217 protein-coding genes, 2 tRNA genes and 5 pseudogenes (2 of these 224 running past the window's edge) are annotated in these 230686 nt (G+C 66.2%); 93 read left to right on the top strand and 131 right to left on the bottom strand.

Going from position 1 to position 230686, the window contains the following annotated elements:
* From C1A30_RS06295 to C1A30_RS06315, 6 genes and pseudogenes are all read right to left on the bottom strand, one after another.
* Positions 1-5317 (bottom strand): annotated as a pseudogene (locus C1A30_RS06295) (amino acid adenylation domain-containing protein) (its annotated part extends 12815 nt beyond the left edge of the window); the annotation flags it as partial.
* Between the two features lie 7 nt (positions 5318-5324).
* Positions 5325-5555, bottom strand: a complete 231-nt coding sequence (locus C1A30_RS06300) for an MbtH family protein (RefSeq protein WP_101947328.1) — start codon at positions 5553-5555, stop codon at positions 5325-5327.
* A gap of 238 nt (positions 5556-5793) precedes the next feature.
* Positions 5794-5952, bottom strand: a complete 159-nt coding sequence (locus C1A30_RS35560; RefSeq protein WP_160112700.1) for a hypothetical protein — start codon at positions 5950-5952, stop codon at positions 5794-5796.
* A gap of 5 nt (positions 5953-5957) precedes the next feature.
* Positions 5958-6215 (bottom strand): hypothetical protein, encoded by a 258-nt coding sequence (locus C1A30_RS06305; protein ID WP_101947329.1) that lies wholly within the window; start codon positions 6213-6215, stop codon positions 5958-5960.
* A gap of 412 nt (positions 6216-6627) precedes the next feature.
* The gene (locus C1A30_RS06310) at positions 6628-6996 is read right to left on the bottom strand and encodes a hypothetical protein (RefSeq protein ID WP_235009664.1); all 369 of its coding nucleotides are present in this window, start codon (positions 6994-6996) and stop codon (positions 6628-6630) included.
* Between the two features lie 155 nt (positions 6997-7151).
* Positions 7152-8477, bottom strand: coding sequence for a serine/threonine-protein kinase (locus tag C1A30_RS06315; protein ID WP_101947330.1), 1326 nt, complete (start codon positions 8475-8477; stop codon positions 7152-7154).
* A gap of 127 nt (positions 8478-8604) precedes the next feature.
* On the opposite strand from C1A30_RS06315, the gene C1A30_RS06320 reads away from it, so the two are divergent.
* Positions 8605-8910: a DUF732 domain-containing protein gene (locus C1A30_RS06320; RefSeq protein ID WP_101947331.1), complete on the top strand. Its 306-nt coding sequence runs from the start codon at positions 8605-8607 to the stop codon at positions 8908-8910.
* Positions 8911-8915: 5 nt separating this feature from the next.
* Here C1A30_RS06320 and C1A30_RS06325 read toward each other — a convergent pair whose 3' ends face one another.
* Positions 8916-9770, bottom strand: a complete 855-nt coding sequence (locus C1A30_RS06325; protein WP_101947332.1) for a GAF and ANTAR domain-containing protein — start codon at positions 9768-9770, stop codon at positions 8916-8918.
* A 256-nt stretch (positions 9771-10026) separates the two neighbouring features.
* Between C1A30_RS06325 and C1A30_RS06330 the strand changes: the two genes are divergently transcribed.
* The 5 genes from C1A30_RS06330 (at position 10027) to C1A30_RS06350 (ending at position 13452) form a co-directional block, all read left to right on the top strand.
* Complete coding sequence (locus C1A30_RS06330) at positions 10027-10368, top strand: MerR family transcriptional regulator (protein ID WP_101947333.1); 342 nt, start codon at positions 10027-10029, stop codon at positions 10366-10368.
* Positions 10369-10465: 97 nt separating this feature from the next.
* Entirely contained in the window at positions 10466-10747 is a 282-nt protein-coding gene (locus C1A30_RS06335) for a hypothetical protein (RefSeq protein ID WP_101947334.1), read from the top strand.
* Positions 10748-10911: 164 nt separating this feature from the next.
* On the top strand, positions 10912-11370 hold the full coding sequence (locus C1A30_RS06340) for a cupin domain-containing protein (RefSeq protein ID WP_101947335.1): 459 nt from the start codon (positions 10912-10914) through the stop codon (positions 11368-11370).
* 328 nt (positions 11371-11698) lie between these two features.
* Positions 11699-12475, top strand: a complete 777-nt coding sequence (locus tag C1A30_RS06345) for a cutinase family protein (RefSeq protein WP_101947685.1) — start codon at positions 11699-11701, stop codon at positions 12473-12475.
* A gap of 92 nt (positions 12476-12567) precedes the next feature.
* Complete coding sequence (locus C1A30_RS06350; RefSeq protein ID WP_101947336.1) at positions 12568-13452, top strand: DUF732 domain-containing protein; 885 nt, start codon at positions 12568-12570, stop codon at positions 13450-13452.
* Between the two features lie 285 nt (positions 13453-13737).
* Here C1A30_RS06350 and C1A30_RS06355 read toward each other — a convergent pair.
* The 3 genes and pseudogenes from C1A30_RS06355 to C1A30_RS06365 all read right to left on the bottom strand — a co-directional run bounded on the left by C1A30_RS06355 (position 13738) and on the right by C1A30_RS06365 (position 17445).
* Positions 13738-14937 (bottom strand): annotated as a pseudogene (locus C1A30_RS06355) (IS481 family transposase).
* Positions 14938-15930 (bottom strand): IS481 family transposase, encoded by a 993-nt coding sequence (locus C1A30_RS06360; RefSeq protein WP_101947686.1) that lies wholly within the window; start codon positions 15928-15930, stop codon positions 14938-14940.
* 432 nt (positions 15931-16362) lie between these two features.
* Complete coding sequence (locus C1A30_RS06365; protein ID WP_200828173.1) at positions 16363-17445, bottom strand: IS110 family transposase; 1083 nt, start codon at positions 17443-17445, stop codon at positions 16363-16365.
* Between the two features lie 640 nt (positions 17446-18085).
* On the opposite strand from C1A30_RS06365, the gene C1A30_RS36000 reads away from it, so the two are divergent.
* The 4 genes from C1A30_RS36000 to C1A30_RS06385 all read left to right on the top strand — a co-directional run bounded on the left by C1A30_RS36000 (position 18086) and on the right by C1A30_RS06385 (position 23092).
* Positions 18086-18643, top strand: a complete 558-nt coding sequence (locus C1A30_RS36000) for a hypothetical protein (protein ID WP_101947338.1) — start codon at positions 18086-18088, stop codon at positions 18641-18643.
* A gap of 222 nt (positions 18644-18865) precedes the next feature.
* Complete coding sequence (locus C1A30_RS35350; RefSeq protein ID WP_142392557.1) at positions 18866-20386, top strand: HD domain-containing protein; 1521 nt, start codon at positions 18866-18868, stop codon at positions 20384-20386.
* Between the two features lie 9 nt (positions 20387-20395).
* The gene (locus C1A30_RS06380; protein WP_101947340.1) at positions 20396-21826 is read left to right on the top strand and encodes a hypothetical protein; all 1431 of its coding nucleotides are present in this window, start codon (positions 20396-20398) and stop codon (positions 21824-21826) included.
* Between the two features lie 234 nt (positions 21827-22060).
* Positions 22061-23092, top strand: a complete 1032-nt coding sequence (locus tag C1A30_RS06385; protein WP_235009665.1) for a light-mediated development protein DET1 — start codon at positions 22061-22063, stop codon at positions 23090-23092.
* Positions 23093-23201: 109 nt separating this feature from the next.
* Here the strand turns inward: C1A30_RS06385 and mobF are convergent, their stop codons facing one another.
* Entirely contained in the window at positions 23202-26003 is a 2802-nt protein-coding gene (gene mobF / locus C1A30_RS06390) for a MobF family relaxase (RefSeq protein WP_101947687.1), read from the bottom strand.
* A gap of 614 nt (positions 26004-26617) precedes the next feature.
* A complete protein-coding gene (locus C1A30_RS06395) occupies positions 26618-27673 on the bottom strand; it encodes an HNH endonuclease (protein WP_160112701.1) in 1056 nt (351 codons plus the stop codon).
* A 239-nt stretch (positions 27674-27912) separates the two neighbouring features.
* On the opposite strand from C1A30_RS06395, the gene C1A30_RS06400 reads away from it, so the two are divergent.
* The 4 genes from C1A30_RS06400 (at position 27913) to C1A30_RS06415 (ending at position 33701) form a co-directional block, all read left to right on the top strand.
* Positions 27913-29844, top strand: a complete 1932-nt coding sequence (locus tag C1A30_RS06400; protein WP_101947343.1) for an ATP-dependent endonuclease — start codon at positions 27913-27915, stop codon at positions 29842-29844.
* The gene (locus C1A30_RS06405) at positions 29837-31591 is read left to right on the top strand and encodes a UvrD-helicase domain-containing protein (protein ID WP_160112702.1); all 1755 of its coding nucleotides are present in this window, start codon (positions 29837-29839) and stop codon (positions 31589-31591) included. The genes C1A30_RS06400 and C1A30_RS06405 overlap by 8 nt, the downstream gene beginning before the upstream one ends.
* Before the next feature lie 629 nt (positions 31592-32220).
* The gene (locus C1A30_RS06410) at positions 32221-32427 is read left to right on the top strand and encodes an AlpA family transcriptional regulator (RefSeq protein WP_101947345.1); all 207 of its coding nucleotides are present in this window, start codon (positions 32221-32223) and stop codon (positions 32425-32427) included.
* Between the two features lie 77 nt (positions 32428-32504).
* Complete coding sequence (locus tag C1A30_RS06415) at positions 32505-33701, top strand: site-specific integrase (RefSeq protein WP_101947346.1); 1197 nt, start codon at positions 32505-32507, stop codon at positions 33699-33701.
* A 22-nt stretch (positions 33702-33723) separates the two neighbouring features.
* Here the strand turns inward: C1A30_RS06415 and C1A30_RS06420 are convergent.
* Positions 33724-33797 (bottom strand) — tRNA-Ile (locus C1A30_RS06420).
* Positions 33798-34264: 467 nt separating this feature from the next.
* Here C1A30_RS06420 and C1A30_RS06430 point away from each other — a divergent pair.
* Entirely contained in the window at positions 34265-34564 is a 300-nt protein-coding gene (locus C1A30_RS06430) for a J domain-containing protein (RefSeq protein WP_160112703.1), read from the top strand.
* A gap of 20 nt (positions 34565-34584) precedes the next feature.
* On the opposite strand, the gene C1A30_RS06435 is transcribed toward C1A30_RS06430, so the two are convergent.
* Genes C1A30_RS06435 through C1A30_RS06445 form a run of 3 tightly spaced genes read right to left on the bottom strand, consistent with a single transcriptional unit; the run spans position 34585 to position 38325 of the window.
* Positions 34585-35430, bottom strand: a complete 846-nt coding sequence (locus C1A30_RS06435) for a carboxymuconolactone decarboxylase family protein (protein WP_235009666.1) — start codon at positions 35428-35430, stop codon at positions 34585-34587.
* A 7-nt stretch (positions 35431-35437) separates the two neighbouring features.
* On the bottom strand, positions 35438-36811 hold the full coding sequence (locus tag C1A30_RS06440) for a metallopeptidase TldD-related protein (RefSeq protein WP_101947349.1): 1374 nt from the start codon (positions 36809-36811) through the stop codon (positions 35438-35440).
* The gene (locus tag C1A30_RS06445; RefSeq protein ID WP_101947350.1) at positions 36808-38325 is read right to left on the bottom strand and encodes a TldD/PmbA family protein; all 1518 of its coding nucleotides are present in this window, start codon (positions 38323-38325) and stop codon (positions 36808-36810) included. The genes C1A30_RS06440 and C1A30_RS06445 overlap by 4 nt, the downstream gene beginning before the upstream one ends.
* A 45-nt stretch (positions 38326-38370) precedes the next feature.
* Here C1A30_RS06445 and C1A30_RS06450 point away from each other — a divergent pair, with 45 nt between their 5' ends.
* From C1A30_RS06450 to C1A30_RS06465, 4 genes are all read left to right on the top strand, one after another.
* On the top strand, positions 38371-39243 hold the full coding sequence (locus C1A30_RS06450) for a carbohydrate ABC transporter permease (RefSeq protein WP_200828174.1): 873 nt from the start codon (positions 38371-38373) through the stop codon (positions 39241-39243).
* Entirely contained in the window at positions 39230-40045 is an 816-nt protein-coding gene (locus C1A30_RS06455) for a carbohydrate ABC transporter permease (RefSeq protein ID WP_101947351.1), read from the top strand. Before C1A30_RS06450 ends, C1A30_RS06455 begins: the two co-directional genes overlap by 14 nt.
* A complete protein-coding gene (locus C1A30_RS06460) occupies positions 40042-41325 on the top strand; it encodes a sugar ABC transporter substrate-binding protein (protein ID WP_101947352.1) in 1284 nt (427 codons plus the stop codon). The genes C1A30_RS06455 and C1A30_RS06460 overlap by 4 nt, the downstream gene beginning before the upstream one ends.
* A 126-nt stretch (positions 41326-41451) precedes the next feature.
* On the top strand, positions 41452-41841 hold the full coding sequence (locus C1A30_RS06465; RefSeq protein WP_101947353.1) for a hypothetical protein: 390 nt from the start codon (positions 41452-41454) through the stop codon (positions 41839-41841).
* A gap of 87 nt (positions 41842-41928) precedes the next feature.
* On the opposite strand, the gene C1A30_RS06470 is transcribed toward C1A30_RS06465, so the two are convergent.
* The 4 genes from C1A30_RS06470 to C1A30_RS06485 form a co-directional block, all read right to left on the bottom strand.
* Positions 41929-42333, bottom strand: coding sequence for a hypothetical protein (locus tag C1A30_RS06470; RefSeq protein ID WP_142392558.1), 405 nt, complete (start codon positions 42331-42333; stop codon positions 41929-41931).
* A gap of 112 nt (positions 42334-42445) precedes the next feature.
* Entirely contained in the window at positions 42446-45595 is a 3150-nt protein-coding gene (locus tag C1A30_RS06475; RefSeq protein WP_235009667.1) for an adenylate/guanylate cyclase domain-containing protein, read from the bottom strand.
* A gap of 55 nt (positions 45596-45650) precedes the next feature.
* The gene (locus C1A30_RS06480; protein WP_101947356.1) at positions 45651-46493 is read right to left on the bottom strand and encodes an energy-coupling factor transporter transmembrane protein EcfT; all 843 of its coding nucleotides are present in this window, start codon (positions 46491-46493) and stop codon (positions 45651-45653) included.
* Positions 46490-48532 (bottom strand): ATP-binding cassette domain-containing protein, encoded by a 2043-nt coding sequence (locus C1A30_RS06485; protein ID WP_101947357.1) that lies wholly within the window; start codon positions 48530-48532, stop codon positions 46490-46492. The genes C1A30_RS06480 and C1A30_RS06485 overlap by 4 nt, the downstream gene beginning before the upstream one ends.
* A 107-nt stretch (positions 48533-48639) precedes the next feature.
* Here C1A30_RS06485 and C1A30_RS06490 point away from each other — a divergent pair, with 107 nt between their 5' ends.
* Positions 48640-49080 carry a MarR family winged helix-turn-helix transcriptional regulator gene (locus tag C1A30_RS06490; RefSeq protein WP_101947358.1) on the top strand — a complete coding sequence of 147 codons (441 nt, stop codon included), beginning with the start codon at positions 48640-48642 and terminating at the stop codon, positions 49078-49080.
* Positions 49081-49103: 23 nt separating this feature from the next.
* Complete coding sequence (locus tag C1A30_RS06495) at positions 49104-50315, top strand: MFS transporter (protein ID WP_101947359.1); 1212 nt, start codon at positions 49104-49106, stop codon at positions 50313-50315.
* 1 nt (position 50316) lies between these two features.
* On the opposite strand, the gene C1A30_RS06500 is transcribed toward C1A30_RS06495, so the two are convergent.
* On the bottom strand, positions 50317-51048 hold the full coding sequence (locus tag C1A30_RS06500; RefSeq protein ID WP_101947690.1) for a VIT1/CCC1 transporter family protein: 732 nt from the start codon (positions 51046-51048) through the stop codon (positions 50317-50319).
* Positions 51049-51143: 95 nt separating this feature from the next.
* Here C1A30_RS06500 and C1A30_RS06505 point away from each other — a divergent pair, with 95 nt between their 5' ends.
* On the top strand, positions 51144-53066 hold the full coding sequence (locus C1A30_RS06505) for an acyl-CoA dehydrogenase (protein ID WP_101947360.1): 1923 nt from the start codon (positions 51144-51146) through the stop codon (positions 53064-53066).
* A gap of 9 nt (positions 53067-53075) precedes the next feature.
* Here C1A30_RS06505 and C1A30_RS06510 read toward each other — a convergent pair whose 3' ends face one another.
* From C1A30_RS06510 to C1A30_RS06520, 3 genes are all read right to left on the bottom strand, one after another.
* Positions 53076-53552 carry an LppP/LprE family lipoprotein gene (locus C1A30_RS06510; RefSeq protein WP_101947691.1) on the bottom strand — a complete coding sequence of 159 codons (477 nt, stop codon included), beginning with the start codon at positions 53550-53552 and terminating at the stop codon, positions 53076-53078.
* A 65-nt stretch (positions 53553-53617) separates the two neighbouring features.
* Positions 53618-54007 (bottom strand): nuclear transport factor 2 family protein, encoded by a 390-nt coding sequence (locus C1A30_RS06515; RefSeq protein ID WP_101947361.1) that lies wholly within the window; start codon positions 54005-54007, stop codon positions 53618-53620.
* A 592-nt stretch (positions 54008-54599) separates the two neighbouring features.
* Positions 54600-54675: transfer RNA gene (locus C1A30_RS06520), tRNA-Asn, on the bottom strand.
* A gap of 142 nt (positions 54676-54817) precedes the next feature.
* On the opposite strand from C1A30_RS06520, the gene C1A30_RS06525 reads away from it, so the two are divergent.
* Positions 54818-55069 carry a hypothetical protein gene (locus C1A30_RS06525; protein ID WP_101947362.1) on the top strand — a complete coding sequence of 84 codons (252 nt, stop codon included), beginning with the start codon at positions 54818-54820 and terminating at the stop codon, positions 55067-55069.
* On the opposite strand, the gene C1A30_RS06530 is transcribed toward C1A30_RS06525, so the two are convergent.
* The 3 genes from C1A30_RS06530 to C1A30_RS06540 are packed head-to-tail and all read right to left on the bottom strand — an operon-like array spanning position 55070 to position 58690.
* On the bottom strand, positions 55070-55414 hold the full coding sequence (locus tag C1A30_RS06530; protein WP_200828175.1) for a hypothetical protein: 345 nt from the start codon (positions 55412-55414) through the stop codon (positions 55070-55072).
* 16 nt (positions 55415-55430) lie between these two features.
* Complete coding sequence (gene dnaG, locus C1A30_RS06535) at positions 55431-57356, bottom strand: DNA primase (protein ID WP_101947364.1); 1926 nt, start codon at positions 57354-57356, stop codon at positions 55431-55433.
* A gap of 41 nt (positions 57357-57397) precedes the next feature.
* On the bottom strand, positions 57398-58690 hold the full coding sequence (locus C1A30_RS06540; RefSeq protein WP_101947692.1) for a deoxyguanosinetriphosphate triphosphohydrolase: 1293 nt from the start codon (positions 58688-58690) through the stop codon (positions 57398-57400).
* Between C1A30_RS06540 and C1A30_RS06545 the strand changes: the two genes are divergently transcribed.
* Entirely contained in the window at positions 58689-60671 is a 1983-nt protein-coding gene (locus tag C1A30_RS06545; protein WP_101947365.1) for a TPM domain-containing protein, read from the top strand. The genes C1A30_RS06540 and C1A30_RS06545 overlap by 2 nt on opposite strands.
* Here the strand turns inward: C1A30_RS06545 and C1A30_RS06550 are convergent, their stop codons facing one another.
* Positions 60672-61388 (bottom strand): CoA pyrophosphatase, encoded by a 717-nt coding sequence (locus tag C1A30_RS06550; protein ID WP_101947366.1) that lies wholly within the window; start codon positions 61386-61388, stop codon positions 60672-60674.
* Positions 61389-61625: 237 nt separating this feature from the next.
* Between C1A30_RS06550 and C1A30_RS06555 the strand changes: the two genes are divergently transcribed.
* On the top strand, positions 61626-62057 hold the full coding sequence (locus C1A30_RS06555) for an STAS domain-containing protein (RefSeq protein ID WP_101947367.1): 432 nt from the start codon (positions 61626-61628) through the stop codon (positions 62055-62057).
* On the opposite strand, the gene C1A30_RS06560 is transcribed toward C1A30_RS06555, so the two are convergent.
* Entirely contained in the window at positions 62054-63445 is a 1392-nt protein-coding gene (locus tag C1A30_RS06560; RefSeq protein ID WP_101947368.1) for a glycine--tRNA ligase, read from the bottom strand. The two genes, C1A30_RS06555 and C1A30_RS06560, sit on opposite strands and share 4 nt — an antisense overlap.
* A gap of 68 nt (positions 63446-63513) precedes the next feature.
* Between C1A30_RS06560 and C1A30_RS06565 the strand changes: the two genes are divergently transcribed.
* Entirely contained in the window at positions 63514-63873 is a 360-nt protein-coding gene (locus tag C1A30_RS06565) for a metalloregulator ArsR/SmtB family transcription factor (protein WP_101947369.1), read from the top strand.
* Entirely contained in the window at positions 63870-64262 is a 393-nt protein-coding gene (locus C1A30_RS06570; RefSeq protein WP_101947370.1) for a Fur family transcriptional regulator, read from the top strand. Before C1A30_RS06565 ends, C1A30_RS06570 begins: the two co-directional genes overlap by 4 nt.
* A gap of 81 nt (positions 64263-64343) precedes the next feature.
* Here C1A30_RS06570 and C1A30_RS06575 read toward each other — a convergent pair whose 3' ends face one another.
* From C1A30_RS06575 to recO, 3 genes are read right to left on the bottom strand one after another with little or no spacing between them, the layout of a single operon-like run.
* Positions 64344-64751 carry a hypothetical protein gene (locus tag C1A30_RS06575; protein WP_101947371.1) on the bottom strand — a complete coding sequence of 136 codons (408 nt, stop codon included), beginning with the start codon at positions 64749-64751 and terminating at the stop codon, positions 64344-64346.
* Positions 64751-65641: a decaprenyl diphosphate synthase gene (locus C1A30_RS06580; RefSeq protein WP_200828176.1), complete on the bottom strand. Its 891-nt coding sequence runs from the start codon at positions 65639-65641 to the stop codon at positions 64751-64753. Before C1A30_RS06580 ends, C1A30_RS06575 begins: the two co-directional genes overlap by 1 nt.
* Entirely contained in the window at positions 65580-66446 is an 867-nt protein-coding gene (recO, locus tag C1A30_RS06585; RefSeq protein WP_101947373.1) for a DNA repair protein RecO, read from the bottom strand. Before recO ends, C1A30_RS06580 begins: the two co-directional genes overlap by 62 nt.
* Before the next feature lie 63 nt (positions 66447-66509).
* Between recO and C1A30_RS06590 the strand changes: the two genes are divergently transcribed.
* Positions 66510-68024: an amidase gene (locus C1A30_RS06590; RefSeq protein WP_101947374.1), complete on the top strand. Its 1515-nt coding sequence runs from the start codon at positions 66510-66512 to the stop codon at positions 68022-68024.
* 19 nt (positions 68025-68043) lie between these two features.
* Positions 68044-68508: pseudogene (locus tag C1A30_RS06595) on the top strand (CAP domain-containing protein); the annotation flags it as partial.
* A 2-nt stretch (positions 68509-68510) separates the two neighbouring features.
* Here the strand turns inward: C1A30_RS06595 and C1A30_RS06600 are convergent.
* Entirely contained in the window at positions 68511-69359 is an 849-nt protein-coding gene (locus C1A30_RS06600; protein ID WP_101947376.1) for an SDR family oxidoreductase, read from the bottom strand.
* 52 nt (positions 69360-69411) lie between these two features.
* On the opposite strand from C1A30_RS06600, the gene C1A30_RS06605 reads away from it, so the two are divergent.
* Both C1A30_RS06605 and C1A30_RS06610 read left to right on the top strand, forming a co-directional pair.
* Positions 69412-69981 (top strand): TetR/AcrR family transcriptional regulator, encoded by a 570-nt coding sequence (locus C1A30_RS06605; RefSeq protein ID WP_101947377.1) that lies wholly within the window; start codon positions 69412-69414, stop codon positions 69979-69981.
* A 107-nt stretch (positions 69982-70088) separates the two neighbouring features.
* A complete protein-coding gene (locus C1A30_RS06610; RefSeq protein WP_200828177.1) occupies positions 70089-70547 on the top strand; it encodes a hypothetical protein in 459 nt (152 codons plus the stop codon).
* Between the two features lie 5 nt (positions 70548-70552).
* Here the strand turns inward: C1A30_RS06610 and era are convergent, their stop codons facing one another.
* Genes era through hrcA form a run of 9 tightly spaced genes read right to left on the bottom strand, consistent with a single transcriptional unit; the run spans position 70553 to position 78202 of the window.
* Positions 70553-71452, bottom strand: a complete 900-nt coding sequence (era, locus tag C1A30_RS06615) for a GTPase Era (RefSeq protein ID WP_101947378.1) — start codon at positions 71450-71452, stop codon at positions 70553-70555.
* Positions 71449-71766, bottom strand: a complete 318-nt coding sequence (locus C1A30_RS06620) for a cytidine deaminase (RefSeq protein WP_101947379.1) — start codon at positions 71764-71766, stop codon at positions 71449-71451. The genes era and C1A30_RS06620 overlap by 4 nt, the downstream gene beginning before the upstream one ends.
* Complete coding sequence (locus C1A30_RS06625) at positions 71759-73051, bottom strand: hemolysin family protein (RefSeq protein ID WP_101947380.1); 1293 nt, start codon at positions 73049-73051, stop codon at positions 71759-71761. Before C1A30_RS06625 ends, C1A30_RS06620 begins: the two co-directional genes overlap by 8 nt.
* Complete coding sequence (gene ybeY, locus C1A30_RS06630; protein WP_101947693.1) at positions 73048-73584, bottom strand: rRNA maturation RNase YbeY; 537 nt, start codon at positions 73582-73584, stop codon at positions 73048-73050. The genes C1A30_RS06625 and ybeY overlap by 4 nt, the downstream gene beginning before the upstream one ends.
* Before the next feature lie 4 nt (positions 73585-73588).
* Entirely contained in the window at positions 73589-74626 is a 1038-nt protein-coding gene (locus C1A30_RS06635; protein ID WP_101947381.1) for a PhoH family protein, read from the bottom strand.
* 36 nt (positions 74627-74662) lie between these two features.
* Positions 74663-75256 (bottom strand): YdcF family protein, encoded by a 594-nt coding sequence (locus tag C1A30_RS06640; RefSeq protein WP_160112704.1) that lies wholly within the window; start codon positions 75254-75256, stop codon positions 74663-74665.
* The gene (locus C1A30_RS06645; RefSeq protein ID WP_101947383.1) at positions 75253-75996 is read right to left on the bottom strand and encodes a 16S rRNA (uracil(1498)-N(3))-methyltransferase; all 744 of its coding nucleotides are present in this window, start codon (positions 75994-75996) and stop codon (positions 75253-75255) included. Before C1A30_RS06645 ends, C1A30_RS06640 begins: the two co-directional genes overlap by 4 nt.
* A gap of 3 nt (positions 75997-75999) precedes the next feature.
* Positions 76000-77142 (bottom strand): molecular chaperone DnaJ, encoded by a 1143-nt coding sequence (gene dnaJ / locus C1A30_RS06650; RefSeq protein WP_101947384.1) that lies wholly within the window; start codon positions 77140-77142, stop codon positions 76000-76002.
* A gap of 31 nt (positions 77143-77173) precedes the next feature.
* On the bottom strand, positions 77174-78202 hold the full coding sequence (gene hrcA, locus C1A30_RS06655) for a heat-inducible transcriptional repressor HrcA (protein WP_101947385.1): 1029 nt from the start codon (positions 78200-78202) through the stop codon (positions 77174-77176).
* Positions 78203-78362: 160 nt separating this feature from the next.
* On the opposite strand from hrcA, the gene C1A30_RS06660 reads away from it, so the two are divergent.
* On the top strand, positions 78363-78677 hold the full coding sequence (locus C1A30_RS06660; RefSeq protein ID WP_101947386.1) for a type II toxin-antitoxin system VapB family antitoxin: 315 nt from the start codon (positions 78363-78365) through the stop codon (positions 78675-78677).
* On the opposite strand, the gene C1A30_RS06665 is transcribed toward C1A30_RS06660, so the two are convergent.
* The 9 genes from C1A30_RS06665 to C1A30_RS06705 all read right to left on the bottom strand — a co-directional run bounded on the left by C1A30_RS06665 (position 78627) and on the right by C1A30_RS06705 (position 98592).
* The gene (locus tag C1A30_RS06665) at positions 78627-79295 is read right to left on the bottom strand and encodes a DUF998 domain-containing protein (protein WP_101947387.1); all 669 of its coding nucleotides are present in this window, start codon (positions 79293-79295) and stop codon (positions 78627-78629) included. The two genes, C1A30_RS06660 and C1A30_RS06665, sit on opposite strands and share 51 nt — an antisense overlap.
* 92 nt (positions 79296-79387) lie before the next feature.
* Positions 79388-79603: an MbtH family protein gene (locus C1A30_RS06670; protein WP_101947388.1), complete on the bottom strand. Its 216-nt coding sequence runs from the start codon at positions 79601-79603 to the stop codon at positions 79388-79390.
* A complete protein-coding gene (mbtG, locus tag C1A30_RS06675; RefSeq protein ID WP_101947389.1) occupies positions 79581-80867 on the bottom strand; it encodes an NADPH-dependent L-lysine N(6)-monooxygenase MbtG in 1287 nt (428 codons plus the stop codon). Before mbtG ends, C1A30_RS06670 begins: the two co-directional genes overlap by 23 nt.
* A complete protein-coding gene (locus C1A30_RS06680; RefSeq protein WP_101947694.1) occupies positions 80864-85135 on the bottom strand; it encodes a non-ribosomal peptide synthetase in 4272 nt (1423 codons plus the stop codon). Before C1A30_RS06680 ends, mbtG begins: the two co-directional genes overlap by 4 nt.
* Before the next feature lie 20 nt (positions 85136-85155).
* A complete protein-coding gene (locus C1A30_RS06685) occupies positions 85156-90198 on the bottom strand; it encodes an amino acid adenylation domain-containing protein (protein WP_369974097.1) in 5043 nt (1680 codons plus the stop codon).
* Positions 90191-93070 (bottom strand): mycobactin polyketide synthase MbtD, encoded by a 2880-nt coding sequence (mbtD, locus tag C1A30_RS06690; RefSeq protein ID WP_101947391.1) that lies wholly within the window; start codon positions 93068-93070, stop codon positions 90191-90193. The genes C1A30_RS06685 and mbtD overlap by 8 nt, the downstream gene beginning before the upstream one ends.
* Positions 93070-94380 carry a polyketide synthase gene (locus C1A30_RS06695; RefSeq protein WP_101947392.1) on the bottom strand — a complete coding sequence of 437 codons (1311 nt, stop codon included), beginning with the start codon at positions 94378-94380 and terminating at the stop codon, positions 93070-93072. Before C1A30_RS06695 ends, mbtD begins: the two co-directional genes overlap by 1 nt.
* A complete protein-coding gene (locus tag C1A30_RS35750; RefSeq protein ID WP_101947393.1) occupies positions 94373-95119 on the bottom strand; it encodes a thioesterase II family protein in 747 nt (248 codons plus the stop codon). The genes C1A30_RS06695 and C1A30_RS35750 overlap by 8 nt, the downstream gene beginning before the upstream one ends.
* A complete protein-coding gene (locus tag C1A30_RS06705) occupies positions 95116-98592 on the bottom strand; it encodes a non-ribosomal peptide synthetase (protein WP_101947394.1) in 3477 nt (1158 codons plus the stop codon). The genes C1A30_RS35750 and C1A30_RS06705 overlap by 4 nt, the downstream gene beginning before the upstream one ends.
* Positions 98593-98650: 58 nt before the next feature.
* Here C1A30_RS06705 and C1A30_RS06710 point away from each other — a divergent pair, with 58 nt between their 5' ends.
* Complete coding sequence (locus C1A30_RS06710; protein ID WP_304442183.1) at positions 98651-100246, top strand: (2,3-dihydroxybenzoyl)adenylate synthase; 1596 nt, start codon at positions 98651-98653, stop codon at positions 100244-100246.
* Here C1A30_RS06710 and C1A30_RS06715 read toward each other — a convergent pair.
* Complete coding sequence (locus C1A30_RS06715; protein ID WP_101947396.1) at positions 100243-101043, bottom strand: hypothetical protein; 801 nt, start codon at positions 101041-101043, stop codon at positions 100243-100245. The two genes, C1A30_RS06710 and C1A30_RS06715, sit on opposite strands and share 4 nt — an antisense overlap.
* A gap of 96 nt (positions 101044-101139) precedes the next feature.
* On the bottom strand, positions 101140-101964 hold the full coding sequence (locus C1A30_RS06720; protein ID WP_369974098.1) for a family 16 glycosylhydrolase: 825 nt from the start codon (positions 101962-101964) through the stop codon (positions 101140-101142).
* Positions 101965-102029: 65 nt separating this feature from the next.
* On the opposite strand from C1A30_RS06720, the gene C1A30_RS06725 reads away from it, so the two are divergent.
* The gene (locus C1A30_RS06725; RefSeq protein ID WP_101947398.1) at positions 102030-103406 is read left to right on the top strand and encodes an MFS transporter; all 1377 of its coding nucleotides are present in this window, start codon (positions 102030-102032) and stop codon (positions 103404-103406) included.
* Here the strand turns inward: C1A30_RS06725 and C1A30_RS06730 are convergent.
* Genes C1A30_RS06730 through C1A30_RS06740 form a run of 3 tightly spaced genes read right to left on the bottom strand, consistent with a single transcriptional unit; the run spans position 103390 to position 107197 of the window.
* Entirely contained in the window at positions 103390-104259 is an 870-nt protein-coding gene (locus C1A30_RS06730) for a PhzF family phenazine biosynthesis protein (protein WP_101947399.1), read from the bottom strand. The genes C1A30_RS06725 and C1A30_RS06730 overlap by 17 nt on opposite strands.
* Positions 104260-104272: 13 nt before the next feature.
* Positions 104273-106807, bottom strand: a complete 2535-nt coding sequence (locus C1A30_RS06735; RefSeq protein ID WP_101947400.1) for an RNA helicase — start codon at positions 106805-106807, stop codon at positions 104273-104275.
* A gap of 6 nt (positions 106808-106813) precedes the next feature.
* Positions 106814-107197, bottom strand: coding sequence for a nuclear transport factor 2 family protein (locus C1A30_RS06740; protein ID WP_101947401.1), 384 nt, complete (start codon positions 107195-107197; stop codon positions 106814-106816).
* Between the two features lie 47 nt (positions 107198-107244).
* On the opposite strand from C1A30_RS06740, the gene C1A30_RS06745 reads away from it, so the two are divergent.
* Entirely contained in the window at positions 107245-108105 is an 861-nt protein-coding gene (locus C1A30_RS06745) for an LLM class F420-dependent oxidoreductase (RefSeq protein WP_101947695.1), read from the top strand.
* Between the two features lie 87 nt (positions 108106-108192).
* On the opposite strand, the gene C1A30_RS06750 is transcribed toward C1A30_RS06745, so the two are convergent.
* Genes C1A30_RS06750 through C1A30_RS06760 form a run of 3 tightly spaced genes read right to left on the bottom strand, consistent with a single transcriptional unit; the run spans position 108193 to position 113056 of the window.
* A complete protein-coding gene (locus tag C1A30_RS06750) occupies positions 108193-109533 on the bottom strand; it encodes a salicylate synthase (RefSeq protein WP_101947402.1) in 1341 nt (446 codons plus the stop codon).
* Positions 109534-109547: 14 nt separating this feature from the next.
* Entirely contained in the window at positions 109548-111284 is a 1737-nt protein-coding gene (locus tag C1A30_RS06755) for an ABC transporter ATP-binding protein (RefSeq protein ID WP_101947696.1), read from the bottom strand.
* Positions 111281-113056 carry an ABC transporter ATP-binding protein gene (locus C1A30_RS06760; protein WP_101947403.1) on the bottom strand — a complete coding sequence of 592 codons (1776 nt, stop codon included), beginning with the start codon at positions 113054-113056 and terminating at the stop codon, positions 111281-111283. The genes C1A30_RS06755 and C1A30_RS06760 overlap by 4 nt, the downstream gene beginning before the upstream one ends.
* Positions 113057-113235: 179 nt before the next feature.
* On the opposite strand from C1A30_RS06760, the gene C1A30_RS06765 reads away from it, so the two are divergent.
* Positions 113236-113502, top strand: a complete 267-nt coding sequence (locus C1A30_RS06765; protein WP_101947404.1) for a hypothetical protein — start codon at positions 113236-113238, stop codon at positions 113500-113502.
* Here C1A30_RS06765 and C1A30_RS06770 read toward each other — a convergent pair.
* Both C1A30_RS06770 and C1A30_RS06775 read right to left on the bottom strand, forming a co-directional pair.
* Positions 113486-114190, bottom strand: coding sequence for a hypothetical protein (locus C1A30_RS06770; RefSeq protein WP_101947405.1), 705 nt, complete (start codon positions 114188-114190; stop codon positions 113486-113488). The two genes, C1A30_RS06765 and C1A30_RS06770, sit on opposite strands and share 17 nt — an antisense overlap.
* Entirely contained in the window at positions 114187-114702 is a 516-nt protein-coding gene (locus C1A30_RS06775; RefSeq protein WP_101947406.1) for a sigma-70 family RNA polymerase sigma factor, read from the bottom strand. The genes C1A30_RS06770 and C1A30_RS06775 overlap by 4 nt, the downstream gene beginning before the upstream one ends.
* A 160-nt stretch (positions 114703-114862) precedes the next feature.
* On the opposite strand from C1A30_RS06775, the gene C1A30_RS06780 reads away from it, so the two are divergent.
* Entirely contained in the window at positions 114863-115108 is a 246-nt protein-coding gene (locus C1A30_RS06780) for a hypothetical protein (protein ID WP_235009668.1), read from the top strand.
* On the opposite strand, the gene hemW is transcribed toward C1A30_RS06780, so the two are convergent.
* The gene (gene hemW / locus C1A30_RS06785) at positions 115105-116277 is read right to left on the bottom strand and encodes a radical SAM family heme chaperone HemW (RefSeq protein WP_101947408.1); all 1173 of its coding nucleotides are present in this window, start codon (positions 116275-116277) and stop codon (positions 115105-115107) included. The two genes, C1A30_RS06780 and hemW, sit on opposite strands and share 4 nt — an antisense overlap.
* A gap of 172 nt (positions 116278-116449) precedes the next feature.
* On the opposite strand from hemW, the gene C1A30_RS36495 reads away from it, so the two are divergent.
* The 4 genes from C1A30_RS36495 (at position 116450) to C1A30_RS06800 (ending at position 119759) form a co-directional block, all read left to right on the top strand.
* A complete protein-coding gene (locus C1A30_RS36495; RefSeq protein ID WP_369974099.1) occupies positions 116450-116545 on the top strand; it encodes an Ms4527A family Cys-rich leader peptide in 96 nt (31 codons plus the stop codon).
* A gap of 109 nt (positions 116546-116654) precedes the next feature.
* On the top strand, positions 116655-118325 hold the full coding sequence (locus tag C1A30_RS06790; RefSeq protein WP_101947409.1) for a nitrite/sulfite reductase: 1671 nt from the start codon (positions 116655-116657) through the stop codon (positions 118323-118325).
* Positions 118326-118353: 28 nt separating this feature from the next.
* Complete coding sequence (locus C1A30_RS06795; RefSeq protein WP_101947410.1) at positions 118354-119058, top strand: phosphoadenylyl-sulfate reductase; 705 nt, start codon at positions 118354-118356, stop codon at positions 119056-119058.
* Positions 119037-119759, top strand: coding sequence for a sirohydrochlorin chelatase (locus C1A30_RS06800; RefSeq protein ID WP_101947411.1), 723 nt, complete (start codon positions 119037-119039; stop codon positions 119757-119759). Before C1A30_RS06795 ends, C1A30_RS06800 begins: the two co-directional genes overlap by 22 nt.
* 7 nt (positions 119760-119766) lie before the next feature.
* Here the strand turns inward: C1A30_RS06800 and C1A30_RS06805 are convergent, their stop codons facing one another.
* The 4 genes from C1A30_RS06805 to C1A30_RS06820 all read right to left on the bottom strand — a co-directional run bounded on the left by C1A30_RS06805 (position 119767) and on the right by C1A30_RS06820 (position 123973).
* Complete coding sequence (locus C1A30_RS06805; protein ID WP_101947412.1) at positions 119767-121218, bottom strand: LLM class flavin-dependent oxidoreductase; 1452 nt, start codon at positions 121216-121218, stop codon at positions 119767-119769.
* Between the two features lie 73 nt (positions 121219-121291).
* Positions 121292-122191: a MetQ/NlpA family ABC transporter substrate-binding protein gene (locus C1A30_RS06810; RefSeq protein WP_101947697.1), complete on the bottom strand. Its 900-nt coding sequence runs from the start codon at positions 122189-122191 to the stop codon at positions 121292-121294.
* Positions 122192-122216: 25 nt separating this feature from the next.
* Positions 122217-122957, bottom strand: a complete 741-nt coding sequence (locus C1A30_RS06815; protein ID WP_101947413.1) for a methionine ABC transporter permease — start codon at positions 122955-122957, stop codon at positions 122217-122219.
* Positions 122954-123973: a methionine ABC transporter ATP-binding protein gene (locus tag C1A30_RS06820; protein WP_101947414.1), complete on the bottom strand. Its 1020-nt coding sequence runs from the start codon at positions 123971-123973 to the stop codon at positions 122954-122956. The genes C1A30_RS06815 and C1A30_RS06820 overlap by 4 nt, the downstream gene beginning before the upstream one ends.
* Before the next feature lie 197 nt (positions 123974-124170).
* Between C1A30_RS06820 and C1A30_RS06825 the strand changes: the two genes are divergently transcribed.
* Positions 124171-125109, top strand: a complete 939-nt coding sequence (locus C1A30_RS06825) for a MetQ/NlpA family ABC transporter substrate-binding protein (protein WP_101947415.1) — start codon at positions 124171-124173, stop codon at positions 125107-125109.
* The gene (locus C1A30_RS06830; protein WP_101947416.1) at positions 125106-126473 is read left to right on the top strand and encodes an LLM class flavin-dependent oxidoreductase; all 1368 of its coding nucleotides are present in this window, start codon (positions 125106-125108) and stop codon (positions 126471-126473) included. The genes C1A30_RS06825 and C1A30_RS06830 overlap by 4 nt, the downstream gene beginning before the upstream one ends.
* A 13-nt stretch (positions 126474-126486) precedes the next feature.
* Here the strand turns inward: C1A30_RS06830 and C1A30_RS06835 are convergent, their stop codons facing one another.
* The 6 genes from C1A30_RS06835 to C1A30_RS06855 all read right to left on the bottom strand — a co-directional run bounded on the left by C1A30_RS06835 (position 126487) and on the right by C1A30_RS06855 (position 130819).
* Entirely contained in the window at positions 126487-127545 is a 1059-nt protein-coding gene (locus C1A30_RS06835; RefSeq protein ID WP_101947417.1) for a sulfate/molybdate ABC transporter ATP-binding protein, read from the bottom strand.
* A 21-nt stretch (positions 127546-127566) separates the two neighbouring features.
* Complete coding sequence (gene cysW, locus C1A30_RS06840; protein ID WP_101947418.1) at positions 127567-128379, bottom strand: sulfate ABC transporter permease subunit CysW; 813 nt, start codon at positions 128377-128379, stop codon at positions 127567-127569.
* Positions 128376-129254 (bottom strand): sulfate ABC transporter permease subunit CysT, encoded by an 879-nt coding sequence (gene cysT, locus C1A30_RS06845; RefSeq protein WP_101947419.1) that lies wholly within the window; start codon positions 129252-129254, stop codon positions 128376-128378. The genes cysW and cysT overlap by 4 nt, the downstream gene beginning before the upstream one ends.
* Positions 129251-130279: a sulfate ABC transporter substrate-binding protein gene (locus C1A30_RS06850; protein WP_101947420.1), complete on the bottom strand. Its 1029-nt coding sequence runs from the start codon at positions 130277-130279 to the stop codon at positions 129251-129253. The genes cysT and C1A30_RS06850 overlap by 4 nt, the downstream gene beginning before the upstream one ends.
* 118 nt (positions 130280-130397) lie before the next feature.
* Positions 130398-130490: an Ms4533A family Cys-rich leader peptide gene (locus C1A30_RS36500; protein WP_369830695.1), complete on the bottom strand. Its 93-nt coding sequence runs from the start codon at positions 130488-130490 to the stop codon at positions 130398-130400.
* Between the two features lie 134 nt (positions 130491-130624).
* On the bottom strand, positions 130625-130819 hold the full coding sequence (locus C1A30_RS06855; RefSeq protein ID WP_067812313.1) for a hypothetical protein: 195 nt from the start codon (positions 130817-130819) through the stop codon (positions 130625-130627).
* 32 nt (positions 130820-130851) lie between these two features.
* On the opposite strand from C1A30_RS06855, the gene C1A30_RS06860 reads away from it, so the two are divergent.
* The 6 genes and pseudogenes from C1A30_RS06860 (at position 130852) to C1A30_RS06885 (ending at position 137781) form a co-directional block, all read left to right on the top strand.
* A complete protein-coding gene (locus C1A30_RS06860) occupies positions 130852-132069 on the top strand; it encodes an FAD-dependent oxidoreductase (RefSeq protein WP_101947421.1) in 1218 nt (405 codons plus the stop codon).
* Positions 132070-132254: 185 nt separating this feature from the next.
* A pseudogene (locus tag C1A30_RS06865) lies at positions 132255-134168 on the top strand (glycoside hydrolase family 15 protein); the annotation flags it as partial.
* A gap of 160 nt (positions 134169-134328) precedes the next feature.
* Positions 134329-134592 carry an ANTAR domain-containing protein gene (locus tag C1A30_RS06870; RefSeq protein WP_101947423.1) on the top strand — a complete coding sequence of 88 codons (264 nt, stop codon included), beginning with the start codon at positions 134329-134331 and terminating at the stop codon, positions 134590-134592.
* On the top strand, positions 134592-135368 hold the full coding sequence (locus C1A30_RS06875; protein WP_235009669.1) for a DUF1684 domain-containing protein: 777 nt from the start codon (positions 134592-134594) through the stop codon (positions 135366-135368). The genes C1A30_RS06870 and C1A30_RS06875 overlap by 1 nt, the downstream gene beginning before the upstream one ends.
* Before the next feature lie 44 nt (positions 135369-135412).
* On the top strand, positions 135413-136585 hold the full coding sequence (locus tag C1A30_RS06880; RefSeq protein WP_200828178.1) for an LLM class flavin-dependent oxidoreductase: 1173 nt from the start codon (positions 135413-135415) through the stop codon (positions 136583-136585).
* A complete protein-coding gene (locus C1A30_RS06885) occupies positions 136582-137781 on the top strand; it encodes an SfnB family sulfur acquisition oxidoreductase (RefSeq protein WP_101947424.1) in 1200 nt (399 codons plus the stop codon). The genes C1A30_RS06880 and C1A30_RS06885 overlap by 4 nt, the downstream gene beginning before the upstream one ends.
* Here C1A30_RS06885 and C1A30_RS06890 read toward each other — a convergent pair.
* Both C1A30_RS06890 and C1A30_RS36325 read right to left on the bottom strand, forming a co-directional pair.
* A complete protein-coding gene (locus tag C1A30_RS06890) occupies positions 137778-139175 on the bottom strand; it encodes an HNH endonuclease signature motif containing protein (RefSeq protein ID WP_235009670.1) in 1398 nt (465 codons plus the stop codon). The two genes, C1A30_RS06885 and C1A30_RS06890, sit on opposite strands and share 4 nt — an antisense overlap.
* A gap of 166 nt (positions 139176-139341) precedes the next feature.
* Entirely contained in the window at positions 139342-139476 is a 135-nt protein-coding gene (locus C1A30_RS36325; RefSeq protein ID WP_255413200.1) for a hypothetical protein, read from the bottom strand.
* 139 nt (positions 139477-139615) lie between these two features.
* Between C1A30_RS36325 and C1A30_RS06895 the strand changes: the two genes are divergently transcribed.
* The 6 genes from C1A30_RS06895 to C1A30_RS06920 are packed head-to-tail and all read left to right on the top strand — an operon-like array spanning position 139616 to position 144341.
* Positions 139616-140290, top strand: coding sequence for a metalloregulator ArsR/SmtB family transcription factor (locus tag C1A30_RS06895; protein WP_101947426.1), 675 nt, complete (start codon positions 139616-139618; stop codon positions 140288-140290).
* A gap of 25 nt (positions 140291-140315) precedes the next feature.
* Positions 140316-141080: a methanethiol S-methyltransferase gene (gene mddA, locus C1A30_RS06900; RefSeq protein WP_101947427.1), complete on the top strand. Its 765-nt coding sequence runs from the start codon at positions 140316-140318 to the stop codon at positions 141078-141080.
* 9 nt (positions 141081-141089) lie between these two features.
* The gene (locus C1A30_RS06905; RefSeq protein WP_101947428.1) at positions 141090-142451 is read left to right on the top strand and encodes a rhodanese-like domain-containing protein; all 1362 of its coding nucleotides are present in this window, start codon (positions 141090-141092) and stop codon (positions 142449-142451) included.
* Positions 142448-143692, top strand: coding sequence for an MFS transporter (locus tag C1A30_RS06910; protein ID WP_101947429.1), 1245 nt, complete (start codon positions 142448-142450; stop codon positions 143690-143692). Before C1A30_RS06905 ends, C1A30_RS06910 begins: the two co-directional genes overlap by 4 nt.
* Complete coding sequence (locus C1A30_RS06915; RefSeq protein ID WP_101947430.1) at positions 143692-144042, top strand: YidH family protein; 351 nt, start codon at positions 143692-143694, stop codon at positions 144040-144042. Before C1A30_RS06910 ends, C1A30_RS06915 begins: the two co-directional genes overlap by 1 nt.
* Positions 144039-144341, top strand: a complete 303-nt coding sequence (locus C1A30_RS06920) for a DUF202 domain-containing protein (protein WP_101947431.1) — start codon at positions 144039-144041, stop codon at positions 144339-144341. The genes C1A30_RS06915 and C1A30_RS06920 overlap by 4 nt, the downstream gene beginning before the upstream one ends.
* Before the next feature lie 3 nt (positions 144342-144344).
* On the opposite strand, the gene C1A30_RS06925 is transcribed toward C1A30_RS06920, so the two are convergent.
* The 3 genes and pseudogenes from C1A30_RS06925 to lepA all read right to left on the bottom strand — a co-directional run bounded on the left by C1A30_RS06925 (position 144345) and on the right by lepA (position 147807).
* On the bottom strand, positions 144345-144980 hold the full coding sequence (locus C1A30_RS06925; protein ID WP_101947700.1) for a sensor domain-containing protein: 636 nt from the start codon (positions 144978-144980) through the stop codon (positions 144345-144347).
* Positions 144981-145111: 131 nt separating this feature from the next.
* Positions 145112-145831: a sensor domain-containing protein gene (locus C1A30_RS06930; RefSeq protein WP_101947432.1), complete on the bottom strand. Its 720-nt coding sequence runs from the start codon at positions 145829-145831 to the stop codon at positions 145112-145114.
* A gap of 6 nt (positions 145832-145837) precedes the next feature.
* Positions 145838-147807 (bottom strand): annotated as a pseudogene (gene lepA, locus C1A30_RS06935) (translation elongation factor 4).
* Here lepA and C1A30_RS06940 point away from each other — a divergent pair.
* Entirely contained in the window at positions 147769-148356 is a 588-nt protein-coding gene (locus C1A30_RS06940) for a type II toxin-antitoxin system PemK/MazF family toxin (RefSeq protein WP_101947434.1), read from the top strand. The pseudogene lepA and the gene C1A30_RS06940 sit on opposite strands and share 39 nt — an antisense overlap.
* Positions 148357-148453: 97 nt before the next feature.
* On the opposite strand, the gene C1A30_RS06945 is transcribed toward C1A30_RS06940, so the two are convergent.
* The 3 genes from C1A30_RS06945 to C1A30_RS06955 all read right to left on the bottom strand — a co-directional run bounded on the left by C1A30_RS06945 (position 148454) and on the right by C1A30_RS06955 (position 150158).
* On the bottom strand, positions 148454-149059 hold the full coding sequence (locus C1A30_RS06945) for a GNAT family N-acetyltransferase (RefSeq protein WP_235009672.1): 606 nt from the start codon (positions 149057-149059) through the stop codon (positions 148454-148456).
* Positions 149060-149491: a CBS domain-containing protein gene (locus tag C1A30_RS06950; protein ID WP_101947701.1), complete on the bottom strand. Its 432-nt coding sequence runs from the start codon at positions 149489-149491 to the stop codon at positions 149060-149062.
* Between the two features lie 79 nt (positions 149492-149570).
* Positions 149571-150158: a TetR/AcrR family transcriptional regulator gene (locus tag C1A30_RS06955; protein ID WP_101947435.1), complete on the bottom strand. Its 588-nt coding sequence runs from the start codon at positions 150156-150158 to the stop codon at positions 149571-149573.
* A 55-nt stretch (positions 150159-150213) separates the two neighbouring features.
* Here C1A30_RS06955 and C1A30_RS06960 point away from each other — a divergent pair, with 55 nt between their 5' ends.
* Positions 150214-151326, top strand: a complete 1113-nt coding sequence (locus C1A30_RS06960; protein ID WP_101947436.1) for an FAD-dependent monooxygenase — start codon at positions 150214-150216, stop codon at positions 151324-151326.
* Positions 151327-151342: 16 nt separating this feature from the next.
* Complete coding sequence (locus C1A30_RS06965; RefSeq protein WP_101947437.1) at positions 151343-152365, top strand: aldo/keto reductase; 1023 nt, start codon at positions 151343-151345, stop codon at positions 152363-152365.
* Here the strand turns inward: C1A30_RS06965 and C1A30_RS06970 are convergent, their stop codons facing one another.
* From C1A30_RS06970 to C1A30_RS06985, 4 genes are read right to left on the bottom strand one after another with little or no spacing between them, the layout of a single operon-like run.
* The gene (locus C1A30_RS06970; RefSeq protein WP_235009673.1) at positions 152366-153085 is read right to left on the bottom strand and encodes a TetR/AcrR family transcriptional regulator; all 720 of its coding nucleotides are present in this window, start codon (positions 153083-153085) and stop codon (positions 152366-152368) included.
* Complete coding sequence (locus C1A30_RS06975) at positions 153078-153821, bottom strand: creatininase family protein (RefSeq protein ID WP_101947439.1); 744 nt, start codon at positions 153819-153821, stop codon at positions 153078-153080. Before C1A30_RS06975 ends, C1A30_RS06970 begins: the two co-directional genes overlap by 8 nt.
* Positions 153822-153823: 2 nt before the next feature.
* Positions 153824-155188 carry a type III glutamate--ammonia ligase gene (gene glnT, locus C1A30_RS06980; RefSeq protein ID WP_101947703.1) on the bottom strand — a complete coding sequence of 455 codons (1365 nt, stop codon included), beginning with the start codon at positions 155186-155188 and terminating at the stop codon, positions 153824-153826.
* A gap of 2 nt (positions 155189-155190) precedes the next feature.
* On the bottom strand, positions 155191-156354 hold the full coding sequence (locus C1A30_RS06985; RefSeq protein ID WP_101947440.1) for an aromatic ring-hydroxylating dioxygenase subunit alpha: 1164 nt from the start codon (positions 156352-156354) through the stop codon (positions 155191-155193).
* A gap of 176 nt (positions 156355-156530) precedes the next feature.
* Between C1A30_RS06985 and C1A30_RS06990 the strand changes: the two genes are divergently transcribed.
* Positions 156531-157391, top strand: coding sequence for a ribonuclease Z (locus C1A30_RS06990; RefSeq protein ID WP_101947441.1), 861 nt, complete (start codon positions 156531-156533; stop codon positions 157389-157391).
* Here C1A30_RS06990 and C1A30_RS06995 read toward each other — a convergent pair.
* Both C1A30_RS06995 and C1A30_RS07000 read right to left on the bottom strand, forming a co-directional pair.
* The gene (locus C1A30_RS06995) at positions 157358-158218 is read right to left on the bottom strand and encodes a TIGR03560 family F420-dependent LLM class oxidoreductase (protein WP_101947442.1); all 861 of its coding nucleotides are present in this window, start codon (positions 158216-158218) and stop codon (positions 157358-157360) included. The two genes, C1A30_RS06990 and C1A30_RS06995, sit on opposite strands and share 34 nt — an antisense overlap.
* On the bottom strand, positions 158215-158925 hold the full coding sequence (locus C1A30_RS07000) for a hypothetical protein (RefSeq protein WP_200828179.1): 711 nt from the start codon (positions 158923-158925) through the stop codon (positions 158215-158217). Before C1A30_RS07000 ends, C1A30_RS06995 begins: the two co-directional genes overlap by 4 nt.
* Before the next feature lie 89 nt (positions 158926-159014).
* Between C1A30_RS07000 and C1A30_RS07005 the strand changes: the two genes are divergently transcribed.
* Complete coding sequence (locus tag C1A30_RS07005) at positions 159015-159488, top strand: MarR family winged helix-turn-helix transcriptional regulator (protein WP_101947443.1); 474 nt, start codon at positions 159015-159017, stop codon at positions 159486-159488.
* A gap of 19 nt (positions 159489-159507) precedes the next feature.
* On the opposite strand, the gene C1A30_RS07010 is transcribed toward C1A30_RS07005, so the two are convergent.
* From C1A30_RS07010 to C1A30_RS07020, 3 genes are read right to left on the bottom strand one after another with little or no spacing between them, the layout of a single operon-like run.
* On the bottom strand, positions 159508-160347 hold the full coding sequence (locus C1A30_RS07010) for a transglutaminase family protein (protein ID WP_101947444.1): 840 nt from the start codon (positions 160345-160347) through the stop codon (positions 159508-159510).
* A complete protein-coding gene (locus tag C1A30_RS07015; protein ID WP_101947445.1) occupies positions 160347-161324 on the bottom strand; it encodes an alpha-E domain-containing protein in 978 nt (325 codons plus the stop codon). Before C1A30_RS07015 ends, C1A30_RS07010 begins: the two co-directional genes overlap by 1 nt.
* A gap of 13 nt (positions 161325-161337) precedes the next feature.
* Positions 161338-162891, bottom strand: a complete 1554-nt coding sequence (locus tag C1A30_RS07020) for a circularly permuted type 2 ATP-grasp protein (RefSeq protein ID WP_235009715.1) — start codon at positions 162889-162891, stop codon at positions 161338-161340.
* A gap of 239 nt (positions 162892-163130) precedes the next feature.
* Between C1A30_RS07020 and rpsT the strand changes: the two genes are divergently transcribed.
* Positions 163131-163391: a 30S ribosomal protein S20 gene (gene rpsT / locus C1A30_RS07025; protein WP_101947447.1), complete on the top strand. Its 261-nt coding sequence runs from the start codon at positions 163131-163133 to the stop codon at positions 163389-163391.
* A gap of 12 nt (positions 163392-163403) precedes the next feature.
* On the opposite strand, the gene holA is transcribed toward rpsT, so the two are convergent.
* The 3 genes from holA to C1A30_RS07040 are packed head-to-tail and all read right to left on the bottom strand — an operon-like array spanning position 163404 to position 166741.
* A complete protein-coding gene (gene holA / locus C1A30_RS07030) occupies positions 163404-164345 on the bottom strand; it encodes a DNA polymerase III subunit delta (protein ID WP_200828207.1) in 942 nt (313 codons plus the stop codon).
* 33 nt (positions 164346-164378) lie between these two features.
* Positions 164379-165914, bottom strand: coding sequence for a ComEC/Rec2 family competence protein (locus tag C1A30_RS07035; RefSeq protein WP_200828180.1), 1536 nt, complete (start codon positions 165912-165914; stop codon positions 164379-164381).
* Entirely contained in the window at positions 165911-166741 is an 831-nt protein-coding gene (locus tag C1A30_RS07040; RefSeq protein WP_101947449.1) for a ComEA family DNA-binding protein, read from the bottom strand. The genes C1A30_RS07035 and C1A30_RS07040 overlap by 4 nt, the downstream gene beginning before the upstream one ends.
* A gap of 113 nt (positions 166742-166854) precedes the next feature.
* Between C1A30_RS07040 and C1A30_RS07045 the strand changes: the two genes are divergently transcribed.
* Positions 166855-167532 (top strand): hypothetical protein, encoded by a 678-nt coding sequence (locus C1A30_RS07045; protein WP_235009674.1) that lies wholly within the window; start codon positions 166855-166857, stop codon positions 167530-167532.
* Between the two features lie 6 nt (positions 167533-167538).
* Here C1A30_RS07045 and C1A30_RS07050 read toward each other — a convergent pair whose 3' ends face one another.
* Entirely contained in the window at positions 167539-168555 is a 1017-nt protein-coding gene (locus C1A30_RS07050) for a hypothetical protein (RefSeq protein WP_235009675.1), read from the bottom strand.
* Positions 168556-168630: 75 nt separating this feature from the next.
* On the opposite strand from C1A30_RS07050, the gene nthB reads away from it, so the two are divergent.
* From nthB to C1A30_RS07065, 3 genes are read left to right on the top strand one after another with little or no spacing between them, the layout of a single operon-like run.
* On the top strand, positions 168631-169260 hold the full coding sequence (gene nthB, locus C1A30_RS07055; protein ID WP_101947450.1) for a nitrile hydratase subunit beta: 630 nt from the start codon (positions 168631-168633) through the stop codon (positions 169258-169260).
* Positions 169257-169850 (top strand): nitrile hydratase subunit alpha, encoded by a 594-nt coding sequence (nthA, locus tag C1A30_RS07060; protein WP_101947451.1) that lies wholly within the window; start codon positions 169257-169259, stop codon positions 169848-169850. The genes nthB and nthA overlap by 4 nt, the downstream gene beginning before the upstream one ends.
* Positions 169847-170134, top strand: a complete 288-nt coding sequence (locus tag C1A30_RS07065) for a nitrile hydratase accessory protein (RefSeq protein ID WP_101947452.1) — start codon at positions 169847-169849, stop codon at positions 170132-170134. Before nthA ends, C1A30_RS07065 begins: the two co-directional genes overlap by 4 nt.
* A gap of 1 nt (position 170135) precedes the next feature.
* On the opposite strand, the gene C1A30_RS07070 is transcribed toward C1A30_RS07065, so the two are convergent.
* Genes C1A30_RS07070 through C1A30_RS07085 form a run of 4 tightly spaced genes read right to left on the bottom strand, consistent with a single transcriptional unit; the run spans position 170136 to position 172943 of the window.
* Entirely contained in the window at positions 170136-170537 is a 402-nt protein-coding gene (locus C1A30_RS07070) for a hypothetical protein (RefSeq protein WP_101947453.1), read from the bottom strand.
* Between the two features lie 31 nt (positions 170538-170568).
* Positions 170569-171441, bottom strand: a complete 873-nt coding sequence (locus C1A30_RS07075) for an SPFH domain-containing protein (RefSeq protein WP_101947454.1) — start codon at positions 171439-171441, stop codon at positions 170569-170571.
* A gap of 21 nt (positions 171442-171462) precedes the next feature.
* Entirely contained in the window at positions 171463-171888 is a 426-nt protein-coding gene (locus C1A30_RS07080; protein ID WP_101947708.1) for a RidA family protein, read from the bottom strand.
* Positions 171885-172943, bottom strand: a complete 1059-nt coding sequence (locus C1A30_RS07085; RefSeq protein ID WP_101947455.1) for an acetamidase/formamidase family protein — start codon at positions 172941-172943, stop codon at positions 171885-171887. The genes C1A30_RS07080 and C1A30_RS07085 overlap by 4 nt, the downstream gene beginning before the upstream one ends.
* Positions 172944-173131: 188 nt before the next feature.
* Between C1A30_RS07085 and C1A30_RS07090 the strand changes: the two genes are divergently transcribed.
* Positions 173132-173428 carry a hypothetical protein gene (locus C1A30_RS07090; RefSeq protein WP_101947456.1) on the top strand — a complete coding sequence of 99 codons (297 nt, stop codon included), beginning with the start codon at positions 173132-173134 and terminating at the stop codon, positions 173426-173428.
* A 90-nt stretch (positions 173429-173518) separates the two neighbouring features.
* Here C1A30_RS07090 and C1A30_RS07095 read toward each other — a convergent pair whose 3' ends face one another.
* The gene (locus tag C1A30_RS07095) at positions 173519-173923 is read right to left on the bottom strand and encodes a hypothetical protein (RefSeq protein ID WP_101947457.1); all 405 of its coding nucleotides are present in this window, start codon (positions 173921-173923) and stop codon (positions 173519-173521) included.
* Positions 173916-174293, bottom strand: a complete 378-nt coding sequence (locus C1A30_RS36005; protein WP_101947709.1) for a hypothetical protein — start codon at positions 174291-174293, stop codon at positions 173916-173918. Before C1A30_RS36005 ends, C1A30_RS07095 begins: the two co-directional genes overlap by 8 nt.
* A gap of 98 nt (positions 174294-174391) precedes the next feature.
* On the opposite strand from C1A30_RS36005, the gene C1A30_RS07105 reads away from it, so the two are divergent.
* Positions 174392-174901 (top strand): hypothetical protein, encoded by a 510-nt coding sequence (locus C1A30_RS07105; protein WP_101947458.1) that lies wholly within the window; start codon positions 174392-174394, stop codon positions 174899-174901.
* A gap of 19 nt (positions 174902-174920) precedes the next feature.
* On the opposite strand, the gene C1A30_RS07110 is transcribed toward C1A30_RS07105, so the two are convergent.
* From C1A30_RS07110 to C1A30_RS07145, 8 genes are read right to left on the bottom strand one after another with little or no spacing between them, the layout of a single operon-like run.
* Entirely contained in the window at positions 174921-176447 is a 1527-nt protein-coding gene (locus C1A30_RS07110; protein ID WP_101947459.1) for an MCE family protein, read from the bottom strand.
* Positions 176447-177619 carry an MCE family protein gene (locus tag C1A30_RS07115; protein WP_101947460.1) on the bottom strand — a complete coding sequence of 391 codons (1173 nt, stop codon included), beginning with the start codon at positions 177617-177619 and terminating at the stop codon, positions 176447-176449. The genes C1A30_RS07110 and C1A30_RS07115 overlap by 1 nt, the downstream gene beginning before the upstream one ends.
* Positions 177616-179070, bottom strand: coding sequence for an MCE family protein (locus C1A30_RS07120; RefSeq protein ID WP_101947461.1), 1455 nt, complete (start codon positions 179068-179070; stop codon positions 177616-177618). Before C1A30_RS07120 ends, C1A30_RS07115 begins: the two co-directional genes overlap by 4 nt.
* Positions 179067-180149, bottom strand: coding sequence for an MCE family protein (locus C1A30_RS07125; protein ID WP_101947462.1), 1083 nt, complete (start codon positions 180147-180149; stop codon positions 179067-179069). Before C1A30_RS07125 ends, C1A30_RS07120 begins: the two co-directional genes overlap by 4 nt.
* Positions 180149-181174, bottom strand: a complete 1026-nt coding sequence (locus C1A30_RS07130; protein WP_255413201.1) for an MCE family protein — start codon at positions 181172-181174, stop codon at positions 180149-180151. The genes C1A30_RS07125 and C1A30_RS07130 overlap by 1 nt, the downstream gene beginning before the upstream one ends.
* On the bottom strand, positions 181171-182358 hold the full coding sequence (locus C1A30_RS07135; protein WP_101947710.1) for an MCE family protein: 1188 nt from the start codon (positions 182356-182358) through the stop codon (positions 181171-181173). The genes C1A30_RS07130 and C1A30_RS07135 overlap by 4 nt, the downstream gene beginning before the upstream one ends.
* An 11-nt stretch (positions 182359-182369) precedes the next feature.
* A complete protein-coding gene (locus tag C1A30_RS07140; RefSeq protein ID WP_101947464.1) occupies positions 182370-183227 on the bottom strand; it encodes an ABC transporter permease in 858 nt (285 codons plus the stop codon).
* 12 nt (positions 183228-183239) lie between these two features.
* Positions 183240-184055 carry an ABC transporter permease gene (locus tag C1A30_RS07145; protein WP_101947711.1) on the bottom strand — a complete coding sequence of 272 codons (816 nt, stop codon included), beginning with the start codon at positions 184053-184055 and terminating at the stop codon, positions 183240-183242.
* A gap of 170 nt (positions 184056-184225) precedes the next feature.
* On the opposite strand from C1A30_RS07145, the gene C1A30_RS07150 reads away from it, so the two are divergent.
* Positions 184226-185095: an alpha/beta fold hydrolase gene (locus C1A30_RS07150; protein ID WP_235009677.1), complete on the top strand. Its 870-nt coding sequence runs from the start codon at positions 184226-184228 to the stop codon at positions 185093-185095.
* 25 nt (positions 185096-185120) lie between these two features.
* Here C1A30_RS07150 and C1A30_RS07155 read toward each other — a convergent pair whose 3' ends face one another.
* From C1A30_RS07155 to C1A30_RS07180, 6 genes are read right to left on the bottom strand one after another with little or no spacing between them, the layout of a single operon-like run.
* On the bottom strand, positions 185121-185597 hold the full coding sequence (locus tag C1A30_RS07155; protein ID WP_101947466.1) for a nuclear transport factor 2 family protein: 477 nt from the start codon (positions 185595-185597) through the stop codon (positions 185121-185123).
* A 1-nt stretch (position 185598) separates the two neighbouring features.
* On the bottom strand, positions 185599-186456 hold the full coding sequence (locus C1A30_RS07160; protein WP_101947467.1) for a TIGR03619 family F420-dependent LLM class oxidoreductase: 858 nt from the start codon (positions 186454-186456) through the stop codon (positions 185599-185601).
* Between the two features lie 2 nt (positions 186457-186458).
* Positions 186459-187256: an SDR family oxidoreductase gene (locus C1A30_RS07165; protein ID WP_101947468.1), complete on the bottom strand. Its 798-nt coding sequence runs from the start codon at positions 187254-187256 to the stop codon at positions 186459-186461.
* Positions 187257-187267: 11 nt separating this feature from the next.
* Positions 187268-188101 (bottom strand): mycofactocin-coupled SDR family oxidoreductase, encoded by an 834-nt coding sequence (locus C1A30_RS07170; RefSeq protein WP_101947469.1) that lies wholly within the window; start codon positions 188099-188101, stop codon positions 187268-187270.
* Complete coding sequence (locus C1A30_RS07175) at positions 188098-188898, bottom strand: mycofactocin-coupled SDR family oxidoreductase (RefSeq protein WP_101947470.1); 801 nt, start codon at positions 188896-188898, stop codon at positions 188098-188100. Before C1A30_RS07175 ends, C1A30_RS07170 begins: the two co-directional genes overlap by 4 nt.
* Positions 188898-190511, bottom strand: coding sequence for an NAD(P)/FAD-dependent oxidoreductase (locus C1A30_RS07180; RefSeq protein ID WP_101947471.1), 1614 nt, complete (start codon positions 190509-190511; stop codon positions 188898-188900). The genes C1A30_RS07175 and C1A30_RS07180 overlap by 1 nt, the downstream gene beginning before the upstream one ends.
* A gap of 128 nt (positions 190512-190639) precedes the next feature.
* Between C1A30_RS07180 and C1A30_RS07185 the strand changes: the two genes are divergently transcribed.
* The 6 genes from C1A30_RS07185 to C1A30_RS07210 all read left to right on the top strand — a co-directional run bounded on the left by C1A30_RS07185 (position 190640) and on the right by C1A30_RS07210 (position 196589).
* Positions 190640-190945 carry a 2Fe-2S iron-sulfur cluster binding domain-containing protein gene (locus C1A30_RS07185; RefSeq protein WP_101947472.1) on the top strand — a complete coding sequence of 102 codons (306 nt, stop codon included), beginning with the start codon at positions 190640-190642 and terminating at the stop codon, positions 190943-190945.
* A gap of 94 nt (positions 190946-191039) precedes the next feature.
* The gene (locus C1A30_RS07190) at positions 191040-192221 is read left to right on the top strand and encodes an acyl-CoA dehydrogenase family protein (RefSeq protein WP_101947473.1); all 1182 of its coding nucleotides are present in this window, start codon (positions 191040-191042) and stop codon (positions 192219-192221) included.
* A gap of 14 nt (positions 192222-192235) precedes the next feature.
* The gene (bphC, locus tag C1A30_RS07195; RefSeq protein WP_101947474.1) at positions 192236-193153 is read left to right on the top strand and encodes a biphenyl-2,3-diol 1,2-dioxygenase; all 918 of its coding nucleotides are present in this window, start codon (positions 192236-192238) and stop codon (positions 193151-193153) included.
* Positions 193150-194619 (top strand): FAD-dependent oxidoreductase, encoded by a 1470-nt coding sequence (locus C1A30_RS07200; RefSeq protein WP_101947712.1) that lies wholly within the window; start codon positions 193150-193152, stop codon positions 194617-194619. The genes bphC and C1A30_RS07200 overlap by 4 nt, the downstream gene beginning before the upstream one ends.
* 183 nt (positions 194620-194802) lie before the next feature.
* Entirely contained in the window at positions 194803-195642 is an 840-nt protein-coding gene (locus tag C1A30_RS07205) for an IclR family transcriptional regulator (protein WP_101947475.1), read from the top strand.
* Positions 195639-196589, top strand: coding sequence for an alpha/beta hydrolase (locus C1A30_RS07210; protein ID WP_101947476.1), 951 nt, complete (start codon positions 195639-195641; stop codon positions 196587-196589). Before C1A30_RS07205 ends, C1A30_RS07210 begins: the two co-directional genes overlap by 4 nt.
* Here the strand turns inward: C1A30_RS07210 and C1A30_RS07215 are convergent.
* On the bottom strand, positions 196583-197836 hold the full coding sequence (locus C1A30_RS07215; protein WP_101947477.1) for an NADH:flavin oxidoreductase: 1254 nt from the start codon (positions 197834-197836) through the stop codon (positions 196583-196585). The genes C1A30_RS07210 and C1A30_RS07215 overlap by 7 nt on opposite strands.
* Positions 197837-197936: 100 nt before the next feature.
* Here C1A30_RS07215 and C1A30_RS07220 point away from each other — a divergent pair, with 100 nt between their 5' ends.
* Both C1A30_RS07220 and C1A30_RS07225 read left to right on the top strand, forming a co-directional pair.
* A complete protein-coding gene (locus tag C1A30_RS07220; protein ID WP_101947478.1) occupies positions 197937-198281 on the top strand; it encodes a hypothetical protein in 345 nt (114 codons plus the stop codon).
* Complete coding sequence (locus C1A30_RS07225) at positions 198274-198891, top strand: Dabb family protein (RefSeq protein WP_101947479.1); 618 nt, start codon at positions 198274-198276, stop codon at positions 198889-198891. Before C1A30_RS07220 ends, C1A30_RS07225 begins: the two co-directional genes overlap by 8 nt.
* A gap of 19 nt (positions 198892-198910) precedes the next feature.
* Here C1A30_RS07225 and C1A30_RS07230 read toward each other — a convergent pair whose 3' ends face one another.
* Both C1A30_RS07230 and C1A30_RS07235 read right to left on the bottom strand, forming a co-directional pair.
* Positions 198911-199798, bottom strand: a complete 888-nt coding sequence (locus C1A30_RS07230) for an SDR family NAD(P)-dependent oxidoreductase (RefSeq protein ID WP_101947480.1) — start codon at positions 199796-199798, stop codon at positions 198911-198913.
* On the bottom strand, positions 199795-201732 hold the full coding sequence (locus tag C1A30_RS07235; protein ID WP_101947481.1) for an NAD(P)/FAD-dependent oxidoreductase: 1938 nt from the start codon (positions 201730-201732) through the stop codon (positions 199795-199797). The genes C1A30_RS07230 and C1A30_RS07235 overlap by 4 nt, the downstream gene beginning before the upstream one ends.
* 100 nt (positions 201733-201832) lie before the next feature.
* Between C1A30_RS07235 and C1A30_RS07240 the strand changes: the two genes are divergently transcribed.
* The 10 genes from C1A30_RS07240 to C1A30_RS07285 all read left to right on the top strand — a co-directional run bounded on the left by C1A30_RS07240 (position 201833) and on the right by C1A30_RS07285 (position 212426).
* Positions 201833-203425 (top strand): acyl-CoA synthetase, encoded by a 1593-nt coding sequence (locus C1A30_RS07240; RefSeq protein WP_101947482.1) that lies wholly within the window; start codon positions 201833-201835, stop codon positions 203423-203425.
* Positions 203425-204531: a zinc-binding dehydrogenase gene (locus tag C1A30_RS07245; RefSeq protein WP_101947713.1), complete on the top strand. Its 1107-nt coding sequence runs from the start codon at positions 203425-203427 to the stop codon at positions 204529-204531. Before C1A30_RS07240 ends, C1A30_RS07245 begins: the two co-directional genes overlap by 1 nt.
* Positions 204532-204546: 15 nt before the next feature.
* Positions 204547-205968, top strand: a complete 1422-nt coding sequence (locus tag C1A30_RS07250; RefSeq protein WP_101947483.1) for an aldehyde dehydrogenase family protein — start codon at positions 204547-204549, stop codon at positions 205966-205968.
* Complete coding sequence (locus tag C1A30_RS07255; protein ID WP_101947484.1) at positions 205965-206750, top strand: crotonase/enoyl-CoA hydratase family protein; 786 nt, start codon at positions 205965-205967, stop codon at positions 206748-206750. Before C1A30_RS07250 ends, C1A30_RS07255 begins: the two co-directional genes overlap by 4 nt.
* On the top strand, positions 206747-207892 hold the full coding sequence (locus C1A30_RS07260) for an acyl-CoA dehydrogenase family protein (protein WP_369974100.1): 1146 nt from the start codon (positions 206747-206749) through the stop codon (positions 207890-207892). The genes C1A30_RS07255 and C1A30_RS07260 overlap by 4 nt, the downstream gene beginning before the upstream one ends.
* Entirely contained in the window at positions 207889-208920 is a 1032-nt protein-coding gene (locus C1A30_RS07265) for an acyl-CoA dehydrogenase family protein (RefSeq protein WP_101947485.1), read from the top strand. The genes C1A30_RS07260 and C1A30_RS07265 overlap by 4 nt, the downstream gene beginning before the upstream one ends.
* 63 nt (positions 208921-208983) lie before the next feature.
* Complete coding sequence (locus C1A30_RS07270; protein ID WP_101947486.1) at positions 208984-209451, top strand: polyketide cyclase; 468 nt, start codon at positions 208984-208986, stop codon at positions 209449-209451.
* Entirely contained in the window at positions 209448-210314 is an 867-nt protein-coding gene (locus C1A30_RS07275) for an SDR family NAD(P)-dependent oxidoreductase (RefSeq protein ID WP_101947487.1), read from the top strand. Before C1A30_RS07270 ends, C1A30_RS07275 begins: the two co-directional genes overlap by 4 nt.
* Entirely contained in the window at positions 210311-211321 is a 1011-nt protein-coding gene (locus C1A30_RS07280) for an alpha/beta hydrolase (RefSeq protein WP_101947488.1), read from the top strand. The genes C1A30_RS07275 and C1A30_RS07280 overlap by 4 nt, the downstream gene beginning before the upstream one ends.
* Positions 211322-211349: 28 nt before the next feature.
* Positions 211350-212426 (top strand): hypothetical protein, encoded by a 1077-nt coding sequence (locus C1A30_RS07285; RefSeq protein ID WP_101947489.1) that lies wholly within the window; start codon positions 211350-211352, stop codon positions 212424-212426.
* 21 nt (positions 212427-212447) lie between these two features.
* On the opposite strand, the gene C1A30_RS07290 is transcribed toward C1A30_RS07285, so the two are convergent.
* Genes C1A30_RS07290 through C1A30_RS07300 form a run of 3 tightly spaced genes read right to left on the bottom strand, consistent with a single transcriptional unit; the run spans position 212448 to position 214684 of the window.
* Positions 212448-213254 carry an SDR family NAD(P)-dependent oxidoreductase gene (locus C1A30_RS07290; RefSeq protein WP_101947490.1) on the bottom strand — a complete coding sequence of 269 codons (807 nt, stop codon included), beginning with the start codon at positions 213252-213254 and terminating at the stop codon, positions 212448-212450.
* Between the two features lie 9 nt (positions 213255-213263).
* Complete coding sequence (locus tag C1A30_RS07295; protein ID WP_101947491.1) at positions 213264-213551, bottom strand: ferredoxin; 288 nt, start codon at positions 213549-213551, stop codon at positions 213264-213266.
* Entirely contained in the window at positions 213551-214684 is a 1134-nt protein-coding gene (locus tag C1A30_RS07300) for a Rieske 2Fe-2S domain-containing protein (RefSeq protein ID WP_101947492.1), read from the bottom strand. Before C1A30_RS07300 ends, C1A30_RS07295 begins: the two co-directional genes overlap by 1 nt.
* Positions 214685-214801: 117 nt before the next feature.
* Between C1A30_RS07300 and C1A30_RS07305 the strand changes: the two genes are divergently transcribed.
* Positions 214802-216490 carry a 3-ketosteroid-delta-1-dehydrogenase gene (locus tag C1A30_RS07305; RefSeq protein ID WP_101947715.1) on the top strand — a complete coding sequence of 563 codons (1689 nt, stop codon included), beginning with the start codon at positions 214802-214804 and terminating at the stop codon, positions 216488-216490.
* Here C1A30_RS07305 and C1A30_RS07310 read toward each other — a convergent pair.
* On the bottom strand, positions 216487-217155 hold the full coding sequence (locus C1A30_RS07310; RefSeq protein WP_235009678.1) for a PadR family transcriptional regulator: 669 nt from the start codon (positions 217153-217155) through the stop codon (positions 216487-216489). The genes C1A30_RS07305 and C1A30_RS07310 overlap by 4 nt on opposite strands.
* A 99-nt stretch (positions 217156-217254) precedes the next feature.
* Between C1A30_RS07310 and C1A30_RS07315 the strand changes: the two genes are divergently transcribed.
* The 5 genes from C1A30_RS07315 to C1A30_RS07335 are packed head-to-tail and all read left to right on the top strand — an operon-like array spanning position 217255 to position 221717.
* A complete protein-coding gene (locus C1A30_RS07315; protein WP_101947493.1) occupies positions 217255-217737 on the top strand; it encodes a flavin reductase family protein in 483 nt (160 codons plus the stop codon).
* Between the two features lie 11 nt (positions 217738-217748).
* Entirely contained in the window at positions 217749-218309 is a 561-nt protein-coding gene (locus C1A30_RS07320) for a PaaI family thioesterase (RefSeq protein ID WP_101947717.1), read from the top strand.
* Complete coding sequence (locus C1A30_RS07325) at positions 218306-219844, top strand: FAD-binding protein (RefSeq protein WP_101947494.1); 1539 nt, start codon at positions 218306-218308, stop codon at positions 219842-219844. Before C1A30_RS07320 ends, C1A30_RS07325 begins: the two co-directional genes overlap by 4 nt.
* Before the next feature lie 12 nt (positions 219845-219856).
* Positions 219857-220663 (top strand): SDR family NAD(P)-dependent oxidoreductase, encoded by an 807-nt coding sequence (locus C1A30_RS07330; RefSeq protein WP_101947495.1) that lies wholly within the window; start codon positions 219857-219859, stop codon positions 220661-220663.
* Between the two features lie 10 nt (positions 220664-220673).
* Entirely contained in the window at positions 220674-221717 is a 1044-nt protein-coding gene (locus C1A30_RS07335) for a dihydrodipicolinate reductase (RefSeq protein WP_101947496.1), read from the top strand.
* On the opposite strand, the gene C1A30_RS07340 is transcribed toward C1A30_RS07335, so the two are convergent.
* The 11 genes from C1A30_RS07340 to C1A30_RS07390 all read right to left on the bottom strand — a co-directional run bounded on the left by C1A30_RS07340 (position 221718) and on the right by C1A30_RS07390 (position 230167).
* Complete coding sequence (locus C1A30_RS07340) at positions 221718-222341, bottom strand: maleylpyruvate isomerase family mycothiol-dependent enzyme (RefSeq protein ID WP_235009679.1); 624 nt, start codon at positions 222339-222341, stop codon at positions 221718-221720.
* Positions 222338-222814 carry an SRPBCC family protein gene (locus tag C1A30_RS07345; RefSeq protein WP_101947497.1) on the bottom strand — a complete coding sequence of 159 codons (477 nt, stop codon included), beginning with the start codon at positions 222812-222814 and terminating at the stop codon, positions 222338-222340. Before C1A30_RS07345 ends, C1A30_RS07340 begins: the two co-directional genes overlap by 4 nt.
* Positions 222811-223134 (bottom strand): helix-turn-helix transcriptional regulator, encoded by a 324-nt coding sequence (locus tag C1A30_RS07350; protein WP_101947498.1) that lies wholly within the window; start codon positions 223132-223134, stop codon positions 222811-222813. The genes C1A30_RS07345 and C1A30_RS07350 overlap by 4 nt, the downstream gene beginning before the upstream one ends.
* A 40-nt stretch (positions 223135-223174) precedes the next feature.
* Entirely contained in the window at positions 223175-223486 is a 312-nt protein-coding gene (locus C1A30_RS07355) for an STAS domain-containing protein (RefSeq protein WP_101947499.1), read from the bottom strand.
* The gene (locus tag C1A30_RS07360; RefSeq protein WP_101947500.1) at positions 223486-225993 is read right to left on the bottom strand and encodes a SpoIIE family protein phosphatase; all 2508 of its coding nucleotides are present in this window, start codon (positions 225991-225993) and stop codon (positions 223486-223488) included. The genes C1A30_RS07355 and C1A30_RS07360 overlap by 1 nt, the downstream gene beginning before the upstream one ends.
* Positions 225994-226099: 106 nt before the next feature.
* Positions 226100-226936 carry a DegV family protein gene (locus C1A30_RS07365; protein WP_101947501.1) on the bottom strand — a complete coding sequence of 279 codons (837 nt, stop codon included), beginning with the start codon at positions 226934-226936 and terminating at the stop codon, positions 226100-226102.
* Positions 226927-227649, bottom strand: a complete 723-nt coding sequence (gene octT, locus C1A30_RS07370) for a diglucosylglycerate octanoyltransferase (RefSeq protein ID WP_101947502.1) — start codon at positions 227647-227649, stop codon at positions 226927-226929. The genes C1A30_RS07365 and octT overlap by 10 nt, the downstream gene beginning before the upstream one ends.
* Positions 227639-228307, bottom strand: coding sequence for a glucosyl-3-phosphoglycerate phosphatase (gene gpgP / locus C1A30_RS07375; protein WP_101947503.1), 669 nt, complete (start codon positions 228305-228307; stop codon positions 227639-227641). The genes octT and gpgP overlap by 11 nt, the downstream gene beginning before the upstream one ends.
* A complete protein-coding gene (gene rsfS / locus C1A30_RS07380) occupies positions 228304-228672 on the bottom strand; it encodes a ribosome silencing factor (protein ID WP_101947504.1) in 369 nt (122 codons plus the stop codon). Before rsfS ends, gpgP begins: the two co-directional genes overlap by 4 nt.
* The gene (nadD, locus tag C1A30_RS07385) at positions 228669-229307 is read right to left on the bottom strand and encodes a nicotinate-nucleotide adenylyltransferase (protein WP_101947505.1); all 639 of its coding nucleotides are present in this window, start codon (positions 229305-229307) and stop codon (positions 228669-228671) included. The genes rsfS and nadD overlap by 4 nt, the downstream gene beginning before the upstream one ends.
* A gap of 110 nt (positions 229308-229417) precedes the next feature.
* On the bottom strand, positions 229418-230167 hold the full coding sequence (locus C1A30_RS07390) for a GntR family transcriptional regulator (RefSeq protein ID WP_101947506.1): 750 nt from the start codon (positions 230165-230167) through the stop codon (positions 229418-229420).
* Positions 230168-230307: 140 nt separating this feature from the next.
* Here C1A30_RS07390 and C1A30_RS07395 point away from each other — a divergent pair, with 140 nt between their 5' ends.
* Positions 230308-230686, top strand: the start of a protein-coding gene (locus tag C1A30_RS07395; protein WP_101947719.1) for an amino acid permease. 1124 nt of this gene lie beyond the right edge of the window; the window shows 379 of its 1503 coding nt (coding positions 1-379); the start codon lies at positions 230308-230310; its stop codon lies beyond the right edge, outside the window.

A 230686-nucleotide genomic window follows, 5' to 3' on the forward strand; every position in this document is an offset into this window, starting at 1 on the left:
TGCCCGGCCCCGCCCCATGGTGGGAGAGCAAGTGCGCCAACCGGTTCGACGCCCAGTTGAACTCTTGATACGTCATCGAGCGGCCTCGGAAGCTCACTGCCAGCGCGCTGGGGGTGCGCGCCACCTGCTCGGCCAACGCGGCGGGAATCGACACCGCGACAGGTTTGGGTTGGGTCAAGGTGGCGCGATTACCCCGCCGATTCAGTTCGATGTGCTCGTCATCGCTGACCGGGTCCACCGACGACACCCGTGCCGCCGGATCGTCGGTCATCGCCAGCAGCACCCGCTGTAGCCGCTCGACGAGGGTCTCGATGCTGGCGGCGTCGTATACATCGGTGCGGAACTCCACCGTGCCGCCGATGCCCGCCGGTTCACCGGCCGCGGTCCAGCGCTCGGCCAGCGAGAAAGTCAGATCCATTCGGGCCGTGCGGGTTTGCACGGGCAGCGGCGTGACCTGCAGGTCGCCGAGCGTCAGCCCGTGCGCGGGTTCGTTGTGGTGCCCGGGGAAGTTCTGCCACGCCAGCATGACCTGGATCAGCGGATGATGGGTGAGCGACCGGGTGGTCGTGAGGCGGTCGACGAGCACCTCGAACGGCACGTCCTGGTGTTCGTAGCCGGCGAGGCTGCGCTGACGGACATCGGCGAGCAGGTCTGCGACCGTCGGATCGCCGGCCAGGTCGACGCGCAGCACCAGGGTGTTGACGAAGAAGCCGACCAGTTCGTCCAGCGCAGGGTCGCGGCGCCCGGCCGTCGGATAGCCCACTGCGACATCGGCGCTGCCGCTCATCTTCGACAGCAGCACCGCGAGGGCCGCCTGGACGACCATGAAACTGGTGGCGTTGTGGCGCCGGGCCAGCTCGCGCACCCGCCGCTGCAGGTCGGCCGAGAAGTCGACTGCCACCCGGTCGCCGCGGTAGTCAGCGACCAGCGGGTACGGCCGGTCGGTGGGAAGCTGCAGCCGCTCCGGGATTCCGGCAAGGGTGTGTTCCCAGTACCGAAGTTGTCGTGCCACCGGGCTGCCGGCGTCCTCGATGTCGCCGAGTTGCGCCCGCTGCCACAGCGTGTAGTCGGCGTACTGCACGGGCAGGTCGTCCCAGCCGGGCGCCAACCCCGCACACCGGCTGGCGTAGGCCACCCCGAGATCACGCACCAGCGGGGCCACCGACCAGCCGTCTGCTGCGATGTGGTGCGCCACCGCCACCAGTACGTGTTCGTCATCGGCTATGCGAAACAGCCTCGCCCGCAACGGAATTTCGGCGGACAGGTCGAACGGGCGCTGCGCTAATTCGTCGGTGTGGCCGCGCACCGTCTCTTCGGACCATCCGGTGGCGTCGACCTTCTCCCAGCCGAAGTCGACCCGATGCGGTGGCAACACGACTTGTTGCGGTGTTCCGTCGACCGCGGTGAACACCGTGCGCAGGGTCTCGTGACGGCCGACGACGTCGGCCAACGCCGTGCCGAGGGCGTCGGCGTCGAGGTGTCCGCGCAGCCGCAACGCCACCGCCATGTGGTACATCGGCGACGCGCCCTGGATCTGGTCGAGGAACCACAATCGGCTCTGCGCGAACGACAACGGCAGTATGTCGGGCCGCTTGACGGCCGCCACCGGTTCCAGCCGGGTCGACTGATCACCGAGATGCGGCGCCAACTGGGCGATGGTGGGCGCGTCGAACAATGTGCGGACGGCCAGGTTCACGTCGAACGACTTGTTGACCGCGGCGATCACGCGCATCGCCGACAACGAGTCGCCCCCGAGGTCGAAGAACGAATCGTCGATGCCGACGCGTTCGACGGCCAGCACCTGGGCGTAGATGCCCGCCAGGATCTCTTCGGTGACGGTGACCGGCGCACGGTAACCGTCGGCGTCCTGGTAGTCCGGCACCGGAAGGGCCGCGGTGTCGAGTTTCCCGCTCACCGTCAACGGCAGGGCGTCGACCACGACGATTGCGGACGGCACCATGTACGGCGGCAGCTGTTCGGCCAGCGCCGTGCGCACCGCGGCCGGATCCGGTGCCCCGGTGACATAACCGACCAACCGGTGCGCCCCCCGGTGGTCCTCGCGTACTACGGCCGCCGCCTGGTCGACACCGTGCTGTCCGGCCAGCGCGGCCTGTACCTCACCCAACTCGATGCGATAGCCGCGGACCTTCACCTGCTCGTCGGCACGTCCGATGTACCGGAGCTGACCGTCCGCGCCCCACGACACCAGGTCGCCGGTGCGATACATCCGGGCACCCGGCCCGCCGAACGGACACGCCACGAACCGCGCCGCGGTCAACGCGCTGCGGTGCCAATAGCCCACTCCCACACCGTGACCGGCGATGTACAGTTCGCCGACGACACCGGGCGGCACTGGCCGCAACCACTCGTCGAGCACCAACAACGCCGACCCAGGCACCGGCGACCCGATGGGCGCGGCACCCGAACCGGGCGTCAGCGGCGCGCTGAGTGACGCGTAGATCGTCGTCTCGGTGGGGCCGTACGCGTTGACCATCAGCCGGCCCGGCGCCCATTGGTCCACGACCGCCGCCGGACATGCTTCGCCACCCATCAGCAGCGCCGCCGACTCCAGGCCCTGCGCCGCCAACAACCCGACCGCAGAGGGGGTCTGAGTGAGAACGTTGACGCCCTCGGCGACAAGCAGATCGTGGAAGTCGCCTGGCGCATGCACCACCGTGTCCGGCACCACGACCAACCGACCGCCGCGCAACAGGGCACCGAACATCTCCCACACCGAGAAGTCGAACGCGTACGAATGCCATTGCGGCCACACCTGTTCGGCTGCGGCGGGCAGTCCGGCATCGAACGACATGATCAGCTGGGTCAGGTTCTGGTGGGTGATCGCCACGCCCTTGGGCACACCGGTGGTGCCTGAGGTGTAGATGACGTAGGCGATCCCGTCCGGGCTTGGGGCCGCCAATGCCGTGCACGGATATTCCGGTAGTTGCGGATCGTCCACGTCGATCAGCACAACGCGGTGTCCGTCGCACCGGTCGGCGAAGGCTGCGCAGGTGACGGCCACCGTCGGCGCGGCGTCGCCGAGCATGAACGCCCCCCGCGCTGCGGGCAGCGTCGGGTCGATCGGCAGGTAGGCGGCGCCTGCCTTCAGCACCGCCAGGATCGCGATGACGGCTTCTGCCGAGCGATCCAGTAGGAGCGCGACAGTCGCGCCGGCGGCGGCGCCTTCGTCACGGAGCTTGTGCGCCAGCCGGTTCGACGCCTCGTCGAGCTCACGATAGGTCAACGACCGGCCGCCGCAGACCAGCGCGACCGCCTCGGGTGCGCACGAGACCTGGTGCGCGAACGCGGCGGGGATCGACGTCGCCGCCGGTGCGGGCTTCGTCAGGGCTGCACGGTTCCCCCACGCGTCCAACCGCGCGCGTTCGTCGTCGTCGAGCAGGTCCACCGTCGACAACCGCACGGTCGGATCGGCGGTGACCGACGTCAGGACGCGGTGCAACCGCTGCACCAGAGTTTCGATGGTGGCGGTGTCGTACACGTCGGTGCGGAACTGCACGGTGCCGCCGATGCCTGCGGGTGCACCGGTCTCGGTGAAGCGCTCGCCCAGATAGAGCGCCAAATCCATTGCAGCCGTGCGGGTCTTGAGCGGACGTTGTGACACCTCGAGGTCGGCGACCGTCAAGGCCAACGGAGCCGTGTTCTGCCAGGCCAACATCGCCTGAATCAGCGGATGGTGAGTCCGCGAGCGCGGCGGGTTGAGCCGCTCGACGAGCACCTCGAACGGGACATCCTGGTGTTCGTAGGCGGCGAGGCTACGTTCGCGGACCTGGGCGAGCAACTCGGCGAAGGTGGGGTCTCCCCCGAGGTCGACACGCAGGACCAGCGTGTTGACGAAGAAGCCGACCAGACCGTCCAGTGCCGGATCGCCTCGGCCTGCGATCGGGAACCCCACCGCCACATCGGAACTCGAGCCCAGCCTCGACAGCAGCATCGCAAGGGCGGCCTGGACGACCATGAAGCTGGTCGCCTTGTGCTCGCGGGCCAACACACGCACCTGCTGTTGCAACTGCGCCGTCCAGTCCACCGTGACGCTGGCGCCGTGGTGATCGGCGACCGGCGGGTACGGGCGGTCGGTGGGCAACTCCAACCGCTCAGGCATGCCTGCCAGCGCGTCTTCCCAGAAGCCGACCTGCGCGGCCAGCGGACTGCTCGAGTCGCTGAGGTCGCCCAGATTCTCCCGCTGCCACAGCGTGTAATCGGCGTACTGCACCGGGAGGTCGGACCAGCGGGGCGCATGACCGGCGTACCGATCGGCGTACGCGGCGCTGATGTCGGCGGCCAACACGCCGATCGACCAGCCGTCGCCTGCGATGTGGTGCACCACGACCACCAGCACATGCTCGTCCTCGGACACTCTGAAAACCTCTGTCCGAAAAGGGATCTCGTCCGCGAGGTCGAAGCCGTCGTGTGCGACGTCCTCGATCGCCCTGTCGAGCCGGTCGGTCGGCCATCCGGTGGCATCGACCACCGTCCAACCGAAGTCGAGGCCGTGCGCCGGGAGGACGATCTGCTGAGCCACCCCGTCGACTGCGGGGAACACGGTCCGCAGGCTCTCGTGACGGTCGAGGACGTCGATCAGCGCGGTGTGCAACGCCTCGGTATTCAGGTTGCCGCGCAACCGCAATGCCACCGCGCGGTTGTACACCGGTGAGGGGCCCTGCAATTGGCCGATGAACCACAACCGGCTCTGCGCGAACGACAGCGGCACCACAGCGGGCCGCTCGCGGGCCATCAACGGTTTGGCTGCGCCCGCGGCGACACCGATGCGGGCGGCCAGTTCTGTGACGGTGGGGGTGTTGAACAACGCGCCCAGCGGCAAGTTGGCTTCGAGCGTGGCGTTGACGGCGGCGACCACCCGCATGGCCGCCAGCGAGTCCCCGCCGAGGTCGAAGAACGACTCCCGGACATCCACGCTCTGCACGCCGAGAACGTCGGCGACGATCTCGGCCAGGCGCGCTTCGATGGCGCGGTAGCGGTCGGCGTCGTCGTATTCGGGTGCGGGAAGCGCGGCGGCGTCGACTTCGCCGTTGGCCCCCAACGGCAATGCGTCCATCACCACCACCGCGGCGGGGACCATGTACGACGGCAATCGCTCGGCCAGCGCCACACGCACGCCCGCCGGGTCAACCGTCCCGCAGTCCCCGGTCAGATAACCCACCAGGCGCTGATCGCCGGGGCGATCTTCCCTGACGATCACGACTGCCTGTGCCACCCCGTCCAGACCGGCTAGTGCTGCCCTGACTTCCCCAAGGTCGATGCGATGGTCACGAATCGTGACGCGCTCGGCAGCCAGCCCGGACGGCTCAGGTCTCAGAGCCCGCTCCCTGGGCCAGCCTCTCGCGCAGACTCTTCGGCCGGATATCGGGCCAGTTCTGTTCGATGTAGTCGAGGCAATCTGCTCTGGTCGCTTCGCCGTAAACGGTCCGCCATCCAGCAGGCACATCAGCAAACGTGGGCCAGAGGCTGTGTTGCTCCTCGTCGTTGACCACGACGAAGAAGCGACCGGTGTCGTCGTCGAACGGATTCGTACTCACGCGTTCTCCTAATTGCCTACTAGAGATGGGTCAGCGACCCGCCCCAGCGAGCGCGGCACCGTTCGCGAAGCAGGCTGTCGTTTCCAATTCACGCACCGGCGACGTCAAGATAACACCGCTGACCTCCCCTTTGCGGGCTAAATCGCGGCGCCGGTCCTGCGTCGATTGCACCGTGTCGGCGCGGCTACCGATCCCAACAACGCGCCGTCGAGCGGCGGTCTGTGACAGCAGAACTCGGTCAGCTGGCGAGGCATGCCGCCGCGGCGAGGGTGCCCTGACCGCAGTCGAGGGTGCTCGACTGGTCCGGGATGAACGACGATGCCGGCGGCGGGGGCAGCAGCGGGAAGATGCTCGCGCCGTGCACACCCGTCAACAGCGCCACGATCTGCGCGGGCATGTTGGTCAGCAGTACACGACGTCGATGATCGGCCCCGGCAGCGGCAGTCCCGCGTCGAGCAGGAAGTAGGGAATGGACGCGAAGATGGTGTGCGCGCTCAGCGCCACGTTGGTGACGAAGTCGGGGGTGTGGTTCGACGCGAGTTGCGCCTCGAGCGCGTCTAGCAGGTTCGCCCGATCACCGGGATCGACGCCTGCGCCAAGGGATGTCAGGGGTAGACCGTCGAAACTGCGGCGCAGCGGAGCGTCGAACAGATCGAGCACCGTGGGGGTGACATCGACGATCTGGTAGTCGGTGTTGATGTACCCGTCGTTTGAAGTCGGGGCCGCGGGCGATCACGAATGTCGCTGTCTCGTCGGGTGATTGGAAGCCGTGGCCGAAACCTTTCTGAGGCTGATGGCCATGGTCGGTCGCCGCCTCGCGCGCCGCCACCGCACTCGTGGTCGCGCCGAGATTTTCGTCGGTGCGCTGAATGGCTTCTTTGTATGGTGACGACCACCCCGCCGCCGAGTGCCAACCAAGTCCCGCCGGGCCTCGGTGATACGGCGTTGACTCCGCCGGAGCCCGCCACGTCGGTACCGGATCCGGTGCTGATACCTCCGCCGCGGTAGTCACCGCAATCAGTTCGGCCCGCCACCCGGGGAGGGTTGGTGGCGGGCCGACTGCGTGCGGGGGTTAGTTCTGTTTCGAGAACACAGGGAGCTTGCCGCCGCCGAAGACCGGCAGCCGGCCCGGGTTGCTCACTTTGCCCCCGCCGTCGACGGTGCCGACGCCGCCGGTCTCGGCGCGCTGCGGTGCCGTGGTGATCGTGATCTTGCCGCCGCGGCAGCTGACGATCTTGCCGTCGACGAACACGTCTTGGCCGTCGTCGATCGGGATGGGGTAGCCGTCACTATCGGTGTAGGTGCATCCGCCGCCGCCGGGGGCCGGGTCGTTGTCGACGGCGAAGGCGGTCGCCGGGGCCACGGCGAGAATGCCGAAGGCGCCGAGGATGGCTGCCGCGTACTTGATGCCGGTCAGTTTGCGGGCCTGTGAAGTGCTCATCGTGGGGGTTCCTCTCGGGAAGTTCGGGTTGGTGGCTGTGGTGTTGTTGAGAGGAATACTGCTGAACCGACGGCACCGGCGTAATCGCCGGAAAGCCAGAATCCACCTTGCCGAGGGGAAGAATTTCCTAACCGGGAGGTAAGCCCGGAACGCGTTCAGGCTGGTCCGGTGAGGTTTCCCCGCCGGACGTCTTCGCGGCATTCGACGCGAGGCTTTCCGGTCTGCTGCACGCACACGTCGACCTGCTCCTCGATGCCGGCGGGGTACACCGGGTCGTCGGGGCCGTTGGTGACGGTCGGGGTCGGGACCACACCGGACACCAAGGACCACATGATGTCGCCGGTGGTCGGCAGACGCGCGCAGTAGGCCTTCTGGCCGGTCTCGGTGACGCCTGCGGCGCCCAGCACCGCGCAGTCGGCGCCGACGAGCACCACCGGCACTGCCGGCGCGGGGCTTGCCTCCTCGCGGGGCCGCTCGAACAGCAGGACGGCTGCGACGGCCGCCACGACCAGCAGGACGGCCGCCGCGGCTGACGCGATGAGCCACGGCCGCCCCCGGCGCTTGGGTTCGACCTTGTGGTGGCGGTGCGCGACCGCCATCGCGTCCAAGGTCGCGTCGTCGGCGCCGAGCTCGTCGAGCGCGACGTCGAGATGTCGGGCGAGGGCCCTGGCGAAGTCCATGCAGGACCGGTACCGGTCGTCGGGCGACTTGGCCAGCGCCTTGGACAGCACCGGACCGAGCGCGGACAGCTCGGGTTTGCGGTCGGCGATCTCGGGGGGCGGTGCGGAGACGTGCCTGCTGATCACGACAGCGGGATTGAGATCCAGGTACAGGTGTGAGCCCGTCAGCAACTCGAAAGCCGTTGCAGCGAGCGAGTATTGGTCGGCGCGGCCGTCGAGCGTCAGGCCCATCAGCTGTTCGGGCGCCGCGTAGGCAACGGTGCCCACCGCGATGTTGGTTTGGGTCAACGAACTGGTGTCGTCGACACGCCGCGCGATCCCGAAATCGGCCAGCATCGCCCGCCAGCCCCCTGAATCGAGTTGGGTCAGAAGGATATTGGCGGGTTTGACGTCGCGGTGCAGCAATTGGCGCTGGTGGGCGTAGTCGAGAGCGTCGGCGACCGCGGCGACGATCCGCACGACTTCGTCGGGCGGCATACCCTTGCGGTAGCGCTCCTGCAGCAGGCGCGCGGCGTCGGTGCCCTCGACGTAGGCCATCGAGATCCACAACCGTCCGTCCTGCTCGCCGCGGTCATAGACGGCGACGATGTTCGGGTGCGACAACGTCGCGGCGTTCTGCGCTTCGCGGTTGAACCGCTCGCGAAATGTGGCGTCCGTCGAAACCTGTTGGGCCAGCACCTTCACTGCATCGCGGCGTGGCAGCCTCGGGTGCTGGGCCAGATAGACCTCGCCCATCGCGCCGGAGCCCAGTCGCTGGATGATCGTGTACCCGGCGAACGTGTGGCCGGCTTGTAGCGACATGTCGGGATCCTATCGACGGCCGCCCCCGGTCCATGGTCGCGTGTCGATAACGCGCCTGTCTCGAAATGCACCGAGTCCTGCGTGCCGCCTGCGCCGAGTGGGTAATCGGCGATAGGAAGGACTCACAATGGCCATGTTCGCAAAACTCGCTTTGACGTCGACGGTGTTCGTCGGCGCACTGGTCGCCGCGCCGACCGCCGCCACTTCCCCGCAAACCGACTTCTGTCAGAGCATGGCCGGAGTGGGTTTCACGCAGGACTGCGCCACCCTCACCGCCATGGCCCAGGATGTGTGCACGCAGTACAACCGCGGTGTCGATCTGACCACTGTGCTGCAGAAACTAGATCAGACGACCAAGAACGAGAACCTGTCGAACTACATCATCGCCGGCGCGCAGGTGTATTTGTGCCCGCAGCGGGCCGCGACGACCTGACGCGTCTACTGCCGGTTCGGTGGGGCCGCGTCGACGAGCCTGCGCGCGATCTCGGCGACGCGGGTATTGGACTGCTGAGACAGCCTGCGCAGCAGGCTGAACGCTTCGTCGCCGCTGATCTGGTGGCGTTCCATCAGCATGCCCTTGGCCTGCCCGATGATGTCGCGTGAGGCCAGCGCCTCGCGGAGTTGGACCTCGCGGCGGACCGCGTTCCATGCCAGCGCCGCATGCGTGGCATACACGAACCCGAGACGCTGCGCGTCGGCGTCGAAGGAGTGGGGTTGTTCGGCGTAGAAGGTGAGCGCACCCAGGAGTTGGTGGTCAGCCACGAGCGGGTAGGTCAGCGCGGACCGAATCGGGGTCTGCGCCAACGCCTCCCGCTGGAAGTTCGGCCAGCGGGTGTCGGTGGTCAGGTCGTCGACGCGGACGGTGTCGCGGTCCCGGACCGCGTCCAGATAAGGCCCTTCTCGATGGCGCCGTTGAATGGCATCCAGCAGAGGGGGAAAGCGCCCGACAGCGCTGGCCGTATCGGCGCGACTGCGAGCGTCGGCGGCGGTGATACCGGCGTACTGGGCGCCGGAGACGAATTCAAGGCCGGCGACCGCGAGTTCGTCGAGCAACCTGCCGCTGGACCGGGCGCGCCGGCCGTGGGCGTTGCGAATCGACTCCGCGAGCCGCACGTGGATGTCACCGTCGGAGGCTGGCGCGGAATGTTCGTTGATGAGCCGACACGCCACATCGGCAACCGGCAGCTGATCATCGGTGGCGTAGCGGGTCAACAGCTCGTGGGCGGCGTCGGCATCGATCTCATAGCGCCGGGTCAAGAACTCGACGGCGACGGTGACCACATCGACTGTCATCTCGGCTCGCGCGTGGCCGCCCGGACCCTTCCGGTACCGGTCGGGCCAGAACCGACTTCTGGTTGTCGCCGTATCCGCATTCTCACCACTTCCTGTACCTATTTCCGCTGTCACGGGCACTACAGAATCTGTGGCTCAAGATATAGATTTTTGTATAGCACCGCCTCAAAGCTTGTACAAGACCAACAGCAGATGTTTACTGGTGCTCGCCAGATGTTTCTGCTGTCTCGCACTGAGTACTGGGGGCGTCGCCTCGATGACCACTGACGACCGCAAGGTCGGTCCGCCGGCTTCTGACCGCGGGGTCTACCCAATCTCCGTGGTTGCTGAGTTGTCCGGCATTCCCGAGCAGTCGTTGCGTTTGTATGAGCGTCGCGGCTTGCTGACTCCCGCGCGCAGCGCAGGAGGAACCCGACGCTACAGCGCCGACGATCTGGTCCGGCTGCAGCGGATCAGCGAACTTGTCGCCGCCGGTGTGAACCTCGCGGGGATCGCTCGGATTCTCGAACTCGAAGACCGCAACGAGGCACTCGACGACCGCAACGTTCAGTTGGAAGGCGACAACGCCGTGCTGCGGACGGAGCAAAGCGATCGATAGGCGTCTCTTCTGAGTAGTTGGGATCGGTAGCAAGTCAGCCGGGCTGTACTTCCCGAGACAACGACGCCGACCCGCGGCGCCTCAGAAGGGAAACAAAGTGAAGATCGTGCCCACCGCCATCGAGCAACAGATCAACCGCGTCGACCGCCAGCCGAGCCTGGCGATCGGGATCAGCGCCGGACTGCTCGCATTCTGGTCCTTGTACCGGGTGCTCTGGTCGCTGTATCTGGCAGTCACCTACAACTTCCTGTTCGGCTCGCTGGTGTTTTCGATCGTGCTGTGGGGCGTCATCGGCGCCGCGGCGGCCATCGTGGCCATCGGATTCCTCACCCGGTACAAGGAAGGAGAGGCGAACCCCGACGAGACCCACCACTCGTGATCCGTCTCGGCCGGCATCGGTCTGGCCGGCGGCGTCGTCGCGCTGCGCGACACCCGCCCCCGGTGTCCGTAAGCGAAACGGCCCTCGGAGATTCTCCGGGGGCCGGCTCGAATTCGTTTGGGCGAACGAGCATGTCACCAGGACGCCGGTCTACGGTGAAAGGTATGGACAGTCCCGACGGATTCCACCCCGATTTCTCCAACGATTCCGGCACACGCGCGCCCCGAAATCGTGTGCGCCACATCAAGTCGTCGGAACTCGATGCCACCACGGCCCAGACGGATGGCATGCAACGGTTCGCCGCGCTGAGTGGAGCCACGGTCGGCAGTGAAAAGCTCTGGATGGGTGAGACGTTGGCCGCGCCGGGCAGCGTTTCGGCCAACCATCACCATGGCGACTCAGAAACCATGATCTATGTTCGCAGCGGGCATCCGGAGTTCGTGTTCTTCGACGGAGCAGACGAGGTTCGGGTACGGACGAATCCCGGCGACTACATCTTCGTCCCACCTCATCTGCCTCACCGGGAAGAGAACCCGGACCCCGACACCGCGGCGGAGTTGGTGATCGCGCGCAGCAGCCAGGAAGCGATCGTGGTCAACCTGCCTGCGCTCTACGCGATTTGAGTGTGCGGCGCGCAGGGAGTTGCGCTTTGGATACTTGGATGCATGACGATCTTCTACGAGGTGCTGCTCGCTGTAATGAGCGCCGTGATCATCTGGTTTGCGCTCTACGTTGTGTATCGACTGCTGACCGACGATTCTTGAGACGGCCTAAAGCGTTTACACCGACTGGGACAGTTAACGGGCGGACGACTTTGCGGATGTGAAACTGCCAGCGGCTTCTCGGTAGTATCGGCCGGTGAGCAACCACCAACCGGGGCGCCGCGCGTCGCGTCTTGCGCGGCCACGCGTTCGGGGCGCCGCCGCGGTGCTGGCCGCGAGTGTTCTGCTGATGGCGCCATGCGCGCTGTCGCGCGCCGTCCCCTCGGCCAGCGCCGATGACTGCCCCGACGTGGAGGTGACCTTCGCCCGCGGCACCGATGAACCGGCCGGCCTGGGGCGCGTCGGCCAAGCCCTCGTCGACGCATTGCGCCAGCAGACCGGCATGAACGTTGGTGCCTATCCGGTGAACTACAAGGCAAGCCTCCTTCAGTTGCACACCGACGCGGGCTCCAAGGACGCCGTCGAGCACGTCAAGTCCATGGCCGACAAATGCCCGAACACGCCGCAGGTGCTGGGCGGCTATTCGCAGGGTGCGTCGGTGATCGACATCGTCACCGGAAATTCGGTGGGGGGCCTTCTCAGGGGTACTTCGTTGCCGGCCTCCTACGCCGACAATGTCGCGGCGGTCGTCACCTTCGGCAATGTGGCCGACCGCACCAAGCAGCCGATAACGACCCATAGTGCGCTGCTCGGTTCCAAGGCGATGGACCTGTGCAACCCGATGGACCCGATCTGTCACGAGGGTCCCGGCAACGAGTGGAGCGGACACACCGAGGGCTACGTGCCCGTCTACACAGACCAAGCCGCGAGCTTCGTCGTCGCGCAACTCCTGGGCTCCCAGCTTCCGACTGCGTCAGGGCCTTTTGCGCCGTCCGCGCCGTATGCGACGCCGGATCCATATGCGCCATCCGGGCCGTATACGACGCCGGACCCATATCCGACATCCGGGCCGTATGCGACGCTCGCGCCGTCGACGGCTGCCGAAGGACCCACCGTCTACCACTGACCCGGCCCGCCGCGCGCGCGGACGACAATGGCGGTGATGCTGCATTTCGACCCCACCGCACACCCCCTCCCGCCAGGCCAGAGCCGGCAGCGATGACCTGCCCTTATTGCCAGTCAGAAGTCGGTGGCAGCGGCATCTGCGACAAATGCGGCGCGGCCACGCCCGACGCAACGACCGGATGGCGCCCAGACCCGACCGGACGGCATGAAGGCAGGTATTACATCGCTGGCCGGCCCACCAACCGAGTGCGCAACGGCCGCAGGCAAACCAGCGATCCCGTTGGCAGCGCCATGCTGCCGCAACACCTCGACGTCCCAACACACAACAGGTTCAGCGTCCGATCGACCTGGCTGAGCACCGGCGCAGCGGCGATCGTCATCGTGATGCTGGCACTCGTCTTCTGGGCGCTGCGGGTAACTCATCATCCGCAGTCACCACCCCCTGAGGCGGTTTATCTGTCACTCCTGCACGACGCCGGTCTGGCCGGACAGTTCAACTCCGACGCCAATGCCATTGCCCACGGCCAGCACGTCTGCCGGGCGCTCGACGACGGCGAACCGCAGCAGGGTCCCCCCGCGGACAAGATCGCCGTCGACGCGTTCTGTCCGCAATTCACCAAGGGCTTCCACATCTACGAAACCGCTGCCGTGACTGGCACTTTCGTGCTTACCGGAACCGCTCCCGACGCGTTGCTCAGCTCGATCTCCTCCGACGGAGAGTCGTGCCGAGGTGTCAACGGATATTCCGACATCAACCGCGACACCCAGGTAGTTGTGCGCAACGGCAGAGGCGACATTCTCGTCACCGCCGCACTGGGCGACGGCCACGGCGACCAGCAGGCATGCACCTTCTCATTTCGCTTCGACGTCACAGAGGGCCAGGATCGCTACGTCGTGTCTGTCAGCCACCGTGGCGACTTCGTTTACACCTTCGACCAATTGGCACACCACGGCGTCGCCATTCGCCTCGGTGACTGACATCGCGTCGTTGCGCAAAGGGCTATGCGCGACCCAGTATGACCGCATCGGGGCCTCCAACCCGGCGTCGGTATTGGGCGGATGCAAGGTGCCGGTGCGCACCTCGCGCGCCAACACGGCCTGATACCTTGCTCGACCACGCTCAACTCCCTGATCTGGGGAATGTCATCCCAAGCAACTGTCAGGCACCGCCGAGGTAATACGACCTCTTGAAGTGGGACTGTTGAGCTTCGGTTGATTCTTGACGGATCTACTCCGGCTGATCCTTGACACTCTTGTTGTGTTTTAGGGTCCGGCGTTTGTGCGCAGGGCCCGCTTGTTTCTTACCTCGCCGGTGCTGTTTCGGGCGGCGGTCTTGACCAACACGTCGCCGATGTAGAAGCGCAGCAACCCACCGTCGACGTGGACATCGCAACGCGAACCGGCGTAGTGGCGGCCCAGGCTGACCTGCTGCCAGGACACGCTCACCACCCCATTGCTGGTGACTTGCCGGCTTACCCAGTCCGAACCGGTGCGCTCAGCGCGCAGTCCCTGCTCGGCCGGCGGCCCCACCGCGGGATCGGCAACCACGGTTTGCGGGGTGAACCGTGAGTTCGGAGTCGCCATCTGTAGGGCTTGATGGGGGCGGGTGGTGTTGTAAAAGCCCACCCACTCATCCAAGGCTTGCTGGGCCGCCCTCAAATTCGCGAAAGGCGCTCTGCCGCTGAGAAATTCCGCGCGCAGGCTGCGATGGAACCGCTCAATCTTGCCCGTCGTCGTCGGCGAGCGGGGCTGAGTCAACAAATGATCGATGCCGTGTTCGCGACAGATCGCGTCGAAGAGCACCTCAACCGGCGGATGGTTGAACCGGCCGGTGAACACCTTGCCGTTATCGGTCAAGATCTGCACCGGCGCACCATAGGTCCCCAGCGCCGCGCGCAACCCATCGCAAACCGCGCGCGTGCGCTCACGAGCCATCAACTTCGCGCACACGCACATCCGGGAGTGATCATCGATGCCAGTGAGAGCTTTGGCGCTGGTGCCATCAGCCAACGGGAAACCGCCGACCACATCCATCTGCCACAACTCCATCGCCGCGCCGCGTTCCCAGCGCTTCCACTTGCGCGAGCGCCGATCCCGCAGATGCGGATCAATCATCTGCGAACGCACAAGCCGCCGAGAGGCCGCCAGCTGGGAGGGCACCGGCCCAACTCGGCGCTTAGACAGTTAAAGCACCAGCCGCCGCGGCCCCCAAGACGGCCGTGAACGCCGCAGCTCCAACAGCGCCGCCTCCACATGAGCCGGCATCGGGTGCGGACGGGACGCCGGCCGATGGGACCGGTCGATCAGACCTCCCAGACCCTCGGCCTCATAGCGGGCCAACCACGAGTGCAACGTCTGACGCGACACCCCAACCTTCGAGGCGACCTGCGAAATCGACAATCCGTCACTGATCACCGCCAACACGGCCTGATACCGCTGCTCAGCCACGCTCAACTCCCTCATCTAGGTGTACTGCCCAGGGAGGTTGGTCAACCGTGTGATGGGCGGGACCTTGCCGATCGCCGAGTGTTGCCGGTGGTGATTGTAGGTATGGAGCCAGGCTGGAAGTGCGGATCGTCGGGCTAGTTCGTTGGGGTAGTGGCGCGCGAAGGCCCATTCTTGGGCCATGGTGCGGTTGAACCGCTCGATCTTGCCGTTGGTCTGTGGGCGGTACGGCCGGGTGCGTTTGTGCTCGATCTGCAGTTCAGCGCACGAGTCGCGCCATGCGTGGGACTTGTAGCAGGGGCCGTTGTCGGTGAGGACGCGTTCGATGGTGACTCCGCGCATACGGAACCAGCCTGCTGCCCGGCGCAGGACACCAATGGCGGTCTGGGCGGTTTCGTTGTCGTGGATTTCGGCGTAGGCCACGCGCGAGTGGTCGTCGATGACGGTGTGCACGTAGGCATGCCCCATGATCGGTTGCCATCGATGGTTGCGGGTGGCGCCGGGAGTCGTAGTTCGATTCTTCGTGCCCTGGGCGCGGCCGACAAAGCGCCACCCACCGCCCACGGGGATGTTGCCAAGCTTTTTAACGTCGATGTGCATCAGCGAACCCGGATGATCGTGCTCGTAGCGTCTAATAATCTCACCAGTTCGAATGTCAATGTGCGACAGGCGATTCAGTCGACACCGCACTAGCACCGCGTGCACCGTGGAGGCTGGCATCGACAACCGGGAGGCGATCGCTAAGGGTGAGAGTCGATGCCGCCACCGTAGATGCTCAATCTTTCGTACCAATGTCGAGGGTGTGCGCGTGGGGCTGCGGTGCGGCCGGCTGGATCGGTCGGTCATGCCTTGTGGGCCCATGGCCGCATACCGCGCGGCCCATCGCTTGGCGGTCGGCCAGGACACGTGGAAGTGCTCGGCGGCCCGAACAATCGGCCAGCCCTCCTCGACGACGCGACGCGCCAGTAGTAGGCGTCCACGAGGAGTCAAAACAGCATTAGCGTGGACCACGAAGGCCTCCTGATAGTTGCGGTGAAGTGGTAGCAGCTCCACCCCACGACAGGAGGCCTTCGCCATCAACGACCGCTACAGCGTGTCGTCACACTTCCCCAACCAACCTCCCTGGGCAGTACACCTGATATGTAGGCACCGTTTGTCAATAGGCAGGTGAAAGCCGCCCCGGTTTTGCGTCGGGGCGGCTTTCGTTTGATCGGGGTTAGTCGGTGTCGCGGCGGTCGTTGGTCAACGACGGTGGTGTCAGACTGATATGCGCGGGTTGGGTACCGCAAGACGATGGTTCGGTGCGAACGGTGGCTGCTCTCTAGGGACGGGCGTCACACCAGTACTTCGGGGAATGCTGTTGTGGCTCATAGCTGTAACGCAGATCCAGTTCGCCTACCTCGCCGTCGACCGGCTGACTCCGATCAAGTTCGGTGGCGGTTGTTAGTTCAGCGTGGCAAGTGACCAGCACCAGCCGGCCAGTTCACGGGCGATCGCGACATTGGCCACCACGTGGTGTTTCTTACGTTCGTTGAACCGGCACCACTGCTGGTGCAGGCGCCGGTTTCCGGCATGCCCGCGATCCTTGAGCGCCGGGTCGACCTTGGCCCAGCGTGCCCGCATCGTCGGTCCAGGATTGCGGTAGGCCGCCCGGTGATGCCACGCCGCCTCGATCAACAATCGCCGCACATGGGCGTTGCCGGCCTTGGTGATCGAGCCCTGCACCCGGGATGCACCCGAGGAGTACTCGGTGGGGACCAAGCCGACGTAGGCGCCGATCGAGGCGCCAGTGAACCGGGTCCAGTCACCGATCTCGACGCTCAACGCCAGCCCGGTCAGCGCCGAAATCCCCCGTAGACACCCCAATCGATTGACCGGGTCAGCCCAGCGCGGCGAGGCTGCCACGGTGACGATCTGCTGGTCGAGACGATCTCTGGCGGCGGTGGCCGTCAAGACGGCGTCGAAGTGATGGTCGAATGCCGCCATGGTGTGGGAATCGTCAAATCGTTGTCGACGAAGCCAGGTTTCGTGCACCCCGTTCCATGCCTGCCCACCGCAGTACACCCGGCCGTGGCGCAGCAATAGTTTGGACAACCGGTGCCGGACTCGCATCAGATCAGCGCGCGCGTCTTCACGCGCACGCACCAGATCGCGCACCGCCTCCACGTCGGCCTCGGGCACGGTGACCGCGGTGATCTCGCCCAGACGCAGTAACCGGGTCAGATGCGCGGCATCGCGGGCATCGGTCTTGACCCGATCCCCGGCAGGACGGATCAACTTCGACGGCGCGGCAACCACGCAGTCGATCTCGGCGGCGGCCAAAGCCCGCGCGAGCCCGAACCCCGTCGGCCCAGCCTCATAGGCCACCCGTACCGGACCTCGCAGCCGGTCTAGCCACGCCAGGATCTCGCCGTGATCGGGACACAACCGTGCCCGCTCAACCCGCCCCGTTTCTTCATCGACGGCATGGGCAACCACCGAAAGCGCATGCACGTCCAACCCGACACTCGTACCGTTGAAACTCACCGGAGGCCTCCTGATCTGCAACTGTGGCTCTACCGATGCGAGTGTTCACTCATCGTCGGCAACCCACGTCCGATTGCAGCCCGAGGCCTTCGGCCTCAAGTCGCCTCCATACCGTCTAGGGAGTGTCAAGGATCAGCCGAAGTAGGTGTAAAGCATCAGCCGAAACACTGTCAGGCATCACCCGACATAGAAATGTCAGCCATCAACCGAGGTAATACACCTCTGAAGTGGGGCGGGCGGGGCTCGAACCCGCGACCAACGGATTCGGTTTTGGTGGTTCTCAACATCGCTCTGAGATCCGGTTATTTCCCAGTGCTACAAGGGATTCCAGTGTCGTTCGGTTTCCAACGATAGAGCGCGCATTCCGGTCGTATCCCATCCATAACCGATGAATAATGGATGGCGAAAATGAGTAGGGACATAGCCACATAATTTGGGGGCGCGAAAGAAGTCCACGGTGTGGGTCCGACCGTGTCAGGGCCCCCTCGGCGCGCTTGCAGCACGTCCGAAGATCCCGAGCGCTGTCGTCTATGCGCCCCGGACGCATCCCCTCAAACCTGTCCAAATCGGATACGAAACGTCTACAGGTGGCATTATCTGTCAACGTTTCATATCATCCTCGCACCTAGGAGGTGACATCATGGATGCTCTGACGCCGAGCACTGCGGGGCAGGTCGGCCTCTCGCGCATCGGGCTCTTCCGTGCCGCGCGGGCCGGTCGGTTCGATCGCATCGCCCGCGGTATTTACCTGCCCGCGAACGCGTCGGCCACCGACTGGGATCAGATCGAGGCCGCGACACGGCGACCCGATGCGACGATCTGCCTGACCTCCGCGCTTTCTTATCACGACCTGACCGATGCGATCCCTGCCGCGCTGGACGTTGCGATCCCCCGGGGATCCAGGACGCCGGCGAGCACGGGTGCGATTGCGTGGCATCAGTTCGACCGAGCCACGTTCGAGGCCGGACGCGAGCACATCACGATCCCGGGATCGGGTCAGATGATCTGGATCTACTCCCCTGAGCGGTCGGTCGCCGACGCTTTTCGACTGCGTGGTGAGGTCGGGTACGAGCTGGGTCGCGACGCGCTGCGAGAATGGCTGCGTCGAGGTGGCAAACAAGGCCGGTTGATGGACATCGCTTCGCGCCTCCCTAGAGCGAAGTCTCCGGTACTGCAGGCATTGGAGATGCTGGGATGAGCCCAGCGTGACCGCGAAGCCAAATATCGTCAAGAACCGCTAACAGAGTCACGGAGACGACTAATATCGGCGGGCGAAACGTTAAGGACTGAGATAGCCGGACCGTGGGGTGGGGGCGCCGCGTTGACCCAAGATTCAATCGCCGATGACTTACGCCGGAGGCTGGAGGATGATCCAGACCTTCGCGACCTAGCCTCCTGCATTCCGCGAATACAGGAGGCCGTGAAGGAAGTCTGGTCGACAAATTATCAACAATGGTTCACGGACCACGGCACTGCGCACAGCCGGCGCGTGGCTTCCTATGCGATGCAGCTGACGCAATTGCCATTACTTCACGATTCTCAGAAGCTCACCACTCTTGAGATGTTCATTCTCTGGGCTTCTGCATGGCTACATGACATTGGCATGCAAGATCTGCGATCAGCTGGAGCACCACTTGGACAGATGAACAGCGCGGATTACGCCCGCGTACGCCATGAGCACCCCGAGCGAAGCTCAGAGAATATCCTTCATGAATGGCGCAAGTTAGGACTCCCGGACGGTGATGCTGCTCTAGTTGACGTTGTCGCCGATGTCGCGCGCGCACACGGTACTAAATTTTACAAGGACACCGTCGAAAATCGCTTACATGATGTATCAACCGTCCGAAACAAAGAAGTTCGACCGAGGCTTCTGGCGGCGATTCTCCTATTTGCAGATGAGCTAGACCTTCACAACCAGAGGGTGGTCTTGTTGGGTGGCTGGCCCAAGAACAACGCGGTATCGGAGGCTCACTCCTTCAAACACAGCATCGTCCGATCAGTGCGACCAATTTGTGAAAGAAACGGTGGAATTGCAGTCGAACTGGAATTGTTGTTTCCGCCTAAACTGCCCGTGACCGACCAACAGCATGTTCAGCGATGGATAGAAGTGAAACTTCAGAAGCAAATGGGGATGGTCGAGCCTCAACTGAGAGCAGGATTCACCGCCCAAGCCCACTTCGATCGAATTATTCGCACGAGTGTAAGCACTTCGCGCACTCAAACTCCCCTGCCATCGGCAGCGGCGCTGGCCATTATTCGCGCTGAAACAAGCCGCGATGAGCTAATCAATCACCAAAGTACCTTCGATCGCGTTCAAAGAGAACTTGATAGCAACGGTGTGGTCGTCGTCGTTCCAAGAGGGCGCGGCATCGTGTCCCCTCGGGATGACGGCCGCGCAGACCTGGTCGAGGCTTTGGCTGCCGCTGCAGAGTCGGCCGGCCGAAAGACATGTGTTAGCCGGCAGGCTGATCTCGCGCTTGGCGCGACCACCGCCAGCGATGTCCTCGCACAGTGGCTGGCGTGCCTTAGTCTGCCGGTCGATGGCTCTGATTCAGGAAGCGCTGACGTAGATGGGAGATTGAACCAGCTCTTAGATGCCCTTACGTCGCAGGCTGACGAGACATATCTCTTCGGGATCCTCGGGGGCGAGTTTTTGAACGAAACCGATCTTGTTTGGATCGCCGAACAGGCAGTTCCGCGCATCCGCGAACGCTGTCCTACTGCTGGATTCGCGATCACCAACAGCGTCGATCGATCCTTCGTCGTTCCAGGTACTGCAGTAACAACTGTCTCTATGTCAGACTTGTCAGAGCAGGATGTGGCCGACTATCTGAGACGCTTCACTGGGGAGGACGTCGCTGCAGCCGAGAGCCGGACACTTGATTCATACAGCAAAGTGAAGCTGCAGGGACAAGAACACTTGCTCGCGCAGCGAAGGTGAAGGTGAAGTATGGACCGACTTGAGGCGCAAGCTTCTGTCCTCAGCGTCCCGCCGGCCTTCGATGCAGACGTCGCTGCGGATATCCTTCGCAGCTCGCACGCTTGGCTCTCCGAACTGAAGGGCGACGACTCAGACCCGATTTCCGCGCTCCGCATCGCGGGCCTCCTCGTCGAGTCGCAGGGCGTTATGAGAATCGCCGATCCGTTGAGAGCCGAGCTAGCTCGCCGACTGGCGACGGATCATCCGGCTCAGTACCGAGAGTCGGCGACCGCCTTCTCGAGGCACGCGCGCAACGGGTTTCATGGCCGTCTGGCCCACTTACTTGGAGACCGAGGAGCCATGGTGAGCGCTGCCACGCTCGGTTTGACGGCGGCGGACAAGGAATCGGAGCGGGAGCAGGCCGACTGGCTATTGGAGGTTTTGACTACCGAGCCGGTCCGGACTGTCGATGCTGCGGCAGCTGTCCGCCAGCTAGAGCGGTCACCGCTGCGCCGCCCAGAAACTGATCGATTGGCTGCGCTCTTGCACGGATTGTATGAGTGGGGCCAGGGATGCCAGCAGAACGCGTCGGAGCAGTTCGAACTGGTGTTGAGTCAGCGTGAAGGAGATCGCACCGAAGCAATCGCAGAATATCTCCTTGGTGCGTATCGCGCCGAACAGGGTGACCATAGTTCAGGTCTTCTACACCTCGGTGCGGCCATCGATCTCCTGCGGAAGCTAGACGACTCGCCGCGCCTTGCGAAGGCATTGCTTTCGTACGGACGTGCCTTAATTGCGGGGGGCCATGCCGGCGCCGCATCCATCGATACGGTGGAGGTGGCTTCCGAACAACTTCGCATGGCGACAGCGGCGCTTGAAGAGGCGGTTGCAATAGCTATTAAAGTTGGCGACGATCTCATTAAGGGCTTAGCACTTTTAGAATTGTCTCGTGTCGAGTACTCATCCGAACGCATCGACGCAGCGATAAAACTGGCTGAAGATGCGGCGCGAGCTCTGGCGGACCATGACCGAGAGCTTTTGGGCGCCCTGACTTTCATGGGCTTTCTTTACAGAGAGGCCGGCTTGCGCGACGAAGCCCGTCAAGCATTAACAGACGCCGCCAACCTCGCAGCTAGGACAGAAGCACCAGATTTGAGCCTCGCCAGGCTGCTCAATTTTCAAGCGAGTATGGACCAACGGGCAGGGCTGGTGCACGAAGCGATCGATAACGCTCGAGAAAGTGTCGCAATCGGAAGACGATCGGGCGATCGCCAGCACACCGCGATTGCACTGCATACTCTCGCAGCCATCCTCCTTGATATAAATAGTGCTGACGCCACCAACGAAGCCGTCGAATACCTCCAAGAATCTCAAGCGCTGCTGAAAGATATCGATGACAAAAACGGAATTGAGATGGTTGAACGGACGCTCGAGCGGGCGCGAAGCTCACCCTCAGCGTAATGCATTTAGCAGTTCGGTGCGAAACGGCGCTATCGTCGCACTATAAGTGATCGCTGTTGCGACGGTTTCTCCGTCTGGCGCTCGCAACATTGAGGGTGGTCAAGCTGTTCGCCCACAACGTCCGGCTGCGACCCACGGGGCTGACAAGATCGGAAGATGCGACCGCGCGACCCTGGCCGAACCTGACCCAAATTGAGTTGCTGCTCTGTTGCCTACTTTCGCAATAATTCTCTTGTGAGCACCAGCGAGGTGGGTCCCGGCGAGCAGAAGCCAACCTGGGACGTGAAAGAGATTAGACGCGACAATTGGGAGAAGTCCGAGCGGCCCGTGTTGCACTCGCGGGACGGCAACAAGGTCTACGTCCGAGCGGTTGATCCATGTGACCCCGAGCCTGAGATCGTCCAGGTCTATGAGGGCGACGAGGTGATCGTCATGGAGCATTACTCCCACATAAGTCACCACACGACCCCAGAGGGACCCGACGGATATCTGCTGCCACAACGCATCGTCCCGGACCGCGAAGAGCCGGGCAAGGTGTTCGCGCGGACCCTACGCATCGGGGAGCCTGACGACGGGCGACGGGTGCATGTGCGCCCCGGCGATCAACTGTCCTTTGACGAAGGCGCAATCAGCCTCCACATCGACGACGTCGACGAGTGGGAGAGCAAGGGAGTAATCGGTTATGTGCCCCTCACACCCGTCCTGTTCACGTGGATGTGCTTTGGCACGCACCATCCCGAAGAAAAGCAAAGATATCTGCTGTCGGCTGCCAGGCGACTCGACCGGGCGCAGACGCTTTTCCGAAGGGTCAGCGAACTGCGATACGAACTCCAAGAGAGTCCCCCCGAGGGCGCGCCCGCCATTCGGCGCGCCGTCTTTGATCTGGTCGGTACAACGGAGCTGGCCCTTGTCGCCCTCAATCGCGCCATGGACATGTGCGTACAGGCATCGACAGCGATCGGAGCGAACCAGGCGGTGCCGCCTGAAATTACGCGCCTGCGAAGGTGTGTGGGGGAGATCCGCGACGCTTACGAGCATATCGACGAACGCGCTGTGGGCGAAGTACGCAACAATCCAAACCCGAACGCTCTGTCCGTCTTTGACCATGACCGGATCATCGCGGATGGCGTCATCGCCTATGGCGGTTACCTGTTAGACCTTACAACTGACGTCCAGGATCTCATCATCGCTGCACGGCAGCACCTAAAAACGGTCACCGGCGAAGCCCTGCCAGCCACTTCTGTCAGCCCGACCAACACAACTTGATCGCGCACACTTGAGCGCACGCGGGCTGTCGACTAGCTCGATCCCAATGAAAACGATCGCGCATCCCCCTCTGCACTCGAATGAAGAGTGATCGCGAGTCACAGAGGGATCACAGCTGAATACCGTGGTCCGGATTCGAGGTTCGGGTGACGTGGCGCTCACTCCATCGCTTACTGTCTGACGTGGCAATATGCGTCTGCTCCTGCCATTTCAGATAGTTCTTGCACCGGCGTTTAGCTGCTTTCGCGCGTTGGTCAACGAATGAGGCAACCGGCTCGGAGAGATGATCCGGCTCGGTGGTGGCACTGACATCGTGAGCGGTGCGGGCTCGCGCGTCGTGAGTAGCGATGATGTCGCGCAACAGATGGGCAGCGTCGCGGCTGCTTCCGCGACGCGCGACGTAGATGTCCTCATGCTCGCTATGCTCGTGATCGCCATCCCCGACGCCGCGCTGAAACAGGTAGGCCGTGTTGGATTCGCGGCCGCGCGTCATCGCGACGTACAGCATTGCGCGGGTGCTGTTTTCGCCGAGGACGCTCTGAGTCGTGTCCGCGGTGACGCCTTGGGCAGAATGCACGGTGACCGCGTAACCGTAGGTGATGTGCTCCGTCAGGTAATCACCCGTCAAGACGGCGCGGGCGCCGTCGTCGAGGCGGCGCGCGGCGACGCGATCGTGTTCGGGGTCGATGGCGTAGACGCGCCAGCGGTTGCCATTACGGACCGGGTCGGCAGCCGGCTCGTTCCGGGTGGCATCGAGGACCGGGAGGGCGGGGTCGTTGCGGCGGCTGATGATCAAGTCCCCGACCGCGACCCGATGTCCACGCGCGACACCAATCGTGGGTGCCTTCGGGTCGATGGTGTCGGTGTGGATGCGTCGGTTGAGTGCGTCGGCCATTTCTGTTGTGTCGCAGAGCAGCAGCGCGTCCTTGCCGTCTGCGGTGTCGGCGCGGTAAGCAGCTAGTGCGTCGGTGGCCATGGCGATTTCGTCGCCCGTGTGCAACCTGTCGTGGGTGCGGTACCAGTCGATCGCGCGGCGCACCGGTGCGGGCCCGCCGTCGCGCAGCGCGAGGGATGCGGCGCGTTCCTGGCGGTCGTGCATGCGCCACACCTCGGACAGTTTCTGGGTCCAGGGCAGGTCGTCGCAGAGTTGGGCGAACATGCCCCCGCGAGCCTTCACCGGCGCCAGCTGGTGCGCGTCTCCGACGAGCACGGTCTTGATGTTGGCTTTCGTTGTCGCGGTGAGTAGTTGGTGTAGTTCGGTGGTGCCGACCATGCCCGCTTCATCGACAATTACGAGGTCGAGATGGTCGAATGTGAGGGCGCCGTTATGTAACTCGTGTAGGGCTTTGGCGATGGTGTATCCGGTGTCGCCGGCACCTTCGCGCACGGCGACATCGACGGCCTTACCGGTTGGCGCGAGGACCAGAATGCGGCTCTGGCGGCGGCGCGCCACCGCGGCTAGCACCCGCATGGAAGTGGTCTTGCCGGCCCCCGCCGGCGCGCTCACCGGCTGCACCAACCACGGTGACTTCGCGATGTTTTCGACCGCCCGTTTCTGATCCGGCGAGAGCCCTGCCGTGTCGGTGTCTTTGACCAACATCGAGGCCCGCACATCGCGGGCGTCGACGAGGTCGAGCAGCGCGGCTTCCTCCGCCAGAATGGAATCGGTGGTGAAACGTTCATGGCCCTCGCGCTGGTGCGGCTGTCGGGTCGCGGTGAGCCGCACCGCGACGTGATCGACAGCGCTCTCCACCAGCGTGCGCGGCGTGTGCTCGGTGTCCACAGGCAGTCGCGCGCCGATGATTTCGATCAGGTCGGCGCGGGTGAACGCGGCCTTCTCGATGTGCTGCGCGGCGGCCACCAACCAGTCCCGATTCAGCGGTATCCGCGCGGCTTGTTCACGCATCTGGCGGGCTTGGCGCCAGGCAGCGCCATCGATCGCCAAACTCCGCTCATCGGTGCGCCACTGCGCTCGCAACTCGGCCCACGAAACGTGCTCGAGTTTGAGTGGTCGGGTCGCCTTTTGGGCGGTCGCGAGCTGGGCTGGCGTGAGTCGGCGGGCGTCCGCCACGGCCAGGTTTCCCGCTGCCCACTGGCGCAGTTGGGTTGAGCGTTGCGACCACGCGGTGATGGTGTCGCGGCTGATGCCGGCGACCTCGGCCATCCCCGTGGCGGGGTCCGCCACGGTCCATTCCACCCCCATGAGCCGGTGGAGTTCGCTGCGCAAGGTGGCTTGGTAGATGACCCCGGCGGCGCGGGCTTCGTGATACAACGACGCGCCGTCAATCGACACGAGTTGGCCGTCGGGGCGGGCCTGGCGGTTGGGCACGATCACGTGGGTGTGCAGGTGCGGATCACCCGCCCGCGATGTCTCATGTTGGTAGGCGATCGCCACCAACCCGGGCAACTTCACCAGATCCTTCTCCCCCGTCACCAGGTTATGGACGCGGGTGTATCCGGCATGAGCCGCAAGGTATTCCATCGCCTCACTGATCGCGGCGGCATGCGCGGCGGAGATTGCTTTGTCGGCCACCTCGTCGGCCCGCAGCGCACGTATCAGCGACACAGTTTTCGGGGCGCAGAACGTCAGATCGAAGCCGTGGACGCCGCGCGTTCCGAACGCGCGACCGCACGCTCGGTTGGGCGCCACACCATCGTCGAGCCAGCGCGCCACCACCTCGGTATCGGCCTCCCCGCCGGCACGCCGCAGGTCGGTTAGGCCGACGAGTTTCGCAGCGCTGTGGGTGTCACCGGCGCACAACCAGACTGGCGTGCGGGTGTCGTGTTCGGTGTAGTACTCGCCCAAACCGCCGCCCGGTTTTCGGGCATCTTTGACCGCCTCGCCGACAGCGTTGGCGGTGTCGTTGTAGTACTTGATCGACCAGCGCGACAGCTTCGCGATCGTCAACATGTCGACCACCACCCGAATCGAGATCGCCTGGCGCACAGCGTCTACGAGGCAGCACACGAACGTGTGCTGCCTCAAACCTCGCACACCTTGTGCAAATGTGCCACAGCAATATTGGGGGTTTTTAGCGAATTGCCATGGAGCGCAATGACGTTGGGTGGCGTAATACTGTTAAGGCGGGAAATGTCGAGAATCTAGTATCATTGATAGGAGTCAACGGCTGCAGGCATGACGAGGCGGGTCGGGTATCGAGCATGAGCATCGGGAGTTGACCTTCGGCGGGAGTGGCGGGCATTCACTCGCGCCGCGAACCCAACGATGCACAAGCCGTTCAGAAGGATTCGCCCGCAAAACAGTTTCGCTCGAAGCGCACATGCCAGGCAGGCCGGGCTCCCGCGGTTGGGACTCGGCAATCAGAATCTCCGAGGAGGCGACCGAGTAGAACCATAGGGGATGTCAGAGATGATGCGTGACCGTCCTGGTGCGGCGGCGAAGGAGTAGGCGCTCATCGTCTCGTGGGCGCGCCCAGCGGGCAGGTCACTAACCCAATCAGTCCGTTCCTCCTAAATGGAGTCCGGGGAGCCAGTGAACACGACGGTCTAAGCGCTGCGTGTCTACTAACCGAAGTATCCGCCTCCGTAGTAACCGCCGCTGTCCCAAACGGTGGTGGCCGCGCGCCAACCTTCGATGTCCGCGATTGCTTCAATGCATTCGGGGTCACCCATCGTCCAGCTACCGGTTAGCGAGAATCGACCGTTAGCGAAAACATCGCCTTGCAATGACTCGGTGCTGCCTCCGTCCGCACTCGCCACCACTGCCGAACCTGAAAGGACGGCGTCAAACTCACCTCCAAACGTGAATGAGAAGACCTCACCGTGTCTTTCGACGCCAACCTTATCGATATTGATATCGATGTCGCCGTCGACCTCATCGACCGTCACGTCTTCATTCCGATCTTTGAACTCATGCGACTCGAGTGCGGATACTGCCTCCTCGACAATGGTTTCTCGGAGTCGGCTCACAGGCTGTTGGAGAGCATCGTCTAACGTCAACTGACAGACGTCTTCTAGGACGACCACACTCCTGCGGTCTCTAACATCAAGCGTCACAGAGACCTGTTGTTGAGTGCCTTCAGCCGGATCACCGACCCAAACTGTCCGTAACTCGTCGAAGTCGTGTGCCTTAGCCGGGTCGATCGCGGCGAGCCTGCGTACTAGTGGTGTCATATGTTCCTGGAACATAGAAATGTTCTCGGACTTGTCAAAGTCCATCGCCGCGATTGTCTTAAGAAACTTAGCAATAGCTGTCGGACCTTCGAAGAACTCAGCCCGCCGGATGACATCTTCCTGTTTGGCCAAAGCCGTATGCAGTGCAGTCGCCACGACCGGAAAGCCGGAGACATCGTGATTTGACTTTTTCAGATTGCACGGCGCACAGATCGGCGCCAAGTTGTACGGCGCATCTAAGTCATAGCCTTCTACGCGATCAGGAGGAAGCCACTTCGCTAAGTCATCTTGCTTCGTAGAACTTGGAACAATGTGATCGATCTGGACCGCCGCATAGTCGCTCTGCGGCTTGCCACACCAATAGCACCGTGTCCGATATGCATCGAACAAGGCGAGTTTCAATATGCCGTTATCGCCTCCGCTTCGATACCTGATCTCGCTTGGCATTCTCAAACGGTAGATCAAGGGGCATGCTCGTAGCCCCTCGTTCGTCCACTCGGGAACCTGTGGACGTTTGCACTGTACGTGGCAGCGTGCGCAAGTCTCCCCGTCATGCCGCTCGAGGTAGCTGTGGAAGTCCGCCATCTGGTGAGTCCCTGTTGCCGATCCGATTGGGACGATCAACTATGAGCTAGCCCGGGGCGTGCGCAGGAGGTCGAGTACATCCCTGAATTCAAAGACACGCCGTGGGCTACGTCAGGCTCCGGCGGTCGATGATTCTATTGTCGGATTCCTCGGCTTTCGAAGGGTTCTACATGTACCTATCGCAGTTGTCTCTCCGGCACTTTCGTTCATGCCGTGACACCTCGGTCGTCTTCACCCCCGACCTCACAGTGGTCGTGGGCGAAAACGCTGCCGGTAAGACAGCGATAGTTGACGCGCTGAGGTTGGTTGCTTTCCCCGCCTCAGGCCGTCAGACAGTTTGGTTTGTCGGCGAACGCGATCTATCTCACGGAATTGCTGTTGGAACGTCGGTCGACCTGTCTGCGCGTTACTCGGGTCTTAGCGATGATGAGCAATCGATCTACCTTGCGCAACTGATTGATGCTCACGGTGATCTTGTGTACACGGCGAGTTTTGCGACCAAAGCGGACGTACCGAAGCGGAGTGTTCTCACATGGGGGATCGGCGATGCGCGAGCAGAAGATCCGGAACCGGCGTTGAGACGGCGAATCTCATACGTGTACATGCCGCCGCTCCGTGACGCGGTCAGGGATCTGGATGGCGGCGACCAAGCCCAACTTCACGATGTCCTTAGGATCGTCGTTGGCTCAGACGCCGAGCTCGAGGCGGACTTCATCGGTACCGCGAACGATGCACTGAGACAGGTAGCAGAGCACGGTCTGGCCGTGACAACAAGGGAATCCATTCAGGCGTTCTTCAAGCAAACGACTCCGCCTAACCGCGAACACGTCATCGAGCTGAATCAGCGGAAGCTCGAACTACGACGCATCGCTCGCCTCCTTCGTATTCAGCTCGCCGAACGGGAAATACCGATCGGGGATATCGCCGCGACCGGCCTGGGGTACGCCAACCTGCTGTACATCGCGATGGTTGTGCTTCAGCTGGTTAGGGCGAAAGAAAGTGATCTGACTTTACTCCTCGTCGAAGAACCCGAAGCACATCTTCACCCTCAGCTGCAACTGGTTCTCCTGGACTTTCTTCATGATCAAGCGAAGTCGAGCGGCCAGACCCACGACCCCAGTCTTCCAAGCGGCAAGGTTCAGGTCGTCGTCACGACCCACTCGCCCGTACTAGCCAGCACAGTTTCGATTCGTAATGTCGTTGTCGTAGCTCGCGACAGCGATAGTGCCGATTGGTGTACGAAGGTGACCGCTATCCGCGAGATCGGTATAGAGCCGGTGCAACGCCGTAAGATCGACCGCTACTTGAACTCGACGCGCGCAGCGTTGTTGTTCGCCCGAGACGTTGTTCTTGTGGAGGGTATAGCCGAGATGCTAGTGCTGCCGTCGCTAGCTCCGCACCGGCTTAAGGAGGCGGCTGGGAAGATAGTGGCCTCCGGCGGAGGTGAGTCCGACATCGATGCAGTCACCAAGAGGCTGCTACGTCAATTCCGCAGTGCCACTTTAATAAACATTGAAGGTGTCGACTTTGAGCCGTACCTGCGTGTGCTTCTGGATGGCGATCATCCCCGTGTTGATCGAGTCGTGGTGGTGACTGATCGAGACCATACAGGAGCCGGCGAAGAACGAAAGACGTTCTACGAGCAGCGGTTCTTCCAGCACCTTGAGGCTGGACGGTTAGCAGTTGTCGTAGGCGGCACGACATTGGAAGCTGAGATGTTCAGAGTGCCCCAGAACGAAGAGCTGTTACACGCCGCGTTTCTGGCGTTGCACCCGCAGTCCGATCATCACTGGAAGAAGGTGGTGGCTGCAGTCGAAGGCCGAGAACCGGACGCCCGCGCGGAGACCTTCGCCACTGCAATCCGGGCGACGTCCGCCAGCGATGAATATTACCTGGATATCGCAAAAGGTGATTTCGCACATGTGGTTGCTGAGGCATTGGAGTCCAACGACGGCTCTTCCCTTGGTGTTCCGGAATATCTAAAGGCCGCCATTGACGCGGTCGCGCATGTCGATGCGGCACAAGGTGACTGAGACCAATCCATTCGGGCTTAGCGACGAACAGCTTCGAGCCCTCCGACCTGAGATTCGCCTTGTAGAGGCCGGCCCGGGCGCCGGCAAGACGAGGACCGTCGTCGCCCGGTTACGGAGCAACTTCGAAGATGGCCGCCGAGTTGCGATGTTGTCTTTCACCAACGCCGCTGTCGACGTGGCCCGGCTAAGAGGTCGCGACGTTCCGCAGCTCCTTGAGGCGCCAAACTTCGTAGGCACGTTCGACTCATTTTTTCGCCGATACGTTGTCACTCCCGCAACGATGCGGGGCAGCCGACGACCCACCTACGTTACGTCTTGGGATGATCTCCGCAACTCGATGGCAGTTGTGAGACCTGCGAACGGTGGCATCGGTATTCGGCTTACGCGCTTTGTGCAGCGCGGGGGTGTTTGGGTTATCGACGAAGACTCGCTGAGTCGAGCGGAACGGCTGGCTTGGGACAAGCTCACGGAGTGGTCAAGAGAAAACCTCAACCAGATTGGTCATCAGCGCATCGTCACCCTCCAAGAGAGCCACGTGTACGACACGGCTGCAGCGCGGAAACGCGCTCTCATAGTTCTGGACTCGGCCGAGTCGCCTTTACGGCTGCTGGCACGGCGGTTCAACGAGATCATTATCGACGAGTTTCAGGACTGCGACGAGACGGAGCATGACATCGTCGATCGACTCACGAGCGCAGGCATACACGTCGTCGCCGTTGCCGATCCAGACCAGGCAATCTACGAGTTCCGCCAAGCCAATTCCGCGTTGTACGAGCGCTTTCGCGAGCGGGTCGCAGACGAGGAGCGGGTAGCGCTGACTACGTGTTTCCGCTCGAGTCCGGTGATCTGCTCAGTAATCAATAGCCTTCGCGCAGTCGGCCTCGGTCAGGTCGTTCCGAGTGAAGACCATCCTGGTGGGTCTTCAACTGTTCACGTTGTCGTTGGGTCGGGAGTGAAAGCCGGAGAACGCGCTTATAGGATCTTGCGCCAGTCCGGCGTTTCGCCGATGAAGACCAGAGTTATTGCACATCGGAAGTCGGATGCGCGAGCTCTCTTGCGTGCCGGTAAGGAGCCGCCGCACGGTAGTTCGCAAATCGAGCTGCTTCTTGTAGCGTTGGCTGACTTGCATTCGGGCACAGACCCTTCCGGGCGGCTGAGAGCGATACGTCGTGTGGAGTCGTTCCTACTCAGCCAGTTCGATTGGGACGGCCAAGACGTCGAGGGAAAGAGCGATCAGATCGAACGCCTTGGGGTTGCGTCGGCGGACTTGCGTGGCGTAGCCAGCGCGTTATTGCGGTCCTCGCTCTCGTGGACAGACGAAGCCTCTTGCAAGGCGAATGTACGTCGAATAGTGGAGGACTTCTCGAATCGAACTGATGTCGAGCTTCGACCACGCTTGGGCAACAGACTAAGTATTCCGGAGAAGGTATGGAAGTTCTGGAAGAGTAGGACTGCGGGGCTATTGACCGACGGTGTATCGGATGCACTCCGCTGGGGTCACGTACACGGTGTGAAGGGCGACGAGTTCGAGGCCGTGATTATGGCCATTCCGTCGAAGGCAACAGGCCCGAGTCACGTATTGGACGACTGGCAGGGCGGTCGCAATTCGGAGCAGCGCCGAGTGCTGTACGTAGGCGTAAGCCGAGCAATGCGTGAGCTGGTGATCGTTGTGCCCCCATCGCGGCGAGACCAATTGGAAGCCATTTTAGCGGACGCAGAGATCAGTTACACCGTGGTTGTCGCCTGACTACCGGACTGTAGATACAGTAGCGCGCTAGCGAGAGACCGGGTCCCGCGGGAAGACGGAGTCAACGCATTGGGTGGCTTAGTGCGCTCAGGTCGCACGCAGCGCGAATGGCGCGGTGGTGCGCGTGGCGCTGGTGGTCGAGGCGGTTTCCCGGGAACCCGGCGTTGGCGGCACCATGCCTGGGGCGCTACTCCCGGCAATTCCAGCGCGACCGGCAAAGCCGGCTACCGGCCAGCGCGGCTGACCGATCTAACCGAGGACGCAGGTCGTCAGCGCGCTGGGCGTTTCAACATCCCTAGGCGGCATGGCCCGCGCCTGGCAGACAGGGACTGACAGGTCAGAAACCTCCGAAGGCATGTGGCCGTGAAGGCCGCCCAGTGCGCCAAGACACGCAGTAACGAGACGCTAAGAGGTGTAGGCCCCGACACGGCTGAGGTTCGCTGCCAGGACAAATGGACCTACCTGGAACCCCGATGAGACGGTGGGGACGCTGGCATCTTTACACGCCAGCGGTCGGGGATTCGACCCGATCGGCCGAATTGGTCAGTCTTGGGAGTCGCACAAGCCTCGTTGGCATCGGAGGATGGCAAGAGGCCAAGCCGTCGAAATGACGGCGGAGAGAAGGCGCAATGGAGGACAACACCGACGAGAGGTGGATCACCCGCCAGGAGCTCGCCGACAGGTATGGCGTGCCGGTGAAGACGCCAGCCCAATGGGCTTCCAAGGGCACCGGACCGCCGTATGCCAAGTTCGGCCGCCACGTCCGATACCGCCTGCGCGACGTCGTCGCTTGGGAGGCAAAGCAACTCGACGTACATAGCCGCGACTCCGCATAGGGCCTACTTTGTCGGATGTGAGCGCTACGCTGCGCGAGAAGAGAGATGAGCGTTAACCGCCCGCGCAGTTGAGGACGATGGCCGGCAGACCACAACTACGGATTGCCACCCATGGCAAGATCAAACGCATCTACCAGGGCGGCGGTGTCTGGCTGGCCCGGTGCCGGTACCGCGACACCGACGGCGTTACGCGTGTCGTCCAAAAGCTCGGTCCCGCAGACGAATACGACAAATACGGCAAGCTAGCCGAGGATGCGCTGATTGCCGTTCTCTCTGAACGGAAACGCGCAGGGATCCACGGCGAGATCGGGCCGGACACCAAGGTGGCCGATCTCGTCGAGCAACACCTCACGCGGCTGGCCGAGGACGGCCGTTCGCCCGTGACGATGTCGACGTACCGCTTCACCAACACGAAGCTGAAGAAATTCGTCGGCGGCCTGCGGGTGAGCGAGGCGACTCCCGCCCGCATGGACGCCGCTCTCAGGTCCATGCGGAATGCCCACGGCGCGACCATGGCCCGTCAATCCAAATCGATTCTGCGCGGCGCACTACAGCTCGCTGTGATGGCCAGTGTCATCAACGCCAACCCGGTGCGGGACGTGCAGCCCGTGCGGTCCAAGAGCCAGCCTAAGGGCGCCGTCGCACTTACCGCCGACCAACTACGCGACCTTCTCGTCAACCTGCAGACATCAGAGTTCTGCGAGAAGCAGGATCTCGTGGACCCGATCACCCTCCTGATCGCCACGGGCATCCGCCGATCGGAACTGCTCGCCCTGCGCTGGTCCGACTTCGACGAGAAGACCGACATGCTCACCGTCGCCGGAAAAGTGATCCGAGTGCCCGGCGAGGGCCTGATGCGCGTGGACGAAACCAAGTCAGCCGCCGGCCGCCGCACCATTCCCCTGCCCCGCTTCGCCGTCGAGATGCTGCAAAAGCGTCGGCATCTCCCCTACCTCGGCGAGCAGACCGTCATCTTCCCGTCCACCGCCGGCACCCTTCGCGATCCGAACAACTTCTTGAAGCTGTGGCGCACCGCGAGAGAGGAGCTCGGCGTCCCGGACGCGACCACCCACAGCTTCCGTAAGACCGTCGCCACCCTCATCGACGACGAAGGCCTCTCCGCCCGAATCGGCGCCGACCACCTCGGTCACAGCCACGTCAGCATGACCCAGGACCGCTACATGACACGCGGCCGCATCCACACTCAGGTAGCCGACCTGCTCGATCGCACAGTCCGCATAAACGATGAAAAAACGATGACTCACGACCACTGATCTTGAAAAATGGCCTCTGGAGTGGGGCGGGCGGGGCTCGAACCCGCGACCAACGGATTATGAGTCCGCGGCTCTAACCGACTGAGCTACCGCCCCAGCGCACAGTTTCGCGGCACCATGTTCGCACATGCCTTGCGGCTTGCCGTTGTTGAGTTGTCGCTCGTGAGCCGGGCGGAGGTACGGACCGTCTGCGCGTCGACTCTGGCCCCCGGGACGAAATCAACGGGACGGTTAATTCCATAGCCGCGGGGGTAGACCGCCCGTAGCTAGGCGGCGAGGACACCCCGTGTGCTTGCCGGCCCGAGAGGAGGCACACCATGAGCGGCCGTTCATCGGTTTTGCTGGGCGCAATACTGTTTGCCGTCGGAGCGGTAGGAGCGGCGATCTGGCTGTGGGTCAAGCGCAGGCAGCTGGCGCTCGCTGCGGCTGAAGCGGTACCGAAGGCGGCAACTGCGGCGGCCACGGAACAGGCGTCGGCGCTCCCGGATCAGGCATCGGCCCTAACGGACGCGGCACCAGAGCTTCGACCGTCACCGCAGTAAACCCCGCAGGTGGACTCGCGAGTGGACTTTGATCCTTACGTCGTCTTGGGCGTGCCGCCAACCGCGACCGCCCATGAGATCCGCCACGCCTATCTCAGGCAAGTTCGAAAACATCACCCCGACGCCAAATCCGTTGCCGGGCAGTCGACGTCGTCCGCCGATGAGGCGTTTCGCCGGGTTAAGGCGGCCTACGAGCTGCTACGCGACCCCGATCGACGTGCACGGTATGACCGCGCACGCGCACGTGTTGACTCCGCCTCCGCCTCCTTGCGTATCCCTGGCCTGAGCTTCCGCTTTCGCGTGAAGTGGCTTTCGGACTGAACCCCCGCAGCGTCCGGCGTCTAACCGACCACCGTCTGGCCGTCCGCGTCGATCCGGAACAGCTCCGTCCCCTCGGTCACCTGCGCCGCGTCCGCACCGAGCGCCACCATGATCTTGTTGCACGCATTGCGCATCACGTCCAGCGTCAGCTCGAACGCCTCCTCCTCGGTGAAGTGCTCCCGCACCCCGGCCACCACGTCCCGATCGATCCGCGACGGCGTCCAGATCAACGCGTCCACATACCGCAGCGCCGCCTTATGCGCCTCCGACAACTGCGCGGACGACTGGTAGTCCTCGATGTCGGCATACAGCGTCTCCGATCCTCCGGCGTCCAGCGCACCGCCCTCGCGCCGCGACTTGCACAACCGACAGTTGTGCTGCGCCGCCCCCCGTAGCCGCACCACCTCCGTCGTCACCGGATCCAACGCCCGAAGACGCGCCACCGCAGGCACGAAATCGTTGAGCAGCACGCCGATCGGATCGGTGTCGTGATCCCAGTCCGGTGTCCCGCCGTTGCCCGGCTTGCCCATCCCCAACGCCTCGAAGCCCGCCCACACCCGGGGCACAAAATCGGCGATGAACATCGCTACGACGGTGCGAAAAGCGTTCTTGCCCAACGCCGCAACGAACTGCGTCCGCTGATTGTCCCCGATGCCCGACACGTCGACCGTGAACTGCTCGGCAAATGCCGCCACCACCGCGTCGTGCTCGCGCGCCTCGTCGATGAGGTCGACTTCCGTCGGCAACGGCGGCAGCGACAGCGCCCTGCCGCACGTCAACCGGATCACCGTGTCCAGACGCGGGTCCCCCGACGACAGCGCGACCAGTCCGGCCAGGCGCGAGGGCAAAGCTTCTTCGTCAGCCACCCATGGATTATTGCGCCTGACTGACCGAGGACATGTGAAAGTCAGGGATCCGCAGCGACGGCATCGCGGCCCGCGTCGCCCAATCGCCCCACTCCCGCGGCAGCGTCACCTCACTGACACCCGCCTCGGTGGCGCGTCGCAGCAGATCCAGCGGGCTCTCGTTGAACCGGAAGTTGTTGACGGCCGCCGTCACCTCGCCGTCCTCGATCAGGTACACGCCGTCGCGGGTCAGGCCCGTCAGCAGCAGCACGGTCGGGTCCACGGTGCGGATGTACCACAGCGTGGTGAGCAGCAGCCCCCGCTCGGTCCCCGCGATCATGTCCGCCAGGCCGGCCGACCCGCCCGTCATCAGCAGATTCTCCGCGGGCACCGTCACCGGCGCCCCGAACTCGGCGGCCGCCGCGCGTGGATATGCCAGCGCGTTGATCGTCCCGTCCCGGACCCAGTCCACCCGGCCGACGTCCATGCCGTTGTCGAACACCGACACCCGCTCCGACGAACTGGGCGCCACCACAAACGGGGTGCACTCCAACCCGGGGGCGTTCGGATCGGAGTACAACGTCAGCGGCAGGTCGGTCAGCTTCTCCCCCACCCGGGTTCCGCCGCCGGGCGCCGACAACGCGGTACGCCCCTCCTGCGCGCCCCGGCCACCCATCGACCAGGTCAGGTAGATCATCATGTCCGCCACCGTCGACGGCGGCATGATCGTCTCGTACCGCCCCGCGGGCAACTCGACGGTGCGCTTCGCCCACCCGAGTTGCGTGGACAGCCGCTCGATCAGCGAATCAATCGGCACGTCAACGAAATTCGGGGCGCCGACGCCCGCCCACGTGCTGGCGCCCTCGCGTTTGGCGTTGATCTCCACCGAACCGGTCGGCTGCGTGTACCGCCTCCGCAACCCGTTCGATGTCGCGACGAACGTCGTCTCCACGATGTGCCGGGCGTACCCGTACAACCGGTCCGCACCCCGAAACGCTTGCGCCAGCGGCTTGGCGATGTCCGCGAACACCTGCGCGCCGGTACCCGGCACCGGCGCATCCCAATCGGCCGGGACATCCCCACCCGGCAGCGGCGGCGCGCCGTCGCTCGCCTCGGGCGCCGACGCCGCCGTCTGCTGCGACGCCGCGACCAGATCCGCGATCACGGCCGGGTCAACGGCACTGGACCGCATCGACCCCACATGCGCCGTATCTCCCCGCCGCACAATCGAAATGACCGTCGTGGTCCGGCTCACCGACTCGCCGTTGGTGGTCATCGAATTGCCCGCCCAGCGCAGTGCGGCGTCGGCGCGGTCGGTCACCACGACGATCGTCTCGTCGGCCCCACCCAGTCGCGCCGCCTCGGCCAGCGCAGTGTCGACGACCTGCTGCGCGCCGATCATCGTCCCGCCTCCGCCACCGTGTTGAGCACGTTGATGCCGCGGAACAGCGCCGACGGACAGCCGTGGCTGACCGCCGCCACCTGACCCGGTTGTGCCTTACCGCAATTGAACGCGCCACCCAGCCGCCACGTCGACGGCCCGCCGACGGCTTCCATCGCGCCCCAGAAGTCGGTGGTGGTCGCCTGATAGGCGACGTCGCGCACCTGACCGTCCAGCCTGCCGTCGCGGATCCGGAAAAACCGCTGCCCGGTGAACTGAAAGTTGTAGCGCTGCATATCGATTGACCAGCTCTTGTCGCCGACGATGTAGATGCCGTCCTCGACGCGGGCGATCAGGTCGTCGGTGGTGACGTCGTCGGCGGAGGGCTGCAGCGACACGTTGGCCATCCGCTGGATCGGCACGTGGTGCGGCGAGTCGGCGTACGAACAGCCGTTGGACCGCGTGACACCGAGCCGCGGTGCGAACACCCGATCCAGTTGGTAGCCGACGAAGATGCCGTCGCGCACCAGGTCCCAACTCTGTGCTCGCACCCCCTCGTCGTCGAAACCGACTGTCGCCAAGCCGTAGTCGACGGTCCGGTCCGCGGTGACATTCATCACCGGCGAGCCGTAGCGCATGGTGCCGAGCTTGTCCGGCGTTGCGAACGACGTGCCCGCATACGCGGCCTCGTAGCCGATCGCCCTGTCGTATTCGGTGGCGTGGCCGATTGATTCGTGAATCGTCAGCCAGAGGTTGGACGGGTCGATCACCAGGTCGGTCGGCCCGGCGGTCACCGACGGCGCCTTGACCTTTTCGGCGAGCAGCGACGGCAGCTGCGCCAGCTCGTCGGTCCAGTTCCACGGCTCGTCGTCGACGACGTACTCCCAGCCCCGCGCCGTCGGCGGCGCCAGCGTGCGCATCGACTCGAACGTGCCCGCCGCGGCGTCGACCGTGACCGCCTCCAACGACGGCTGCACCCGCACCCGCTGCTGGGTGATCGACGTGCCGAAGGTGTCGGCGTAGAACGTCTGCTCCTTGGCCGTGTGCAGCCCGGCCGAGACGTGGTCGACGCCGTCGGCTGCCAGCAGCCGGCCCGAGTACTCGCCAAGCACTGCGATCTTGTCGGCAACGCCGACGGTGAACGGATCGACCCGGTAGTCCGACACCCACGTCACGTCGGAATAGACCGGTTCGGCGGCCAACTCGATGTGCTCGGCGTTCAACGGCGCCAGCGTTCTGGCCACCTGCACGGCGCGCCGCGCGGTCTCGGCGGCCACCGCCGGGTCCAGCTCCGCGTGGGAGGCGAAGCCCCAGGTACCGTCGACGATCACCCGCACCGCCAGGCCGATCTCGTGGTCGACGACCGCGGTCTCCAGTTCGCCGTCACGCAACTGCATGAGCTCGGTGGTGATGCCATGTATGCGCAGGTCGGCGTAGCTGGCACCGGCTTCGATGGCGGCGGTCAAGGCGGCGTCGGCGAGCTGATGTCGCGGCAACGCGAGGAAGTCGGGGTCCACCCGGTGCGGCGCTGTCACGCCACCACCGTAGTGGCAGGCCAGCGGGTTCGTTTTAATGGCTCGGTGGCAGCAAACCGGGTCCGGTCGACGACTTTGGGTTATACGCTGCTCGCCCCCAGCCTGTTCGGCATGGTGACCTTCCTGCTGCTGCCCATCCTGGTGGTGTTGTGGCTGAGCCTGCACCGCTGGGATCTGCTGGGCCCGATTCGGTATGTCGGACTGGACAATTGGCATGCCGTGCTCACCGACCGGTCGTTCGCGACGTCACTGCTGGTGACCCTGGCGTTCATCGCGATGGTGGTGCCGCTGCAAACGGTGCTCGGGTTGATTGCCGCGGCGATGCTGTCGCGCGGGCTTCCCGGCAGCGGATTCTTCCGGACGCTGTACGTGCTGCCGTGGATCTGCGCGCCGCTGGCGATCGCGGTGCTGTGGCGGTGGATTCTGGCGCCCACCGACGGCGCCGTCAGCACCCTGCTCGGCCATCAGATCGAATGGCTAACCGATCCGGGTCTCGCGCTGCCCGTGGTGTCCGCGGTCGTGGTGTGGACCAACGTCGGTTACGTCACGCTGTTCTTCCTGGCGGGCATCCTCGCCATCCCGGAGGAGATCCACAACGCGGCCCGCACCGACGGCGCGACAACCTGGCAGCGGTTCCGCCGCATCACGCTGCCGATGCTGCGACCCACATTGTTCTTCGTGACGGTCACCGGGGTCATCAGCGCAGCGCAGGTTTTCGACACCGTGTACGCGTTGACCGGCGGCGGCCCGCAGGGTCGCACCGATCTGGTGGCCCACCGCATCTACGCCGAGGCGTTCGGTGCGGCGGCGGTCGGACGCGCCGCGGTGATGGCGGTGGTGTTGTTCGTGTTGCTGATCGGCGTGACGATCGTGCAGCACTTGTATTTCCGGCGGCGGATCACCTATGACCTCACCTAGCCGCGCCGTCATCTATCCCGGGCTGGCGATCGGCGCGGTGATCACGTTGGCGCCGTTCGCGTTGGGCCTGCTGACGTCGTTCACCTCGGCGCGCCAGTTCAACACCTCCTCGCCGCTGTCGTGGCCCGATCCGCCGACGTTGGAGAACTACACCGGACTGGCCGACGCGGGGTTCGGCAGGGCGATACTGGTCACCGCGTTGATGACCGCGGTGATCCTGCTCGGCCAGTTGACGTTCTCGGTGTTCGCCGCGTATGCCTTCGCCCGGCTGCAGTTTCCGGGCCGCGACGCATTGTTCTGGGTGTACATCGCCACGTTGATGGTGCCCGCGACTGTGACAGTGGTCCCGCTGTATCTGATGATGGCCGAGGCCGGGCTGCGAAACACGTTCTGGGCGTTGGTGTTGCCGTTCATGTTCGGCTCGCCGTACGCCATCTTCTTGCTGCGCGAGTACTTCCGCGGGATTCCGGCCGACTTGATCAACGCGGCCCGCGTGGACGGCGCCCACACGCTGGACATCATCTGGCACGTGGTGGTGCCTGCCAGTCGGCCGATTCTGGTGACGCTGGCGCTGATCACGACCGTCAGTCAATGGAACAATTTCATGTGGCCGCTGGTCATCACCAGTGGCGGCAAGTGGCAGGTGTTGACGGTCGCGACCGCCGGCCTGCAGTCGCGGTACAACGCGCAGTGGACGCTGGTGATGGCGGCGACGACGGTGGCGATCGTGCCGCTGATCGTGCTGTTCGTGGCGACGGGCCGCCACATCGTCCGCTCGATCGTCGTCACGGGGCTGAAATGACTTGGCGACCACGCGCTTCGACGCTGGTGTTCACCGGGCTGGCGGTGACGTTGGCGGTGCTGCTGTTGTTCGCGACGCTGCTGGGCCGTTCCGGGGAGCCCGCGGGGCGGACGGTGGTGACGGTGCGGTTGTGGGACGAGCAGGTGGCCGCCGCTTATCGGGAGTCGTTCGCCGCGTTTACGCGTGAGCACCCCGACATCGAGGTCCGCGTCAACGTGGTGGCCTACTCGAGCTACTTCGACACCTTGCGCACCGACGTGGCGGGCGGCGGCGCCGACGACATCTTCTGGCTGTCCAACGCGTACTTCTCCGGCTACGCCGACAGCGGTCGGCTGATGAAGATCGACCGTTCGACCGCGTGGGAGCCGTCGGTGGTCGAGCAGTTCACCCGGCACGGAACGCTGTGGGCGGTACCGCAACTGACCGATGCGGGCATCGCGTTGTACTACAACGCCGACCTGCTGGCGGCCGCGGGCGTCAATCCGCGTGAACTGTCGTCGCTGCGCTGGTCACTCGACGGCGACGACACGCTGCGGCCTCTGCTGGCCCGGTTGACGTTGGACGCTGACGGCCGTCGGCAGTGGGGCTACAACGCCGCCAACGATCTGCAGGGCATCTACCTCAACTACATCGGGTCGGCGGGCGGGGTGTTCTCCGACGGCGACCGGTTCGCGTTCGACAACCCGCAGGCCGCGTCGGCGTTCGAATATCTGGTCCGCCTGATCAACACCGATCACGTCGCTCCGCCCGCCTCGGACACCAACGACAACGGCGACTTCTCCCGCAACCAGTTCCTGCAGGGCAGGATGGCGCTGTTCCAGTCCGGCACCTACAACCTGGCCGCCGTCGCCGATCAGGCACTGTTCCGCTGGGGGGTGGCGATGATGCCGTCCGGCCCGAAGGGCCGCGTCAGTGTGACCAACGGCATTGCCGCGGCGGGTAATTCGGCGACCAGACACCCCGACGCGGTGCGGCAGGTGCTGGCGTGGATGGGCAGCCAACGCGGTAACGAGTTCCTCGGCGCGAAGGGTTCCGCGATTCCGGCCGTGCTCGCCGCGCAGCCGGTCTACGACAAGTACTGGGCGTCGCGCGGCGTCGACGTGAGCCCGTTCTTCCGGGTGCTCGACGGACCCAGGATTCCGGCGCCGGGCGGGGCGGGCTTCGCGGCCGGATTCGATGCGTTGAAGCCGTACTTTGCCGAGATGTTCCTCGGCCGCGCCGATGTGCGGACCACACTGCGCGACGCGCAGAGGGCGGCCAATGCCGCCGCCGTGCGTTAAGTAGTGCCGCGGCGAAACCGGCCGACTGCAGTGGCGCACTACTGACGCCCACCGCCCGCCCGACGCGCGACGATCTTCGTAGCGGAACGCGAGCCTTCGCGATCACCGCTTCTAAAGGGGGAGACCATGTTCAGGAAAATCTTGATCAGCATGGCGGCTGCCGCCGCCGTATCGGTTCCGTTCGCGGGTACGGCGTGGGCAGACCCGCCGTCCGACAACAACCCACCAGGTCACGCGTCCACGGGGCCCGGCCTACCAAACGAGGCCGCGGGGTTGTTCGGGTCTCCCGACCCGATCACTCCCGGCTCGGTTTTCTCGACACTGCCGAAGGACAAGGGCGAAAGCACTCCGGAAGCCGTTCGCGACTTCTTGAATGACGTGTTCTACGCCGGCACGGGTGCGAGTTTCGCGCCGACTCCGCCAGGCGTCGCCATCAAGACGTTCACGCCTGCGTGCAAGAGCGGCCGAACGGCGAGCGACCCGGCCGTCGACGGCGGAGCGTCGATCTGTCACTGACACCCGAGCGTTGACGCTGCGGTGGTGGCGTGAAAATGCGTGTCCGCGACGCCCTCACCGCAGAGTCAGCGCGACGACGCACCCAGGCTAGTTCTGAGCACAGACCGGATTGTTGGGAAGTAGGCACGGGTTGAGCATCGGCGGTGCCTGCGAGGTCGGCGGGGGCGGCGGCGGCGTCGGCGTATAGACCGGCGTGAACGTCTCGGTCCCGATGTCGGATGGATCATGAATTCGTGGCGGCACCGGCGTGAACGTCTCGGTTCCGATGTCGGATGGATCGTGCCACGATCCGGCAGGACCGGGGCCAGGTGGCGGCGCATCGCAGTCGTCCTGGTCGACACTGTCGTCGGTACAGCTCTCGTAAGTTGTTAGGCTCCAGACTTTTTCCACGTGTGCCGCAGGATGGGTGCCAAGTGCGACAATGGTCGTCGCCGTCAGCATTGCCGCTATCGCAAGCAATTGCATACTGTTTTTGATGCCCATGTGCCTCATGAGGCCTCCTTGACTTGGCAGAGGCGGTGTGGGTCCCCCGACGTGGCCGACTATAGGCCGATGACGGCTACGCCACGGCAACTCGGACAGCATTTTCAGAGCAAACTTCGCCTTACGGCAGCATCGCCGCCACCGCGAGAAAGCCCTCGGCTCCAAGCGTCGTCGCCATCTCCCGAAAATCCGTGGCGCACTCCCGAAAAGTCGCCTCGTCGCCCTGCGCCTGGGCCAGAAACGCGCGGACGATGAACGCCACCATCTGGTCGAGTGCGTAGCGCGGACTGCTCAGTTCGGGGATCGACTCCACCACCCGGTGCGCCTCGCGCAAATCCTCTGCCCCACCACGAGCCAGGAGTAATTGCACGAGCGTTGCCGCGACGCCTCCCCTGCTCATCATTTCGCCCGTATCGGAGAGCCGGGCAAGGTTTGAGCGCACTGACTCGATGGCGCCGCCGAGGTCGCCCTTTGCCGCTCGCTCTTTGGCGAACACGTCCTCGATGTAGGGCAGGGTTGTGCTGCTGAACCGCTCCCGCAGGCAGGCGTCGCGGGTCTGTCGCAGCAGAGCCAGACCAGCCTCATGGTCCGCCCCGCTGAGGAACGTCAGGGTGACGCCCCGGACGAACCGCGCAGCGGTCAACGCGAAGTCGTCACTTGATTTCTCCGCCAACTGCAACGCTTCCGCCGTCTCCTGCAGGGCTGTCTCGTCGGGCATCAACGCTCCGGCGGCGATGCCGAGGTACTTGTACATGACCGCGAAGACGAAGCACGCCGGATCCCTGGCTCGCGCCATGTCGACGGCCCGATCCACATCGTCGCGCCAGCCGGCGATACCGACGCGATAACGCAGCGTTCCCCGGATTGCGAGCAGCAGTGACAGCGGCGAGCCGAAGATCAGGTTGCCCATGGCGGCGTCCCCGTCGGCCAGATCGATTGCGCGTTGCGCCATTTCGAGCGCCTCGCTCAACTCGCCGGCCTCATATTTGGCGAGAATCAGGGGAAACGCCAATCCGACCGTCAGCGCGGGGTCGCCGATCGCCTCGAACAAAGCCATACACTCCGATGCGAGCCGGGACGACTCCCGATGGCGTGAATGCACCGTCAGCGCCATCACGAAACCGGACATTCCCATCGACAGCGAACGCTTGTCGTCGGTGAGGCCGGTCAGTTCGCGCAGTTCATCGAAACCCGAGTCGGCCACGCTGCCCCCAACTCGGAACGCCGACGCACACAGCAGAGTCCGTGGGGCTATCCGCATCGCCTCGATATTCGCTGTGTCATCGGGCATTTGATCAGCGACCTGGCTGGCCCGCCGCCAACTGACCCGTGCGCCGAGGATGTCTCGGGTGGCCAACCACCCCGCCGCCCGCATGTGCCAGCCGTACGCCTGCTGCAGGTCGCCCGCCGCTTCCGAGTGTTCGGCGATCAACGACGCGTTGGCGTCGAGGGCTCCTGCGTGCCGTTGCTCGATCGCGGCCGCGCATCGCCGGTGCCAATCCGCGCGGTCGGCCTTCAGTTGCGATTCGTACGCCACGGTCTGAATCAACGGGTGCCGGAACGTGTACTCCGGTTGCGGGTGCGCGAGCACCTCCTCGATCAGCTCCGCGTCGGCCAACGCCGCAAGTGCAGGCGACACACCCAGGGATTCGAGTATGTCTGCGGTGAACCGGGACCCGATCACCGCTGCGGCCCGCAGCGTCTGTTTGGCGTCCTGACCCAGGCGATCGATGCGCGCGGCGATGGTCGCCTGCAACGTCGCCGGGACGCTGACGTCGGCCCCATCATCGCGACAGGTGTACGCGCCGCGGTTGCCGACCAGCACACCGCGGTCAGCCAGGTCGCGCACGATCTCTTCGGCGAAGAACGGGTTGCCTGCAGCGCGTTCGGTGACCAACGCGGCGACCCGACCGGTCGACGAATCGGCGCCCAACAGCTCCGCCGTCAATGCGCTCGCCTGCGAAACATCCAGCGGCGCAAGCGCAATCTGGGTTGCGTCGGCCATACGTGCGAGCGCCCTACGGTATTCGGGTCGATACGAGACGATCGCCATCGATTGCGAGCGCGGCACCACCGCCAAGAAGTCCGCCAGCATCGCCTCACTGACTTCGTCGATCCAGTGCGCGTCTTCGATCACGTACAGCATTGGGCGTTGCGCCGACTGCAAGGCGGCAGTCAGCAGCGCGGTCAACCGTCGTCGACGGGCGTCCGGGTCGATGTCAGGCATCGCCGCATCGGGGTCGGCGATACCGAGCAGATCATCAAGCAGAAGCAGGTCTTCCGAGTCGGCGCCTGCGAACTGCGACCGGACCCGTTGGCGGGCAGCGCCATCGGGCAGGTCCGCGACACCGCACGCGGCACGAAACAGATTCGCGACGGCGTGAAACGCGATGTCCGCGGCATGCGCTTCACAGAACGCGACGTACACGTCGACACCAGCACCGCGCGCCAACGTGGTCGTCTCCCCGATGAATCGGCTTTTGCCGATGCCAGGCTCCCCGACCAGACAGAACATCCGGCCGTGGCCACCCCTCGACTGTGCGATGGCCTCGCCGATGCTGCGCATCTCGTCCTCGCGACCGACGAACGTCGACCGCGACGGCTGTGGCCGTCGGGAATGGACCGCCAACAGTCGACGGGCCGGCACGCCCGTATCCCGACCCTTGATCTGCACGAGTTCTGACTCGCCCAGCGCGGCAACGGCTTCCACAAGCCGCGCGGTGGATTCGCTGAGCATCACCTCGCCGGGCTGTGCGACGGACTCCATCCGTTGGGCCATGCCGACGTGTTCACCGATCACGGTGTATCCCGCAGCGCCTGCGGGCATTTCACCGGCAACCACCTGTCCCGAATTGAGGCCGACGCGCACCTTCAGTTCGACGCCGTCGCGGCTCCGCACTTCGGCTGCTTGGCGGTGCACCGCCTGCTGCAGGTCGAGCGCCGCACGGCAGGCGCGTAAGGCGTGATCTTCCAGGGCCGCCGGCGCGCCGAACAGCGCCATGATCCCGTCGCCGGTGAAACTCTGCACCGTGCCGCCGTGGCGCGCCACCACCGCGGCGGCGGCATCCACCAGTTCGGCGATGATCTCTCGCAACCGCTCGGGACCGACAGAACTCGCGATGTCCATCGAACGCACGACGTCGGCGAACAACACCGTCACCTGCTTGAACTCGGCGGGCTCACGCGCGTCGGCGATCGGCGCGCCGCACGAGTCGCAGAATCGGGCACCGTCGCGCGGTCGCACACCACACGAATCGCATACGGTCGCCATCGGCATCGTCTCCCTCGGCCAAGGATAAAGCCAGGGCGCCGCCCTCACCGCGGACTCAGCGCGTGGAAACCGTGCCCGCGACCGTCAATTCGAGCGTCAACGCGGCAGCGCACATCACCGCCACGATGGCCAACGCCACCCAGTCGGCGCGTTTCGGGCCCGACGGGACCGCCGAGATCTGTCCCGCGCCGCCACGCGCGGTGATCGCGTCGCCCATCTCGTCGGCGCGGCGCAGGGCGACCGTGATCCCCGCAGCGAGGATGTCGACAACTTCGAGAGCCCACCGCTTACGGCGCTGACGTCGGGTGGTCGGCACCAGCTTCGGCCGCAACCTGCGGGCCGCATACAGCACCCGGAACTCGTCGATCAGCATCGGAAACGCCCGCAGCGCCAAGGCCAGCGCCACCGCCCAGTCGTCGACCGGGATGCGCAGCGGCCGCAGGGGACGGCCCAATTTCGCTACCGCAGGCGCGATTTCGGCGACGTTGGTCGTCCACGACACCATCGCGCCGAGCCCGAGCAGCACGATCGACACCGCCGTGATGCGCAGGAAGGTGAGCAACCCACCCAACTCGAGGTGCGCCGAACCCACGTCGATGACCGGACTGCCTCCGGAGAACGCCGCCGTCGCACCGCCGATGAACAACAGCACCCACAGCCAGCGCGGAATCGACGGCAATGCGCCGCGCTGGATGTGTGCCAGCCGAGCCGCCGTCAGTATCAGGGCGGCCACCAACCCGATGGGCACCCAACCCGGGTAGAACGTCAGCAGCACGCCGATGCCCGCCACCGCGATGAGTTTCGTTCCGGCCCACAGCCGATGGATGACCGTGTCGCCCGGTACCGGCCGCACCAGCACGACGGGTGCGCGTTGCTTGGCTGCCGTCGGCGCACTCACGACATCTCTCCCGCCGCTGTCGGCGCCGCCAACTGCCCGTTGTGCAGGTGCAGGGTGCGCGGACACAGGTCTTCCAGGCCCGAGAAATCATGGGAGATCACGACGACCGTCAGGCCGGCGTTGCGCCGCAGATCCTCCAGCAGACGTAGCAGGCCGCGCTGGCTCGCGGCGTCCAGTCCGGCCAGCGGCTCGTCGAGGATCAGCGCGCGCGGCGACCGGGCCAGCAATCCGGCAAGCACGACGCGGCGCATCTGGCCACCGCTGAGTTGATCGATGCGGCGCGTCGCCATTCCGGGATCCAGCCCGACGGTGCCCAACGCCGTGACCACGCGGTCACGGTCGCGGTGCGAGAACCCGGCGGCCGAAGCGATCTCCAGGTCGACGCGGCTGCGCATCAGCTGCAGCCGGGCCGCCTGAAACGAAATGGCAACGCCGCCAACCTGATCGGAGACCGGCTCGCCGTCGAGCAGGCAGCTGCCGACGGTCGGCACCGTCAGCCCCGCCATGATCCACGCCAGCGTGGACTTGCCCGAACCGTTCAAACCGTGGATCAACACTCCGTCGCCCTCGTGAACGGCGAAGTTGATGTCGTGCAGAGCCGTTTTCGCCCAAGGTGTTCCGCTGGCGTACTCGTGCCCGACACCGATCAACTCCAGCACTGCATCTTCGGAACGCACCGCGGCGGGTGTCGTGCCGGTCGGAGCCGCGGCCGTCTCGACCATCTCGGTGTTGTCCGAGGCGCCGCCGTTACCGGTCAGGTTGATCACCCGGTCCGCGGCGTCGGCCTCGCTGTTGTAGTGCGTGATGTGTACCAGCGACATGCTGTGGTGCTGCGTCAGAGTCGACAGCATCGACATCAGTCCCTCGCGGCCGTCCTGGTCCACCATGCTGGTGATCTCGTCGGCGATCAGCAGCGACGGCTCACGCGCCAGTCCCGCCGCGATCGCGAGGCGCTGCAACTCTCCGCCGGACAGCCCGCCGGTGTCCCGTTCGGCGAGCCCGTCGAGGCCCACCTCGGCGAGCAGTTGATGCACGTCGATGGTCTTACCGGGCGGCAATCCCCAGACCACGTCGTCGGCGACGCGGGTGCCGAGCACCTGGCTCTCCGGGTGCTGCATGACCACCGCGGTGCCGCCGAGCTTGCCGAGGCCGACGGCGCCGGGCCGGTCGATGGTTCCCGAGGTCGGTTCGCGACCTGCGAGCATCAGCATCAACGTCGTCTTGCCCGAGCCGTTGGCGCCCGTCACCGCGACGTGCTCACCGGGTTCGACGCGCAGCGACACCGGACCCAGCGCGTCGTGGTCGGTCTTCGGATAGCGGAACCTGACGTCGTTCAGGCGCACCGGCACCGGCGCGATGGGCCCTGCGTCGGCCGACGACTCCAGCTTGTGCACATCGGGGATTCCAAGCAGCCGGGTCATCACCCGCGACAACGCCCACCAACCGATGAACGTGACCATCACGATGGACAGCACCGAGGATCCGAAGAACAGGAACGGCCAGTAGTGCAGCGCGGTGGCGAAGTCGTTCTTCAGCCGTTCGGCGGCGGGCTCCAGATTCGGAATGCGGGAGAGGATCACGGCGAGCCCGTTGATGTTGGCGGTCACCGTGTCGAACATCAGGTGACGCAACCGGGACAGGATGGCCAGCGCCGTCACCGTCAGGACGCCGAACAGCGCGCCCGCGACGACGGCCGCGGCCAGCACGGTCAGCAGTCCCCGCCCGCGACGTTTGACGGTGCCGGTCAGCCCGCCGATGTAGGCGCAGTTGACCACAGTCATGAAGCCGCCAAGGCCCGCGATCAGAAACGCGATGACCGCACCGGCGACCGTCGCGGCGATCAACACCCGGAACCGGTACCGGTAGGCGAGCAGACCCATCGGCACGGTGCCCAGCAACGACACGCCCGCGGCGAACGGGACGACGACGGCGATGATCGCGGTGGCTGCGCACAGCGCCGCCATCACCGAGGCCTGCGCAAGTTCGACCGGTTGCAGCGAGCCGGCCCGACGCGGGGCGCTCGGCTCGGTTACGGTCATTTCTCGATTCTGCCAGCCACCCGTCGCGGCCCCCGCCCCCGACGCTGTGAGCGGCGACACGCCCGGCAAAATTTGAATCGCATAGTAAACCTATGTAATCTTTGGGCATGTCCCCGACGCTCGGAGCCGATCTGCTGTCCGTGGTGGCCCGGATCAACCGGCTGGCCACCCAACGGGTTCGTATGCCACTGGGTTACGCCCAGGCGCGGCTGCTGTCGACGATCGAGGATCAAGGCGCGACCCGGATCTCGGATCTGGCCGCGCTGGACCATTGCTCGCAGCCGACGATGACCACCCAGGTCCGCCGGCTCGAAGACGCGGGCCTGGTATCGCGCACCGTCGACCCCGACGATGCGCGGGCGGTGCTCATCCGAATCACCCCCAAGGGCGTCGACACGCTGCGCCAGGTGCGCATCGATCGCGCCGCGGCTGTCGATCCGTACCTGGAGCGGCTCGACGCCGCGGACCGGCAAACGCTCACCGACGCCGTGCGTGTGATGCGACGACTTCTCGAGGATGCGGCCGCCCCGACCCCAACCAAGAAATAACCGCAAAGGAGTAGCCGCACCGTATGTGGCGCCAACCCAAGGCTGTTTGGGCCGTTGCCTTCGCGTCCGTCGTGGCGTTCATGGGCATCGGTCTCGTCGACCCCATCCTCAAACCGATCGCCGACAACCTCGACGCGTCGCCGTCGCAGGTGTCGCTGCTGTTCACCAGCTACATGGCGGTGATGGGCGTGGCCATGCTCATCACCGGTGTGGTGGCCAGTCGCATCGGCCCCAAACGCACCCTGCTGATCGGCCTGGTGATCATCATCGCCGGCGCGGGTTTGGCGGGACTGTCCGACTCTGTGATGGAAATCGTTGGCTGGCGGGCACTTTGGGGTCTTGGCAACGCGCTGTTCATCGCGACCGCGCTGGCCACCATCGTGGGCTCCGCGCGCGGCTCCGTCGCCCAGGCGATCATCCTCTACGAGGCGGCACTGGGCCTCGGCATCGCGGTCGGGCCGTTGGTCGGTGGCGTGCTCGGCTCGATCTCCTGGCGCGGCCCCTTCTTCGGAGTGTCGGCGTTGATGGCGGTCGCATTTGTCGTCACGGCGTTCCTGTTGCCGTCAACGCCGCGCGCTGAACGCGCCACCACACTGGCCGACCCGTTCCGTGCGCTGCGTCACCGTGGCCTGCTGGGCGTCGCAATCACCGCACTGCTGTACAACTTCGGCTTCTTCACGTTGCTGGCGTTCACCCCGTTCCCGCTCGACATGGACGCGCACGAGATCGGGCTGATCTTCTTCGGCTGGGGTCTGGCGCTGGCGTTCACGTCGGTGGTCGTCGCGCCGCGGTTGCAGCGCCGCTTCGGCACCGTGCCGACGCTGATCGTCAACCTGCTGGCGATGACCGCGACGCTGGCGGCGATGGCCGTCGGCACCGACAACAAAGCCGTGTTGGCGACGTGCGTGGTAGTCGCGGGTCTGTTCATCGGCATCAACAACACGCTGATCACCGAGACGGTCATGAAGGCAGCGCCGGTCGAACGCGGGGTGGCCTCTGCCGCTTACAGTTTCGTGCGGTTCGCCGGTGCCGCGCTGGCGCCCTGGCTGGCCGGCGTGCTCGGCGAGCAGATCAACGTGCACGTGCCGTACTGGGTCGGTGCTGCAGCGGTGCTGTTGGGCGCGGGCGTGCTGTTCGCCAGCCGACGGCATCTGGCCGGGATCGACGTCGAGGAGTCGGAACTCGACGAACTCACCGAGCAGGCGGAGGCCGTCACCGTCGGCAGCGACAGCTGAGTCAGACGACTGTCCCGACGAGATGGCCGACGACGTACGTCGCGGCGATCGCAACGGTCCCGAACACCAACTGACGCAAGGACGCAAACCACAGCGGCTTCTTGGTGAATCGCGCGGCCACTCCGCCGGCGATCAGCAGCCCGACGCCGCCGAACAGCAGGCCGAGCCACAGGGACTGGAAGCCGAGGAAGTACGGGATCAGCGGCACGATGGCCCCGATCGCGAATGTGACGAAGCTGGACCCGGCCGCGACCCATGGGGATGGCTTTTCGTCCGGATGGACGCCCAACTCCTGCGACACATGCACGTTCAGCGCCCGGTTCTCGTCGCGGTGAATCTCCTCGGACGCCTTCTCCGCGGTCTCGGGACTCATGCCCATCTCGACGAGCATCCAGACCAACTCGGTTTCTTCCGCCTCGGGGTGCTTGCTCAGCGCGCGACGCTCCATCCGCACCTCGGCGTCCAGTTGCTCGTTGGCGGTGGTGACGGACGTGTATTCGCCCAACGCCATGGAGAACGCGCCGGCGACCAGTCCCGCGAAACCGCTGATGACCACCGTGTGCGCATCGGCCGCAGCGCCAACGCCCGCGATCAGCGCGGTGTTGCTGACAAGCCCGTCCATCGCGCCGAACGTCGCCGCCCGCAGCCACCCCCCTGACACGTCCGAGTGTCGATGGTGCGGGATGTGCGGCATACCGGTCGGCGATACCGGCGCCTCGTCTGACTCGGTCATGCCCAAATTCAACGTCATCGATTTCTGCAGGTCCAGCAAGGCTAGGTTTGCCACATCACAGTTTCCGCGGGGGCCGAAAGGGCTACCGTCTGGATATGACCACCACTGCGGAGCATCTACGCAATACGCTGGACGGCCGTTGGCGCGATGTGAAGAACCGAATGCGCGAGGAACTGTCCAACGAGGTCTTCCGCCCGCACTACACCCCCAACACCGTCATCGCGCGCACCAAGGTGATGGAGCAGATGAAGATCATGGCGGCCCATGGCGCCGCCGAGGACGGATTCAAAAAGGAACACGGCGGCAACGGCGACGTCGCCGCGGCAGTTACCCGGATCGAGATGTTGGCGATGTCCGATCTGTCGCTGATGGTCAAGGCGGGCGTGCAGTGGGGGCTGTTCGGCGGGGCGATCGAGAACCTCGGCACTGAACGCCACCACGAGGCCTATGTGCCACGGATCATCAGCCTGGACCTGCTCGGCTGTTTCGCGATGACCGAGACGGGCCACGGCAGCGACGTACAGTCGTTGGAGACGACGGCGACGTACGACCCGTCGACGCAAGAGTTCATCATCGACTCCCCCACCAGGACCTCGCGCAAGGATTACATCGGCGGCGCCGCCGAGACAGCCACGGTCGCAGCGGTTTTCGCGCAGTTGATCACACCCGACGGCGAAGGTCACGGCGTGCACTGCTTTGTGGTGCCGATCCGCGACGAGGATGGCAACGACCTGCCCGGGGTGACGACCGGCGACTGCCACTACAAGGGTGGCCTGCCGGGGGTGGACAACGGCCGCATCCAGTTCGACCATGTCCGCATCCCGCGCGAGAACCTGTTGAACAAGTACGCCGACGTGGCGGAGGACGGCACGTACTCCTCGCCGATCGAGAACCCCAACCGCCGGTTCTTCACCATGCTCGGCACGCTGATCCGCGGCCGGGTCACCGTCGGCGGCAGCGCCGGTGCGGCGGCCCGTGTGGCACTCGACATCGCGACGCGGTATGCGTTGCAGCGCAGGCAGTTCCAGGCGCCGGGCGATGACCGCGAGGTGCTGCTGATGGACTACCTGGTGCATCAGCGGCGGTTGTTGCCACTCATCGCGCGCTCGTATGCGTTGCAGTTCGCGCAGAACGAGCTGGTCGCCAAGACGCACGAACTACAGAGCGCGGAGGATCCCGACCGCGAGGAGCAACGCGAACTGGAGTCGCGCGCGGCCGGCCTGAAGGCCGCCAACACGTGGCACGCCACCGCCGCCATCCAGGAGGCTCGCGAAGCATGCGGTGGCGCAGGCTATCTCGCCGAGAACCGGCTCATCGCGCTGAGGGCCGACACCGACGTGTTCACCACCTTCGAGGGCGACAACCACGTGCTGACCCAGTTGGTGGCCAAGGAACTGCTGACCGCCTACGCCGACGACATCAAGGGCATGAGCCCGGTCGAGTGGGTGCGCTTCGCAGCCAACTTCGCCGGTGAGCGGGTGTTGAAACGCACTGCGGCCGAGACGATCATGCAGCGCATCCTCGACACCCGGCAGGACAACGAGGAAGAGGGCAGCCTGTTCAACCGCGGCACCCAGGTCAAGATGTTCGAGGACCGCGAGGAGTACATGATCGCGACGGTGGCCCGTCGGCTACGCGGCAAGTCGAAGGAGATGAGCGCCTTCGACGCGTTCAACGCGGTGCAAGACCACGTGCTGCACGCGGCGTCGGCACACATCGACCGAATCATTCTCGAGGCGTTCGTCGCCGGCATCGATTCCTGCGAGGACGACGAGGCACGCAAGATCCTCGAGATGGTGTGCGACCTGTATGCGCTGTCGGTGATCGAGGACGACAAGGCCTGGTTCATCGAGCATCAGTTCCTGTCGACCGAACGCGCGAAGGCCGTCACCCGCGGGATCAACGAGCGGTGCCGAACGTTGCGGCCTTACGCGGAGGTCCTCGTCGACGGCTTCGGCATCCCCGAGCAGTTGCGCTACGCCGAGATGCTGCATCCGGAGAACATCGTCGACACGTAAGCCTGTCGGCTATTGGGCGGGGATCGGGTCGAGCGCCTTGAGCTTGCCGTCTTCGATCTTGAAGCGGACCGTGGCCGCGCCCGACGGGCAGCACGCCGGATCCTGGCCCTGCCGCCATTTGTATTGCACCGCCGCGGTGTCGCCGCCCGCGGCGCTGATCGTGACGTAGGGCCGTGGCTCGGGAGTCGCGGTGCCAATTGGTGTCTTGCGGTCGAAGAACAACACCTGGCCCGGACTGTCGGACGCATCGCCCGACGTGACGACGACCCAGTGCAGGCTGCAGTCGTCGGTATGCCCTCTGACGACTTCAAGCCACGACGCCGCGGGCAGTTTGGCGATCTCGGCTGTCACCGTGTCGTCGTCAGGCCCCTCGGCCGGTGTGCATGCTGCCGGGGTGGTGGGTGACGATGCCTGCTGCTTGTCAGCCCCGCAACCGGCGATGAGCAGGCAAGCGAAGACAACGGCGATCAGCCGGAAGGGGCGCATGGCCACAACCATACGTGGAGCCATGCGACCCTCGACGCCCGGCCCAAAATGCTTGCGCGCAGCGGTTATCCAGCGGCGAGCTGCTTCTTGCCGTAGACCCGCTCCAAAAGCGCGGTATCGCCGTGTACCTCCATCCGGACGGTCTTGCCGTCACGGATTGTCATCACGTCGGCGTCCTCGCCGGATTGGCCGTCAACACTCACGTCAGTGATGGCGACGACAATGTCGTCTTCGGCGACAAGCTTCCTGACCGTCACGGTCGGGGCCTTGGCGGCCAGACGCTGCATGTGCTCCATCACTTCGGCTTTGCCGTGAAATGTGCCACTGACCGCGCTCTCGCCTGGCTGCACCCACTCGATGTCGTCGTCGAACAGGTCCATCAGCGTCTGCATATCACCGGCGGCGAAGGCGTCGTATCCCCGTTGGACGAGTTCTTTGTTTTCTTGCGCTGACATTTAGATCCCCCTTCGTGCATCCGGCAGTGGCCACTGTGGTCGCCACCAACCTGGATTATTGTCCCGCGGCGATCGGTGGCGAAAGCGTTCAGCGACAAACAGATTGACGCCGTTGACGACGCAACCACATCGCGCCGCGGTCGCGTTTGCTGCGCTCTGGAGTGATGTTGCCCGGCGGATAGAAAACCCTTCCCCGACGGAAAAAGATTCTGGCTCTACCGGGATTACGTCGACCGCCATGCGATCGCGACCGTTGACGACTACCACCGCCCAACCCTCAGGAGCAGAAATGACAACCAATGCCGCGGGCTCGACCCGCTTGCGACGCCTCGTACCTTCAGTCCTCATCGCGACGGCCGCGTTCGGGGCCATCGCCGGTGCGTCGATCGAGGCGGCAGGGGCATCGCCTCGGCGAGGCCAAACCAATGTGAAGACAACGTGTGCCATCCACCGCATCCGCCCAATGAATCCACTCACCCCGCGGGGTCGAATCCGAATCTGCCGCTGGGACCCGCCACGCCGCCGGCCCCCACGCAAAGCTGCTTCATCTACTACAAGGACCGCTGCGTGAACAACTACGAATTCTGATCGGTGGCTCCCCCGGCTGGACTCGAACCAGCAACCCTTCGGTTAACAGCCGAATGCTCTGCCAATTGAGCTACAGGGGACTGCATGCTTGGTGCGGACTGCGCCGCGAACCAAGACTGTAGCGTACCTGCCGGTCGCGTCGCCAATGCGATCCCGCCCCGGCCATCCTCAGCCAAGTGAGGCAGGATGGAGGCCGATGCACCGTCGACTGGGAGGGGCCCTGTGATCCGGTATCTCGTCGTATTGGCTGTCGGCTACGTACTGGGTTCAAAGGCGGGCCGACGCCGTTATGAACAGATCGCCGGAACTTACAAAGCCGTGACCGAGAGCCCGGCCGCCAAGGCCGTGATCGACGCGGGGCGGCGCAAGATCGCCGACCGGGTCTCCCCCGATCCGGCGATGGTCAAGTTGACGCCGATCGACACTCGGACTGACGTGTTGCAGCCCGAGGCGACGGCCAAGAAGAACGGCTAATCAGCCGATCGGTTGGGTCCAGCTCTGCGACGGCAGCAGCGGTCCCGTGCTGAACCCGACGCCACCACCAGGGTTGCTACCCGCGTTGGGGCCGAAGATGCCCCAGTCCGGCGTACCGGCGAAGACCGGCTGACCGTTGGAGTACGACAGGCACTTGCCGTCCTCTTTGTTGCCGAACCACGCCAGGCACGCCGGTGACGCGGTGACCTGCGCGTGATCGGAGCTCACCGTCGCGGCATAGAGCGGAACGGCCACCGCAGCGGCCACAAAAGCGCCCGCGACCAGCCGATTAAGGTTTGACACAAGCCTTCCTCTCCATACGGGCCCCGACAGCCCATCCACCATAACCTGCTTAGCGCATTTACGCAGTAAGGTCGTCGCCGCTGGCCTGCTCGAGCAGGCTGCGCCGATAGGCCTCCATCGCGACCAGATCACCGAACAATGCGTGGTACTCGTCGCCCTGCTCCACCGGCGACATCCGCTGCAATTTCGACTTGACCTCGGCGATCTGGCGCCCGACCCATACTTCCTGCAGCCGGGCCAGCACTCCGCCGATGTAGCGCGGCAGTTTCTCGTCGTCGTCGACGTTGATGGCCTCGACACCCAGTTCGTTGACCAGGCTGGCGGCCGCGGGCGTCGCCGTCTGCGCGCGCACTGCTTCGATCCACTGCGCGCCCGCCAGGCCCGCCGACGCGCCGCCTGCCGTGTCGATGGCCGCGCGCACCGCCGCATATCCCGGGTGCGTGAAACTCTCGACCGTCAACGAGTCGAACACCGGTCCCGCCACCGCCGGATACTGCAGCGCGGATTTGAGCGCCTCACGCTGCGGCCACAGCGTGGGATCCGCCGGATCCGGCCGCAACGTGGCGACGTTCTGACCGCGGGGCTCACGCGGCTGCGTCGTCTCGGCGCGGCGCCTGCCCTTCTCCGGCATGCCGCGCTTCTGTGCTTCTTCGCGGACCCTGCTGATCACTTGGGCTTCGTTGGCCCAGCCGACCCATCCGGCCAACCGTCGCGCGTACTCGTCGCGCAGCATGCTGTCCTTGATCCGCGCCACCATCGGCACGCATTGCCGCAGGGCGTTGACCCGGCCCTCGGCGCTGTCCAGGTCGTGTTCGGCCAGCGCGGTGCGAACGGCGAACTCGAACAACGGCGTCCGCCGCGCCACCAGATCGCGCAGCGCGCTGTCGCCGAAATGAAGCCGGATGTCACACGGATCCATCCCGGCCAAATCCTCCTCGGAGGCCACCGCGACGAACGACTGCCCGGCCAGATTCTGTTCGCCTTCGAAGGCCTTCACCGCCGCCGCGCGTCCGGCCGCATCGCCGTCGAACACGTAGATCAGTTCACCGCGAAAGAAGTTGTCGTCCATCATGAGTCGGCGCAGCATCGACAGGTGCTCGTCGCCGAAGGCGGTGCCGCACGAGGCCACCGCGGTGGTGACCCCGGCGAGGTGCATCGCCATCACATCGGTGTAGCCCTCCACCACCACCGCCTGATGACCCTTGGCGATGTCGCGCTTGGCCAGGTCGAGTCCGAACAACACCGACGACTTCTTGTACAGCACCGTCTCCGGGGTGTTGATGTACTTGGCTTCCATCGTGTCGTCGTCGAAGATGCGCCGCGCACCAAAGCCGATCACCTCGCTGCTGCTCGCCCTGATCGGCCAGAGCAGGCGCCGGTGGAAACGGTCCATCGGCCCGCGCCTGCCCTCCCGCGACAGGCCGGCGGCCTCGAGCTCCTTGAACTCAAATCCCTTGCGCAGCAGATGTTTCGTCAGCGAATCCCACCCCGACGGGGCGAAGCCGCAACCGAACTGGGTCGCGGCCTGCATGTCGAAGTTGCGGTCGAGCAGATACTGCCGCGCGGGTGCGGCCTCGTCGGACTGCAGCGCCTCGGCGTAAAACTCCTGCGCGGCGGCGTTGGCGGCGAGCAGTCTGCTGCGGCTGCCGCGGTCGCGCTGCACCTTCGTCGCCGACGCACCGGTGTAGGTGACCGTGTAGCCGACCCGGTCGGCGAGCAGTTCGACGGCCTCGACGAAGCTGACGTGTTCGATCTTCTGGACGAACGCGTAGACGTCGCCACCCTCGCCGCAGCCGAAGCAGTGGAAGTGCCCGTGGTTGGGCCGCACGTGAAACGACGGCGACTTCTCGTCGTGGAACGGGCACAGCCCCTTCAGCGAATCGGCGCCCGCCCGCCGCAGCTGCACGTAGTCGCCGACCACGTCTTCGATCCGGATGCGTTCACGAATGGCCGCGATATCGCGATCAGGGATGCGGCCGGCCACTGCGTCAGTCTAGAGCGCCGGACGTCCGGCGCGATCACAGCTCAGCCCGATTCGAGGCGCTCCAATCGGCCTTCCGTCAACGACGCGATCTGGTCGATGACCACCCGCAACCGCGCACCGTCGTCAGCGGCGTCGTTGAAGGCCGGCACAAAGACCGGGTCGAGCGTGGCCGGTGCGCCCGCGAGCACCCACTGTGCGACGCGGTGGATCCGGTCCCGCTGCCTGGCCTGCAGTTCGAGGTGCCGCGGGTCGGACATGATGAATTGCAGCGCCAGGATCTTGAGCACCGTGACCTCGGCGCGCACCAGGTCGGGCACCCGCAACTCGGCCTGGTAACGCACCAACGGACCGGGCCCGTAATCCTGCCGGGTGGCGGCGATGGCCGCGGACGCGAACCGGCCCACCAGCTCGCTGGTCAACCGTTTGAGCGCGACCGACGCGGCGAGCGTGCCGTCGTATTTCCCGACGGCGGCGACGATCGGCAGGGCCGACAGCCGCTCGGCGGCGGCCACCAGGTCGTCGGCCAGCAGCCCCGCCCCCATCCCGTGCGACTCGCCGAGACGTCCCAGCACCGCGGCCGCGTCGTCATCGGCCAGCACCCGCATGTCGATGCGGCCCGAGACGACGCCGTCCTCCACGTCGTGCACCGAGTAGGCCACGTCGTCGGCCCAATCCATCACCTGCGCCTCCAGGCACGGCCTGCCCTCGGGAGCCCCGGACCGCACCCAGTCGGCCGCCGCGCCGTCGTCGCTGTAGAAGCCGAACTTGCCGTTCGCGGTACCGCGACGCCACGGGTACTTGGTCACCGCGTCCAGCCCCGCCCTCGTCAGGTTCAGCCCGGCACTGTGCTGTTGGGAGTCAAGCACTTTCGGTTCCAGGCGGGTGAGGATGCGGAAGTTCTGCGCGTTGCCCTCGAAGCCACCGTGCTCGGCGGCGACTTCATTGAGCGCACGTTCGCCGTTGTGGCCGTACGGCGGATGGCCGATGTCGTGGGCTAGTCCCGCCATGTCGACGAGGTCCGGGTCGCAGCCCAACCCGATGGCCATGCCGCGCCCGATCTGGGCCACCTCCAGGGAGTGGGTCAACCGGGTGCGCGGCGTCTCGCCCTGCCGCGGCCCGACGACCTGTGTCTTGTCGGCCAGTCGGCGCAGGGCCGCACTGTGCAGGACGCGGGCCCGGTCACGCGCGAAGTCGGTGCGGTGCTCGGTGTCTGTGCCAGGAAGCGCGGCACCTTTCGGCGGTTCGACCACCACCCGCGCGCGGTCGAACTCGTTGTAGGGATCTCCAATCACAGCCACCGACGGACAGTCTGCCAGTACTACATTGACGACCATGCGCATCGCCCGTTTGCTCGGCCTCGTGTTCGCGGTGACGACCCTCGGCGCGCTGCTGGCGCCGACCGCGACCGGTCAGCCGCCGTTTCGGTTGCCCAGCTATGTGAACGACAGCGCCAACGCGCTCAGCGGTTCGGAATTCAGCAAGGTGCAACAGGCCGTCGACAAGCTGTACAACGACCGCCGGATCCGGTTGTGGGTCGTCTACGTCGACACGTTCGACGGGAGGGATGCCACCAGTTGGACGGACGCCACCATCCGCGCCAGTGGCATCAACCGCGACGAGGATGCGGTCCTGGCGGTGGCGACCGCGGACCGCGAGTACGCGTTCAGCGCGCCGTCGAGCATGAGCCGCAGTGCCGCCGATGACTTGCGCCGCAACCAGATCGAACCCGCGCTGCGTCAAGGGGATTGGGGCGCCGCGGCCATCGCGGCCGCCCAGGCACTCGACCCGCCGGATACGAACATCTCCTGGTTCGGCATGCTGGTGGCCCTCGCGGTGCTGGCGGTGGTGGCGGTGTTGGTGTGGCTGTGGGTTCGGCGGCGCAGGCGCAAGCGGCGGGAGGCGGAGTTCGCGGCGGCGCGACGGGTGGATCCCACCGACCCGAGCGCACTGGCCGCCGTTCCGCTCGATGCGCTCGACGAGCTGTCCAAGTCCATCGTCGTCGACGTCGACAACGCCGTCCGCACCAGCGACAACGAATTGAGTTTGGCCGTAGACGAATTCGGTCCCGAGGAGACCGCGCCGTTCTCCACCGCGGTCGCCAACGCCAAGACGACGCTGGCGCAGGCGTTCAACGTGCGGCAGATCCTCGACGACGCCGTGCCGGAGTCACCGCAGCAGCGACGCGATCTGTTGACGCGGGTCATCGTCGCCGCCGCGAAGGCGGATCGTGAACTCGACGCCCGCCGCGAGGCATTCGAGCAGTTGCGGGATCTGGTGATCAACGCGCCGTCGCGCCTCGACGCCCTGACCCAGCAGATGGTCGAACTGACCGCGCGGATCGGCCCGTCGGAGCAGACGCTGGCCTCGCTGCACAACCAGTTCTCCGACACGGCGTTGGCGTCGGTGGCGGGCAACGTCGAAACCGCCAAGCAGCGACTGGAATTCGCCGACCAGAACATCACCAATGCCCGCACGCTCGTCGCGCGCCCGGTCGGTCGGCAGACCGGGTTGATCGACTCCATCCGCGCGGCCGAATCCGCGTTGGGTCAGGCCCGCACACTGTTGGACGCCATCGACAGCGCGGGCACCGACATCACCAGGGCCGTGGCCAACCTGCCCGCGGTCGTCGCCGACATCCAGAACGGCATCAATCAAGCGGGAACGATATTGGCTCAGTCCAAGACGGCGCATGCAGCCGAGCTCAGCGCCGCCCGCGACGCCGCGGTCAAGGCGGTGGCAGACGCGCAAAGCACAGGCGACGCAGATCCGTTGGGGGCGTTCACCAAACTGACGCAGGCCGACGCGGAACTGGACCGGCTGCTGGCGAACATCGCCGAGGAACGCGAGGCCACCGAGCGGCTCAGCCGCGCGTTCGACCAGGCGTTGTTCACCGCGCAGTCCCGGGTGCGCGGCGTCTCCGACTACATCGACACCCGGCGCGGCAGCATCGGCCCTGAGGCGCGGACCCGGCTCGCCGAAGCGGTGCGGCAACTACAGGCCGCCCAGGACAAGAGGGCCGTCAACCTCAACGAGGCCATCGCACACGCGAACGGCGCGTCGGTGCTCGCGGCGCAGGCGCAGGACCTTGCCAACGCCGATGTCCGTGCGGCACAACGCTCCTACGCCGGGCAGTACGGCCAGGCCGGCGGCTCTAACATGGGCGCGGTGCTCGGCGGCATCATCATCGGCAACATCCTGTCCGGTGCGCTGCGCGGCGGGATCGGCGGCAGCATGGGCGGCGGTTGGAGTCCGACGTCGTTCGGCGGGTCGTCCGGTTCATCCGGCGGCGGCTACATCGCGGGCGGGCGGTTCTGACTACCTCCAGGCGAACACCGGTTGTTCGAGTCCGTCGACCGGGTCGTCGCGGCCTTCGAGGCACAGCCACCGCAGTTGCAGCAGCACCGCGCCCGTCGGCGCATGGATGAGGTCATTGCCCAACGGGATCTGCACCACGGGTCGCGGGCTCTCCGGAATCGAGATGAACCGCGGCGAATCCGCACGTTGCAGTTGGTGCAGTCCCACCCGGTAGACCGCGGCCACCTCGGCGGGCGCGGGCCTCAGGTCGAGTCGGCCGCCGCCCCACAGCACCACCGGGGTGATCACGTATCCCGACCGGGTCGGATAGTCGTCGAGCAGGCCCAGCACCGCAGACTCGGGCAGCGTGACCCCGACCTCCTCCTCGAGTTCGCGCAGTGCGGCTTCGACGACGGTCTCCCCCGGATCCACCCTGCCGCCAGGCAGCGCCCACTGCGCGGAATGCGAGTTGAGGCGAATCGCCCTACGGCACAGCACAAACGCCGCGCCGCCGGACACGTCGACCATCCGGCCGTCGAGGCCGGCCTCCATCAGCAGATCCGCGATGAAGTCGGCCGCGCCGACCGGGTCCACCCTGTCCTCACCGACCTCGGAGTCGACCAGCACGACGGCCACGGCGGCGTGTCGCTTGGTCGGGTCGGTCACGGTGCGGCGGTCGTGGGCCGCCAGGCGTTCGGAGATCTGTTCTCGCAATGACTCGTCGTAGGAGATCGTCACCCCTCGACCATAGGGAGCGCGGCAAACGGCCCGTCGGCTGAGGGACGATCTGTGAGCAGGTGCTCAGCCAATCCGGCCCCCAGCCCGCTACTGAATCCGTCGTCAAGCGGACACTTTGGGCTCGGATGTAACGTCGTTCACCGGATAGGCTTCGTTAAATGTCCAGCTAGTAACGCCTCTATGAGAGTTCTCTGAACTTGGCGATGGACCACTGAATCCGTACTAGGTTTCAATGTGATGACTGTCACAACTCTGCGAATGCATCGCCCCGAGACCGCACCCATCGACGATTCACACCGCTGCGGCAGAGCGACCTTCGCCGTGCGGCACCCGTCATCCACCCGCGTTGCGGTCGCCGTGCTCGGCGACGTCGACGCGTCGAATGCCCGCGAACTCGGCCGCTACGTCGAGAGCCACATCCACTTGTCCAAACAACTCGTCCTCGACCTGCGGGCCGTCGAGTTCTTCGGCGCTCAGGCCTTCACCGCGCTGTACTACATCAGCGTCTACTGCACCCGCGGCGATGTGGACTGGATCATCGTCGGCAGCCCGACGGTCCGGCGTCTGCTGGCGATCTGTGACCCGCAGAGCGAATTGCCGTTGGTCGACGACCTGTCCTCGGGGCTGGGCCGACTCGACCGCCTGGCGCACTGCCGCTACGCGATCTAACAGCCCTTCAGTCGGGCGGCCAGATAGTCGCTCACGCCGTCGAGCGGGACGCGGTCCTGCGTCATCGCGTCGCGCTCGCGGATGGTCACCGCGTGATCCTCGAGTGTGTCGAAGTCGACCGTCACGCACAACGGCGTGCCGATCTCGTCCTGTCGCCGGTAGCGCCTGCCGATCGCGCCCGCGTCGTCGAACTCGACGTTCCAGCACTTGCGCAATTCGGCCGCCAGATCGCGGGCCTTCGGCGACAGATCGGCGTTGCGCGACAACGGCAGTACCGCCGCCTTGACCGGCGCGAGCCGCGGGTCGAGGCGCAGCACCGTGCGCTTGTCGATGCCGCCCTTGGCGTTGGGCGCCTCGTCCTCGGCATAGGCGTCGACGAGAAACGCCATCAGCGAGCGCGTCAGCCCCGCTGCAGGCTCGATCACGTACGGCACGTAACGGGTGTCGGTGGCCTGGTCGTAGAACGACAGGTCGACACCGGAATGCTTTGCGTGCGTTGACAAGTCGAAGTTCGTGCGGTTCGCCACACCTTCCAGTTCACCCCACGGGTTGCCGTGGAAGCCGAACTTGTACTCGATGTCGACCGTGCGGTCGGAGTAGTGCGACAGCTTATCTTTCGGATGTTCGTACAGCCGCAGATTGTCTGCGTCGATACCGAGATCGACGTACCACTGCAGCCGGGTGTCGATCCAGTACTGATGCCACTCCGGCGCGCTGTCGGGTTCGACGAAGAACTCCATCTCCATCTGCTCGAACTCGCGGGTGCGGAAAATGAAGTTGCCCGGGGTGATTTCGTTGCGGAAGCTCTTGCCGATCTGGCCGATGCCGAACGGCGGCTTCTTGCGCGCCGTCGTCACCACGTTCGCGAAGTTGACGAAGATGCCCTGCGCGGTCTCGGGCCGCAGATAGTGCAGACCCTCTTCGGTCTCGATCGGACCGAGGTAGGTCTTCAGCATCATGTTGAAGTCGCGCGGTTCGGTCCACTGCCCCTTGGTGCCGCAGTCCGGGCAGACGATTTCGCTCATCGGCACCGACTCCGGATCGTCGATGTTCTTCTTGGCCGCGTATGCCTCCTGCAGGTGGTCCTGCCTTTGCCGCTTGTGGCAGTTCAAGCATTCGACGAGCGGATCGTTGAACACCTCGACGTGACCGGAGGCGACCCACACGTCGCGCGGCAGGATGATGGCGCTGTCGAGGCCGACGACGTCGTCACGGCCGGTGACCACCGAGCGCCACCACTGCCGCTTGATGTTCTCCTTGAGTTCGACGCCCAACGGGCCGTAGTCCCAAGCAGATTTGGTGCCGCCGTAGATCTCGCCGGATTGGTAGACGAGGCCACGACGCTTGGCCAGATTTGCAACGGTGTCGATGATCGACGAAGAAGCCACGGGTGAAACCTTAGCGACCGCGGCGTCATCGTTGACATGCGCGGTCGTGCATGTATTCTGACGGCATAATGAAAATCGTTTCCACTTTGCCTGACGATGAGCGCCACGACCACGGCGGGGCGCCCCTGCCGGACCTGCCGCCGCGCGATGTGCTCGACACCGCCGGTGACCTCTTGCGGGCGCTGGCCGCGCCGGTGCGGATCGCGATCGTGTTGCAACTGCGCGAGTCGGCGCGCTGTGTGCACGAACTCGTCGACGCGCTGGAGGTGCCGCAACCGCTGGTCAGCCAGCACTTGCGGATCCTCAAGTCGGCGGGCGTGGTGGCAGGTGAGCGGACCGGCCGCGAGGTGATGTACCGACTGGTCGACCACCACCTCGCCGACATCGTCGTCGCGGCGGTGACCCATGCAGGCGAGGGCGGCACATGAGCGCGACGGGGGTGCGGGCCACCCGGCAGCGCGCCGCGATCTCCGCGCTGCTGGAGAAGCTCGACGATTTCCGCTCAGCCCAGGAGTTGCACGACGAACTGCGTCGTCGCGGCGAAGGCATCGGGCTGACGACCGTGTACCGCACGCTGCAGTCGATGGCGGCCAACGGTCTGGTCGACACGTTGCGCACTGACACCGGCGAGTCGGTCTACCGACGCTGCTCCGATGATCACCATCACCACCTGGTCTGCCGGGTGTGCGGCTCGACGGTCGAGATCCAGGGCGGTGACGTCGAGGCGTGGGCGGCTCAGGTCGCTCGCGAACACGGCTTCTCCGACGTCAGCCACACCATCGAGATCTTCGGCGTCTGCGGCTCCTGCTCCGGCTGAGGTGGGCCGCGTCGAAAGCGACGTTTTGCAGACGTCCACTCGAACTTTCGCTGCGAAACGTGACTTTCGTCGAAACGAGCGCTAGCCGGCCAGGTCGCGACGAATGTCGGCACCCGTGGTGAGCACCAGCAGGATCAGCGTGCGCAGCGCCTCGTCAGCCAATCCGGCGCCGGGAAAGTTGTAGCGCAGCAAGACATCGCCGGCCTTCTTCGAATTGCCTTTGGCGCCAGCGCTTTTCTCCACCAGCGAGACCGTGCCGAGCAGCGTGTTGCGCGCATGCCTCGCGACCTTGTTGCGCAGTTTGGCGTCCACTGGCAGGTCCCAGGCCAGGATCTGCGTCAGCGACACCATGTCGAGTCCCTCGGCGATGGTCACCACACGCAGGGATGCGATGGTGTCGTCATGGCGGACGGTGAGCGCACCGTCGTCCTCCTGCTGAACCGACAGGATGTCGTCGAGGACCGAAGCGAGCCTCTGCTCCAGCGCCATCAGGCCCGCCCGAATCTGCGGTTGCGGTTGACGTACTCCTCGCACGCCTCCCACAGGTCGCGTCGGTCGTAATCCGGCCACAGCTTGTCCTGGAAGACGTATTCGGCGTACGCGGCCTGCCAGAGCAGGAAGTTGCTGGCCCGCTGCTCCCCCGACGTGCGGATGAACAGGTCGACGTCCGGGATGTCGGCGCGATGCAGGTGCTTGGCAAACATCGCCTCGCTGATCCGGTTCGGGTTGACCTTGCCGTCGGCGGCTTCCTGGGCGAGCTCGCGAGCCGCCTCGACGATCTCGGTGCGGCCGCCGTAGTTGACGCAGTAGTTGATGGTGATGACGTCGTTTCCGACCGTCATCTGCTCGGCGATGTCGAACTCCTTGATGACGCTGCGCCACATCCGCGGACGTGAGCCCACCCAGCGCATGTTCACGCCCATGTCGTTGAGGTTCTCCCGCCGCCTGCGGACCACCTCGCGGTTGAATCCCATCAAAAAACGCACCTCCTCGGTGCTGCGTTTCCAGTTCTCGGTGGAGAACGCGTACACCGTCAGGTGCTTGATGCCGATTTCGATGGCCCCGCAGGTGATGTCGATGAGCACCGCCTCGCCCATCTTGTGGCCCTCGGTGCGGTGCAGGCCGCGTTGCGTCGCCCACCGCCCGTTGCCGTCCATCACGACGGCGACGTGGTTGGGCACCTGGTCGGCGGGGATCTGCGGGGCCGCGGCCTTCGAGGTGTGTTGCGGTGGCCGCGCGAACCTGCCATTGGTATGCGGCGGCAGGTCAGGAAACACCACCGGCCACGACGACTTGTCGGGAAACGTCGGATAGTCGTCAGGCGCCGGGGGCAGCTGTGGGTAGCTGGTCTTCGCCCGCTTGATCGCCATGGCTGACATCCTGCCCGAACACCGAAACGCGATGCTCAGCAGCCACCGCGGTGCGGTGATCGGCAAGTGTGCGATCTATCCGGTAGCCCCGTTCGACCAGCGGCAATGTCCGCAGCTGACGTTCCAGATGCCACTGCAGATGCGCGGCCACCAACCCGCTGGCCTGGCTGCGGTACGACGGCGTCGACGCCTGCGCGTGCTCCCAGTCGCCGTCGTAGAGCGCAGCCATCAGGTCGAGCACGCCTTGCGGCGGGGTGGCCGACCCGGACGGCCTGCAATGCACGCACACGCTGCCGCCCGCCCCGACGTGAAACGCCCGATGCGGACCGGGGGTGGCGCAGCGGGCGCATTCGGTCAGCGCAGGCGCCCAGCCCGCGATTCCCATGGCGCGCAACAGATAAGCGTCGAGCACGAGTTCCCGGGGACGACTACCGTCGGCGACCGCCCGCAGCGCGGCCACGGTGAGCCGGTGCAGCGCGGGCACCGGGGCCCGCTCCTCCCCCGCCAGCCGCTCGGCGGTCTCCAGCACCGCGCACGCGCAGGTGTAACGGCCGTAGTCGTTGACGATGTCGGTGGCGAACGCGTCGATGGCCTGCACCTGGGTGACGATGTCGAGGTTGCGGCCGGGATGCAGCTGAACGTCGATGTGCGCGAACGGTTCCAGCCGCGCCCCGAACTTGCTGCGGGTGCGCCGCACCCCCTTGGCCACCGCGCGCACCAACCCGTGGTCACGGGTGAGCAGGGTGACGATCCGGTCGGCCTCGCCGAGCTTGTGCTGGCGCAGCACCACCGCCCGGTCTCGATACAGCCGCATTAAGAAAGTCTCTCACCATGCTCTGACAGTTGCTGGTTGGCAACGCCGATATTCTTGTACGCGATGGTCGAATCCTCGAAACGCCACACCCGATTTCCCACGATCACCACCCAGCTTTACCAGCTTGCCGCAGGCACAGTGACGTCGGATCAACTGGTACGGCGATCACTTGACGCCATCGACGAGAGCCAGTCGACGCTCAACGCGTTCCGGGTGGTGTTGCACGAGAGCGCCTTGGCCGAGGCCGAGGCCGCCGACCGGAAACGTGAAGCGGGAGTAGAACTTCCGTTGCTCGGCATCCCGATGGCGGTCAAAGACGACGTCGACGTCGCTGGCGTGCCCACCCGGTTCGGCACTGACGGGAACGTCACGCCGGCGGACCGCGACTCCGAGGTGGTGCGCCGATTGCGGGCCGCGGGCGCCGTCATCGTCGGCAAGACCAACACCTGCGAACTGGGTCAGTGGCCGTTCACCAGCGGACCAGCGTTCGGGCACACCCGCAATCCGTGGTCGAGCGAACACACCCCTGGCGGCTCGTCGGGTGGCAGCGCGGCGGCCGTCGCGGCCGGATTGGTGGCGGCGGCCATCGGTTCCGACGGCGCGGGCAGCGTGCGGATCCCCGCGGCGTGGACACATCTGGTCGGCATCAAGCCGCAGCGCGGCCGCATCTCCACCTGGCCGCTGCCCGAGGCGTTCAACGGCATCACGGTCAACGGCGTGCTGGCGCGGACGGTGACGGACGCGGCGCTGGTGCTCGACGCCGCGTCCGGTAACGCGCAGGGCGATCTGCATCAGCCGCCGCCGGTGCGGGTGTCGGATTTCGTCGCGCAGGCACCGGGCCCGCTGAAGATCGCGATGTCGACGAAGTTCCCGTACACCGTCTTCAAAGCCAAACTGCACCCGGAGATCCGGGCGGCCATGCAGACGGTCGCCGGTCAACTCGAACAACTGGGTCACACGGTGGTCGAGGCCGACCCCGACTACAACCTGCAAATGTCATGGAGCTTCCTGTCCCGGTCGACGGCAGGGTTGCTGGACTGGGTGGATCGCCTCGGCCCGAACGTAAATCTGGACAAGCGGACGTTGGCCAACACCAGAACCGGGTGGCTGTTGTCGCAGCACACGCTGCGCAAGGCCCGCGCCAGGGAGGCGAAGGCGCAGCGCCGCATCGGGTGGACCTTCAACCTGTACGACGTGGTGCTCGCGCCGACCACCGCACTGCCCCCGCCGCGCGTCACCGACTTCGATCACCGCGGCGGGCTGTCCACCGACCGCGCGATGATCCGCGCATGCCCGGTGACCTGGCCGTGGAACCTGTTGGGGTGGCCGTCGATCAATGTGCCCGCCGGGTTCACCTACGGCGGGCTGCCGATCGGGGTGCAGCTGATGGGGCCGGCCAACAGTGAGCCGCTGCTGATCTCGCTGGCCGCCGAGTTGGAGGCCCTCAACGGTTGGGCGCTGCGCCAGCCCGAGGTGTGGTGGGACCGCAGGCAACAGGTCGCGACGCCTGCGCCGGTTCCCGAGGCCACTTTGGGCAATCTTGTCGCTGACGAGCCGGTTCGCGACGAGGTCGCGTAATCTCCCGAACGTGGCACTTATCCGGCATGCGCTGCCCGTAGCGGCGGTGGTGGTTGCCGCCGTGGCCGGCATGCCTTCAGCGAATGCCGACAACAAGCGGCTCAACGACGGTGTGGTGGCCAACGTCTACACCATCCAGCATCAGGCCGGCTGCACCAACGACGTGAAGATCAATCCGAAGCTGCAGTTGGCCGCCGAGTGGCATGCCAACGACGTGCTGAACAACCGCGCGTTGGACGGGGACATCGGTTCAGACGGGTCGACACCGCAGGACCGGGCCCGCAACGCCGGCTTCGTGGGCGCCGTCGCGGAGACAGTGGCCATCAATCCCGCGCTGGCGATCAGCGGCGTCGAGATCATCAACAACTGGTACTACCGGCCCGACTACATGGCGATCATGTCGAACTGCGCCAACTCCCAGATGGGTGTGTGGTCGGTCAACAGCCTGGACCGCACCGTCGTCGTCGCGGTGTACGGCCAGCCCGCTTAACGCATTCGGAGTGCGGCGGCCAGGATTCGGTCGAGTGTCCGATCGGGCAGGATGCGCACCAGATTCAGTAGCGCGGCTTCACGGCCGACGGTGTAGCGGGTGCGTGGCTTGCGCGCCGTCACCGCCTTTGCGATCACGCGGGCGGCGGCGTCGGCAGGCAGGCCCGACTTGGTGTGCGCGGCGGTCTGCGCGGTGATGGCCTTCACCAGAGCGCCGTAGCGCCGACTCTGGTCGGGTGTCATGGCCGAGGCCAACTCATTCGCGGTGGCGATCGCGCGGTCGGGCATCTCCGTGCGGATGGCGCCCGGTTCGATCACGACCACATCGACGCCAGACGGGGCGAGCTCTCGCCGCAACGAGTCGCTGACCGCTTCGAGTGCGAATTTGGTGCTCGCATACGGACCATAGGTGGCCATCGCGATTCTGCCGCCGACCGAACTGATGTTGACGATGCGACCCTTGCTGCGGATCAGGTCCGGCAGGAGCGCTTGTGTCACCGCGACGTGGCCGAACAGGTTGACCTCGAACAGTTTTCGCCACCGGTCGATCGCGTACGCCTCGACCGGGACGTTGACTCCAATGCCTGCGTTGTTCACGATGGCCCTTACCGCTCGACCTCGCTCGCGCACCCTGTCCGCCAGCGCGCGAATGTGGTCCGGCTCGGTGATGTCGAGGATCAGCGGCTCGACCCCCGGGCCGCGGATGGCGTCTGCGTCCCGGTCGCGCCGGACGCCTGCGAGCACGAGAAACCCTCGCCGAGCCAGTTCCCGGGCGGTCGCCGCGCCGATGCCGGTCGACGCACCGGTGACAACGACGATCTCACAGGTTCCAGATGACACTGTCATCTCAATGAAGCTACGCTTTCAGATGACGTTGTCAACATAAGCTGGGTGGATCATGAATCGCATCGAGTCAGCCGCCGCCACGCGCCGCGCTCTGCTCGACGACGCCGCCGCACTGCTCGACAGCGGAGGTCCCGCCGCGGTGACGCTGCGCGAGGTCGGGGCGCGGGCAGGCGTGAGCCGCGGGGCGCCCTATCGGCACTTCGCCGACAAAGAAAGCCTGCTGACCGCGGTCGCCGCCGAGGGCTGGGAGCGTGTCGGCGATCAGATGCACGCGCTTCGCACCGACGCGCGACTTCTCCCCCGAGACAAGCTGCGCGCGGCCCTTCGCGTTCTCGTCACCGTGAGTCGCGAGCAACCGCACTTGTACCAATTGATGTTCAGCACACCGGCGGCGGACCCGACCGCGGTGGTCCGAGCCGCGCAACGCGGTTGCGACGAGTTCCTCGCGATCGTCGCCGCGGTCGTCGGCGAGCAGGATGCCCAGCGTTGCAGCGCAATACTTTTGACCGGCGCGCACGGCGCCGCGGGCCTGGAATCCAGCGGCCTGCTGCACACCGACAAATGGCACACCACCGCCGACGAACTCGTCGACGCTTTGGTCGCGATGGCCGTCGGCGCTTAGAACCCAAGGCGGCCAATCGGTCTCCAGATGTAAGGCAAACACCTTATTTCTTTGCATCTCCCGCACGGTTAGCGTCGATTCGGAGCAAGCGAACGGGGGAACGAATCATGAAGCCCAAAGCCGAATACAGCTCATTGCTGCCACTGACCGCGGCGATTGCCGCCGTCGCCGTCGCCATTCCTGCACCGGCACTGGCGGATCCGCTGCCCTACGGCCCAGATACCTGTATCCAGGGCTTCGTCTGGCGTGAAGCACGTGGCGGTGACACCGTCTGCGTCACGCCGGATGTGCGCTCGGCGGTCGCCCAACAGAACGGCACGCCGGGCGCCAACAAGGACCCCAACGCTGGGTCCGGACCGCAGTCCTGCTCGCAGGGCTACGTCTGGCGCGAGGCCTTCGACGGCGACACCATCTGCGTCACGCCCGCGTTCCGGCAGCAGATGTTCGAAGCCAACGCGGCCGCCAGCAGCCGCAAGCAGGCCAACGCACCCGCACCGGCGCCCGCGCCCGCCCCTGTACAGAACCCGTTGTGTGGCAGCGGCATCCCGTTCATACCGGGCTGCTGACACCGTCAGAACCCAAGTCGCCCAAGCTGTTTAGGGTCACGCTGCCAGTTCTTGGCGATCTTCACGCGTAGATCCAGGTACACCTTGGTGCCCAGCAGCTTCTCGATCTGCGTGCGCGCCGCGGTGCCGACCTCACGCAGTCGCGCGCCGCCCTTGCCGATCACGATGCCCTTCTGGCTGTCACGTTCGACGAACAGGTTGGCGTGCACGTCAATCAGGTCGTCGCGGCCTTCACGCGGGCTGACCTCCTCGATGACGACGGCCAGCGAGTGCGGGAGTTCGTCGCGCACACCTTCCAGCGCCGCCTCGCGGATCAGCTCGGCCATCAGCGTCTCCTCGGGCTCGTCGGTCAGCTCGCCGTCCGGGTAGAAGGCGGGCCCTGGCGGCAGTTGGTTGGCCAGCACGTCGGTCAGCACGTCGAGGTTCTCGCCGGTGGTCGCCGACACCGGAACGATCTCGGCCTCCGGGCCTGCAAGCTCGCTGACCGCGATCAGCTGCGCGGCCACCCGGTCCTTGGCCACCTTGTCGATCTTCGTGACGACGACCACCAGCGTGGTCTTCGGCGCGATGGTGCGGATCTGCTCGTAGATCCACCGGTCCCCCGGCCCGATCTTCTCGTCGGCCGGAATGCACAGGCCGATGACGTCGACCTCGGAATAGGTGTCCTTCACCAGATCGTTGAGCCGCTGCCCCAACAGCGTGCGCGGCCGGTGCAGACCGGGCGTGTCGACCAGGATGATCTGGAAGTTCTCCCGGTGCACGATGCCGCGGATGGTGTGCCGGGTGGTCTGCGGCCGGTTCGACGTGATCGCCACCTTCGCGCCCACCAGCGCGTTCGTCAGCGTCGACTTCCCGGTGTTGGGCCTGCCGACGAAGCAGACGAAGCCGGAGCGGAACTCGGTCATAGCGGTGCGCCGCTGCGGTCGGTGACGATCACCGTGGCGTCGGCCGACAATTCGCGCACCGCCGCCACGCCTGCGTCGTCGGCCGAACCGCCGACCAGCACCGCGGCCTCGAGCCCGCTCGCTCCGCTGGACACCGCGGCGGCCACGGCTGCCTGCAGCGCGGTCAATTGCAGAGCCTGGAGTGCGACCGGCGCCCCCGCATAGGTGCGGCCGTCGGCGTCACGCACCGCCGCGCCGCTGGACGCCTCGGCCCGGCCCATCGCGCCGCGCGCCAGCGTCACCAGCTTGGCGTCCTCGGCATCGAGCTCACTCATTGTCGCTCTCCTCGGGCTTCTCGGTCGGACTGACCAGGACCGTACCGACCCGGACCCGGCCGCGGTGGTCGGGCCCGCCTTCGGCGCGCAGGCGCAACCCGTCCCACGTCACCTCGGCGCCCGGTAGCGGCACGCGGCCCAGTTCCAATGCCAGCAGGCCGCCGACGGTGTCGACGTCGAGGTCCTCGTCGAACTCGATGTCGTACAGCTCACCGAGATCCTCGATCGGCAACCGCGCCGACACCCGAAAATGCTTGTCGCCCAAGTCTTCTACCGGCGCCACCTCGTCGGTGTCGTATTCGTCGGCGATCTCGCCGACGATCTCCTCCAGGACGTCCTCGATGGTGACCAGGCCGGCGATCGCGCCGTACTCGTCGACCAGCAGCGCCATGTGGTTGCGGTCGCGCTGCATCTCGTTGAGCAGCGCGTCGAGCGGTTTGGAGTCCGGCACGAACACCGCCGGGCGCATCACATCGGAGACCTTGGTGTCGCGGCCGCCGTTGGTCGAGTAATACGTCCGCTGCACAAGGTCTTTGAGGTAGACGACGCCGACCACGTCGTCGACGTTCTCGCCGATCACCGGGATCCGCGAGTGACCGCTGCGCACCGCCAGCGACGTGGCCTGACCCGCGGTCTTGTCGCTCTCGATCCACACCATCTCGGTGCGCGGCACCATCACCTCGCGTGCGGGGGTGTCGCCGAGTTCGAAGACGGACTGGATCATCCGGCGTTCGTCGTCGGCCACCACGCCGCGCTGCTGAGCCAGATCGACCACCTCACGCAGTTCGATCTCGGAAGCGAACGGGCCGTTGCGGAAACCGCGGCCAGGCGTCAGCGCGTTGCCGATCAACACCAACAGTCGGCTGATCGGGGTGAGCAGCACCGAAATCGCCTGCAGCGGAAGGGCCGCCATCAGTGAAATGCTGTAGGCATTCTGCCGTCCGACGGTGCGCGGGCCGACGCCCATCACGACGAAGCTGACCACCACCATGATCGCGGCGGCGGTGAACATCCCCCAGCCGACGCCCAGCAGGCCGTCCAGGTAGGCGACCAGCAGCACCGTCGCCGTCACTTCGCATGTGATACGCAGCAGCACAACGAGATTGATGTAGCGCGGCCGCTCAACCATCACCCGGGCCAGCCGCACGGCGCCGGGGCGCTCGTCGCGCACCAGTTCCTCGACGCGGGCCACCGACACGGTGCTGACCGCGGCGTCGATGGCCGCGAACAGGCCGCCGAGACCAATGAGCGCGATCGCGCCGATCAGGGGGCCGATGCCGGTCACGGTTCGTCGAAATATCGGGACTTGTCCAGCAGTCGCCGGTCCTTCTCGGACTGGCGGTCCTGGTGGTAAGCCTCGACCTGGTCGGCCACCCACTCCTCGAGCAGTTGGCGCTGCAGCGCGAACATTTCCTTCTCCTCGTCCGGCTCGGCGTGGTCGTAGCCGAGCAGGTGCAGGACGCCGTGCACGGTCAGCAGCGCAAGCTCCTGACCGAGCGTGTGACCGGCCGTGGTGGCCTGCTGCGCCGCGAACTCCGGGCACAGCACGATGTCACCGAGCATCGACGGACCTGGCTCCGGAGCGTCGGGCCTGCCGCCCGGTTCGAGCTCGTCCATCGGGAAGCTCATCACGTCGGTGGGCCCCGGCAGGTCCATCCAGCGCATGTGCAGATCGGCCATCGCGGCGGTGTCGAGCAGCACCATCGACAGCTCCGCCGCGGGGTTGACCTTCATCTTGCGGATGACGAACCGTGCGACGCTGATCAATTCCTCTTCGGAGACGTCGATGCCCGACTCGTTGGACACCTCGATGGTCACGCGCTCACCTTCGCGGTCTTGCGGCACCGGAAGCGCGCCGCTGGGCCCGGTTCATCAGTGCGGGCTCTTCGGATTTGGCGTAGGCGTCGACGATGTCGGACACCAGTCGGTGTCGTACTACGTCGGCACTGGTGAGCTCGGAGAAGTGGATGTCGTCGATGTTGTCGAGAATCCGCATCGCCGCACGCAGACCCGAGGCCGCACCGCCGGGCAGGTCGACCTGCGTGATGTCGCCCGTCACAACGATTTTCGAATTGAAACCGAGCCGGGTGAGGAACATCTTCATCTGCTCCCCGGTGGTGTTCTGCGCCTCGTCGAGGATGATGAACGCGTCGGAGAGGGTCCGGCCACGCATATACGCCAGCGGTGCGACCTCGATGATCCCGGCGTTCATCAACTTCGGGATCGATTCGGGATCCATCATGTCGTACAGCGCGTCGTACAGCGGGCGCAGGTACGGGTCGATCTTCTCGCTCAGGGTGCCCGGTAGGAAACCGAGTCGCTCGCCAGCCTCCACCGCGGGGCGGGTCAGGATGATCCGGTTGACCTGTTTGGTCTGTAATGCGTTGACCGCCTTGGCCATTGCCAGATACGTCTTGCCGGTGCCCGCAGGGCCGATGCCGAACACGATGGTGTGGTTGTCGATCGCGTCGACGTATCGCTTCTGGTTCAACGTCTTCGGCCGGATCGTCTTGCCGCGCCGCGACAGGATGTCGAGTGTCAGCACCTCGGCGGGCGATTCGTCACCGGTGCCGGTCAGCATCGCGACACTGTGTCGGACGGCGTCGGGTGTCAGCCGTTGACCGCTGGCGACAATCGCGACCAGTTCGGAGATCACCCGCTCGGCGAGCGCCACATCGGCCGGTTCACCGGACAGGGTCAGGGCGTTGCCGCGCGCGTGGATGTCGGCGGCGAGGATGTTTTCGAGTGCGCGCAGATTCTCGTCGGCGGAACCCAGCAGGCCCACAACGAGGTCGGGCGGAACATTGATGCTGCTGCGAACGGGCGAGTCCGAGTCAGCGTTCGTCTCGCGGGGCGTCACGTGGGGTTTTCTGCCTGCTTTCTTGGTTGTGGCCGTTCAGGTTCGCTCTCGAATACCCAGTTTACCGTCCTGGGCACGGACGTACCGGTATCCGTCGTAGGCCAGCAACACCGCGTGCAGGGCTCCCCACTCGAACGGCAGGTAGTCGCGGGTCCGGACCAGCTTTTTCGCCGCGTCCGGCGACTGGTCGGCCAGGATCGCCCTGGCGCGCAGCGCGTGGAAGGTGTTCGACGCGATCTTGATCGCCGGGCTGTCGGCAAGGAAGGGCAGCGCGTTGGCGATGTTCTCCTCAGTCGTCGTCGAGCGGTCTTCGATCACGATGTTGCCGGGTGGCAGATGCAGCACCCGCACCGCGTAGTCGGCCATCATCTGCGCTTCGGAAACCCGGGTTCGCACGGCGCCGCCGCAGAACACGAACCGGGCGACGCTCGGATCGGTGGAACGCACCGCGATGCGGACCCGCCAGCGGTGCAGTGGCACCAGCGGGCACCCCAGCACCAGGACCGTTTCGCCGGCTTCGACGCGACCGGCATCGGTGCCGCCGGCGGGCAGCAACGCCCGCGAGGCCGCCCAGGTCGCGAACTCGACCGCACCCAGCGCGGCGGCCACCACCGCGACGGTCCACTTCACGACCGCCACCGCGCGGTCAGCACGCCGAGCGCCCCCAACGCCACCGCCGCTGCGGTCGAGGTCCGCAGCACCGTTGGCCCCAACCGGACCGCCGTCGCACCCGCGTCGGAGAGCACCGCGATCTCGTCGTCGGAGACACCGCCCTCCGGACCGACCACCAGCCACAACGAACCCGCTTGCGACAGCGGCACTTCGGTGAGTTTGACGGTCGCACTCTCGTGTAACACCAGCACGGCGGCGGTGCTGTCGGCCATCTGCGCGGCCAGTTGCGCCGTCGACACCACACCAGTGACCGATGGAATGTACGGGCGCCGCGACTGCCGCGCCGCCGACCGCGCGACCGCGTCCCACCGGCGCAGGCCTTTGTCGATCTTCGCCGCGGATTCCCACCGCGCCACGCACCGCTGGGCCTGCCACGCGACGAACGCGTCGGCACCGGCCTCGGTGGCCAACTCGATCGCGAGTTCGGAGCGGTCCGACTTGGGCAGCGCCTGCACCACGGTGACGGACGGCGATGCGGGTTCGACCGTCGTCCGGTCGAGCACTTTCGCCGTCAGGCGGCCCTTGACGACCTCCTCGACGACGCAGTGCGCCACGGTGCCTGCGCCGTCGCCGAGGTCGAGTTCCTCGCCGGCCCGGATGCGCCGGACGTTGGCCGCGTGAAAGCCCTCTTCGCCGTCGACGACCGCGAGCTCACCGATCGAGGGCAGCGCCTCGACGTAAAACAGCGCGCGCACCAAAGATCAACGGCCGGTGAAGGTTTCGCGCAACCTGCTGAAGAAGCCGCTGCCCGTCGCGGCGCTCTGGGTGGACCGGACCTCGGTGACGTCGCGGGTGCGCTTCTCCTTGAATTGCTGCAGCAGTTCGATGTCCTCGTGGTCGAGTCGCGTCGGCACCACCACCTCGATGTGGGCGTGCAGGTCGCCGCGCACCCCTGAGCGCAGATGCGGCATTCCGTGGCCGCGCAACGTCGTCACCGAACCGGGTTGCGTGCCCGCGGGGATGGTCAGTTCGGTCGGACCGTCGATGATCGCGTCGACGGTGACCGTCGTGCCCAGCGCGGCGTCGACCATCGGCACCGAGACGGTGCAGTGCAGGTCGTCGCCGTCGCGGACGAACACCTCATGCGGCTTCTCGTGTACCTCGACGTACAGGTCGCCCGCGGGGCCGCCGCCGGGACCGACCTCACCCTGGGCGGCGAGACGAACCCGCATCCCGTCGCCGACGCCTGCCGGGATCTTGACGCTGATGTCGCGGCGCGCCCGCACCCTGCCGTCGCCGCCGCAGCGGTGGCACGGATCGGGGATGACCTCGCCGACGCCGCCGCACACCGGGCACGGCCGCGACGTCATCACCTGACCGAGCAGCGAGCGCTGCACCGTCTGGATCTCGCCGCGTCCGCCGCAGGTGTCGCAGGCGACGGGCGTCGAATTCCCGTTGGTGCCCTTGCCGTGGCACAGATCGCACAGCACCGCGGTGTCGACGGTCACCTGTTTGGTCACGCCGGTGGCGCATTCCTCCAGGTCCAGCCGCATCCGCAGCAGCGAGTCCGAACCGGGCCGCACCCGGCCGATGGGGCCGCGCGACGTGGTTCCACCGCCGAAGAACGCCTCGAACACGTCCCCGAGCCCGCCGAAACCGGCGAACCCGTTGCCCGCGGCGGCCGCGTTCTCCAGCGGGTCGCCGCCCAGATCGACGATGCGCCGCTTCTCCGGGTCGCTCAGCACCTCGTAGGCGACGCTGATCTCCTTGAACCGGGCCTGGGCCTCTTCGTCGGGGTTGACGTCGGGGTGCAGTTCACGAGCAAGCTTCCGATAGGCGCGTTTGATCTCCGAATCGCTGGCCCCCCTGCTCACTCCGAGTTGCCCGTAGTAATCGCGTGCCACGCTTGACCTTGCCTACCTTTTCTCAGCCGAGTTACCGGCTACCCAAGACTTCGCCTATATAGAGAGCAACCGCAGCGACATTAGCGATAGTTCCCGGATAGTCCATCCGCGTGGGTCCCAGAACGCCCATGCCTCCGTATACCTTGCCCGAACTGCCGTAAGCGGTGGAGACCACCGAGGTGCCCGCCATCTGTTCGGCCTCGGTCTCGTGCCCGATCCGCACGGTCACCTTGCCGGCTTCCTGCTGGGCCGCGAGCAGTCGCAACACCACGACCTGCTCCTCCAGCGCCTCCATCACCGAACGCAGCGAGCCGCCGAAGTCCGCGGTGTTCTGCGCCAGGTTGGCGGTGCCGCCGAGGACCAGACGTTCCTCGCTGTGCTCGACCAGCGTCTCCACCAGCACGGTGGCCGCCCTGCCGACCGCATCGGCGAGCCGGCCGCCGTTGAGCTGCGACGCCAGATCAGACACCGCCATCGAGGCGGCGGCCAGCGGTTTGCCTTCCATGGCCTGGCCGAGCCGGTCGCGCAGTTGGGACAGTTCGTGGTCGTCGATGGCGTCGCCGAGTTCGACGATGCGCTGGTCGATGCGGCCGGAGTCGGTGATCACCACCAGCAGCAGCCGGGCCGGGGTCAACGCGACCACCTCGAGGCGTCGCACACTCGACGTGCTCAGCGTCGGGTATTGCACGATGGCCACCTGGCGGGTGAGCTGGGCCAGCAGCCGCACGGCGCGGCGCAGCACGTCGTCGAGGTCGACACCGGATTCGAGGAATGTCAGAATCGCGCGCCGCTCGGAGGACGACAGCGGTTTGACGTCGTCGAGGCGGTCGACGAACTCGCGGTACCCCTTTTCCGTCGGCACCCGGCCCGAACTGGTGTGCGGTTGGGTGATGTAGCCCTCGGCTTCCAGCACCGCCATGTCGTTGCGGACGGTGGCGCTGGACACCCCCAGGTTGTGCCGTTCCACGAGCGTCTTCGAACCGATCGGCTCCTTGGTGGCGACGAAGTCGGCGACGATGGCGCGCAGCACCTCGAAGCGGCGGTCGTCGGCGCTACCCAATTGGTCACCTCCCCGTCAACAGACACAAGCATGCAGTCTGTACCCATTTTACGGGCATCATCTGGGCGGATACCGCGCGAGCAGGTGTTCGCGTGGCGGATAGCTCGGTTACGACTAGCCTTTGGCCTGTGACCCCGACACCACCTGTGAGATCACGCCGATGATCTTCAAGGGAGTGCGGGAGGGCAAGCCCTACCCCGAGCACGGTCTGTCCCAACGGCAATGGGCGCAGATCCCGCCCCGGCAGATTCGTCTCGACGAGTTGGTCACCACCACCACGGTGCTGGCGCTGGACCGGTTGCTGTCCGAGGATTCGACGTTCTACGGCGACCTGTTTCCGCACGCGGTGCGGTGGAAGGGCATCGTCTACCTGGAGGACGGCCTGCACCGCGCGGTGCGGGCGGCGCTGCGGAACAGGACGGTGCTACACGCTCGCGTGTTCGACATGGACGTCCCGCTTGCGCAGCAGACCTAGCGCCACCGCGGCACTGAACACCTGCCACGCCAGGATCGAATAGACCGGTACGCGTTCGACGATGCCGACGGGTGCGTACCGGTAGGTCCACAGGTTGTAGTTGGCCAGCATCAGGAACGCGACGATGCCTGTCGCAGCGATCAGCAGCGACACCAGGCGGTACCACCAGCGGGCGCCCACAGCGCGGGCGACGATTCCGGATCCCGCGATGATCGCGAAGTTGCCCGCGATGAACACCAGCAGGGCGCCGGTCATGTGCAACTGCATGCCCTCGCCTTTGGCCAGCGGAGAACCGCCGTGCACGGTGGCGACCAGGAAGTAGCCGACGGTGGCGGCGGTGGTGAGCAACAGGAAGAACACGCCGCGCCGTCCCGAGGCGCGCGTCAGCAAAGCCGCGCCGACGAGCATCAGCGCGCCCTGCAAGTAGAAGGCGCCGTTCATCAACCACGCGAACCGGCCCCAAGCCGGCACGCCGAGCACGCTGATGTAGTGGTGCAGGTAGCTGTAGTGGCCTTTGACGTTGGCCGCGGCGAGTTTCTCGACCGCCAGATACACGGCGGCGGCAACGATCCAGACGACGGCGCCGCCCTTCACGAGTCGCGCGCGGTTGGTCGTCACCGCACCAACGGTAGGCCACCGCTGCGTCGAAACGGCATTCCAGCACGCCTTCACTCGAACTTTGCGTGCACGGATGCAGTCTCGGCGAGAGCTCAGTCGGCCGCCATCGCCTCGCGCAAACTACGTGGCCGGATATCGGTCCAGTGTTCCTCGACGTAGGCCAGACACTGCGCGCGGGTGGCATCACCGAACACGACGCGCCAGCCGTCGGGGACGGCGACGAACGTGGGCCACAGGCTGTGCTGGTCCTCGTCGTTGACCAACACGAAGAAGGTGCCGTTGTCGTCATCGAATGGGTTGGTGCTCATCGCTTCTCCTGATCGAGGCTCGGTCGGTGGTCACGTCCGCGCCGAGGATGCGGTCGGACAGTAGCCCTAGGCAGCTGAGGTTCGGGAATCCGGGGCCCTGGGTCAGTCCGGACAGCCCGGGCAGGAACAGTTTCGGTGTGACGCCGTCGACGGCCAGGTCGTGGCCGATGGCCTCCTGCAACGCGTCACCGGTCAGCGGGCCGCCGAGCCCGAGCTCCAGCAGATCCAGCGCGTCCTGGCTCAACAGCGGCACGAACCACAGCCCGTCGGCCCCGGAGCCGTCGATCACCAGATCGAATCCGTGCACGGTCTCCAGTGCCTCAGCGCCGCGATTCGTGCTCAGCGTCAACCGAATTCGCTCGTCGCGGGGCACGGCGTGCGCGACGCGACCGCGCAGGTGCCGGATCCGGTCGTCAGCGAGCAGCGCGTCCTGCACCCGCGCCGAGAACACCCCGCGGTCGGTGCGCGCCAACGCATCGCGCCGCTCCGCCAGCGTCAGGCTCGCCCAATGGGTGGGGTCCGAATAAAGCGTGTTCTCGAAGAAGCCCTCCCCGCGGGTGAACAGGGTGACCGCAGGCGAGATGACTGTGATGGTCGAAACCCGGTGCCGGAACAGCTCGTTGAGCATCGACGCGGCGGTCTCGCCGCCGCCGATCACCGCGACCCGCTCTGCGGTCAGCAGTTCGCGCTGCGCTGCGCGCCGCCAGAACTGCGCGATCGACAGCACCCGCGGATGCCCCGGCAGGATCGACCGCTCGGCCTGTCCCGGTCCGGTGATCATGACGGCGTCGGCGGACACGGTCCGCTCGGATGTGTGCAGTGCCCACCGGCGGCCGTCGAGCGTGATCCGGCGTACGTCACCGGCGACGACGGTCATGTCGACGTTCTCAGCGACCCAGCGTAGGTACTGACTCCACTTGCGGTGGGTCGGCGCGGATCTGCCGCGGTCCACCCATTCGGCGAACTGCCCGGTGCTGATCAGATACGACTGCCAACTGTGCCGGACCATCCGCTCGTCGAGTTCGGCGTTGCGGCCCGCCACCAGCGAGGAGCGGTACGGGAACCCGACGTCCTTCTCGGGGCTGGTCCCCAGTCGGTGCTGACCGTCCGTCCACCCGCCGTCTGCGTGCCAGTTGGCCGCGACGCCAGTGCGTTCGACGGCGACGACGTCGGGCGCCTCGACGCCCATCGCCCGCAGTTCGGTGGCCTTTGCGGCGACGGCGACGGCTTTCGCGCCTGCCCCGACGATGGCGAGTGTGCTCATGGCGCAACCTCTTTCAACGCGTCCAGCCACATCGCCTGCAGCGTCGCGACGTCGTCGGCGGACAGGATGTCGGGCAGCGTGCGCCACTGCGTCGCCAACACCGGTGCGTCGGCGTCGCCGACGATCGCGGCGTTGATCGTCAACTCGTAGCGCACGGCGACGTCGGGTTCCGGCAGCGTCGACACCCCGGCGAGCAGTCCTCGGTCCAACCGCATTCCGTCGCGGCCGCCGCCGAAGTGCAAACGGCCCAGGTAATTGAGCAGCAACTGCGGTTCGGGATGGGCCCGCAGCCGCTGCGCGCTGTCGGGTCGCAGATAGCGCAGCAGGCCGTAGTCGATTCCGTCGCCGGGGATGTCGTCGAACACGGTCGGCGCGGGTATGCGCAGCGGGTACACCGCGCTCAGCAGTCCGACGGTGTCGGACGTATCGGCATCGGAGGTGACGGCGTCCGCCCTGCCGTGCGTCTCGATGGCCAGCAGCGGAACGGGGTTGGGCTGGCCGCGGTGTCGCCGCCAGGTTTGCACCATGCGGGCCGCGGCCGACGCCAGCAGGTGGGTGATCGGTTGCGTTGCGTTGAGCAGGCGGGCGCTCACTTCCTCGTCGGTGGCGCACATCGTGATCGTGACGTCGCCGACCCGGTCGGTGTCCGGACGGACCCGGCGTGCACCCAGATCGGGATCCCCGCCCGCGAGTTGGGCCAGCCAGTAGTCGCAGCTATCCAGCACCGCCGCCCGCTCGGTGAGCAGTTGTGACCAGCGCCGGTGGCTGGTGTGCTCGCGCACCGGGGTTGGGTCGCGACCGTCGGCCAGAGCGCGCCACCCGGCGTCGAGTTCACCGAGGACGATTCGCCACGACGCCGGGTCCATGGCCAACACGTGCGCCGTCAGCACCAGCACGCCCGCCTCGCGCAGCCAGACGGCGTCGAACATCACGCCGTTTTCGGGATCGATGCGCTCGACGGACTTGCGTGCCTGCTCGGCGACGGCCGCGGTCGGATCACCTACGCCCGTCACTTCGACGATGTCGACGATGACGGGATTCTCGACCAGCGTCATCGAATCGCGGTCCAGTCGGCTCCGCAACGCGGCGTGGCCGTCAACGATGTTCTGCAGCAATGCTTTCAGCTGCTCGCCGGTGATGCCCTCTGGCAGCCGGATCGCTTCGGTCTGCGCGAGCCGCCGCGGCTCGCCGTACTCGTAGAGCCAGCGCGCATTGGACAGCAGCGGGATCGGGCCGCCGCCGTCGTCGGCAGCATCGATGCTCACCGATTCGCTGTCCACCGCCGCGGCGAGTTCACGGATCGTGCCGCACTCGAGCAGCAGCCGCGCCCGCAGCGGGATGCCACGCTGCCGCGCCGCCTGCACCACCGAGAGCGCGACGATGCTGTCCATGCCCTGGCGGACCAGGTCGGCGGTCACGTCGAGGCGATCGGTTTCCAGTACCTCGGCCATCAACCCGGCCAGCGCGGCCTCCGTCGGGGTTTCCGGTCGCGCTGCGGGCTCGTCGACGGCGGCAGGCAACGCCGCGAGCGCGGCCTCGTCCACCTTGCCGTGTGTGGTCAGCGGCATCTCGTTGAGGACGACGATGCGGTGCGGAATCATGTAGTGCGGCAACCGTTTCGACAGCATGGCGCGAAGTCCGGCCACGTCCGGTGTCGGGTCGGCGACGACGTATGCGGTCAGCCGCGGCGCGGTGCCCTGCTTGGTCACGGCGACGTAGGCATGACGCACCGCCGGGTCGGTGTGCAGCACCGCCGCGATCTCGGCGGGTTCGACGCGGAATCCGCGGATCTTGACCTGCGTGTCGGAGCGACCGAGGAATCGCAGCGCCCGATCGTGGCGGCGGCGCACCACATCCCCGGTCCGGTACATCCGCTCCCCCGGCACGAACGGGTCCGCGACGAACCGGCCCGCCGTCTCACCGGGGCGCCCGAGGTAGCCGCGCGTCAACTGGCCGCCCGCCAGATACAGTTCACCCGGCACGCCGACGGGCACCGGCCGCAACCAGGAGTCGAGCACGTACGCCCGGCTCGGTGCGGTGGGCCCGCCGATGGTGGGCTCCTCGTGGTCGGCAATCGTGGCGACCACCGCCTCTACGGTGGATTCGGTTGGGCCGTAACAGTTGTAGGCCGCCATGCCGGCGCGGGCGCATTCGTCGCGGATCGAGGTCCACGCGGGGATTCCGACGGCCTCGCCGCCGAGCGCGAGCACGGCGAGCGGAACGGTGGTCAGCAACCCCACCGCCTGCAACTGGGCGAACATCGACGGCGTGGTGTCGATCATGTCGATGCCGTAGCGGGCGATCGTGTCGACCAGCGTCTCGGCGTCGCGTTGTGTGTCGTCGTCGACCAGGTGCACGGTGTGCCCGTCGAGCAGGGCGGCCAGCGGCTGCCATGCGGCGTCGAAGGTGAACGACCACGCGTGCGCCACTCGAAGCGGTCGGCGCAGCCGGGTCGCCGCTGGCCGCAACACGTTTCGGGCGTGGTCGGCCGCGTAGGCGAGCAGCGCCTGATGGGTTCCGACGACACCTTTCGGCGTCCCGGTGGTGCCCGAGGTGAACACGACGTAGGCGGCCTGCCCCGGAGCGACGGCGGCGGCCGCGAAGTCGATCGAGTGCGCCGTGTCGAAATCGTCGTCGATGACGATCGACGCACCGGTCTGGGCGATGATGCCTTCGATACGCTCGGCGGGCATCGCCGGGTCGAGCGGAACGATCACGCCGCCGGCCTTCAGCACACCCAGCATCGCGACCACGTAGTCCGGGCTTCGGGTCAGGGTGATCGCCACCGGTGTCTCTGCCCGTACGCCTTCGGCGACGAGCGCGGCGGCGACCCGACCTGCGGCCTCGTCGAGTTGTCGGTAGGTGTACTGGCCGCCGGACCACGCCAAGGCGACGGATCCGGCTTTGGTGGCGGCGATTTCGGTGAACCGGGTGTGCACACCGCCCGTGGCGGGCGCTGCCGCCGCGGACGCGGTGTCGTCGTGTTCACCGTCGAGCAGGACGCTGATGTCGCGAAGCGGGGCGTTCCAGCCGCGGATCAGTCGCTGCACGGTCGCGAGCAGTCGGCGGCCCAGCGACTGCGGTGTCATCAGGCCGAGCGCGCCGTCGATCACCTCGATCAGCAGGCTCAACTCACCATCGGTGAGGTGAGCGGCGACGGTCACCGGGAAGTGCGACAGGCTTTCCAGCGCCGCGGGATAAAAGGTGGCGCCGTTGGCGGTGAACTCGTCGCCGCCGACAAGCCCGCCGGGAGGGAAGTTCTCGTACACCAGCAGGCTGTCGAACAGCTCCCCGATGCCCGCCAGTGCCCGCAATTCGGCGTGGCCGAGGTAGCTGTGGTGGCGCATCAGCGCAGCGTCGCGCTGCAACGCCGCGCATTGGACGCCGACCCGCTCGGCGGGGTCGAGGCGGACCCGCAGCGGCACCGTGTTGATGAACAGCCCGACCATCGTCTCGACGCCGGTCAGCTCGCCCGGCCGACCCGATACGGTGACCCCGAAGACCACGTCGTCGCGGTCGGTGACCGCCGACAGGATTGTGGCCCAGGCGAATTGGACGACCGTGTTCACGGTGACGCCGAGCGACCGCACGGCCGCCACGAGCCGTTGCGTGTCTTCGGCGTCGAGTGTCACTTCGGTGCGGTGCGGGCTGCCCACCGGTGGCTCACCCGCGGTGAGCGCGGGGGTCATGAGCGTCGGCCCGTCGATTCCGGCGAGGTGATCGCGCCACAGCGCGCGACTGGCCTGCTGATCACGCCGGGCCAGCCAGCCGATGTAGTCGCGGTAGGGCCGCGGTGGTGGCGGCAGCGCCGCGGTGTCCCCGCCGGCGCGGTACAGCGTGATCAGTTCGCCGACGAACAGCGGCAGCGACCAGCCGTCGATGATGATGTGGTGCGCGACGATGACCAGACGCCAATGCGATTGCGGCACTTCGATCAGCAGGAAGCGGATCGCGGGGCCGTGTTCGAGGTCGAACGGTCGCCGTCGCTCGTCGGCGTCGAGCGCGGCCACCTCATCGGGTGTCGCGGTGACGTGCCGCCACGGCACGTCGACACGGGCGGGAACGACCTGCACCGGTCGGCTCTGGTCGGCGCGCAGGAAGCTGGCCCGCAGATTCGGGTGCCGTGCCAACATCGTCGCGGCGCAGTCGCGCAGCAGGTTGGCGTCGAGAACGCCGGTGATGTCGGCGGCCATCGCGATCACGTACGGGTCGTGGTCGGACAGCGCCGCCATGGAGTAGAGCCCCTGCTGCAGCGGGCTCAGCGCCATCACGTCTTCGATGGTCGAGGTCACGGGGCACCCTCGTGCGACGACGTCCACAGCGCGGTGACGGCCGCCAGTTCGTCCGACGACAGACCCGACGCGGTCATCGGCTCGAGGTGAGTATCCGATTCGGCGGGCACATCGCCCGCCTCGTCGACCGCGACAGCGAGGTCGTGCACGGCCGGATGCTCGAACACCATCCGCGCCGTCAGCGCCAAGCCGGCATCACGGGCCCTGGCGGCCAACTGGACAGCCAGGATGCTGTCGCCGCCGAGTTCGAAGAAGTCGTCGGTGCGGCCGACCTCGCCGACGCCCAGCACATCGGCGAGCATCGCGGCCAACGTCTTCTCGGTGTCGGTCTGCGGTGTGGCGTCGGCAGGTTTCGGCGGCGGTGCCGATTGTTCGGTGCGACCGACGAATTCCAGCCTGCCGTCCGCTGTCCAGCGTGCCCGTTGGCCGCTTCGGTACATCGGCGGCTCGAACGCGGCACCGGCGTAGTGCACGTCGCCGATCACCCCCACCGGTACCGGTTGATCGTGGTCGTCGAGGACGTGGACGTGGGTGACCCCGCGGCTGTAATCGGCGATGCGGTTGTTCTCGTCGGGGTCCCCGATCTGGATCTCCCGCAGCGTCAGGTCCGGATCGGCGGCGATCGCGTCGAGCACCCGGCCGAGCCACCGCGTGAGGCGTTCGATTGTGCTGCGCCGGTACAACTCCGGGCGGTAGATGACATGGCCTCGGTAGCCGTCACCGGTGGCGAAGAAGTTCAGCGACAGGTCGGCGTGCGCGACGTCGAACGTCGGTTCCAGCGCGGTGAACGTCGTCTGCGAATCGACGGTGCGCCCGGTGGGCAGTGCTTCCCGGACATGGACGACGACGGAGAACAGCGGGTTGCGCGACAACGACCGTACCGGGCTCACCGCATCGACCATCCGGTCGAACGGCAGATCCTGATGCGCGTAGGCCTGCAGCGCCATGTCGCGGGCGCGGCGGAGCGCTTCGCGTACCGTCGGGTTGCCGCGAAGATCGTTGCGCAGCACCAGAATGTTGACGAAGAACCCGATCAACTGGTCCAACTCGGCTTCGGTGCGCCCGGCGACGGGCGTGCCCAGCGGAATGTCGTCGCCTTCACCGGCCTTGTGCAGCAGCATCGCGACCGCGGACTGCAACAGCATGAACTCGGTGATGCCGAGTTCGCGGGTGAGGTCGGCGAGTTTGGCGCGCGTGTGCCCGTCGACGGTGAATTCGACGGAGTCGCCTGCTCCGCTGGGGACGGATGGCCGGTCGAAGTCAGGCTGCAGACCGACGTCATGCGGCATGTCCTTCAGCTGCTGTGTCCAGTAGTCGCGTTGTGCGGCAACGGTTCCGGTGTCGTCGTCCAGCAGCGCGTGCTGCCACGCCGCGTAGTCGGCGTACTGCACGGCGAGGGGCGCAAGCGCCGGTGGCCGGCCCGCGCACCTGGCGTGGTAGGCGGTCAACAGGTCGGTGAACAGCACGCCAGCCGACCAGTGGTCCGCGGCGATGTGGTGCACGACGAGCGAAAGCACATGGTGCTGCGGGGTGGACAGCAGCGCCGCACGCACCGGCGGTTCGTGCTCGAGATCGAAGAGGTGCCTGCGCTCGTCGTCGAGTTCGGATTGCAGCCAGTCCTCGTCGTCGCCGTGCGCCCGCCGGACCGGCACGCCGGTGGGCGGGTTGACGACTTGATTCGGCACACCGTCGATTTCGCGATAGGTGGTGCGCAGGATCTCGTGCCGGTCGACGACGTCGGATACCGCCGCCGCCAGTGCATCGACGTCGCAGGGGCCGGTGAGCCGCGCGGCGAACGGAATGTTGTTGACAGCGCTCGGGCCGTCGATGCGGTACTGGAACCAGGTCCGCAACTGCGACGCGGACATGGCGCACGGCCCGTCGTGTTCGGTGCCGACCAGCCGCGGCCGCGTCGCGTCGGCCGGGGCGGCGTCGTCGATGCGCGCGGCCAGTTGTGCCACCGTGCCGAGTTCGAACACGTCGCGCACCCCGAGGTCGACACCGCACCGCGACCGGATGGCCGCGACCAGTTTTGTGGCCAGCAGCGAATGTCCGCCGAGGTCGAAGAACGAATCGTCAGCGCCCACCGGGTCGCGGCCGAGCAGTTCGGCGAACAACTCTGCGAGCGTGCGCTCGGTGCCGGCCGCCGGTTCGCGGAACGCGGTGTCGGACACGATCTGCGGTATCGGCAGCGCGTCGCGGTCGATCTTGCCGTGTGCGGTGATCGGGATCTCGTCGAGCACCACATAGCCGGCCGGTGTCATGTAGTCGGGCAGCGCGGCGGCCACCCTGGCCCTGATGCGCTCCACATCCACCTCCTCGGCCGCCGGCGTCAGATAGCCGACCAGGCTCTTGCCGAGGTTCGGCAGGTCGCTCACGACCACCACCGCCTGGCCGACGCTGGGGTCGACCGAGATCGCGGCGGCGACCTCGCCGAGTTCGATGCGGAACCCGCGGATCTTGACTTGTTCGTCGGCGCGACCGACGAACTCGATGTCGCCGTCGGCGTTGCGGCGCGCCAGGTCGCCCGACCGGTACAGCCGCCGGCCCCGGGTGAACGGGTCGGCGACGAACCGTTCGGCCGTCAGCCCAGGTCTGTGGTGGTAGCCGCGCGCGACATGTGTTCCGCCGATGTAGATCTCGCCGATGACGCCGACGGGAACCGGCCGCAACGCGGCGTCCAACAGGTGGATCTGGGTGTTGATCTTGGGCTTTCCGATCGGCACGATCCGGTTGCCCTGCTTGCCCTCGACCTTGTAGCGGGATGCGCTGATCACCGTCTCGGTGGGACCGTAGAAGTTGTGCAGCAGCGCGTCGAACGTGGCGTGGAACTTGTCCGCGGTCTCGCCGGGCAGCGCCTCTCCGCCGATCGGCACCCGCTTGAGCGTGCGCCATTGGTTCACGCCGGGCAGCGAGAGGAACAGGCCGAGCAGTGATGGCACGAAGTGCATCGAGGTGATGCCTTCGTCGTGCAGCAGTTCGGTGAGGTAGCCGATGTCGCGTAGGCCGTCCGGCCGCGGAATGACAAGTCGGGCACCGCACGCCAGCATGCCGAAGATCTCGGCGATGGAGACGTCGAAGCTCGGCGAGGCCACCTGGAGCAACCGCTCGGACTCGTCGATCCGGTATTCGTCGCGGAACCATTCGAAGAACTCGGCGACGGGCCGGTGCGACACCGGAACACCTTTGGGCAGCCCGGTGGAACCAGAGGTGTAGATCAGGTAGGCCGCGTTGTCCGGCCGCAGCGGACGCACGCGGTCGCTGTCGGTCGGGTTGTCGTCGCGGGCGTCGGTGTCGGTGACCGGTTCGCGCAGCACCAGTTTCGGGTCGGAATCGCCGAGGATGAAGTCGAGCCTGTCGTCGGGATAGGTCGGGTCGATCGGCAGGTAGACGGCGCCCGCCTTGAGGATGCCCAGCGCGGTGATGACCAGTTCCGGGGATTTGTCCAACAGCACGGCGACGCGGTCCTCGGTCCCGATACCCTGCCCGATCAGCCAGTGCGCGAAGCGGTTCGCCGCGGTGTTGACCTCGCGGTAGCTGTAGCGGCGGCCCTCGTAGACGATCGCGACGGCGTCGGGTGTCCTGTCGGCCTGCACCTCGACGAGCGCGGGCAGTGTGCGTGCTGGCACGTCGAACTCGTCCCCGGTACAGACGCGGTGCAGCCAGTCGGCGTCGTCGGCGCCCATCAGCGGCAGGTCACGCAGCGGTTGGTCCGGGTCCGCGACGGCGGCGTCCAACAGCACCGCGAAGTGGTCGAGGAGTTGGCGGACAAGCGGGGCGTCGAGGATCTCGGTGAGGTGTTCGGCCTCGACCTGCGCGCCGGAGTCGTCGAACTCCACCATGAAACCCAACGGCAGTTGGGTGTATTGGCCGCGCAGTTCGGCGCGCCGGCACGTCACGCCGGGCGGGCAGAAGCCGCCGCCGTCGGCTTCGCGGGCGCCGAAGCCGATCCTGGCCAGGCGTTCCACGCCGTGTCTGCGGTCGGGGTTGAGTTCGCGGACCACCCTGTCGAGGTTGACCCGCTGGTGCGCGAACGCGCCGACGGTGGTGTCGCGGGTGGCGTTAATCAATTCGCGGAAGGTCTGGGCAGGCCGGGGGCGCAACCGCAGGGCGACCGTGTTGCCGTAGTAGCCGATGCAGTCCTCGACACCGGCGTCGCGGTTGAGCACCGGCGTGGCGACCAGAAAATCGTCGGTGTGAGTGTATCGGTGCACCAGTGCGCCGAAGGCCGCCAGCAGCACCATGTACGGGGTGGCGCCCGCTTCGCGTGCCAGCGCCGCGGCGCGCTCGACGGTGCCGGCGGGCAGCCGCAGTGTGGTGCGCTGGGAACGCCAGTCGGTGGGCACAGTGGACCCGTTGGGTCCCGGAAGTTCCAGTGGTTCAGGGGGATTCGCGAGCACCGCGCGCCAGTATTCGATATCGTCGTCGGCGGTGTCCGGACCGATCGTGTTGGCCGGCGCGGCAGGCGGTAGGTCCTCGCCGTGGTATGCGCGGGTGAGGTCGGCGAAGAAGATTCGCCATGACCCGTCGTCCCAGGCGATGTGGTGGGCCACCAGGAGCATCACGTGTTCGGTGGCCGAGGTGCGGACCACGGTGATGCGCAGCGGCGCGTCGACGGTCAGGTCGAACGGCGTGCCGAACTCGCGTTGGGCCAGCACTTCCAGGCGCAGCGCGCGGGCGTGTTCGGCCAGGCCGGACAGGTCGTGCTCGGCCCAGCCCGGGGTGGCCTCGTCGTGGATGGTCAGTTGCGGCTCACCGTTTTCGTCGGCGCGGTAGGTGGTGCGTAACACGCTGTGCCGCCTGGCAACCGCGTTCACCGCGTCCTGCAGACGCCCGACGTCGAGATCGCCGGCGATCCGGTATGACACGCACACGTTGAGAAGCGCGCCGGTGGTATCGGCCTGCTGGACGAACCACATGCGGCGCTGTCCGTCCGACAGTTCGGTGGCCGCCTGTTCCGGCCGCTCGTCCCGACGCAGACCGCGTTCGTGCAGCCTGCGCCGCAGTAGTTCCAGCTTGATGTCCATGGTGTCAGTCACGCGTGGTGTCCACCTTCTCTTCGGTGTCGTGCGCGTCGAGGCGGGCGATCAACTCATCGCCGGTGATGCCGCCGAGCAGCGCGGCCAGCGGCACCGAGTTGCCGGTGGCGCGGCGCAACCGCTTGCGCAGATCGAGGGCGAGCAGCGAGTCCACGCCGAGGTCGAGTAGCGACGCGGAGAGGTCGATCGTGGCGGCGTCGCCGAGATTCAGCGCCGCGGCCAATTCGGCACGCACTCGCACCGTGGTGTCGACGCCCGATTCGGTTGTCGTTGTGGATGGTTCAGCGTTGTGTTGGCTGTCGAAGAAGGTCCGCAGCCGATCGCGGTCGGCCGCGATGATCACCGGGTCGATCGGGTGATCGCGCAGGCTCGCCTCGATCGCGGCATCCGGTGTCATCGGCAGCAGGCCGGAGCGTTCGATGCGGGTCACCTCGTCGGCGTCGATGATGCCCGCACCCCACAGCCCGTACTTGGCTGATACGCACTGGCGCCCGTTGGCGCGCAGTTGGCCTGCCATCACGTCGAGCATCCGGTTGGCGGCCGAATACGCGGCGTGCCCGCGTCCGCCCCAGACGCCGGACACCGAGGAGCACACGAGGATTCGAGCATCGGGCCGCAGCGGCCACAGCTCGGTGATCCGGGCCAGGCCCACCACCTTGGCCGCAATCGTGTCGGTGAATGCGTCGGCGGTGACCGCATCGCCGGTGGCGAACGTCGCGGCGCCCGCCGCGTGGATCACTAACGTCGCGCCGTCGCCGCCGTGCTCGCGCCCGGCGGTGCGCACCTGATCGGCTGACGTGATGTCACATTGGACGGCCACCACGTCGGCTCCGTCGAATTCGCCGCCGCTGCGGCTGAGCAGCACGATGCGCCGCGCCCCTCGGGCAGCGAAGTAACGGGCGTAGTGCATGCCGACCGCTCCGCTCCCGCCGGTGATCACGACGTTGTCGAGAAGGCCCGAGTCCAGCGGCCACGGGTCGGCGGCGACGTCCTGCTCCGGCAGTGTCCTGACATAAAGCGTTGGCGCCGAATTGGTCTCGCGGATCGCAGCCTCGCTGTGCTGACCGAGTAGAGCGTCCACGACGGCAGCGGTGTCGTCCCATGACGACAGATCCAGATGGCGGAACGTCTGGTCCGGATGCTCGAATCCGATGCTGCGGTGCATGGCCGCCAACGCGGCCTGCGCGGGCAACGCCACCGGCTCGGCGGGCCGCACGTGCTCGCCGCCGACGGTGAGGAGCCATACGTCGCGGCACGCCGGTCCGATGGCGCCGGGGTAGTCGAGCAGGCCGGCGCCGAGCAGTCCGGCGAGATCGGCGGCGGCGTGCTCGGGGTCGGGGTGATCGAGCAGCGGGGCGACCACGATCAGCATGTCGGCCGCCTGCGGGTCGACGAGGTGGACGTCGGGGCGCGCTCGGATGGCGTCGCGTAACCGGTCTCCGAGGCCGGCACGTGGACCGGGCAGTGCGGTCACCGCCGCCTGTCGCACCACCACCGGTACATCGAATTCCGGTTGAACGGACCACTTTTCGGCTTTGATCGTGAGGCCCGGCAGCGGCGGCAGCGGGTCCGGGGTGGCCCACAGATGCACAGCGTGCATCGGCGCGTTGGGGAACCCGGGTAGCGGTCGTTGCGCAATGTCGACGAGGTCGACCCAGCGGTAGCCGGGGTCGCTGACCGCCACCGCGGCGATGTTGGCGGACAGCACATCGATCAGCGACTCGTCGCGCCGGCCGGAGCCGACCGCGACGGGTTCGTCGTCGCCGAGGAGGTCGCCGAGTGCGAACAGCAGCGCCGGGTGTGCCGACAACTCGACGAATGTGGTCGCGCCCTGCTCACGAGCCGCGGCCACCGCCCGGTCGAACCGCACCGTGTTGCGGAGGTTTTGGTACCAGTAGTCGGCGAATTCGGTTCCGGCGGGGACGACCGAGGCGGTCGCCGAACCGATGAACTGCACCGGAGCGTCGGCGAACGTCGCGCTCGGCAGCAAGCCGACGAGGGCGGCTTGCAGCGGGTCCCGCGCGCTGGTGTGCGCGGGGAAGCCGACGGGGATCTCGCGGGCGAAGCCGCCGGTGCCCGCCACTTCACCGACCACCGCGGTGATCGCGTTCTGCTCCCCCGACACCACCACCGACGCGCCGGCGTTGACGACCGACAGTCCCAGCCAGCCAGCCGTTTCGGCGACCACCCGCTCGGCATCTGCCACCGGAATGCCGAGCACAGCCATGCCGTAGCGGCCGGTCAACCCGTCGACCACCCTGGCGCGGGCGCCCACGACCGCTGCCGCATCGGTGAGCGTGATCGCACCGGCCACGTAGGCCGCGGCTACCTCACCAAGGCTGTGGCCGACCGTGATGGCGGGTGCGATACCGCACGACTTCCACACCGCGGCCAGCCCAGCGGCGTGCGCGAACTGTGCTGCCTGGGTCTGAATCTGCCCGAAGTCGCCGTCGGAGGTGAGATACGGCAGCGGTGAATGGGCTCCGAATGCCTCGGCGCAGCGCTCGACTTCGGCGCGGTAGACCGGCAGTTGCCGGTAGGCCTCTGCGCCCATCGACGGCCACTGACTGCCTTGTCCAGGGAACACGAATACCGTTCGGGGCGCGCCGTTCTCCGACGAGCGGACCACCAACGGGTGATCGTCGCCCGCCGCGAGCGCGCGCAGACCGTCGGCGAGTTCGGCGACGCCGCGGGCCCGCACCACCGCGCGGTGGCGTCGCAGTCGCCGGGTGCGCAGCAATGTGGCCGCGACCGACTGCACGTCGGGTCCGCGGTCGAGGTACCGAAGCATCGCCGCGGCATCCGCCGCGATCAGGTCCTCGGCGTGCGCGGTCAACAGCACGGGCGTGCGCCCGTCGGGAAACGCAGTCATCACGCAGCCTGATCCTCGGCGGGCATCGAAACGATCACGTGGGCATTGGTGCCGCTCATTCCGAACGCGGAGACCGCGGCAACGCGGTGGCCGTCGCGGGCAGGCCATGGTGTCAGCGCGGCGGCGGCCCGCAGACCCTGGCTGTCCCAGTCGATTTCGCCGCTCAGCTGGTCCAGGTGCAGGCTCGCGGGGACGGCCCCGTGTTCGGCGGAGACCAGCACCTTGGCCAGTCCGAGCGCCCCCGCGGCGGCCTGCGAGTGGCCGACGTTGGACTTCACCGATCCGAGCAGCGCCCCGGCACCGGGCTCTGTCGCTCCGTATGTGGCGGCCAGCGAGTGCAGTTCGGTGCGGTCGCCGAGTGTGGTGCCGGTGCCGTGACCCTCGACCATGCCGACCTCATCCGGTCGCACACCCGCGGCGTCGATGGCCCGCTGGAACAGCCGTGTCTGCGCTGGCCCGCTCGGCGCGGTCAGGCCGGCGGTGCGGCCGTCCTGATTGACGCATGTCGCACGCACCTCGGCCAGCACCCGGCGTCCGTCACGAAGTGCCGCCGACCGACGCTGGAGGACGAACATCCCTGCGCCCTCGGCCCACACCGTGCCGCTGGCCTGTGCGCTGTACGGTCTGCAGTGTCCGTCGTCGGACAGTGCGTGCTGTTTGGAGAACTCGACGAAGAAGCCCGGCGAGCCCATCACGCAGACGCCACCGGCGAGCGCCATATCGCAGTCGCCTCCCCGGAGCGCCTGTACGGCGACGTGGAAGGCGGCCAGCGCCGATGCGCACGACGAGTCGATGGTCATCGCGGGGCCTGCCAACCCGAGCGTGTAGGCGATCCGTCCGGAGATCACCCCGAGCGCGGTGCCCGTGATCAAATGCCCCGAGTGGCCCGAGAACTCGGCGAGATCTGGACCGTAGCCGGTGATCGAGGCACCGACATAGCAGCCGACGTCGTGACCCGCGAGGTCGTCGGGATTGATGGCGCTGTTCTCGAGCGCACGCCAGGCCACCCGCATCGCCACTCGCTGCTGCGGATCCATGGCCACCGCCTCGCGCGGCGAGATGCCGAAGAACACCGGATCGAATGTCGCTGCCCCGGTGAGGAATCCGCCGAGGTCGTGGATGCGTTTGAAGCCGTCGCGCCGTGACCCGTCGAGCAGCTCGCGTACGGACCAGCCGCGGTCGGTCGGGAACGGCCCAAGCGCCTCGTGCTGTCGGGACAGCAACGACCAGTACGCGTCGGCGGTGTCCACGCCGCCGGGCGCCTCCAGCGCCATGCCGACGATGACGATCGGATCGTCACGCTCATCCATTGACCAACTCCGCGACCGCGCTGGTGTGTTCGTCCAGATAGAAGTGGCCGCCGTCGAACATCAGCAGCGTGAACGCGTTCGTGGTGTGGGTCTCCCAGCGCTGCAACATGTTCCGGTCCACCCGATGGTCGTGGCTGCCGCCGAGCACATGGATGTCGGCGCGGATCCGGGTGTCGGCGTCGCACGAGTACCGGTTGAACGCCTGATAGTCGGCCTTGACTGCGCGCAGCAGCAGGTCGACGAAGTCCTCGTCGGCGAGCAACCGTGGGTCGGTGCCGCCGAGGTCGACCATGTCGGCGAGCACCTCCCGATCGCTGGTCGGGAGCGGCGGCGACGCCGCAACGGTTGCGGGTGCCTGGCTGGCCGACACCCACAGTTCGCGTATGTCGACCCCGTGGCGTTCGGCCACCCTGGCGAACTCGAACGCCACGACGGCGCCCATGCAGTGTCCGAACAGGCGCAGCGCGCCGAGGTGGCCCCAGTCGCCCGCCTCGAACAAGCTCGCCGCGAGAGCCTCCACCGTGTCCGGCGCCGGGTGCGTCAGGCGGTCGGCACGCTGTGGATACTGCACCACGTAGGCGTCGACGCCCTTGCCCGCCATCGCCGTTGCCAGCGGCCGATACGCCGCCGCGGCACCGCCGGCGTGCGGAAAGACCACCGTGGCACCGCCGGGCCTGCCAGCGAACCGCTTGATCCACGGCGCGAAGTTCAGTTGTGTGCGTTCGTCGATCGATGTCATGAAGTTCTCGTGGTTTCGAGCGCGGACAGCACATCGGCTTCGTGCATGCCCGCGACTTCCAGATACAGTTCGGCCACGTGCTCGAGGCGGTCGCTGTCCGGTTCACGCTCGGTGAGTCGGGCGGCCAGTGCCGCGACGGTGCGGGTGGCGAAGACGTCGGCGACCATCACCGTCGGCGTGTCCAGCCAGTTCCTGATGCGCGCGACCGCGGTGGTCGCCAGCACGGAATCGCCGCCCAGTTCGAAGAAGTCGTCGTCGGCGGCCACCGCTGCGGCGCCCACCAGATCGGCGACGATGGCTGCCAGTGCCGACTCCAGCGGCGTCGACGGGGCGCGGCGGCGGCCTGCACCGGTGGTGACACGCTCGGCCAACATTTGCGCGACGGCTCGACGGTCGGTCTTACCGCCGATCGTGAACGGAATGCGCTCGACGATCTCGAAGTGGCGCGGAATCATATGCGCGGGAAGAAGTTCGGCGACGCCGTCGCGCAGCGCCTCGACGGTCAGCGCCGCGCCGTCGACACCGACCACTGCGGCCAACATGTCGCCTGCACGTTCGCCGGACGCAGGCACGACCGCCGCCACCGCCGCGCGGACACCGGGCAACCGTTGCAGGGCGGCCTCGACCTCGCCGAGTTCGATCCGGTATCCGCTGATCTTGACCCGGTGATCGGCGCGGCCGACGAACTCGAGGGTGCCGTCCGGCCGGTATCTCGCCAGGTCCCCGGTGCGGTACCAGGTGCGGCCGAGATACGGGACGAACCGGTCGGCGGTCAGATCTGGACGGCCGCGGTAGCCGCTGGCGATGCCGCGCCCGGCGATCCACAGTTCGCCAGGTACCCAGTCGGGACAGTCCGCCCCATACGAATTCACCACGCGGCAGGCGTTATTGGTGAACGGTTTGCCGTACGGCACCGCTGTCCAGTCCGCGGGTAGCGCACGCGCCTCGAACAACGTGGCGTGCACCGCGGTCTCGGTGGCGCCGCCGAGTCCCGCCAGCCGGACACCGGGAGCCTGGGCCTGCAGTCGGCGCACCATCGACGTGCGGACCCAGTCGCCGCCGGTCGGCACGGCGCGCACGGATTGCAGTCGCCCCTCACCGACCTCGACGAGCATTTCCAGCCAGCCAGGAAGGAAGTTCAGCACGGTGACGCGGTGAGTGGCGATCTGCTGGGCCCAGTGATCGGGGTCGCGGCGGTATGTCTCGTCGACGACGACGATCGTGCCGCCCGCAGTCAAGGTGCCGAACACGTCGAGGACGGAAAGGTCGCACTCCAGGTGTGACAGGGCCAACGCGCGGTCGTCGGGCCCGATGCCGAAATGACCGTTGAGGAACTCGATGGTGTTCATCGCCGCGTCGTGGGTGACCTCGACGCCCTTGGGCTCGCCTGTCGAGCCGGAAGTGAACAGCACGTAGGCCAGCTCGTGGGGATCAGTTGCAGGCGGCGCGAATTCGGTTTCTCGCCGGCCGACCCGGAGCGCTTCGGTGATGGTCAGCGCGGGCAGGCTGGTCGGCGGTTGCAGGTCCCCGCACACCAGGGCCATCCTGACGCCGCCGGTCGTGACGATGCGCGCGGCGCGTTCGGCGGGATGGTCGACGCCGATCGGCAGATAGATCGCGCCCGCGGTGAGGATGCCGCACATCGCGACGATCTGGTCGGCGCACTTGGGACCCAACACCGCGACGGTGTCGCCGGGCTTGATGCCTGCGACATGCAGTGCCGCCGCGACGGCGTGGACCTGTTCACACAGTTCGGCGTAGGTGCGCTGACCTGACGAGCCGATCACCGCCAACGCGTCGGGACGGGCCGCCGCCGACGCGAACAATCCGCTGTGCAGCGAATTCCCGCTGGGTGCAGCGGTTTTGCCGTTGTCGGCGTCCCTGATGGCGCGTTCGGCGTCGGTGATCAGCGGTGCGCGCTGGCCTTCCCAGGCGATGTCGTCGAACGCCAATCGGCGCAGTTCGTCGATGTGTCGTTCGAACATCGCGTCGATGACGCCGGGCCGGAAGGCGTCCTCGCGGACGTCCCAGTTGACCAGGATGCCACCGTCGAATTCGGTGACCTGCGCGTCGAGCAGCACCTGCGGGCCTTGTGAGTTGATCCACACCGGCGTGCCGAACGCGTCGGTCACCGACGCGGCGAACAACTCGCCGAGACCGAGTGCACTGGTGAACACGACCGGCGCGAGCACCTGTGTGCCGCGGTGGCGGCTGAGGTCACGCAGCACGGAAAGACCCGGGTAGCTCGCATGCGCCGCGGCGGCGCGGAAGGCGTGCTGGAGGGCGTGTGATCGCGCGGTCGCGGTCGTCGCGGCGGTGAGGTCGACATCGAGCAGGACCGAGGAGGTGAAATCCCCGACCAGGCGGTCGACGTCGGGATGTCGTTGCTCACGACCGAACATCGGCACGTTGAGCAGAAAGCGCGGTTCCGCGGACCAGCCCGCCAATGCGTCGGAGAACGAGGCGGCAAGCGCCATCGCAGGCGTCACCCCGCGTCGGCGGGCCGCGGTGAACAGCGCGTCCCGGATGTCGGGGTCGAACCAGTGCCAGCGCCGGGTGGTGTGGCACGGATCCGCTTGCTCGACAAGGGGAATCACCGGCAGCCGCGGCGGATCCGGCAGTTCCGGTATCCGCTCCGACCACCACTGCTTGTCGACGGCGGCGGAGGCCGGCGGCGACGTCACGGCTCGCCGGTAGTCCCGATAGGTGTAGCCAAGGGGCGGCAACTGCTGACCGCCGTAGAGTGCGGCGAGGTCGGACATCAGCGTGCGGTAACTCATCGCATCGGCGGCCTGCATGTCGAGGTCGACATGCAGTCTGGTCCGCCCGCTGGGCAGCAGCGACAGCGTGAGCTCGAAGACCTGACCGTCGAGTTGTTGATGCGACTTGGTGCGCCGCGTAGCGGTGAGCCGATCGGTGACCTCATCGTCGGTCAGATCACTGAGATCGTCGACGCTGACGGGATAGCGGGCCGTCGCGGGGCCGATGCGCTGGGTGCCGTCGGGCAGGAACTGGACCCGCAGCATCGGGTGGCGCTCGGCCAGCGCCGTGGCAGCCCGCGCGAGCCGCTCGGGATCGACTGCGGCGCCGTCGAATTCGACGTACAGGTGCCCGGCGACCCCACCGAGGTGCTGATCGCCTTCGCGGCCCACCCACATCGCGTGTTGCATCGGCGCGAGTGGAAACGGGTCGTCCGAATCATCCTGCGCTGCAGTGGCTTCCGGCGGCTGGTCGGTGACCGTGGCGGTGCCGACGAGCCCGGACCAGGCGCGCACGGATGGCTCGGCGGCCAAGGTCGCGAAGTCGATGTCGACGCCACGCCTGCGCCACCGCCCGGCCAGCGACATCATCCGGATGGAATCCAGGCCCTGACTGATCAGGTCGCCGTCGGGATCGACGTCATCGGGGCTGATACCGAGAAGTTCGGCGACCTCTTCACGGATGGTCTGCGAATCCGCAGCCGCAACACGCACAAGCCCTCCATATGGTTAGCCTCGCCTTAGTTTGTGGAGGCTACCCTATATTCGAGCCGTGAAAAGCCCTACGTCAGCCACTGCGCACCCCACCTCGCTCGCCGGTTTCATCCCGTTTCCACCCGCCCGCGCGACCGCCTACCGCGCCGCGGGCCTCTGGCAGGGGCGCCCGCTGGACTCCGTGCTGCGGGACGCCGCGACCGCGTGGCCGGACCGGGTGGCCGTGGTCGACCGCGACAGCAGCCACACGTATGCCGAACTCGACGACCTCGCCGACCGCGCCGCCACCGGCTTTTCCGGTATGCGCATCGCGCCCGGGCATCGCGTGCTGCTACAACTGCCCAACTCGTGCCGATTCGCGGTGACGCTGTTCGGGCTGTTGCGCGCGGGTGCCGTCCCCGTGATGTGCCTGCCCGGACACCGACTGGCCGAGCTGTCCCACTTCGCGGAGGTGAGCAACGCGAGAGCCATCGTGATCGACGACACCGCAACAGGTTTCGACTACCACACGATGGCCGAGGAGTTGGTACGGGCACACCCGATGACGGTCATCACCGACCTGGCCACCGAATCTTGTGCGCCCGCAACGGTTGACGTCGACACGGAGGCACCCGCGTTGCTGTTGGTGTCGGGCGGTACCACCGGCGCGCCGAAGCTCATCCCCCGCACACACGACGACTACGTCTACAACTTCTCGGCGAGCGCACGACTGTGCGGGCTGACCGGCGATGACGTCTACCTGGTCACGCTTCCTGCAGCGCACAACTTCCCGTTGGCGTGTCCCGGCCTGCTTGGCGCGATGTCCGTCGGCGCCACAACGGTTTTCCTCACCGATCCGAGCCCGGAGTCGGCGTTCGGGGTGATCGCGCGGCACGGCGTCACCGCCACCGCGCTGGTGCCTGCGCTGGCGAAGTTGTGGGCGCAGGCATGTGAGTGGGAACCGCAGCGGCCGACGTCGTTGCGGTTGCTGCAGGTCGGGGGTGCCAAACTGGGTGCCGCCGATGCGGCGGCAGTTCGCGCGGCGCTGACACCGGGCCTGCAGCAGGTGTTCGGGATGGCCGAAGGCCTGCTGAACTACACCCGCCTCGACGACCCGGCCGAGGTCGTGGACCGCACACAAGGCCGGCCGTTGTCCGAGCACGACGAACTGAAGGTGGTGGACGATGCCGGTGTCGAGGTGGCCGACGGCGACGAGGGCGAATTGCTGGTGCGCGGGCCGTACACGCTGAACGGATACTTCAACGCGCCGAGCGCGAACGAGCGGTCGTTCACCCCCGACGGCTTCTACCGCACGGGCGACCGCGTGCGCCGGTTCGCCGACGGCTATCTCGAAGTCACCGGCCGGATCAAGGACGTGATCGTGCGCGCCGGTGAGAACGTGTCGGCGCTCGACCTGGAGGAGCACCTGCTGACCCATCCGTCGATCTGGGCCGCCGCCGCGGTGGGAATTCCCGACGAGTATCTCGGCGAAAAAATCTGCGCCGCAGTTGTTTTCAATGGACCACCGGTTACGTTGGCCGAGCTGGACACGTACCTCGAGCGGCGCGGCGTTGCGGTACATGGCCGCCCGGACGTGCTGGCGCCGATGTCGACCTTGCCCACCACCGCGGTCGGCAAGGTCGACAAGAAGGCGATCGTGCGCGAGCTTTCCTAGGACGTGATCCAATCCTCGGGTTCGCCCCAACTGGCGCCGGCGTGGAAGAAGCCGTGCTCGTCGTTCGACGTGGTGAGGCGGATCCTGGTCCTACCCTCGCCGGGCCCGTAGGTCTGAAATCCGACGCCGTGGCCAGGAAGGACGTTGATCACGGTGGTGTAGATCGATTCCCACACGCCGCCTTCCTGTTTGTTCAGGATCTCGTAAAGCCCGTCCACCGTGGGAAAATGCGATTCGGGTGCGCACATCGCGCAGGACCGCGCCGGTGACTCGCCGGTGATCACACTCCATCCCGTCCACAGTTCGAAGTACCCGTACGGGTTGACCACGCCGTGGCCCAGTGAGAAGTAATTCCAGTTCGCGCCGAAGTTCCCGACGCACAGTTCCACATCGCCGTAGTCGGTGGGCAGGTCGAGATTCGGCCCGGCCCACAGCGGCAGCGGAAGTGCCCGCGGCGCGGGCGTGAACACGCCTCGCGTCGCCAGCGCGCGGTGATGGCGCACCAGGACATCGGGCGCCCGCTCCCCGGTTTCGAAGGCGAGATACAACTCCAGCGGCGACAGCATCGACGCCGCCGGGCTGCGGCCGCGTGAGACGCGGGGACGGTCGTAAATCACTGCGATGTCAGGGTTTTCACTGCTGCGTGACAAATTCACCAGCTGCACCCCCACGCCGGTCGACGCCATCAATTGTGCGACGACGTCCGGTTCCCTGGCCGGGTACCTGGCGGAGTCGTCGTCGCGGACGAGCCACTCGCGCGGCACTTGCGTCGTGGTGTGGTCGTGTGTGGTTGTCATGGTGCTTCCTTTCCTCAAGGCGCGGCCTTCAGATGGGCCGCGTCATGGGTTAGGAGCAACAACCCCTGCCGACTCTGACGCTTTCCAGTGGCGGGCCTACCAGACGCGCACGTAGTCGACCAGCATGTCGGCCGGGTAGGTGCCAGGACCGGGATCGCCGCCGCCCGATCCGGCGACCGCGAGATTCACGATCGGAAACAGCGTGTAACCGGGTTCGTTGAAATGCCAGTCCGGCAGCGAATTCGCCGCCACGCTGAAATACGGCTGGGCGCCGTCGGTGTAGTCCTTCCAGAACCGCATTCCGGCGGTGTCCCATTGCACGCGCCAGGTGTGCCAACCGCTGTCGACGGTGATGCCCTGCGAGACGTGTTCACCGCCGTTCAACAGTGCATGCACCGTGGTGCCCGCGGCCCAGTGGCCGTTGCCGTACCACTCCATCAGGTCGACTTCGCCGCCGTTTTGCGGATTGTTGTTGGCCAGGTACCACGCCGGCCAGCATCCGGGGGTCAGGCAGTTGAGCTTGATCCGGGCTTCCCACGTGGTGCCGATGGGTCCCCGGTACTTACCGAACAGTTTGCCGCTGTAGTAGGTGTTGCCGTCCTTGGCGGCGCGGAACACCAGGTTGGACTTGCCGTCGAGGAAGACGTTCCTGCGGTCGTCGCGGTACTGGCCGACGTTCTCCGGTAACTCCCAGAACGTGGGGTCTTCCATGCTTTCGCGCTCCGTCGCCGTCTCCCATTTCGATGCGTCGGGGGCCGAACCGGCCGGCCCGTCGAACTCGTCCTGGAAAAGGTAGCCACGCGGGGGCGGCGCGGAGGGTGGTGGCACCGATCCAGCAGGGGCGGCACCGGCGCTCGGGGCGGGCATCGCGGCCGCCAGCGCGGCGATACCGGCCAGCGAGATCGCGTTGCGGCGATTCATGTTGGACACCCCAACAGGAAAGCGGGTCTGCCCGCCTGGCGCAAATGTCGGTTACCGTCCTGCGAATGAGCGATGAGTTGACGGCACACAGCACGACGGGTCCGACACGCGCTCCGACCAGCACCAGACGGGCAGTGCTCAACACGGTCAGAGGCTCCGCGGGGAACCTGGTCGAGTGGTACGACGTCTACGTCTACACCGTGTTCGCCTCGTATTTCGAGGCGCAGTTCTTCGACGAGAACGACACCAACTCGACGGTGTACATCTATGCGATCTTCGCGGTCACCTTCGTGATGCGACCGATCGGATCGTGGTTCTTCGGCCGCTACGCCGACCGTCGGGGCCGCAAGGCCGCGCTGATGCTCAGCATCACGATCATGTCGGCCTGTTCGTTCCTGGTGGCGGTGATGCCGACGCGCGAGGTGCTCGGCTACTGGGCGGCGGTGATCCTGGTGATCGCCCGGTTGGTGCAGGGATTCGCCACCGGCGGGGAGTACGGGACATCCGCGACGTACATGTCCGAAGCGGCGACGGCGAATCGGCGGGGTTTCCTGTCGTCGTTTCAATACGTCACCCTCATCGGCGGTCACGTGCTGGCGCAGTTCACCCTTCTGATCGCACTTCACTTCCTCGACGACGACGCCCTGCACGCCTGGGGGTGGCGGATCGGCTTCTTCATCGGTGGTGTCGCCGCGCTGGTGGTGTTGTGGATTCGCCGGTCGATGGACGAATCGCTCAGCGAGTCGCATCTGGAGTCCATCCGCGAGGGCAAGGACCGGGCGGCGGGTTCGGTCAAGACGCTGTTCACCGTGCACTGGCGGCCGCTGCTGTTGGTGTTCCTCATCACCGCGGGCGGCACCATCGCGTTCTACACCTACAGCATCAACGCACCCGCAATCGTCAAGTCCACCTTCGGTTCTGACCGTTCGTTGACGGCCACCTGGGTGAACCTGATCAGCTTGATCTTCCTGATGCTGCTGCAACCCGTTGGCGGCCTCGTCAGCGACCGGATCGGCCGCAAGCCGCTGCTGGTCTTCTTCGGGGTCGCAGGCGTCCTCTACACCTACGTCCTGCTGACGTTTCTCCCGAAGACCGACTCGGCGATCACCGCCTTCGCGCTGGTGTGCGTCGGCTACATCATTCTCACCGGCTACACCTCGGTCAACGCGATCGTGAAGGCCGAGTTGTTCCCCGCTGAAATCCGGGCGCTGGGAGTCGGATTGGGTTATGCGGTGGCCAATTCGGTGTTCGGGGGCACCGCGCCGATGCTCTATCAGGCGGCCAAGCCCGACCACATCACGTTGTTCATCGGCTACGTCACCGTGGTGATCGGCGTGAGCCTGTTGGTCTACATCTTCGCGTTGAAGAACAAGGGCGAAACGGTGCTGGACCGCGAGCAGGGCAGCGCGTGGGCGGTGCCTGCGGTCAGGGAAGCACGTTGAGCCGGCCCGAGCCCACCAGTACGACGTCGCCGCCGACCCTGGTGTAAACGCCGCCGTCGGCGCTGCGCGCCGAAATGCTGATCCGCGACGGGCGACCCATGAAGCGGCCCTGATGTAACTCGGCGCCTCGACCGTCGGCGAGCAGGCCGTGACGGTGCAGGTAGGCGGCCACGCAACCCGCCGCACTGCCGGTCGCCGCATCCTCGACGACACCGTCGTTGTTCCAGTGCCTGCCCTCTGCCGCGTCGACGTCGAGCAGATAGGCGTATTGCGCCCCGATTTCGGCCAGCGCCGCGTCGAGTTCGCGTTCGACGATGCGGGCGCCCGCGAGCGCTCCGCGCCGCAGCGGCACGATCAGGTAGCGCAGACCGGTGGACACCACTTCCAGCGGCAGGCGGCTGTCGAGGTCGGCGGTGTGCACCGAGAACCACGACGCCACCTGTGCGCGTGACACACTCGCGGGTTCGCCGAGGAACTGCGCCTGCGTTTCGGGTAGCGCCGCGTGAAAGGCGTTCGGGCTGCGACGCTCGGTCTCGACGGCCAGCGCACCGGATGTCAGTTCCAGAGTCCAGTGTCCGTGGACGTCGTCACCGGCATACCGGTGATGAAGGGCCGCCGCCGCGCCGAGCACCGGATGGCCCGCGAAGTCGAGCTCGGTGAACAGGTCGAAGATGTGCGCTCGCCAATGTGCCTGTGTCTCAGTGTGTTTCAGGAAGATGGATTCGAACTGCCGTAGTTCTCGTGTGATGTGGGCCATCTGGTCGGCGTCGAGGTCGTCGGCGTCGGGGAAGACGGGCAGGCTGTTGCCGCGGTACGGCGTCGAGGTGAACACGTCGACGAGCTGATAATCCATCTCGCGCCCCCGTCTAGTCCAGCCGCCCGGCATCGAGCATCCGAATGACAGGGGCGCCTTCCTCGTCGGAGGCCTCGAGGTCGACCTCGACGTCGAAACCCCAGTCGTGGTCGCCTGCGGGGTCGTCGAGGATCTGTCGCAGCCGCCACACACCGGGTTGCCGGTCGATGATCAGCAGGGCCGGTCCTCTGGCGTCGGCCCCGGTGCCGACGTCGTCGTGCTCGGTGAAGTACGCGTCGATGACGTCGTCCCACCGTTCGGAGGTCCATCCGGATCCGGCGTCCAACTGCGCCAGTTCGTCGCTTCTGCGCCGCGCGAACAACTGCACACGTTTGAACAGCGCGTTGCGCACCATCGCGGTGAACGCGCGTTCGTTGCCGGTCAGCGGGCGCGGGCGGGCAGGCACCGCGACAGGTGTCTGCAGCGGCTCGTCGGGGTTGGTCAGCTGCTCCCATTCGTCGAGCAGGCTCGAATCCACTTGGCGAACAAGCTCGCCGAGCCACTCGACGATGTCGGTCACTTCGTCGGTGCGCGCCGACGTCGGCACTCCGGAACGCAGCGCCTTGAACGCGTCGGAGAGGTAACGCAGCACCGCACCCTCCGACCGGGCCAGTCCGTAGGCGCTGACGAACTCCCGGAACGTCAAGGCACGCTCCCACATCTCGCGCACCACCGACTTCGGCGACAGTCGCCCGTCCGCCGCCCACGGATTGCTCTGCAGATAGACGTCGAAGGCATGGTCGAGCAGCTCCGCGAGCGGCTTGGGATAGCTGACGTCGTCGAGCAGTTCGATGCGCTCCTCGTATTCGATGCCGTCGGCCTTCATCTGCGCGACAGCCTCTCCCCTGGCCTTCTTCAGCTGGGCCGCGAGGATCGGGCGCGGGTCCTCCAGCGTGGCCTCGATGACCGAAACTACGTCCAGCGCAAAGGTTTCCGACGCCGGGTCGAGCATGTCGACGGCGGCCAGCGCGAACGTCGACAGCGGCTGGTACAGCGCGAAGTCGGGCGGAAGGTCGACGGTCAGCCGGTAGCGCCGCCCGTCGGGCTCGGGCTCGGCGAGCCGCTCCACGACGCCGGCCTGCAGCAGCGAGCGGGCGATGCCGACCGCTTCCCGGATGTGGGCAAGCTGCCGCTTGCGCGGCTCGTGGTTGTCGGTGAGCAGCCTGCGCATCGCGGTGAAGGGATCGCCTGGCCGGTCGACGACGTCGAGGATCATCGCCGTGGACACCCGCATGTTGCTGGTCAGCGGTTCCGGCGCGGCGTCGACCAGCCGCGTCATGGTCGATTCGCTCCACGGCACCATGCCCTCGGGGGCCTTGCGGCGCACCAGCTTTCGTCGCTTCTTGGGGTCGTCGGCGACCTTGGCGAACTGTTTGAGGTTCTCCACTTCGTGGTCGGGGGCCTGGACGACGACGGTGCCCGCGGTGTCGTAGCCCGCCCGGCCGGCGCGGCCTGCGATCTGATGGAACTCGCGGGCGTTCAGCAGCCGGGTGCGGGTGCCGTCGTACTTCGACAGCGCCGAGAACACGACGGTGCGGATCGGCACGTTGATGCCGACGCCGAGAGTGTCTGTGCCACAGATGACTTTGAGCAGCCCGGCCTGCGCCAGCTGTTCGACCAGTCGCCGGTATTTGGGCAGCATCCCGGCGTGGTGGACGCCGATCCCGTGCCGGACGAGACGCGACAGCGTGGCCCCGAACGTCGACGAGAACCGGAAGCCGCCGATCAACTCGGCGATCGCCTTCTTCTCCTCCTTGGTGCACACGTTGACGCTCATCAGGGCCTGCGCGCGCTCGAGCGCTGACGCCTGGGTGAAGTGCACGACGTAGATCGGGGCCTGTTTGGTGTCGAGCAGGTCGCTGATCGTCTCGTGCATGGGGGTGGTCGCATACGAGTAGAACAACGGGACCGGGCGCTCGGCATTGGCGACCAGCGCGGTCGGCCTGCCGGTGCGGCGGGTGAGGTCATTGCGCAGAAACGTGACGTCGCCGAGCGTCGCCGACATCAGCAGAAACTGCGCCTTCGGCAGTTCCAGCAGCGGCACCTGCCAGGCCCAACCGCGGTCGGGATCGCCGTAGAAGTGGAATTCGTCCATGACCACCAGGCCGATGGGGGCGTCCGCGCCCTCACGCAACGCAATGTTGGCCAGCACCTCGGCGGTGCAGGCGATGATCGGCGCTCCCGCGTTGACCGCGGCGTCGCCGGTGAGCATGCCGACATTGGCGGCGCCGAACACGTCGCACAGCGCGAAGAACTTCTCGCTGACCAACGCCTTGATCGGCGCGGTGTAGTAGCTGCGCCGCCCCGCCGCCAGCGCTGCGTACAGCGCGCCGGTGGCCACCAGCGACTTACCCGATCCGGTCGGCGTGGCCAGCACGACGTTCGCGCCGCTGACCAATTCGATCAGGGCTTCCTCCTGCGCCGGGTACAGCGCGGTGCCCTGCGCCTCGGCCCACGCCGCGAAGGCGGTGAACAGTTCGTCGGCGTCGCCGCCCAACGCGTGCAGCGCGGACAGGTCGGCGGGATCGTCGAGAAGCGGTGACGCCATGACGCGTCAGCGCCGCGGCGGCGGCTGGGAGCCGGCGTCTTCGGGATCGACCTCGACGGCATACGAGGTGATGGCCGTGATCTGGTCGTCGTCGAACTCGTAGATGTCGCAACTGGCGACCGCGGTCATGCCGTCGGGCCGGGTGTAGCGGGCGAAGGTGTCGACGGCGACGGTGTCGGCGCCCGCCGCGACCACGCAGCGGTCGTAGGTCGTGGTGGTGCCTTCGAGGCTTTCGAGGGTCTCGCGGCAGGTGTGCCGCACCGCATCGGCGCCTTCGAGCACCATGTACCCGACGATGGTCCAGCGCACGTCCTTGGCAAGGTGCGGCAGGGCCTCGTCGAACCGATGCTCGGAAAACGCAAGGCCGACGGCGCCGGGATCGAATGCCATGTGCCGACGGTAGCGTGAGTGTCTCGGCGAATGGAAAGGATGTGCGGGTGCAGCTATCGGGTGTCGGCGTGTGGAGTGGTCAGCTGGAATACGGCGACGCCGGACAGGTAGCCGACGCCGCCGCCGAGTTGGAGGAGTTGGGGTACACCGCGCTGTGGGTGCCCGACATCGGCGGTCCGGTGCTTGGGGCCGTCGAGCACCTGCTCGCATCGACCAAACAGGCGGTGATCGCGACCGGCATCCTGAACCTGTGGATGCACGAGGCAGCCGATGTCGCCGCCTGGTACGCATCGGTGACCCGGTCACATGGTGAGCGCATGCTGCTCGGCATCGGCTGCAGTCATGCGCCGCTGATCGACGCCACCGAGCCAGGCCGCTACCGCAAACCGCTGGCGGCGACGCGCGCGTTCCTCGACGCCATCGACGCCAGCGAGACGCCGGTGCCGGTGAGCAACCGGGTGCTGGCCGCGCTGGGGCCCAAGATGCTGGAGTTGTCGGCACGACGCGCGCGCGGCGCGCATCCGTATCTCGTCACCCCCGACCACACCCGCACCGCTCGCGAGGTGCTCGGCGACGGGCCGCTGCTGCTGCCTGAGCAGACGGTGTTGTTGACTGATAGCCGCGACGACGCCCGCGCAGTCGGAACCGATTGGCTGCGTACGTATCTCGTGCTGCCGAACTACGCCAACAACTTGTTGCGCTCCGGCTTCACGCAGGACGACATCGACTCGGTCAGCGACCGGTTGTTCGACGCGATCATCGCGTGGGGCGATGAGGAGGCGATCGCGAGGCGGGTCGACGAACACCGGCAGGCCGGCGCCGACCACGTCTGCATCCAAGCGCTCACCGCCAACCCGCGCGAGTTCCCACGCGAACAGTGGCGCCGCCTGGCGCCCGCGCTCACCTAGCGACAGCACGCGGCCGGGGTGTCGGCGCCCTCACCGCGGCGGAGCAGGCGGCGCGACCGGAGGCACCGGTGGCGGGTTGTGACCGCGTCAGACGCGCGGCACCAGGTGCGGCGCGAGCGTCGTCAGCTTCTCGCACGTCTCCTCGAACTCGCGATCAGGTGTCGACGCCGCGATGATGCCCGCCCCGGCGCGCAACCACGTCCTGCCTTGCGCCTCGTAGGCAGAACGCAGCGCCAGCGCGGCGTCCATTCCACCATCGGCCGAAAACATCACCACCGCACCGGAATACAGACCGCGCGGGCCTTCGTCGAGGCGCAGTATCGCGTCGACACTCTCCGCCTTGGGAATACCGGAGGCGGTGACCGCGGGGAACAGCGCCTCCAGCGCATCCATCCGGTCCTTCGACGGATGCAGCCGCGCGCCGACCGTCGACCCGAGATGCTGCACACTCCCCCGCTCCCGCACCGTCATGAAGTCTTTCACCACGGCGGTACCGGGCTCGGCGACCTCGGCGATCTCCTGCAGCGAGCTGCGCACCGAGATTGCATGTTCGACAATCTCTTTGGAGTTCGACTCCAAGTCGTCGCGGGCCGCCTTGTCCTTGTCCTCACCGCGACCGAATGCGCGGGTGCCCGCCAACGGCTCGGTCACCACAACCCCGTCATGGTGGACGGCGGCGACGAGCTCGGGGCTGTAGCCGAGCGCCCGCAGACCGCCGAGTCGCAACAGGAACGAGCGGGCCGGCGTGTTGTGCCTTCGGCCCACGCGGTAGCTCGCGGGGAAGTCCAATGCGAACGGCACATCGACCCGCCGCGACAGGATCACCTTCTGATACCGGCCACCGACGATCTCGTCGATCGCGGTGCGCACGCGGCCCCGGTAGCCGCCCGCGTCGTTGTGCACATTGATCGGATTCGCATGTGTCGCCGCCGGGATCCCGTCGGCCAGCAGTCGCTGTAGCACGTCGAGATGACGCTCGTCGGCGTTGCACACCACCACTTCGGAATGCGTCACGATCACCTGTGTCCGCGGTGCGAAGATCCGCGCGAGCGGCGTACCCGCGGGCAGCGCCCGTTGCAACCCGAACTTGTAGGCGCCGAACTCGAATGCGACCCAACCGAATACCTGCTCGGTCTCCAACAGCAGCCGGTCGATCGCTTCGCCCAGTACTTCCGCCGGACGGCCGGACCAGGTTTGGCGCTGGACGCCGTCGGCCGTCACCCTCAGTTCGTCGCTGTCCAGTTCGACGAGCACGCGCACGCCACTGGCCAGGATCCAGCGGCCCTCGTGCTCGTAGACCAGGTAGTCTTCGTCGGCGCGTTCGGGCAGCGCGGAGGCGAGTTCGGCCACCAGATCAGCGGGCGTGATGCCCGGCGGCACCACGAACGACAGACTCTCCGAGCTTGTCTCGACGCTTACGTCAGTCACATCAGTGTCCTTCTCTACGTGGCGCTGCCGGCCATCGACCAACCCGTCGCGGAAGCGCGTTGGGCCCAGAACTCGGCGTATTGACCGCCGCGTGTGATCAGTTCGGCATGAGTACCGCTGTCTTCGACCGTGCCGTCGGCGGAGAGCACGACGATGTCGTCGGCGGCGGTCACCGTCGACAGCTTGTGCGCGATGACGATCACGGTGCTGCCGGCGGCCAACCGCCGGATCGAGTCGGCGACATGGTCCTCGTTCTCCGGGTCCAACGCACTGGTTGCCTCGTCGAACAACACGATCGGCGCGTTCTTCAGCAGGGCTCTGGCGATCGAGACGCGTTGGCGTTCACCACCGGACAGCGCCACGCCGCCCTCCCCGACCCGAGCCTGTCTGCCCGCGGGCAGCCGTTCGATCACCGGCAGCAGTCCGGCGGTGCGTGCCGCCTCTTCCACCTCGGCGTCACTGGCGTCGGGCCTGCCGATGCGGATGTTCGCCCAGAGCGTGTCGTCGAACAGATAGACGTCCTGGAACACCAGCGACAACTGCGCCATCAGATCGGCCGTCGACTGGTCGCGCACGTCGACGCCGCCGACACGGACGACTCCGCCGTCGACGTCGTAGAAGCGTGCGATCAACCGGGTGATCGTCGTCTTGCCCGAGCCTGATGGGCCGACCAGCGCGGTCATGGTGCCTGCGTCCGCGGTGAAACTGACGTCGGACAACACCTGCCTGCCGGGATAGCTGAACGCCACGTGGTCCAGTTCGACGCGGCCAGGTGCCGAGACAGGTTGTGGTGCAGCAGGTTCCGGAAGCGCCGGGGTATCGAGCACCGATGTGATGCGCTGCAGTTCCGTGGCGGCCATCCGCATCGCCGAATCGATCTCGGCGAGCGCAGACAGCGGCGACGCGAACCGGGCCGCGAGACCGAGGATCGCGACCAGGGTGATCGGGTTGATGTCGCCGTCGACGGCAAGCCACGCCCCCGCCGCGATGAGCGCGGAGAACACCGCCTGCACGGCGACACCGTTGAGCATCAGGCCGGTCACTGACTGCCACAGCGCACGGCGCCCGACGCGGTGCTGGGTGTCCAGCGCGTCTGCCAACGGAGCGTAGTCGGCGCCCGCACGGCCGAACGCGCGCAGCACCTGCTGGCAGCGGGCGAACTCGAGGACCCGGGTGTTCACCGCCACTGTCGCGTCGTGCGTCTGCGTTTCGGCGGCTGCGATCAAACCGGCGGTGAACCGGGCGCATCCGATCAACACCAGGCCACCGACCGCGGCGACGAGTCCGATGCGCCAGTCGTAGCCGCAGAGTCCGACCACCACCGTCGCGGCGCTGGTGGTGTTGAGCACCATCGGGGTGATCAGGTTGGCGCCACTGGTCCCGACGAAAACCGTGCCCTTGACCGCGATCTGGGACACCCGCCCGACGGTCTCGCGAGTGAACCAGCCGAGCGGCAAGGTCACCATGTGGTCGCCGAGTCGGTGGTGCAGCAACCGCATCGTGGTCAGCGCCATCCGGATGGCCAGGGTGGCCTGCACGTAATGCGTCACTGCCGCGACGACCATGACGGCGGCGAGCACGCCCAGCCATCGCGCCGCGTCGGCGTAGCGCTGGTCGAACAACGCGACAGAGATCGGAACCAGCAGCACCATCGCGACGCCGTGCAACACCCCGTAGCCGGTCACCCACGCCAGGTAGGCATACATGCGGCCCCGCTGCGGACCGAGGATGCGCAGGAACCCGCGGATCACTGCGCCACCGCCCACTCGGTGGCCTGAACTGCCGTGTGGGCCGCCCACATTCGCGCGTACTGCCCGCCGCGTTCCAGCAGCGCCTCGTGTCGGCCCTGTTCAACAACGCGGCCTGCGTCGAGGACGACGATGTTGTCGGCACCGACGATCGAGCCGAGGCGGTGGGCGATGACCAGCACGGTGCGACCCGCGATCAGCCGTGACAGCGCGGCCTGGATCTGCGCCTCGGACTCAGGATCGGCGAATGCGGTCGCCTCGTCGAGCACCAGGATCGGCGTGTCCGCGAGCAGGGCGCGGGCGATGCTGACGCGTTGGGCCTCACCGCCAGAGAAATGTGCGTCCTCGCCGACCACCGAGTCGTATCCCCTTGGCAGCGCGGTGATCCGGTCGTGGATGTACGCCGCCCTGGCGGCGTCGACGATGTTGTCGTGACTCGCATCAGGCCTGCCAAGTCGGATGTTGTCGGCCACGCTGATGCCGAGCAACTGGACGTCCTGCAGCACGAAGCCGACGTGGCGGTACAGCACCGCGGGGCCGATGTCGCGCACGTCGACGCCGCCGACGCGGACGGCACCGTCGGTGGTGTCGTAGAACCGCGGCACCAGCGTGGCCAGTGTCGACTTGCCGCTGCCCGACGGGCCGACCAGAGCGGTGATGGTGCCCGGCGCCAGCGTCAGCGAGACGTCGTGGAGCACCGTCCGCTGGCCGTCGTAGGAGAAGCGGACGTGGTCGAAGCGGATCGAATTGTCCTCGGGTACTTGTGGATCCCGGACATTGGCAAGGGTCGGTGTCTGCAGCAGTCGCTGCAGCCTGCCCGCCGCGGCCTGGGCCTGCTTGGTGATGTGGGTGGAGTATCCGACGGTCAGCACGGCCGCCGGGATGGTCACCGCCACCAGCGTCGAGCCGAGCATGTCGATGGGCGCCACCCATCCGCTGCGCACGAACCAATACCCGCCCGCGAGATTGACCAACAGCAGTAGCGGCGTCTCGATGAAGAGCGCCGTCACCGCCTTCACTCGGACCAACGGACCCATCCAGCCGGCAAAGCTGTCGTTGAATTCGTCGGCCGCATCAGCGAACCGCTTGTGCGCCTTGCCCGCTTCGCCGAACGTCTTCACCACGGAGACACCCGCGATGAACTCGACGATGGTGGCGCTGATCCGTTCGACGCCGCGGTCCAACCGGGCCATCTGGATCCTGGCGTCGCGACCAAGCCACATGTACACCGCGAGATAGACGGGAATGGTGGCGAGCGCGAGCAGCCCGAGCCGCCAGTTCAGGTAGCAGCAGTAGATTAGCCCGAACATCGGGGTGGTCAGCGCACCGGCCTTCTCCACCGCGGAATGCGCCACCAGGTAATGCAATTCGCCGACGTCGTGCTGGACGGCCTTGCGCACCTCACCCGACGAGGTGGTGCTGAACCAGCCAAGCGGAAGCCTGCCAAGCGTGGCCACGATGCGGCGGCGCAGCGACCGCTGGAGGTCGACGTCGGCGAAGTGGGTGATGGTCAACGCCGCTCCACTTGCCAACGTGCGCACCAACAGTGCGCCGATCACCACGGCGACGATCGCCCACACCCGCACCGGATCCACCGACCCGTCGGCGAGCAACGCGCGGCCGAGTTCGACGATGCCGACGAACGGCACGACCGTGGCGGCGGATGCGATCAGTTGGATCCGCTGCGCGCGGCCCATCGAACGGCGCGCCGGGGCGAGCAACTGCTGCAGGGCCAGCGCGTCGAATCTGTTGCGCGGTTGTTGCACGGCCGTCATCCACCCTTCAGCGCCGACATAGGTAAGGTTTGCCTAACCCTAGTGGGCGGACGCCGGAATGTGGGGCCTACCGCAGCCGCCCGCCTATCCGAAGTCAGGTAGTCGACTACGCGTGTCCCCCGCGACCTGCGGCCGTAGCGTTCGATCAACACCAACGGCGCAGGTAGGAGGAACCGAGGATGGTCAACGCAGCCCTCGACTCGGCCGGCGACGAGGCCATCGTCGACATCGTCAAGGACGCGATCAACAGCGGCAAGAGCACGACGCTGTATCTGACCTCGGCACAGTCCATCGCCGTGCGGTCATGGCTGTTGACCCCGGAGGCCGATTCCGTGGTCAAAAGACTCCGCCGCCACAGCGGTTTGGCCATGCTCGCCGGGCGTAACGTCAGCAGGCTGCGGTCCGCTGCCCTCTGGTGCGCCGAGTCGCCTACTGCAGCGTCTTGATCGCCAATGGCTCGTCGGTGCCCGACACCCGAATGTCGACGGTCTTGATCTTCGACGTCGGGATGCTCGTCGCGGCCGACAAGCCGGTCGCTTCGTCGCCTGCAGGCTTCCATGAACCCACCGAGTGCTGCGCGCCGTCGTTCGTCGTCACGACGATGTCGTAGCTGCCGACGTTGCGCGACCAGTCCTTGGTGTACTGGCACGCCCAGTTCAGTTCGGTGCCCCACTTCTTCTCGGTGACAGCGAGTTCGGCGGTGAGTCCACCGCGCGGCGTCGGCTGCATAGCCTGCATCGCCACCGTCTGAGGCGGCGCGGAGTCCGGGAAGACCGTTGCGCCGACGATTGCGCCGGCGATCAACAACGCGGCCGCGGAGCCGACTGCCGCCGCCAGCCAGGTTCGCCGCGTGCGTTGCTGCCGCTTGGCGGCCGCCTGGGCGAGCGAGGCGATGTTGTCGGGACGCTGCTCCGCAGGCGGTGCCCCGGCAAGGTCGGTCAGCGCGACGGCTTCGTCACGGCTGAGCGCGTTGAGAATGCCTGGCATGCCCGCGAACTCGGTCAGTTCGGCGGCCCGCGCCGGGTTGGCGGCCAGATAGCCTTCGTAGGTCCGCCGGTCCTCCAGGCTCAGAGCGCCAAGCACATACGCGGCGTCCCATTCGGCAAGGTCGTCGTCGGATGCGAAATTAGTCACCGCACAACCCCCCTTTCCTGCAACGCGATTCGCAACGCGCGAAGCGCGTAATGAAGCCGGGACTTGACTGTTCCCTCCGGAATACCCTCTTGGCGCGCGATGTCTGCCACTGTCTGGCCGAGATAGTAGGCGCGCACGATCGCGCTGCGATGCTCCGGAGACAACGACAGCAGCGCGTCGGAGAGGATCCACTTGTCGAAAGCCGGACCGATCACGTCCGGCGTTGGCTGCTCGGGCAGGAACTCGCTCTGCAGTTCGCGGGTGTAGCGCGCGCTGCGCCGGTCGTCGATGACCAGATTGCGGGCCACGGTGTACAGCCACTTGCGCACGTTCTCGGGTGGCTGCTGCAGGATTTCAGGCTTGCGCCAGAGTCGCAGCAGCGACTCCTGCACCACATCCTCGGCGAACGGCATGTCTCCTCTGGTCAATCTCAATACGTAGCGCAGCAGCGGTTGGCCGTGCTCGTCGTGCACGGCCCGCAGCAGCGCGGCCTGCTCGGAATCGTCAGTCATGCTTCATGCCCCGCGCATCCCTTGCTCTCGGTCAGCCTTTCGTTGAGCACAACGATGCAACGCGTCCGAATCGTTCAAAGCGATTTGGAAGATTCCACAAGTTCACAAAAAAGTGTCAGATCGAGGTGGGTTCGCGGCACATACAGACATGAGTTCCCTGATGACACGGCGACGGACCGCCCGGATCGCGCGGACCTATGTGATCAGCGATCGCCTGCACGCCGAACGCACCGCTGAAGTGTCCTGCGAGGAGATCGCAGACACCGTGTCCGCATGGTTGGCGGAGTTGGGCACATCCAGCCCCATGGTCGACGACCTTGCACGCGCCGTGGATGCGGGCGATTGGCCCGCCGCCCACTCCATCGGTGACTTCCTGTCCGTCGAGGTGACCGCGATCGCCTGCTAGCTCAGCAGGGTGCGCACGACGGCGTCGGCCAGCAACCGGCCGCGGTCGGTGAGCACCAGCCGATCCCCCCGCAACCCGACCAGACCGTCGGATACCGCGGTCTCGGCGCGCGCCCGTTCGTCGTCGTCCAACACCGCCATCGGCAACCCGTCGCGCAGCCGCAGCCGCAGCATCACGTCCTCGATGTGCCGTGTGCCCGCGTCTAGCTGTTCGAAATCGGCCACCGGCAGCACGCCGTCGGTCAAGGCTTGGGCATATGCGTTGGGGTGCTTGACATTCCACCATCGGGTGGCGTCGACGTAGCCGTGCGCGCCAGGGCCTGCGCCCCACCACTCGCCGCCGTTCCAGTAGCCGATGTTGTGCCTGCACTCCCCGCCGGGTCTGCTCCAATTGGATACCTCGTACCAATCCAAGCCCGCGGCCGACAGCCGCGCGTCGAGCAGTTCGTAGCGCTGCGCCAGCACGTCGTTGTCGGGGGCAGCGATTTCGCCGCGGCGCACCCGGCGGGCCAGCGCGGTGCCGTCCTCGACCACCAGCGCGTAGCCGGACACATGGTCGACGCCCGCGTCGATCGCGGCGTCGACGGAGCGGCGCAGATCGTCGTCGGTCTCCCCCGGTGTGCCGTAGATGAGGTCGAGGTTGACGTGGTCGAAGCCTGCGCCGCGGGCTTCGCTGGCCGCATCGAGCGCCCGGCCCGGCGAGTGCACCCGGTCGAGCACCTTGAGCACGTGCGGGCTCACCGACTGCATGCCGAGCGACAGCCGGGTGAACCCGGCCGTTCGCAGCCGTGCGAAGAAGGCGGGCGAGGTGGACTCCGGGTTCGCCTCCGTCGTCACCTCTGCATCGGCGGCCACCCCGAAGTGCGCGCGGATCGCGTCGAGCACCGCCGCCAGCCCGTCGCCGCCCAACATCGACGGGGTGCCGCCGCCGACGAACACGGTGTCGACCTGCGGCGAGCCCAGCCGCGACGCCGCCAGGCCCAGTTCGGCTCGCAGCGCGTCGAGCCATCCCTGCGGGTTGGCGCCGCCCAGCTCAGTGGGCGTGTAGGTGTTGAAGTCGCAGTAGCCGCACCGCGTCGCGCAGAACGGCACATGGATATAGATGCCGAACGGCCGGCCCGGCGTCGACGCCAGGTCGGGCAGCGCTACCGGCGCCGTTCGGACTGTCATACAGCCAGTCTCCCAGAGCCCGTCGGGCCGAACGTGAACCTGTGTTCGAAGTTTCCGCCGATACGCGTGCGCAAGCTCACGTTCGCAGGGACGTGGGCCGACTTTTACTCATCGCGCGCGCAAAATTCCCCCGGTTAGGGCATATGTCGGTGGCCGTGGCAGAATTGACCGCGTGACCGCCGCCCGCAGCTTCCCCCAGCGCGTATCGCTGGTGGCACGGCGGCATGTCGACTTCAAGCGCGTTTGTACCTGTTGTTGTCTGCCTTGACGTCGTAGACCCGTCCACCTGTAGTTTCAGCTGGCTGCCGGATCTGCGCCACCGGACAGCCACCGGTGAATGATGCGCGGTCCGGCTCCACGAAGGAGCCATACACCTAATGACCACCGCCAAGCCCGTCAAGCGCCCGCGGGGCGAGGGCCAATGGAAGCTCGGCTATCGGGAGCCGCTCAACCCGAACGAGCAGTTCAAAAAAGATGACGACGCGCTGAACGTGCGCAGCCGCATCGTCGACATCTACGCCAAGCAGGGCTACGACAGCATCGACAAGCAGGACCTGCGTGGCCGGATGCGCTGGATGGGCCTGTACACCCAGCGCGAGCAGGGCTACGACGGCACCTGGACCGGCGACGAGAACGCCGATCTGCTCGAGGCCAAGTACTTCATGATGCGGGTGCGATGCGACGGTGGCGCGCTGTCAGCGGCCGCGCTGCGCACCATCGGCGAGATCTCCACCGAGTTCGCCCGCGACACCGCCGACATCAGCGACCGCGAGAACGTGCAGTACCACTGGATCCGGATCGAGGACGTGCCCCAGATCTGGGAGCGGCTGGCCGCGGTGGGCCTGCAGACCACCGAAGCCTGCGGCGACTGCCCCCGCGTCGTCCTCGGCGGGCCGTTGTCCGGCGAATCGCTCGACGAGGTGCTCGACCCGTCGTGGGCGGTCGATGAGATCGTCCGCCGCTACGTCGGCAACCCGTCGTTCTCGAACCTGCCGCGTAAGTACAAGACCGCGATCTCCGGATTGCAGGACGTGGCGCACGAGGTCAACGACATCTCGTTCATCGGCGTCAACCACCCCGAGCATGGTCCCGGCCTGGACATCTGGGTCGGCGGCGGGCTGTCGACCAACCCGATGCTGGCCCAGCGCCTCGGGGCGTGGGTTCCGCTCGAAGAGGTGCCCGACGTCTGGGAGGCGGTCACCTCGGTGTTCCGCGACTACGGCTATCGGCGGCTGCGCAGCAAGGCCCGGCTGAAGTTCCTGATCAAGGACTGGGGTGTCGAAAGATTCCGCCAGGTCGTCGAGGACGAGTACCTGGGCCGCAAGCTGATCGACGGGCCCGCGCCGGAGCCGGTCAAGCATCCCATCGACCACGTCGGTGTGCAGAAGCTGAAGAACGGAAAGAACGCTGTCGGCGTTGCGCCGATCGCGGGCCGGGTGTCGGGCACCATCCTGCAGAAGGTCGCGGACCTGGTCGAGGCGGCGGGATCGGATCGGGTGCGGCTGACGCCGTACCAGAAGCTAGTCATCCTCGATGTGCCCGACGACAAACTCGACGCGCTGGTGGCCGGCCTTGACGCGCTGGGCCTGCCGTCGAATCCGTCGGGGTGGCGCAAGAATCTGATGGCCTGCACCGGCATCGAGTACTGCAAGCTGTCGTTCGCCGAGACACGCGGTCGGGCGCAGGTGCTGGTGCCGGAGCTGGAGAAGCGGCTCGAGGACATCAACGCCCAACTCGACGTGCCGATCACGGTCAACATCAACGGCTGCCCCAACTCGTGTGCCCGCATCCAGGTCGCCGACATCGGGTTCAAGGGCCAGATGGTCGACGACGGCAACGGCAACTCGGTCGAAGGTTTCCAGGTGCACCTTGGCGGCAGCCTCGGCCTGGACAGCGGGTTCGGCCGCAAGCTGCGCCAGCACAAGGTGCTGTCCAGCGAACTGGGCGACTACATCGACAGGGTGGTCCGCAACTTCGTGAAACAACGCGAGCAGGGCGAGCGTTTCGCTACGTGGGCGGTACGAGCAGACGAGGCGGATTTGCGATGAGCGCTTGCACGAAGAGCGAGGAGCACCGATGACTGAACTGATGACCGACACAGACCTGCAGGCTTTGGCGGAGCGCGGCGCCGCGGAGTTGGCCGGCGCAAGTGCGCTGGATCTGCTGCGCTGGACCGACGAGCACTTCGGCGGCGACTACGTGGTGGCGTCCAACATGCAGGACGCGGTGCTGGTCGACCTGGCTGCCAAGGTGCGCCCGGGCGTGGACGTGCTGTTCCTGGACACCGGGTATCACTTCGTCGAGACCATCGGCACGCGGGACGCGGTCGAGGCGGTGTACGACATCAACATCGTCAACGTCACGCCGGAGAACAGCGTCGAGAAGCAGGACGAATTGTTCGGCAAGAACTTGTTCGCCCGCGAGCCCAACGAATGCTGCCGGATGCGCAAGGTCGAGCCGCTGTCCAAGGCGCTGCGCGGATACTCCGCATGGGTGACCGGCATTCGTCGTGTCGAGGCGCCGACGCGGGCCAACGCGCCATTGATCAGCTGGGACAAGGCTTTTGGGTTGGTGAAGATCAACCCGATCGCGGCGTGGACCGACGAGGAGATGCAGGCGTACATCGACGCGAACGATGTACTGGTCAATCCGCTTGTCTTCGAGGGCTATCCGTCGATCGGCTGCGCTCCGTGCACCGCGAAGCCCGTCGAGGGCGCCGATCCGCGCAGCGGCCGGTGGGCCGGTACGTCGAAGACGGAATGCGGTCTGCACGCGTCGTGAGCACTCTGGTCCTCACCGCGCACGGCTCCGCTGATCCCCGATCGGCGGAGTCGGCGCACGAGGTTGCCAACACGATCCGCAGGATGCGACGCGATATCGACGTGCGAGTGGCGTTCTGCGAGCAGAACTTTCCCAATCTGCGGGACGTGCTGGCGGCGACCGGGGGCAACGCGGTCGTCGTGCCGTTGCTGTTGGCCGATGCGTATCACGCGCGTGTGGACATCCCGGCGCTCATCGCGGAGTCGGGCGCCGACGCGGTGCAGGCCGACGTGCTGGGCGAGGATGACCGCCTGGTCGCCGTGCTTCGGCAGCGCCTGACGCATGCGGGGGTGTCGCAACTCGACTCCAGCGTCGGCGTCCTGGTCACCGCGGTGGGTTCGTCACGCCCGCAGGCCAATGCGCGCACCGCACTGGTCGCTGACTATCTGACGCAGCACACCCGATGGAGTGCGACGACGGCGTTCGCGACCGGCCCGCAGCCGACGCTGGCTGACGCCGCCGAGGTGTTGCGCGAACGTGGCGCCACCCGCTTGGTGATCGCGCCATGGTTCCTCGCGCCCGGCCGGATCACCGATCGTGTCGCGGATTTCGCACGCGCACAGGGCATTTCGATGGCCGCACCGCTGGGTCCGCACCGCCTGGTTGCGGACACCGTGCTGGACCGCTTCGACCAAGCGCTCGCCGAGCGCGCCGCGGCCTGAGAATCCGCTAGCGGCCCCTGGCCGGCTGCGAGGCACTCGACGACGCCGAGGATGGCAGCGTCGTGGGGCGTTCGATGATGGTCGACGCCGGGCCCCCGACCCGGTACCGCGCTCCCCGATGTTCCTCGGGCAGACGGTCGCCGCGGCCCAACAGTTTGTTGCGCAGGGTTCCCGGCGCATAGCCGGACTGGTAGGCCCCGCGAGCCGTCAGAACCGGGACGACGTAGTCGATGAAATCACTGAACGACCCAGGCGTGATCGCGTACGCGAGGTTGAACCCGTCGACGTCGGTTTCCGCCACCCATTCTTGGAGCGTGTCGGCCACGTGCACACCCGAACCGACGATGCGGGGACCCATCCCGCCGATCTCGCCCCACTCCGCGATGTCGCGCACGGCCCACTCTCGGCCGTCGGGATCTGCTGACTGAAATGCTGTGACGGCGGACAGAATCGCGTTGGAATCGACATTGCCGATCGGCTCCTCCAGCCCGTACCGCGCGAGGTCCACTCCCATCCACCCGGACATGAACACCAACGCGCCCTCCGGATCCCCGTACGACAGGTATTCGGCGTGCTTGGCCTGCGCTTCCTCGTCGGTCTCGGCGGTCACCACGGTGGTCAGGTTGAAGATCTGCGCGGAGTACGGATCCCGCCCGGCCAGCTCGAGCTCTCGGCGAATAGTCGAGACCACCTCGCGCAGAATCGCTTTCGTCGGTGCCGCCGTGAAGATGGCCTCGGCGTTCTCAGCAGCGAACCGGACGCCACGCGGCGAGGAGCCGGCCTGGTAGATCACCGGCGTCCGCTGCGGAGAGGGCTCGGCGAGGTGGACGCCCGGCACGCTGAAATGCGTTCCCTCATGCCCGATGTGGTGAACCTTCGCGGGATCCGTGAACACGCCGCGTTCGCGATCCCGGATCACCGCGTCGTCTTCCCACGAACCCTCCCAGAGTTTGTAGAGCACTTCGAGATACTCGTCCGCGTGGTCGTAGCGGGCATCGTGCGCGGGCTGGTCGGTCTGCCCCATGTTCCGTGCTGCGGCAGGCAGATACCCGGTGACGACGTTCCAGCCGATCCGGCCATTGGTGAGATGGTCGAGCGTGGACATGCGCCGGGCGAACGGATAGGGATGTTCGAAACCGGTACCCGTGGTGATGCCGAAACCCAAATTGTCCGTCACCAGCGCCATCGCCGACACCAGCAGCATCGGGTCGTTGACCGGAATCTGCGCGGCATGTCGGATCGCGGCCTCGTCGTTGGCTCCGTACACGTCGTAGGTGCCCAGCACGTCGGCTATGAAGAGCCCGTCGAACCGGCCGCGTTCAAGTAGCTTCGCCAGTTCGGTCCAATAGCCAAGATCCTTGTATCGCCAGGATTGATCGTCGGGATGCCGCCACAGGCCTGGTGATTGGTGCGCGACGCAGTTCATGTCGAAAGCGTTGAATCGGATAACGCGGCTCACTCGACGAAATGCTGCCTGACTCCCCCGCAGTCGTCATCGGTTGCATTCAAGGCGATTGTATTTCGGTTGTTCACTACAGCGGCAACAAGATGTTCTTCACGCTGGGATCGGTCGCGAGGAACTGCTGGACGGCCGGGTCCTTGAATGTCTCGACCAACTTCTTGATGTTGTCGGTGTCGGCCCACTTGCTGCCGATGGTGAGTTGGCCTGCGAATTCGTCAGGCGCCGGCGGCGCGAAGATCTGTTGGCTGATCGGCACTTTCGCAGCGAGGTAGTACTCGGTGTAGCCCACGGCGGCGTCCAGATCGGGCAGCGATCGCGACTGTGCGGCAAAATCGAGCAGGGTGAACTTCAGGTGCTTGGGGTTGGCCACGATGTCCTTCTGGGTGGCTTCCCACTTGTCGGCAGCTGGGTCCAGTGAGATCAGGCCGGCACGCTCGAGCAGCCACAGACCCTGCGCCTCGTTGGCGGGGTCGGAGTACAGCGAGACAGTCGCACCGTCCGGCAACTGCGACGGGTCGGTGTACTTGTCAGACCAGATGCCAAAGCCCCAGCGGAACACCGGGGTTGCCGCGGTCTCGCGGAAGTCGGGGTTGGCCTCGAGCACCTGCCCCAGCCACAGTTTGTGCTGATAGACCGTGCCCGCGACCTCGCCGTCGCTGACCGCCCGGTTGATCGTGTTGCTGTCGGCCAGGCCGCGGAAGGCGACCTTGATGTCGTGTTTGGGTGCGACTTCCAGCGCGATGAACTCGATGAGCGCCTGCTCGGCGGCGTTACCATCATTGGTCGCGACCACCAGCGTCGCCCCTGGAATCTCGTTGGACGACTTTGAGTCCCCGAAGAAAGCCACCCGCACGCCGATGATCACGACGATCACCGCAACGAGACCGACGGTAAGCCATATCCGCCGGGGGCGACGTTTGAGTTCGAAGCCGTGGTCGTCGGCGTCGTGGACAGGGGTCTCGGTGGTCATGCGGTTGCTCCTTTGTTCAAGGTGTTCAAGCGGCGACGGTGCGGCGACGCGGCCGAAGGGCATTGCCTGCGCGCGCCCGGCGGTGCGGGGTGGTCAGTCGGACCAGACCATCACCGATGAGCTGGACCGCGGCAACGGTGATGACCAGAATGACGATGGTGGCCAGCATCACGCCTTGGTCGAAGCGCTGATATCCGTAAGTAACTGCCACATAACCGATTCCGCCGGCGCCGATCGTTCCTGCGATGGCGGAGTATTCGATCATGGCAATGATGTTGATCGTGAGTCCGCCGATGATCGACGGCACCGCCTCGCTGAGCTGGGCGGTGCGGATGATCTGCAGGCGTGACCCCCCTGACGCGCGGGCCACCTGGACCACTGACGGCGGCACGGAACGCAACGAGTTCTCGACGATTCTGGTGAAGAACGCGATACCCGCCAGCGACATCGGCACCACTGCCGCCGCGATGCCGATGTTGGTGCCGGTGATGAAGCGGGTTACCGGCATGATCGACGCCATCAGGATCAGGAATGGCAGCGAACGCCCGATGCTGATGATCCAGCTCAATGCCGTATGCAGCGCTGGGTTCTCGAACAGGCCACCGGGCGCCAGGTTGTGTACGAGCGCACCGAGAGGCACGCCGACCACCACGACGATGGTCATCACGATCCCGACCATGATCAGCGTGTCGAGAAGCGCCGGAAGTAACAGGCCGGGAAGCTCATTGACAGCGACCTTGGCGTTCGCCAGCACGGTTTCGGTCATGCCACACCCTGCAGTTCGCCGTCGGCAGTGCTTCGCGCACCGTTGCTGTTCACGGCCAGCCCGTAACGGGTGAGCACACCTCCAAGCCGCGAGCCCAGTTCGGCCGGAACGCCAAGCGTCGCGCTGCCGACCGTGACACCGCTGACCACCTGGACCGACGCGCCCAACACCGACAGCGGTGCACCCAGTTCCGCCGAGGCGCTGGCGATCCAGTCCGCCGGGACATTCGGCGCGTCGTAAATGACCTGCCATACCTGCTGTCCCGCATTCGGTTTCGCGTCAACGCGATGCGGCCTGAGTTCCGCGCCCAAGGCGGAGTCCGGGGCGGTGAGCAGATCCAACAGCCGACCCGACTCGACGATGCTGCCGTGGTCCAGCCGGGCAACTGAGTCCGCGATCTTCAGCACGGTGTCCATCTCGTGGGTGATGAACACCATCGACAGGTTCAGGTCGTCTCGCAGTTCTCGCAACAGGTCGACGACCGAAGCGGTGGTGACGGGATCCAGCCCCGCAGTTGCCTCGTCGGACAACAGTACCGACGGCCGCAGTGCCAGTGCCCGCGCGATGCCGACGCGTTGCCGCTGGCCCCCGGAGAGCTGGAATGGGTAGTGACCGGCACGCTGGGACAGCCCGACACGGTCAAGGAGTTCGGCGACCCGCTTCTTCGCCTCGTCCGCGGTGACACCGAGATACTCCAGTGGCAGTGCGACGTTCTCGGCCGCCGTGCGCCTCTCCAGCAGCCCCGCGGACTGGAATACGGTGCCGATCCGCCGACGCGCCACCCGTAGTTTCTTGGATGACAAGGTGGTCAGGTCGTCACCGTTGACCACCACAGATCCCGATGTCGGCGCGGTCAGGAGGTTAATACACTGGGCCAGTGTGCTTTTGCCGGCACCACTTGGCCCGACCACAGCGAGGATCTCGCCGGCATCGACACGGAAATTGATCCGGTCCAGTACTACCGTGCGTTGGTCACCGTGGCCATAAGCCTTGGTCAGTTCGGTCAGTTCGATCATGGAATTGCAGACGTCCTTTGAAGAGGCATGGCTTGAGCTGGCGTCGTCGCCCCATTGCGTGACGTTGCCAGAACCCACACCTGCGGTGACACCCTTGCAATCACCGTGAGCCCAGACCCTTTGCCACCAGGCTGATTCAAACCCTTGGTTGTTCACATGGCGGTCGCGGAGAGTGGAGCGCATTCAGGAAGGCAGTCATGAGCATCGACGAATCAGTTCCCGCTTCGGGCGCTGGGGCCGACACCGATCGTCCCGGCTCGCACGGATTCACCATCGCCAAACGACGGAAGTGGCCGTATCTCATCGCCGCTGTCGTCGTGATCATCGCCGCCGCAACCTTTTTCGTCATCCAACGCGGTAGCGGCGCCAAGTCCGCGAACGAAACCGCCGGTGCGACTCTGCAGGTCGTGTACCTGGACTCCAATCCTGCGGAGAAGCGCATCATCGAATACATCGGTGAAAACGTCGCCTCCGACTACGACGTCAAGGTCGCCGCGGTGGGACTGGGCGACAGCACCCAGATCAACAGCGCAATCAGCGACGGTCGCTACGCAGGAACCATTTTCCAGCACCGGCACTGGCTGCAGCAGGTGCTCGACGCCAACCCTGGCTTCAGGGAGCAGGCGGCAACCGGCCCGTTCTTTCACTGGGTGTTCGGCATCTGGTCCGACAAATACAAGACCCCCCAGGAGATTCCGAATGGTGCGAAAGTGTCCCTGTTGGCGGATCCCGCAAACAACGCCCAGGGCATCTGGTATCTGGCGCAGGCGGGGCTGATCACGTTGCGTCCCGGCGCGGACATCACCGCGCTCACCCAGAAAGACATCGCATCTAACCCGAAGAACCTGCAGTTCACCCTCCTCGACTTCGGCGCGCAGCCGAGAGCGCTACCCGACCTCGACGCCATCGTCGGATACGCCGAATCATTTCTTGCCGCAGGCGTTTCTGAGGACAAGCTGATCTTCGCGCCGAAGTCGCCCGACGAGTTCGCCTCCGTGCTCACCGTCGGCAGCAATTACATTGACACTCCCAATATCCAGAACCTGATCAAGGCGTTCAACGACCCGCGGGTGCAGACGTTCATCGCCACCGATCCCGAGGTGAAGAAGTTGGCGCTGCCGGGACGACAGGCGTGAGCGCGGCCGAGCGCCAGTTGCACCTCGGGGTCAATGTCCTCTCTGATGGCATGCACCCCGCGGCTTGGCAGCACCCGTCAGCCGATCCGAATTGGTTCACCGATCCCGCCTACTGGATCGACATCGCGCGCACTGCGGAACGCGGAACACTGGATGCGCTGTTTCTCGCTGACAGCCCATCTCTGTTTCAGAGTCCGGATCAACCACTGGCGGCGCCGCCACTCGCGTTGGACCCCATCGTTTTACTGTCCACCCTCGCGTCGGTGACGACGCACATCGGTCTCATCGGCACGGTGTCGACGTCTTTCGAGGAGCCGTACAACATCGCACGGCGGTTCGCCTCGCTGGACCACCTCAGCCGCGGCCGGGTCGCGTGGAACGTCGTGACCAGCAGCGACCCCTTCGCCTGGAACAACTTCGGTCACGCCGACGGTCTCGCGGAACAGCCGAATCGGCGTGACCGATATCGGCGCGCTGCCGAATTCGTGGAAGTCGTTCGCGCACTGTGGGATTCATGGGATGACGATGCCGTACTCGCCGACAAGCGCACCGGCGCTTTCAGCAGAATCGGCGCCATCAACACCATCGACCATCGAGGCGACTTCTTCAGCGTCGACGGACCGCTGACCCTGCCTCGCCCGCCTCAAGGACATCCGGTGCTGTTCCAAGCCGGCGGATCGGCAGGCGGACTCGATCTCGCGGCGAGGTACGCCGACGGCGTCTTTGCCGCGCAGGCCTCGCTTCCGGACGCGCTGCACTATGCAGAGGCGTTGCGCGCCCGCACTGTTGCGGCGGGTCGGCCCCGAGACGCGGTGCGGATCATGCCGGGGTTGTCCTTCGTCCTCGGCAGCACCGAAGCGGAGGCGCGGAAGCGAAACCACGAGCTCAACGAGCTCGCAGGCGATCGCCGCCTGGCTCATCTGGCAAGTCAACTCAGCGTCGACCTCGACGAACTCGACTGGGACAAACCGCTTCCCAAGTGGCTGCTCGACGGTGCCGAAGCCATCGGCGGATCCCAGGGGGCCCGCGATATCGTCGTGAACCTGGCCCGCCGAGAGAATCTCACCGTTCGGCAGATCCTTGATCGCGTCATCACCTGGCACCGGCTGGTGATCGGCTCACCCGAGCAGATCGCCGATGCCATCTCCGAATGGTTCGCAGCCGGCGCCGTCGACGGCTTCAACCTGATGCCGGACGTGTTCCCGTCCGGGCTGGAACTGTTCGTCGAGCATGTGATCCCGATCCTGCGCGAGCGCGGACTGTTCCGCCGTGAGTACGCGGAGACCACGCTGCGCGGACATCTCGGCCTGCAGCGGGTGCCGGACCGTCGGGCAGGCAACGGATCGTTGGCGGTCAACGCCTAACCCCAGCGAGAACTCAGGCCTTCGTCAGCGCCTCGTCCTCGTCGGCGCTGTCCGACCGCGGAATCTCGGTGCCACCGGGCAGCGGAGGAATCCGGGTGGCGCGCACGTACACCGTGTCGCCTTCCTTGAGGCCCAGTGCCTCGGCGTCACCGCGGGTGATCTGCGCGGTGAACGGCGTGTGATCGGCCGCGCTGGTCAACTCGACGCGAACCTCGAAGCCCAGCATCACAATTCGGTCGATGGTCGCGCGCAGCACGCCGGTGGCCTGTACCGAATCATCAGACGAGGCGATCGCCATCTCCGGATTGCGGCCGACGCGGATGTCGTGTGGCCGCACCAGCGACCCGTTCAGCGACGACACGGCGCCGAGGAACGACATCACGAACGCGTTGGCGGGCACGTCGTACACCTCGGTCGGCGACCCGACCTGCTCGATGCGGCCCTTGTTCAGGACGGCGATCCGGTCGGCGACGTCGAGCGCCTCGGACTGGTCGTGGGTGACCAACACGGTCGTCACGTGGACTTCGTCATGCAGACGCCGCAACCAGGCGCGCAGGTCCTCGCGCACCTTCGCGTCCAGCGCGCCGAACGGCTCGTCGAGCAGCAACACCTCGGGGTCGACCGCGAGCGCGCGGGCCAACGCCATGCGCTGGCGCTGCCCGCCCGAGAGCTGGTTGGGATAGCGGGTCTGAAAACCGGCCAGCCCCACCACTTCCAGCAGGTTGTCGACCTTCTCCTTGATCTCGGCCTTCGGCCGCTTGCGGATCTTCAAGCCGAATGCGACGTTGTCGCGCACGGTCAGGTGCTTGAACGCCGCGTAGTGCTGGAACACGAAGCCGATGCCGCGCCGCTGCGGCGGGATGTTGGTCACGTCGCGGCCGTTGATCGTGATGACGCCGGTGTCCGGTTGGTCGAGTCCCGCGATGGTGCGCAGCAGCGTCGACTTACCCGACCCGCTTGGTCCGAGCAGTGCGGTCAACGAACCCGACGGCACCTCGAAATCGACGTTGTCCAACGCCGCGAAATCGCCGTAGTGCTTGTTAGCACCAGCCACGGTGATCGCATTGGTCACGGCTATCCGTCTCCTCGTCGATTAATTATTCGTCTTCGTGCGGCGGGCGTCGAGGATGACCTGGACGACCAGCACGATCACCGCAACACCCATCAGCAGGGTCGACACCGCATATGCGCCGTATTCGGCGCCGCGGTTGTACCGATCCGACACCAGCAGGGTCAGCGTCTGCGACTTGCCGGGCAGGTTCGACGACACCATGATCACCGCGCCGTACTCGCCGAGCGTGCGCGCGATCGTCAGCACGATGCCGTACATCAGGCCCCAGCGGATCGAGGGCAAGGTGATGCGCCAGAACGTCTGCCACCAGCTGGAGCCGAGCGTGGCCGCGGCCTCCTCCTGATCGGTGCCCAACTCATGCAGCACCGGTTCGACCTCACGGATCACGAACGGCACCGTGACGAAGATGCTCGCCAGCACGATGCCGGGAAACCCGAAGATGATCTTGAAGCCGAGGTCGTTCTCCACGAAGCCGAACAACCCGGCCGAGCCCCACAACAGGATCAACGCGACGCCGACCACCACCGGCGACACCGCGAACGGAAGATCGATCACCGCCTGCAACAGGCTCTTGCCGCGAAACTTGTTGCGCGCCAGCACAAGTGCTGTCGGCACGCCGAACAGCACGTTGAGCGGCACCACGATCGCGACGACGATCAGCGACAGCTGCAACGCCGAGACGGCGGCCGGCGTGGTGATGTTGGCGACGAACTCGCCAAGGCCGGGCGAGAAGGTGCGCCACAGGATCAGCCCCACCGGGACGATCAACAGCAGCAGCAGATACCCGAGCGCGACGTAGCGCAGCAGCAACCGGACCGGCGTCGAGAACGTCACTCGGCGAGCTCCTCACGTTTGGCCGCCCTGGCTCCGATGCTGCGCAGCACGAACAGCACGAAGAAGGAGATGGCCAGCAGCACAATCGAGATGGCCGCGGCACCGCTGGGGTCGTCGTTCTCGATCAGCGTGCGGATCCACTGCGACGACACTTCCGTCTCGCCAGGCACCGCCCCACCGATCAACACCACCGACCCGTACTCGCCGATCGCGCGGGAAAACGCAAGGCCCGCACCGGAAAGCAGGGACGGCAACAGCGCGGGCAGGATCACCAAGGTGAAGATGGTCCGGTTGTTCGCCCCCAACGACGCTGCGGCCTCCTCGACTTCGCGGTCGAGTTCCAGCAGCACCGGCTGCACCGAGCGCACCACGAACGGCAACGTCACGAACAGCAGCGCGATGCCGACGCCCCATTTCGTGTGCTGCAGATGCAGGCCGACAGGACTGGCAGGCCCGTAGAGCGCGAGCATCACCAGGCTGGCGACGATCGTCGGCAACGCGAACGGCAGGTCGATGATCGCGTCGACCAGCCTCTTGCCGATGAAATCGTCGCGGGTCAGCACCCAGGCCACCAGCAGGCCGAAGAACAGATTGATCACCGCGACCGAGAACGAGATGGTCAGCGTCACGCGCAGCGACGCGATCGCCGAGTTCGACGTGACCGCGGCCCAGAACGCGTCCCAACCGCCGCCCGCCGACTGCCACACGATGGCGGCCAGCGGCAACAACACGATCACCGACAGCCACGTCGTCGCGACCCCCACCCGCAACGAGGTGGTGCCGTAGCGGCTCTTGAAGAATCCACGAGGCCGCCCGGGGTCACCGTCGCCGGTGACCTCGGGCCTGGCGGTCTCAGGGTTCAGCGCAGCTGTCATCCAGTCGCCTGCTTGTAGATCTTCGTGATACTGCCGTTGTCCTTGTCGAACAACACGGGGTCAACCGCGCTCCATCCTCCCAGGTCGTCGATCGTCCACAACTTCTGCGGGGCCGGGAAGTCGGTAGCGAAGTCCTCGGCCACCGACGGATCGACGGGGCGGAAGCCGGCCTGCGCCCAGATCTTCTGCGCGTCCTTGGTGAACAGGTAGTTCTTCAGCGCGTTCGCCTTGTCCAGGTGCGTGCTGGAGGTCACCACGGCGACCGGGTTCTCGATCTTGAACGTCTGCGGCGGGTTGATGTGCTCGACGGGCTTGCCCTGCCGCTCGGTGTTGATGGCCTCGTTCTCGTAGCTGATCAGGACGTCGCCGGTGCCCTGCAGGAAGACGTCGGTCGCCTCGCGCCCGGAGCCCGGCCGGGTCTTGACGTGCTCGGTGACCAGCTTGTTGACAAAGTCCAACCCGGCCTGCGGGTTCTTGCCGCCGTCGCTCTTGGCGGCGTACGGCGCCAGCAGGTTCCACTTGGCGGAGCCGGAGCTCAGCGGGCTCGGGGTGACCACCTCGAGGCCAGGCTGCAGCAGATCGTCCCAGTCTTTGATGTTCTTCGGGTTGCCCTTGCGCACGACGAGCGAAACGACGGACCCGAATGGGACGCCCTTGGTGGCGTCGGCGTTCCAATCCTTGGCCACCTTGTCGGCCTTGACCAGGCGGGTGATGTCGGGCTCGACGGAGAAGTTCACGATGTCGGCGGGCTTGCCGTCGACCACGGAGCGCGACTGGTCGCCGGATGCGCCGTAGGACGTGGTCACCGCGACACCCTTACCTTCGGGGGTCGCCGCGAACGCCGGAATGATCTTGCTCCAGCCCGGCTCCGGCACCGCGTAGGCGACCAGCGTCAGCGTGGTCTCCGCGGCCGCCGTCGAGCTGTCGCCGGCCACGTCGCTGGAGCCGCCGCCGCAGCCTGCGAGCAGGGTCGCCGTCGCAGCGAAGGCGGCGCCGTAGCGCCAGGATTTGCGGATGTTGACCATTGATGACCTTTCCTTACCAGGGACGAACGGACGAGCCCGTCGCGACGGCAAGGCGAGTAATCAGTACCTGGGCATCCAGACAGCCGCTACCGACACCAGACCGCGGACGGATATGGAGTCAGCGACAACAACAGACGTCTGCGACAGCGGAAAAACCCACGGCAATGAGGGCCAGGATGTGGCCGCTCTTGTTGCCGGTCGCTGTGCGCATGGCGCGAAGAATAACAGAGTCCGGGCACACGCTCAGGGTCGGGCTTAGCCGGCATAACGAGTTAGCAGCCACATCACGACCACCAGGACCACGAGAATGACGAGCACCAGGGTGACCCGAGATCGCGGCATGGCTTACTCCTCGTCCTCGTCTTGATGGCGCACCCGCCGCATCAGCCGGATGCCGTTGCCAAGCGCACCGTCGAGCAGGATGGCGATGCCATAGGCGAGGGCCAGTACGACCGGCATCACCACGGCGGTCTGCGCAACGAACGGCAGTCCGGACAGCCACAGTTCGACGCCGTCCCACCAGTTGAGGAAGCCGCCCACCCGGCCAGCGTAGGCGATGCGAAAATGACCTCGTGCCTGCGGACAAGACCACATGTGTGATCGCCGGCGGCGGCCCCGCGGGCATGATGCTGGGCCTGCTGCTGGCGCGCGGCGGCGTCGACGTCACGGTGATGGAGAAACACGCAGACTTCCTGCGCGATTTCCGCGGTGACACCGTGCATGCGAGCACGCTGCGAATGCTCGACGAACTCGGTCTTGCCGACGAGTTCGCTCATGTGCCGCACCGTGTCATCGAGACGCTGACGATGACTGTCCAGGGCACCGAGGTGGGTGTCGACCTGAGCCGAATTCCGGGTCCGCACAAACACATTGCGTTGGTGCCGCAATGGGATTTCCTCGAATTGCTTGCCGCTGCAGCCGAAAAGGAGCCGACGTTCACGCTGCTGCGCAGCACCGAAGTGCTCGGCCCGATTCGAAACGGCGACAAGGTAATCGGCGTCCGCTACCGGGACAGCGACGGCCAGGAGCGGGAACTGCACGCCGCGTTGACGGTGGCCTGCGACGGCCGCTCGTCGACGCTGCGCACAGCAATGGGGTTGACCCCCAAGAACTTCGGCGCGCCGATGGACGTGTGGTGGTTCCGGCTGCCACGCGACCCCGACGACCCGCACGGTCTGGCAGGGGTACTCGGCACCGGGCACGCGCTGGTGGTCATCGACCGCGGTGACTACTACCAGTGCGCCTTCGTCATTCCCAAGGGCCGCGACGCCCAGTTGCGTGCGCAAGGCATCGAGACGCTGCACCGCGAGGTGGTGGCGCTGGTGCCCTGGCTTGCCGACCACGTCACCTCGCTGACGTCGTTCGACGACGTCAAACTGCTCGACGTGCAACTCAACCGGTTGCACCGCTGGTACGCCGACGGCCTGTTGCTGATCGGGGACGCGGCGCACGCCATGTCGCCAGTCGGCGGCGTCGGCATCAACCTGGCCGTCGCCGACGCGGTGGCGGCGGGTGCCGCACTGGCGGGACCGCTGCGGCGCGGCACGGTTTCCACCAAGCTGTTGGCCCGGGTGCAGGCGCGGCGCTGGCTACCCGCCGCGCTGGTTCAGGCGGCGCAGCGGGCCATCCACGCCCGCGTCATCGCGGTCGCGGTTTCGCCAGGTCGGACCGCCCAGCCGCCGCTTCTGGCGCGGTTGGCCGCCCGGGTGCCCGCGCTGCGCGTGGTGGCCGGCTACGCGATCGCGATCGGTCCGCTGCCCGAACACGTGCCGGAGTTTGCCCGCCGCTGAGCCGACCGCACGCGGACACGCAGCCCGACGAGTAGACGACGGGGCGTTCGGCAGTCGATGATGTCGGCATGACGCTGCAAGACACCGAGCCTGCCGACGGCGCGCCGGAGGCCGAGGCCAACGGGTCCAAACCCGGCCAGGCCGAAGCCCCGTTCACCGTGACGGCGCCGGTGCCCTACACCAGTAGCGGGTCGCTGCGGAACCCGTTCCCGCCCATCGCGGACTACGCCTTCCTGTCCGACTGCGAGAACACCTGCCTGATCTCGTCGGCGGGTTCGGTGGAGTGGCTGTGCGTGCCGCGGCCGGACTCCCCCAGCGTGTTCGGCGCCATCCTGGACCGTGGTGCGGGACATTTCCGGCTCAGCCCGTACGGGGTGTCGGTGCCCGCGGCCCGGCGGTATCTGCCCGGCAGCCTGATCCTGGAAACCACCTGGCAGACCCACACTGGCTGGATGATCGTGCGCGACGCCCTGGTGATGGGGCCGTGGCACGACATCGAGACACGCTCGCGCACCCACCGCCGCACACCGATGGACTGGGACGCCGAGCACATCCTGCTGCGCACCGTGCGCTGCGTCAGCGGCACCGTCGAACTGGTGATGAGCTGTGAGCCGTCATTCGACTACCACCGGATCAACGCCACCTGGGAGTACTCGGCCCAGGCCTACGGCGAGGCGATCGCGCGCGCCAGCAGGGACGCCGACGCGCATCCGACGCTGCGGTTGACCACCAACCTGCGCATCGGCCTTGAGGGCCGTGAGGCGCGGGCCCGCACCCGAATGAAAGAGGGCGACAACATCTTCGTCGCCCTGAGTTGGTCCAAGCACCCGGTGCCGCAGACCTACGACGAAGCCGTCGACCGGATGTGGCAGACCAGCGAATGCTGGCGCCAGTGGATCAACGTCGGCGATTTCCCCGACCACCCGTGGCGGTCGTATCTACAGCGCAGCGCGCTCACCTTGAAGGGCCTGACCTACTCGCCCACCGGCGCGCTGCTGGCCGCGCCCACCACGTCGCTGCCGGAAACCCCTCAGGGCGAACGAAATTGGGATTACCGCTACGCGTGGGTGCGCGATTCGACCTTCGCGCTGTGGGGCCTGTACACGTTGGGCCTCGACCGTGAGGCCGACGACTTCTTCGCGTTCATCGCGGACGTGTCGGGCGCCAACAACGGTGAGCGCCATCCGCTACAGGTGATGTACGCCGTCGGCGGTGAGCGCACCCTGGTCGAGGAAGAACTGCACCACCTGTCCGGCTACGACAACGCCAGACCGGTGCGGATCGGCAACGGCGCCTACAACCAGATGCAGCACGACATCTGGGGCACCTGCCTGGATTCGGTGTATCTGCATGCCAAATCGCGTGAGCAGATCTCCGACAGCCTGTGGCCGGTGCTCAAGCAACAGGTCGAAGAGGCGATCAAGCACTGGCGCGAACCCGACCGCGGTATCTGGGAGGTGCGCGGCGAACCGCAGCACTTCACGTCGAGCAAGATCATGTGCTGGGTGGCGCTGGACCGCGGGTCGAAGCTGGCCGAACTGGAGGGCGAGAAGTCCTACGCGCAGCAGTGGCGCGCCATCGCCGAGGAGATCAAGGCCGACATCCTGGCCAACGGTGTGGACTCCCGCGGCGTGTTGACGCAGCGCTACGGCGACGACGCGCTGGACGCCTCGCTGCTGCTGGCGGTGCTGACCCGGTTCCTGCCCGCCGACGACCCGCGGGTGCGCGCCACAGTGCTGGCCATCGCCGACGAGCTGACCGAGGACGGCCTGGTGTTGCGCTACCGCGTCGAGGAAACCGACGACGGTTTGGCTGGCGAGGAGGGCACGTTCACGATCTGCTCGTTCTGGCTGGTGTCGGCGCTGGTCGAGATCGGCGAGATCCACCGGGCCAAGCACTTGTGCGAGCGGCTGCTGTCGTTCGCCAGCCCACTGCATCTCTACGCAGAGGAGATCGAGCCGCGCACCGGTAGGCATCTCGGCAACTTCCCGCAGGCGTTCACCCACCTGGCGTTGATCAACGCGGTGGTGCACGTCATCCGCGCCGAGGAAGAGGCCGACAGCTCCGGGGTGTTCCAGCCGGCCAACGCGCCGATGTAGCACCGGTAGCGTCGCGATGACGGGCAGGTAGCGCTTCAGGATCATCGTGGGTCGATGCCTTGTCGGCGGTGCCGTTGTCGCGCACGATGGCTGCCATGGGTATCCGAAGGCGACCGCGAGTGAGGAACGAGCGAGGACCGGAGCGAGTGGGAGTCGAGGCATGAACCGCCGCTTTGGTGACGACAGTTCGCGTCGGGTGATCGATGTGGCGACGGGCATCCTGGTCGGGTTGCGCGGTTGTTCCGATCATGAAGCCTTCGACGAACTGGTGCGCGTGGTGCACGAGACCGGTGTCGGCATCGGACGACTGGCCTCGGGTCTGGTGGCACTCGCGAGCGGCACGGCGACGGCCGAGCACGCCGAGGCGTTCGCCGTGTGGGGCGAGTTGGTGCGCCGCGGCCGACTGACGCCAGCGACGCTGTAGTGAGTACTGACGTCGCAGCCACAGCGTTCGAAGCCGCATGGGATGAGTGGCACCGCGAGCGTGAACGCTATTACGGGGATCCGTTGGGCTGGGTGAGCCTGACCGGGTTGTACTGGCTGACCGACGAGTTCGAGTCGGTCAGCGGCCTTCCCGGTCGTTGGCGCGCGGACTCCGATGCGGTGTATGTCGAGGGCATCGAGGGCACCGACCGGCTCGAACCGGTCGAGGGCGCACCCGGGCTACGGGTCGACGACGGCGAGCGCCGCATCGAGGTCATTCGACGCACCGGGTCGGTCGCATTGCGGGTGCATGATCCGCAGTCCCCGCATCTGCGCGACTATCGCGGCATTCCGGCCTATCCGCCGAGTGAGCGCTGGCGGGTGACCGGCACGTTCACGCCGTATCAGCAGTCGCAGACCGTCACGACCGGTGCGGTGGTCGAGGGGTTGGAGCACCACCACAACGCCGTCGGCGTCATCGACTTCGAATTGGCCGGTGCCCCCGCTCAATTGGTCGCGTTCGGTAGGCCGGACGGTGCGTTGCACGTGCTGTTCACTGATGCCACCAGCGGCGTCACCACCTACCCCGCGTGCCGATCACTGGCGGTCGAGGGACCTGACGCCGGTGGGACGGTGACGCTGGACTTCAACCGGGCGTCGAACCTGCCGTGCGCCTTCACCGACTTCGCGACGTGCCCGGTGGCGCCCGCCGAGAACAGGCTGACCGTCGCCGTCGAGGCCGGCGAAAAGAATCCGCGGCCTTTCAGATCCCACTGATACAAACCCGTGACCACGGGTTCTGCAGCGGGCACGATTTCGCGGTGACTCATGTCCAATTGCATTGGTTCCTCCCCACATACGGCGACAGCAGACTGATCGTCGGCGGCGGGCACGGCACTCCGGCGGGGGCGGCGCACAGCGACCGCGACGCGTCGATCGACTATCTGGCCTCCATCGTGCGGGCGGCGGAATCGTTCGGATTCACCGGCGCCCTGATCCCGACCGGTGCGTGGTGCGAAGACGCCTTCGTCACGGCGGCGCTGCTGGCAAGGGAGACCAGATCACTGGCGTTCCTGGTGGCATTCCGGCCCGGTCTGGTCAGCCCGACACTGTCGGCGCAGATGGCCGCCACCTTCGCCCGTCATGCACCTGGGCGCATCTTGCTCAACGTCGTAGTCGGCGGCGAGGCGCACGAACAGCGCGCGTTCGGCGACCACCTGGACAAGGACGGCCGTTACCACCGCTGCGACGAGTTCCTCGAGGTTGTCCGGCGACTCTGGGACGGTGACACGGTATCGCTGAATGGCGAGCACATCCACGTCGAGGAGGCGTCGTTGGCGACGCTACCAAACCCCGTACCGCCCTTGTACTTTGGCGGTAGCTCGGCCGCGGCGGGTCCGGTGGCGGCGCGACACGCCGACGTCTACCTGACGTGGGGTGAGCCGCCGGCAGCGGTGCGGGAGAAGGTGGACTGGATCCGTGGCCTTGCCGAGCAGGAGGGCCGATCGGTGCGGTTCGGCATCAGGCTGCACACCATCTCCCGCGACACGGCCGACGAGGCGTGGCAGCAGGCGGACAAGCTGATCGATGCGCTCGACGAGGACACGGTCGCGAACGCGCAGAAAGGCTTGCACCGCAGCCAATCCGAAGGGCAGAAGCGGATGCTGGCGCTGCACGAGCAACACCGGCGCGAGGGCAGTTGGCATGACGCCCGCAGCCTGGAGGTCGCGCCCAACCTGTGGGCGGGCGTCGGCCTGGTGCGGGGCGGGGCGGGGACCGCGCTGGTGGGCAGCCACACCGAGGTGGCCGACCGGATCGCCGAATACGCGGACGTCGGGATCGACGAGTTCATCTTCTCCGGCTATCCGCATCTGGAAGAGCTGTACTGGTTCGGCGAAGGCGTGGTGCCGATCCTGCGTGAACGGGGTCTGTTCAAAGGCGAGGCGAGCACGACGGCGCCGGCGTCGATTCCGTTCCTCGGTTCATCCCGATGACGCGCATCGCGTCGCCGGACGACGCGCTCGAGGTCGCGGCGAAACTGGCCGCGGAGTTCGACGCCGAGGCCTCGGCGCGGGATGCCGACCGTCGGCTCCCGCACGATCAGGTGCAGGCACTGAAAGACTCTGGACTGCTTGCGATTACGGTACCAGCGCGATACGGCGGCATCGCCGCGCCTGTGACGGTGCTCGCCGAGGTGATCAGGTTGATCGCGCACGCCGACCCGTCGCTGGCCCAGATTCCGCACTCGCACTTCGTCTTCCTCGAGGCGCTGCGGCTGCAGGGCAGCGATCACCAGAGGTCATTTTTCTACGACCTGGTCCGCTCCGGCGCCCTGTTCGCCAACGCTCAATCCGAACGCGGACCCCACACCGTCGACGTCGACACCACCACGCTGGTGCGGCAACCCGCCGGCCACTACGTGTTGTCGGGACGCAAGTTCTATTGCACTGGAGCGCTATTCGCCGACTGGGTGCTGGTGCGAGCGTCCCTGACGAACGGTTCGACGCCGCCTACCGCGTCGACACCGAAGGCCGTCGCCTTCGTCGCGCGGGACACCGACGGACTCGAGGTCGTCGACGACTGGGACGGTATGGGACAACGCACCACCGCGTCGGGCACGGTGACGCTCGACGACGTCGCGGTGCCGGTCGAACATGTGGTGGAGTTCTCCCCCATGTTTACCCGGCCCACGGTGTACGGTGCGCGGGCACAGTTGTTGCACACCGCAATCGATGTCGGCATCGCGACGGGCGCGCTGGCTGCGGGGGTACGTCAGACCGAGAAGGCGCGGCCGCACTTCGAAGCGGGTGTGCCGACGTCGGCCGAAGACGTCACCCTGGTCAACGTCGCGGGCGAGTTGGCTATCACGGTTCGCGGTGCGCAGGCGCTACTGGCCGAGGCGGCGCGGCGCGTGGACCTGGCAGCCGAGAACCTCACCGACGAGTCGACCGCCGACGCGTCGATCGCCGTCGCGGTGGCGAAAGTGGCTGCGGTGCGGGCATCACTGGACGCGTCGAACACCTTGTTCGAATTGGGCGGCACCCGAAGCGTTTCCGGGCAGGCGAACCTGTCCCGCTACTGGCGTGACGCCCGAACTCACACCCTGCACGATCCAACCCGATGGAAGGTGCAGCACATCGGCCGCTACACACTGTCGGGTATCCACCCGCCGCGGCACGGCCAGATCTAGGCGGTGTTGGGTTCGGGTCCGCCGGGGTGGTGGTCGTTGTTTGGTGGGCGGAGGAGTTTTTCGGGGGTGTGGTAGGTGTTGATGCGGGTTTGGCCGGTGTCCAGGTGGGGTGGGGGAATCCATTCGACTTCGTGGCGGTCGTTGAGGCGGGTTCTCCAGCTGTTGGGGCCGACCATCCGGTTATCCGGCCCGCACGCCAACCCGAGCTCGTCGACGTTGGTGTTGCCGTCATCGGCCCAATCAGCGGCCGCGTGATGGACCTGGCAGCCGTAGGCGGGCACCGTGCACCCCGGTTTGGTGCACCCCCCATCGCGGGCGATCAGCATCATCCGCTGCGCCACCGACGCGGTGCGACGGGTGCGGAACAAATCCATCGCCGAGCCGGTCGCCCCATCGAATACCGCCAACCACAGGTGCGCACGCGCGGCCATCCGGATCAGTGTGGGCAGCGGCACCACCGTGCCGCCACCGGTGACCCCGACCCCGGCGCGGTGTTCCAAATCTTGCAGCGTGGTGCGGATGATGATCGAGGTCGCCACCCCATTGTGCTGACCCAGCGCCCCGCTTTCCAACACACTGCGCCCCGCCACGACCAGCGCATCATGCTGACGCTGACCCAGGCTGCGCTGATCCTCGTCGATCTGCTCCTGAGTCGGGGTGCCCGACACACAGGGCTGCTCATCATCGGGATTACACATCCCCGGAGCGGCCAACTTGGCCCAGATCGCTTCCCAGATCGCCCGCCCCTCCGGGGTCAACGTGACGGTCAGACGGGAGGTGCCGTCGGACTGTTGCGGGCCCATCGTGGCCTCGCGCCGGCGTTCACGCGCGGCGTCGTCGGGTTCGGCGCCGTCCTGATCGAGCAGAAACACCAGCCGGAAGGCGGCTTCCTTCAACTCCTTGGGCCCCACGCCCAGCGCGGCGCGCACCAGATCGGCCTCGACCTGATGGCGGGTGGCCACATCCACCCCGGCCGGGATCGCGGCCATCGCCTTGCGCAGCACCTTGACATGCTCAGCGGTGATCGCCCCATGGGCCTGGGCGGCGGCGGTGTAGGCCAACACCGGCTCCAACAGCTCCCCCGACACCGCCCGCCGCGGCGCCAACACCTCGGCCTCGGCCAACCGCCGACCCGCCTCCTTACCCGACAAACGCCAGCGGGTCGCCAACACCGCCCGCCACGACTTGGCACCCAACTCCTTCGGTGTGGCCTGGGCCTGCAACCCGGCCAACAACCCATTGCGGTGCGCGGGCAGCTGACACGACAACACCTCCACCTCATCAAGCACCGCCAACAACTGCGGACGGGTCAACGCCTCGGCGGTCAGCCCGCTCAGCGCGGTATGCGCGGCGCGCACCGCCGCCACCGCCTCCTCGACCGCAACCCCACCCATACCATCGAACATATGTTCGACACTTAAGGAAACGCTAGAAACAAACCAAAGAAAACCCTAAGACTTGTCGCTAGCCGTCGTGCTCGGGGCGCAACGACATGGAGTAATCGACGCCGAGTCAGCGCTGTGGCCGCGCAGAACGCATTCAATGGCCAGTCGGACGGCCCTACGACAACACGAAGCCGCCGAGTACGACAATCGCGACGCCGAACGCAACAAACGCCCACGACCAAATTCCGGCGGCGCGCGGTAGCGTCACCGCGCCACCCTCGGGTGCATTGGGAGGCAGATCGTCGAGCACAACCGCAGGCTAGATCGGTGACCTGATGGTTGCCCTACTTCAGATCAGCGTGGTTGCAACCCAGCGTCTATTGCAGGTGTTTTCGTGCGCAAAATAGCTTTCTATCTGGCTATTCAACAATTATCGTGAATACGTGACTATGGCCGCGGACGCCAAGCGTGACTTCAAGAACCGGCTCTACGAGCAGTTCGCCAGGATCGGCAAAGCGATCTCCAGCCCGCAACGCCTGGAGATCCTCGAACTTCTCGCGCAAGGTGAACGCACCGTCGAGTCCATTGCCTCCGAAACCGGACTCCCGGTGGCCAACACATCACGACACCTGCAGCAGTTGCGGCACGCGCAGCTGGTACTCGCCAGACGCGACGGGCTGTTCGTGCACTACCGGCTGAGCGGGCCCGAGGCCGCCGGCCTGGTGCTCCTCGTTCGTCACACGGCCAAACAACATCTCGCCGAGGTCGACCGCGTCGTGCACGACTTTTTTGGTGACCGCGTCGGTTTTGAACCCGTGACGCCCGATGAACTGATTCAACGAATGACTGACGGCGAGGTGGTGGTCCTCGACGTGCGACCCGAGCAGGAGTACGCGGCCGGCCATATCGCCGGTGCGTTGTCCATTCCCGTGACGGACCTAGCCCAACGATTGGCCGAACTCCCCCATGAAAAGGAATACGTGGCGTACTGCCGCGGGCCCTACTGCGTTTACGCGGACGAAGCCGTAGAGCTGTTACGCGCAAACGGGTTCAAGGCCCAACGCCTCACCGAAGGTTATCCGGAATGGTGGCTCTCGGGGCGGCCGGTGCGCACGGGCAGGTAACGGAGCATGACATCAGGAGGTCACAATGACGCGCTTACTCGCCATCGGCTACGGCGCCGCGTGCTACGTCATCTTCCTGGCGGCCTTCCTTTATGCGATCGCCTTCGTCGGCGGATTCGGGGTACCGCGCACCGTCGACCACGGTATCGAGGCGTCGCTCAGAGAAGCGCTTGTCGTCAACGTGCTGCTGCTCGGCCTGTTCGCCGTTCAGCACAGCGTGATGGCGCGTCCGGCGTTCAAGCGATGGTGGACTCGTTTGGTGCCCAGCACAATTGAGCGCAGCACCTACGTGCTGTTGTCGAGCCTGGCTCTGTTTCTTCTGTTCTGGCAGTGGCGGACGATGCCCGCCGTCATCTGGAATGTCACCTGGGCGCCTGGTCGCTTCGCACTGTGGACTGTGTTCGCACTCGGCTGGGTCACCGTGCTTCTTTCGACATTCCTGATCAACCACTTCGACCTGTTCGGACTGCGTCAGGTGTATCTGGCGTGGCGCGGCATCCCCTACACCAATCTCGCGTTCCGCGAATCGCTGCTGTACCGGGTCGTGCGTCATCCGCTGATGCTCGGGTTCATCATCGCGTTCTGGGCGACCCCAACGATGACAGCGGGTCACTTGCTCTTCTCAGTTGCCACAACCGGTTACATCCTGATCGCGATGCAGCTGGAGGAACACGATCTCGTCGCGGCACTCGGCGACCGCTATCGCGATTACCGGACCCGCGTGCCGATGATCATCCCGGGCTTGCGCCATCACAGCTCCGTTCCGGACACCACGGTGCGGCCGGCGTAGGAGCGCGAATTGTCCGGTGTCGAACTGGTTCCGCTGATCGACCAGGGGCTGGGCAACACGGCCTATCTAGTCGACCTGGGTGATGGCCGCGCCCTCGTCGTCGACGTGAGTCGTGACCTGCGCGCCGTGCATGAGGCCGCGGGCAGGCAGGGGTTGATCGTCGCGTTCGCCGCCGACACCCACCTCCACGCCGATTTCCTTTCCGGCGCACGCCAACTCGCGATGATGGGACGAGTCACCGTTCTGGCGTCGGCAGCCGGGCACCGCGAGTTCGCCCACACCGGTCTGCACGACGGTGACGAAGTGGACCTCGGCGGTCTGCGGCTTCGCGCGCTGCTCACGCCGGGCCACACACACGAGCACCTGGCCTTCCTGTTGCTCGACGGCGACCGCGAAGTCGGGGTCTTCACCGGAGGCTCGCTGATCGTCGGGTCCGCCGCACGCACCGACCTGGTGTCCGACGATAGAACAGACGAACTGGCCCGCGCGCAATACGCATCCTTGCGCAGGCTGGCCGCCCTGCCTGGTGACGTTTCGGTATGGCCCACCCACGGCGCGGGGTCGTTCTGCTCGGCACCGCCAGGTTCGGAGCGGACGAGCACGATCGCCACCGAACTGGCCACCAATCCGCTGTTGCAATTGCCGGATGAAGACTCGTTCGTCACCCGGCTTCTCGGTTCGCTCGGCAGTTATCCGTCCTATTTCCGGCGCCTGCCCGAGATCAACCGGATCGGACCGCCGTTGCTCGCAGGTGATGCGGCGCTGCGGTCGATGAGCATTGGCGAGGTGCAGACGCGCATGGACGACGCCGCGGTCGTCGTGGACGTCAGGCCGGTCAGCCACTTCGGCCGAGAGCACATTCGCGGAGCGATTTCGATACCACTGCGGCCAGTGTTCGCGAGTTGGCTCGGCTGGCTGGTCCCCGCTGATCGTCCAGTGATCATCGTGCGCAACAGCGACCAGGATCCTACCGAGATCGCTTGGCAGGCAGCCAAAATCGGTTACGACAACGTCGTGGGCGAACTCGACGGCGGAATGGACGCGTGGTTGACTGCGGGGCACGAAGCGGCGCATATTCCCCTGACATCGGCGGCCGCCGTCGACGGGCGTCAGATCCTCGATGTCCGTCAGCGGTCTGAGTATCTCGACGGGCATCTGCCGGGCGCCATCCACATCGAGCTCGGCGACGTCCCTGACCGCGTCGCAGATGTTCCCCAGCGCCCGACGGTCGTGATGTGCGGACACGGCGAACGCGCCATGGGCGCGGCCAGTGTGCTGGAGGCCGCGGGACACCACGGCCTCACGGTGCTCGACGGCGGCCCGCACGACTGGGTTCGCGCCACCGGGGAAAAACTCGAGATCGGAGCATGAGCGGTGCACCAAACCAGCCGCGGCTTGGTTTGCGCGCCAACTTGTTTCAGTTCTCCCTTCTGGTCTCTGTCAACGCGCTGGTCGGCGGCATGGTCGGTCAGGAACAGACCGTCCTGCCGCTCCTGGCCGAGCAGCATTTCCATCTGACCGGCTACACCTTCTTGCTGACTTATGTGCTCGCGTTCGGCGTCACCAAGGCGGCGACGAACTACTTCGCAGGCACCTGGTCTGACCGCTTCGGCCGCAAGCCGGTACTTGCCATCGGCTGGCTGCTCGCGATTCCTGTTCCGCTGCTGTTGATCTGGTCACCGTCGTGGGGCTGGGTAGTCGCCGCCAATGTGTTGCTAGGTGTCAATCAGGGACTCACCTGGTCGACCACCGTCGTGATGAAAATAGACCTGGTTGGACCGCGTAAGCGCGGATTGGCCATGGGGCTGAACGAAGCTGCCGGGTACTGCGCGATGGCGGTGACGGCCGCGCTCGCGGGTTACCTCGCCGCCCGCTATGGGCTACGTCCGGCGCCGTTTCTACTCGGCCTGTCGTACGCGGTGATCGGGCTCGGGCTGAGCGCTGTGTTCGTCCGCGAGACCCACGGGCATGCCCACCTGGAAGCCGCGTACCGCGGCGGCGAAGAGCATGCGCAGGCGGCGAACCGCGAAGTGTTCGCGCGCACCACCTTCAGCGACCGGGCGCTGTCGACGGCGAGCCAGGCCGGCCTGGTCAACAACCTCAACTTCGGGCTGTCTTGGGGCTTGTTCCCGATCCTGTTCGCGCGTACGGGAATGCCCGTGGAACGAATCGGCGCCCTCGTTGCGATGTATCCGGCGGTGTGGGGAGTGGGTCAGGTCCTCACCGGCGCGTTGTCGGACCGCTGGGGCCGCAAACGTCTGATCACCGTCGGTATGTTCATCCAAGCCGCGGCGCTCGCCTTGATCGCCACCGTCGACACCTTCGGTTGGTGGCTCGCGGCCACCGCTCTGCTCGGGTCAGGCACCGCGATGGTCTACCCGACTCTGCTCGCGGTGATCGGAGATGTGGCGCACCCGCTGTGGCGCGCCCGCGCCGTTGGCGTATACCGGCTATGGCGCGACAGCGGTTACGCTGCAGGCGCCGTCGTGGGTGGCGTCGCCGCCGACCTCTGGGGGTTGCGTTCAGCAATCTGGGTTGCATGCACCATTACCGTGGTTTCCGGTGTGGTGGTCGCCGTGCGGTTGTATGAAACACACAAGGAGAACATGTAGTGGGCGACAACGACGAGGTCGAACCTGACTATCGCTTCACGCTGGCCAACGAACGCACCTTCCTGGCGTGGCAGCGCACCGCGCTGGGTCTGCTGGCCGCCGCTGTGGCGATCGTGCAGTTGGTTCCCGAGTTGTCGATCGCCGGTGCCCGTCACGTGCTCGGAATCATCTTGGCGTTGCTGGCAATACTCACCGCGGGCATGGGCATCGTGCGCTGGCGACAAGTCGACCACGCCATGCGCCGCGACCAACCACTGCCACGGCACCCGACTCCCATCTATCTCGGAATCGGGCTGGTCCTGCTTGGACTGCTCACCGTTGTCCTTGTCGTCATCAAGGCAGCCAGTTGACCATCAACGCCAACACCCAACCCGAACGAACGAGCCTGGCATGGACGCGGACGTCGTTGGCTGTCTTGGCGAATGGTTTTCTGCTGTCGCTCAAGGACACCCGCAGCGGGATGCACATCGCGGCGGCCGCTGCCGCCGCCCTGCTGGCGCTGGCCACTTACCTGATCGGCGTTCGACGTCAGAAACTTCTGGCCCGGCGTCCTCTGCCGGACAAGGTTTCACCGCGGCGGGAGGTCTACCTGACTGGCGCGGCCGTCATTGCGCTGATCCTGATCAGCGGTGTGGCACTTGCGGTTTGAGCGTTACTTCTTCGCCGCGTTGGCAACCATGTCGTTGGCGATCGTCGCCGCCTCGTCCTTGACGCTGTAGCCGCACGCCCACGCTTCGACGGTGACGTTCGACACCACCGACAATGCATGCTGGCAGGCCCACCCGTTGGCCTCTTCCTGCGCGGTCATCTGGGTGATCAAACTGTCCTCGGACGTCACCTCGTCGATTTGCCACAGGTACGCGGCCGAGAAGTCGTCCACCGAGACCGAGTAGCCCGCGCAGTCCTGCCACGTCGACTTCGACTCGTCGAAGAAGTTCTGCGCCTTCTCCGCCGTTGGGTAGAGCACCGCCGTCTGCTCCACCCAGTGTTCGTTGTCCTCGCCGGGTTCGCGGGCCACCTGATCGCGCATGGCGGTCCAGCCGCTGCCGGCGTACACCGGTTCCTCGGCGCCGTAGATCGCGCCGAGGCAATCGGGGTCGGACACCTCGGCGGAATGGTCGGTCATGTCCTGCAACTCGCTGGTGACCCTCATCTGCGTCGAACCCATGATGCCGTTGAGTTCGCCGATCGACAGCAGCACGTCGTCGAGTTTCGCCTCGGTCAGCGGCTGCACGTCCACGGGTGCGGCGTGCTGTGCGCGCACCGCCGTTCCTGACACCGTGTTCATGCACCCGGAGAGCAGTGCCGACGCCGCGATAACGGTCGCGACCGCGCATGCCCTGCCACCCGAGCCGAGGAAGATCACCGCGCTATTGTGACCGACCGCCAGCCGACGCGTCGGCTGGCCGCCAATTTTTGCTAGACGCCGATCTTCTGCAGCATCAGGTTCGCGACGCCGACGGCTCCTGCCGCGTCGCCGCCGGTGACGTTGGGCGGGTTCGTAACCGCTACGTCCACAACACAATCCGATGCGACGCCGAGCGCCCGCTGAACCGTCGAGCCGTCGTTGTGCAACACGACCGCCGACACGATCCTGTCGACCACCGAGACATCGGTGATCCTGCTGACTCCGTCGGCGCCGTGTTCGGGCTGATGCAGCACCAACGTCTGCCCGTTGCAGCGGTGCCATTTGTCGGCCGTCGCGGCAAGGAAGGCTTGGGCGTCGGCGGCGGAGTCGAACTTCACCGCACCGAAGAAGCCCGAGTACGTCGGGCCGTTCTGGTCGCCGCCGATCCACGACTGGCTCGCCACGGACTGCACCGGGCTCGCCTCGTACGCCACCTTTTCCAACCGGTAGCCGGCGCTGATGCAGTCGACGGGCATCGCCTCGGATTCGCCGACGCTCTGCAGCAACATGTCGGGCCCACCGTTGACCGCCTTACCCATGAAGCCGGGGCTGCCGAGGATGGTGGCCAGCTCGTCCACGGAGGGCAACGCCTGCGTGAGCGGCCGCGACGGTGATGGCTTGGCGGCCTCGGCGATATGAACGGTCGGCGGGGCGTCGGCCGGGGTGGACGAACAACCCGCGAGCAAGGCGCACGCGCTCAACGCCACGAACATGGGCCGGGTTGAGCGCATGGCTACCTACTTCTTGGCCTTGTCGGCCGGGGCGTCGGTGGACAGCGCGGCGACGAACGCCTCCTGCGGTACCTCGACCCGGCCGATGGTCTTCATCCGTTTCTTGCCTTCTTTTTGTTTCTCCAGCAGCTTGCGCTTGCGCGTGATGTCGCCGCCGTAACACTTCGATAGCACGTCTTTGCGGATTGCGCGGATGTTTTCGCGAGCAATGATCTTGGACCCGATCGCGGCCTGCACCGGAACCTCGAACTGCTGACGCGGAATCAGCTCCTTGAGTTTGGTCGTCATCTTGTTGCCGTAGGCGTACGCAGATTCCTTGTGCACGATGGCGCTGAACGCGTCGACCGCCTCACCCTGCAACAGAATGTCGACCTTCACCAGATCGGCTTCCTGCTCGCCGGCCTCCTCGTAGTCGAGGCTGGCGTAGCCGCGGGTACGTGACTTCAACGCGTCGAAGAAGTCAAAGATGATCTCCCCCAACGGCATTGTGTAACGCAGCTCGACGCGCTCGGGCGAGAGGTAGTCCATGCCGCCCAATTCACCGCGGCGTGATTGGCACAATTCCATGATCGTGCCGATGAATTCGCTCGGCGCGATGATCGTCGTCTTGACCACCGGCTCGTACACCGTCCGGATCTTTCCATCGGGCCAATCCGAGGGGTTGGTGACGAGAAGCTCCTCGCCGTCCTCCTTCACGACCCGGTACACCACGTTCGGGGACGTGGAGATCAGGTCGAGATCGAATTCACGCTCGAGCCGCTCACGGGTGATCTCCATGTGCAGGAGGCCGAGGAAGCCGCTGCGGAACCCGAAGCCCAGCGCCACCGAGGTCTCCGGCTCGTAGGTCAGCGCGGCGTCGTTGAGCTGCAGCTTGTCCAGCGCATCGCGCAGGTCCGGGTAGTCGGAGCCGTCGACGGGATAGAGGCCCGAATAGACCATCGGTCGCGGTTCGCGGTACCCGGTCAGCGGCTCGACGGCGCCGTTGCGCGCGGTCGTCACCGTGTCACCGACCTTCGACTGGCGCACGTCCTTCACGCCGGTGATCAGGTAGCCGACCTCCCCGACACCAAGGCCGGCGGCGGCCTTCGGCTCGGGTGAGACGATGCCGACTTCCAACAGCTCATGGGTGGCGCCGGTCGACATCATCTTGATCCGCTCACGCGGGACGATCCTGCCGTCGACCACGCGGACGTAGGTGACCACGCCGCGGTACGTGTCGTACACGGAGTCGAAGATCATCGCCCTGGTCGGCGCGTCGGGGTCACCGACCGGCGGCGGGACCTCGCGGACCACGTGGTCGAGCAGGTCAGAAACGCCTTCGCCGGTCTTGCCCGACACCCGCAGCACATCGCTGGGTTCGCAGCCGATGATGTGGGCCAGTTCGGCGGCGTAGCGCTCCGGATCGGCGGCGGGCAGGTCGATCTTGTTGAGCACCGGGATGATGTGCAGGTCGCGGTCCAGCGCCAGGTACAGGTTGGCCAGCGTCTGCGCTTCGATGCCTTGGGCCGCGTCGACCAGCAGCACCGCGCCCTCGCAGGCCTCCAGCGCACGCGACACCTCGTAGGTGAAGTCGACGTGGCCGGGGGTGTCGATCAGGTGCAGGACGTAGTCGGTCTCGTCGACTTTCCAAGGAAGACGGACGTTTTGGGCCTTGATCGTGATGCCGCGTTCCCGCTCGATGTCCATCCGGTCGAGGTATTGCGCCCGCATAGACCGCTCGTCGACGACGCCGGTGAGTTGCAGCATCCGGTCCGCCAGCGTCGACTTGCCGTGGTCGATATGGGCGATGATGCAGAAGTTCCGAATCTGCGCCGGCGCCGTGAACGTTTGATCGGCGAAAGTGCTGATGGGAATCTCCTGCTGGCCGGTCGAATGTGCGCTACCAGGGTATCGAGGCATGGCCGTCTCGACACAATCGCGACCGGCAGCGGTCCCCTATGCTCGGAAATATGGCTCCGCCCTGGAAGACGTTTCAGCGGTTCGCGGAGAATCTCGTCTTCAACGAGGCACCGAAATTCATCCGCCAACAGCTGCAGTCCGGCATCCAGACCAGCATCAAGATCGGCATCGACGCGCTGTCCAACGCGGCCACCGAGGAGCGGCCCGCAATCACGGCAGGCCGGCCGGTCACCAATACCAGCGTTCCGACCGCCCACCGGGCCCGCAAGCTGGTGTACGCCCCCGACCTGGACGGGCGCGCCGATCCCGGGGAGATCGTCTGGACGTGGGTGGTTTACGAGGACGACCCGACCCGCGGTAAGGACCGGCCGGTTCTGGTGGTCGGTCGCGACCGCTCGACGCTGCTCGGCCTGATGCTGTCCAGCCAGGACCATCACCGCAACGACCCGGACTGGGTCGGCATCGGCGCCGGCCCCTGGGATTACGAGGGTCGCGCCAGCTGGGTGCGGTTGGACCGGGTGCTCGACGTGCCGGAGGAGGGCATCCGCCGCGAAGGCGCGATCCTGGACCGCGAGGTGTTCGAGGTGGTAGCCGCCCGGTTGCGCGCCGAGTACTCCTGGAGCTAGCGCTGGGTCGCGTCGCCGAGTGCGCCGACACTACGGTTTGTGACGGGTTTTGCGTCGATTTCCGTCAGAGACCGTAGTCTCGGCGCCCGGAACCAACTCAGCGCGGGGTGCGCCACATCGGGAACATGCTCGGCCCGCCGTCGGGCAGCTTGATCTCGCCGGTGACCTCGAAGCCGAACCGCGAGTAGTACGGCACCAGATCCGGCTTACTGGCCTCTAGATAGGCGGGCGCAGCCTCGGCGTCGCAGCGGTCAAGGCGCGAATGCATCAGCGCCTGGCCGAAGCCGGCGCCGCGAACCGTCGGGTCGCTACCGATCAACATCAGATACCAGTGCGGCTCGTCGGGATGGTGTTCCTCCATCAGGCGCATGATCTGTTCCATCCGCGCGGTGCGCCGCCCGAACGCCCACAGAAAGCCCGGCAGCATCGACAACTTCTGCAGCTTGGAATCCTGCCGAAGGCCGGGCGGATCCCACAGCGTCACACCGCCGATCACGCCGTCGCGGCTGGCGACCTCGGACCCGCCGCGGGACAGGAAATGGCGTCGGGCGATCGTGGCGAAGCCGCGCCGCAGCGCCGTGGCCCGCGCATCGTTGTCGGGCACCATCCACATGGTCACCGGATCGTCGTAGAACGCGCGCCCGAGCACACCTGCCGCGGCACGGATGTCGCGCCGCCCGAGTGGGCGGACGTCGACCGGCACTCAGCGACCCTGAGTGATGTAGGCCTGCAGATGCTGCTGCTCGGCCTCGAGTTCTTCCATCCGGTTCTTGACCACGTCGCCGATGCTGACGATGCCCGACAGCCGTCCATTGACGACGACGGGCACGTGCCGGACGCGGTTCTCGGTCATCAGCGCGCTGAGGCTGTCGACAGAATCCTCGGGTGTGCAGCTCACGACGACCGTGGTCATGATGTCGGACACCGGCCGGTGCAGGATGTCGGCGCCCAGTTCGTGCAGTTTGCGCACGACGTCGCGCTCCGACACGATGCCGACCACCCCGTCCTGCGATACGACGACCATCGCGCCGATGTTGTGCACCGTCAGCTCGGTGAGCAGACCGGCGACCGACGTCTCGGGGGTGATCGTCGCCACCGACGCACCCTTGTTCCGCAATACGTCCGCGATACGCATCGATGCCTCCACTCGTGACCTAACTCACAGGTTAAGGCGGAGGGCGCTGCTCCGAAAGGGATTCGAAGTTGCAACCGGGTCACACCCACGGGCGCAGCGCGACGGCCGTCGCCCGCTGTAACCGCTCGCGCACCACGCGGGGCTCGTGTTCGTCGCGCAGCAAGACCCGCAACGCGCCCGCGATCGCACCGACAAACGCGCCGACCAATGCCGCCGCCTCGACCTCGTCGAGTTCGTCGGGAAAGGCGGCGTGCAACCGCGCCGCGATCGCGATCTGGCCGTCGAGTTGAAGTTGAAGACCACGCCCACGCACCGCAGGCACCGACCGCATGAACCGCAGTCGCAGCGCGGCCATCGGGCCGACCAGGTCGTCCCCCACTTCGCCGAGTTCAGCCAACGCGCGCAACAGAATTGCCGTCGGCCGCTCGCCGGGTCTGCGCTCGTCGATCGCCGTCAGCGCCGCAGTGATACGCGCGTCGGCGTCCGGGAACAGCACCTCCTCCTTGGTCGCGAAGTACGAAAAGAAGGTGCGAGTGCTGACGTTGGCGGCGGCCGCGATGTCGGCGATCGTGGTGCCGTCGTAGCCGCGCTGCTCGAACAACGCCGCGGCGGCATCGATCAGCGCCTGCCGGGTGCGGACCCGCTTCTGCTCGCGAAGTGACGTCACGGGACAGATTTTACACTCATTGCAATTTTGCAGTCAGTGTAACTAGGTTGGCATTATGCGAACAGCGTTGATCTCCGGCGGCGGCATCGCGGGTTCCACGGCGGCGTACTGGCTGGCCAAGGCCGGTTTTGCGGTGACGGTTGTGGAGCAAGCCGCCGGTACGCGGTCCAGCGGCAGTCCCGTCGACGTGCGCGGGCCCGCGGTGGATGTCGCCGAACGCATGGGCGTGATGGGGCGAATCCGCGATGCCGATACCCGCGTGCGCGACATGGTCTTCATCAACGCGCGCGGCCGGGTGGTCAGCCGCGTCGACATGCGTGCGACGTGGGCAGCGCCCGACGATGCCGAATTGCCCCGCGGCGCCCTGGCCGCGATCTTGCGCGCTGCCGTGCCCGACGGCGTGGAGTTCCAGTTCGGGAACTGCGTGACGGCACTCGGCCAGGACGCCGACGGGGTCACCGCCGAATTCGCGGACGGGCCGACCCGGCGATTCGACGTCGTGCTCGGCGCCGACGGCGCACATTCTGGGGTGCGCGCGCTGGCGTTCGGACCGGAGAGCGACTACCTGACGCATCTCGGCGTTTACGTCGCCACGCTGCCGTTGGACGGCGAAACAGCCACGGAGTTGGTCATGTACAACACGCCCGGTCGCGCGGTGGCCATCCACCCGGCCAAGGGGCGGCCGATCGCCGCGTTCATGTTCCGCTCGCCGGAAATCCCCCAGTTCGACCATCGCGACAGCGATCAGCACAAGCGTCTGCTCGTCGCGGCGTACGCGGGCGCAGGCTGGCGCGTGCCCGAACTACTCGATCGCGTCGTCGCCGCCGATGACCTGTACTTCGACTCCGTCAGCCGGGTGCATGTGCCGACCTGGTCGCGCGGGCGGATCGGGCTCGTCGGTGACGCTGCGTCCTGCGTGTCGCTGTTCGGCGACGGCTCGAGCCTCGCGATGGTCGGCGCGTTCACCGCTGCCGACTCGCTGACCGGCGACGTCGCCGCCGGCCTGCGCGCATATGAGGCGCGGCACCGCCCGCAGCGGGCGGCCAAGGAGAACGCCGTCGCCTTGGCGACGAGGCTGTTCATCCCCGCGACTGCAATGGGCATTGCGGTTCGGAACCTGACGCTCCCGTTGGCGGCGAAACTGCGCCGGAATACCGTTTCGGCGTGAGTCGTTGGGAGAAGCCATGACAAGTGCCAACGCCGTGCCCACAGTCGAATTGGGCGACGAGTTAACTGTCAGTGCGATCGGATTCGGCGCCATGGCGCTGACCCCCGTCTACGGCGAGGTCGACGACACCGAGTCGCTTGCCACGCTGAACCGCACGGTCGATCTGGGTGTCACGTTCATCGACACCGCCAACATCTACGGCGGCGGCAACAACGAGAAGCTGATCGCCAAACTGCTCGCCGACCGCCGCGACGAGGTCACGCTCGCGACCAAGTTCGGCATTCAGGGCAACCCCGCCGACCGCGCCGCGGGCAAGATCGGGGTGCGTGGCGACGCGGCCTATGTCCGCCAGGCCATCGACGAGAGCCTGCAGCGGTTGCAGACCGACGTCGTCGACCTCTATTACATGCACCGCCGCGACGTAACCGTGCCGATCGAGGAAACCGTCGGCGCCATGGCCGAATTGGTGGCTGCGGGCAAGGTCCGCCACCTCGGGCTGTCCGAGGTGACCGCCGACGAACTGCGCGCCGCATCCGCGGTTCATCCGATCGCCGCGGTGCAGAGCGAGTGGTCGATCTGGAGTCGCGACGTCGAACGCAACGTCGTGCCCGCGGCCGCGGAACTCGGCGTCGGCTTCGTGCCGTATTCGCCGCTGGGGCGCGGCTTCCTGACCGGGACCGTGCGCTCGGCGGCCGACCTGTCGTCGCCCAACGACTTCCGTAAGACCATGCCGCGGTTCAGCGGCGACGCGTTGGACGCCAACCTCGCCGTGGTCGACGTCGTGCGCTCGGTCGCCGACCAGCAGGGCGCGACGGCGGCTCAGGTCGCGCTGGCGTGGCTGCGGTATCGCGCGCAGAGCCTCGGCGTGGCGTCGGTGCCGATCCCGGGCACGCGTCGGGCCGAGCGCGTCGAGGAGAACCTCGGCTCGCTGACTGTCGAACTGACACCCGAACAGCTGACCGCGTTGGACGCTGCGGGTTCGGCCGTCTCGGGAAATCGGTTCGCCGACATGGGCTTCGTGTCGGGCGGTCGGGAGTAGTCAGTCCGGCTGCGGCCGCGCCACCCGAAGCGCGATCGACGCATCGTCGAATTGCGCGGCCTGCGCGCTGATCCTGCCGATCTCGCTCGGCCGCTTCAATAGCCCGCGCACGGCGATGGTGGCCACCTGTTCGCCGACCCGGATCGCCTCGTCGGCGCGGTCGGCCTCATCGGTGTGCAGACGGGTGCGCTTCTGCGCGCCTTCGTCGAAGTTCAGCAGCAGCCCCGCCGTTTCCTCACGGTCGCATTCGATGAACTTGCCCTCGCTGATCGCGGCGCTGATCAGGTCGACCACCCAGTTCTTCAGCCGTTCGTAATCCGCCCAGAACTGGTGGAATTCGGCGCGCTGATCGTGTGCGATGCGCTGGATTTCGTTGAAGTCGATCGGCGACAACGCCAACTGCATGGTGTCGAACCGCAGCAGCCGGTACAGCTTGACCGCAGGCGAGCCGGACCCCGCCCCGACCTCGGCGATGAACTTCAGCGGCGCCCGGTTCACCAGCAGCGCCTCGCCCAACAGCTGCTCTTTGTTGCGGAACCAGTAGTACAGCGACGACTGCTGCAGCCCCGACGCGCGCGCGATATCGCTCATAGTCGTTTGGGCGTAGCCCTTTTCGGAGAACAGCTTGGTGGCCGCGTTGACGATGTCGGTACGAGGTGACGTCGTCGGCGCGGTGGCGGCGTTGTTGCGTGGTCTTCCGATGGCGGTGAGTTTAGCCAAGCGGGGCCTGTTCGCTGTGCGCACGCTCGACGACGTCGCGCGCCGCGTCGACCACGTCGCGCCACAGTTCCAGGCCCATCGACTTGGATGCCCGCGACGGATGCCCGGTCACCCCATTGGTCGAGACATGCTGCACGCCGTAGCGGAACACCGTGCCCTCGGTGCGGTCGGGATCGTCGGCGTCGCGCATCCCGTCGGTGTCGACGAGTTCCGGGCGCAGCACCAACATCAGTGAGGTCTCGGCGGCGTTGGCGTGCCAGTCCACCGCGTCCTGGGTCGCCCGTCGCGCGATGTCGGCGGTCAGATCCCACCACTGCATGACGCCGACGCGCAGGTCGGGAAATTCGCGCCGGAAGCGGTCGCAGGCGATCCACAGCGGGGCCGCGTTGCCGACGTGGCCGTTGACGAACAACACGCGCCGGAAACCGGAGTCCACACACGCCTCCGCCACCAGGAAGGCCGTCGCGGCGGTCTCCTCGCCCGAGAACCCGACCGTGCCCGGCATCCGGGTGCCGTGAAAGAAGCTGGCGCCGAACGCAAGCGGCGGCAGGACCACCGCCACCTCTCCCGCTGCGGCATCGGCGAGCGCGGCCGCGACGATCGTGTCGGTGCCGACCGGCAGGTGCGGGCCGTGTTGCTCGGTCGCGCCGACGGGAATCAGTGCGACACACTCGGGATCGGCAGCCAGACGGGCGGCCAGTTGCGCCGATGTCAACTCTTCCCACATGTGCGTCATGGTCACCAGAACCTCAGATAGCGATCCGTCTCCCACCACGATACGTGCGCGGTGTAGCCGTCCCACTCGGCGCGCTTCTCTGCGACGAACGAGTCGAACATCGCGTCACCGAACACCCTGCGCACCAGCGGATCGGCCTCGAGCGCGTCGATCGCCTCGCCGAGCGAGCGTGGCAGCCAGCCGATACCACGCGCCGCCAGGTCGGGTTCGGTGAGCCGGTAGAGGTTGTCCCGGTTCGGCTCACCGGGATCGAGCACCTCCCTGATTCCTTCGAGCCCGGCCGCCAGCATCAACGCACCGCCCAGGTAGGGATTGTTGGCGCTGTCGGCAGCGCGGCATTCGACGCGGCCGCCGCCCCTCGGGATGCGCAGCATGTTCGTCCGGTTGTTGTCGCCGTAGCAGGCGAACACCGGCGCCCAGGTCAGACCCGACATGCTGCCCTGCTTGACCAGTCGCTTGTAGCTGTTGACGGTCGGCGCGATGACCGCACAGATGGCGTCGGCGTGCCGCAACACACCGGCAATGAACTGGTAGCCGAGTGCGGACAGTCCGCAACCACGCGGATCATCGTTGGCGGCAAACAGATTGGTGCCTTCAGCGTCGGCGAGCGACATGTTGTAGTGCGCGCCGCTTCCGGTGCGGTCGGCGAACGGTTTGGGCATCCACGACGCGAACAGGCCGTGCTTGCGGGCGATCTCGCCGACCATCATCCGGAAGAACACCAACCGGTCGGCCATGGACACCACGTTGGTGTACGTGAAGTCGGTCTCGAACTGGCCGTTGCCGTCCTCATGGTCGAATGAGTAGACGTCCCAGCCCAATTCGTTCATCGCGGAGACAATCTCGTCGACCACCGGATAGTTGTGCAGCATGGTGCGCAGGTCGTAGCACGGCTTGTCGAGGTTGTCGTCGGGGCTGGCGGGCCCGGGTTTCTCGATGTCGGTGAGCAGGAAGAACTCGGTCTCGATGCCGAGGTTGAAGGTGTATCCCAGCGTCGCCGCATCGGCGGTGACGCGTTTGAGGATCTGTCTGCTGCACGCTTCGAACGGGTGGTCGCCGATCCACAGATCGCCTGGGAACCAGGCGACCTCGCGGTTGAACGGCATGATGATCGGCTGTGCGAGGTCGGGGTGCGGGGCGACCTCGTCGTCGTTGACGTCTTGCGGCACGCCGTCGAGCGCGGCGCCGGTGAACATCTCGGAACCCAGTGCCGCCTGGGTGAGGTGGCCGAGAGGCACCATTTTGCACTTCGGTTTGCCGTGCATGTCGACGAAGCTGATCGCCGCGTACTTGACGCCCTTGGCGGCGAGTTCCTGCGCGACGTCGGAGGCGGTGGTGGCGCTGTGGCCGTTCAGTGTGGTGGTCATGGTCATCCTGCCGTAGCGAGAGTCGTTGTGGGATTGAGCAGTCCGAGTTCACGGCCGAGGTAGCGGTAGAACTCCCACAGCGGCCGCTCGAGATGGGAGAGGCGGCCGGTGCTGGTGACGCCTGCCCGCACGGCACGCTGTACCGCAGCGCAGACGTCGAGGTCTTCACGGTGGATGTCGCAGATCAACTTGACCAGCTCGCTGCGGCGCGCCTCTACATCGGGGGCGGCCAGCGAGGCCGGTGACATGCAGATGTCGAGTTGCAGTTCGATCTTGCCCGCGCCGAGCGGAAGTACCTTGAGCCAGTACATGTATGCCGGGCCCATCGCGATTTGCAGCAGCGGGTAGGCGATGAAGATCAGCGACCGGTCCTTGTGCTGCGCGGTCAACGTGTCCGCGCCCGGCGACAGGAACGGCGGATCCGCGGGATACTCGGGCTTCTGCTGAGACCACATCGTGGTGAAGTAGTCCCCGACTTCGCCGGTGAAGCTCAGCGACGCCGGAAACCGCTCCTCGAGAGATCCGCGGTGTGGGCCCATGTGGTGGTAGCACTCCATGAAGTTGTCCACCATGATCTTCCAGTCCCAGTCGCAGACTCCCCAGTCGGTCTGCTCGACGGTCTGGTAGTTCTCCAGGTCGTACGGGTCGACGATCGGATCGAGCGCGGCGTACTGGCTGGCCAGTGATTCCGCCTTGCCGTCGAAGTTCACCATCACGAAGCCCTTCCACACTTCGTGGCGGAACTTCCTGAGCGGATAGTCATTTCGGTCGAAACCGGGTGACTTTTTCATCTCGGGTGCACCTGCGAGGTGACCGTCCAGCCCGAACGACCACAGGTGGTACGGGCACTGCAGCACGTTGGCTTCCCCGGCGCCGCTGCACACCTCCATCCAGCGGTGCGTGCAGTTGCGCGACAGGACCCGGATCTCGGAGTGCCGGTCGCGGGTGACGACCAGCGGGACGCCAAGGACGTCGATGCTGTAGTAGCTGCCCGGTGTGGCCACCTGCTCGACACGACACAAGGGGATCCACCCGCGCTTGAAGATGCGGTCCACTTCGGCCGCGTACAACTCGTCGCTGACGTAGGCCTCGGGCGGCAGGGTGACCGCCTTATCGGGTGACTCCACGGCGCAGGTGGCCGTCAGGCGGGAGTAGTCGAATGTCATGGCCCGACGCTATGGGCGCTCTGTTGCGCCCCCGTTTCCGAGCCGTAAATGACCTATTGAAACTACTTGAGAGTCCCGGTGGCAGCCCACAAGGATTTTTCCGGGCGTTGTTCAATACAGTATTGAAACCAACGTTTCGACTTTCTGACGCGCTCGAAAGCGGTAGGAATGACAGCATGATCGAGGTCACGCTGCTCGGCACCGGAAGTCCGATTCCCGACGCCAGGCGCGCCGGGCCGTCCACGCTGGTGAGGGCGGGCGGGCAAACGTTTCTGGTCGACTGCGGACGTGGTGTGCAGCAACGGATGACTGCCGCCGGCGTGGGGGCGAACGGGTTGACAGCGCTGCTATTGACGCATCTGCACAGCGATCACATCGCCGACCTCGGCGACCTGCTGATCACCCGCTGGATCTCGACCTTCGATCCAAATCCGGTGCCGTTGCCCATCATCGGGCCGCCCGGCACGGCCGAGGTGGTCGACGCGACGTTGAAGGCATTCGGCTTCGACATCGGCTACCGGATCGCCCACCACGCGGATCTGACGGCACCGCCCGCCGTCGAGGTGCACGAGCACACCGACGGCATGGTGTGGGATCGCGACGACGTGACGATCCGGGTTGCGCCCACCGATCACCGGCCCGTCGCGCCGACCATCGGGTTCCGCGTCGAACACGGCGGCGCGTCGGTGGTGCTGGCCGGTGACACCGTCCCGTGCGAGAGTCTCGATGCGCTCGCCTCAGGCGCTGGTGGCTTGGTGCACACCGTGATTCGGCACGACCTGATCGAGAAGCTGCCGATGCAACGCATCCGCGACATCTGCGATTACCACTCGTCGGTCGAACAGGCCGCGGCCACCGCGGCACGCGCCGGCGTTGGCATCCTGATCCTCACCCACTACGTGCCCGCCATCGAACCCGGCCAGGAGGACGACTGGCGCGCGCTGGCGGCCAGCGAGTTCGACCGGCAGATTGAATTGGGCGACGACCTGCACCGGGTCGAGATTCACCCTGGGGTGTGCACCAAGTCGGCCAGTTGATCGGCGGCGCCCGCGACGGTGTCGATGTCGGTTTCGGTCAGTGGCCGGCCGCGGGCGATCACCACGACGTGTTGTATCCCGAGGTGTCCGAGGGCATGGCATCTTTCGGTCAGGTCGTCGTTGAGCGCCGTGGTCACCGTGCGCTCGATCTGCTCAGGGCGCCTGCCGACGTCGGCGCAGTGCCGGTCGAGCACGTCTAGCTGGTTGCGGATCGCGGCGCCACCGTCGGGCACGTCGAACAGATTGCACGCGTCGGCGTATTCGGCGCCCAACCGCAACGTGCGGCGCCTGCCGGTGCCGCCGATCAGCACCGGCGGCCGCGTCGCCGGCCGCGGGCTGCCGACGGGATGCTCGAGCACCGAATACCGGCCGCGGAAAGCGGATTCGTCGCCGTCCCACATCTGCCGTGCCAGCCGCAGAAGTTCGGCCATGCGGTCGAACCGCTCGGCGGTGTCGGGCAGGAACAGTCCCATCGCGCGGGCCTCGTCGGCGTTGTAGCCCGCACCGAGGCCCAGCCACGCCCGACCCGCCGACAGTACGTCGAGTGTGGTGACGGCCTTGATCAGCAATGCGGGCGCGCGGAACGTCGCGGCGGTGACCATGGTGCCGAGGCGGATCCGCGATGTGACCGCGGCGAGGTAACCGAGCGTGGTGTATGCCTCCAGCATCGGTTCGTCGATTCGGCTGGCCGGGTCGGCCTGCAGTAGGTGGTCCGGCACCCAGAGGGTGTCGACAGCGGTGTCGTCAAGGGCGTTGGCGAGCGCTCGCAGGCGGGCGTCGATCCGGTCGGACCACGAGTAATTCGTCACGCTCACACTGAGTTTCATGATCGGGCCACCGCCTGCTGCTTGTTGGGCCTGCGTAATGGCAGCATCGCACCCGCCACGATCAGCCAGATCAGGCCGGTGAACCGGGCGATCGGCAACAGCGGCGACAGCCCCGCCCAGATCAGGACCAGCGTGGTGAGTTCGGCGAGCACCGCGATGGCCAAACCCGTCAGCGCGACGCCCCGCGGCAGTAGGGCGACGATCAGGCCCGGCACTGCGATACCCGCGATCAGCAGGCCGAGTGCGACCACATGCCACGGGCCGCCGGTCAGATACGTCAGGTAGTACAGCGCGCGCGTCAACGCGACGTCGGAGGTGACCTCCGGCCGTGACATGGTCCACACCAGCAGACCCGACAGCCCGAGTCCGGTCGACGCCAACAGTCCGCCTGCCAACGCGATGGTCGCCCCCGGCGCGGTGATGCCGAGTTGGCGCAGTCGCGCACTCGCGGTGGCGGCGTAGATGGCCAGTGGGATCGACGACCCGAACGTGCCGACGGCGATCACGACCGCCGCGGCGTGGTTGGCCGTGACGTAGTCCTGGATCTCCGTGGCCGATCCGTAGGGCAGCGGCATCATGCCGCCGGCGAGCACGACGCCGACGACCAGCCCTGCCAGCAGCAAGCCGAGCGAGATCGCCGCGAGCGGGGCGAGCGGCGGGCCCGCCTGCGTCGACCGCGCATTCGTATTCGCAGTTGAATCGTTCATAACTTGAACGGTATGCCTGATCTTGAAGCCAGACAAGGGCTGTCATCAATTCGACTGATAAATCGTTCACTGCTGATACGATCAACGTCGTGCCAGCATCTTCCCCCGGCGGTGACACGGTGGCGTTCCTCTTGTCGCAGCTGGGCCACCGGTCGGCGTCGGTGTTCGCCGAGTTGATCGCGTCGATCGAGCTGACGCCGCCGCATGCGGGCATCCTGCGGGCGATCGCATCCGAGCCCGGCCGCAGTCAGCAGGCGCTCAGCGCGCAGCTGGGCCTGTTACCGAGCCGCGTTGTCGCCTATGTCGACGAGTTGGAGGACCGCGGTTACCTCGAGCGGCGACGCAACCCCGACGACCGTCGCCTGCACGCGCTGTATCTGACCGCGGCGGGCAAGAAGGTGTTGACGAAGATCGCTGAGTTGGGCCGTCAGCACGAGCGGATGATGACCGCCGGGCTCGACGGCGCCCAGCGCGACACGTTGCGGGAGCTGTTGTCGATCGTCGCCGAAGCGCAGGGCCTGACGCCGCATGTCCACCCGGGCTACCGCACGTTGGGCCGCTAGGCCACATCCCTGGCGCGAATTAGGCCAGGCGCGTGATCTCCACAACCACGTCGAGGTCGGTCGAACCCTCGCCCGAGTAGATACCTTTCAGCGGGGTGACGTCGGAATAGTCGCGACCCACGCCAACGCTGACGTACTGCTCGTTGATCTCGCTGTCGTTGGTGGGGTCGTAGTTCCACCAGCCGCCGGTCCACGCCTGCACCCAGGCGTGGCTCTGCCCGTCGATGGTGTCGCCGATCACCGCCTTGCGCTTGGGATGGAGATAGCCCGACACATAGCGGGCCGGAATTCCCATGCCGCGCAACAGAATCAGCGTCAGATGCGCGAAGTCCTGACACACGCCCTTGCCTTCGCGCAGCGCGTCCAGTCCCGACGAGTGCACCCCGGTGGTGCCCTTGACGTACCGCAGTTCGCTGTGGACCCAGTTGGCTGCGGCGATGACAGCCTCCTGCGGATCGTGGTACTTGGCGATGCGCTCCCCCACCCGCCTGATCCGCTTGCTGTCGGGCGTGTAGTGCGTGGGGCTGAGCACCTCGTCGAACCGGTCGATCACCGCTTCGGTGTGCAGGTCGTCCCAATTCACCTTGTCGGCGGGCATGTCGCCGCGATCGGTCTCGACCACCGAACTCGACGTCACCTCCAATTCGGTGTGCGGGGCGTGCAGGTCGAACGCGGTGACCGCGGTGCCCCAGTAGTCGACATACCGGTATGACCTTGTGGCAGGGACGGTTTCGACGCGGTTGAGGATGACGTTCTGCCTGGTGTCAGACCGCGGTGTCAGCCGCGCCTCGTTGAACGACGCGGTCACCGGCGACTTGTAGGCATATCCCGTCGAATGCACCACCCGCAGCCGCCACATCAGACTTCACCTTCCTCGATGACCAGCGTGCCGTTGTGCCCCGCGTCATGCCACGCCACCCAGGGCGCCGAGTGGAAGTACTGCACCGCCAACGCCTCTCCGACGTCGCGGCAGGTCTTCTGCAGACCGGCCAGCCGCTTCTCCAGCGAGTCGAGCAGCGCACCCGGCTGCAGGAACTCCAGTTCACTGCGCGCGCGGCCGAGCAATCGTTGCGCCTCTGCGGTGGCGCCCAGCCGGCTGTGCGGGCGGTTGAGCAGTTCGTCGAGGCTGTGTTCGGCCAGTCGCAGCGAGTAGAAGATCGAGCGCGGGAAAAGCCGGTCCAGAAGCACGAATTCGACGACGCGACCCGCGTCCATCACGCCGCGGTAGGTGCGCAGGTAGGTGTCGTGCGCGCCCGCCGACCGCAGCAGCGTGACCCAGGCGGGCGATGCTGCGCTGTCACCGACACGCGACAACAGCAGCCGCACCATCATGTCCACTCGTTCGATGGCGCGGCCAAGCACCATGAACCGATAGCCGTCGTCGCGGCTCAACGTCGAGTCCGCGAGGCCGGCGAACATGGCGGCGCGACCCTCGACGTAGGACAGGAACTCGTGCGGGCCAAGACGTTTGGCCGCGCGCTCACGTTCGGCCAGCGCGTTGTAGGTGGTGTTCAGGCACTCCCAGATCTCGGTGGACGTGACTTCGCGTGCGCCGCGGGCGTTTTCCCGCGCTGCGGAGATCGACTCGACGATCGAGCAGCCGCCCGCGGTGTCGCGGCTGAACGCCACCAGGTCGGTCAACGACCAGACGTCCAACTGCTGCTGGGGCGCCTCGATGCCGAGCACCCGCAGCAGTGTGCGCGACGCCTGGTCCGGGTCGACGCTGGAATCCTCGAGCAACTGGTGCACCGTGACGTCGAGAATGCGGGCGGTGTCGTCGGCCCGCTCGACGTAGCGGCCGATCCAGTACAGCGATTCAGCGTTGCGCGCCAACATCGAAAATCGCCCCCTACTGCTGCTGTTGGTCTTGTGACTGGCCGTCGGCGTTGTCCGACTTCGAGTTGGCCTTCGCCTTCGGCAGTGACCGCACCACCTCGGCCGCGGCGAGTTCACGGTCGGCGACCGACGCCCGCGACGCCAGCACCCAGGTGTCCTTGGAGCCGCCGCCCTGACTGGAGTTCACCACCAGGGACCCCTCCGGCAACGCGACCCGGGTCAGCCCGCCGGGCAGCACCCACACGTGTTCGCCGTCGTTGACGGCGAACGGCCGCAGATCGACGTGGCGGGGTGCCAGTTTGTCGCCGATCTGGGTGGGCACCGTGGAGAGCTGCATGACGGGCTGGGCGATCCAGCCGCGCGGATCGCTGCGGATCTTCTTGCTGATCGCGGCCAGCTCCTTGGGTGACGCGTCGGGCCCGAACACGATGCCGTAGCCACCGGAACCCTCCACCGGTTTGATGACCAGTTCGGCGACGCGGTCGAGCACTTCGGCGCGTTCGTCGTCGAGCCAGCAGCGGTAGGTGTCGACGTTGGCCAGCAGCGGCTTCTCGCCCAGGTAGTACTCGATGATCGTCGGCACGTAGGTGTAGACCAGCTTGTCGTCGCCGACGCCATTACCGACCGCGCTGGAGATCACCACGTTGCCCGCGCGTGCGGCGTTGAGCAGGCCTGCGACCCCGAGCACCGAGTCGGGCCGGAACTGCATCGGGTCGAGGAACGCGTCGTCGATGCGGCGGTAGATGACGTCGACTTGCCGCTCGCCTTCGGTGGTGCGCATGTAGACGGAGTTGTCGCGGCAGAACAGGTCGCGTCCTTCGACCAGTTCGACGCCCATCTGGCGGGCCAGTAGCGAGTGCTCGAAATACGCCGAGTTGTAGACGCCCGGGGTCAGCACCACCACGGTCGGATCGGCGACGTTGTTGGCCGCGGCGTTACGCAGCGCACGCAGCAGGTGCGACGAATAGTCGCCGACCGCGCGGACCCGGTGCGTGGCGAACAGGTTCGGGAATACCCGCGCCATCGTGCGCCGGTTCTCCATCACATAGGACACTCCGGACGGTGAGCGCAGATTGTCCTCGAGCACGCGGAAGTCGCCCTTGGCGTCGCGGATCAGGTCGATGCCCGCGACGTGGATGCGCACACCGTTGGGCGGCACGATGCCGGCGGCCTCGCGGTGGAAGTGCTCGCAGGAGGTGACCAACCGGCGCGGGATGACGCCGTCGCGCAGGATCTCCTGTTCGCCGTAGATGTCGTCGAGGTAGTGCTCCAGGGCCTTGACCCGCTGCGTGATGCCCCGCTCGAGGCGTGTCCACTCGGCCGCCGAGATCACCCGAGGGACCAGGTCCAGCGGGAAGGGGCGCTCCTGGCCGGACAGCGAGAAGGTGATGCCCTGGTCGATGAATGCGCGGCCGAGCGCCTCGGCGCGGGCGGCCAGTTCGGAGGCGTCCGATGGAGCAAGCTCGGCGAAGATGCCCTTGTACGGGCCGCGCACGTTGCCGTCGGCGTCGAACATCTCGTCGAAGGCCTGCGAGTAGCGGCCAGCCTTCTTGTAGCCGTCGAAGATGCCGTCGTACCTTCTGGGCGTCCGCCCGTTGCCACGCGATGTCCGTGCGGTCTCGGTTGGGACGGTGCGAAGGCTCACCCATCACATGCTGCACCAAGTGAGCCGTTTCGGCAGGCCAGACGGCTCCGCTTTGGGAGATTCGGGGGCGCGCTGGTACCCTGAACAGTCGCTGCCCGCCGTCAGGCGCGGCGCGAACCGGACTTTGAGTAACCCAACCTAGATTTCGAAGGAATTACCGCGTGGCCAACATCAAGTCGCAGGAAAAGCGCAATCGCACCAACGAGCGCCGCAGACTGCGCAACAAGTCGGTGAAGTCGTCGCTTCACACGGCGGTCCGGGGTTTCCGCGAGGCCATCGAGGCGGGCGACAAGGAGAAGGCCGGCGAGTTGCTGGTGGCGACCAGCCGCAAGCTGGACAAGGCCGCCAGCAAGGGCGTCATCCACAAGAACCAGGCGGCCAACCGCAAGTCGGCGCTGGCCCGCGCGCTCAACAAGATCTGATTTGGTCCGCCGCTAGTCGGCGGCCAACTCGGCGACCTTCCTGACCGCCGCCTCCAGCGCGTAGTCGGCGTCCGCCGCCGCGCCCTTGACGTCGGCGTTCAACGCCGCGACCAACTGCATGGCCTCGGCGATCGAACTGCGCGACCACCGTCGCGCCTGCCTCTGCACCTTCTGCACCCGCTTCGGCGGCATGCCCAGCTCGGAGGCCAGCCGGTACGGGTCGCCGGACAGCGGCGCCACCTTGGCGATGGTGTGCACCGCCTCGGCCAGTGCGTCGGCGAGCACCACCTGCGGTTCACCGCTCATCATCGCCCAGCGCAGCGCTTCGGCCGCACCGGCGACGTCGCCGACGACGGCCTTGTCGGCGATGTCCCAGCCCTTCACCTCCGCCTTCCGCGAGTGGTAGCGACGCACCGCGGCCGCGTCGATCTGGCCGGCGGTGTCGGCGACCAATTGCGAACAGGCGGAAGCTAATTCGCGGATATCGGAGCCGACGGCGTCGACGAGAGCGGTGACGGTGTCGTCGCTGACCTTGACCCTCAGCGCACGGAACTCGTTTCGCACGAAGTCGACGCGCTCGTTCGGCCACTTGATCTTGTCGCATGGATGTACTTGAGCGCCAAGCTTTTTCAGCTGATCCGCCAGCGCTTTCGCACGCCCGCCACCGGAATGCACGACGACCAGCATGGTGCCTGGCGGCAGGTCAGAAGCGGTGCCTGCGATCAGCGCGACCGCCTCCTTACCCGCCTCGGCAGCCGACTCGAGGACGACGACCCGCTCGTCGGCGAACAGCGACGGGCTGAGCAGTTCGGCCAGCTCGCTGGTGCTGCCCTCGCCCGCCCGCAGCCGATCCACCGGGACGTCCTCGGTCCCCGCCTGCTTGCGTGCCTGCCGCAGCACGGCGGTGACCGCCCGCTCGACGAGAAGCTCTTCCTCACCCAACACCAGATGCAGGCCCGCGACCGGTTCGCTCACCTCGCAATCGTGTCATGTCCGGCCGACAGCGCCCGACACCGTCCACGCCAACACGCACACCGCGGCCAGCCCCGCGCCGACGCGCATCCATCGCCACCGCCACAGCACCACCGCCGCGACACCGGCGGCGGCGACGCACAGCACCCCAGGCAGCCCCGACGGCACATCGACCGCCGCGCCAGGAACGCCAGACGCCCAGTGCGCGACCCGCAGCAGCCACCACAGCTGCGGGCCAGTGAACCGGATCAGTAGTTGCGCCCCGGCCGGCCACAGCGGACACAGTGCCGCGGCGGCCGTGCCGACGACCGTGATCGGTGGGATCACCGCGGCGACAGCCAGGTTGGCGGCCACCGACACCACGCTGAATGTGCCCGACATGCCCGCCACCAGCGGCGCGGTGACAAGCTGAGCGGCGACGGCCACGCTGACCGCGTCGGCCAGCGGCTTCGGCCAGCCCCGCGCGACCAGGCGCCGCGACCACGTCGGTGCGATGACGACCAGCGCCGCCGTCGCCGACACCGACAACGCGAATCCGACGTCGACGGCCAACTCGGGCGCGGCAATCATCAGCATCAGCACACTGGCCGACAGCACAGGAATGGCCTGCCTGCGCCGGTGCGACACCACCGCCAATAGCGTGATCGCGCCCATCACCGCGGCCCGCAGCACGCTGGCCGACGGCTGCACGACGATCACGAACGCGACCAAGGCCAGCGCGGCCAGCGCGACCGCGAGCCTGGGCCCGAACACCGCGGCGGTCATCAACACCGCACCGCAGACGATGGTCACGTTCGCCCCGGACACGGCGGTCAGGTGCGTCAGCCCCGACGCCCGGAACTCCGCGGTGGTCTGCGCGCTGAGCGTCGACGTGTCGCCCAGCACCAATGCCGGCAGCATCGCCGCCTGATCCGCGGGCAACACGAGGCGCGCGGCGTCGGCGAACCCGGCGCGGATCCCGTCCGCGACCCTGTCAATCGGCGCGGCCTCGCCCAGTCGCGGTTCACCGGTCGACGACAGCACCGCCACCGACAGGTCGCGCCGAGTCGGCCTGCCGATGCGGGCCCGAAAACTCGCAGGCCGCCCGGCGGTCAGTTCGGCGAAATCTGAGGTGCTGGCGAAAACCACGACCCTGCCGGGCATTTCGACGGCTCCGACCCGTCGCAGCGATCCACGGAACATCATCCGCGCGCCGCCGAGTGAGCGAGGTGTTTCGCTGGGCGTCACGACGACGGCGGCGACCGTGCCGTACCGCTCGGTGATCGGATGGTGGTGAAGTTCGTTGACCCGCATGCCGATCGCAATAGCGAAGCCCGCGCCGACGACGGCAACGGCGACCGTTCCGGCCGCGATTCCACTGCGGACCTGCGCTGTGCGGCGCCCACTACCCCACCGCCCCGCCACGACCGTCGCGGCCACCGCGACGGCCACCACAACGAGTGCAGCGCGGCCGCCCCAGAGGATCCCGGCAGCGGTGACCGCCCAGCCGGTGAGCGCCGCGGGAACCAGCCGCAGGTCCAGCCGCGCGGCGTCGGCGTCCGGCGACGTCACACACGGACATGGGCGCGCAGCTTCTCCAGCCGCGCAGGTCCGATACCGTCCACATCGCCGAGTTGGTCGATGCTGGTGAACCGCCCGTTGGCGTCACGCCAGGCGATGATCGCGGCGGCTGTCACGGGACCGACGCCCGGTAGCGCGTCGAGTTGCTCCACCGTCGCGGTGTTCAGATCGACCAAACCGGTTGAGCCCGAATCGTTTCCGGTGGTCGGTGGGGCATCTGGGGCGTCCGTCGGAGCGGCGGGCACGGGTCCTGAGCTGATCGAACTTCCCATCTGCGCCGGCTGACCGGGCGGCCCGGTGATCCCGACGATGACCTGTTCCCCGTCGGTCACGCGCCGGGCCATGTTGAGCCCGATCAGATCGGCGCCGTCCAACGCCCCACCCGCCGCCGTGAGCGCGTCGGCGATGCGGGCGCCGGGCGCCAACGTGACGAGCCCCGGCTTGTGCACAAGACCCACCACGCTGACGATCACGGGTCCGGAAGCGTCAGACGGGGCCGCCCCCGGCGTCGGCTTGGCCGACGAAACCATTTCCACCGGAGGCAATTTCGCCGACGCCACCGCCGGTGTCCTATCGCGCACCACAGCGAAGACGGTCACCAGCACAGCGATGACACCGACGGCGGCCAGCGCGATGACACCTGCGCGGCCGGGGTCGGCCCGCACGGTGGCGATCCAGCCCGGCCCGCCATGGGGTTTTGCGGTATCGGGCAGCCATCGGGACAGCGACGTGTCCGGCTCTGCGTCGCCGTCGGCGGGTGATTCGGTTTCACCGCCGAGCCGGCGCGCAAGCCGCTCGACGGGCAATTCGGTTCGCATGCCGTCAAAGTAGGCGCGTCGGCGGACACGCCCGCCCGCACCCAACCGATGGCAACGCGCCCTGTGGATGAAATCCCGGGTGTGGATAACTGTGTTGTCTACAGTGATTTGCCATGGATCGTCGCGTCCCGATGATCGCTGGTATCGCGTTTGCGGTCCTGTTCGCCGCCGCGCTGTTCGTGGTTCCGGCGCTGCCGGGGATCGACCAGCCCGGCTACGACATCGTCGCGTTCGTCACCGCGAATTCCGGTGCGCTGCGGATGCAGGCCCTGCTGGTGGCCTTCGGCAGCCTGGCTTTGGTCGTGGTGCTCGGCTACGCCCGGGACAAGCTCACCGGGCCGCAGGCGTATGTGTTCACCATAGGCTCCGCGGTCGTGTTGGTCCAGGTGCTCATCGGGATGTGGTTCACGGCGGGTTTGGCGCTGCATCCGGCCCAACTCGGCTCCGCGACAGCACGCACCATCGCCGACGTCGTCGCGATGTTCGGGCCGATGCTCACCGTCGCCGACATCATGGTTGCGGTACCAATCCTGTTGGCCGCCAACGAAGATCGCTTCCCGCGCTGGCTCGGCATCCTGGCCGCGGTGTTCGCTGTCGAGCAGCTGATCGAAACGATCACGATCATCGGCCCGCCAGCCAGTTTCATCTCACCCGGCGGCTCGATGAACCTCTATTTGGGCGGTCCGCTGTTCGTCGTCTTCTTCCTCGCGCTCGGCGTCGCGTTGTCGGGGGAATCCACCGATGAGCCGTTGTCCACCACCGGAATTGACCGCCAGTGCGAGGAAGAGTGATGACCGTTAGTGGTGACCCCGACTGTGCGACTGCCGGTGGCTGGCCGAGTGGTCGGTGCCGGTCCTGGCATGAGACGTCGGCTTCTTCGCTGACGCCGTGCTCTCGGCCTTTATAGCGCTACTGGACGACTTCTTGGCCGCTACCGGCGACGTCGTCGTGTCCGGCGCTTTGGCATCACTCTTCTTGGCGGTCGTCGTCGGCGCGGTGGAAACCGAGGCGTGCAGCAGATTGCCGATGTTCTTCGCGGCGGTGTCCACCGCCGCCACCACGGGTGCTGCGGCGGTCGCGGCCACCTCGCGCGCCTGCGCCACACCTGCGGCCAGCGCGGTCGCGGGATCACCGGTTTTCGCCAGGTGCTGCGCCGAGGCGTCCGCGATCTGCACCGCACCGGAGAGCAGCAACTCACCGGCTTGGAACGCCACCGCAGTCGTCACGTCGATGGCGCTGACCGAAAGAACCTGGAACATGCTCGTGGCACCGGTCGGCGTCGTCGGGGTACCGACGGGCTGAACGAGCGCGTTGAGGATGTTGCTGCGCGCGGTCTGCACGGCGGCAAGGAACTGCCCCGGCGAGGCGGCCGCCGCCGTGGCGACGTTGAAGCCCTCGACGACGGCGACGTCGAGGGCGTGAAAGGCCTTCGGCACCACCAGGAACACGTCGTTGTTGATCAACGGTGTCACGGCCGCATTCGCCGGTCCGGTCACCGACGCCGCGGCAGCGCCGATCGCCTGCAGCGGCGAACCCGTCGACGCGAGCGAACCCAGGAACGCCGCAGGAGCTTCCAGCGCGCCCAGCGGCACGGTGATCGCGCCCTGGAGTGCGAACGGACAGATGAGACTGCAGTAGTGAAGCTGATTGCCGATGAACGCCAGCGGTATTGAGCCGAGCGCCGGTGCGGTGGCGGCGGTCAGCTGCACATCGCGGGCATGCGGTGACTGGTGCTGCGCAGGCGGGGCGATCGGCGACACGGTCAGTGCGCCGACGACGGCGGCGCCGGCAAGGACAGTTGAGCGCAATGGCATAGGCACTCCCTTGACACGGGCACCACTGTCGCAAAGTTCGAGCTTCGTCGAATCAATCGCATTAGGATTTCCTGAATGGACGGCGTGCACGACCTGGGCGGCCTCGACGGGTTCGGCCCGGTTCCGCACGTGGTGTCCGAGCCGTACTTCGCCGAGGACTGGGAGCGGCGTGTCTTCCGGCTGATGATCGGCTGGATCGCGGCGCAGAACGTGCCCGGCGGACGGTTCCGGCACTCGATCGAACGGATGGCGCCCGAGCACTATCTGTCCGCGCCGTATTACGAACGCTGGCTCACCGGCGCCGCCACGATGGCCGTCGAGGCGGGCGTCACGACGCCCGACGAAGTCGACCGCCGGGCTGGCGGCCGCTTCCCGCTGTCCAATCCGGATCGCGGGGTGCTGCCCGACGACCTCACCCCACGTACCACCCCGCGCTACGCCGTCGGTGACGAAGTTCGCGTCCGAGCGTGGCATCCGCCGGGACACACCCGCGCGCCGCGCTACGTACAGGGCAGAACGGGCACCGTCGTCCGCGTCGACGGGGCGCACGCCATCGACGACATCGCGGCCCACGGCGGCGGCGACGTCGCGGACCCGCTCTACGCCGTGCGCTTCACGTCCCGCGAACTGTGGGGCGAGGCCGGCGCCGACGGCGAAGTGATGTGCGTGAATCTGTTCGAGCGCTACCTGGAGGATCTCCGATGACCGCGGACCACCACCACCCCGCTGCGATGGCTCCCGTCGAGGCCCGGGTGGCCGCGATCGAGTCGGTGTTGGTGGAGCAGGGCATCCTCGACCTCGAGGAGCTCGATCAGATCATCACGCATTTCGAGGACAACCTGGGCCCGATGAACGGGGCGAAGGTGGTCGCCCGCGCATGGTCGGATCCCGACTACAAGCAGCGCCTACTCGCCGACGGCACCGCTGCGGTCAGGGAATTCGGGTTCGAGGGTCCGGAAGGCAACTTCGTGGTGGCCGTGGAGAACACCCCGCAGGTGCACAACCTCGTGGTGTGCACCCTGTGTTCGTGTTACCCGTGGCCGATCCTGGGATTGCCGCCGAAGTGGTACAAATCGTTTGCCTACCGGTCACGCGCGGTCCGCGAACCGCGCAAGCTGCTCGCCGAGATGGGCACGGACATACCCGCCGACGTCGAGATCCGGGTGTGGGACTCCAGCGCCGAGGCGCGCTACCTCGTCGTGCCGATGCGCCCGGCGGGCACCGACGACATGTCCGAAGAACAACTCGCCGGGCTCGTCACCCGCGACTCGATGATCGGTGTGCAGCGGCTGTGACCGACGGGCTACACGACGCGTCGTTGCCCCGGGACAACGGCGAGCTGGTCTTCGAAGCGCCTTGGCAGGCACGCGCTTTGGCGATAGCGGTGGCGTTGGTGGACAAGCTCGGGGTGCCGTGGGACGAATTTCGCCGACGGCTGATGGCCGAGATCGCCGCCGAACCGGACCGCCCCTATTACGAAAGCTGGGGGGCCGCACTGGAATCCATGGTGGTCGAGCTGGAGCTGACAACCCCCGCCGCACTCGACGCCGCCACCCCGACGGAGCGCGCACCGCTCTAGGTCATTGGGAGTGCGCGGCCAGCAGCACGATCCGCGGGCCAGCGACGTCGTCGGTGACGACGTAGGTGACTGTCGGGCAGTCGATCTCGTCGCCGTCGGCGTTGCGACGTGACAGCGTCGCCCGGTACACCGCCGACGTCGCATTGAGCATGGTGACTTCCGACTGCAGCACCTGGCTGTGGTGGAAGCCGAGGGCCCGCAGCCCGTCGAGTTGACTCTGCATGACCGCCGCCGCTTCGTCGTCGGTCATCAGCGTGACGACACCCTCGTCGGTCGTGATGACCATCGGCACCCCGAAATGACCCAGCAACGAAGCCATGTCGCCGTCGCCGCGCGCACAAGCCGCGAAACTGCTCAGATATTCGTCGATCCAACGGCCAACCGCGTCGGCGTCAAGGGGCATTCGGTGATCATGCCCGAAACGTCGGCGTCGGCTAGACGTTTTCGCGACGGCCCACCGGCGGGTTGAGGTCGATGCCGCGGGCGTCGTCGGGCACCTTCGGCGCCGTCAACTCGGGGGTCTCGCCGTCGGCGTCCTCGCGGTCAGGCGTCGACCGTTCCAGGAAGCGCAGCAACTCGACCGGGAAGGGCAGGATCAGCGTGGAGTTCTTCTCAGCGGCCACCTCGACCACCGTCTGCAGCAGGCGAAGCTGCAGGGCGGCCGGTTCGTCGGACATCACCGCGGCGGCCTGAGACAGCTTCTCGGACGCCTGCAGTTCGCCGTCGGCGGTGATGACGCGGGCGCGTCGTTCCCGCTCCGCTTCGGCCTGGCGGGCGATCGAGCGTTTCATCGAGTCGGGCAGCACCACGTCCTTGATCTCGACGCGGTCCAGGTGGATGCCCCAGCCCAGCGCCGGGCTGTCGATCAGCAACTCCAGGCCCTGGTTGAGCCGTTCCCGGTTGGACAGCAGGTCGTCGAGGTTGCTCTTGCCGATGATCGACCGCAACGACGTCTGCGCCACCTGACCGATGGCCGACATGTAGTCCTGCACGTCGACCGCCGCGCGCACCGGGTCGTGCACCTGGAAGTAGATGACGGCGTCCACCCGCACGGTCACGTTGTCGCGGGTGATGCCGTCCTGCGCGGGCACGGGCAGCGTGATGATCTGCATGTTCACCTTCTGCAGCCGATCCGCGAACGGGATCAGCCAGGTCAATCCCGGTTGGCGGACCCGGCTCTGCACCCGCCCGAAGCGGTAGACGACGCCGCGTTCGAACTGCTTGATCACCCGGATGTTCTGCACCGCGAGCCAGAGCGCTCCCAGACCGGCGACCCCGGCCAGCGACAAGGTGTAGAGGATGCTCATGGGTGTCCTCCTCGACGGACCCTATGAACCGAGTGTGCTCCCCCAACCGTCGCTTCGCCAGCACACCCAATCGATCTCGACGAGGGCGCCGACCGCCAGCCCGGTGACCCCGACGCAGGTGCGCGACGGCAACCGGTCACCGAACCAGGCCGCGTAGGCGGTGTTGAACGCGGCGTAGTCATTCCAGTCGAGCAGGAAGGCGCGCACCGAGACGACGTCGGCGAGTCCCCCGCCGCACAGTTCGGTGACCCGCAGCAGGTTTCTGAGCACTTGATCGGTCTGGATCGCGACGTAGTCGCCGACCACGGCGCCGGTCACGTCGGTCGGCATCTGGCCGGTGACGTACAACGTCTGACCGGCGGCGGTGGCATGAGCGAACGGGGCGACCGCCGGGGGCACGCCGTCGGCGGGAGTGAACGTGAATGACTGAATTCCGTTGTCGCTCATGCCGAAACTGTAGACCAGCGCGGAAAGCACCGTTTGTCGATCCGGCAGTGCACACCCTGACGCTGGTCGACCACCTGTGTGACGGTGAAATCGGCGGCCACCGACAGGAACGAGTAGGCGTCGGGCCGCGAAAGTCCGAAATGGGATTGCAGGATGCTGTGTGTCCGCAGGGCGGCGGCCTTCATCGCCTCATCCAGCGAGTCGCCGAACCCGTGCACCAACAACTCGGTCGCGGTTTCCAGCACCGGCACGGTGAAGGGCAGGTCACGGCGAATCGTCAAGCGCAGCAACCCATTCAGCGACGCCTCCAGCGCCGTCCCGCTGATCTCACCGTCGCCCTGGGAGACGTGCGGATCGCCTACCGACAGCAGGGCCCCGGCCACCTGCACCGGGTAGTACATCGTCCCGCCCGCCCCGATGCGCCAGTTATCGACGTTGCCGCCGTGATCCCCCGGCGGTACCGACGACACCCGCTCGGGGGCGGCCGGTGCGACGCCCATGGTGCCGAAGTGCGGCCGCAGGGGCACGACCACGCCGGGCAGCGCGGGCTGACGAGCGTCGTTATCGGGGCTGACGATCGTGCCGGGCTCGTTGGCCAGTGGCGTCGCGGTCCAGTCGTAGCCGAACACCGCCCGGCCGACACCGGCGGCGACGTCGAGTTCGTAGACGGTGACACGTTCGACCGGCATCTCGTCGTATAGGAAGCCCCAGTGGGCCGCGAGGTTCGACCCGTACGGCAGCCGGGGCGTGGCCTGCAGGATGTCGACCTGCAGCACGTCACCGGGGCGGGCGCCGTCGACGGCGATCGGGCCGGTCAGCAGGTGGGGTCCCGGGCCGCGGTCGATCACGCGGTCGAAGACCTCGGCGATGCCCGCGTCCATCAGCAGATCGGGTGCATCGCCGGCGTGATTGGTCAGCGTCTCGATGGCCACCAGATCGCCCGGCGCGACGGTGAGCACCGGTTCCAGCCGGGGGTCGAAGTAGCCCCAGTGCACCGTCGACGGCGTCGCGGGCAACCGGTGAACGGTGGTGGAGGCGGCGGGGCTGAGCACCATCGGACGATCATGTCAGCGATCAGCGATGGCGTCCTGTCGAGAGGCACACCCGTCAACAGGTTTGTTACTGCCAAACGTCAATCAAATTCTGCCAATGGAATTAAACCTGTGATCTTGACAGTTGAAGTGTTCAGCTGCAGCGAACCGACACAAGTGAAGAAGCACCAAAAGATGAGGGCACAATCACAATGAGGAAGCTCGGATTAACCGTAATCGCGGGCGCTTTGACCGCCGCAACTCTTGGCCTGGCCGCACCGGCCGGCGCGGCGCCGACAGGCCCCGGCAGCGCCCAGGACACCATCAACAAATTGCAGGCCGACGGCTACAACGTGATCGTCAACCGGGTGGGTGGAACCCCGCTCGATCAGGCCACCGTGATCGCGGTGCGGCCCGGTCAGACCTACAGCCGCACTGATTCCGGAACCCCCGGTGACAGTCTCGAAACGACCATCACCGGTAAGACGGTCTACGTCGACGTGAGGTAGATCGCCCAAAACGCAAGGGGCACCCCCACAAGGGGTGCCCCTTCGTTATTTCGGGCGTTCGAATGTCGCGTCGGTCGTGGCTCGCTTGTCCTACCACTCGCGGATCGAGCAGAGCGCACCTTTGGAGCCGTCGTCCGAGTCGACCAGAACTCCGTCGACTTCCAGTTGGCAATGAAACACCGCCTGCGTCGGACCGCTGGTAGCCGCGACCATCGCCCACTGATCCGGATCGGCAAGGACGACATCAAGTACCCACGCCTTTTGCGGGCCGATGTCGGCCTGCACCTTCGGGCTGAAGACGTATGGGTTGTGACTGTAGTCGGCCCAAGTCGGTGGATCAGTATCGCGGTAGTAGATGTCGGCAAGCACCGGGTTTTGCGCGGAGACTGTGTATCTCACGCGATGACGAACAGTTTCGTCGGCCTGCGCCTGGGCTGCGGTGGACACAGCTGCTATCACTGCGAGGGCCACCGCACGGACGCCGTTTCTACTCATCGCCCCTGACCCATCTGCTGGCGCCCCCGGCGGACACGCAACTGAGGAACAGGCCGTCCGGCGCCTGCGCAACACCGTTCTCGTAGCCGGCGCAAGACGAGTTCTCCTCCTTGACGCCCCACATTGACGGCGAGCGAAAATATCTGGGTTCGTAGCGGCGTGGTGATCCGCAAAACACCAGCCTGCCCCACGAGGTGGTACCGAACACATAGTGCGAGGTGTCGTTACACGGTGCACCGAGGACGACGCCCGGAGTCAAACCGGGAGCGCACGATGGGTCGTCGCACGCGGCCGTGTCTGCCGAAGCTGCCGCTGGTTGTATCAGGCTGGCGGCGAGCAGGCCAACAGCAATTGCCCGGGTTTCTCGCATCATCTCACTCTCGCAGGACATTTCAGTGCTTCTATGCGCTGTCCCGCTCAGTGGGCAATGCGCCAACCAGTGCAGTTCGGCGACTCTAGCGTCGGCAGATGCGCTTATCCGGAGTTGTCGTGTGCGCCGTCGCTGCGCTCGCGGCCACGACAATCCCCTTGCAGGCTCACGCCTCCGATGACGACTGGGGCCTCAACGGCAGTTATCTCGCCACATCGAACGGCGAATGGGCGAAAACCAATGAGCGATTCCAGGACGAGGCGAGCATCCGCAGCACATGGACGATCACCACACAATGCAGCTACCCCACAGAGTGCACCGGGACAGTGTCCAGCGACTTCGGCTGGAGTGCACCGATTTACCAGACGGGTGGCGTCTGGTACGTCAAACGAATGGTGGACAACTGGGAGCCCTGTCCTGACGGCACCGCAGCGTCCGGGTTGCAGGTGTTCCGATTCGCCCCGACGACACCGGACGGCAGCCAGATCGACCCGACGGCCACGACATTGGTAGGCGAAGACCAAACGACGGGGCAGGGTGGCGCCTGCGGCATCAACAAACCACTCTTCATCAACATGCCGTTCAAGCTCGTCAAGATGGGTTCCTGAGCGCGCGCGGCGCGCTCGCTCACTTGGGCAGGAGATCCTCCCACGACCGTGTCCCGGCGGGCGTCACGAGATCGGACTGGCGGTACACGTTCCCGTCGGGAGTTGCGTACTGACCTGTTTGTGGGTCATACGTCGCGAACGCGACCGACGGACCCGCAGATCCATTGGTAGAGAACGCACTCGGTGCAGTGGCCGCGGCCGGCTCTTGGGGCGGAGCCGACGGCGGCAGCGGGGTGCCTTCCACCGGCCCGTGGATCTGATCGTCGAAGTCCACCCGGTCGTCGGGCGGAATACCCTGCGCGATCAGATTGGGATCGATCGGATACGGGCCGAGCACATGCTGTCGCATCGCCAACGGTTCGAATGGCTGGTCGCTGTCGCAGATTTCGACAGTCGGCGCGCGCTTACCCGGCTTTCCCATGCACGGATAGTTGCGTGCACCGCGAACACCGATGGGCGAATCCTGGGGGAGCTTGCAGTACAGGCCATCAGGGGTGTCTATGTCCGACAGGTCGGCGGGTGACCGCCACGACGATGGCGGCAGGAAGCCGACCGTGCAAGCCGGCGGATCATTCATCGACATGGTGAAGTCCCCCATCGCCATACCGGTCGGGTTGTTCCTGGCCACACCAACTGTCTGCGTCGCGGCGACGTACGGCGGTAACAGCACGAGGAGTTGTTCCAGCGAAGCGTGGTAGGTGACGCCCACCCGACCGATGGTCGTCAAGTTGGCCAGCAGTACCGGCAAAGTGGGCTTGACCTGGGCCATCAACCGCGAAGCCTCGTCGGCCGCCGCCGGCCCGTTGTCCAGCAGGGTCCGCACCTGCGGATCGTTCGTCACTGCCTGCTCGGTGATCCCCGCCAGGCTGCGCGCCCAGGTGCGAATCTGGTCGGCGGACGCCTGCTGCCCTTCGAGGAGCGGCCTGCTGTCCTCGATGAGTGACCGCGACTGATCGCCGACGCCGTTCACATCACCGATCAGCGTCGACGACGAATCGATCAGCGATCCGATGTCGAACCCAGACCCGTTGAGTCCCTTGAACGATTCGTCGAGCAGTGTGCTGATCTTTTCCTTCGGGACGCTGTCGATCAGGGCACTGACCTGATCGAGCATCGGGCCGACGGCCTGCGGGATCGACGTGTTCTCCTTGGGAATCACCGAACCGTCTCGCAGGTAGCTACCGGACGTGCCGTCCCCGGTGTTCCTGGGTCGCAAATCCACATACTGCTCCCCGACCGCGGACACACTTCGGACGTCGGCCTGCACATCGGCAGGGATATTGCGGGACGTGCCCAGCGACAATGTTGCGACCGCGCCATCGCGGGTGGGGCTCACGTCGGTGACCTTGCCGATCTCCACACCGCGGTATGTCACGTTGGAAAACCGGTAAAGCCCGCCAGTGCCCGGTAATTCGAGCTTCACCGTCATGCGGCCGATGCCGAGCAGAGTGGGGGCCTGAATGTAGACCATGATCATCACGAATACCCCGATGACCGAGGCAACGGTGAAGATGATCAGCTGGTTTCGGACGAAACGGGTGAGCATCAGCCGCCTCCCTCGCTCGCCGGGTCGTCCGTCAGCGGCGGCAGATCCGCGACCTCAGGCGGTGTCGGCGTGACGGGCGCCTTGAGCGGATCGAACGTGTAGGTGGAGTACCAGGGATCCCCGGGCGCGGGTGTCAAAGGCGCGCCTTCCTGCCCCCACCGCGTGCCGAGGAACAATCCGCGTTTCAGCCGCGGGACCGTGAAATCGAAGACGATGAATTGGTTCATGTAGTCACCCCTGATCGCCCGGTCGATGAAGCTCTGCGTGTAGGGAAACGTCGGTGCGTAACCGATAACGGTTCCCAGATCGGGTCCGACATCGGCGAGCGCGCGCAGGGTCGGCTCCAGATTCTTCAGGTTGCGGACCAGGTCGGCCTGGGTGTCGTTGATCAAGCCGGTTGCGGTGTCACTGAATTCCCCGAGCTTCTGCAGGGCTGTGGTGATCCGGGGCCGCTCTCGGGTCAGCACCTCCAACGCGGACGGAATCCTGTGCAGCGCAGCTGTGATGACATCGCGTTGTCCAGCGAAAGTCGCGGACAACCGGTTGAGCGCAGAGATGGACGCGTTGATCTGGTCGCGCTGGGAGTCAAGCATGCCGACGAAATCATTGAGCCGCCTGAGCAAATCGCGGATCTGGTCTTCTCTGCCGTTGAGTGCCGCGTTGAACTCTCTGAGGATGTCACCGGCTTGGCCCAGTCCTCCACCGTTGACGACGACCGACAGCGACGACAGCGTCTGCTCGGTGGACGGATAGGACGACGACTTGCCGAGTCCGATGGTCGCGCCCGGGTCAAGTCTGCCGCTCGGAGGTTGGCCGACCGGCGGATCCAGTGTCAGGTGCATCGAGCCAAGGAGGCTGGTCTGCCCGACCGTGGCGACCGCGTTCGCGGCCACCGCCACATCAGGCTTCACCGATACCTCGACGTCGGCGTGCCAGTCCCGCACCGTCATCTTTCGGACGGTGCCGACCACGACGTCGCCGATCATGACAGGCGAATTGGGTTCCAGCGTACCGACATTGGCCACCTCCACGTGATAGGAGGTGCCATCGCGCCCGCTGCCCACCGTGCCGGGCAACGGCAACGAATTCAGTCCGTTGAATCCGCAACCGGACGCGGTGAGCACCGCACACGACACCGCCGCGAATCGACATTGCCAACGCCGGATGCTCATGCTGGCGGTGTCCCTTCGGGCGGCGCGGGTGGCGCGGGTTGCGCGGCCTCTGCCGGAAGCATCATGTCCTGCAGGTTTGCCGGCGTCGATGGAGCAGGAATCGGCGCACCGGGGTACAGGGCCGCTGTCGGATTGGCTGGCAAACCGCCGGGCGCATCGAGTCCGGGGGCAATCGGCGGTCCATTCGGCGCTGGCGGCGGCGCGACGTCGCCGGTGCCGGTATAGGCTGAGACCGCCGGATCAGCGAGAGTCCCTGGCGCGCTTGCCCCTTCGCCGCCGGGTGCCAGTTTCGGATCCGAATAGATCAGGTTCTGCGGACTCGGCGACTTCGCCAGGTACGCGTTGAACGGCATCGGCAGGTAGTTGAAGTTGAGCAAGCGCAGCGCCGGGCCGAGGTACTGTGCGCAGAGCTTGGCGGTCTCGGCGCTGGTGGCGTTCTGCAGAGCGCCGATCGATGAGCAGACCAGTTGCACCGGGTTGGCGAAGTTACTCATGGCGAATCCACCGAGCATGGTTCCGGTGTCGGGGTTGTAGATGTTGTAGCCATTGCCGATGGCGTTGGGCGCGACGTGCAACACGTTCTCGAGCTTGAGGCGGTTGTCCGCGAGGTTCTGTGTCACGTCCGCAAGCCGCTGAATCTGCTCGGCGGTGGCATCCCGGCTCCCCGCGATGAAGCGCTTCACCTCGCCGACGGCCTCCGACAGGTTGGTCAGCGCCGCATCCATATCCGACCTGCTGGCGTCTACCACGCTGCTCACCGTGGCGAGACGATCCTGGAACTGCACAATCTGGGTATTGCTGTCCCGCAATGCGGTAACGAAGATCTGCAGATTCTTGATGATGTCGGCGATGTTTCCGCTGCCGTCGGCAAGGATTCTGCCAACACTGGACAACTGGGAGATCGTCTGACGCAGCTTGTCCCCGTTACCGTCCATCGCGTTGGCCGCACTGTCGATGATGCGAGCGACGGAGGTCGTCGACAGTTCGCCCGTCGGGCCGAGTTCCGTTGCAAGGCGCATCAATTGGGCCTTGACTTCATCCCATTCCACCGGAACAGCGGTGCGATCCAGCCCGATGACGGCCCCATCGGCCATCAACGGACCCCTCGAGACCGCAGAATCGTAGGCGGGTGTGAGTTGCAGATAACGCGCCGCCACCAGGTTCTGCGCGACGATCACCGCCTTCGCATCGGCGGGAATCGGCACGTCGTTGTCGACTGTGAACGTCATCTTCGCCTGAGACTCGCCGGGTTCGATGGACGTGATGGTGCCCACCTTGACCCCCGAGATGCGAACCTCGTCGCCGGGATAAATCGACGTCGCGGAGGTGAAATAGGCGGTGATCGTTTTCGGGGCGAAGTAGGTTTGACGGACAATCAACGCCGTTCCCGACACCAAAAGCACCACCAGCACAACCAGCAGTGCCGCGGAACGCTGCTTCCGGCGGGTCATCGTGACCCGCCAGGAATGCCGTTGTAAGGAAACGGAAACTCAGCACGCGGGCCGGCGTTGTCCGGTGGTTGACCGGCGTCGACTCCGCGCCGGAACCCGAAGATGTAGTCCAGGAACGGTTGTAGGGATTGTGACGGGATGAGGTTGCCGACAAAGGCGTTGTAGTAGAAGCCGTTGTTGACCGCCTCACCCTGCGTCACTTGGTACTTGGCGAGGCCCTCGAGGGCCTTGGCGATATTGTCGCGGTTCCGCTGCAGCATCTCCGACACCGAATTCAGCTTCTCCAGCGTCGGCGCCAACGCCTTTTCGTTGTCGTGCACCATGCCGGTGAGCTGCGCAGCCACCGCCGACGTGTTGGCGAGCAGGTTGACGATCGCATAACGCCGTTGTTGGAGAACACCCATCAAGTCGTTGGCGTTGAGAATCAGCGCGTTGACTTGCTGGCTCCGTTCGGACAGTATCCCCGTCACGTCGGCCGCGCTCTTGAGTAAGCCGCCGAGTTTCTCGTTCCTGGCGTTCAGGGACTGCGACAGTCGGGTCATGCCGTCAAAAGTCGGTCCCAGCTGAGGTGACAACCGGTCAATCGTCTCGGCCAAGGTGTCCAGTGCCTGATTGAGCGATGCGGTGTCCGTTGCCGCCGTGTTCGCCGTGACGTCGCTGACCGCCTCTGTCAGCGAGTACGGCGACGAGGTGTGCGACACCGGAATGATGTCGGCCGGCCCCAATGTGCCTGAGCCACTCGGCTCAAGGGTCAGGATCCGCTCGCCGAGCAGTGTCCCTGTCCGGATGTGGGCCGTGGTACTTGATCCGAGCCGCACGCGCCCGTCGAGTGTGAATGTCACCAGCGCCTTGCCGTTTCTCAGCGACACGTCGGATACGGTGCCCACCTTCACACCGGACACCTTGACGGCATTGCCTGCGCTCAGACCGCCCGCCTCGGTGAACATCGCTTGGTGTCTGATCGACGTGGCCATCGACCAGAGTTGCTCCGGTCGCAGCCCGACGATGATGACGAGCGCGATCAGCACGACGCCGATGAAACCCGCCCGAACGAGTGAAGATCCACGGTATTTCAGCATCAGGGTTCTCCACACCTCGCCGTGTTCTGGATGATCCACGGGAAGTACGCGGTACGACCCTGAAGGTCGGTGACCCGTACAGAAAGACCGCAGAGGTATTGGTTGAGAAAGCTGCCATAGGCGCCGATCCGCACCAGCTTGCGGTAGTTCTGGGGCGCCTTCTGAATCGAAATATCAAGCAACGCCTTGTCTTTGTCGAGCAGCGGCGCGACGCGGCTCAACTGGTCGACGGTGCCTGCCAGCGGCGGACGAGCTTGGGTGAGCAGGTCCGCCAGTGACGCGGTGCCGTTGTCCAGTGATGCGATGGCGGCGCCGATCGGGTCACGTTCCTGCGACAGCCCGGTGATGAGTTCCTCGAGACGGTCGACTGCGCCGGAGAATTTGTCGCCGTCCTTGGCGACGGTTGCCACCACCTCATTGAGGTTGTCGATCAACTGCTGCACCGTCTGACCGTTGTCCGCCAGGGCGCCGGTGAACGAAGCCGTCCTGCTGAACAACGACTCGACATTGCCGCTCTGCCCCTGCAGTATCTGAATGAGAGACCCGGTCAGCGCGTTGACATCCTGCGGATTCAGGCCCTGGATAACGGGCTTCAGTCCGCCCAGAAGTAGGTCGAGATCCAGCGCGGGCTCGGTGCGGTCACTCGGTATCCGCGTGCCCGGCGGCTGGATTCTCGTCGAGCCTGGACTGTCTACGAGTTCGAGATAGCGGTCACCGACCAGGTTGAGGTAGCGCACCGCGACCTTGGTGCCGGTGGTCAACTTGACGTTCTGGTCGGCCGCAAAGTTCACCAGCACCGTGTTATCACTTTGCAGTGCAACGTTGTTCACCGTACCGACGCGAATGCCGGCAACCCGTACCGAGTCACCGGTCTTCAGGCTCGATACATCGGAGAAGACGGCGGAATATCCATTGGCCGAACCGGTACGGTACTGGCCGAAGATGGCGAACAGCGCGGCGGTCAGTAACACCATGACGACACCGAATGCGCCGAACTTGACGGCTGGTCTCCAGGAGCCCCTCACCCCGGTTGTCCGATCTGTGAGGAGTTGCGCGGCGGTCCGTCGATAGGCCCGAACAGCCACTGTTTGAGTGCATCGGAGTTGAGCAGGATGCCCTGGTTTCCGTACTGCGCCTGATCGGCGCCGATATCCGAGACCACGAACGGCGCCCTGTTCTGGTACCCGACGTCGGGCAGACCAGCACACTGGGGCCCGCCGCTCGCGGCGACCTTCGGAAGGTTCTGCGGATACCGGTAGCGCTCCCTGCCCAGAACGAACGAGTCGAGGAGAAGAACACCCGGCACCGGTGACGGCGGACCTTTGGCAAGTGGAACCAGACCTGCCAGACCACAGTTGATGCCCTGGTTGTACTGATTGGTCAGGTCGGTGGTCGGGACCAGCAGATGTAGGACGTCGGTGATCCCCTCTCGATTGCTTGACACGACGTCGTTGCCGATGTCGGCCAAGCCGATCGCACTGACCAACACCGCGTCGAGGTCCTTCTGCTTGGCGACGATGGTGTCACTGAATCGGGTGGAATTGCTCACGGTATTCACGAGATCGGGTGAAGCGTCCGCATAGGCATTCAACACATCCGGGGCGACGGCGATATCGTTGCTCAGGTCGGGCAGACCCGGTTCGATCTTTGCGAGCAGTTCATCCAGATCCGTCAGCGTCTGCCCGAACTTCTCGCCACGTCCGCTGAGTCCGGACGACACAGCGCCGAGAGTCTCGTTCAGCTTGGCCGGTTGGACCTTGTCCAGCACGGCCACGAGTTGCTGGAAGATCGTGTTGATCTCGACGGTGACGTGCTGACCCCGAATCACCTGGCCTGCTGAAAGCGTCTGCGATGACGGATCCTTCGGCGGTACCAGGTCGACGAACTTGGCGCCGAAGACCGTCGACGACGTGATGTCGACGCCGACATCGGCCGGTATCAGCTGCATGTGCGAGGGATTGATCGCGAGGTGCAACTCGGCGGTGCCGTCAGGACGCGCGTCGATCGACTCGACTCTGCCCACCTCCGCACCGTGCAGTTTGACCCGTGCGTCGGGGTTCAACACCAACCCGGCGCGATCCGAAATCACAGTGACCGGAATGGTTTTGGTGAAACTGCCGCGGAACAGGCCAGCCGCGACCGCGACGATCGCAACGATCGCAACCACGGTGGAAAGGCCCGCGAGCGCTCGCACAGTGCTGGGTTTCACCGCCACCTTCCTTATCCCGACAGGTTGAAGTTGCCGTTCGAGCCATAGATCGACAGCGAGACCAGCAGGGTCACCGAGACCACGACGACCAGCGAGGTGCGTACCGCGTTACCCACGGCGACCCCGACACCGGACGGGCCGCCTGCGGCGAAATAGCCGAAGTAGGTGTGTATCAACAGGATGGTGATCGCCATCAACACCGCTTGGAAAAACGACCACAGCAGGTCGATCGGATTGAGGAAGGTGTTGAAGTAGTGCTGATACAGGCCACCGGATTGGCCGAACAACACGACCGTGGTGAACTGCGACGCCACAAATGACAGGATCACGGCGATCGAGTACAGCGGGGTAATTGCGATCATGCCGGCTACGATCCGGGTGGACACGAGATATTCCACCGGCCGAATGCCCATCGTCTCGAGCGCGTCTATCTCTTCATTGATTCGCATCGCACCCAGCTGCGCGGTGACACCGGCGCCGAACGTCGCCGCCAACCCAATCCCCGCCACCACAGGGGCGGAGATACGCACATTGATGAAGGCTGCCAAAAACCCGGTCAGGGCCTCGATCCCGATATTGCCCAACGATGAATACCCTTGCACCGCCAGGGTTCCACCAGCAGCCAGGGTCAGGAAGCCGACGATGACCACTGTGCCGCCGATCATCGCCAATGTGCCTGCACCCATGGAGATCTCGGCGATCAAGCGGATGATCTCTCGGCGGTAGTGCATGGCGGCGTGCGGTGCCCCGCCGAGCGCCCGCAGGTAGAACAGCATGTGATCGCCCACCCGTGACAGCACGTCGATCGGTCGCCGGGCTTGGCGGGTCAGCCGTGGGTAGGCCGACCGCAGAATAGTCGTGGTCCCCATCCGATGCCCCGGCTATCCCGTCGTCATCCGGATGCCGATGGCGGTGACAACGACATTGATCACGAACAGCGCCATGAACGCGTACACCACCGTTTCGTTGACGGCGTTCCCGACGGCCTTGGCACCACCGCCGGAAATCGTCAGACCGCGATAGCAGGCCACCAGCCCCGCGATCAAGCCGAACAGCATCGCCTTGACACACGAAATAATCACTTCGGGTACACCGGTCAGCAGTGTGATGCCCGCGGCGAATGCACCGGGGTTGACGTCCTGGATGAACACCGAAAACGTGTATCCGCCGAGGATTCCGATGATGACCACGAGGCTGTTGAGGAGCAGAGCCACCAAGCCCGAGGCCAGCATCCGAGGCGTCACCAACCGCTGCACCGGATCAATGCCAAGCACCTCCATCGCGTCGATCTCTTCGCGGATCGTGCGCGACCCCAGATCGGCACACATCGCCGTGGCGCCGGCCCCGGCGACGATCAGCACCGTGACAATCGGCCCCACCTGGGTCACGGCGCCGAACGCCGCACCCGCGCCGCTCAAGTCCGCGGCACCGAGTTCACGCAACAGGATGTTCAGCGTGAAGCTCACCAACACCGTGAACGGAATCGCCACCAACAAGGTGGGCGCCAGCGACACCCGCGCGATGAACCAGGACTGCTCCAAGAACTCGCGCCACTGAAACGGCCGACTGAAAACATGCCGAATTGCATCCGCCGACATCGCAAACAGCCCACCGACGGCCTGCATCGGGCCCGAGAAGCCGCGTATCCGCCCCAGGCCCGGCGACCAGCGGTCCACCCGGCTGTCGGTAGCTGACATCGCGGCTCCTTGGACGAGGCTGGCGGGGCGGGTCCTGGTGTCGATCAGTGCCCCGACCGGGAACACTGACACCCCGGTGGGCCTCGGCACAGTGAGCGTCCCGCTTAATGGGAAGGCCGATCAGCGGAACGGCATGTGGACAAGGCCGCCTCACATGGCACGCTGGTCAGGTGGCCGATACGACCGAGCTGACCGCCAACATCGAGAACGACCTACGCGAATTGAGCACCCCGTCAGGGACGTTGCGCTATTACGACGCCGGAGAAGGCACGCCTCTTCTCTTCCTCCACGGCTCCGGGCCCGGAGTGACAGGTTGGCGCAACTTCCGCGGAATACTCCCGACGTTCGTCGAGCACTTCCGTTGCCTCATCCTCGAGTTTCCGGGCTTCGGGGTGAGCGATGACTTCGGCGGGCACCCGATGATCACCGCACAGGGCACGGTGCCGCCGTTCCTGGATCAGCTGGGCCTGGACCAGGTCCACATCGTCGGTAATTCGATGGGTGGTGGCGTCGGCGTCAACTTCGCGATCAACCACCCGGATCGCATCGGCCGCCTCGTGACGATAGGCGGAATCGGCACCAACATCTTCAGTCCTGGCCCCAGCGAGGGCATCCGGCTGCTCCAGGAATTCACCGAGAACCCCACCCGCGAACGACTCGTGGATTGGCTGAACTCGATGGTGTACGACCAGTCCTTGATCACCGACGCGCTGATCGAGGAACGCTGGCAGTTGGCGACCGATCCGGAGACGCTGGCCGCCGCGCGTCGAATGTACGGAAAAAAGGCATTCGCTGCGATGATGGCGGCGATGAAGGCCGCCGACGTGCCGATGCCGTGGGCGCTGATGCACAAGGTCCAGGCACCCACTCTGCTCACGTGGGGGCGCGACGACCGGGTCAGTCCCCTCGACATGTCCCTCATCCCGATGCGCACGATTCCCAACGCAGAACTCCATGTGTTTCCCAATTGCGGTCACTGGGCCATGATCGAGGCGAAGGAGGCGTTCGAGAGTGCGGTGCTGAGCTTCCTCACCCGCTAACGAATCGTCGTGGTCGAACAATCAATCACGGCGTGTCCCGACCCGCGACGCCCTCGATCAACAGGGAGTGCGCTTCTGGATTGCCGTCGAGGACGCGGCTCTTGCGTTTGGCGATCTGCCAGCCGCCATCGATACGCTCCAGTGCGAAATGGTTTGCCGCAGCACGCCATACGCGGTAACCCTCGCCGTCACGGATCAGAACGAGAGATTCGCACACCGCAACCGCCGTATCGCCGGTAACGGTGACGACCGCAGGCCCGAGAAAGTGGCAGCATCCGCCTGCGACGAGCTTCTGATGGGACGAGGAGCTGACCATCGCGCGCACATCGGCACGGCTACCCATCGTCCAGCCCTCGACGTCGTAGCTGCCGTCGAGCGCCCACAGTTCCGCGGCATCGTCGGCGCTGCCCGAGTCCACCAAGGGGCCGTACGATGCGATCAGCCTGGCGATCGCACGTTCGTCCTCCAGCCGTTGCAGCCGCTCCAGTATGTCGTCATTCACGTCAGTACCCCGTTCCGCCGGTGGCCACGTCCCATAGCCGTTCGAGTTGTTGGCAGTAGTGCACTGCGCTGCGCGCCTTGATCGCCACGGTCGTCGCGGTAGCTCCGGCCCGACGCAGCTCTTTCAGGCGGTCGCGCACCACCGCCGGATCGGCTTGCGGGTCGAGCACGGTGGACAACGCCACCACGAAACCCGTTGGGATGTCGACGTCGTCGAGCATCACCCGCACCGCATCCGGCGTCAGCCCGAACGGCATCCACCCGTCGGCCAGCCTCTCTGCCCGCCGCAACGAGGCGACAGTACGGCCGCCGACCCAGATTGGCACCCTCGGCTGCACAGCGCACGGGTCGACGATCATGTCGGCGAACTCGTAGAACTCGCCGCGGTATTCGGGGCAATTCGTCGACAGTGCGGTCCGCAGCGCCGCGATCGCATCGTCAGCCCGTGCAGCCCTGCGTTCCCATGCCGCGTCGAGGAGCTCGAATTCCTCTGCCAGCGAGCCGATCCCGACACCCAGGATCAATCGCCCACGGCTCACGGTGTCCAACGTCCCGTACCGCTTGGCGATCTCGAGCGGGTGGTGATAGCCAAGCACCACCACAGAGCTCGCCAATCGGATCTTCGAGGTACGCGCCGCGAGAAAACCCAACGTAGCCAACGGATCCCAGTAGACCGCCCCCCGGGTCGGAGCAACGGCGCGCGGAATTGCGACATGCTCCGAGCACGTCAGGTAGTCGAACCCGAGGCAGTCGGCTGTCTCGGCGATCAAGGCGAGGTCGTCGATCGTCGCGGAGTCCTCCCAGTCGCCTGCCACTCCCGGCACCTGCACCACGATCGGGGTGGACAACCCCAACCTCACGGTCAGTGCGCTCCTGCGATCAGCGCCTTGATCGCCTCGTGGGATTCCAGCACCACGCGCGCCCTGTCGGGGACGCTGTTGGCCGCGGCTCGCCCAGCGTTGCCACCGGCGACGTAGACAGGGCCGTCGGCCAGATGTGCGAGCCCCTCTGCCGCCACCTCCGCGGGATCGTTGACGACGATTCCGGGGGCGTCGAAGTTGAGCCCGACGCGTTCCATCGCCGGCGTGCGTGTCACTCCGAGCACCAACTCGAGGACATCGACGCCCTGCTCGCGCAGTTCCAGCCACAGGCTTTCGGCGAAGATTCGGGAGAACGCCTTGGCGCCTGCATAGATGGTGTGCCGCCACGCACCCATGTATCCCGCCAGCGACCCGACCAGCAGTATGCCGCCCCGCCGACGGGCGACCATCTCCCTGCCGTAGTGCTGCACCATCTCCAGCATCCGGGTGACGTTGAGGTCGGTGACCTTCTGAAACTCCGTGAGGTCAGATTCCAGGAACAGCTCGTTACAGGTGCTCGCGCCCGCGTTGTAGATCAACAGTCCCACCGCTACGTCGGCGGTGGCCGACGCAATGCGCGAAACTGCGTCGGGCGCAAGCAGATCCACCGAAACAGTGCGCACCGTCGCGCCGATACCCCGGCACTTCTGGGCGGTAGCCTCCAGCGGCTCGGGCTTGCGCGCGATCAGTACGAGATTGAAGCCGTCCTCGGCGAGCAGCCGGGCGAACTCGGCGCCCACCCCCTCCGACCCACCCGCGATTACCGCCCACGGCCCGTATTTGTTCGCGTCCGCTGTCATGGTGGTTCTCCTCATCGTTGGGTGGCACCCGCATCGACGGGCAGCGCTACGGCGGTGATATAGCGTGCTTCGTCGGATGCCAGAAACAGTGCGGCGTTCGCGACGTCGACTGCGTCGATCCACGGCACCGCAAGCAGATTCATCGATCGCGCAGCCTCGGCGAACTCGGCCCGTGTCGGCGTTCGATCCAGGTCGGGCCGGAAGGCACTGCTGACGGCGTCGTTCTGGATCAGCGGCGTGTCCACGTTGGTGGGGTGTACGGAGTTCACCCGGACGTTGTGCGGTGCGAGCTCATGGGCGAGGCTCCGCATCAATCCGACCAGCCCGTGTTTGGCGGCGGTGTAGTGCGCGACGGCGAACAGGCCGCGCAGCCCGGCGATGGAACTCGTCAACACCATCGCGCCACCACCCCGCGCGATCAGGTGTGGCGCACTGGCCCTGCACGTGTGCCATACCCCGGTGAGATTCACGTCGAGCATCGTGCGCCAAGTGCTTTCGCTCATGTCGACTGCCATGGCGCGTGACGTGATGCCCGCGGTCGCACACACCACGTCGAGTCCGCCGAATCGGTGGATCCCGCGCTCGGTGGCGGCTTGGACCGCGGACAGATCCCGAACGTCCACGACTTCGCCGTGTACGCCGCCACCCGCGTCGTCCACTTGTCGCATCGTCTCCTCGAGATCGGCCGCGGTGCTGGGCGGGACAACCACGGTCTCAACGGGTCCGCACACGTCCAGCGCGATGACGTCGGCACCCTCCTGTGCGAAGCGCACCGCCTGCGCCCGACCGATCCCCCGCGCCGCGCCCGTGATCAGGGCCACCTTCCCGGAAAGCCGGCCGCTCATGTCGTCTTCTGCGTCAGGCCGGCGTCGACGACAAGCTGAGCGCCGGTGATATAGCGTCCTTGATCGGAGGCCAGGAATACCGCGGCGTTGGCGATGTCGACGGGCTCAACCCACGGCACAGGCAGAAGATTGCGTGCCGCGAGTACTTCGGCGGCGTCTTCGGCAGTCGGATCCGGCAAGTCGGGCCGCAGCCGCTTGAACGTCACGTCGTTGAGCACCATCGGGGTTGCCACCGCGCCGGGGTGGATGGTGTTCACCCGAATCCGGCTGGCACCCAGCTCATTTGCCAGAGTCCGCGCCAGCCCCACCACTGCGTGTTTACTCGCCGTGTAGTGCGCGGTGTTCGCCGAAGCGCGGATTCCATTGGTGGAGCTGATGATCACGACCGAGCCGCCGTCCCCGATGTGTGGCACGCCCGCCTTGACTGTGTGCCACACACCGGTGAGGTTGATGTCCAATGTGCGCTGCCAGTCCAGCGGACTGAGCTCCCAGGTGGGTGCGCCTGTCAGGTGGATGCCCGCGTTGGCGACTATCACGTCCAACCGGCCGAGGTCGCCGACACCGACGTCGACTGCGTCGCGCATTTGGTCGAAGTCGGCGACGTCGGCAAGATTTGTCACGCAACGCCGACCGCGCTTGACGACCTCGATTGCCGTAACGGCCAACTCCTCCTCGGCCGACGCGGTGTCGACCGCGATGACGTCGGCGCCCTCATCTGCGAACCGCTCACAGTGGACCCGACCCGTACCGCGCGCCGCGCCGGTGACCAGCACAACCTTGCCGTCCAATCCGGACATCAGGACGTTTTGATGAGAGTGAAGCCTTTGTAGCCGGCGTTGGCGACTTCGGCGCAGATGTCGTTGTAGGTCGCGAATCCGCCGAGGAACAACATGAAGCCCCGCGGTTTGCCCGGCACATTGGCCCCCATGTACCAGGAATTCGCCTTCGTGAACAACGTCGCCTCGGCGCGCTGAGCGAGTTCGACGCCCCAATTGTCCACCGCGTCGGCGGTGGCCTCGATCGCGGTGTATGAGTGCTCGTCGAGGTAACCGATGGCGTCGGCGATCCAGTTCACGTGGGCCTCGGCGTGCAGCACCATGTTGGCGAGCACGGCAGGCGCTCCCGGACCGGAGATGATGAACAGGTTCGGGAATCCGTCGACGCCAAGACCCAGATAGGTGCGCGGACCGTCCTTCCAGTCGTCACGCAGGGTTTCACCGCCACGGCCGACGATGTCGATCTTGCCCAGCGCCCCCGTCATCGCGTCGAAGCCGGTGGCGAGCACGATCACATCGACGTCATAGTGGGCCTGTGAGGTGTTGATTCCGGTCGTATCGATCGATTCGATCGGAGTATTGCGCACGCTGATCAGTCTTACGTGCGGCTTGTTGAACGTCTGAAAGTAGTTGCTGTCAGTGCAGATCCGCTTGGTACCGATCGGATGATCCGTCGGAATCAACAGGTCGGCGACATCCGGGTCGTCGATCACTGCCCGGACCTTTTCTTCGTAGAACTTGCGCGCTTCCTCGTTGGCCTCGATGGTCAGCATCTGATCGCTGAAGGTCTTGGAGAACAGCACACCGCCCAGTTCCCACCGCTTTTCGAACGCTGCCCGGCGCTCCTCGGGCGAGGCTTCCATGGTCAACTTGGGGTGGGCGATGTGCGGCGACCCGCCGCCGCTGCGCCAGGAAAGCCTGCGCCGCTCAGCGTAATTCGCCTTCACGTCGGCGACATCCTGGTCGGTCAACGGCTTGTTGCCCGCCGGGACACTGTAGTTCGGGGTGCGCTGGAAGACGTAGAGTGCCGATGCCTGCTCGGCGATCACCGGGATCGACTGAATGCCCGACGACCCGGTGCCGATCACCGCGACTCGCTTGCCGGTGAAGTCCACCTCCTCATGTGGCCAATGGGCCGTGTGAAAGATGTCGCCTGCGAATGTCTCGAGACCGTCGAAGTCCGGCGTCATCGGCGCCGACAGCGGACCGGTGGCCATCAGACAGAAACGCGCGGTGAGCGTTTCGCCGCCGTCGGTGGTCACCGTCCACCGCAGCGTCCGTTCGTCGAGCAAGGCGGAGACCACTCGTGTGTTGAAGGTGATGTCGCGGCGCAGATCCAACTTGTCGGCGACCCAGTTGATGTACGCCAGAATCTCGGCTTGCGTGGCGTACTTCTCGGTCCAGGACCATTCCTGCTGCAACTCGTCGGAGAACGAGTAGCAGTAGTCCACGCTCTCCACGTCGCAGCGTGCGCCGGGATAGCGGTTGAAGTACCACGTTCCGCCCACCTCGGGGGCCGCCTCGATGACCCGTACCTCATACCCCTGCGACCGCAGCTTGTGCAGTGCGTACAGACCCGCAAACCCTGCGCCCACCACAACGGCGTCGATCGCTTCGTCGGCTGTGCTCTCCACGCGTTCAGGTTAGAAAGTTCGACGACCGATCACCGTGGGTTTCCCGGTCACCGGACGCTGCGCCGGCCGCCTCCCGCGTACCGGGCGCGAACCGCGCCGTGCCGCGACGGTCTCGTGAGAATCTGCCCATGGCAGAAGACACCGAACACGGCGCCACCGCCGCCGAGGCCATCGTCGCGGTGCAACTGGACGGCCACCTGCACAGCTTGCAGTGGCCGCGCGACAAGAGCCTGGTCGACACGATGCTCGACGCCGGTATCGATGCGCCCCACTCGTGCCGGGAAGGCCACTGCGGTTCCTGCGTCGCCACCCTGGTATCGGGCAAGGTCGAGATGGCGTCGTGCGACATCCTCGAACCGGAGGATCTGGCAGAAGGACTCATTCTCGGATGTCAGGCGCGGCCGGTAACGGACAATGTCCGAATCGAGTACTGAAGGCGATTTCCGTCCGCTGATCGGGATGGCCCTCCGGTGCACATACGGATTGCGGTAGACCATCGGATCAGCCCAAGAGTAAGGACCAACAGTTATGAGCGACCGGGTACTCGACCGGGTCATCGAGATGGCCGACCAGTTTCGCGAGCAGGCCACCGAAGCCGAGAAGATCGGCCGGCTGACCGACAGCACGGTGAAGGCCATGAAATCCGCCGGGTCGATTCGACTGTTGCAGCCGAAGAGCCACGCCGGCTATGAGGTCCATCCGCGCGAGTTCGCCGAAACGGTGATGGCAACCGCCGCATTGGATCCGGCGGCCGGTTGGATCAACGGCGTGGTGGGGGTCCACCCGTATCAGTTGGCATATGCCGACCCACGGGTGGCCGACGAGGTGTGGGCCGACGACGTCGACACCTGGGTGGCTTCGCCATACGCACCGCAAGGTGTGGCCAAACCCGTGGACGGTGGTTACCTCTTCAATGGCAGGTGGCAGTTCAGCTCCGGCACCGATGCCTGCGACTGGATCATTCTCGGGGCCATGCTCGGGGACGCCGACGGTAAGCCGCTGATGCCGCCTCAGATGCTGCACATGATCCTGCCGCGCAAGGACTACGAGATCGTCGAGGATTCGTGGGATGTCGTCGGTCTGCGCGGCACCGGTTCCAAAGACGTCATCGTCAAGGACGCATTCGTGCCGTCGTACCGCACGATGGATGCGATGAAAGTCATGGACGGCACCGCGCAACGCGAGGCCGGCATGACCGAGCCGCTGTATCTGATGCCCTGGTCGACGATGTTCCCGCTCGGGATCAGCTCGGCGACCATCGGCATCGCCGAGGGTGCACTGGCCGCACACCTGGACTACCAACGGGAACGGGTCGGCGCCAACGGCACGGCCATCAAGGACGACCCCTATGTGATGTATGCGGTCGGCGAGGCCACCGCCGACATCAACGCAGCACGCCAGGAACTGTTGGCCAACGCCGACCGGATCTACGACATGGTCGCCGCGGGCAAAGACGTCAGCTTCGAGGACCGTGCGGCGGGCCGGCGTACCCAGGTGCGCGCGGTGTGGCGCGCCGTCGCCGCCGTCGACCAGATCTTCGGCAGGTCCGGTGGCAACGCGCTTCGCATGGACAAGCCCTTGCAACGGTATTGGCGCGATGCGCATGCAGGCCTGGCGCACGCCATCCACGTGCCGGGCACCGTCTATCACGCGTCCGCGCTGAGTTCACTGGGCGTCGATCCGCAGGGTCCTCTGCGAGCGATGATCTGACACGAAGGAGCCCGATGACCGACCCCCACCTCATCAAGAGCCTCGGCTACGTCACCGTCTCGGCCACAGACATCGACCGGTGGCGGCACTTCGCTTTCAGAACCCTCGGATTCGCGGAGGGCTCCGGTCCCGACCCCGACTCGCTCTACTTGCGGATGGACGAGCGCGCCGCCCGCATCGTCGTCGTCCCCGGTGACCGCGACCGAATCGTCGCAGTCGGCTGGGAAGTGCGTGACCATCGGGCATTGGAACAGCTGAAGAGCAGACTGACCGGGGCGGGCGTCGTCGTCAAAGAGCTTTCGCTCGAGGAAGCCGACGCGCGTCGAGTCGAGGAGGTCATCACCTTCGACGATCCGGCGGGCACCACGCTCGAGATATTCCACGGCGCAGTGCTCGATCACAGCCCCGTCGTGACCCCGTTCGGTGCCAGGTTCGTCACCGGTGATCAAGGTCTTGGCCATGTGGTGGTGCCCGCCATGGACGTCAACGGGCTGTTCGAGTTCTACACCGGCGTGCTCGGCTTCCGCTCGCGCGGCGCGTTCCGGGTGCCTGCGCCGCCGGAGTTCGGGCCCGTGCGGGTCCGGTTCCTCGGCATCAACGAACGCCACCACAGCCTGGCTATCTGTCCGGCGGCGGGCGTGCGGGATCCGGGTCTGGTGCACATGATGGTTGAGGTCGACAGCCTGGACACGGTCGGCCAAGCCCTCGACCGCGTCAACGCCGACGGGTTCCAACTCTCTTCGACGCTGGGACGGCACACCAACGACAAGATGGTGTCGTTCTACGTCCGCGCGCCCGGCGACTGGGACATCGAGTTCGGCACCGACGGCATGCGGGTCGACGAAACGTATTACACCGCTGAGGAAATCACCGCCGACAGCTACTGGGGCCACCAGTGGGTCAGCGACCTGCCTGCGGCGATGCGGCCATGACAGCGGAGGCCGACATCTACCCCACGCCGGCCGGCGAGGTCGAAACTTGGGACTTCGAAGCCGATGTCGTGATCGCGGGCTACGGAGTCGCCGGCGCAGCGGCGGCGGTCGAAGCCGCCACGGCAGGCGCGGACGTGTTGGTCGTCGAACGCACCGGCGGGTGGGGCGGAGCCGCCGCGATGGCAGGCGGGTTCATCTATCTCGGCGGTGGCACCGGGCTGCAAAAAGCATGTGGCTTCGACGATTCCATCGAAGACATGGCCACGTTTCTGAACGCGGCGATGGGGCCGGGCGCCGATCAGAATCGCGTCGGTGATTACTGCGCGGGAAGCGTCGACCATTTCGACTGGCTGGTGCGCTGCGGCGTCCCGTTCAAGCCGGAGTTCTGGGGCGAACCCGGCTGGGAACCGCCAGGCGATCAGGGCCTGATGTTCACCGGCGGCGAGAACGCCCACCCTTTCAACACGCTCGCCAAACCCGCTCCGCGCGGCCACATTCCGCAGATGGCCAACAAGCGCGCAGGGGAAGCCAGTGCCGGCTACATGCTGATGAAGCCGCTGGTCGACACCGCAACGTCGCTGGGCGTGAGGGCCATCTACGACGTCCACGCAACGTCTTTGGTGGTGCAGTCCGACGGCCACGTCGCGGGACTCGTCGCCCGCCAATACGGCAAGCCGCTCGCGATTCGCGCGCGCCGTGGTGTCGTTCTCGCCTCCGGCAGCTTTGCATACAACGACGCGATGCTTGCGCAGTACGCACCGCGGCTCGTCGGACGTCCAGCTGCGTCGATCGAACAGCATGACGGGCGGGCGATCCGGATGGCGCAGGCTCTCGGCGCGGATCTCGCTCACATGGACGCCACCGAGGTGGCGTTCCTGATCGACCCCCAGCAGACCGCCCGCGGCATCCTGGTCAACGGCCGCGGCCAGCGGTACGTCCCCGAAGACATGTACTCCGGTCGCATCGGGCAGCTGACGCTCTACCACCAAGACGACACCGCGTACCTGATCATCGATGGCGATGCGCAAGAGGAGGCGATGTCCGCCACCTCGGCGACACCCTTCCTCAAGCGCCCCGCGTCGTGGATCTGCGAAACGGTGGCCGAACTCGAAGTCCAGATCGGACTTCCGCCCGGTGCGCTGCAAGCCACCGTCAGCGCGTACAACGACGCCGCCGCACGTGGCGAGGACCCGTTGCTGCACAAGAAAGCTGAATGGTTGAAGCCGATCGGCACACCCGTCGGTGCGATCGATCTACGCGGCAGTTGCGCGGGTTTCACGCTCGGCGGGCTGCAGACCACGCTGGACTCCGAGGTGCTGCACGTCAGTGGCGCGCCGATCCCCGGTCTGTATGCGGCAGGCCGCTGCACGGCCGGTGTCGCGGCGTGGGGCTATGCCAGCGGTATCTCCCTTGGTGACGGCAGCTTCTACGGTCGCAGAGCCGGCCGCTCGGCCGCCAAAGGCTGACCCCTCTCCCCTTCCCGCGAGCGACCGTGTCTGTGCGGCGACACGCCGCTGTGGTCGTGCATTTTGCGGTCGCTCGCACCTGGTTTCTCCATCTGTGTGACAGCAGCCACATGCGTGTGGTACAAAATGTCATATTACTAATAGTCATATGCCGTTCAGTAGCGACACAGACGTGGAGTGCCCATGACAGCGACCCTGGAATCCCCTGTCCCCAGCGAAAGCGCGGAGGCCTGCACCCCAAGTGCGGTCATCGACCGGGTGTCGTTGGTCCTCGACGCGTTCGACGGACCGGGCCGCCTGACGCTTGCCCAGATCGTGCGCCGCACCGGTCTGCCTCGCTCGTCGGCACATCGGATGCTCGAGCGGCTGGTGAAGCTGCGTTGGCTGCGCCGCAACGGACGCGACTACGAACTCGGTATGCGGCTGGTCGAACTGGGTTCACTGGCCGTCCATCAGGACCGTCTCGTGCGCGCAGCCACGCCCATGCTTCACGAACTACACCGCGCGACTGGGCTGGTTGCCCACCTGGCCGTGCTCGACGGGGCCGACGTCGTTTACCTGGACAAGGTTGGCGACCGGATGACCGCCGCGATCCCGACCAGGGTCGGCGGGCGCCAGCCGGCCCACTGCACCGGGGTCGGCAAGGCGATCCTGGCCTACGCCGACGCACTCGACGACGTCGACCTGTCCCTGCGTAAGACCAAGTACTCAATCAGCACGCGAGCGCAACTCACCGCCGAGCTGGCCAAGGTTCGCGCTCACGGCGTGGCGTTCGAGCGCGAGGAATCGCTGCCTGGATTCGGCTGTGTGGCAGCACCTATCGGTTCCCCCGGGGAAGCGGTGGCGGCTGTCTCAGTGTGCGGACCCTTGAACCGCATGACATTCGACCACCGTCTGGTAGCTCCGGTGCGGATGACCGCGATGGGGATCTGGCGCAACGTCGAGGACGGTCCGCAGCGGGTTGCGCCTACGCTGCAGCAGATGCGTCCGCTGCGCCCCGGCCCGCCGCTGCAGTACGCATGACCCTTGATCCGCAGATCGCAGATCTGATCGAAGCGCTCGACGGCGGCTTCCCGCCAGTCCACACCATGACTGGTGCGCAGGCCCGTGCCGCCATTCGGTCCCGCTTCGTGCCACCGGCCGAACCAGAACCTGTCGGCCGCGTCGAGGATCGGGTGGTGCCCGGCACTGCCGGTGACATCGACGTCCGGATCTATCGTCCCTCAGGCGTCGTGCCAGACGGCGGCTGGCCGGTCATGGTGTTCGCCCACGGCGGCGGCTGGGTTTTCTGCGACCTCGACAGCCACGACGGATTGTGCCGCGACTTCACCAATCGCATTCCCGCCGTTGTGGTTTCGGTGGCCTATCGACTGGCCCCCGAACACCCGTGGCCAGCCGCCGCCGAAGACATGTACGCCGCGACCCAGTGGGCAACCGAACATGCGGCCCAGATCGGCGGTGATCCGGGTCGGGTCGTTGTCGGCGGAGACAGCGCGGGCGGCAATCTGGCTGCGGTGACAGCGCTGATGACTCGCGACCGGTCGGGGCCGGTGTTGGCGGGACAATTGCTGCTCTATCCGGTCATCGGCGCCACGTTCGATACGAAGTCTTACCACCAGTTCGGGCGCGGGTTCTACAACCCCCGGGAAGCGCTGCGTTGGTATTGGGATCAATACGTGCCCAATCCGTCGGATCGCCTGCACCCGTACGCTTCTCCGCTATCGGCGGATCTGTCCGGAGCGGCTCCCGCGGTCATCGTGCTCAACGGGCACGATCCGCTCCGCGATGAAGGCGTCGCCTATGCCGACGCTCTGGCGGCCGCGGGGGTGCCCACCGTTCGCTGCGACTACACCGGTGCTGTACACGGTTTCATGACGATGCCAATGCTCAACATTGCCCATGACGCACGGCGGCGGGTATGTGCGGAATTGGCGGCGCTGCTCGATCCCGACAGACGCGTTGCTCAGTGACTCGTGACAGGCTCGGATAGACTGGCTGCGGTGGTGCGCTCCGATAGGGACGCGACGGGGCCGTAACGCTGATCGGGGTCCAGCACACAGTGGGTGCGCCCGAACACCGTCACCATGCACTTGTTGTTGTGCGTGCACCGACTGCGTGTGGACGGGTCGGCGATCATCCGGTTGACCAGGTCCGGTTCGCGTAGTAGTGCCCGCCCCATCGCCACCAAGTCAAAACCTTCCGCCAAGCCGGTTTCGAGGTGATCGCGGTTGGTGATTCCGCCGAGCAAGATCAGCTTGGTATTACGTACCACGGGAACGAATTGGCGTGCGTTAGGCAGCATGTAGAGGTCTTCGTACGGATAATCGCCCATCGCCCACTTGCCGATGAACCGGATACCTGTGCGCATCGGTTGCGGCATGACCTCCGCGAATTCCTTGACCGGAATATCGCCACGGAACAGGAACATCGGCTTGAACACCGAAGAGCCCTGGGTCAACTCGATCGCGTCCAAGGTCGCATCGGCGTCGAGCAACTGCGCGGTGCGAAGCGCCTCGGTCACCCAGATGCTGCCGGGCACCCCGTCGTCCATGTTGAGCTTGGCGATCACCGCGATCCGGTCGCCCACCACATCACGCACCCGGCGCGCAATCTCGCGGCAGAGCCTCGACCGGTTGTCGATATCCCCGCCGTAGTCATCCTTGCGTCGGTTGATGAGCGGGCTGAGGAACGAGCTGGGTAGGTACAGATGGCCGAAATGCAGTTCGACGGCGTCGAATTCGGCGTCTACGGCTACCCTGGCTGCGGCACCGAACCGGTCTATGACAGCGCCGATCTCGGCACGGGAGATCTCACGGCAATAGGCCATCGACGCCGGGTTGATGAACCGGCTCGGCGCCACCGGCGTGACGCCCGTGAGCTTCTTGTGGGCCACCACGCCGGCATGACCCAGTTGCGCCGAGACCGCCGCGCCCGCATCGTGCACCGCATCCGTGAGGCGGCGTAGGCCGGGCAGTGCGCGCGGGCTCATCACGATTTGGCCGGGCGCGCTGGCGCCCTCGGGGGCCACGCAGCAGTAGGCCACAGTCGTCATGCCGACGCCGCCTTCGGCGAAAGCGCGATGGAACGCGATTAACTCGTCGGTGACCAGACCTTCGGGTGAGCGGCCCTCCGAGGTCGCGGCTTTGATCGTGGGATTCCGCAGTGTTACCGGGCCGAGCTTGACGGGGGTGAACGGGTGTCGCCCATCTGCGCTCATCGATCCACCGTCGCTGTGCCCCTGCGACGGGTCAACGAGGGTTCCCGCTAGTCGGGACTTCCGCTGTAGGCAACCACCGCGAGTGCATAGCTTTGAACTCATGGCTGGCGAGGTCTATGTCATCGACCGCGTGGTGACTCGCCCCGGATGTACGCGGACATTCGTCGACAGGTATCTGGCCGAATACGCGCCCGGCGCCGTCGAGCGGGGAATGACCCTGCGCGGCGTGCTCGTCAGTCCGCCGATCTGGTTCGACGACCAGTCCAACACCGTCACGATCACGTGGTCCCTGTCCAACCCTCGGGCATGGTGGGAGATGACGTGGCAGGGTCGCCCGGATCCCACACTCGGCCAGTGGTGGTCGGCAATGGACGAGTTGGTGGAGAACCGCACCCGCGAGGTGGCCGCGAGCGCCGCCGACGTCGACGGCCTGTGCGATGTTTAACGTCACCCGCCTGATCCACGCCGATGAAGCGCACCGCGATCGACTGATCGCCGAACTGCGCGATGCCGCAGTAGGCCGCAGCGCAGTCATTGCCGCGACCGCACCCGGGAGCCGCAACGGCGGAGACATCCTCACGCACCTGCGATTCGACAGCGAATCCGATTGGGAATCGGCCGAATGTGCGTTCTCGGCCATATTCGACGACCCGGCAATCACCCACATCGACGGGGTCGACTACCGCGGCATGCCCACACGATGTGCCGGGGATGCCGGTTCGGTGTACCGAACGCTGCTGCTGCGGGTGCTCCCCGGCACCGAGAACTCGACAGTGGCGCGGTTCGAAGCCGACCTACGCATGCTGACGCGGTACGTTTCGTCGATCACGGCATGGCAACTCAGCCGCGTCGAAACCGCGATCGGCACTTCGCCGTGGACGCACGTGTTCGAGCAGGAGTTCACCGACGAGGCCGGCCTGATGGGTCCGTACCTCATGCACCCGATCCACTGGGCCCATGTGGATCGATGGTTCGACCCCGAATGTCCCGATGTGATCATCCGCGACAGGGTGTGCCACAGTTTCTGTCCCATCGCCGAACCCGTGCTGACCTGACTCACCTGCTCGTGAGCGGTCAGAGGCCGGCCGGCAGAATATTCGGGTTGGCGGTCGCGGGCGGTTCCAGCGGCGGTAGCTCCTTCAGGCCGTCCAGGCTGTGTACCGCCAGACCTTGGGACCACGGATAGTGCAGGCTGAACGCCACCAGCCCGGTGCGTTCTTCGGCAGGCAGATGACACATCGCCAACACGGTTTCGGCGAGATACTCCACGGGTTCGGTGGGAAACGTTTCGGGAATCAGGCTCGCCGCGCCGGGGGTCCTGATCGCGGTGGAGGGGCCGACGCAGTTGACAGCAATGTTGCCGTCGAGCAGTTCGGCCGCTACGCCCTGGGTGAAGCGGTGCAGTGCGGCCTTCATCGACGCGTAGATCACGTCGCCGGAGGTCTTGTTGTACTCCCGATACGGCCGCACCGGGGCCACACCGGTGACTGACCCGATGTTGACGATCCAGCCGCCGCCCTGTTGGCGCATATGCGGCACAACGGCTTTCGTCAGCACGAACGGGGTGCGTAGGTAGTGTTCGACGGTCCGCTCGAAGGTATCGAGCGACATGTCCTCGACAACCGAGTAGTCCGCGAAGCCCGCGTTGTTGACCAGTATGTCGATCCGCCCTGTGCGGTCGAGCACGGCGTCGATCAGTCCATCGCGAGCATCGACGTTCTCGAGGTCGGCGGCCAGTCCGAACGCCGATCCGCCTGCCGCTTCGATCAGTTCGATGGTCTCGTCGATTGTTCCTGGGATCGCCGTCGCGACCCCTGACCGGACAGACTTGGATGGCGTGTGGGCCCGCGCCGTCACCGCAACGGTGGCCCCTTCCGCGGCGAGACGCTGTGCGATCGCCCGTCCGATGCCGCGGCTGCTGCCCGTCACCAAAGCCGTTCTTCCGCTGAGCAATCGCGTCATTGCAGCTCGAAATGGTCTTCGACCGGCGCTCGGTGCTGATGCCAGATATCGACGAGCCGGTACGGGGTGGCAACCACCACCCGGCCCGAACCAGAACGGTAGTAGGTGTGCGCGTTGGGGGTGTGACACCAGACGGTGCCCGCCATGGCCTCGTCGATGTCGGCGACATAGTCGTCGTAGGCCTGCTGGGTGACCTCCATGGTGGTGGCGCCGCGCAGCGCCATCAATTGCAGGCACTCGATCACGTAGTGCGCCATCACTTCCATCGAGAAGTTGGCCCCGGCGCCGTGCCCCGGGCTGTAGTTCGGCGCGGAGTTGATGAACAAATTGGGGAATCCGGGCACCGTTCCACCCCGGTAGGCGCGAGGGCTGTCACCCCATTCGTCTGTCAGCTTCTTTCCGCCGCGTCCGCGGATGTCGACGGTGGACAGGAAGTCAAGGTGATAGCCGGTCGCGTAGATGATGACGTCCAGGTCGATCTGCCTACCATCCTGGGTGACAATGCCTTTGGCGTTGATCGCGGCGGGTTCACTGGCTTCGACGTCGACGTGGTCGCGGGTCAGTGCGGCGTAGTAACCGCCGGGATCTCTGATGATTCGTTTGCCGTAGGGCGCGAAGTCAGGGGTGACCTTCCTCGCCAGTTCGCTGTCGGCGCCGAACGTTCGGTCGATGTATTCAAGACACATCTGCAACAGCACGTCGTTGGCCTGAGAGATGGACAGGTGGTCGGCGGCCCATTCCGGATCCTGCAGGATGACCGGGTAGTTGTTGTCGGATGTGCCCCAGTAGGACTTGAGTCTGTTCCAGTTCGCGTAATACGGCACGTGACGGCCGAGGTAGCGCCGATGGTCCGGGACGTCGTCGGTCAATCGCTTGCGGGGAGCGACCCAGTGCGGTTGGCGCTGGAACACCGTCAGGTGCTCGACGTCGTCGACGCAGGCGTCGACGATCTGCACCGCCGTGCACCCGGCACCGATGACGGCCACCCGCTTACCGGTGAGGTCCACTGACGAGTCCCACTGCGCCGAATGAATGCTGATGCCGGAGAAGGAATCTCGCCCCGACACGTCGGGCCACCGGGGGCGGTTGAGATAACCCGCGGCGGTGACCACGACACGGGCGTAGCTGACGTCGCGATTGCCGTCCGCATCGACGGCGTGAACCTGCCACTGCCTGCGGTCCTCGTCCCACCTCAGGGCCTCGACCTCGGTGCGGAACCGGGTGTGCTCGCGCAGGCCGTACTTGTCTGCCAGCGACACCAGGTACGCCTGATACTCCGCGCCCTGCGGGTAGTAGCTGGTCCATTCGGGGTTCACGTCCCGTGACAACGAGTAATAGGCCGATGGCGTATCGACGCCGATACCGGGATACGTGGTGGTCAGCCACGTACCTCCGACCTCGTCGTTGCGGTCGAAGATCTCGAACTCCACCCCGGCATCGGCCGCCGCCAGTGCGGTGATCATGCCCGCCAGTCCCGCGCCGACGATCGCGACCGTGAGTGCCTTCGGGATCGGCGCCGTGCGCGGCAGCGTCGGCTGGGACAGCTGGAACCCACCCTGCTCGAGCAGCAGCGGGATGAACTCATCGGCGACCTCCGAGCCAAGGGCCACCGGCGCGATTTTGGCGAAGAGTTCGGGGTTGTCCGGCGCGACTGAACCGACTGCACGGGGCGCCCCCTCGACCGCCTTCGCCAAGGCCTTAACCAAGGCCTCCACCAGAGCCTCGGCGGTGTCAGGATCGGTGACCCCGGCGCGCTCGGGCGGATCGGGAACATGCGAGATCTTGGGCCCGAACACGTCGACAACCGACGGATCGCCGGTCAATTGCGCAAGCACGGCGACCAGCACGCCAGGGTCGGCTTCGCGGAGATTGACCCGCAACTCCCCTGCGTCGACTTCGATCTCCGCAGCGCAGGCGGTGGGGACTGTAGCCATGCACCGAGTATCAAAGCCGCCGGGCATTTCGCCGACGGCGTCTTCCTCTCAGCGGGACATGATCGGCCGTCCATCCGCGGCGGTGCATAGTGTTCGGTGCATGCAGCCGGAACTGGACAGCGTGGTCGCGCAGGCGCGCAGCCACACGCTCGGCGACATTCCTCGCCGCTCTGCCCGCAGGCAACCCGACAAGATCGCGATCATCGACGGCGACGTGGTGCTGACGTTCGCCGAATTCGACGACCTGGTGGACCGAGCGGCGGCGGCATTGGCTGACAACGGGTTCCGACCAGGCGATCGCATCGCCCTGTTGTCACACAACTGCTGGCAGTACGCCGTCATCGCGTTCGCCACCGCACGCGCGGCGGTCGTGCTGGTCCCGATCAACTTCATGCTCACCGGTGAGGAGATCGCGTTCATCCTCGGTCACAGCAAGGCGACCGGCTTCATCGTCGAGGACGACCTGATCCCGACGGCCGAGCAGGCGATGACTCTCGGCGGCAGGGTCGAGACGAAGGTCGCACTGTCGGGTCGTGGCCAGTCCGCCGTGAGTGGCTGGGACGATTTCGCGCAGTGGCTGGCCACCACGAGCGCCGCACCCCGCCCGCACATCGAGGACGACCAGCTGCTGCGGCTGATGTACACCAGCGGCACGGAATCGCGGCCGAAGGGTGTGATGCACACCAGTCGCAGCCTGATGTGGCAGTACATCAGCACGATCGTCGCCGGCGAGATGTCGGGCGACGACGTCGAGGTGCACTCGCTACCGCTGTACCACTGCGCGCAGCTGGACAACTTCTTGGCCACCGACATCTACCTCGGCGCCACCAGCATCATCCTGCCGCGGCCGGAACCCGAGCTGGTGCTTCGGGCCATCGCGCACCACGGCGCGACGAATTATTTTGCACCGCCGACGGTTTGGATTTCTCTGCTGCGCTCCCCCGTTTTCGACGAGGTCGACCTGTCGAGTCTTCGCAAGGGTTACTACGGCGCGTCACCGATGCCGAGAGAGATTCTGGCCGAGATGCGTCGGCGACTGCCGAATCTGCGGTTGTGGAACTTCTACGGCCAAACGGAGATGGCACCGCTGGCGTCGGCCCTCGGCCCCGGCGAGCAGGACGACCATGCCGGCGCAGCCGGACGACCGGTGGTCAACGTCGAGACGACGATCCTCGACGACGCCGACCACCCCGTGCCGACGGGCACCGTCGGCGAGATAGCGCACCGCAGCCCACATCTCATGCTCGGCTACCTCGATGATCCCACCAAGACGGCCGAGGCATTCAAGGGTGGCTGGTTCCACTCGGGTGACCTCGGCTACTACGACGAGCACGGCCTGCTGCACGTGGTCGACCGCAAGAAGGACATGATCAAAACCGGCGGCGAGAACGTGGCCAGCCGCGAGGTCGAAGAAGTGCTGTACCGCCACAACGGTATTCACGAAGCCGCGGTCTTCGGACTTGCGCATCCGGTCTGGGTGGAAACGATAGTCGCTGCGGTGGTACCACGCGACGGAGTCACGCTGACTGAGAACGAGGTGCTGGCCCATTGCCGGGAGCACCTCGCCGGCTTCAAGACACCCAAGCGGGTGTTCTTCGTCGATGCCCTGCCCAAGAACCCCAGCGGCAAGCTGCTCAAGCGCGATCTGCGCGAACGCTTCAGCCTCGAATCGGCGACTCACTCAGGGAAATGATGTTCACAGGACGAATCGCACGCTTCGACGAACCCGGTACACCGTTCGAGATCCAGACCGTCAGCCTGCCAACGGTGCGCGCGGGCGAGATCCTCGTGAGGGTGAGCCGCGCCAACATCTGCGGCTCCGACGTGCATGCCTGGCACGGCACGTTCGCCACCCGTGGGCTGGGAGGACAGCTGCCAACTGTGCTCGGCCACGAAATGGTCGGCGCCGTCGCGGCTCTCGGGGACGGCGCGGTCACCGACTCCAGCGGCAAGCCGCTGAAAGAAGGCACGCGGGTGGTATTTCCCTACTTCTTCTGTTGCCATCGGTGCCGAAACTGTCTGGCGGGCAGGCGCAACGCCTGCCTGAACCTGACGATGGCCATGCTCGGACGTGCCGACGAGCCGCCCTATTTCGTCGGCGGGTACGGCGACTACTTCCTGCTGCCAGCAGGCGCCGTGGTTTACACCGTGCCTGACAGTGTCCCCGACGACATCGCCGCCGGTGCGAACTGTGCTCTATCACAAGTGATGTACGGCCTCGAACGAGTAGACCTGCAACTCGGGGAGCATGTCGTCGTGCAGGGTGCAGGCGCATTGGGCCTGTACGCCGTCGCGCTCGCCAAGGCGCGCGGTGCGGCCAATGTCGTTGCCATCGACGGTGTACCCGAACGGCTCGAACTGGCAACGGCGTTCGGCGCCGACTCCGTCATCGACATCGCCGAGGTGGCTACTCCGAAGGAGCGGGCGAAACTGGTGCGCAAGCTGACGGACGGGCAGGGCGCCGACGTCGTCGTCGAGGTGGCGGGTCACCCCTCGGCCATCGACGAGGGCCTGACAATGCTCGGTCAGTTCGGCCGGTATCTCGAGATCGGCAACATCAACATCGGCAAGACGTTCGAGTTCGACCCGTCACGGTTCGTATTCGCCAACAAGACCATGGTCGGCGTCTCACTCTACGATCCCGCGGTGCTGTCGCGGGCGCTGACGTTCCTCGAACAGCACCGCGACAGGCTGCCTTTGGATCGCCTTGCCGCAGCGCAATACCCGCTGGACGACATCAACGAGGCGTTCGCCGCTGCCGTCGGCAAACGCGACGTCCGCGCCAGCATCGTCCCCTGACACCGGAAGCAGGCCATGCACAACTACGACCGCACAACGCTGTTCATCGACGGGCAATGGGTGACACCGGACGGCGATGACGCCATCGAAGTAGTCGACCCCGCCACCGAGCAAGTCATCGGCACGGTGCCCAGCGGCACGGCGGCCGACGTCGACGCCGCCGTTGCCGCCGCACGTCGCGCGTTCGATCCGTCGATATCCGTCGCCGACCGGCGTGACCGCGTCGCCGGCGTGCTCGACGCGATGGAGAAGCGCCTCCCTGATATCGCCGAGACGATCACCGCCGAGATGGGCGCACCCGTGCGCATCGCGCAGTCGGTGCAGACGCAGGTGCCGATGGCGGTGGCGCGAGGCTTCGCAGAGGTCCTCGGACGGTTCGAATTCGAAGAACGCGTTGGCAATTCGCTGGTGGTGCGGGAACCGTACGGGGTGGTCGGCGCAATCACACCGTGGAACTATCCGCTCTATCAAGTGGTGGCCAAGGTGCTCCCCGCGATTGCGGCAGGCTGCACGGTGGTGCTCAAGCCGAGCAACGAAGCGCCGTTGTCGGTGTTCGAGTTCGTCGAGGCGCTCGGACAGGCGGGCCTGCCCGCCGGCGTGGTGAATCTCGTGTCGGGGCCGGGCCCGGTGATCGGCGAACGCCTCGCCGAGCACCCCGACGTCGATTTCGTGTCGTTCACGGGCTCCACCGGGGTGGGCGCACGCGTCGGTGAACTGGCGGGGCGGACGGTGAAAAAGGTCGCGCTCGAACTCGGAGGGAAATCCGCCAACGTCATCCTGGATGGCGCAGACCTGACAACCGCGGTGAAGGTAGGCGTCGGCAACGCCTTCCTCAACGGCGGTCAAACCTGTATGGCGTGGACACGCATGCTGGTGCCGCAATCGCGCTACCGCGAGGCGCTCGACCTGGTCGAGTCGGCGGTGGCCAAGTACACCGTCGGCGATCCATGGGATCCGGCCACCCGCATCGGCCCGTCGGCGTCGTCGTCGCAGTGCGACAGTGTGCGCGGTTATATCGAACGGGCCCAGCGGGACGGGGCGCGGCTGCTCACCGGCGGCGCCGAAAAGGTCTGCGACGTCGGCTATTTCGTCGCCCCCACCGTCTTCGCCGACGTCGATCCGGATTCGGAACTGGGCCAGGAGGAAGTGTTCGGCCCGGTGCTGGCCGTCATCCCGTTCACCGACGAGGACGACGCGCTGCGGATCGCCAACGGAACGCGCTACGGACTGTCGGGCGCCGTCTGGGCGAAAGACGTGGACGCCGCCGTCGGATTCGCCCGCCGCGTGCAGACCGGGCAGCTCGACATCAACGGAGGGGCCTACAACCCAATCGCGCCGTTCGGCGGCTACAAGAAGTCCGGCGTCGGCCGTGAACTCGGCCGGGCCGGCTTCGAGGAGTTCCTGCAGACCAAGTCGCTTCAGCTGCCTGCGTCATGACCGCAACCCCGAACCCCCTCCGCGTCGACACGGACGGACCGACCCAGCTCTGGACGATCAACCTGGCGGAGGTCGGCAACGCGATCACCGACAAGGGCTTCATCACCGCCTTCGAGGCCGCTGTCGACGACGCCAACGCCGACGCCGCGATCGCCGCCGTCATCCTCACCGGTGCGGGCAAGATCTTCTCGGCAGGCGGCAACGTGAAGGAGATGGCTGACCGGCAAGGCATGTTCGGACTTGACGCAATCAGTCAGCGGCGCGCCTACGTAGACGGAATCCAACGGATCCCACGCGCATTGGGCCGACTCGAAGTCCCGTTGATAGCGGCGGTCAACGGCCCCGCCATCGGCGCGGGCTGCGACCTGGCGATGATGTGCGACATCCGCATCGCCTCCGAGCGTGCGTCGTTCGCCGAGAGCTTCGTACAACTCGGCCTCATTCCCGGCGACGGCGGCGCTTGGTTCCTGCCTCGGGCCATCGGATACGCGCGCGCCGCCGAAATGACCTTCACCGGTGATCGCATCGATGCCGCGACCGCGCTCGGCTGGGGAATGGTCAGCCGCGTGGTCCCCCACGACGAGCTGCTCGACGCGGCGCGTGGACTCGCCGACCGCATCGGTAAGAACCCTCCGCACGCGCTGCGGATGGCCAAACGGCTGCTACAGGAGTCGCAGTCCGGTTCGCTCGAATCGACATTGGGCATGGCCGCGGCCATGCAACCGTTGGCGCACGGCGACATTCAGCATCACCAGCGACTCGAACGGTGGCGGACCTCGTGACGGCACCCACCATCTCATCCCGGCTCGTCCCGCCCGCTACAGTCAATCCAGCTGCGACGCAGGCGCTTCGCGCCGAGGTGCGCGAGTTCATTGCCGAACAGGTCTTCGCGCCGTCGGTGGACGCGTGGCTGACCGGCTGGGACGAGGAGTTCACCGCCGCTCTCGCGGCGCGTGGCTGGCTGGGCATGACGGTGCCGACCGAATACGGCGGGCACGGACGCTCGTTTCTCGAACGGTTCGTCGTGACCGAGGAGTTGCTGGCCGCCGGCGCACCCGTGGCGGCGCACTGGATCGCCGACCGCCAGATCGTACCGTCGCTGCTCAAATACGGCACCGAACGGCAGAAGCGCGAATTCCTACCGCGGATTGTCCGCGGCGAGTGCTTCTTCGGCATCGGGATGAGCGAGCCGGATTCCGGTTCGGATCTGGCCAGCGTGCGCACCAAGGGCGTTCGGGTCGACGGGGGCTGGGCGTTGTCAGGCACCAAGGTATGGACGTCCGGGGCGCACCTCGCCCACGCCTTCATCGTCCTGGCCAGGACCGCACCGGTCGATCCGCAGAATCGGCACACCGGACTGAGCCAATTCATCGTCGATCTGCGCGGCGCGGGTGTCGATGTCCGGCCGATCGTGTCGATGAACGGTGCACACCACTTCAACGAGGTGATCCTCGACGAGGTGTTCGTGCCCGACGATATGGTCTTCGGCCAGATCGGCGCGGGTTGGCGTCAGGTGACCTCGGAGTTGAGTTTCGAACGTAGTGGACCCGAGCGGTTCCTGTCGACATTCATGGTGCTGGCCAACGCTGCTGAAGCCATGGCGGCACAACGTATTTCACGCGATCCGGATCTGGGTCGCCTGGTCGGCCGTATCGCCGGACTGCACCAGATGTCGACGGCGGTGGCGGGCGCATTGGAACGCCACGAACCTGCCGACGTGCCAGCGGCGGTGGTCAAGGTACTCGGCACCACCACGGAGGGCGACATCGCCGATTTCGCCGATCTGCACGCCGAAAGAAATGCGGATTCCGCGTATTCGAAACTCGTGTCCGCCGCGGTCGACCAGCGTCCCGGCTTCACTCTGCGGGGTGGGACCAACGAGGTACTGCGTGGTGTCATCGCCCGCGGGCTGGGGTTGCGATGACGGTGTCGCCGGGCACTGGGGTCGACCAGGCGGTCATCGACATGATGGGCTCGGTCTTCGCGGAGTACCGGGAGCACCATGCGCGCTCCGATTCCGTGTCGTGTGATCGGCAATTGTGGAGTGCACTCGACGAACTCGGCCTCATTCGTCTCACCGGCGCCGAGGCGTCGGGCGGCAGTGGCGCGGGCTGGTACGAGTCGGCCGAACTCCTCTCGGCCGCGGTGCGCAACGGAGTGCGACTGCCGTTGGCGGAACACGATCTGCTGGCCTGCTGGCTGTTGGAGGCCAACGGGACGCCTGCGGACACGGCCATCCGCACCGTGTCGAAGGTCGACGCCAACGGCAGGGCGGCGGCAGTGCCGTGGGCGTCGACCGCCGACCGGGTCGTCGTCGTCTGGCGCGTCGGCGACGGGTATCGCGCCGCAGACGTCGACACCGACGCGCTGCGGATCACGCCGGGCGCCAACATGATCGGTGAACCACGCGACAACCTCGAGGTGGACACCGAGACGTTGGTCGGCGAACCGGTGCCGGTCACCGTCGTGGCGCAACTGACGCTCAGATCAGCTCTGATCCGCGCAATTCAGGTGTGTGCGTCGCTTCAGGAGATTCTGGAGTTGTCTGTCGAGCACGTGACGTCGCGTGTGCAGTTCGGCCGCCCCCTTTCGAAGTTCCAGGCGGTGCAGAACCAGGTCGCCGACATCGCGGCCGAAGCCGCGCTCGCGCGCGCCGCAACCGAAGCGGCACTGACCGCCGCCGTCAGCAGCGACTGGACGGCGCCGAACCTGGAATTCCTTATCGCCGTGGCACGATCATGCGCCGGCCACGCCGCATCCGTCGTAGTGCGCAACGCCCATCAGGTGCACGGCGCGATCGGTACCACCCGGGAACACCGATTGCACGAGTTCACCAGGGCGGCACTGGCGTGGCGCTCAGAGTTCGGCTCCGTCCGGCACTGGGACGCCAAGGTCGCAGATTCCGCGCTGGCCGCCGGTTCGGCGGGGCTGTGGAACCTGATCACCGGTTAGTTCAGTTCCGCTGAGCGGACAGAAGCCGTGTTAGGAGCGCCACAATGCGCTTGACTGCCCGCCATGAGCAACGAGATCACGCTGTCCGAGATCCAGGAGTTCATCGCCGGGTTCTGGTACCACTACGACCAAGGCCATTTCGACGAACTCGCCGCCAGGATCGGCGATGAGATGGAGTACGTGAGCCGGTCGGACTCGGGCGCCTGTCCGTTCGAGGAGTTGCTGGCGGCAGAATTGCACGGCGGCGCGGCCACGCTGGCCTGGCTCACCCAGCACCGCAACGAGAATCCCTACCCCCTTCGGCACCACGCCACCAATATCTTCCGCACCGGCATCGACGGACCCGTGACGAGGGTCCGCTTCTACCTGTACGTCAACCAGATCACCAACAACGTGCCTTTCGACGTCTCCAGCGGTGTCGTCGACGTCGGGATCCGGCGCGGGGACAGCGGTCTGGTGTTCACTTCGATGAATGTCGTGCTCGACGCCGAGGATTCGATCCCGTTCGCAGAGCACGCCGCCAACGCGTGAACGCCGGCGACACGTTCGCGGGAGGCGTCGCGGTCATCACGGGTGCGGGCGCGGGTATCGGGGCGGGCCTGGCCCGGCACGCCAGCGCATTGGGCATGACGGTGGTGCTCGCCGACATCGACGGCGCCGCGGCCGCCGCACTCCGCGACGAACTCAATGCCGCAGGCGGCACCGCAGTCGACGCGCAATGCGATGTGCGCGAACCGGAGGCACTCGAGGCACTCGCCGAGCGTACGTACCGCGAACTCGGACCAGTCCGGTTGTTGGTCAACAACGCCGGCGTGGAGCAGTTCGGCTACCTGTGGGACACCCCGATCGCGAACTGGAACAAAGTCGTCGACATCAACATCAGCGGCGTCTTTCACGGAGTGCGGGCATTTCTGCCCCGGATGATCGAGACCGGTTCACCGGCGTGGGTATGGAACCTCTCGTCGATCGGCGGGGTGGCCGTCGTCCCACTGCAGGCGCCCTACATCGTCAGCAAGCACGCGGTGCTGGCGCTGACCGAATGCCTGCATCTGGAGATCGCACACGCCGGCCACGACCACATCCACGTACAGGCGGTGCTGCCGGGCGCGGTCAAGTCGAACATCTTCGAGTCCGCGGGCGGCGTCACAGCAGGCGACGTCGCGGCGGCTGAGTCCCAGCGTGACGCCATGCTCGACATCAAGGCCGAAGCGATGGACCCCATCGAGGCCGCGAAGTTGGTGTTCGACCAGGCAGCCGATGGCAGGTTCTACTTGCTCACCCAACCCGAGTATGTCGGATCGGCGATGACCGAGCGCGCCAATGTCCTTGCGGCGCAACGTGCGCCGCAGCTGCGAACCAAGCGGCGGTTCGACCCGGCGCAAAACCCGCGATGAGCGTTCCTCCGCTCGACCCCGACGCGGCGGCGCGCGTTGCGTCATTCGGCCCGATCGCACCGATGCGCCGGCGGGGGCTGGCCGCGGTCCGCGACGCCATCGAGAACGCACCGCTGCCGGACATGCCGGATATCGCGTCGGTGGAGAACTGCTTTGCGCCGGGACCGGCCGGACCGATCCCGTTGCGGATCTACCGCCCTGGCGCGCAAACCGCGGCGCCCGTGTTGGTGTACTTCCACGGTGGCGGAATGGTGATGGGATCCAACCATTCGTTCGAACCCCTCGCGAGGACTCTCGCGTCACTCACCGACGCCGCCGTGGTGGCGGTCGACTATCGGCTCGCACCCGAGTGCCCACCGCCTGCACAGTTCGACGACGCGTATTCGGCGACGTCATGGATCGCCGACAACGCCGACCGTCTCGGACTCGACGCAACACGGCTCGCGGTCGTCGGCGACAGCGCAGGCGGTTCATTGGCGGCAGCAGTGGCACTCGCCGCACGCGACCACGACGGCCCGGCGATCTTCTGCCAAGTGTTGATCTACCCGGGCCTCGATCGAGACATGGGGGCACAGTCGATCACCGAGTTGACCGACGCGCCCATGTTGTCCCACGACGACATCTGCTACATGCACGAGCTCACCGACGGCGCGGCGGGCGCGCCGCACGACGCTTACCGAATTCCCGCGTACGCCAGCGATCTGAAGGGGCTGCCGCAGGCGATTGTGGTGACCGCCGAATGTGACCCCATCCGCGACTGGGGGGAGCGTTACGCCAACCGGCTTCGCGACGCCAGGGTGCAGGTGAGCGTCACCCGTTATCCCGGTGCCTACCACGGCTTTTTGATGCGGTCGGACGCGACCGCGCGGGGCAGGCTGGCTGTGGCGGAGATATGTGCGCTGCTGCGGGCGAAATTCGACCATCCGCTCGACTTCGGCGATATCCGCGTCCCGATCACCGGTCATCCCCCAGACCAGCGGCACCAACCCGAATCACAATTGGGCTAATCCAAGCCAGACCAAGAGGAGACACGAGATGCTCACCGACGAGCGGCGAATGGAACTTTCGGACGTGCTGCGGCCCGCCGCGCCGCCGCGCGAGATCGACAACGTCTACACCGACGACCAGAAGGACCGCCTGCTGAATGTGGTCCGCACCCAGGGTCCGTGGAAGTTGATCATCGCCCAGCATTTCGCCTCCGCCGAGGAACTCATGGCGACGATGAGCGGCATGTTCCCCGAAGGTTTCGAGCCGTCGCTGGACCTGTTTCTCACCCCGACGTTTCGCGGTTACCTGGCCAACTACGGCACCGTGCTCTACCCGGAATTGCACGACGTGTTCTACAACGCATCCTTCCTCGAGATGGCCAAGAGTTACTGGGGCGCAAAGTACGCCAAGCCCGAGTTGATGTTGTTCAACATCAACGGTCCGTGCGCCAACCGCGATCCCGGCCATCTGGATTCGCCGAGCTTCCGCGGTGTGCGACATGAGAACGCGCCCACGTGGCTGTGCAGCGTGATGGGTAAGTCCGGCCTGTTCAGCGATTACCTGATCAAAATGGCGCAGGTGATCACGTGGTTCTCACTCGATGGCGGCAGCGGATTCACCTACTGGCCGGACGGTCCGCTCAAGGCTCCCAAGCGGATACTGCCACCCATCAACAACCGCGGCGTCGTCGTACAGAACGAGATGATGGTTCATCGCGGCGAGGCCAATGGCCCACTGGAGCAACAGGTTCCGGCGGGTTTGGCTTTCGACACGGTGTTCGCAGGCGATCCGGCCGACCGCGACCACTGGTTGCTCAAGAACGGCGACGACGTGATCGCCCGCCACCACACCGACGAACTGCGCTTTCTGGTGCATTGGTCCGCCGAGGTGTTCTCCGACTTCGACGAGCTGAAGAAGAACATGGACGGATCCGACGACCTCACCCCCCACAAGGCGATCGACATGATGGTCGACGACCTCCGCAAGAGGGGAATCAAACTCGATGTGCCCAGCGAGCCGTTGCACGATGCGTCGTTCATCGGCGCGCTCAATGCGGCCTACGATCTGGGTGGCCCGTCTTCTTATCCCGACGAAGCTCCGTTGAGCGCGTTCCAAATGTCCTGACCGAATTGCGCGCGAGCCGGGTCAGCGGACGATGACCGAACTCGGCGTCCTTGGGGCGCCGAGCATGTCCCGATGCGACGGCGGTTTTCTGCCGCCCTCGTCGGTGATGCCGTAGCGGTCGGCCAGTTCGGCACCGATGACCGTCTGACCGTTCAACTCATCCAGGGCCGGGTCGCGCCACAGCGCATCGATCAAATAACCGGTGAATTGCGGGGTTTCGGCGTGCTTTGCGGTCTCGGCGAGGGCCTGCGGGTCGCGCGCAAAAGCGGCGCGCAGCTTCTCGGTCAGCAGGATGCCCATCCAGATCGACACCGTCGACACGCCGGTGTCGCGGAAGTCGACCGCCATATCGGCGGCGAGTTTGTCGATACCCGCCTTCTGCGCTCCGTACGCGGGTCCATGCATGTAGCAGACCGAACCCGGCGACGACGTGAAAGCAATCAAGCCGTGGCCGGCAGCGACCATGAGCGGTGCCGCATGCCACGAGGCTACGTACGCCGAGCGCAGTCCCACGTCGAGCACGTCCACTAATTCAAGCGGCTTGTCCCAGAACGGCTTCGGGTTGACCAGCTCGTCATGGACGGCGGCGGCGTTGTTGACGAGCAGATCGAGTCGGCCGCTCTCGTCAGCGACCCTGGTGAACAGCGCGGCGACGGCGTCGTCGTCGCGGTGGTCGAGTTGGACGGCGATGCCGCCCTGCGTCGCGGTCACTGTCCGCCCGGTCACGTACACGCGCCAGCCGCGGGCAAGCAGCGCATCGGCGATACCGCGGCCCGCGCCGCGGCTACCACCCGTCACCACTGCGACGGGTTGCTCTTCACCGGTCACCGGTAAAAGTTACCGCGCGATGCCTGCGGCCTCGTCGACAATCGGCAGTACGCCTTCGCGCGCCGCCGCCATGAGCGAGTCCCGCAGTGCCGAGCACGCGAGGAACAGCCCGCGTCCGTGGCCCGCGAGTTGATCGGCATCGCGGCGTTCAAGGCACCGTGCCGAAGCGTCCGCATTCCATTGCACGCTGGTCTGGTCCCAAGTGCTCTTGCGCGCCAGTACCTCGGCGCCGCACCGCCGGCATGTGACCGGCACCATCGGCGAGTCGGCGAGTCGGTTGTCGGGCCGCACGGCCATCAGCGGCCGGCGGTCTTCGCCGCGATATTCGCTTCGACCTCTTTCATCCACTGTTCGCGCGGTTGGGTGGTGTCGATCTCGAACTCGAAGCGGTCAACCATGTCGGGGGTCACGTCGGCGGCATCGACATAGAACTGCTCGTACCACCGACGCAGTTGGTAGACCGGGCCGTCCTCTTCCACCAACAACGGGTTGTCGATGCGGGCTTTGTTCTTCCAGATCTGCACATCCTGCTCGAAACCCATCTTCACGAAGTCCCCTAGCCCGATCGCGGTCTGCGTGGCGAGCTCCGCGGGCAGCGCAGCCGACTTCTTGACGATGATTCCATATTGCAGCACAAAGGAATTCGCATCGATCGGATAGTGACAGTTGATCAGGATCGTATGGTGATCGATGTCGGTGTAGTGGTAGATCAGGTCGTCGATCATGAAGGACGGCCCGTAGTAGGAAGCGACCGACGTGGTGCCGAGCATTTGACTCTCGCCCGGCTCTCCCAGATCCGGTCGCCCGGCACTGTTCATGTACTGCGTGGCCACATGCCCCTCGAAAATGTTCTTGAACTGTGTCGGCAGTGATCCGTGAATGTAGAAGAAGTGCGCCATGTCGACGACGTTGTCGATGATCTCGCGGCAATTGGTGTTGACGATGGTGGTGTACCAGTGCCAGTCGGTCCACTCGTCACTGCTGGCGCCTTCGATGCGGGGAATGGTGACGTCGTCGGGCGGCGGGTTGCCTTCAGGGTCGTTCCAGACGAACAGCATGCCGTCCTGTTCGAGCGTCTGCCATGTCGCGGTGCGCGCCAGCCGCGGGGTACGGCGCGCGTAGGGCACTTTCTTGCATCGACCGTCACCGCCCCAACGCCAATCGTGGAATGGGCAGGCGATCTCATTGCCTTTGACGGTGCCCTGCGACAGGTCTCCCCCCATGTGGCGGCAATAGCCGTCAAGGACGTTGATCTTGCCGTCCTCCCCACGAAATACCACCAGCTTCTGCCCGAAGGCATTGACCTGGTGCGGCGTGCCGTCTCCGAAGTCGCGGACCAGCCCCAGACAATGCCATCCCCTGGCGAACCGGGTGGGTGTTGCAGCGGCCTCGATCTGCCGGATCTCGTCGGAATCGGTGTGCGACGTCATAACTCGGTTCTAGCAGTGACGATGTGGTTTGCGGGACGGACTGTTCCGCTCACCAGGAGATGGGGCGTTGATGAGGCGCAGGCGGTCCTAGTGTCGTGCCTCGTGACCGGTCTTCCCATGACGATTCCCGCTGCCCAGCCTGTCCGCGATTGCACGATCGATCTGTTGGTGGTGGGGTCGGGCACGGGCATGGCGGCCGCGTTGGCCGCCAGGGACGCCGGCATGAGCGTGCTGATCATCGAGAAGTCGACCCATGTCGGTGGGTCCACGGCGCGCTCCGGAGGAGCGCTGTGGCTGCCCGCCAGCCAAGTGCTGCGCGAGGGCGGTGCGGACGACAGCCGCCAGCGCGCGCAGGCCTATCTCGACGCCGTGGTCGCCGGATCAGCGCCCCGTGAACGGTCGACGGCGTTCCTCGAGCATGTGGAAGCGACCGTCGACGTGCTACGGCGGACCACACCGATGAAGCTGTTCTGGGCTCGCGAGTACTCGGACTACCACCCTGAACTGCCCGGCGGCAGCGCGGCGGGACGGACTTGCGAATGCCGACCGCTGGACACGTCGATCCTGGGCGAATATCTGTCGCGACTTCGCCCCGGCGTCATGGAAGTCACCATCCCGATGCCGACCACCGGCGCCGACTATCGCTGGCTGAACCTGATGTCACGGGTGCCGCGAAAGGGTGTCCCCCTCGTCTTCAAACGACTCGGCCAGGGTGTTGGCGGTCTGTTGATCGGACGCCGCTACGCAGCGGGCGGTCAGGCATTGGCGGCCGGACTGTTCGCGGGTGTGCTGCGTGCCGGGATACCGATTTGGACTCAGACCTCGCTGGTGCGACTCGTAGGCGACGGAGACCAGGTAACCGGGGCGGTCGTCGATCATGGCGGCGCCGAGATCACCGTCACGGCTCGCCGCGGCGTTGTGCTCGCGGCGGGCGGGTTCGACCATCACATGGACATGCGACGGAAGTTTCAATCCGAGTCGCTGGGTGAGCATCAGAGCCTGGGGGCCGACACCAACACCGGCGACGCCATCCGCATCACCCAGGACCTCGGGGCGGGCATCGATCTGATGGATCAATCGTGGTGGTTCCCCGCAGTCGCGCCGTTGCCCGGTAAGGCACCAGCGGTGATGCTCGCCGAACGATCACTGCCCGGTGCACTGATAGTCGCCGCCAATGGCAACAGGTTCGCCAACGAGTCCTGCGACTACATGTCGTTCGGTCAACGGGTGCTCGAACTGGAACGGTCCGGCAATCCGGTCGAGCCGATGTGGATCGTCTTTGATCAGCGCTACCGCAATAGTTACGTGTTCGCCGCCGACCTGTTTCCACGTATGGCCATCCCGCAGGCTTGGTATGACGCCGGAATCGCCTGCCGGGCTGATAGTTTCAGCGAGTTGGCAGCGTTGATGGGAGTGCCGACGGGCCAATTCACCGAGACGATTCGGCGGTTCAACGAGGGGGCCAGTGCCGGTATCGATTCTGAATTCCACCGTGGGGACAGCGCATACGACCGTTACTACGGCGATCCGACTGTCACACCGAACCCCAATCTGCGCCCGCTGCAGAAGGCTCCGTTCTACGCGGTGAAGATGGTCCTTTCCGACCTCGGCACGTGTGGCGGGTTACGCGCCGACGATCGGGCCAGGGTGCTTCGGGAGGACGGTACGGCGATCGGGGGCCTGTACGCGATCGGCAATACGGCGGCGAACGCCTTCGGAACCACCTATCCCGGTGCCGGCGCGACGATCGCGCAGGGCTTGGTGTACGGCTACATCGCAGCCCGCGACGCGGCCCAGAGGAGTTAATCCGACTCTTCGGCGGCCTTTTTCTCGATCTCGTACCAGTATTCCGGTGCGGGCCAAGGGATTTTGGTGGTGCCGTCCCCGGGCCGCGGCAAGGTCGCCTCCGCCTCGTCCAATTCTTTGATCATTTTCAAGGTCAGCTCGCGTTCGTTTGCGTAGTAGCGTTCGGCCCACTTCAGTGCCACCCGTGCATACGCCCACGACGGGTCCGCGCCCGCCCATTTCGCGTCCTTGGCGGCATTGCGGTACATCTCGTCGGCATAGCCGAGGTGTTCCTGAAGGATCTCTTTCAGCCTGGCCGGATTGGTGAGATGGCCGAACGTCACGCGCAGCAGCGGGGTGTGCTTGAGCACGGGCGGATCGAGCGGCGCCTCGTTGGCCCACCGCGTCACGGCGTCGACGCCGGCTTCGGTGATCTTGTACAGCCGGCGATTGCGGGTGCCTGCGCTGTTCTCGACTCGCGATGTCACCAATCCGAGTTGCTCCAGCTTTTTCAGCTCGGAGTAGATCTGGCTGTACGCCGGGCTGCCGTAGAAGAACCGCATGCTCCAGTCGATCCACTTTCGGATGTCGTAGCCCGAAAGCTCGTACTCGTAAGACAGCATGCCCAACAGCGCCCAACTGGTCGCCGTTAAGTTCGGCTTGCCCGGCTGATCGCTGTCTGTCACTTCGCCAGATTAACAACCCAGGCCACAGCTGATTTGTCACTCACCACTGGCCGGGACACTCCGTTGCGGGCGGGGCTGCGGCAGCGAAGGCTTGCGTCGATGATGAGTTGCGCTCCCACACCGGCATCCATGCGCGACGTGCTCGGCCGATTCTGCACGGGAATTGCCGTGATCACCGCCAGCGACGGAATTCGACCGTACGGTTTCACGTGCCAGTCTGTGACTTCAGTGTCGCTGGATCCGCCGTACATCTCGTTCTGTCCGGCACGGACGTCGAAGACTTGGCCCCTGATCCGCGAGATAGGTGCGCTGTGTGTCAACGTGCTCGCGCACGACCAGGGCCGCCTTTGTACACAATTCGCGGTCAGCGCGGCCGACAAGTTCCTCGGTGTCCGCTGGCGACCGGCGGCCAACGGCGCTCCGCTGATCGAGGGCGCCGTCGCCACCATCGAAGCCAATCTCGAGTTCGAGCACAGCGCCGGCGATCACACCATCGTGGTCGCCCACGTCACGAAATTACGCGCGTCAGATGACCGGCTCCCCTTGCTCTTCTACCGCGGTGGCTACGGCGGTTTGGCGTGAGCATTCACGAGATGCTGGCCGCGTCGGTGCGTCGCCTCATCGACGTCACCATCCGCACAGACGTCTCGGCGGCGACGATCGCCGCGGCCAAACGTGATGTCGATACGGCCACGGCACGGCTGAGCGAGTCGATGCTGCCGGGGTCATTCGGTGTCCAGACCGATTCGGACGGGCGTTCCCGCGCGTTGGGCAACGTCATGATCGGCGCACGCAATCCCGTCGCGCCGCCCTTGGTCATTCACCACAGTGCCGACGGCACCGTGCACACTGACTTCGCCCTCGGCGCAGCATACGAAGGACCACCCGGTCATGTTCACGGCGGCGTCTGTGCCCTGATTCTGGACCACGTGCTTGGTGCCACCGCTCATCGGCCGGGCAAACCCGCCTACACCGGCACGCTCACGCTGCGGTACCTACGCGGCACACCCCTCGGACAATCGCTGCGCGCGGAGGCGCACGTCGACCGGATCGAGGGATCGAAGACATTCGCAATCGGGCATATCGCTGACGAAAACGGCGTCACCGTTCAGGCTGAGGGCGTGTTCATCCATCCGAGAAGGGCGCAGGTTTGACGACCTGGGACGATGAGACCGACGTGATCGTTGCCGGCTCCGGCGGTGGGCTGGTGGGCGCATACACCGCGGCCCGCGAGGGACTGTCGGTCATGGTGCTGGAGGCCAGCGACCAGTTCGGCGGCACCACCGCGTACTCCGGCGGGGGTGGCATGTGGTTCCCGTGCAATCCGGTGCTGCGCCGCGCGGGCAGCGACGACACCCTCGACGACGCGTTCGCGTACTTCCATGCCGCAGTCGGCGACCGCACCCCGATCGAACTGCAACGCGCATACGTCTACGGCGGCGCCGACCTGATCGCCTACCTGGAAGACGACGCCCACTTCGAGTTCGACGTGCTGCCGTGGCCGGACTACTACGGCAAGCTGCCGCACGCGCGCCTCGACGGGATGCGGCACACCGTGTCCAAACCCCTTCGCGCCGAACGCCTCGGCGACCTCGCTGACCGGATCCGCGGCCCGCTGGACCGCGAACGCCTCGGCGCGCCGGCGCCCAAATACCTCAGCGGCGGCCGGGCGCTGATCGGGCGGCTGCTGTCGGCGATCACCTCTTATCCGCACGCCTCGGTGCACCTGAACAGCCCACTGGTCGAGTTGGTGAGCGCCGGCGGCCGCGTCGACGGCGCCGTCGTCTCCCACGACGGCCGCCGCCGCGCGATCCGCGCCCGCCGCGGAGTGCTGCTGGCGACAGGCGGTTTCGAGAACAATCCGGCGTTGCGGGAGCGGTTCGGCGTACCCGGCGACGTCCGGGACACGATGGGCGCGCCCGCCAATCTGGGGCTGGCGCTTCAGGCGGGCATCGCCGCGGGGGCGGCGACGGATCTGATGGACCAGGCGTGGTGGTCCCCGGGATTGCAGCACCCCGACGGACGGTCGGCGTTCGCGCTGTGGTTCACCGGCGGCATCTTCGTCGATCAGGACGGCAGGCGGTTCGTCAACGAATCGGCCCCCTACGACCGGATCGGCAAGGCCATCATCGACCAACTGGCAAGCGGCACAATGTCATTGCCGTTCTGGATGATCTACGACGACCGTGCCGGCGCCGTTCCGCCGGTGCAGGCCACCAACGTGTCGATGGTCGAGCCGCAACGCTACGTCGAGGCGGGGCTGTGGCACACCGCGGACACGCTGGGCGAGCTTGCAGCCAAAATCGGGGTGGACCCCGACAATCTGGTGCGGACGGTGAAGCGGTTCAACGAATTCGTCGCCGCCGGGGTCGATGACGATTTCGGCCGCGGCGACGAGGCTTACGACCGGGCGTTCTCGGGCGGCCTGCCACCGATGGTGCCCATTGACACCGCGCCGTACCACGCCGCCGCGTTCGGGCTGTCCGACCTCGGCACCAAGGGCGGACTGGTCACCGACAGCTGTGCCCGCGTGCTGGACACCAACGGCGACCCGGTCCGCGGCCTGTACGCCGCGGGCAACACCATGGCCGCGGTCAGCGGAACCGTCTATCCCGGCGGCGGCGTCCCGATCGGCGCGTCGATGTTGTTCAGCCACTTGGCCGCACTCGACATGGCAACTGGAATCTGAGAGGAACTGACTATGGCAGCGCTCGCGCGATTCTCGGACCGTCGCGTCCTTGTCACCGGCGGCGGCTCGGGCATCGGGCAGGCGACCGTGCTGCGGATACTCGACGAGGGCGGGCGGGTGGTGGCCGCCGATATCAGCGAGCCCGGACTGAAGGACACCGTCGCCAAGGCGCAGCACCACGGCGACCGACTGAGCACCGTGGTCGTCGACGTCGCCAGCGAGCAGTCCGTCGCCGAGGGGGTCGCCGAGGCGGTGCGGCGACTCGGCGGTCTGGATGCTTTGGTCAACGCGGCCGGCATACTTCGTTCGGCGCATTTCCTCGACACCACCCTGGCCGACTTCGAGCAGGTGCTGCGGATCAACCTCATCGGCACGTTTCTGGTGATCCGCGCCGCGCTGCCCGCCCTGCGGGAAGGCAACGATCCCGCGGTGGTCAACTTCAGCTCGACCTCGGCATCCTTCTCGCATCCGTACATGTCGGCATACGCCGCGTCCAAGGCGGGCGTTCAGGCGATGACGCACGCGTTGGCGCTGGAGTTCGTCAAGGAGCGGATCCGGTTCAATTCGGTTCAGCCGGGCTCGATTTCGTCGGGGATGACCGACGGTACCGGCGAGTCCAAACAGAGCATCGGACCGGGATTGCCTGCCGATGCGGACTTCTCGTTGTTCGGCAAGATCACGCCGCTGCTGCCCCTCGAGGACGGCGGGATGTTCGCCAACCCGGACGCCGTCGCAGCCGTCGTTGCGATGCTGGCCTCGTCGGACGCCTATTTCGTCACCGGAACCGAGGTCCGTGTCGACGGCGGCACCCACATGTAAATTGCTGCCAATGAGCAAACCCTTGCGCGTCATCCAGTGGACCACCGGCAACATCGGACGGCGCTCGCTGCACGCGATCATCGGGCGCGACGACATGGAACTCGTGGGCGTGTACGCGCACGGGGCCGACAAGGTGGGCGTCGACGCCGCCGAGTTGTCCGGTTGGCCGGAGCCCACCGGCATCACCGCCACCAACGACATCGACGCGCTGCTCGCGCTGCGGGCCGACGCGTGCTGTTACAACCCGCTGTGGCCCAACATCGACGAGTTGGCCCGATTGCTCGAATCCGGCGTCAACGTGTGCTCCAGCGCGGCGTGGATCACCGGCGGCAAGCAGTCACCGGAAGACCTGGATCGCATCCGAAAGGCCTGCGAGAAAGGCAATTCCACGATCTTCGGCAGCGGCGCACATCCAGGGATGACCAACCTGGTCGGCATGGTGCTGAGCGGTTCGTGCGAGCGGGTCGACGAGATCCGCATCACCGAGTCGGTCGACTGCTCGACCTATGAATCGGCTGGCACGCAGACGGCGATGGGCTTCTCGCAGGATCCCGACACCCCCGGACTCGCCGAGAGCGTGCGGCGCGAAAGCGAGGTGTTCGCCGAGTCGGCCGCGATGATGGCCGACGCGATCGGCGCCCGACTCGACAGGATGACGTTCGACGTCACCTTCACGGCCGCGACAGGTGACACCGACCTCGGCTTCATGCAGATTCCGGACGGCACCGTGGCCGGCGTGATGGGTTACCACCGCGGGTGGGTCGGTGACCGCAACGTGGTGAGCGTCGGCTTCAACTGGACCATGGGCGACCACGTCACGCCGCCGAAACCGCTGGAGCACGGCCACGTGATCCAGGTGTTCGGGCTGCCCAACATGCGCACCGTGCTGCACTGCCTGCCGCCGAAGGACTGGACCGAACCCGGATTCATGGGACTGGGCATGATCTACACCGCCCTGCCGGTCACCAACGCGGTGCCCGCCGTCGTGGCGGCGCCGCCGGGGATCGTCACGCTCAAGGACCTGCCGCCGGTCGCAGGCCGGTTCGCGGGCTAGCTAAAACCGTTGAACCAGTTTGGCTTTGCCGGGACCATCCAGGTCGTCCAGCGCGGCGCGGCGACCCGCCATCGCCATCAGCACCGCCTCACCGCTGCCCCGCGCCTGGGGCCCCTTGCCGTACGCCCAGTCGACATCGGTGGCGATCAGACGCACCCCCCGAACCCGCGCGGCGCCGAGCAGACGCGGCGCCCACATGGTGAAATCCAATGCGATGCGCAAGGATTCGGCGGGGATGGTGCGCGGGATCCCGAGCGGCCTTCGGATGTCCTGCTGGTGGATCATCCCGTCAGTGAGTGCGATCTTGCCGCCGAAACCCGCCGTCAGCCCCTGCGGCACCGCATATCGGCGCATCAACGCGGTCAACTCGTCCGGTGAGGCGTCCGCATATTCCGCGACCAGGACCGCGTTGGTTCCACCGCGAGTCACCAGTCCCTTGGCCATTCGGCGGAGTAGTTGTCCGCGGCTCAGCGGGTCGTAGCCGATGACGTGCGCGACGACATCACGGACCCGCCAGCGCTCGCACAGCGTCGGGCTGTCCCACTGCTGCGGCGTAAGGTGCTCCAAAAGTGTTGCGAACTCCTCGCGTTCGGCACGTGCCCGCTGCATGACGTCCGACGTCATCGGCGGAACAGGCCGGCATAGCGGCAAAGGTACAGCGGCCAGCCCGCGTCCCCGTCGACGCCTGCGGCCACGGACTGCCAGCCGTCGCCGTGCCGTTCGATGTGCCGGTGTTCCAGTTCGACGCGGGTGCGCTCGTCGGTCTCGGCGATGAACCGGACCTCGACTTCACTGGTCCGGCTCAGGTCGGTCTCCACCTGCCACGTCGGCCCGATGTCCCAGGTGAATACGACGCGGTTCGGCGGTTCGAAGGTGACGATGCGGGCCCACTTGCAAAGGCTGCCGTCCTCGCCGCGGTCGTAGATGTGCCCGCCGACGTGGGGCTCGAACACCGTCTCGGCGATGGGCACGCTCAGCAGGTTGTGCTCGCGCGGCTTGAAGTCACCGAACCTCTCGGTGAACACGCCGAATGCCCGCTCGATCGGGGCGTCGACGACCACGTGATGACGGACGGTCAGCGGCTGCGCTCGAGTCACGATTGGTCTCCTTCCAGACGTTCGACGGTGTGCTTGAAGCCCGCCAGTGCCTGCGCCCAGAACCGGTCGAGGTCGGCCCGCAGCGCCTCCAGCCCGGACGGGTCCAGTTGGTAGACGCGACGCGTGCCGACGGCGTGGTCGCGTACCAGCCCGGCGCATTTCAGCACCTTGAGATGTTGCGATACCGCGGGCCTGCTCACCGGCAGGTGTCTCGCGAGGTCACCGACCGCCATCGGGCCGTGCGCGAGGTGTTCCACGATCGACCGCCTGGTGCGGTCGGCCAGCGCCACCCAGGCGTCGGTCTCTTGGTAAGTGGACACGAACGGTAAGTTACTACTTACCGATGCCGGGCGCAACGGGTCAGAGCGGCGGCGAGTCGATCATGACCAGTTCGGCGAGACCGCTGATGGTCAGTCCGCGCATCAGCACCGAGTTGGCGATGAGACGAATCCGGTCGGCCTGGCTGTACAACACGTTGATGGCTGCGCTGTCGAGATATTCGACCGCGGTCATGTCGACCGTCAACGGCACACCGCCTGCGGCCGCCGCTGCTGCGGAACTCGTCAGCGCCTGTTTGAAAGCGTCGATATTGCTCAGGTCGATTTCGCCTGCGGCCGTGAGGATCGGACTCCCGTCACGCTGGCTGGTGTCGAGGGTGAGTGGCGTCGGCACTATGCGATCCTGGCGGTCAGGTGCACGGTGGTGCCGTCGGCGTCGGAATTGATGGCGACCTCCTCCATGAGGCCACGCATCAGCGCGATGCCTCGTCCGCGTGTCGAATGAGCAACCAGCTCAGGCGTTTTCCACGAGCCGGTGTCGGCGATGGTCAAGTGCACCCGGTCGACCATCGAGGTCGCGTTCATCCGGATGGTGCCGCCGGGACTGTCGCGGTGACCGTGTTCGATCGAGTTCGCGACGGCCTCTCCTGCCGCGACCAGTAGGTCCATGCTCCGGTCCGGAGGCACCTTCGCCTCTGTCAGCCAGCGGCGCAGAGCCGCGCGGGCGGGTGCGAGTTCGCTTGTCTTGGCCGGGAATTCGAGGTCCAGCGGGCCGGGTTGGCGGTAGAGCAGAACCACCACGTCGTCCTGATAGCCCTCACTGGGCGCGACCGCGGACATGATGTGGTTGGCCAGCTCATCCAGCGTCGCGGTCCGGCAGTCGCGAACCACCTCGGCGACGCGGGAGATTCCGGCGTCGACCCCTGCTTTGCGGCGTTCGACGAGCCCGTCGGTGTACAGCAGCAAAGTCGCGTGCGGCGGAATGGTGACGCGGGCTTCGGGGCGCGACCAATTCGGGCGCACCCCAAGGGCAATGGTGTGGCCGTCCTCGAGCATCCGGGTGGTGCCGTCGGATTCGACGATGATCGGCGGCGGGTGCCCGGCGCTGGAGTACACCAATTCACCGGTATCCGGGTCGAGCACCGCGCAGACCACCGTCGTACATCGGGCGCCGGGCAACCGGGCGGCGAAGCGGTCCATTCCCGTCAGTGCGGCGCCCGGGCTCGGATCGCCGAACAGCAGGGCCCGGCAGCCGCTGCGCACCTGCCCCATCACGGTGGCCGCGGCAAGCCCATGGCCGACGCAATCGCCGACGATCAGCGCGATGCGGCCGTCCTCCAGATCGACGATGTCGTACCAGTCACCGCCCACCTGAAGGGGTCGACTGGCCGCCTGATAGCGCGCCGCGAACCCGCCGGGCGGCTGCGCGGGGCCGAGGATGGCGTGCTGCAGGGCCAGCGCGGTCTCGCGCTGCTTGTCGACCTGGTGCACCCGCTGCAGGCCCTGGCCGAGGCGTCCGGCCAACACCGTCAGCAATGTCTGGTCTTCGAGGGTGAACGGGCGTTGCTCGGCCAGGTCGATCCAGACCACCAGCACGCCCTCTGGATGTTGCAGCGCAATGCCGGCGGCCCCCGGCGTCAAGACGTAGGGGCTGAGGTGGTCACCTTCCCTTAGTTGGTCGAGCGTCCGCCGGGTCTGCGCAGGCAAGTCGGCCCAGTTCACGTCTTCGCCGACCGACACGACATGCGGCGTGCCGTCGGAGGTCTCGCCCGGGTTTCGGAACGTGACGGCCAGTACGCGACGGGCCCGCCACAGCCGGCGCAGTTCTTCCGCCGCCGCGTGTACCGCCTCCTCGACGGTGTCGGCCTGGGTGAGTTCCTGGTTCAGCGCATGCTCGCGACCGGCCGCCAGCGCCAGGGCGATCGCCGCATGCCGCGCGAAATCGTTGACCAGGTCCAGGTAGTCGTTGCCGAACGGCGATTGCTGCGGCTGGCGGGCGACGGCGATGACGCCGAGCGCGGTGCCGTCGGCGATCAGCGGGATGACGATCGCCGAGCGCTGCCCGACATCGGTGAACCCCTCGATCGGGTACTCGAAGGAATCCGTGATCAGCGGCAGGCCCCGACGCGCGACACCGCCGGTGGTGGAGCCGTCCATCGGCACCTGCTGGCCGATCACCTGCGAGGAGTACCGGCCCGCTGTCGCGGCGACGACCAGGGTGTCGACCTGGTCCGCGGGCAGGTCGGGCTCCTTGGGCACCAGCAGGATGGCCTGTTCGGCATCGGCCAGTTCGAGCGCCCGATTGACGATGAGTTGCAGTGGCCCGGTCTGCGGATCGCCGGACAGCAGCGCGGTGGTGATCTCGCGACTGGCGCTGGTCCATTTGGCCGCTTCCCGTTCGCGCTGGAAGAGTCGCGCGTTGTCGATGGCCGCCGCCGCGGCGGTCGCCAGGGCCCGCACGGCGCTCTCCTGGGCGTCGGAGAAGGTCCGGCCGGGCCGGTCGTCGGCGAGGTAGAGGGTGCCGAAATCGGCTCCGCGCACCGTGATCGGTATTCCGAGCAGTGCGCGCAGCGGCGGGTTGCCTGCTTCGATATGTGCACTCACGTCGTCGAGGCGCAGGCCGTCGCCCACCTGCAGCTGACCGAGGCGACGAGCGGTCTCGTCGTCGATCCCCGCGTGCACGCCCGCGCTGAGCGAGCCGTCGGCCGCACGGATGCCCAGCACCCCGTAACGGGCACCGGTCAGGTCGATGGCCGCGTTGACGATGCGCTTCAACGTCACATCGAGGTCCAGATCGGAGCCGATCTCGACGATCGCCCGCACCAGTTGCTCCAACTGTTCGCGAGCGGCCCTCAACTCGTCGAGTTGGTCGTGCTCACCGCGGTCGGCCTCGCTGGTCACAAATCTCCATCATCGTTGCTGGGCCCCGGTCGTGCGGGCGATCGCGCTCAAACCGACACCCCGGCCCGCAGGTTATGTACCCACCGGACGGCCTGCCCACCCAGATCTAGTCGGCCAACTCCACCGCGACGCCGACGGCGCCGCCCCCGACGTGGACCGCCAACACCGGGCCCATGTCGGTGACCACCAGCGACTCGAGCTGGGGCAACCGCGTCGTCAGCGCGGCACCGATCTCGTCAGCGGCGTCGTGATTGTCGACGTGGTGTACCGCGACGGCGGCCTGGCGCTGCCCGATAGCCTCCGCGACCCGGTCGACCATCGCGGCGTGCGCCTTGGTGACGGTGCGGATCCGCTGGTCCAGCACGAGACGTCCGTCGACGTCCAGACACAGCAGCGGTTTAAGCGACAACGCGGTGCCCAATCGCGATGCACCCTTGCTGATCCGGCCGCTGCGCCGCAGATTGTCCAGCCGGTGCACGACGACGAACACGTGTCCTCGGGACTGCGCCGAACGGGCGGCGGCTTCAACGGCATCCAGGTCGGCACCGTTGCCTGCCGCGCGTGCCGCCGCCATCGCGACGAAACCAACCCCCATCGCCGCCGACCGCGAGTTGACCACCCGCACCTGCGCACCGAAGTCGCGCGCGGTCTGCACCGCTGAGCTGAACGTAGACGACAGCGCGGCGGAAAGGTGGACGGCCACAACGCCGTCTCCCCCACTGTCGGTCAGCGCCTGCCGGTAGACCTCGGCGAGTTCGGCGGGCGTGGCGCCCGCCGTCGTGACGCGCGGCCGGTCGTGGATGTCATAGGGTACGTCGTCGATGCCGTCACGCAGATCGGTTCCGTCGACCAGGACGTGTAACGGCACCTGCCGGATGTCGAATTGCTTGAGCTCATCTGGCCCCAGGCGGCACGACGAGTCGGTGACGACGATCACGGACATGAGACGCCCGCTTCGGCAAGCGCTTTCACCATCAGCTCGGCAACCCTGCGGTGTGCCTCGAAGTTCCAGTGGATTCCGTCGGGGTTACCGCGGCCGCTCATGACTTCGTCCTCGACGGCGGCCTTGAGGTCTACGAGCGGAATGTCATGCTGCCCGGCCCATTCGGTGATGGCGCGCACCGTTCCCTCGCGGCCGTGGTGCGCCTTGCCGTAGGTGTCGGCGATGTGGACCGAGGGCAGCGACGCGACCACCGGAATACCAGGCCGGTTAAAATCGATTGCGCCGCGGGTCATCTCCAGGTATTCCACCGAGACGTGCGGCGGAAGGGCGGCGCGTGAGATCGGTGACACCCGCGGCTGCGCCCAGCCGTAGCCGTCGCGCACCCACCGCCGCAGCCACGCAGGCCGGATGTAGCGGATCATCTCGCGCAGCGCGGTGGGCAGCGGCGAGGGCAGCGAATCCATGCCGCCGGTCGCGAATATCACCGCACCCGCCCGGGGCAGCGCCGCCCACGCGCGAGGATCCTGGGTGGCCGCCCACCAGACGTCGCGGCAAGTCCAGCCGATCCGCCCGATCACCTCGGCATCCCAACCCAGTTGAGCGGCAACGATATTCGGCCAGATCCGCGGATCGTCGGCGGGCAGACCACCGGTTGGCCCGTAGTAGGACAGCGAATCGCAGAAGACGAGAAGGGTTTTCTGGTCAGAGGACATCGTTGGCGACCTGTGCCGAGGCGTTCCAGACATCGAGTCGCCAGCGGATGTCACGCGCCTCGGCGTCGTTCGCCGAGTGTCCGGACAGCTGCACCCAACTGGCATTACCCATGCCGCCGAGCGCGGGCCAATTGTCGACGGGCAGATCGAGCAGCGCGGCGGTCAACGCGGCAATCAGGCCGCCGTGCGCGACGAGCACCACCGGCCGCTCGGGATCGTCGACACCCCACTCGGTCTGGTCGGCGATCAGTTCGGCCACCAGAGGCATGCTGCGGGCGGCGACGTCGACGCGACTCTCACCACCGTGCGGCGCCCAGCGGGCGTCGTCACGCCACGCCAGCCGCGCGCCGGGGGCCGCGGCGTCGACCTCGAGGTGGGTCATCCCCTGCCAGTCGCCGAGATGCGTTTCGCGCAACCGGGTGTCGACGAGCACCGGCTGTCCGGACCGCTCCCCCAGCGCGACCGCGGTGTCCAACGCGCGGCGCAGGTCCGACGAGATGATCACCAGCGGTTGACGTTTCGCGAGCACTTCGGCGGCGGCCACGGCTTGGTCGCGGCCCAGATCGGACAAGTTGGTGTCGAGCTGGCCCTGCATCCGGCTGGTCGCGTTGTATCCTGTCTGACCGTGCCGCAGCATCACCAGCCGGCGCACCCTCATGACGTCGCGTCCAGATCGACTGGCACCAGCGGACAGTCACGCCACAACCGGTCGAGCGCATAGAAGTCGCGTTCGTCCTGATGCTGGATGTGCACCACGATGTCGACGTAGTCGAGTAGCGTCCATCTTCCTTCGCGGGTGCCTTCGCGACGGGCCGGCTTGTAGCCCGCGAGGCGCATCTTCTCCTCGACCTCGTCGACGATCGCGTTGACCTGACGCTCGTTGGACGCCGAAGCGATGACGAAGCAGTCGGTGATGACCAGTTGACCGGACACGTCGATGACGACGACGTCCTGCCCGAGTTTGGCCGCGGCCGCCCGCGCCGCCACGCTCGCCATCTTCACGGCTTCGTCGGAGGCGCTCACGAGTTTCCGTCCTTCGTCACGGCCGGTTGCCCGGCGTAGAGCTTGCGTTTGGCCACGTATTGCACGACGCCGTCGGGCACCAGGTACCAGATCGGCCTGTCCTCTTCGGCACGCTTGCGACAATCGGTCGACGAGATCGCGAGCGCGGGCACCTCGACCAGGCTCAGCGCGTCGGCGGGCAGTTCGGACAGCGCCGCCGAGATGTGCTTGCCGTCCAGTTCGTACCCCGGCCTGCTGACACCGACGAACTTCGCGATCGAGAACATCTCTTCCCAGTTCTGCCACGACAGGATCGAGGCCAACGCGTCGGCGCCGGTGATGAAGTACAGCTCGGCGTCGGGGTTGAGCGCCCGCAGGTCCCGCAAGGTGTCCTTGGTGTAGGTGGGCCCGCCGCGGTCGATGTCGACCCGGCTCACCGTGAACCGCGGATTGGACGCGGTCGCGATCACCGTCATCAGATAGCGGTCCTCGGCGGCGGTGACCAAGCGATGCGGCTTCTGCCAGGGCTGGCCGGTCGGCACGAACACCACCTCGTCGAGCCCGAACAGGTCGGCCACCTCACTGGCCGCCACGAGGTGGCCGTTGTGGATGGGGTCGAACGTCCCACCCATCACCCCGAGCCGCCGTGAATTCATAAAGAGCCAGCTTACGGGAGCGCTTTGACGCCCACTTCTTGTGCCGAACGTGGGTTACCCGCACGCGTCGAGCGGCTGGAGCGTGACGGTAACCCACGTTCGGCGGGAAATCAGACCGACGAGAGCCGGTGCGAACCCAGCAGTTCGGACACCTCGAACGACGCCCGATCAGCGCGGTAGACGTCGCGGGCGTACTCCACACACCGCCCGGAGGCGTCCTCGGTGCGTCGGGTCAGCAGTGTGCCCGCCGATCCGGCGCGCACGCCGAGCTGCGAGCTGGATGCGTCGTCGAGCACGATCGATTCCAGCACCGCCGTCGAGCGGGCCAGATCGATGCCGTACCGGTTGCGCAGTACCGCCCACAGCGATCCGTCGTCGGAGACGTCGAGGATGCCCGGGGTCAGATCCGCGGGCAGGAACGTGGTCTCCAGGGCGAACGGCACATCGTCGACGGTGCGCAACCGGTGGAACACGTTCACCATCGCGTGCTCGTCGAGCGCAAGGGCCATCCGCACCGCGGGCGTCGGATGTTGATGTTCGGCCCACAACAGGCGGGCGGCGGGCCGGTGGCCGAGACGCGACACCTCTTCGGAGAAGCTGCCGATGTGAAAGCGGACGCGTGGCTCCGCGACGAACGTGCCGCGGGGCGGCTTGCGGTAGACCACCCCTTCGCTTTCCAGCAGCGACAGCGCCTGGCGCGCGGTCATCCGGCTGACCCCGTGTTCTTCGGCCAATTCGCGTTCGGACGGCAACAAGGTATGGGGTCCGAGCTGGTCAGTGGCGATGCGGTCCCGCACCAAGGCGGCGATCGCGATGTAGCGCGGCGTCGCCGGCGGCCCGTTTCGTGCGGCGCGAGGCATGCTTTGCAGCTTAACCGTATCCGCCAACCACCTGGTCTAGGCCACTTGCTTGTAAACACCTTGTGACGGGGTTGACGATGGCGTGGGTCACATCCGATACTACGGTTCAACCACATGGTCTATACCACCGGGAGGGAATGATGACCGGTCCGAATTCGTCGGCGCGAAGCGACGCCGCTGACCTGGCCAAGTTCGGCTACCAAGAAGCCTTGGAGCGGCGCACGGGCAAGTTCGCCTCGTTCGCGGTGGCGTTCGCGTTCGTCTCGATCGCGACGGGCATCTTCACCACGTACGGATCGGTGCTGAACTCGTCGGGCCCGGCGGGCATCTGGACCTGGCCCATCGCCGTCGCCGGCCAACTCGCGGTGGCGTTGGTCCTCGGCGCACTGGCCGCCCGGATCCCGGTGACCGGTTACCACTACCAGTGGATGTCGCGGTTGGCGAACCCGGTGCTGGGCTGGATCCTCGGCTGGATCTCGTTCACGTTCCTGGCGATCGTGGTGGTCGCGGTGGACTACA

Source organism: Mycobacterium sp. 3519A (assembly GCF_900240945.1).
Lineage (GTDB): Bacteria > Actinomycetota > Actinomycetes > Mycobacteriales > Mycobacteriaceae > Mycobacterium.

What these genes read in the sequence shown, in the direction of transcription:
- C1A30_RS06530 (WP_200828175.1), bottom strand. Translation starts at nt 55,414, where the DNA reads ATGGTGGATGGGCTGTCGGGGCCCGTATGGAGAGGAAGGCTTGTGTCA.
- C1A30_RS06950 (WP_101947701.1), bottom strand. Translation starts at nt 149,491, where the DNA reads ATGCGTATCGCGGACGTATTGCGGAACAAGGGTGCGTCGGTGGCGACG.
- C1A30_RS06470 (WP_142392558.1), bottom strand. Translation starts at nt 42,333, where the DNA reads ATGAGGCACATGGGCATCAAAAACAGTATGCAATTGCTTGCGATAGCG.
- C1A30_RS07255 (WP_101947484.1), top strand. Translation starts at nt 205,965, where the DNA reads ATGACCGCAACCCCGAACCCCCTCCGCGTCGACACGGACGGACCGACC.
- C1A30_RS06820 (WP_101947414.1), bottom strand. Translation starts at nt 123,973, where the DNA reads ATGATCGAACTGACCGAACTGACCAAGGCTTATGGCCACGGTGACCAA.
- C1A30_RS07010 (WP_101947444.1), bottom strand. Translation starts at nt 160,347, where the DNA reads ATGTGGCGGCTGCGGGTGGTGCATTCGACGGGATATGCCTACAAGTCG.
- C1A30_RS07335 (WP_101947496.1), top strand. Translation starts at nt 220,674, where the DNA reads ATGAGCAAACCCTTGCGCGTCATCCAGTGGACCACCGGCAACATCGGA.
- C1A30_RS06985 (WP_101947440.1), bottom strand. Translation starts at nt 156,354, where the DNA reads ATGACATTCGACTACTCCCGCCTGACGGCCACCTGCGCCGTGGAGTCA.
- C1A30_RS06545 (WP_101947365.1), top strand. Translation starts at nt 58,689, where the DNA reads ATGCGCATCGCCCGTTTGCTCGGCCTCGTGTTCGCGGTGACGACCCTC.
- C1A30_RS36000 (WP_101947338.1), top strand. Translation starts at nt 18,086, where the DNA reads ATGGATGCTCTGACGCCGAGCACTGCGGGGCAGGTCGGCCTCTCGCGC.
- C1A30_RS06605 (WP_101947377.1), top strand. Translation starts at nt 69,412, where the DNA reads ATGAATCGCATCGAGTCAGCCGCCGCCACGCGCCGCGCTCTGCTCGAC.
- C1A30_RS06320 (WP_101947331.1), top strand. Translation starts at nt 8,605, where the DNA reads ATGGCCATGTTCGCAAAACTCGCTTTGACGTCGACGGTGTTCGTCGGC.
- C1A30_RS07040 (WP_101947449.1), bottom strand. Translation starts at nt 166,741, where the DNA reads ATGCGAACCGAATTGCCCGTCGAGCGGCTTGCGCGCCGGCTCGGCGGT.
- C1A30_RS06810 (WP_101947697.1), bottom strand. Translation starts at nt 122,191, where the DNA reads ATGACCACCGAGACCCCTGTCCACGACGCCGACGACCACGGCTTCGAA.
- C1A30_RS06775 (WP_101947406.1), bottom strand. Translation starts at nt 114,702, where the DNA reads ATGACTGACGATTCCGAGCAGGCCGCGCTGCTGCGGGCCGTGCACGAC.
- nthA (WP_101947451.1), top strand. Translation starts at nt 169,257, where the DNA reads ATGACCGCGGACCACCACCACCCCGCTGCGATGGCTCCCGTCGAGGCC.
- C1A30_RS06895 (WP_101947426.1), top strand. Translation starts at nt 139,616, where the DNA reads ATGGCCGCGGACGCCAAGCGTGACTTCAAGAACCGGCTCTACGAGCAG.
- C1A30_RS06340 (WP_101947335.1), top strand. Translation starts at nt 10,912, where the DNA reads ATGGACAGTCCCGACGGATTCCACCCCGATTTCTCCAACGATTCCGGC.
- C1A30_RS07190 (WP_101947473.1), top strand. Translation starts at nt 191,040, where the DNA reads ATGAGCGACCGGGTACTCGACCGGGTCATCGAGATGGCCGACCAGTTT.
- C1A30_RS36005 (WP_101947709.1), bottom strand. Translation starts at nt 174,293, where the DNA reads ATGCGAGAAACCCGGGCAATTGCTGTTGGCCTGCTCGCCGCCAGCCTG.
- C1A30_RS07175 (WP_101947470.1), bottom strand. Translation starts at nt 188,898, where the DNA reads ATGTCCGGATTGGACGGCAAGGTTGTGCTGGTCACCGGCGCGGCGCGC.
- C1A30_RS07185 (WP_101947472.1), top strand. Translation starts at nt 190,640, where the DNA reads ATGGCAGAAGACACCGAACACGGCGCCACCGCCGCCGAGGCCATCGTC.
- C1A30_RS06565 (WP_101947369.1), top strand. Translation starts at nt 63,514, where the DNA reads ATGAAAATCGTTTCCACTTTGCCTGACGATGAGCGCCACGACCACGGC.
- C1A30_RS06455 (WP_101947351.1), top strand. Translation starts at nt 39,230, where the DNA reads ATGACCTCACCTAGCCGCGCCGTCATCTATCCCGGGCTGGCGATCGGC.
- C1A30_RS06670 (WP_101947388.1), bottom strand. Translation starts at nt 79,603, where the DNA reads ATGAGCACCAACCCATTCGATGACGACAACGGCACCTTCTTCGTGTTG.
- C1A30_RS06695 (WP_101947392.1), bottom strand. Translation starts at nt 94,380, where the DNA reads ATGGATGAGCGTGACGATCCGATCGTCATCGTCGGCATGGCGCTGGAG.
- C1A30_RS07000 (WP_200828179.1), bottom strand. Translation starts at nt 158,925, where the DNA reads ATGAACGATTCAACTGCGAATACGAATGCGCGGTCGACGCAGGCGGGC.
- C1A30_RS07105 (WP_101947458.1), top strand. Translation starts at nt 174,392, where the DNA reads ATGCGCTTATCCGGAGTTGTCGTGTGCGCCGTCGCTGCGCTCGCGGCC.
- C1A30_RS06850 (WP_101947420.1), bottom strand. Translation starts at nt 130,279, where the DNA reads ATGGTCAACATCCGCAAATCCTGGCGCTACGGCGCCGCCTTCGCTGCG.
- C1A30_RS06725 (WP_101947398.1), top strand. Translation starts at nt 102,030, where the DNA reads ATGAGCGATGAGTTGACGGCACACAGCACGACGGGTCCGACACGCGCT.
- C1A30_RS07015 (WP_101947445.1), bottom strand. Translation starts at nt 161,324, where the DNA reads ATGTTGGCGCGCAACGCTGAATCGCTGTACTGGATCGGCCGCTACGTC.
- C1A30_RS07320 (WP_101947717.1), top strand. Translation starts at nt 217,749, where the DNA reads ATGCTGGCCGCGTCGGTGCGTCGCCTCATCGACGTCACCATCCGCACA.
- C1A30_RS07330 (WP_101947495.1), top strand. Translation starts at nt 219,857, where the DNA reads ATGGCAGCGCTCGCGCGATTCTCGGACCGTCGCGTCCTTGTCACCGGC.
- C1A30_RS06620 (WP_101947379.1), bottom strand. Translation starts at nt 71,766, where the DNA reads ATGAGTGAGCTCGATGCCGAGGACGCCAAGCTGGTGACGCTGGCGCGC.
- mbtG (WP_101947389.1), bottom strand. Translation starts at nt 80,867, where the DNA reads ATGAGCACACTCGCCATCGTCGGGGCAGGCGCGAAAGCCGTCGCCGTC.
- C1A30_RS07115 (WP_101947460.1), bottom strand. Translation starts at nt 177,619, where the DNA reads ATGAGCATCCGGCGTTGGCAATGTCGATTCGCGGCGGTGTCGTGTGCG.
- C1A30_RS07090 (WP_101947456.1), top strand. Translation starts at nt 173,132, where the DNA reads ATGAGGAAGCTCGGATTAACCGTAATCGCGGGCGCTTTGACCGCCGCA.
- C1A30_RS07170 (WP_101947469.1), bottom strand. Translation starts at nt 188,101, where the DNA reads ATGAGCGGCCGGCTTTCCGGGAAGGTGGCCCTGATCACGGGCGCGGCG.
- C1A30_RS07205 (WP_101947475.1), top strand. Translation starts at nt 194,803, where the DNA reads ATGACAGCGACCCTGGAATCCCCTGTCCCCAGCGAAAGCGCGGAGGCC.
- C1A30_RS06740 (WP_101947401.1), bottom strand. Translation starts at nt 107,197, where the DNA reads ATGGCATTCGATCCCGGCGCCGTCGGCCTTGCGTTTTCCGAGCATCGG.
- C1A30_RS06350 (WP_101947336.1), top strand. Translation starts at nt 12,568, where the DNA reads ATGACCTGCCCTTATTGCCAGTCAGAAGTCGGTGGCAGCGGCATCTGC.
- bphC (WP_101947474.1), top strand. Translation starts at nt 192,236, where the DNA reads ATGACCGACCCCCACCTCATCAAGAGCCTCGGCTACGTCACCGTCTCG.
- C1A30_RS06815 (WP_101947413.1), bottom strand. Translation starts at nt 122,957, where the DNA reads ATGACCGAAACCGTGCTGGCGAACGCCAAGGTCGCTGTCAATGAGCTT.
- C1A30_RS06325 (WP_101947332.1), bottom strand. Translation starts at nt 9,770, where the DNA reads ATGACAGTCGATGTGGTCACCGTCGCCGTCGAGTTCTTGACCCGGCGC.
- C1A30_RS06440 (WP_101947349.1), bottom strand. Translation starts at nt 36,811, where the DNA reads ATGATCGGCGCGCAGCAGGTCGTCGACACTGCGCTGGCCGAGGCGGCG.
- C1A30_RS06540 (WP_101947692.1), bottom strand. Translation starts at nt 58,690, where the DNA reads ATGGTCGTCAATGTAGTACTGGCAGACTGTCCGTCGGTGGCTGTGATT.
- C1A30_RS06730 (WP_101947399.1), bottom strand. Translation starts at nt 104,259, where the DNA reads ATGGATTATCAGCTCGTCGACGTGTTCACCTCGACGCCGTACCGCGGC.
- C1A30_RS06990 (WP_101947441.1), top strand. Translation starts at nt 156,531, where the DNA reads ATGATCGAGGTCACGCTGCTCGGCACCGGAAGTCCGATTCCCGACGCC.
- nadD (WP_101947505.1), bottom strand. Translation starts at nt 229,307, where the DNA reads ATGAATTCACGGCGGCTCGGGGTGATGGGTGGGACGTTCGACCCCATC.
- C1A30_RS07225 (WP_101947479.1), top strand. Translation starts at nt 198,274, where the DNA reads ATGTTTAACGTCACCCGCCTGATCCACGCCGATGAAGCGCACCGCGAT.
- C1A30_RS06975 (WP_101947439.1), bottom strand. Translation starts at nt 153,821, where the DNA reads ATGACGCACATGTGGGAAGAGTTGACATCGGCGCAACTGGCCGCCCGT.
- C1A30_RS06500 (WP_101947690.1), bottom strand. Translation starts at nt 51,048, where the DNA reads ATGACCGAGTCAGACGAGGCGCCGGTATCGCCGACCGGTATGCCGCAC.
- C1A30_RS07300 (WP_101947492.1), bottom strand. Translation starts at nt 214,684, where the DNA reads ATGACGTCGCACACCGATTCCGACGAGATCCGGCAGATCGAGGCCGCT.
- nthB (WP_101947450.1), top strand. Translation starts at nt 168,631, where the DNA reads ATGGACGGCGTGCACGACCTGGGCGGCCTCGACGGGTTCGGCCCGGTT.
- C1A30_RS06795 (WP_101947410.1), top strand. Translation starts at nt 118,354, where the DNA reads ATGACTGAACTGATGACCGACACAGACCTGCAGGCTTTGGCGGAGCGC.
- recO (WP_101947373.1), bottom strand. Translation starts at nt 66,446, where the DNA reads ATGCGGCTGTATCGAGACCGGGCGGTGGTGCTGCGCCAGCACAAGCTC.
- C1A30_RS06575 (WP_101947371.1), bottom strand. Translation starts at nt 64,751, where the DNA reads ATGGCGCTGGAGCAGAGGCTCGCTTCGGTCCTCGACGACATCCTGTCG.
- C1A30_RS07250 (WP_101947483.1), top strand. Translation starts at nt 204,547, where the DNA reads ATGCACAACTACGACCGCACAACGCTGTTCATCGACGGGCAATGGGTG.
- C1A30_RS07120 (WP_101947461.1), bottom strand. Translation starts at nt 179,070, where the DNA reads ATGACCCGCCGGAAGCAGCGTTCCGCGGCACTGCTGGTTGTGCTGGTG.
- C1A30_RS06310 (WP_235009664.1), bottom strand. Translation starts at nt 6,996, where the DNA reads ATGAGCACTTCACAGGCCCGCAAACTGACCGGCATCAAGTACGCGGCA.
- C1A30_RS07305 (WP_101947715.1), top strand. Translation starts at nt 214,802, where the DNA reads ATGACGATTCCCGCTGCCCAGCCTGTCCGCGATTGCACGATCGATCTG.
- C1A30_RS07340 (WP_235009679.1), bottom strand. Translation starts at nt 222,341, where the DNA reads ATGACGTCGGACGTCATGCAGCGGGCACGTGCCGAACGCGAGGAGTTC.
- C1A30_RS07200 (WP_101947712.1), top strand. Translation starts at nt 193,150, where the DNA reads ATGACAGCGGAGGCCGACATCTACCCCACGCCGGCCGGCGAGGTCGAA.
- C1A30_RS06890 (WP_235009670.1), bottom strand. Translation starts at nt 139,175, where the DNA reads ATGGGTGGGGTTGCGGTCGAGGAGGCGGTGGCGGCGGTGCGCGCCGCG.
- C1A30_RS07075 (WP_101947454.1), bottom strand. Translation starts at nt 171,441, where the DNA reads ATGAGCATCCTCTACACCTTGTCGCTGGCCGGGGTCGCCGGTCTGGGA.
- C1A30_RS06910 (WP_101947429.1), top strand. Translation starts at nt 142,448, where the DNA reads ATGAGCGGTGCACCAAACCAGCCGCGGCTTGGTTTGCGCGCCAACTTG.
- C1A30_RS07365 (WP_101947501.1), bottom strand. Translation starts at nt 226,936, where the DNA reads ATGTCCGTGATCGTCGTCACCGACTCGTCGTGCCGCCTGGGGCCAGAT.
- C1A30_RS06460 (WP_101947352.1), top strand. Translation starts at nt 40,042, where the DNA reads ATGACTTGGCGACCACGCGCTTCGACGCTGGTGTTCACCGGGCTGGCG.
- C1A30_RS07210 (WP_101947476.1), top strand. Translation starts at nt 195,639, where the DNA reads ATGACCCTTGATCCGCAGATCGCAGATCTGATCGAAGCGCTCGACGGC.
- C1A30_RS06825 (WP_101947415.1), top strand. Translation starts at nt 124,171, where the DNA reads ATGAGCATCGACGAATCAGTTCCCGCTTCGGGCGCTGGGGCCGACACC.
- C1A30_RS06610 (WP_200828177.1), top strand. Translation starts at nt 70,089, where the DNA reads ATGAAGCCCAAAGCCGAATACAGCTCATTGCTGCCACTGACCGCGGCG.
- C1A30_RS07085 (WP_101947455.1), bottom strand. Translation starts at nt 172,943, where the DNA reads ATGGTGCTCAGCCCCGCCGCCTCCACCACCGTTCACCGGTTGCCCGCG.
- C1A30_RS06930 (WP_101947432.1), bottom strand. Translation starts at nt 145,831, where the DNA reads ATGCGCTCAACCCGGCCCATGTTCGTGGCGTTGAGCGCGTGCGCCTTG.
- C1A30_RS06885 (WP_101947424.1), top strand. Translation starts at nt 136,582, where the DNA reads ATGACGCGCATCGCGTCGCCGGACGACGCGCTCGAGGTCGCGGCGAAA.
- mbtD (WP_101947391.1), bottom strand. Translation starts at nt 93,070, where the DNA reads ATGACTGCGTTTCCCGACGGGCGCACGCCCGTGCTGTTGACCGCGCAC.
- era (WP_101947378.1), bottom strand. Translation starts at nt 71,452, where the DNA reads ATGACCGAGTTCCGCTCCGGCTTCGTCTGCTTCGTCGGCAGGCCCAAC.
- C1A30_RS06925 (WP_101947700.1), bottom strand. Translation starts at nt 144,980, where the DNA reads ATGAACACGGTGTCAGGAACGGCGGTGCGCGCACAGCACGCCGCACCC.
- C1A30_RS07080 (WP_101947708.1), bottom strand. Translation starts at nt 171,888, where the DNA reads ATGAGCGACAACGGAATTCAGTCATTCACGTTCACTCCCGCCGACGGC.
- C1A30_RS06660 (WP_101947386.1), top strand. Translation starts at nt 78,363, where the DNA reads ATGATCTTCAAGGGAGTGCGGGAGGGCAAGCCCTACCCCGAGCACGGT.
- C1A30_RS06475 (WP_235009667.1), bottom strand. Translation starts at nt 45,595, where the DNA reads ATGGCGACCGTATGCGATTCGTGTGGTGTGCGACCGCGCGACGGTGCC.
- cysT (WP_101947419.1), bottom strand. Translation starts at nt 129,254, where the DNA reads ATGACAGCTGCGCTGAACCCTGAGACCGCCAGGCCCGAGGTCACCGGC.
- C1A30_RS07215 (WP_101947477.1), bottom strand. Translation starts at nt 197,836, where the DNA reads ATGAGCGCAGATGGGCGACACCCGTTCACCCCCGTCAAGCTCGGCCCG.
- octT (WP_101947502.1), bottom strand. Translation starts at nt 227,649, where the DNA reads ATGTCCTCTGACCAGAAAACCCTTCTCGTCTTCTGCGATTCGCTGTCC.
- C1A30_RS06345 (WP_101947685.1), top strand. Translation starts at nt 11,699, where the DNA reads ATGGCGCCATGCGCGCTGTCGCGCGCCGTCCCCTCGGCCAGCGCCGAT.
- C1A30_RS35560 (WP_160112700.1), bottom strand. Translation starts at nt 5,952, where the DNA reads ATGCCCGCGCAGATCGTGGCGCTGTTGACGGGTGTGCACGGCGCGAGC.
- C1A30_RS06735 (WP_101947400.1), bottom strand. Translation starts at nt 106,807, where the DNA reads ATGGCGTCACCGCTTCTCGACGATCCCGCCGACCTGTCCGCGCTGCAC.
- C1A30_RS35750 (WP_101947393.1), bottom strand. Translation starts at nt 95,119, where the DNA reads ATGACATCGATCGACGAACGCACACAACTGAACTTCGCGCCGTGGATC.
- C1A30_RS06465 (WP_101947353.1), top strand. Translation starts at nt 41,452, where the DNA reads ATGTTCAGGAAAATCTTGATCAGCATGGCGGCTGCCGCCGCCGTATCG.
- C1A30_RS06330 (WP_101947333.1), top strand. Translation starts at nt 10,027, where the DNA reads ATGACCACTGACGACCGCAAGGTCGGTCCGCCGGCTTCTGACCGCGGG.
- C1A30_RS06555 (WP_101947367.1), top strand. Translation starts at nt 61,626, where the DNA reads ATGACTGTCACAACTCTGCGAATGCATCGCCCCGAGACCGCACCCATC.
- mddA (WP_101947427.1), top strand. Translation starts at nt 140,316, where the DNA reads ATGACGCGCTTACTCGCCATCGGCTACGGCGCCGCGTGCTACGTCATC.
- C1A30_RS06505 (WP_101947360.1), top strand. Translation starts at nt 51,144, where the DNA reads ATGACCACCACTGCGGAGCATCTACGCAATACGCTGGACGGCCGTTGG.
- C1A30_RS36500 (WP_369830695.1), bottom strand. Translation starts at nt 130,490, where the DNA reads ATGCGCACAGCGACCGGCAACAAGAGCGGCCACATCCTGGCCCTCATT.
- C1A30_RS07045 (WP_235009674.1), top strand. Translation starts at nt 166,855, where the DNA reads ATGGATCGTCGCGTCCCGATGATCGCTGGTATCGCGTTTGCGGTCCTG.
- C1A30_RS06395 (WP_160112701.1), bottom strand. Translation starts at nt 27,673, where the DNA reads ATGCCAAGCGAGATCAGGTATCGAAGCGGAGGCGATAACGGCATATTG.
- C1A30_RS06515 (WP_101947361.1), bottom strand. Translation starts at nt 54,007, where the DNA reads ATGTCAGCGCAAGAAAACAAAGAACTCGTCCAACGGGGATACGACGCC.
- C1A30_RS07145 (WP_101947711.1), bottom strand. Translation starts at nt 184,055, where the DNA reads ATGTCAGCTACCGACAGCCGGGTGGACCGCTGGTCGCCGGGCCTGGGG.
- C1A30_RS07125 (WP_101947462.1), bottom strand. Translation starts at nt 180,149, where the DNA reads ATGCTGAAATACCGTGGATCTTCACTCGTTCGGGCGGGTTTCATCGGC.
- C1A30_RS06965 (WP_101947437.1), top strand. Translation starts at nt 151,343, where the DNA reads ATGACAAGTGCCAACGCCGTGCCCACAGTCGAATTGGGCGACGAGTTA.
- C1A30_RS06765 (WP_101947404.1), top strand. Translation starts at nt 113,236, where the DNA reads ATGGTCAACGCAGCCCTCGACTCGGCCGGCGACGAGGCCATCGTCGAC.
- C1A30_RS07140 (WP_101947464.1), bottom strand. Translation starts at nt 183,227, where the DNA reads ATGGGGACCACGACTATTCTGCGGTCGGCCTACCCACGGCTGACCCGC.
- C1A30_RS06485 (WP_101947357.1), bottom strand. Translation starts at nt 48,532, where the DNA reads ATGACCGTAACCGAGCCGAGCGCCCCGCGTCGGGCCGGCTCGCTGCAA.
- C1A30_RS07245 (WP_101947713.1), top strand. Translation starts at nt 203,425, where the DNA reads ATGTTCACAGGACGAATCGCACGCTTCGACGAACCCGGTACACCGTTC.
- C1A30_RS06995 (WP_101947442.1), bottom strand. Translation starts at nt 158,218, where the DNA reads ATGAAACTCAGTGTGAGCGTGACGAATTACTCGTGGTCCGACCGGATC.
- C1A30_RS07295 (WP_101947491.1), bottom strand. Translation starts at nt 213,551, where the DNA reads ATGGCCGTGCGGCCCGACAACCGACTCGCCGACTCGCCGATGGTGCCG.
- C1A30_RS06600 (WP_101947376.1), bottom strand. Translation starts at nt 69,359, where the DNA reads ATGACAGTGTCATCTGGAACCTGTGAGATCGTCGTTGTCACCGGTGCG.
- C1A30_RS06415 (WP_101947346.1), top strand. Translation starts at nt 32,505, where the DNA reads ATGGCCGGCAGACCACAACTACGGATTGCCACCCATGGCAAGATCAAA.
- C1A30_RS07220 (WP_101947478.1), top strand. Translation starts at nt 197,937, where the DNA reads ATGGCTGGCGAGGTCTATGTCATCGACCGCGTGGTGACTCGCCCCGGA.
- C1A30_RS07050 (WP_235009675.1), bottom strand. Translation starts at nt 168,555, where the DNA reads ATGCCATTGCGCTCAACTGTCCTTGCCGGCGCCGCCGTCGTCGGCGCA.
- C1A30_RS06590 (WP_101947374.1), top strand. Translation starts at nt 66,510, where the DNA reads ATGGTCGAATCCTCGAAACGCCACACCCGATTTCCCACGATCACCACC.
- glnT (WP_101947703.1), bottom strand. Translation starts at nt 155,188, where the DNA reads ATGACCACCACACTGAACGGCCACAGCGCCACCACCGCCTCCGACGTC.
- C1A30_RS06780 (WP_235009668.1), top strand. Translation starts at nt 114,863, where the DNA reads ATGACACGGCGACGGACCGCCCGGATCGCGCGGACCTATGTGATCAGC.
- C1A30_RS06490 (WP_101947358.1), top strand. Translation starts at nt 48,640, where the DNA reads ATGTCCCCGACGCTCGGAGCCGATCTGCTGTCCGTGGTGGCCCGGATC.
- mobF (WP_101947687.1), bottom strand. Translation starts at nt 26,003, where the DNA reads ATGTTGACGATCGCGAAGCTGTCGCGCTGGTCGATCAAGTACTACAAC.
- C1A30_RS07315 (WP_101947493.1), top strand. Translation starts at nt 217,255, where the DNA reads ATGATGAGTTGCGCTCCCACACCGGCATCCATGCGCGACGTGCTCGGC.
- C1A30_RS06870 (WP_101947423.1), top strand. Translation starts at nt 134,329, where the DNA reads ATGAACCGCCGCTTTGGTGACGACAGTTCGCGTCGGGTGATCGATGTG.
- C1A30_RS07265 (WP_101947485.1), top strand. Translation starts at nt 207,889, where the DNA reads ATGACGGTGTCGCCGGGCACTGGGGTCGACCAGGCGGTCATCGACATG.
- C1A30_RS06580 (WP_200828176.1), bottom strand. Translation starts at nt 65,641, where the DNA reads ATGTCAGCCATGGCGATCAAGCGGGCGAAGACCAGCTACCCACAGCTG.
- C1A30_RS07110 (WP_101947459.1), bottom strand. Translation starts at nt 176,447, where the DNA reads ATGCTCACCCGTTTCGTCCGAAACCAGCTGATCATCTTCACCGTTGCC.
- C1A30_RS07285 (WP_101947489.1), top strand. Translation starts at nt 211,350, where the DNA reads ATGCTCACCGACGAGCGGCGAATGGAACTTTCGGACGTGCTGCGGCCC.
- C1A30_RS07235 (WP_101947481.1), bottom strand. Translation starts at nt 201,732, where the DNA reads ATGGCTACAGTCCCCACCGCCTGCGCTGCGGAGATCGAAGTCGACGCA.
- C1A30_RS06410 (WP_101947345.1), top strand. Translation starts at nt 32,221, where the DNA reads ATGGAGGACAACACCGACGAGAGGTGGATCACCCGCCAGGAGCTCGCC.
- C1A30_RS06680 (WP_101947694.1), bottom strand. Translation starts at nt 85,135, where the DNA reads ATGGCGCTGAGCCCGCTGCAGCAGGGGCTCTACTCCATGGCGGCGCTG.
- gpgP (WP_101947503.1), bottom strand. Translation starts at nt 228,307, where the DNA reads ATGAGGGTGCGCCGGCTGGTGATGCTGCGGCACGGTCAGACAGGATAC.
- C1A30_RS07240 (WP_101947482.1), top strand. Translation starts at nt 201,833, where the DNA reads ATGCAGCCGGAACTGGACAGCGTGGTCGCGCAGGCGCGCAGCCACACG.
- C1A30_RS07165 (WP_101947468.1), bottom strand. Translation starts at nt 187,256, where the DNA reads ATGACAGCGGACGCGAACAAATACGGGCCGTGGGCGGTAATCGCGGGT.
- C1A30_RS06760 (WP_101947403.1), bottom strand. Translation starts at nt 113,056, where the DNA reads ATGACGGCCGTGCAACAACCGCGCAACAGATTCGACGCGCTGGCCCTG.
- C1A30_RS07095 (WP_101947457.1), bottom strand. Translation starts at nt 173,923, where the DNA reads ATGAGTAGAAACGGCGTCCGTGCGGTGGCCCTCGCAGTGATAGCAGCT.
- C1A30_RS07280 (WP_101947488.1), top strand. Translation starts at nt 210,311, where the DNA reads ATGAGCGTTCCTCCGCTCGACCCCGACGCGGCGGCGCGCGTTGCGTCA.
- C1A30_RS07070 (WP_101947453.1), bottom strand. Translation starts at nt 170,537, where the DNA reads ATGCCCCTTGACGCCGACGCGGTTGGCCGTTGGATCGACGAATATCTG.
- C1A30_RS06570 (WP_101947370.1), top strand. Translation starts at nt 63,870, where the DNA reads ATGAGCGCGACGGGGGTGCGGGCCACCCGGCAGCGCGCCGCGATCTCC.
- C1A30_RS06495 (WP_101947359.1), top strand. Translation starts at nt 49,104, where the DNA reads ATGTGGCGCCAACCCAAGGCTGTTTGGGCCGTTGCCTTCGCGTCCGTC.
- C1A30_RS07390 (WP_101947506.1), bottom strand. Translation starts at nt 230,167, where the DNA reads ATGCCTCGCGCCGCACGAAACGGGCCGCCGGCGACGCCGCGCTACATC.
- C1A30_RS06940 (WP_101947434.1), top strand. Translation starts at nt 147,769, where the DNA reads ATGCTCGGAAATATGGCTCCGCCCTGGAAGACGTTTCAGCGGTTCGCG.
- C1A30_RS06715 (WP_101947396.1), bottom strand. Translation starts at nt 101,043, where the DNA reads ATGACAACCACACACGACCACACCACGACGCAAGTGCCGCGCGAGTGG.
- C1A30_RS06315 (WP_101947330.1), bottom strand. Translation starts at nt 8,477, where the DNA reads ATGTCGCTACAAGCCGGCCACACGTTCGCCGGGTACACGATCATCCAG.
- C1A30_RS06960 (WP_101947436.1), top strand. Translation starts at nt 150,214, where the DNA reads ATGCGAACAGCGTTGATCTCCGGCGGCGGCATCGCGGGTTCCACGGCG.
- C1A30_RS07270 (WP_101947486.1), top strand. Translation starts at nt 208,984, where the DNA reads ATGAGCAACGAGATCACGCTGTCCGAGATCCAGGAGTTCATCGCCGGG.
- C1A30_RS06510 (WP_101947691.1), bottom strand. Translation starts at nt 53,552, where the DNA reads ATGCGCCCCTTCCGGCTGATCGCCGTTGTCTTCGCTTGCCTGCTCATC.
- C1A30_RS06720 (WP_369974098.1), bottom strand. Translation starts at nt 101,964, where the DNA reads ATGAATCGCCGCAACGCGATCTCGCTGGCCGGTATCGCCGCGCTGGCG.
- C1A30_RS07230 (WP_101947480.1), bottom strand. Translation starts at nt 199,798, where the DNA reads ATGACGCGATTGCTCAGCGGAAGAACGGCTTTGGTGACGGGCAGCAGC.
- hemW (WP_101947408.1), bottom strand. Translation starts at nt 116,277, where the DNA reads ATGACAGTCCGAACGGCGCCGGTAGCGCTGCCCGACCTGGCGTCGACG.
- C1A30_RS06800 (WP_101947411.1), top strand. Translation starts at nt 119,037, where the DNA reads ATGCGGTCTGCACGCGTCGTGAGCACTCTGGTCCTCACCGCGCACGGC.
- C1A30_RS06380 (WP_101947340.1), top strand. Translation starts at nt 20,396, where the DNA reads ATGGACCGACTTGAGGCGCAAGCTTCTGTCCTCAGCGTCCCGCCGGCC.
- C1A30_RS06790 (WP_101947409.1), top strand. Translation starts at nt 116,655, where the DNA reads ATGACCACCGCCAAGCCCGTCAAGCGCCCGCGGGGCGAGGGCCAATGG.